Raw genomic sequence first — 230,686 nt, 5'->3', positions numbered from 1 at the left:
CGTCTTTATCATCTCAATCGTCCTAAATCTCTTGAAGACGAAATAAAAATTCAATTGGAAGGTAATTCAACATCATGAGCATTCGCTACCTGCACACAATGGTTAGAGTATCAAACCTTGAGGACAGCCTTACTTTCTACTGTGATGGATTAGGGCTTAAAGAAGTAGATCGTCATGAAAGCGAACAGGGCAAATTTACTAATGTTTTCCTTGCCTCACCTGATGATATTGCTGCATGTGAAACACCACCCAAAGAAGGCCTAACAGTAGGACTACCTGTTATTGAGCTAACATATAATTGGACACCAGAAGATTATAAAGGCGGTCGCAACTTCGGTCATCTTGCATATGAGGTCGATGATATCTATGCGATGTGTGCCAAACTTGAAAAAATGGGCATAACTATAAACCGCCCGCCTCGCGATGGTCGCATGGCTTTTATGCGGTCTCCCGATCAAATATCAATTGAATTGCTACAAAAGGGTGAACCACTTCCACCGGCAGAGCCTTGGGTATCTGCACCAAATATTGGGGAATGGTAATGCTCAAACATCTCGTATTAACATCAGCGCTGTGCATCAGCCTTACAGCATGCGCGCAAGAAGCTGACAAGAAATTGGATGTGACTCCTAAACCAGAACCTACGCCTATTTCAGCGGAAATTGGTATGAAGGGTGAAGGATGGAGAAAAATATCTCCTGAAAACCTTGTGCTGATGGATACCAAATACGGACAAATCGTAATTGAACTCAATCCAGAATTTGCCCCAGGCCATGTAAAACGCTTCCAAGATATGGTCAAAGCGCGCGCCTATAACGGACAAGAGTTTTATCGTGTAATTGATGGTTTTGTTGCCCAAGGTGGCATCAACACTATTGATAAGAAATGGCCACCTATTGAGATAGAAGTTGAACAACCCTTAGGAGACGGGACCAATATTCAACTTTTGGGCAATGACGATCTATTTGCACCAGAAGTTGGTTTCCAGAATGGTTTTGCAGTTGGACTTGATCGAGAAATAGATAAAAAATGGCTTTTGCATTGTCCCGGTGCTTTAGCAATGGCACGGGATTCTGATCCCAATACTGGTGGTACTGATTTCTATATTGTTCTGGATGCTCAACGCTATCTTGATCGCAATCTAACTGTCTTTGGTCGTGTTATTTCTGGAATGCAATATGTCCAAAAGCTTCAACGTGGCGATAAAGATATTGCAAGTGGAGTTATCCAAGCGCCCCAAAAAGGCGATCAAATCATCTCCGCAAAACTTGCCTCTGAACTAGAGCCAAATGAACAACCAAATTACGAAGTTATGCACACAGATACACCCGCTTTCATGAATAAGATAAATTCAAAACGCGTTCAATCTGATCCATTCTTCTTCAACACACCTCCGCAAGTCGTCGATGTTTGCGATATGGACGTGCCTACTGAATTGGTAGATTTCTAAATTTAACGCTAGAGACCCAACACGTCGCGCATGGAGTAAAATCCTGGCGGCTGTTGGATCGCCCACTGTCCAGCACGCAACGCACCTCGTGCAAATATGTTGCGGTCTAATGCGGTGTGGCGCAGGCTGACAAGCTCATCATCAGACCCAAACATCACCTCATGGTCGCCAATAACCCCCCCTGCTCTACGCACAGAAAATCCTATCTTACCAGTTTCTCTTTCACCCGTAATTCCATCATAAGGGGGTGATTGAAGATCCTTTAGTGGCGCTTTACGACCATTTGCTGCAGCTTCACCCAGCATAAGCGCCGTGCCTGACGGAGCATCTACTTTACGGCGATGATGTGTTTCTAGGATTTCAATATCCCAGTCATCTCCAAGACGGGCTGCTGCTTGTTCCACAAGCGCTGTCACAAGATTTACGCCAAGTGAAAAGTTACCTGCCTTTACAATAGCAAAGCGCTTTGAAAATTCACGCAAGGCAGCTTCTTCAGCTTCGTTAAAGCCTGTTGTTCCGATGATAATTGCGCGTACGCCTGTTAGATCAAGCGCAGTCATCGCAGCCAAAGTAGAGGTCGGTGCAGTGAAATCAATCCAGATATCAGCTTCTTTAGCAACTTCTGCTGCTGATAATCCCGCCTTGATATTCAAAGGTTGGATGCCTGCAAGCACGCCAATATCTTTATCCAATTCACCAGACCCGGGGCGCTCCGTACCTCCAACGACCTCACAGCCATCTTCCGTTATGCAAGTGCGTACTAAGGATTGCCCCATACGACCCGCAACTCCAGCGATAGCTATTTTATGAGACATTTCAAAAGCGCCCTATATCAGTTCACGATGTTATAAAATTAATCCGCGTTCGCAGACGCATCAAAAAAGCTCTTAACGCGACTCATAAATCCCTGATGCTCTGGATTCGTCGTTTCGCTACAGCTTTCTGAAAATTCTCTCAGCAGTTCTTTTTGTTTCGATGATAAGTTTCGTGGTGTTTCAACAAACAGCTCCACATACAAATCTCCGCGTTGGCCAGAACGTAAGGATGGCATGCCCTTACCTTTCAAGCGCATACGTTTACCTGTTTGTGCACCTTCTGGAATGGTTATACGAGCACGGCTCCCACCAATTGTCGGCATTTCAATTTCACCACCCAAGGCAGCTTTGCAAAACGGAACGGGTGCGCGTGCATAAAGGTTTGGACCATCACGTTCAAATAAATCGTGCTCATCAATCGTTACAAAAATATAGAGATCGCCTTTAGGGCCGCCAAGCGTGCCTGCTTCTCCCTCACCTTGCAAACGAATGCGCTGACCATCCTCTATTCCAGCAGGAATATTGATATCTAACTTGCGCTTCGCATGAACATTCCCGCGTCCACCACAGTTTTTACATGGTGTTTTGATTATCGTTCCACGCCCCTGACATGTCGCACAAGTGCGCTCCATGGTGAAAAAACCCTGCTGTGCGCGTACGCGGCCCGCACCATGACATGTCGTACACGTTACGGGGGAAGATCCTGGAGCTGCACCAGAGCCCTCACAAGGTTCACATGTCTCTGTCGTTGGTATCTCTATATCAGCTTGCTTACCATTAAATGCTTCTTCCAGCGTAATGGTGTAATCATAACGAAGGTCTGACCCACGTGTTGCGCCACCTCGACCTCCGCCGCCGCCCTGACGACCGCCAAAGAAATCTGCGAAAATATCACTGAACACATCTTCTGGACGTTGGCCGCCAAAGCCTCCAGCGCCCCCTCCAGCAGATCCCATTCCACCCTGCTCGTATGCAGCACGACCAACACGATCATAAGCGGCGCGTTTTTGAGGGTCAGATAAACACTCATAAGCAGAAGAAACTTCTTTGAACTTTGCTTCAGCAGACGGGTCATCTGGATTACGGTCAGGGTGATACTTCATCGCCTTCTTACGAAAAGCCGATTTAAGCTCTTTCTCGTTCACGTTTCTAGAAACGCCTAGAAGTTCATAATAATCAGTATCGCTCATGCGTCGTTCTTTTCTCGTACATCAGTAAATTGCGTGTAAGCGCATCGCCAACTAAGGACATAACTTATGTTGGGTGACCAACCATTTTTGACAAGAGGCAAGCAAAAAGCATTCCTCGTATCTCTAATGCTAAATAATAAAGCAGCTTTAAACGCCATAAAGGCTGCGAGTACAATAACGCACCGCAGCCTTCACGTTCACGAAGCAAAGCTCCGCGCTATTTAAAGCCTAGCTTTTTGCGTCGCCGTCAACTTCTTCAAAGTCAGCATCAACAACATCGTCGTCATCAGAAGAAGCATCTTTCGCAGCGTCTTTTGCTGCATCAGCGTGAGCATCACTCTCTTGTGCAGCAGCGTAAATGGCTTCACCCATTTTCATTGATGCTTCTGTAAGTGCTTGCGTTTTCGCTTGAATATCAGCCGTGTCGTCTGTTTCCAACGCAGCCTTCAGAGCATCACGTGCAGCTTCAATTTCTGCTTTTACTTCAGCAGGAATTTTATCGCCGTGCTCTTCAAGTTGCTTGTCAGTTCCATCGACAAGAGACTCACCATTGTTTTTAGCTTCAACAGCTTCACGTTTGGCTTTATCTGCATCAGCATTCGCTTCAGCATCTTTCACCATGTTCTGAATCTCGTCGTCTGAAAGACCACCAGAAGCTTGGATAGTGATTTGTTGCTCTTTACCAGTTGCTTTGTCTTTCGCAGACACAGACACGATACCGTTGGCGTCGATGTCGAATGTCACTTCAATTTGTGGCATTCCGCGTGGTGCTGGTGGAATACCTTCAAGGTTGAAGTTACCAAGCACTTTGTTGTCAGCAGCCATCTCACGCTCACCTTGGAGAACGCGGATTGTCACAGCAGCCTGATTGTCTTCAGCTGTTGAGAATGTCTGAGACTTTTTCGTTGGAATTGTCGTGTTACGGTCAATAAGACGCGTGAACACGCCACCAAGTGTTTCAATACCCAATGATAGCGGTGTCACATCAAGAAGAACAACATCTTTCACGTCACCTTGAAGCACACCAGCTTGGATAGCTGCACCAATCGCCACAACTTCATCAGGGTTCACACCCTTGTGTGGGTCTTTACCGAAGAATTTTTTCACTTCTTCTTGGACTTTAGGCATACGCGTCATACCACCCACGAGAACGACATCATCGATCTCAGCAGCAGATTTACCAGCGTCAGCAAGTGCTTTCTTACATGGCTCAATAGTACGTTTCACAAGGTCAGCAACCATGCTTTCGTATTTGGCGCGTGTAAGTTTCAAATTGAGGTGCTCAGGACCAGCAGAGCTCATAGAAATAAACGGCAAGTTCACTTCGTAAGATGCAGAAGAAGAAAGCTCTTTCTTCGCTTTCTCAGCTTCTTCTTTCAAACGTTGTAGCGCTTGTTTGTCTTTCTTAAGGTCAATGCCTTTGTCTTTTTTGAACTCGTCAGCAAGGTAATCCACGATCCGAAGGTCAAAGTCTTCACCACCAAGGAATGTGTCACCATTTGTTGACAACACTTCAAACACACCATCACCAATCTCAAGGATGGACACATCGAATGTACCACCACCAAGGTCGTATACGGCGATTGTTTTACCGTCTGATTTCTCTAGACCATAAGCCAAAGCAGCAGCTGTCGGCTCGTTGATAATACGCTTCACATCAAGACCCGCAATACGGCCAGCATCTTTCGTGGCCTGACGTTGCGCATCGTTAAAGTAAGCAGGAACAGTGATAACTGCTTCAGTGACTGTCTCACCGAGGAAGTCTTCTGCTGTTTCTTTCATCTTTTGAAGAATGAAAGCTGAAATCTCTTGTGGCGCGTAATCTTTATCACGGCCTTTTACCCAAGCATCACCATTTGCACCTTTAACAATTTTAAAAGGTGACATTTCTTGGTCTTTTGCCACTGTCGGGTCAGAAAATTGACGACCGATCAGACGCTTAATCGCGTAGAATGTGTGCTCTGAATTCATTACAGCCTGACGTACAGCCGGAAGACCGATCATACGCTCGCCGTCTTCGCGAAAAGCTACAACAGATGGTGTTGTACGTGCGCCTTCAGCGTTTGCAATAACTTTTGCTTGTCCGCCATCCATGACGGCCACACAAGAGTTAGTTGTACCGAGGTCGATCCCGATAATTTTTCCCATATTGTTCTCTCTCATTCCTTAGATATTGGCGGCCGCCCTTGCCCGAAATGGGCCCTTACTTCTGCGGCGCCCGGTTCAGGCGGTCCCCTAAAAAATTAAACACAGCTTGATTTTCATAAAAAAGCCAGGCTCGTAAGCCCATATGGGGTTCAATTCTTCAGGCTCAATAGGCAAAGTCACTTTTCCGTGATGCAGATTATTAATTTGAGTTATTAGACACATGATTGACGGTCTTCAATACTTACCAAACTACCTTTCCCGTGATGCACAGGAGGAGCTAGTAGATATTGTTCGTAAACAATTGAATAATAACCCGTTTTATACTCCTAGAATGCCTAGAAGCGCACAACCTTTTTCCGTTAAAATGACCAATTTGGGTACACTTGGATGGGTTTCTGATATTTCTGGTTACCGTTATGAAAAAATACACCCAGAAACTCAAAAAACATGGCCAAGCATTCCGCGCGCCTTAATGAGCATATGGGAGGCGCTGGCGCAATACCCAAATCCACCTGAAGCCTGCTTGGTTAATTATTATGATGTAAATGCCAAAATGGGATTGCATACCGATAGTGACGAACAGGATATAAAAGCGCCTGTAATATCCATTTCTCTGGGCGACAGCGCCCGTTTTAGAATTGGTGGCCTGTCTCGCAAAGATCCTACAAAGTCTTTCAAAATAAATTCTGGCGATATCATCATTCTTGGCGGCGCTGCTCGCATGGCCTTCCACGGAATTGATCGCATATATGGCGGCAGCTCTACCCTGTTAAAAAATGGTGGGAGACTGAATTTAACGCTAAGGCGTGTGAACAAATAAAAGGTCAAACGCCGAGGAACTATCTGGTCTGCATATAAACCGATATCGCGCGCAGTAAATCCTGATTGCTACCGTTAACCCCTGTCATGGAATACGCGTAATCAGGTAATTTGGCAAAATGGTTGGCAGTTTTCCCGAGGGCAAATTTACCATTGGATAAAACATCATGCACTGGTTGATAGGGAATAAATTCTACTATTTCACCACCATTTTCTAACTTAACCAATCTGGCTATTTCCAGCGCTTCCCATGGAATGGTGGTATCATAATTTTTAATAAATAGACCCTCGGGTGAAACGCGCACCATAACAGGCAGAAAAATCAATCTGTATAAAGCAATAAAGAATACGATGACTGCCCCACATCCAATCAGGGCCATCCAGTATTTCAAATCAGCTGGTACATCGTGTTGATACCATAAAATAAGGCCCGCTGCGGCAAACACAACGGACCCTATTGTAATCAAAAATGAACCCAACCGACTTGCTTTAAATTCAAAAACTTCGGTTGGCATCTTCTAAACCTTATAAAATATACTTCGAAAGATCAGTGTTCGCCGCGTAACCAGAAACCTTTTCACGCACATAATCAGCAGTAATTACAAAGCTTTCACCATTTCGGTCTGGAGCAGTAAAAGAGATTTCTTCAAGCAAACGCTCAAGCACAGTGTGTAAACGGCGCGCACCAATATTTTCTACCGTGTCATTCACCTGAACAGCAATTTCAGCAATGGCATCAATTGAGCTTTCATCAAACTCAATCGTCATGCCTTCCGCACCAATCAAAGCAACATATTGCTTGATTAAACTTGCTTCTGGTTCCGTAAGAATACGTTTGAAATCTTCATGCGTAAGCCCGCGCAATTCCACACGAATTGGCAAACGCCCTTGTAGCTCGGGCAAAAGATCAGATGGCTTAGAAACATGGAAAGCACCTGATGCGATAAACAAAATATAGTCTGTTTTCACAGCACCATGTTTGGTTGCAACAGTTGTACCTTCAATAAGTGGCAATAAATCGCGTTGGACACCCTCACGCGAAACACCTGCACCGCCCTGCTCTTGGCGAGCTGCCACTTTGTCGATCTCATCGAGGAATACAATTCCCTCTTCTTCAACAAGTTTTATTGCATCGCGCACCACCGCGTCCTGATCGACAAGCTTGTCGCTTTCTTCGTCAATCAATGGACGATACGCATCCTTTACCGTTGTTTTGACACTGCGTGTACGACCGCCAAAACCTTTACCCAACAAATCTCCTAAATTGAGCATTCCCATACTCGCACCAGGTTGCCCGGGAATTTCCATGGATTGCATTGGCGAGGCATTGTCGGCGATATCAATTTCAATCTCTTTGTCGTCCAGCGCACCAGAGCGTAATTTGGCTTGAAAAGAGTCGCGTGTACTTTCTTTTGCATCAGCACCAACAAGCGCATCAATAACACGTGCTTCAGCAGCGCTTTCGGCGCGCGCTTTGACATCATTGCGCTTTTCTTCTTTCACCATTGCGATCGCTGCTTCTACAAGATCACGGATGATTTGCTCAACATCACGGCCCACATAACCAACTTCAGTAAATTTGGTTGCCTCTACTTTAATAAAGGGAGCCTGTGCCAATTTCGCTAAACGGCGCGAAATCTCTGTTTTACCGACCCCTGTGGGTCCAATCATCAATATGTTCTTAGGCGTAACCTCTTCACGCAATTCATCGCTCAATTGCTTGCGGCGCCAGCGGTTGCGAAGCGCAAGTGCAACAGCGCGTTTCGCATCGGCCTGCCCTACGATAAAACGATCAAGTTCGGATACGATTTCGCGAGGAGAAAATTCAGTCATTTTAGGCCTTATTATTTATCTTTGCCGCTAAGCACATGTTCAGGGGGAAATAAGCGGCCCCATACACCGCTATCAGGAATAAACTTCAACACGCCATTGCGTGCGGTTTTCCAACCAGCACCCAATAAAACAACACTTCCCCCAACTATAACCAGTGGAAGTGCAATCATTTCTACACCCGACAGACCTGATTTCTGAACAAGCGAGAAAACGACTAATGTAAATGTGATCAATCCAGAGAATATCAAGGCGCGTCTATTAAGCGCCAATGACAATACGCCAACCCCTAGCAATCCAATCAACATCATCACCGATGAACCTTGTTCGGATAAAACGCTATCGCCCATAATCATAAACCGCATTCCCAACATGATTTGAGGTGCAGCCGCGAGATGAAGCCAAAATGCATTGTCAGATTGAATTGTGCGTCGCGCTGGATCACGTGCATCAAAAAACATCGCTACTGCCAATGTTGCCAATCCGGCAATCAACATCGCGCTGGCACTTACGCCAGTAAATCCTGCATTCTGAAATGTGAATGTATAGAATAACGCGGCACCAGACATAGCGATCAAAAACAACGCAAAGGGCAATTTAAACCGGAAATAAAAAACCAGAGCAGCAACCGCTCCTGCAAAAATCGACGAATAACTTGTTTCAAATAATTTCTTGAAAACAAGACCAGGAATATCTTCTTCTTGCGCCCCTTGCTGTGCAGCCCGAAGCAGCTCCTGACCAGCATTCTCGGAGAGCAGCTTCACTAGGATGGCACCGACCCCCAACCCCACCATCAGGGAGAAAACAGCCGCTAAGCTCATAGAGGGCAGAAGCAGACGTCTACGCTTGCAGAAATACTCCGCCATCGCCCAAGCTATGCTTGCGACGATGAGTGCGATGCTGGGTCCAATCAAGCTTTTGGGCAAAATGGGCCATGTCACCCACCCAATTAGCAAGGTTGCACCCGCCATCAAAATCATGATGCCGAACGTGAGAAAAATATCATTGAATGACGCTAAAAAGCTAAGATTTTCAGGATCTTCCGAACCATAAGGGTCTCCACCCTTGGCCAAATAACCTTGTAGTTTCTCACCCTGTTCGGGGCTTAAAACTCCATCCTTAATAGCCTTTTCAAGCGCATCCCGTTCAGACATCCAAACTCTCCACGACAAAGTTATTGTTTGTATAAACACATACCTCTGCCGCAATTTCCATAGCCTTACGTCCTAACTTCTCAGCATCTGGTTCATATTCATAAATCGCCCGCGCAGCAGACAATGCATAATTTCCACCAGACCCAATAGCGACCACATCATGCTCAGGCTCCAACACATCGCCCATACCTGTGAGAACTAAAGTTGTGTGCTTGTCTGCAACTATCAGTAATGCTTCAAGTTTTTGAAGATATTTATCTGTGCGCCAATCTTTAGCCAATTCCACTGCAGCGCGCTGTAATTGGCCAGGAAACCGTTCCAATTTCAATTCTAGGCGTTCAAATAGTGTAAAGGCATCTGCTGTTGCGCCTGCAAACCCAGCGATAATATTACCACCTTCACCAATCCGCCGAACCTTACGCGCATTGCCCTTCATGACGGTATTACCCATCGACACTTGACCATCACCGATAATCACAACCCGACCCGGCTTGCGTACAGCTAGAATTGTGGTGCTGTGCCAACTTTGTGGGGAAGAGTCCTGTGTCATGTAAATCTCCTGATTTCAAATTCTTAGCCCTATAGGTGGACTTTGAATCAGGCAGGATCAAGGATTTTTAGCTAGATTAACTGATCTAAGCCAATTTTTTCGTAAGCGTTGGCGCACGCCATTGATGCACAAAAACTTCAAACTCATGCGCAGGCAAAGGTGGAGAAAAGAAATATCCTTGGCCAATCGTACATGCCCGTCGACGCAAAAATTCATAGTGTTCTTGAGTTTCTACACCTTCAGCAACTGTCTCCTGCCCTAAAGCTTCAGCCATGGCGAGTATCATCTCTATGATAGCTGGCGCATGCGGATCAGTGCCGTGCGCACGTACGAATTGCTGATCGATTTTAAACACATCAAATGGTAAACGAGTTACCGTCGCGAAATTGGAGTGTCCCGTACCAAAATCATCAATCGCAAAACGGACTCCGCGCGCGCGCAACGGCCTCATTATCTTCGCAACACGTTCTGGATTATCAACTGCAGCTGTTTCTGTGAGCTCTAACTCAAGGCATTCGGGTGGTAATCCAGACTCTTCCAATATCGCATTTACAACATCTATAAAGTTCGGGTCTTCAAACTGTAGCGGTGACACATTCACTGCAAGTCTAGGTTTATGCCCTTTGAAATCCCATTTGGCCGCTTGAATGCAGGAATCTCGTAAAATCAATGCGCCCAATTGTGGTATAAGACCCATTTCTTCTGCTTTAGGAACAAATACACCTGGAGATACCACTGCCCCATCAGGACGCCGCCAACGTGCTAAAGCCTCCGCCCCTACAACAATTCCAGTCTCTAATTCGATTTTTGGCTGATAAACGGGGACGAACTCGTGGTTTTCAATTCCTCGACGGATATCGTCCTCAAGAGTAAGGTTTCGTTGAGCCGACTCCAGCATGGTGGAATCGTAAAACCGCAATCCTGAAAATTTGTTCTCTTTTGATGTCTTTAAGGAAAAATCTACTTGCTTCATTAATTCAATAGCATTTGTGGCATCTAGCGGCGAGGATGCAGCTGCAAACGCTGCAGTAAGCTCTACTAAGCGTCCATCAAGAGTAAAAGGTTTGTATAGTTGGAAGCGCAAAAGCTCCACCATTTTCTCTACTACCTTTTGGGAAGCATAGGGGATAACTATCGCATATGTATCAGCAGATAATCGACTGAGAATACTTGGTGATTTATTGGAAATGTCCTCACCGCGTAAAACAAAATCAGCTTCCTTTAAATAGGCTTTCAACCTTGCGCCGACCATCACCAGCAACTCATCTGCGAGTATAGGACCAAACTTATCATTTATGCGGCTAAATTTATCCAAATCTATTACAACGACAGTAACAGCCCGTTCACCAGCGGTGAGAATGTAAGTCTCTGTTTTCTTAAGAAATTGCGCCCTATTCACTAAGCCGGTCAAAGGATCAGAAATCGACATCTTATATGATTTGCGAATGACAGCATCATATCGGCTTGTCATATCTTTTACGGCACCGCCCAAATCAGGAGACAGGGCCATCGCTGATTCAGCTATATCATCACCCTGTCCCGGTCGGATGGAACGCATACCTTCTGCAAGCGCGTCAATAGGAACAAGGTAATGTCGAATTGTCCGATAAGTTAAAAGACCTAACAGCCCAGCTACCGTCAAGATCACTATCGAACACACGACTAAATTGATAATTGATGATGGAAACCCAGCAACAAATACCTCAAAAACCAGCACGCTAATTCCTGCAACTATAGATGCAAGGACGCTAACGATAGTTAATCGAAGTGACAGGTTTATGTGTTTTTGGCTATCGGAAGATTTCGCCGTCATCACTTCTCGCTTTATAAATGCTCTTAAAAGTGCTTTTTAGCCTTCTAAAAACTATGTGTGTGCACCACATATTCAGAATATTAGTCTAACTCATCTGTTAAGCTATGAATTAGGTGTAATAACTTTATTAACGATAACCGGAGTTTTAGATGTCGGATAGTCTAAGACGTGCTGAAAAATCACGCGAAACCAAAGAAACGCAAATTAGCGTCAAAGTTGATATGGATGGGACCGGAAAGTCTAAAGTCTCAACTGGGATCGGTTTTTTTGATCATATGTTAGAAAGTTTCGCGAAGCACTCTGCGATTGATCTGGATATAAAGTGTAAGGGTGATTTGCACATAGACATGCACCACACAATGGAAGATGTGGGCATTGTGCTGGGTGGCGCAATTAAAGATGCACTCACAAAAAAAACAGGTGGTTTTACGGGGATAAATCGCTTCGGACATGCCTATATTCCCATGGATGAAACACTAGCGCGTGCGAGTGTTGATCTTTGTAACAGACCTTACCTTGTCTGGCGCGTAGAATTTAACCGCGATAAAGTGGGCGATGTAGACACTGAACTTTTCAAAGAATTTTTCCACGCGTTTGCAATGAGTTGTGGGGCTTGTTTACACGTTGAATGCCTTTACGGAGTCAACACACACCATATAGCGGAGGCATGTTTTAAAAGCCTAGCGCGCGCTATGCGGATGGCAAGTGAGCATGATGATCGCCTTGCAGGTCAGGCTGCATCTACGAAAGGTAGCTTGTAGGATATAAATTCCTATTATTCTGCGTGACAGATACAATACTGTCACGCTAGAACGCGATTATGAAAACTCTAGCACTTATAGATTACGGCTCTGGCAATATTAGATCAGCATCCCGCGCTTTAGCTCAAGCAGCTAAGCTCGCTGAGATAGATTTACGCCTTCAAATCACATGTGATCCTGAAATTATTGCAAATTCTGACGCGATATTCCTTCCTGGTGTGGGTCATTTTAGTGATTGTATGAAAGAACTAAATGCCCGTGACGGTGTCGTTGAAGTATTAAGAACCAAAGTTTTGCAGGGTGATAAGCCTTTTATGGGCATTTGTGTTGGTATGCAGCTCCTTGCCAGCTTAGGCCGTGAAGATGGTCAGACCCCCGGCTTGTCCTTCCTTGCTGGGAGTGTGGACAAGCTCTGCCCTAGCGATGCTTCGCTTGCGATCCCGCACATGGGGTGGAATGAAATTCAGCACATCAATCACGCTCTTTTTCATGATCTTGGGCAACAGCCACACCTTTATTTCACGCACTCATATGCGTTCACGCCCGAGGATAAGTCCGTTATTGCAGCGACAGCAGACTATGGTGGCGCGTTCACGGCAGCAGTTGTGAAAGACAATATTTTCGGCACACAATTTCACCCTGAGAAAAGTCAAACCACAGGTCAAAAATTGCTCGCCAACTTTTTAAAATGGAAGCCTTAAACCCTATGGAGTTATTTCCAGCTATCGACCTGAAAGACGGTGCATGTGTTCGCCTTATAAAAGGTGACATGAAACAATCCACACAATTCAATGATGACCCCGCAGACCAAGCCGCAAAATTTGCAGCTATGGGATTTGGTAATTTACACGTGGTTGATCTAAACGGTGCTTTTGATGGTCGCTCAACTAATGAAGAGGCCGTAAAAGCAATTTTATCTGCAACGCAAGTACCTGTTCAATTGGGTGGCGGCATTAGAGATATTGCTGGCATAGAGCGTTGGCTAAAAGCTGGTATTTCACGTGTTATTCTGGGTACTGCTGCTGTAAGGGATCCTGAGTTTGTGAAAACTGCTGCAAAGGCCTTTCCTAACCAAGTTGCGGTCGGAATTGATGCAATCGGAGGCATGGTTGCAGTAGAAGGCTGGGCCGAAACAACAGACATGGCTGCAGTTGATTTAGCGCGAAAATTTGAAGATTCTGGAGTCTGCGCCATAATCGCAACTGATATTGGCCGCGACGGAACGAAAACAGGCGTAAATGTAGAGTTCACAGGCCAATTAGCCGATGCTGTGAATATCCCTATTATCGCTTCAGGTGGTGTCAGAGACGTAAAAGACATCACACTACTCCGTACACGGACTGGTGCTAATTCAGTATACGGAACAATACTTGGTCGCGCTTTATATGACGGTGATATTATTCCTGAAGAAGCTGTAAAGGCAGCCAAAGACTAGCTCTCATTTCTCCCTACAATTCAGCGTGTTAACTTTACAATGCAATCACTAGATGCATTGTAAACAAAACTATTGTTTAAGGGGAGCAATTCAATGTCGCATTTTCGTCGAATTTCAGGTGTTTTTTTGGCACTCATTTTGAGTACTAGCGCTAGCGCTCAGGATAAATCACCGCCGCCACCCTTGGAAACATATGGTAAGCTTCCGATCATTAGATCCATGTCCATTTCGCCTAGCGGCAACAAAGTTGGATACCTAAAAAGCCAAGACAATGAGGAAGCCTTTTTTGTACTCAACGTAAACGACCTAACTTCTACTGGAGTAAATACAACAGCAGTAAAGGCACGTGGCGTTGATTTTATAAATGATCAGTACGCTGCCCTAACCGCTTCGGAAACAACTAGACTATTTGGATTCCAAGGAAAAATAGAGTTCGGAGCTTCTTTTTCTTTCGATACTCGCAAAAATAAAGTTGTTCAGCTATTACGCCGAGATAAAACACTTTATCCTGGTCAAAGTGGGTTAGGTAGGATCGTTGGCTTCGTTCCCTCAAAAGAACGTCTTTTAATGCCAGCCTACATAGGTGACAGATATTCTGAAAGAATCCCCTACAACTTGTTGTCTGTGGACCCCAAAACCGGAAAAGCATCTAAATTTGAACGTGGAACATCCCATACGATTGATTGGTTCGTTAACGAAGAAGGGCTTATCCTCGCACGAGAAGATCTTGATGAAAAATCCAATGTTTATTCCATACATACAAAGCGAAACGGTAATTGGGAAAAAGTTTATGAAGTTGAGAACTCTCCGCTCCGTCCCTTCGCTCTTGTTGGTGTAAAGTCAGACGAATCTGCACTCTTGATTATTACAGGTGTTAAAGATGGTACAGGAGAAGCTCTTCGCGAACTTCGCTGGGATGGTAGCATTTCACCGCCAATCCTCGCGAAAGAAAATGCCGAAATAGACGGTGTTTTATCTGACTCAAACAACAAAATATTTGGAGTAAGATATTCGGGAATGCGCCCGAGTTATGCATTTTTTGATGAAACGATAAATGAGTCTGTTCAAGAGCTTTTAGGCAATTACGAAGAGTATTCTTTAAGTATCGAGTCTTGGTCAAAAGATTGGTCAAAGATCATCTTAAAAATAATGGGTGGGAAGGAAGTGGGTGACTTTTATCTGTACAATAATGCAGATAAGTCTCTTAAAAAATTAGGCAATTCTCGTATTATTCCGGCTGAATGGGTCGCTGAATCAATAACCATCGAATATCCAGCTAGAGATGGTACGAATATTCCTGCAGTGCTCACATGGCCTGCCGATCCAAATTTGAAAACAAATATTCCTACAATTATTCTACCTCATGGTGGTCCCGAATCCTACGATCAATTAAGTTTTGATTGGCTAGCTCAGTATTTTGCGAGTCGAGGATATCTGGTTTTGCAACCCAACTTTAGAGGTTCTTCTGGATTTGGGTGGAATTTTAAGAAGCAAGGCCGTGGAGAATGGGGCGGTCTCATGCAAGATGATGTGACAGATGGCTTGAAAGCTCTAATTAATTCAGGGTTCACTGATCCCGATAAAGTTTGCATTGTTGGTGCAAGTTATGGCGGTTATTCTGCTTTAGCAGGGGGTGCATTTACGTCTGAATTATATAAATGCGTTATTGCTATCGCGCCGGTATCGGATCTACCTCGCGTACTCAAGACAGAGAAGAATGAGCATTCGAGCTCAAGTTCTATAGTTGAATATTGGACCCGTGTGATTGGGGATAGAAGAATAGATAAACAGAAGCTAGAGAACGTTTCACCGGTTAATCATGCTGATAAATTCAAAGCACCTGTACTGCTTATTCATGGCAAAGACGACACCGTAGTAAATATTGATCAAAGTGTGGTTATGCAGAAAGCTTTGAAAAAGGCTGACAAAAGTGTTGAGTTGATCAAACTTAAAGGAGGCGATCACTGGCTATCAACGAATGAAACTCGGTTAGACACTTTAATTGCAATTGATAAATTCATCAAAACACATAATCCAACAGATTAGACCTATCGCTCAATAATTATGAAGAACTAGGTTGAGCAATTTTGTTTTCAGGCTTGCTCAGCACCCTTCTCCCGCGTAAACCAGCGTCCATGTTAAAAAATCGCATTATTCCTTGTCTGGACGTTAAAGATGGTCGCACTGTTAAAGGTGTGAACTTTGTTGATCTTCGCGATGCAGGTGACCCTGTCGCCCTTGCTAAAGCTTATGATGAACAAGGAGCGGATGAACTCTGTTTTTTGGATATTACAGCGACGAGCGAAGGCCGTGGCTCGATGCTTGATGTGATTGAACGTACAGCTGATCAATGCTTTATGCCCGTAACTGTGGGCGGCGGTGTACGTTCTCCTGAAGATATGGTGACCTTGCTATCTGCTGGGGCTGATAAATGCGGCATAAATTCCGCTGCAGTTGCAGACCCTGACCTTGTAAAGGCATGTTCTTTGAAAGTTGGTGCGCAAGCCGTCGTTGTGGCTATTGATGCTCGGCGAGAAGGTGATAGCTGGGGCGTGTTCACACATGGTGGCCGCAAATCATCAGGACGCGATGCCATTGAATTTGCAAAACTTGTTGAATCTAAAGGCGCTGGAGAAATCCTTCTTACATCCATGGACCGTGATGGCACTAAAAGTGGATATGATATCGAACTACTGCAACGCATTACAGATGCCGTTAAAATACCTGTCATCGCATCTGGAGGCGCAGGCCATGTTGATCATTTAGCGCCCGCTATTATCCAAGGCGGCGCAAATGCAGTGTTGGCAGCTTCTATATTTCACTTTGGAGAAGCTACGATAGCTGATGCGCGACGCGCCCTAAACGCTGCGGGAGCTTATGTGCGTCCCCTTCCCCAAAAGGCTTGAATTGGACCTTATGATGAGCAAACTTTCGCCAACAGATAATCTATTTCAAGCGCTCACATATCTAGCTGATACAATAGATGCACGTGCTGAGGGACAAACGAATGATCAACCTTCTTACACTGCTAAATTATTAGCGGCCGGCCCTAGCAAATGCGCAAAAAAGTTTGGTGAAGAGGCCGTTGAGACAGTAATTGCGCTTACGTCAGAAACAAACGCGGATGTGGCGAATGAAACCGCCGACCTTTTATACCATTTATTTGTGGCGTTGCGTTCGCGCGGTGTAAGTCTTGAGGATGTAGGACATGCGCTTGCAAAACGTCAGGGCATGTCTGGGATAATTGAAAAAGAAAATCGTCCAAAGGATTGATTTTACTTTTTTAGCGTTGCTGACCAAATTTTCTCAAAAAGACATAATATGCCCCTGCTCCACCATGTTTTTGATGGGCTAAAGCATAAGAAGATACGTGAGCACGGATGTCGGGTTCATCCAACCAACTCAACAACCGTCTCTTAATGACGCCTGTACCGAGTTTTCCTTTACCTGTGATGACAAGTACGCATTTTGCGCCATCATTGCGGTGGTGCATTAAAAATGCACTCAAAGCGGATCTGGCGGCTATTTGCGTGAAACCATGAAGGTCAATACTAGCATCAACTGCGGTCTGACCTCGCCTTACGCGTCTATCTTTCTCCCGGTTTAATAACGGAGTATCCGGTATAGAATCAGGTTCAGGATTTAAAATTTTTCTTTGTAAGTCCGTTACTTGAGATTGTTTTTTTGGTGAGGTGGTTTTCGCTATACCTAATCTGAAACCAGGCGCATCTAAGTGAGAATGACTGGAAAGAAGTTTTGAAAAATCTTCCACTTCCACCTTAGATTTTACAGTTGTTTTTTTATTGGGAGTGACTGTTTTTGCTACTTTTTTCCATAACCGCATTTCAGCTTCAGAGATTGGTCTCTTAGCCATTTTCGCCTACAGCTTCTAAATGTTTGGCGGTCAAATCAGCAGCGATAGCTTTAGGCAGCAACACCCACATAGCAACATCATGATTCATGCTTGCTGCGCGTCCGCCTGCTTCATCACCCCAGCCAAAGAAGAGATCCCCCCTCAAGATGCCTTTGATTGCGCCACCTGTGTCCTGCGCGATCACTATGTTCTGGAAGGGTGCGCCTTTCCAGTCCCCTGCGTGCTGGGGAATAGTAGTGTCTAAGAATATGGGTGTGCCATAGGGATGATATCGAGGATCTACTGCCATGGATGCCATTGGTGTTAATGGTACGCCTTGAGCACCATTTGGTCCTTTTGTTGGGTCCATAATTTCCTGTGGCGTAAACCAAACATAACGCGGATTAACATTCATAGCTTGTTGAGCACGCTCTGGGCCAACACGTTCCATCCAATTGAGAATTGAATTCATGCCTGCTTGATGTTTCTCAATCTCACCCGTGTCGATAAGGTGTTGTGCTATGGATACGAAAGGCTTGTGATTGTGTGCAGCAAATGCCGCTCTTAAAACCCGTCCATCTGGAAATTTCAAGCGACCAGATCCTTGGATCTGAAGATAGAAAACTTTGCCGGCTGGCGCATAGGCAATAGCTTTTTCTGGTGGGTCAATAATGTCAGCGCGGTCTGGATAAAGCTCTAATTCCTCACCAACGACCCTGCCCCAGATTTTCCCCTTGGTATATTTAGCTTCAAACTTTGTGGGTTCAGCCAGAACCAAATCATCAGGGATACCCGGTACTGATTTAGTGAAACCCGGTTCAGGCACATATTTTACATCAATCTCAGGTTCGAAATACCCTGTTAGGCGTGATGAATTTACGTCGGGTACAATCGATAAGGGTGTAAATAAGGTTTCAAATAGTGGTTGAAGGTTTTCAGGAACGGTTTCATTGCCAATTGCTTCGCAAACTGGCATCCAATCACCTACAGCGCCGCCATAGGGTGCGCGGCTGGAGATGAGCGTATCATCGCTTTTATTTGCCCAACGACCACATGATTCCAGAAGAGCTGAGCGAGCGGATATAAAATCAGTATCGCTCCAGCCCTTCATCTCCGCAAAAGAGGCTGGAACCATTGTAAATCCAGCATCAACCGGCACTTCTACCGGTTGGGCAGGACCTGTAATAACTGTTGTTGCAACAGGTGTTTGAGGGCCAGTAGGCATAGTCGATGTGGAACTACACCCATAGGCAGTAACGGCAAAAACTGAAAGAAAGCCCCCTAAGAGGCTTCTGAAACGCCCGCGAGAAGCCAAGCCGGATTCGATTCTTTGAGAGCGCGTTCGAAGGTCCATATTTCTTTCGCCGTTCTAAGGTTTTCACCGTCACTTAACTGAGCTTCAAAAGATACAGATACTTGACCGATTGAGCCATCAATAATTTCAGCATCTGCTATCTCAGCAGATTTTAGGCGCATTAAGCGAAGCGGTTCTGCACCACTTTCTTCACGTGCATCAATTGCGGAAACATAAGCTTCATAAACATCATCGACCAACAAGTTGGACAATGTTTTTTTGTCACCTTCAGCAAACGCTTCAACAATCATTTCATATGCTTTTTTTGATTTGCGCACGAAATCTGTCGGCGTGAATAAACGGTCCATGCGAGAAATTTCTTCCATCGCAGCAGCACCTGGACCGGTAAAAGCCGGACGGATGCTAGACACATCTGCATTGTCTTCACCAGAGACACGATTCTTCGCGGCTTCACGGATGACGGAGGGAGGCGGTTCAGCACCTGTTTTCTTTCCCAGTACAATGTACAAACGGGACAACACAAAAACAGCAACTGCAGCAAATATTATTAATTCTATATCTATCATGACGCTTCTTATAATATATCAGGCTTCTTCCTGCCATTATATAGTGCGACATGGAAGCCCTTAAAACCTATTCTAACAACCCTTATGCTTGTTTGAACAGTAAGGTCATGTTAGGCGGCACACAGTTCCCCGTATCAAACGGATGTATAGATATGAATGACACGCCCACACCAGAAGGCCAACCTGTAAAAGATCCAGCACAGACAAGTGTTGAATCAGGACCATCAATTAGCGTTCTTGCGCAATATATTAAGGACTTATCCTTTGAAAACCCAAACCCGCTAAGTGCGGGTGCTGGTCAAAATGCACCAGCCATAGAGCTTGGCATTGATGTCAAAGCTGACCCTCAGCCACAACAGCCAGGTGTTTTTGAAGTAAACCTACGTTTATCAGCGCAAGCCAAGCGTGAAGATAAAGTCGTATTCATTGCTGAACTTGTTTATGCAGGTCTCTTTGAACTTAAAAATGCTCAACAAAATGATGTCGAGCCTTTATTGCTTATCGAATGCCCGCGCCTTCTTTTCCCATTTGCACGCCGCGTTATGGCAGAAGTCACACGCGAAGGTGGATATCCACCATTGCTAATAGATCCTATTGATTTCATAGGTTTATACCGTGCTCAACGCCAACAAGCTGCTGCTGCAGCGGCTGGACAGAACGCAGGTGAGACACCTCCTTCAGAGCAAGCTTAGCTTGTAAGTTTTGAAGATAAAAAAGGGGCGAGAGTTATGAAACTCTCGCCCCTTTTTTGCATGAGGTAATAAATAAAACTCAAGAAAAATATTGCTTCCATTTAGGTGCATCACCCAATGTATCTACAAACTTCAAATGCGCCTCGTTTTCCTCTGCTGTTATAAGCGACGGGAGTTTATTTGGACGCTGAGGAAGCGGAATTCTTTTCACTTGTTTTTTTGTTTCTTCATCTACTTCATCTTCAAAAACAAAGGAGTGTTCGCGTCCACCCTGCAATTCCAAATAAACCGCCGCCAGCAATTGGGAGTCGACAACCGCCGTGTGAACGTCACGACTTGCTAGTGAAATATCAAACCGCTTACACAGCGCATCCAGAGTTGCTGAAGCACCTGGATATTTATTTTTGGCGATGGCGAGCGTATCGACAAATCTATCTTTTGATAATTCGGGTAGGCCTATACGCCGGAATTCTTCATTGATAAATCCACGGTCAAATTCTGCATTGTGAGCGACTAAAGGCGCATCGCCAATGAAATCTAAAAATTCTTGATGCACTGAAGGGTCACTAAATACAGGCTTACCAGCCAACATTTTATCGGTAATACCAGTAATACGTACGGTATCGGCACTAACCGCACGTTCAGGATATATAAGGCGGTGAAATTCTCGGCCGGTGGGCAAAAGATTTACGATTTCCACGGCACCGAGTTCGATAATTCGATCGCCCTCTTTTGCGTTTAGTCCTGTCGTTTCAGTATCAAAGCAAATCTCACGCATATCAATTCACCACGTTCTTGGTGTTTAGGTCTGTCAGCTTTTTAATAATAAGATTGACCTCTTTCTGGGCCGCCTCAATACCTAAACTTGTATCAATAATAAAATCAGCTCGTGAACGCTTTTCAGTATCTGGCATTTGTTTCTTCAAGATCGACTTAAATTTTTCTTCAGTCATACCTTTGCGTTCTAACACGCGTTTCAGCTGCACCTCCTGAGGCGCAGTGACAACTAGAACTTTATCAACAAAAGTCTCTGACCCAGTTTCAAACAAGAGTGGGACATCAAATACGATTAATGGCGATTTTGCTGATTTATGTTTACTTACAAACGCCTGACGCGTCTTAAACACTAAAGGATGGACAATTGCTTCTAGTCGTTTCATTGCAGCATCGTCTTTTAAGACAATAAGGCCAAGTTTTGTACGATCAATACCACCCGCTTCATTGGTTACATTGGGAAAATCAGCCGAGATTAATTTGGTAGCCTCGCCCTCTGGTCCATATAAAGCATGCACACTTGCATCAGAATCATACACTGGAATACCTGCATCTTTAAACATGTTAGCCGTTGTCGACTTACCCATGCCAATAGAGCCAGTAAGACCAAGAATAATCATCTAATTCACTTTCTGAAGGCACATGCGAAATGCTGAATTCACGTCCGGCATGTCACCATGCCACATTTGATAAGCCAATGCGGCTTGCTCGACTAACATGCGTAAACCATCTTGAGTCTTCCAGCCATTGAAACTGGCTTTAGCCAAAACAGGTTTTGGCGCTTGGCCGTACGATAAATCATAAAACAGACGATTTTGTCCTTGAGGAAATTCCAAATTCGTCGCGATGCCAGCTTTCAAGCTTGTCGCATTGATGACGATTTCTGACGTTTTCATCTTCTCCGCCAAAAGAGACAATCCACACGCATTAGCTTGAGGGGCGAGTTCTGAAATAAGAGATTGCGCTTTTTCAACCGTACGATTTGCAATCGTAAGATCTGCTCCTTGTTTATTCAGAATATATGCGACAGCGCGGGCTGCACCACCGGCACCAATTAGCAAAATTCTTTTGTCTTTTAGGTTCGTTTCTTCAAGGCATTCAAGCAGTGCATTTAGAAAGCCAACGGCATCCGTGTTTTCTGCTTGCCATCCCTCAGGTGTCGCTTTCAATGTATTTGCGACACCAATTATTTTAGCCGTTTCACTTACCGAATAGGCTGCCTGAATAGCCGATTCTTTATAGGGCATTGTTATATTCAGTCCCTTCACACCAAAACGGTATAGGGTTTGAATATCTGTTTTGGCGCTATTCGTCTGTAAATGAAACTTATTATAGTACGCGTCAATCTCAGCTGATTTTATCCACCTATTATGGATATCAGGAGAAAGGGACTGAGCGATCGGGTCTCCTATTACGCCATAGACTTGCGTGTTAGATATAGCGTTCACTGTGTTAGGTCTCCGCGAGATTGGAGCCAATTTAGCAATTGGATGAGGGGTAAACCTAAAACGGAGAAATAGTCACCCTCTATTTTAGAAAACAATTGAGCACCATGAGATTCAAGACGGTATGCTCCAACGGTTGTGAGAGCTAACTCCCCTTCAGTTTGGAGATACTGATCGAGAAAACCTTCCGAAAAATCACGCATAGTAAGTTTAGGGCGCGTAGCTGCTCTCCAAATTGGTTGTCCATTTTCGCATGCAACCAAAGCAGTTTCTAGCGTGTGGGTTTTACCGCGCATCTTTAGTAGGTTTTCACGCGCTTCTTCCATGGTTTTAGGTTTATCAAATTGCACACCTTCTAAATCAAGCATTTGATCTGCGCCCAAAACAATACCTGGATGTTTCATAGATATTTTAATTGCTTTCATTTCAGCAAGTGCTTCTGCTTGACGTTTGGTTGTTTCACCATCCGCACGCATAGCTGCTTTAATAGCGTCTTCATCCACGAGAGAGGAAACTTGATCAAATTCTAAACCCGCTCCTCGCATAAGATCACCACGCGATTTACTCTGAGATGCCAAGATAAGAGCAGATTTCGTCACGTATATAGCCTTTTTAATCTAACTTATTGATTTAGTCGCATTTTTTAATGTTTTGGAACTAATTACGACGACTTTCTGAAATAGTGTTTAAAATCGCTGCGGCAGTTTCTTCAACAGACCGACGAGAAACATCTATTGTTTTCCACTTCATCCTCGCGAATAATCTATTCGCCCAAGTCAGTTCTTCCCGAACAGATTCTTCGGATGCATAGGCAGTATTTGGATCTTCTTTGATAGAAATTAAACGTTGTCTGCGAATTTCAACCAAACGCTTTGGCGAAATTTTGAGTGCAATGACTAATGGTGCATCAGGCCCGAGCAAAATTTCAGGCGGATCTACACCGGGTACTAACGGCACATTTGCTGCTTTTATACCTCTATTTCCTAAATACACGCATGTAGGCGTTTTAGATGTTCTGCTCACGCCAACCAACGCAACGTCTGCGTCACCTAAATCATCTACGCCCTGCCCATCATCGTGCGCTAGCGTATAATTTAAAGCTTCAATTCGTGCAAAATAGCCAGAATCGAGCATATATTGGCCAGCAACAGATCTATTTGATCTTAAACCAAGATAACGACTAAGCACATCCACCGCTGGATCTATAACCGGCAACACTGGCGTATGTGTTTGTGCACACCAATCTTCGAGAGTTTTCCGCAAGCCCTCATCTGAAATCGTGTACAATACTACACCTGGCGCACCTTCAATTTCACGTAAAGCACGATCAAGCTGACGCTGTGATCTCACAAGGTAATAATTATGTTCCAGCGGAGAAACATCTTCAAACTGTGCACAAGCTGCGCGCATCACTGCATTCAGAGTTTCACCTGTCGAATCTGATAACAGGTGGACGTTGAAATATATGTCCATTAAGTTTCGGCTAGGCCGTCCTCTACTGGTTTTACCCCATTTAAATCAGGGTATTACTGGGTCATACCCAGTTTTCCCCAGTGATCTGTGGAAAAACTGTTAGGTTTAGAATTTGGTTAACTTTACTAACCTTTATCCACAATTCTATCTACAAGTACAAAAATGGGTGAAAATTTTTAGATTCTTTTCACCGGAATCCTTAAATTTGGACTCGACTCTAAATTAACCCTTATTAACGAAGGCGTTAACATGGATGATTCGTAATTAAGATTAACACAGTGATTGTGAATTAATGCCGCGTTGCGTGTTGATAACATGTGAATAAAAATCAACTCAATAACTTGTCCCCGTTACCAAGTGTCTTATTACCATATAAGAATCTAAACTTAATAAAAGAATTTAAAGGAAAGAGTTTACGTGTCCCAGTCTGAAAAGAAACTGCTAGAGACTCTCAAGGGGAGAATATACGAACATCCTCCAGTATGGATGATGCGACAGGCAGGGCGCCACTTACCCGAATATCTTGAATTGAGGTCTCGTGCCAAAGACTTTCTGGATTTTTGTTATTCCCCTTCTCTCGCTACAGAAGCAACCCTTCAACCGATAAGACGCTATGGTATGGATGGCGCCATATTGTTTGCAGACATACTATTGATACTTGATGCGATGGGACGAAATGTTCGTTTTGTAGCTGGGGAAGGTCCGAAAGTAGATCCGGCTGAGCGTGCGTCAGACCTAGATAAATTTCCTATAGAGACATTATTGGATCGTATGTCTCCTGTTTATGAAACAGTCTCGCGGGTTAAAACTCAGCTTCCTAGTGAAACAACCCTTATTGGGTTTGCAGGAGCTCCTTGGACAGTTGCGGTTTACGCTATTGAAGGAAAAGGGGGGACAGATAAATCCAAAGCGAGATTAAAAGCGTATCAAGAACCGGATGATCTTGATGCTATGTTGGATATTCTCGTGGAAACAACTGCTCATTACTTAAAGGCGCAAGCTGATGCTGGAGCAGATGCTTTGATGGTTTTTGATAGCTGGGCTGAAGGTTTATCAGAAAATTCGATGGAAAGGCTCGTTGTAAAACCGACAGAGAAGCTCATAGAGCGTGTTCGAGAACTAGGTGTTACTCAGCCTATAATTGGTTTTCCGCGTGGATCAGGTGCCATGTTAGGACGTTATGCTGAGCAAACTGGTGTGACGGGAGTAGGACTTGATACAGCGCTACCCGTTAATTACGCGAATGAAGTTGTACCAAAAGGAATGCCTGTACAGGGAAATTTAGATCCATTGCTTTTAATTGCAGGCGGGAATGAAATGGATTCTCGTATTCGACAAATTAAAGCAGCATTTAAAAATCGCCCTCACATATTCAATCTTGGCCACGGGGTTACTCCGCAAACCCCTATTGCAAACGTCGAAAGAGCAGTTCGAGTTATTAGAGGCGATTAGGATATTTTATGCGTGTTGCAATTGTATTATTCAACTTAGGCGGCCCGGATAAGGCTGAATCTGTTGAACCGTTTTTGTTCAATCTATTCAAAGATAAGGCTATTATTACATTGCCAAACCCTTTGAGATGGTTGGTCGCTAAATTAATCTCGTCGCGACGTGCTGAAGAGGCTAAAGTTAATTATGCAAAAATGGGAGGAGGCTCCCCTCTCCTACCTGAAACGCAAAAGCAAGCGGATGTATTAGAACAGTCGTTGAGAGAAACGGGATTGGATGCGCGATGCTTTTTGGCTATGCGTTATTGGCACCCTTTTACAGAGGATGCAGTAAAGAAAGTTGCTGATTTTGCGCCAGATAAAGTTATACTCCTACCGCTTTATCCTCAATATTCCACAATAACGACGGCGTCTTCGGTAACTGAATGGAAAAAAGTCGGTGGCGGAGATGCAACAACTATTTGCTGCTATCCTACTGAAGAAGGATTAATCTCGGCACATGTGGACAAGTTAGTTTCCACTTGGAAAGAAAATGGAGCTCCTGATAATTTAAGAGTTTTATTGTCAGCTCACGGTCTTCCCAAAAAGGTGGTCGATGCGGGAGATCCTTATCAATGGCAGGTAGAACAAACCTGCGCTGCAGTTAAAGAAAAACTTCCAAGCGATTGGGATGTTGAAATATGTTATCAATCTAAAGTCGGCCCACTCGAATGGATTGGTCCATCAACAGATGATTGTGTGAAAAAAGCTGGTAAGGACAATAAAAATGTTTTGGTTAGCCCTATAGCTTTTGTCTCTGAACACATTGAGACCTTGGTCGAGTTAGATGATGAGTATGCTGAGTTAGCTATTGAAAATGGGGTTAAATCTTATCTTAGAGCCCCAGCGCTAGGAATTTCATCCGAATTTATTGGTGGGTTAACGAAACTCGTACGCAAAGCAATTTTAGAGAAATCAGATATATTATCTTCAAGCGAAGGTCGGTTATGTCCTCATAATTGGTCTAAATGTCCACATACAAACTTTAAATCCTAAGCGGAGTTCAACTCGATATGTATTATGAATGGTTTCGCGCGGGTCACATTATTTGCGTTATCGCCTGGATGGCTGGAATGCTAATGCTTCCACGTTTGCTTGTGTATCGTATTGAAGGCCGTCAAAATCCGGAATTAGTAATGATGATGGATTCGGCTATAACTCGTCTACGCAAAATAATTCTCACACCAATGATGATTTTAACTTGGATTTTTGGGTTCACTATGGCCCATTTTCAGTGGCAGTCTTTTCAACACCAACCATGGTTTTGGATAAAACTTCTGTGTGTTGTGCTAATTTCAGCTGCACATGGGTATTTTATAGGGCTTCACAAAAAAGAGATTTCAGACGGAATAAACATGTCATCAAAAACGCTGAGATTTTTGAATGAAATTCCATTTTTACTGGCAATAGTCGCGGTCATTATGGTCGTTGTAGAACCATTTTCACGTTAAGTAGATCCAGTTTTTTAGTAGGTTAAATATCAAAATCTGAGAAATGTTGACTTTTTCTTACCTTTATGTAGAAGAGATTTAAGCGGCTATTCTGACCGTTACGAAATATACGTGGGCGTTAGCCCAGTTTATCCATCACATTCGTTATTCGTTACTCATAGAAAAAGAAATATTGGTTCATGTCAGAGACAGAAACCCCTGAGCGCATGACGCTTGCGGAGCTCAAGCTCAAATCTCCTACAGATTTACTTGCTTTTGCAGAAAACTTAGAAGTTGAAAATGCTTCTTCTTTACGTACACAAGAACTGCTTTTTGCTATCTTGAAAGAACTATCCGAACGCGATGTTGAGATCGTTGGTGGCGGTGTAGTTGAAGTTTTATCAGATGGATTTGGTTTTCTGAGATCTCCACAATCTAACTATCTTCCAGGTCCAGACGATATTTATGTAAGCCCTCAGCAAATCCGACGTATGGGATTGCGTACCGGTGATACAGTTGAAGGCGAAATTCGTGGTCCAAGAAATGATGAACGTTATTTTGCCCTCGTAAAAGTTGAAACCATAAACTTTGAGGCTCCAGACCAAGTTAAGCATAAAGTCCATTTTGATAACTTAACACCACTTTATCCGAATGAACGGTTCAACATTGAAACTGGTGATCCAACTCGCAAAGACCGCTCAGGTCGGGTGATAGATATTGTTGCACCTATTGGTAAAGGACAACGTGCTCTAATCGTTGCTCCTCCACGTACTGGTAAGACAGTTCTTCTTCAGAATATTGCTCAGTCAATCGCTGAAAACCACCCTGAATGTTATCTTCTCGTTCTGCTTATAGATGAGCGTCCAGAAGAGGTTACGGATATGCAGCGCTCTGTTCGTGGAGAGGTTATTTCCTCTACATTTGATGAGCCTGCAACACGTCACGTTCAAGTGGCTGAAATGGTAATTGAGAAAGCAAAACGGTTGGCTGAGCATGGCCGCGATGTTGTGATCTTGTTGGACTCCATTACACGCCTTGGCCGTGCTTATAACACTGTTGTGCCTTCATCTGGTAAAGTGCTTACTGGTGGTGTGGACGCGAATGCGCTTCAGCGTCCTAAACGTTTCTTTGGTGCTGCACGTAACATTGAAGAAGGTGGATCACTTACAATTATTGCTACGGCTCTGATTGATACAGGTTCACGCATGGATGAAGTTATCTTTGAAGAGTTTAAAGGAACGGGTAACTCTGAGATCGTTCTAGAACGTAAGATTGCTGATAAGCGGGTCTTCCCTGCTATTGATATTCTTAAGTCTGGAACGCGTAAAGAAGAGCTTCTTATGAATCCTAAAGACCTACAGAAGGTCTATATTTTGCGCCGTATTCTCAACCCTATGGGTGCACAAGATGCAATTGAATTCCTCTTGGATAAATTGAAGCAAACTAAGAATAACGACGAGTTCTTTGATTCAATGAAGAACTAATCTTATTGCTTAAATTGATAAGTTAGATGGGATGATGCAAAGATGTGTCATCCCATTTTTGTATAAAACAGAGAAGAATTGGAATAATCAATGTTGAAGATGACTGGCCTCAAAGCATGCGACACCTGCCGTAAAGCTCAAAAGTGGCTACAGGAAAACAACATTGATTTTGAATATAGAGACGTAAAAAAAGATGGTGTTCCGGAGGATGATTTAAAACGTTATGTTGATTCTCTTGGTTGGGAAAAAGTGATCAACAAATCGAGTACCACTTGGCGCGGGTTGGATGTTTCTAAAAAAGAAAATCTTGATCCATCTAGTGCAGTAAAACTATTGATGGAAAACCCTAGCCTGATGAAACGTCCTTTGTTCGAGTTTGAAAACCAGTTTTTGTTGGGTTTCAAGGAAGAGCAAATGAAGGTGCTACAAACTTTAGCTTAGACTTTTCATTATCCCTACTAATGTTAGTTTCACGTGAAACACTCAATTTCAGATAAAATCAATTATGGCTATAAATACTATTTGCGCTCTCGCAAGTGCGTCCGGTAAAGCGGGAGTTTCCGTTGTAAGGATATCTGGTCCCGAGGCTATGGTTATACTGGAACAACTTACTCATAAGCGTCTTCCAAAAAGTCACCGTTTCTCATTAAGAACGCTCTTTCATCCAAAAGATAAAGAGTATTTAGATCCTTTGGATGAAGCTCTTATTGTTCTTATGTCTGGACCTAATAGTTTTACCGGCGAGGATGTTGTAGAGCTACATTTACATGGTGGGATAGCAATCGTTGAAGCTGTTTTGGAAGCTTGTTTCGCTACAAAGTTATGCCGAATGGCTGAACCTGGGGAATTTACGCGTAGAGCCTTTGAAAATGGTCGAATGGATCTAACCAAAGCAGAGGCTATTGGAGACCTTATAGATGCGGAAACACAGGCTCAAAGACGTCAAGCTATTCAACAGTATGACGGTGCTTTTTATAGTAAGTGTCTAAAATGGCGAACAGATTTAATTAATGCAATGGCGTCTCTTGACGCTGCAATAGATTTTCCAGACGAAGAAGATGTTCCAGCAGGAATAGATAGTCGCGCTTTTCCAATAGTCCAAGGATTACTATCAAGTATTACATCAGCTTTGAAAAACGCGAATGCTGGCTTAGCCGTTAGAGATGGATTTAAAATCTCGATTATCGGTCCCCCGAATGCAGGGAAATCTACGTTGATGAATGCTTTAGCAGGACGGGAAGCAGCAATTGTATCAAGCATTCCTGGAACTACGCGAGATATAGTTGAGGTTCGATTGGAGTTGGGCGGATATATTGTTTGGTTGTCTGATACAGCGGGTCTTCGTGATACCAACGATGAGATTGAAGCTGAAGGCGTTAAAAGAGCTTTGGTACGCGCAGCAGAAAGCGATCTGCGGATTTATCTGCACGGTATAGACCAGCCTGCACCAGATTTAACTTTCGCTAAAGAATGCGATTTCCTACTGATGAATAAGGTAGATTTACCTGAGTCTCAAAGAGTTGAAAATGTGACGAACGCTAAGGTTTTCAAAAATAGGGAATTGATCGAGAGACGGGTTTCTTTGAAATCTTCTGAAGACATCAAAGAAATTAAAAGTCTACTTGAGAAGGTAGTTGTTGATCGAATGTCTACAGGATCAGCAGCTCCATTAATTTCGCGGCAGCGTCATAAACAGCTATTAATGTCAGCACAAGAAAATCTGGAACACGCTATAATGGCGATGGAGAACAATTTCCCCGCTGACCTTATCGCAGAAGATATTCGATTGGCTGCGCGCGACATTGGTAAAATTACAGGCGAAATAGACTCAGAGGATGTTCTGGATCGTATATTCGGAGAATTTTGTATTGGGAAATGATGTTCCACGTGAAACATGTTCTGCATTTATCATTATGAAGTCTCGACGAAATTCAATATAATCATTACATGCATAGGCTTGATATTGGATGGTCAGCATGAATTTTGAATTTGACGTAATTGTCGTGGGTGGTGGACACGCCGGTGTAGAGGCTGCAGCAGCTGCTGCTAGACTAGGATCTCGAACGGCACTTATCACACACAAAGCAGCGACGATCGGTGAGATGTCTTGTAATCCTGCGATCGGTGGTTTGGGTAAAGGCCACCTTGTACGCGAGATAGATGCTCTTGACGGTATTATGGGGCGCGCGGCTGACCTTGGTGGCATTCAATTTAGGTTGTTAAACCGCTCCAAAGGACCGGCTGTTCAAGGACCCAGAACCCAAGCTGACAGGAAACTGTATAGACTAGCCGTTCAAAAAGCTGTGAAAGAGCAATCCAATTTAGAAGTCATCGAAGACGGGATAGACGATCTTATATTATTGGATGGAAAAATCGGCGGTGTAGTAGGCGAAACTGGGATAAGATATTCGAGCAATGCGGTTGTGCTGACGACTGGCACATTTTTAGATGGTGTGATCCATCGTGGCGACGAGCGCATTCCTGCTGGGCGTGTGGGTGATCAACCAGCCAAAGAATTGTCAAAACGTCTTTATGGGCTAGAGCTTAATATGGGGCGGTTGAAAACTGGAACGCCAGCGCGTTTAGATAAAAATTCAATTGATTGGTCCAAATTGGAAATGCAGCCTGCCGATGATGTGCCGGTTCCATTTTCATTTCTAACCAAAAAAATCGAGACGCAGCAAATCTCTTGCGGCATGACCTATACAAACAAAGACACACATAAGGTCATTCAAGATAATATTTCGCAATCAGCAGTCTACTCCGGTGCTATATCTGGCAAAGGCCCACGATATTGTCCGTCCATCGAAGATAAAGTAACGCGCTTTGCTGATAAGTCTCAGCACCAAATTTTTCTGGAACCAGAAGGATTAGATGATGATACTGTGTATCCAAACGGAATATCGACATCTCTACCCGCGGAAGTACAAGATAAATTCCTGCGCACAATGGTTGGTCTAGAGAATGTGAAAGTTCTTCAATACGGTTACGCTATTGAATATGATTATGTAGATCCAAGAGAACTTACGGCCGATCTACAAGTTAAAAAACTTCCTGGATTATATTTGGCAGGCCAAATTAACGGCACGACCGGATATGAAGAAGCTGGTGCTCAAGGGCTTATAGCGGGTTTAAACGCAACAAGATCTTCTCGGGGGCTAGACCCTGTGCTGCTTGACAGATCTCAGGCCTATATAGGTGTAATGATCGACGATCTTGTTACACGAGGCGTATCTGAACCATATCGCATGTTTACTTCACGCGCCGAATATAGGTTATCTCTGCGTGCTGACAATGCGGATCAACGATTAACTGGTTTGGCTATAGATCTCGGATTAACGAGCAAGGAACGCAAGCAAGCATTTGAAGCAAAAATGCAGTCTTTAAATGAAGGGCGTGAGCTTCTGAATAAGTTGAATATGACGCCCAATGATGCCGAAGCTATCGGCATTAAAATCACTCAAGATGGAAGGCGCAGAACAGCATTTGATATGCTTTCTTTTCCTAATGTTAAACTAGATACCCTTTCCGCTATGTGGCCGGAAATAATGGACATACCAGAACGTGTGAGGGAACAGTTGGAGATTGAAGCAATCTACGCTGGGTATCTTATAAGGCAACAAACCGATATAGAGTCTTTTCAAAAGGACGAAAAGCTGAGGCTACCCCAAGAGCTAGATTACTCAAACGTGGGCGGGTTGTCCAACGAAGCGCGTTCAAAATTAGAGGCTATACGGCCTCTTACCTTGGGCCAAGCTAGCAGGATTGAAGGCGTGACCCCTGGTGCAATTACGGCACTACTAGCCTATGTAAAGCGGTCGCAGAGAGCAGCTAGCTGATGATTGATAGTTATACTGATGAAGATGGTTTCAGATCAAAAGATTTGTCAGATTATTTAAATGTTTCACATGAAACATTTGAACGCATTAATATAGTTGTAGCTGTTTTAGATAAATGGCGTAGAACTCACAATCTTATTGGTCCCTTGGAACGGGCTCGCCTTTGGCGTCGCCATATCTTAGATTCGTTACAGGTCTATCAGTACAAAGATGAGTTAGCTTCTAAATGGATTGATTTTGGGTCGGGTGCGGGTTTTCCCGCTTTGATAATGGCTTGTGCTGCAGCTGATTCGTCTGAGCATTTTACATTGGTTGAGTCCAATGGAAAAAAATGTGCATTTCTACGAGCAGCAGCTCGAGACGCTAATTTAAATATTTCTGTTGAGAATGCACGTATTGAGGCTGTTTCACGTGAAACTTACGATCATGTTACATCAAGAGCGCTTGCATCCTTGCCCCAACTCTACGAGTATAGTGAACGATTTCTCGCTAAAAAAGCGAGTTGTGTTTTCCTTAAAGGAAAAGAAGTGATGCAAGAGATCGAAGATGCCCAGGCAGACTGGGCATTCGATTACGAGCTTCATGAGAGTTTCAGTCATACCCAAGGTCGTATTCTGATTGTCAAAGGACTTACTCGGCTAAACCAATGAGCACACGGATAATCGCAGTCGCGAACCAAAAAGGAGGCGTTGGTAAAACAACGACTTCAATTAATCTCGGAACAGCACTCGCAGCGGCGGGGCGTAAAGTTCTTATCATCGATTTTGATCCGCAAGGAAATGCGTCTACAGGACTGGGCATTCCACCGTCAGAACGTGAATTGACGAGTTATGATGTCGTTATTGACGGCGCTGAAATAAAAGCTGCTTGCAAAGAGACCATTATTCCGCGTTTGCACATTGTGCCGGGCGATGAAAACCTTTCTGGTGTTGAAACAAAACTGTCAGATGATCCGCGTCGGTCGTATCGGTTTAAAGATGCTATGGATGCCTATCGTGAATCCGCAGCAAATGATGAATGCGTAGAATATGATTTTGTGCTTATCGATTGCCCACCCTCGCTGAGCTCATTGACTATAAATGCCATGACTGGGTGTGATGCTGTATTGGTGCCGCTCCAGTGCGAATTTTTTGCGATGGAGGGACTTAGCCAGCTATTGAGAACAATTGAAGTTGTGAGAGGCGCACTGAACTCTGAATTAGAAATTCAGGGAATTGTGCTCACCATGTATGATAAGCGTCAGGCACAGTCTGCGCAGGTTGAAGCAGATGTACGCTCATTCTTCGGGTCGAAAGTTTATGAAACAGTGATCCCACGGAATGTCCGACTCTCAGAAGCCCCAGGTTTTGGGAAACCAGCTTTGTTATATGACCACAAGTGTTCGGGTAGTGAAGCTTATATAAAATTAGCGAGTGAAGTTATTCAAAGAGAACGGGAGCGTGCATAAAGGTGAGTAACGACGATAAAACGACCTCCGCTAGCTCTAAAGCAAAACCTTCACGATTAGGCCGTGGCCTTATGGATCTGATTGGTGAACAAGCTTTTCAACCGGAATCCAGTAGCTCGAAGCCCGCTGCTGGTGCAGGACATAATTCTGGCATGCAGAAACTGAATGCTTCAGAAATACCCATCAAGTCTATTCTGGCAAACCCAAACCAACCGCGTCAAACCTTTAAGGAAGAAGATTTGGCTGAGTTGGAAGCATCAATACGTACCAAAGGTGTGTTGCAGGCGATCCTTGTACGCCCTGACCCAAAAGTCGAGGGTAAGTATCAGATTGTTGCAGGTGAGCGTCGGTGGCGAGCAGCTACGCGTGCAGGTTTGCGGACCGTACCCGCAGTCATCCGTGAATTGGACGAACTTGAAGTTCTCGAAATCGGTGTTATCGAGAACGTGCAGCGTGCGGATTTGAATCCTTTGGAAGAAGCAGAAGCGTATCAATCGCTGATCAAACGCTTTGGCCGTACTCAAGATATGCTGGCTGAGCATGTGGGTAAAAGTCGTCCCCACATTGCCAACACGCTACGCTTATTAAACCTACCAGATGAAGCTCGCGATCTTATCCGTGAGGGTCGACTAACGGCTGGACATGCTCGTGCGGCTTTAGGGGCACCAGATCCTATGCTGGTTGTTGAGCGGGTCGTAAAAAATGGAATGTCGGTTAGAGACGCTGAGAAGCTTGCTCATAAGTTTCGCGTTGCTGCTGATGGCGACGGTAAGGAAAAAGTTGCTAAGGTCTCCACAGCACATAAAGACGTGGATACTGAGGCTTTAGAATCCGACTTGGCTCATGCTCTAGGCTTGAATGTTGAAATCAAGCATAAAGGTAGCAAAGGTGGTGAAATTAAAATCCAGTACAAGCAATTGGAACAATTGGATGATGTGTGTCGGCGTTTGACGTCAGCACGAAACGCACGATAAAAATATGATTGGCGATTGAATTGCTCAGTCGCCAATTTTATACTTGGCGCCTGCTTATGCGATCTATGACTATTTTTAAGATAGCTTCTGTGGATACCCCTGATTGCTTGCATGATTTTTCAGCAGCATAAAGTATTGCTAAAGCACGGTTTACGCGCGACGCGTTCCAGTCTTGAAGCATCTTGTTAAAAGCTGGTTTTTCTTTGTCAAACACCGGAGGCCTAAGATAACGGGCTCCTAATTTTGCATCAAGAATACGTATCAGTCTAAAGTGTAATGTTCTTAAAGCTGAAATAGCTGATCCACCAGCGTCTAAGAAACGATCGAGTGATGTATTGGCTCGTTTCACATCGCCAGCTAAGGCTGCGTCAGCGGCGTCGTCAGCTCCTCGAGGTTGTTCACTAGCGCAGACATCACGGATGTCATCAGCAGTAATCTTACGCCCGATTTCATAAGCATAAAGGCTTAATTTCTCAATTTCGGAATTTGCTAATCGCCGGTCGCCGGGTAGTTCCGCTGCGAACTTTTCTAGGGCATCCTCTTCAAGTTGAATATTGAGGTCACTCAGGCGCGATCGAATATAATCTGTTATTTGTTCTTGAGTTTCTGCGAAAAAGTGAAGCGCAATAGCATCTGGAGAGGACGAAAATCCTGTCAGGATTTTTGAGGTTTTCTTCAATTCTGGCGCTTCTATGCATAGGTAGTTTTCCGGATAAACTCGCCCAGCTCCAATATCTGTCAACAAAGATGTAATATTTTTTGCAGCACTTTCATTTGAAATTCTTAATCTGAAGAGTTGCTTAGTTCCCAGGAGTGAAACCGCAGACAGATGATCTGCAAGTAGAGCTGCATCTTTTTTAACGTCTTCCTCTTGAAGGCGAACGACCTCCAACTCATTGTTTTCAGCTTTTCTTAGTTTAGTAGTTAAAACGCCTATAGCGTCAGATACTAATCCTAAGTCTTCTCCATAAGCGAGGATTAGATTAATGCCAGCCTTGGGACGTTGACAGAAAGCATGTGCTTTTTCACCGATAGCATTCAAGGGATGCGGTCCAGTTTGTCTTGGTTTTCAGACTCTTCTTGTTGTTTTGCCTCTTCCAGCTCACGTTCCAGAGCTTCAGCCATTTGAGCATCTTGACGAGATGATGATGCATCAAGTGTGAGTTGTTCATGGAGGCGTCTAGCTAAAAGAAAAGCAACACGTTCTCTAGCATCATTCTGTAGAGCAATATCACCATAATCAGAGTCGGCTACATCATAGTCTGTTTGAGCTGTTACTGACCCATTAAGAAGGTTGTCACCATTGACGCCTCTAAGCGTATAATCAGCAACATATATAATTGTAGTACGAGACACTCCAACATTTGCCTTAAGATTTAAACGTTGGAGATTCTCTTCAATGTTCACGTTGAGGAAGGCACCAGATTCAATTCCAGGCAAACCGGTTCTGAGTGTCCGGCTTAGTTCCTGGCGCAAACGGTGGCCGGTACGACCTTCTATTTCAAGTACTTGAATGGGAGCATTCATTGCATCGATTGACCCGTAAACGGGTTGAAAACCGCAACTAGCGAGGTTTAATGAAGTCAGTCCTACAAGGATGGATGATGCAATGAAATGTCTTTTGGTCATGGAGCAACTATATTTACAATTCTACCTGGTACAACAATAGTTTTCTTTACGTCTTTGCCATTTAAAAAGGCGATTATTTTTTCGTCAGCCAGCGCCAACTTTTCGACATCTTCTTTGCTTGCGGACTTGTCAACTTCGATCTCACTACGTTTTTTGCCGTTTACTTGAATTGGCATTGTCACAGTGTTTGTCGTCATAAGCGCTTCATCAGCTTGTGGCCAAGTTGCGGTTGTTACAAGACCTTCACCACCAATGTGGGCCCAAATTTCTTCACTGACGTGAGGTGCGAATGGGGAAACCAATTGCGCAAGAGTTTTGATTGCAAACCGTCTTGCAGTTGCAATGCCCGTTCCTGATGCGTTTTCAGCTTTTTTAATCGCATTCGAAAATTCATGTATTTGGGCGACTGAAGTATTAAAGCGGAACTCCGTAATACCGCGCGAAACACCATCAATGGTTTTATGCGTTATACGTAGCAGGTCCATAGCAGGACCATCAGTTATATCTCCATCATCTTTGTCTGGAGCAGCTTCAGCTAACGTCCACAGCTTCTGGATGAATCGCCAAGCACCCTCAGCCCCAGATTGAGTCCATTCTACATCACGTTCTGGTGGTGAATCCGACAGTACAAACCAACGTGCGACATCGGCACCGTAATCTGAAATAATGATAGATGGATCTACAACGTTTTTCTTGGACTTCGACATTTTAGTGATTTCGCCGACTTTAACAGGCAAGCCAGTAGAAATTTCAAAAACGCCACCGTCTTTCTCGTCTATTTCCTCGGGAGAAAGCCATTTTCCAGATGCTGATTTGTAAGTTTCGTGAGTCACCATACCTTGCGTGAATAGTCCTGCAAATGGTTCGCCGGCTGGTAGGTCTATCAGGTCACAATCGTGCAGGGCACGTGTAAAGAAACGTGAATACAACAAGTGTAGAATAGCATGTTCCACGCCACCAATGTATTGGTCGACCGGAAGCCAATATTTTACAGCCTCCTTATCTAACGGATCTACAGCATGTGGATTACAGAATCGTGCAAAATACCAAGATGAGTCCATAAAGGTATCTAGTGTGTCGGTTTCACGGACAGCAGCTTTCGAGCAGTTTGGACAGTTTGTGTGTTTCCAGGTTGGATGACGATCAAGTGGGTTTCCAGGCTGGGAGAAGTCAGGATCATCAGGTAGTGTAATAGGTAATTGGTCTTCAGGTACAGGAACGACACCGCAATCTTCACAACGAACTGCCGGAATAGGACAACCCCAATAGCGTTGTCTGGAAATCCCCCAATCACGAAGGCGATAAGTTGTAGATGCCGTACCAAGATTTAATTCTTCTAATTTTTTGATAGCTGCTTTAATCGCCTCTTGTGTGCTGAGGCCATTTAAAAATTCAGAATTAAATAGGGTACCGGAGCCAGTATAAGCTTCATTTTCAATTGTGTAAGTATCTGGGTCAGTGTCAGGTGGTAGTACTACCGGAACGACTGGTAAATTATACTTACGAGCGAAATCCAAATCTCGTTGATCTCCTGCTGGAGAACCAAACACAGCACCGGAACCATATGTGGACAACACAAAGTTTGCAGACCAAACAGGAATTTCCCAATCTGGCTTGAACGGATGTTTCACCTTAAGTCCAAGATCAATCCCAAGCTTCGGTGCTTTCTCTATTGCTTCTTCAGTCGTCCCGCCTTTTGCTGCTTCTTTTATAAACTCAGCAATTGCTGGATTTGTTTCGGCAAGCTTTTTTGTAATTGGGTGATCAGGTGCAATTGCGACAAAACTAGCGCCAAAAAGTGTATCTGGACGGGTAGTGAATACTTCTATTCCGTCTTCATATCCCGCTGGAGCATCACTTGAAAATGGCCAAGTGAACGTGGCACCTAAGCTTTTACCAATCCAATTGGCTTGCATGGAGCGAACTTTTTCTGGCCAGCGATCCAAGGTGTTTAGACCATTGAGAAGATCATCAGCGTATTTAGTGATCCTCATTGTCCATTGTTCAAGTTCACGCTGTTCAACAACGGCACCTGAACGCCAACCCTTGCCATCAATAACTTGTTCATTAGCAAGGACGGTGTTGTCTACAGGGTCCCAATTCACTTTAGACTTTTTGCGGAAAACAAGGTCATTCTCCCAAAATTTTAGAAATATCTTTTGTTGTTGGCCGTAATACTCTGCATCACAAGTAGCAAACTCACGTTTCCAATCCAAAGAAAGACCTAATGGCGCAAATTGCGCTTTCATCGCGTCAATGTTTTCGTGCGTCCATACTCCTGGTTGAGCGCCTTTTTCCATTGCTGCATTTTCCGCAGGCATTCCGAAAGCGTCCCAACCCATCGGGTGAAGGACATTGTACCCTTTGGATAGATGGTAACGCGCAACCACATCGCCCATCGCATAGTTTCGTACGTGGCCCATGTGCAGTCTGCCGGAAGGGTATGGGAACATCTCTAGCACATAAGCTTTTGGCATATCGCCAGCCTCAGCTGGTGACTTAGCCTCAAAAACTGCGGCTTCCGCCCACGCTTTTTGCCATTTGGGTTCTACTTCGCGTGCATTATATCGCGAGACCATATTCGCCTTCCATCCACCGATAAAGAACGGTGCTTCTATTTTGTAGCTTTATAACATTTAACGCCGACATCAGAGTGATCCCGGCGCTTAAGTTTTAATCTTAAACCTTGTTTGTTATAAACATGTCTAAGATTATTCAACGGTTCTAGATAGCTTTTACGCCATTTACTCGACGATAGAAGACAATCTCAATTCACGTGCACGACTAAGGATCGCATTCTCCAATGCGATAGATGTTCCTTCATCGACTTTTGCTGTTTGCCAATTACCGTCAACTAGGATTTCTTTTTGCACTGACACGGTTACGCCATCTGCGCGCAGACGCGTATCAAGGATATAGACAGTTGTTTTAAAACGCTCGTCTGGCAATTCAGGATTTGCGTACCAGTCGGAGTTGATGACACCGCCATACGGGTCTGCTGATTTTAGCGGCATGAAACTAATAGTATCCAGCGATGCACGCCAAAGGTAAGCGTTTACGCCAATACCGGCTTGCTGTTTATCATTCACGCTGACTTTTCTGACAGCTGCCTGATCAGAACTTCCAGATGAGGAACAGCCAGTTGCGGCAAGTGTTGCTGCTAAAATTGCTAAGCCAGTGATCTTTCCAGAGGCCATACGCCATTACTCCATGTCAGAGACGCACATGCTGCGCCATTGCTTAGTTCTTCAATAGCTGTCTCTTGTAGTGTGTTGCAAGTGTTGAGATGGCTGGTCAATGCGATAAAGTCGGGGCATGTAGTGAAATAATGTTTCAAAACGTGTTTATCATACCGCCGGATAAGGGATGCTTGGCATATGACTTTTAGAAAGTGGTTGTCTGGTTTTACAGCTGGATTTGTGAGCTTGAGTGGTCTCGGTTCAAATGCTTTAGCAGAAGATAATCCCTTTGTTTTCAGCGTTGAAGCTGTTTTTTCCGGAGCGATTGTAAATGCTGAAAACCCCTCTTATACACAACCCTTCACTGGTGAAATTGGACTAAAATTAGAAAAAGAACACTATTTCGACAATGGTGTATCGGTTGGATTCGCCTCTGAAATTCGCGCGCAAGGCGATAATTCAAAACGCCAAACTTTTGCGGGAGAATTGCAGTTTAATGCTCTAAATTCTACAATAAATGATAATTCTGCTAGTCTGCTACCCTTACGCAGGTCGCCAGCTACAGGTCTGGTTGCTGCGATGGGGGAGACTGATGACGGCCCGTATGCCACCTTTGAGCAAGGTTTTGCCTATGTGAAGGCAGGCTGGGGAGAATTGAGTGTTGGTAGAGATATTGGAGCTGCAACGCGACTTGATGCGCGCGCGCCTAGAGTGTTGAAATACTCTAGTCCTAATAGTTCACGCTTAAACCCAATCGCATTTTCAAGTGTACGTGCGCGCAATGATGTGACAGGGCCAAGTGCGAAACTAACTTATATGTCGCCGCGCTTAATTGGTTTTCGTGCAGGTGCATCTTTTACTCCAGAGGCGAATGCTCGCGGGATTGATTTTGATGCAAGTCGGGACGTGCTTGGCATTGCCAATGCGAATTTAAAAAATGTCGTGGAGGCTGGTTTATCTTTCACACATTTATTTAGAGAGAATGATTTACGTGTTCGGATTGGCGTGACGGGAATTCACGCTGAGACTGATTCAATAATGAATGGTTTTTCAAACTATGAATCTCTTGGTTTGGGTCTTGAAGTGGAAAAGGGATTTTGGCGTTTGGGCACCCAATATCTAGATTCGAATAATGCGATAGATTCTGGATTGGGGGACTATACCGCCTGGGAAACAGGCATAAGTAGAGAATTTTCTGATTGGACTGTTACCGCTGAATACGGTCATGCAATAGATGAGTTGCAGGCCGTGAAGGGTGAAAATTGGGGCGTGGGTGTATCTAAGCCATTGAATAATAATGTTAATGTTGGGGTTGGGTATATTTCGACGAAGTCCAAGCATTTTGGGACGGAAATTGAAGGGTCCGGCGCCATTATCGAACTTATTGTGCGTTATGAGTAACACTTATTAGAAAATTAAGTCTTTTTTCTTAAATTTAATACTAAGACGCTTTTCGTTGGACACCTAAGGTAGTAGGCAAAGAGCTGGAACAAATTGGGTATTAATGTGCTGAGATGAAATTTTTCGCTGGTCTTTTGATAACTGCTGCATTGTGTGCTGCACCTGCTTGGGCTGAAGAGCCGAGTGTTGCTGACGCGCCTGCGGTTGCATCTGAGACAAGTGTAGCGCCAATTAAGTGGTACGAAAATTTCGTTTATAAAGCTGATGAAGATGCTGAGAAAAAGGCATTTTTGGTTGCGCCTACAACTCAAACTGATGAATTTGGTTTAATATGGTCTGGTAAGGGCCGTTGGGGACTGACTTTGGACATGACACGTCGCTATGGTGACGATGTACGCGTTCTACCTGAGCAAGAATTTTCTGCTGGTGCATATTACCAATTCTCTCCACGCTTCCGTATTGGTGGTGGTGTGAGCATTGGTGGAGAGAAGCTTTCTACTGATGCATCTCGTTGGGTTGATGAAGAGAATGAAACAGGCGTTCGTATTGAGTCTGCTTTCTCGTTTTAAACACAGCCCGTCCACAAATTTCTAAAAATTAAACCTGTCGTCACGTCATTTAAAATCTTGATTGTGAAATCCTGTGACACCTGAAATGCCGGCAAAGGTTGAAATCTGTGCTGCGTTTTCATTGGTAACTCCCCCCAGAGCATATAGTGGAATGTGTGACTGTCTCGCTATTTGGCGAAACCGATGAACACCCATTGCTTTTGGTGCGGTTGGGGATTTGCTTGGAAACACGGATGACACAAAACAGGCATTTAATTTAAGTTTCTCGGCCTTAGTAATTTGTCTGAATGTGTGTGCAGAAGATGTATGAACTCGGTTTGATCTTGCACTAAGCTTAAGAAAGCTCAACTTTGATTTTGGCCAATGGATACCATGTGGCTGGATGAGCTTTTCTAAATGCGCGTCTTCTGAAATTGAGAGAAATAAGCGTTTGGCGGTTGCTATACGCTTGAGTTCATTTCCGATGTAAAACCTGTCTTCTCTGCCAAAATGTCGGTAAAGGATCCCAAAACCTGTTGGCAAGTTTTGGGCGGTCTCAAGGATGTCAGATGATCGAACAGGATCAGTTACGAAAAAAGCAGCGGGTAATAATGGTGAATTATTGAAATTTGTGAGAATAGACGATGAAAAATGAAGACGCATGGCCTGCAAAAGCTTGCGGCGTGCGATGGTTTGCGGTTCAACAAAAGACATGATGCAAACACCAGAACTTTCTATTCGTGAGCGCCGTGCGCAGATAATTTCTCGTATTGAAACAGCTGCTGATTCAAAAGGCTTAAACCCATCTGATATCACTTTAACCGCTGTATCCAAGGTTCAACCCGACGATAGGGTTGATGCAATGTTGGAAGCTGGTCAACGTGTTTTTGGAGAAAATCGCGTTCAAGAAGCAAAAGCGCGTTGGAAAGAACGAAAAGCTGAATATCCTGAGATAAAGTTACGTCTCATCGGCCCTTTGCAAACGAATAAAGCAGAGGAAGCGGTTGCGCTCTTTGATGTCATTGAAACAATAGATCGCATGAAATTAGCTGCTTTCGTTGCAAAAGCTATGAAAGCTCAAGATCGTGATATTGAGCTATTTGTTCAAATAAACACTGGTGAAGAAGAACAAAAAGCAGGTGTCTTGCCTCAAGACGCTGATCTTTTCCTTAAGGAAGTCAAAGATAATTTGGGCCTAAAGATTTCGGGTCTGATGTGTATTCCGCCTGTAGGGGAACCTGCTGGCCCTCACTTCGCGTTGCTTAGAAAAATCGCCCTGCGCAATGGAATAGCCAACCTCTCGATGGGGATGAGTGAAGACTTTGAAATTGCAATAGGTTTTGGATCAACGCACGTGCGCGTTGGTTCAGCTTTGTTTGGTGAACGGGTGACTACTTAGCGACTTATATTGACGACATCGCCTGGTTTGGCTTCTTCTAAAAGTGAGAGAAGGTGTTCTTTTGCTAAGGCAACGCATCCTTCAGTGCCTTCATATTCATTGCGTTTTAAGTGCATGAAGATGGCGCTGCCTTTGCCAATTATAGGAGGACTGTCATTATAACCTAGCTCTATTATGATGTCGTATACTCCATCTTCACGCCATAATTTTTCATGTCGGTGAGGAGAGGGTAAAGGGATGAGTGTGTTATAAAATTCCGGTGATTTTATATCATCACACCAACCCATTTCAGGGGTAAGTGCACAGGTGGCCAATTGAGTTTTAGGTCGAGCAACGCGATCTGGCCTGTAAAATACGCGTCTCATCGGCCATTCCCCTAGAGGGCTTTTATTGTCACCTTCTTGCTTATCTTCCGCTGGTATAACGCCCATCTTTCCAAGAGCGCAGCGATAGGAATGGGTCTGCCAAGTGATCACGCCGATATCGCGCGCGTTGAATTTCGTGTGATTAGGACTGTTCAACTCTTCCACCCAAGCAATTACGCGCCTACATTGTACATAATGTTCATAGTTTCTGGTTTTAATCATGTAATCAAAAACTAGTTTACGCAATCTGAGGAGAACCACGTGTCGCAATTAAAGACCATTCTTATCGTTGATGATGATAATGACCTGCGCGAAGCGTTGGCTGAACAGTTTGAACGCCATGAAGGCTTTGCGATACTTCAAGCTCCCAATGCTACTGAGGGCATGAATATAGCTGAAGCTGAAAAGCCTGACCTTGTTATATTAGATGTTGAAATGCCTGATATGGATGGCCGGGATGCATGTAAACTGATGCGCAAACACGGTTTGCGTGTGCCAGTGATTATGCTGACCGGACAAGATTCCGACGCGGATATGGTGTTGGGTTTAGATTCTGGTGCAAATGACTATGTTGCAAAGCCATTCAAGTTTACGGTGTTATTGGCTCGGGTGAGGGCGCATTTACGTACTTTTGAACAAAGCGAAGATGCAACCTTTAAAATTGGGCCATACGAGTTTCGTCCTTCTACAAAGTCTCTCATAGACGAAGCTGGCAAGAAGATTCGATTGACTGAAAAAGAAACGAACATTTTAAAATATCTCTATCGCGCAGAAGGCAAAGCTGTCGCGCGGGATGAGTTATTATCTGAAGTGTGGGGATATAATGCCAATGTGACGACCCATACATTGGAAACGCATATCTATCGTTTGCGCCAGAAAATAGAGCCAGATCCAGCGCATGCACATCTGCTTATCACCGAAACTGGCGGCTATCGGATTCAGTTGTAATTTTATGTAGTTCTTTTGTTTTCAGGCCGCTCTTTTAAAGGGCGGCCTTTAAATTGACTGTCACTGGTGCATGATCAGATGGCTTTTCACCGCCGCGATCCGATTGATGGATTTCATATGAAGATGCATCGGTGAGGGGAGTTGCGGCTTGGTTGGCCCAAATGTGATCTAGGCGCCGCCCACGATTGGATTTTTCCCAATCACGTGCGCGATAGCTCCACCATGAATACAGCTTTTCTGTTGCATCATGTTTTAAGCGGCCGATATCTGAAAACCCACCTAATTTCAAAATTTTGTCGAGTGCGTCTGTTTCAACGGGTGTATGGCTGACCACTTTGAGAAGTTGTTTGTGTGACCAGACATCATGCTCGCCCGGGGCGACATTGATATCTCCCACGACGATGAGGGGTTGGCTATCAGCACAGCGGGCAGCGTAGATTTTTTCCATACGCGCGAGAAATTCTAGTTTGTGAGCAAATTTTTCGTTGATTACTGGATCAGGCTCGTCACCGCCAGCTGGAACGTAGAGATTATGGATTTCGATGCCAGCTATTTTGACGGAGAGGGCGCGAGCTTCACCGCGCATACAAAAGTCAGGTGTGTCTAAGCGCTCGATTGGATATTTTGATCCGATCGCAACACCGTGCATACCCTTTTGCCCCGCAATTTCTACATAGGGCATTCCAGCTTCTTCAAAGGCTTTTAGCGGGTATTCAGCTTCTCGGCATTTGATTTCTTGGAGACATAAAATGTCTGGTTTTTCACGTGCAATAAAATCAGCAACACGAGGCATACGTAAACGGACGGAATTTATATTCCATGAGGTGAGGCGCAGATCTGTCATAAAATTAGGAGTAGGGAGCGTTGCGGATATTTGCAAGCTGAAATGTATAGGGGTGAGGGAACGGTAAAATAAAACGCGCCCAACTGCGGGGAACAGTCAGGCGCGAAAAAAGTTGGGATTAGGGAGGGGATAGCTCCAACATCCACGTGACAGTTTAAAATTGCTTGCGGGGGGAAATCAAGCGATCCTGACTAAACTGACGTGATAAAATTGACACATAAAAATTGAAAACACAATAGCAATTGTTATTAATTCGGGGTGTGGCATAAAAGCACTCGATCACAAAGCTGTGATACGACCCAAAACAGAAATTTGCTTAGCGTCGGTCACGATTGTCTTCATCTTCTAAGACGAAGAGACGTGGTGATATTTTAACGTTCAACTCCATATCAATAAGATCAACTCGCGTTTCATTTCCAAGCCCATCAATCGTTACCCAACCGATAAGGTCGAAGTTTTCTTTATTGAACTTCAAAAATACCAGACCATCCAATGCTTCCTCACCATCCTTGGGGTTATCTTCAAGGACAACGAGGTGTGAATCAGGCAGAGTCCGGATATCTAAAACACTTGTATCTGTTGAAAAATCCAGGTTCGTTTTAAGGAAATGCTTTAATGGCGTCGCCGAAAGCGGAGCACGGTCAATCGTGTCCAACTCTTTATCTTCTATAGCAACCGTTGTTCCATCAGAAACAATTAAATACGGCGTAGGGGAGGTATATTCAAAGCGTACACGGCCAGGACGACGTAAATAGAAATTTCCCGTCGTGACTTCGCCGAGCGCATCGGTTTGGACAAATCCACCGCGAGCAGACGTCGTTTCACTCATGCGTGAATTGATTTTTTTGAGGATATCGTCTCCGCTTAGCTCTGTGCTAGCAGCGTCCTTGAGTTGCTCAGGGGACAATTCGCTCTGTTCATTTTGAACGTGTTGCGTTGGGTTTGCGACCGCCTCTTGAGCTGGGCCTGCCAAAGCAAGCGCATCAAATGAGATAAAGATCGGTATCAGGTAGGATGCTATTATCATGGTATCAGGATTAAACCTTGGATCGGCGAAAACAAGACATCCCTAAGGTATTTTCGCTGATTTTGCCATGATTAGATGAATGGCAGTTCAGAAGACGTTATTTTTCTGAACTGCCTTAAGTGAATTTAAGCTGCGTAGTCTTCAGGCATGAGTATTTCACGTTTACCCGCATGGTTTGCGGCGCTGACTAATCCTTCACTTTCCATGCGCTCAATGAGGGAAGCAGCACGGTTGTATCCAATTTTCAGGCGGCGTTGGATATAGGATGTCGATGCACGTTTATCACGGCGAACGATCTGAATAGCTTCACGATATAGATCTTCTTCAACATCACCAGAAGAGGTGCCCATTGCAGCATCAGCTACAGAAACATCTTCTTCAGGTTCATCTGTGATGCCTTCTATGTAGCTAGGCTCTCCAGTTTCTTTGAGGAATGAAACAACGTGTTCAACTTCTTCATCCGATACGAAAGGACCGTGGACACGGTTTAGCTTACCGCCTGATGCTTGGTACAGAAGGTCACCCATCCCAAGGAGTTGCTCAGCACCTTGTTCACCAAGGATTGTACGAGAGTCGATTTTCGTCGTCACCATGTATGAAATACGGGTCGGGAAGTTCGCTTTAATTGTACCGGTAATCACGTCCACTGAAGGGCGTTGTGTAGCTGTAATGAGGTGAATACCAGCTGCACGAGCCATTTGGGCAAGACGTTGGACAAGGGCTTCAATCTCTTTACCTGCTACGATCATCAAATCAGCCATCTCATCAATGACGACAACAATATGCGGCATTGGGCTCATATCAATGATTTCGTTTTCGTAAATCGGCTCACCTGTATCGCTGTTATATCCAGTTTGGATCGGGCGCGTGAAGACTTCACCAGTTTCGCGAGCATCTTTAGCCTTTTTATTGAAACCTGTGATGTTTCTCACACCCATTTTGGACATGACTTCATAACGGCTCTCCATTTCGCGTACTGTCCATTTTAGGGCGGCAACGGCTTTGTGTGGATCAATCACAACTGGAGAGAGGAGGTGAGGAATGCCTTCATAGATCGACAATTCGAGCATTTTCGGGTCGATCATAATGAAACGACATTCTTCTGGTGTCAGTTTGTAAAGCAATGAAAGGATCATTGCGTTGATCCCCACAGACTTACCAGAACCTGTTGTACCAGCGATCAAGAGGTGAGGCATTTTCGCGAGGTCGGCGATTGTTGGTTCACCACCAATATTCTCACCTAAAGCGAGAGGGAGGGCAGCGCGTGTGCGAGAGAATGCCTTAGCAGCCAACAGGTCACGAAGATAAACTGTTTCACGATTATCATTTGGCAGTTCGATACCGATTGCATTTCGGCCCGGAACAACAGCAACACGGGCTGCAGTTGCACTCATTGAACGTGCAATATCTTCAGCAAGAGAGATTACGCGGGAAGATTTTGTTCCCGGTGCTGGCTCTAATTCAAACAAGGTAACAACAGGACCTGGGCGCACTTCTGCGATACGTCCTTTAACACCGAAATCACCCAATACGACTTGAAGGCGTTCGGCCATTTCTAGAAGGTGGGCTTCGTCAAATTCTGTACGACGTTCTGGCGGTAATTGAAGCAGATCTAATGAAGGAAGACGTGCATTTTCTTCGTCTCCATCCATGTATGATGTACCGTTGGCAGATTGAACAGGGGCAGGCTTAGGTGGCGCAACCGGACGAACTGATACCGGAGCAGGTGTAGGAGCTGGAGCCGCTTGTGACTGTGTAGGGGCAGGCGTTGGAGTAACTGCCCGATTGCCGAACAAAGAAGACTTCGCAGCTGGTTCCTCAGCTGATGGAGCATAAACTGGGGTTTCAACCACTTTTTCAGCAAGTCGCTGTCGAACAGGGATGGATGGGCGTTCAGCGTGTCTAACGCTCTTAAAGAAGCCATCTTCTGGCTCCTCTAGGTGAGGGGCCATTGATTGTGGGTCAGGCAAGGCAGCTTGTTGTGGATTGCGGCTGCGCATATTTTCAAAGAATGAGTTCGCACGATCACGTAGCCCTGCCACATCACGCACTTCTTCTTCAGTTTCTTCGACGACTTCCATAGGAATGGCTTTGCCGCGTCTAAAGGATATCCATAGCTGCTCAATCGTGCGGAAGAGGGCTATTCCATCGTCTGCACCCAGACCCATAGCAATCGCTGCAAACAATACCCCTGATATACCAGCACCGACAGACGCTAGAAAAACTGGATTTGGTGCGCCAAATGCAGCAAAAGGGACAGATGCCAATGCATTGAGGCGTTCACCAACCATGCCGCCCAGACCCGATGCGAGAGGCCAGTTGCTTGGTATTGGCCAACCTGCAAGACACACACAAGACATGGCGATTGCGAGCGAACCCCAAAACCAACGTGAAGGTCGACGAGGTCCGATAGCGAATGTGCGATATACGCCGCCAATCATTAAACCAAATCCAGCTAACCACGCTGTCCATCCAAAGGACTGCATTAGCAAATCTGCCGCAACCGCCCCCGTTGAACTGAATAGATTTGTAGCGCTGGTGTCAGAAGCTACGTTCAGACTTGGGTCTGTGGGAGAATAGGACCCACACGCACCACAAATGAACACACCAAGAGAGAAGGCTATTATGCCAGTCAAAAGCCGACCAAACCCGCTCGGCTTGCGGCCGGGGATTTGATATTCAGCATCGATATGCTGCACGCGGTTTGAAACTTGCGTAGAAGGCATTGTCGGCGTCCTTGAACAAAGGTGGTTAACTCTATTTTCTCCACCATGACGCGGGCCTCTTAACGAGCTGCAAACGCAATGTGATTTCTTTGTGATTTTTAATGTAAATCACTGGTTTTTTCTATTTTGCGGGAAAAATGCCATAGAAAAACCCCCGATACCAAGGGCATCAGGGGTTTCTGCTTCTTAAAATAAAGCCAAAGAGGCGTTTGAGTTTATTTTGTGAAGTCTGGGTAAGCAGCCAAACCACATTCAGAGATGTCTAGGCCTTCTAGTTCTTCTTCTTCACTTACGCGGATACCGACAGTGAATTTCAAGATTAACCACATGATTGCAGATGTGATGGCAACAAACACACCGACAGATACAACACCCAAGGCTTGAATTGCGAAGCTTGTGCCTTCTGTAGACAATGGAACGATCATTGTTCCCCAGATACCACAAACCAAGTGAACTGGGATCGCACCAACAACATCATCAATTTTAAATTTATCTAGAACAGGAACTGTTAGAACAACAAGCACACCACCGACAGCACCAATGAAGATTGCAACAGGGAAGCTCGGGTCAAGTGGACCGGCTGTGATAGATACTAGACCAGCAAGCGCACCGTTGAATGCCATTGTTGAGTCTGTTTTCTTATATAGAACAGTTGTTAGACCCATTGCTGCGATAGTACCGGCTGCAGCTGCAAGGTTTGTGTTCAAGAAAATTGTAGATACAGCATTGATGTCGTCGAATGTACCAGCGGCCAATTGTGATCCACCATTAAATCCAAACCAACCAAACCATAGGATAAATGTACCTAGAGCAGCCAATGGAATGTTTGAACCAGGCATAGGAACTGATTTACCATCAACGAAACGACCAAGGCGTGGCCCAAGAATGATAGCACCTGTTAGAGCGGCCCATCCACCTGTTGAGTGTACGAGAGTTGAACCAGCGAAGTCAGAGAAGCCAGCTTCAGACAAGAAACCGCCACCCCACTGCCATGAACACTGAATTGGGTAAATGATACCTGTCAAAACTGCTGTGAAAGCAAGGAAAGGCCAAAGTTTGATACGTTCAGCAACTGTACCAGATACGATAGAAGCTGTTGCAGCCACGAAAACCATTTGGAAGAAGTGGTCTGAACCGGATGAGTAGCCTGTAGCTAGATCATCTGCAGTTTCCCACATTTTAAATTCACCAAGGTAACCAGCAATCATCCAATCACCAGGGTAGAGAAGGTGATATCCAACAAGCCAGAACATTAGACCAGCAATTGAATAGAGTGCGACGTTCTTTGTGACCTGAGTTGCAGCGTTTTTAGACCGCACAAGACCAGCTTCCAGCATACAGAAACCTGCAGCCATAAGCATGACAACAAGTCCACCTACGAGGAATAGAAATGTGTTGTCGACATAAGCAGATACATCAGAAGCTGAAGGAATTTCAGCGACTTCAACATCTTGCGCGAAAGCTGCCACACCGCATGTTATGGCAGCATATGTGGCTATCCCCGCCAGCTTTCCAGTAATTCCGGATCTCATGGATATGAACCCCTCTTTATAAGATACGTTGCACCCCTTGGTTTGGGGCCTTCACGGATCAAGAGATTGTGAGGAGACAGATCAGACAAGTTTTGCAGGGTGCGTTAATATTTTTCGATGCACAATTGAGCAAGCTACGAGCAGACTTTTGGCATATCGCACAATTCCTGTGCGAGTCTGGACGCCATTTAATGTGAAGGCTACAGTAAATTTATGAGAGATAACCCACATATATTTAATGGTCATGAGATCATAATTTCTGGTGCTGGTCCTGTTGGACTTAGCTTAGCAATCGCACTTTGTGCCCACGGTTTTGAATGTTTAGTCGTAAGCAAAGAAAGTGTTTTTGATCAAAAACAGGGTGATTTTGACGGACGAGCCTACACAATTGCAGCAGGTTGTTGGGCTATGTGGGACACTTTTGGTATTTGTGAGAAAATCCAGCCATTTGCCCAACCGATACAAAAAGTGGAAGCGGAGGCCGCATCATTCGCACCTTTGAGCTTCGGGTTTGATGATGGACAAAGTGAGGATCGTCCTCTCGGTTATCTGATTGAAGCGCATTCTATTTTGTCTGCTTTGTGGGAAAAAGCACAAAATACGAAAGGGCTGAGTCTCGTAACGAACAGCCAGTTAAGTGGCATAAAGACGCATGCTGACCGTGTGGATGTAAGCTGGAATGGATCTGAGGGGGGGGCATCTGCCCGTCTGCTTGTTGGCTGTGATGGGCGTGAGTCCTATGTGCGTAAAGCTGCAGGCATCACCTTTCCAGGTCATGATTACAAAGCAAAAGGTCTAGTCGCGACGGTAAGTTTAAAGCAACCTCATAATGGTGTCGCGCGTCAGATATTTCTCAAAAATGGACCTTTTGCTGTTTTGCCATTGCCCAACAATAAGGCCAGTTTAGTCTGGACTGAGCGAGAGGTTGTTGCTGAAGCTTTGACGGACTTAAGTGATAGAGATTTCGAGCTTGAGTTGAAAGAAAAAATTGGCGACTTTCTAGGCGAGTTTTCATTGCTAGGCGGTCGGTTTGCCTACCCACTCAAAATGAGGGTGGCAGATAGTTTTGTATCAGACCGTATCGCTTTGGCGGGAGACGCAGCTCATGCCATTCACCCATTAGCAGGTCAGGGATTAAACCTTGGTTTGAAGGATGTTGCATCTCTTGCTGAAACAATCGCAAAAGCTGCTCATGTTGGACTGGATATAGGGTCACCACTAGCACTTGAACCTTATGAAGAGTGGCGGCGCACTGAAACTATCAATATGGCTACAAGCATGGACTTACTTGAGCGTATGTTCAAAGCGCCACCTATTTTTCGAGGTTTCGCCGGATTGGGTATGTCGCTTGTTGGCAAGAGTGAAACCGCACGATCTGCATTAATCAAACAGGCGAGTGGCTGCGATGGTGAAAATACACCGCAATTATTTCAAGGTCGTTTGATGCAATTTTCCTAAGTGCATTCTATGTGCGGCTTAATCCAGCCTCTTTCATGCGTTTTTCATAAGCCTTCATGCGGTTTTTCTGGTCTGCAGCGAGTTCACGCAAATATGGCCAGCTATACAATCCCGTATTGTGACCATCAGAAAAATTGATCCTCAACGCATAACGACCAACCGGATCAGCGCTTATGACGCTCACATTTTTTTTGCCAACGGGTGGAAGAGGTGTTTCACCACCATGCCCGCGTGTCTCTGCGCTCGGTGATTCAATACGTAACAGCTCATAGGGTATCTCACCTTTAAAGCCATCATCAAAAACGAGCTTCAATAAAGCTTTTTCTTTGTTGAATCTAATCTCAACAGGCCAACTTCCGTCATCTTTGGGGCGTTTGCGTAGCATGATTAGTCTTCGTCGATCTGGCGGGCTTCATCTACCAACATAATTGGAACACCATCACGAATTGGGAAGGCTAGATTTGCTTTTTTTGAAATCAATTCATTTGTGTCTTTGTTAAAGACAAGTGGACCTCGGGAGGCTGGACAAATGAGCACTTCCAGCAATCGCGGATCGATACCGCTTTCAGGCGTTGTTTTAGCATCTGTTGAAGTCATTGTATTAAGCCACTTCCGCCATTCGCATCCATTTGAAGCAGTGAGATTAAAGCATCACCGCGTTGTTGTAAGGTTGGAAACTCTAGTAACATTTGCTTTTCCATGGTTGAAAAAGGGCAGCCCGATGCCAGAGCATTTATAAGTGTTTCCATAGGAGCATCGGCAACAGCATCCCAATCTGTTTGGATTGCGTTGGTTGATAGGTAAGTTTTAAGAGCTTTGGTGAGCTTTTCTCGTTCTATATCGGGCTCTTTTGAACTTACAGGCTTCATGTCATCTGCAAAGTTCTCGTAAGACACTTTTGCTGTTCGATAAGGGCGGCTACTCGCTTCCTCTTCAATTAGCGTAAAGCGGCATAACCCTCTCAGGTTCAACAGGTATCGCCCATCATCGGTTTCAGAATAGCTATTTATACGACCTAAGCACCCTGTCTGCAAAAGCGGTGGATTTACAGATTGTCCGTCTGCATCTGATGTATCTGAAGGCACAGGCTGAATCATCGCAATAACCCGATGTGAGTACATCGCATCGTCTACCATGTTCAAATAGCGTGGCTCAAAAACATTCAAAGGCAAATTTCCGCGTGGGAAAACAATTGCCCCATCTAATGGAAATATAGGGACAATTGAAGGAAGGTCTTCGGCAATTCTGAAAATCGGAGGAGACAAGCGGCGTCTTTCTTTTAAGGGTCTGATATTTTAGCTAAAGAGTAGGGATGATAAGCGTCGACGGCCTTTTTGAGATACTTCCGCAGTTGGACCTGCTGCTTCAAATATTTTCAAAAGTTGCTCTTTTGCTGCGCCTTCATTCCATGTGAGGTCTTTTTCTAAAATTGCTAATAATTGTTCAGCAGCTTCTTCATGTTTGTCGGCAGCTGACAAAGATTTAGCGTATTCAAACCTTGCGTCAAAATCGTCTGGGTTTTCAGCGATTTTAGCACTCAAATCTGAAGTAGGAGCTGAAGAGGATGAGCCGTCATCGGCCAATTCAATCGCTGTTAGAACAGATTTGACCTGCGGTGATTTTTGAGATTCTTCAGGGACTAATGCTAAGACTTCTTTGGCGCGCTCATAATCCTTTTTCGCTACCATGCAGCGTGCAAGTCCAACTAAAGCATCTAGATTGTCAGGAACAGCTTGGATGATTTGCGCATAAATTGCAGCAGATTCATCAAGTTCGCCATTTTGAAATGCTTCACGCGCAGCATTGAGCGCATTCTCAATTTGTTCAAGTGCGCCGCCGGCACCTGCTTTTTTAATAAATTCAATAATCTGAGTTTCTGGTATAGCACCCTGAAAGCCATCAACAGGTTGACCATCTTTAAAGGCAAAGACAGTTGGAACAGAGCGCACTCCAAGCTGGCCTGCCACGCCTTGGTTTTCGTCAATGTTGATTTTAACCATGCGCACAGCCCCATTGGCTTGGTTCACAACTTTTTCTAATGTTGGGATAAGCGTTTTACATGGGCCACACCAAGGTGCCCAAAAATCAACAAGAACGACTGCATGTTTGGACGCTTCAACAACATCTTGCATGAATGTTTGGTCGGATCCGTCTATGATCCATTGGGCATTGTCGCCGTCTGCGGGAAATGATCCTGAAGAAATATCCATAGAAGTACGTCCTAACGATTCTAAGTGTGCTTATATTATACTACATGGTCGTCTATATACTAAGGTGCAAGCTTATACACTGTGTAAGCAGATAGAATATTCCTTATAATTCATCAAAATCTATACATTCCAACCTGCGCCCTGTCGAATTTAAGAAGCGTGCGAAATCAGGTTGGGATATGGATGTTGTCATATCGTTTCGCAAAGGGTGGAAGTTAAGGGTTTCATATCCCAATAGTTTTTCATCAAGAAAAAAGCGTACGCTTTTGTTTTGATCGTGCATCAACCCGAAGGCTGAGACGGACCCGGGGGTGACCTTCAAGGTTTCCCAAAGTAGTTGAGGCTTGGCGAATGAAAGGCGTTGAGTGTCTATTTGTTTATGTAATTGGTTGAGTTGTAGTTGTGAATGTGCCCATGCGCTTATCAGAACAGTTTGGCCTTTTTTATCCTTCAAAAACAGGTTTTTCGTGTGTCCACCAGCTATTGATGATTTGAGCTCTGAAGACTCGTTTACTGTGTGTGTAGGTGCGTGAGAGACTGTCGTGTGGCGTATATTGTGGCGATCAAGCCAAGCAAATACTTCTAATTCTGGGGCGCGGGTAAAATCATCTACCGCGGGAAGGGAGGATGTATTTTGGTCATTCATGAATAGGGCTCGAATATTCAATGCATATCTCCATCTTCCGGATTAAAAGGGGAGGTGCATTAACCATAATCTGTTGGTCTGGGCAATTGAAGAGTATAGGTATTGTTCAATATGGTTTGGGGATAAAGTCCTCTACCTTCATTAATCTGCGTAAAATCCATAATTCACTCTTAGAAGGCATACATGAAGCTCGATTGTTATAAACTACATGAGTATGTGCCGGATCTTATTCCAGCACGTCCACGGCGCGATTGGATGGATCAGTTTACTGACCGTCACCCTTATAGATGTCTTCCTCTTACGATGGCGAATTCAACAGGGTGGGAAATCGTATGTCAGACGGGGTTAACTATTGAATGGGATGGGGGACCAAGGGCTGAGAATATTAAAATTACAGCAGATGAAGACTGGCCACCAGTTGAAAATGTCGCTGATAGCCATTTTAGAGAAGGCGTTTTGACATTCCATACAGGCTACTTATTCAGAACTCCGCCGGGCTGGGGTGTATGGGTGCAGGGGCCACCGAATGCACCCAAGGATGGAATATACCCTTTGTCCGGTCTGGTGGAGACGGATTGGCTGCCTTTCCCGTTCACAATGAATTGGCGCTTTACGCGACCATGCAAAGTAAGATTTGAGAAACGCGAAGCTTTTGCTTTTCTAAATTTGATCGAGCACAATCGTATGGAAGAAGTGCAGCCAATGCTTCATATGTTGGATGAACATGCTGACTTAAAAGCGGAATATGAGGAATGGGCAAAGTCTCGAGGTAATTTCATTCAGCGTTTGGGCGCTGGCGATGAAGGCGCTTTAAGAGAAAAGTGGCAACGCCATTACATGCGCGGGCAGAAAACGTCTGGAGAGGCAGTAAATACCCATGTCACAAAACGAAAAATGAAAGTGCCTAAGCCTGCTACAAAGTGAATTTTGGCTAGAGTTGAAAAATTATTGGAGTTAGCGTAATTTTTCTCTTGCAAGAAAAGCGGCAATGCTGTTTAACAGCGCCTCAGACAGATTTATGTCTGACTTTTATATCGGATGCGGGTGTAGCTCAGGGGTAGAGCGCAACCTTGCCAAGGTTGAAGTCGAGAGTTCGAATCTCTTCACCCGCTCCAGATATTTTTCTTGAAAATCAATTTTTATAAATCTCACTGTTGAGGCGATGTGCTTAGTGTTTTTTCAGTAGCAATCCGAAAATAAGAGTTCGTTAGGTTTATATATCTCTTGCATCTTTCGATATGGAAAACACTATAATATCGCGGGCGACAGCTATAATTCAATCACGCTGATTGGCATTGATGCGGACACGATTGATGCAGGTGATTTCTACTTCGGGTAAGTCGATTTTAAGATAAAAAACAACAGCGCGGTCAGAGATATCTGGCCGCGTTTTTTCTGTGAAGGTTTTAGTAAAACAGGGGGGTGGCGCTTGTTGTGTGAGATGGTTAATGTCAATAATGAACCAAGTGTGTTTTTCAATTAAAGGTTGGGGCCAAATGCGCAGTACTCAAGGAATATACGATACCGAAGACTTTAGTGTTGTAGATGGATATTATTTTGTCGATCAAGACGATGGCGCGGGCATTGGCGATTTCAACGGAGATGGATTTGCAGACTTTATTGTTGGTCCATATGTCGCTCCTATTAACTCCGCTCTCTATGAAAGACAGCAGGTAGAAACTGATATAATTGCGCATATTGTTTTTGGTGCAAATAATATCGCAACCGGCGTAAATGGTGTTCGTGACGGTACAGCAGTTGGAATTATTGGTGCTGCTGAAGATGCACCGGGCGGCAGTCTTACGCTTCGCATTGATAGTGCTGCGATACGCGCTGATTGGGTCAAGGTAGAAGCGCTTAGTGATGTTAATGGTGATAATTTAGATGATTTTTATATCCAATACGATGGTGGACATGCAATTGTCTATGGTCAGACGGGTGATGCAAATATTAATCTCGATCAGTTAGAAGCCAATCAAGGTTTTCAGTTTGAAGCTACGGATACGAATTTTTCGCTTGAAGTTTTCGGAGATGTTGATGGCGATGGTCTAAACGAATTTCTCGTTAAAGAGACGACACGTGTAGATAATGAGTACTCAACAGACTCATACCTCCTATATGGCCATAGTTTAGATTTGACGCTCGCATTTGATCCTGAGAGTCTCCCAGATACGGCCTACACCCAATTTGAGAAAACACGCCAAGACGCCATTGGTGATATCAATGGCGATGGGTTTGATGATATTGCTCTTACTTTTGAAGATGAAACGAGTGATGCCGCCATCATCTTTGGAAATGAAGATGGTTTTTCCAACAAGTTTAATTTGGCTGATATTACCTTAGATGGAAGCCAAGGTTTTGAACTTAATAATGTTCCTTTCTCCATCTCCTACTCTGACAGAGACAACAGAATTATCACCACTGATAATGTTGATGCTGATGGGAATAAATACATTTTTACAGCAAGCGTCATAAGCTCTGTGGGTGATCTGAATGGTGATGGGATAGACGATCTACTAATCAGTGACCCAGGTGGTGGAAGAATTGGTTCATCTTATTATGGTGATGACGAAAATGGCGCTGAAGGGCTCGTATATGTGCTCTTTGGAAGCAGTGATTTTGCCTCTGAGATAGAATTGAATACATCCTATTTTGATGGTGAAACAGGTTTTGCTGTTCGTGGTAGTTTTCCCCTTTATATGTCTGATTCTAGAGGGAGTTCTCCAAGTAATTTTGGGAGTGTTTCCGTAGGCGGAATGGATGTGAATGGAGATGGAATAGATGACCTTCTCCTTGGTGATAACTCTGCTCGAGGCAATAATTCTGTTCTCATTTTAGGCCGAGATGATGAGAGCTTCGATGCTTTTTATGAGTTTGATGAAATATCAGAAGGCTTGGGGCTCGTTTTTGAGGGGAAGGGGTCAATTATTGAAGAGCAAACAGGCGCATTGCTTGGGGCTAGTGTTGATTTTCTAGGCGATGTGAATGGCGATGGATATGGAGACTTTCTTTTTTCCGCGGACGGCGGAAGGGAAGATTGGGGCCCCACATACTATGGTCAAGAGTTTGCTAGCGGTGGTAGTTATATCTTCTTTGGCCGAGAAAACATTCAATCTCTAACACCCACACTTATTTACTACCTGACTTCGTCTGCCGAAGCTTTTGAGGTTCAACCTGATGAGTTCACCACTGTCTATGGCCTGGCGGGAGATGACCGTATTTATGGCCTTGAAAGTGATGACACTTTATTTGGCGGCGTTGGAGATGATTATCTCGTCGGTAGAGGCGGAGACGATATCCTAATTGGGGGAGACGGCGATGATGTTCTTCATGGGCGCGATGGGGATGATGTTTTCTATGGTGGTGCGGGAAATGATCATTTTTCAGGTGGAGATGGCGAAGACAATCTGATTTTTGAAAATGGTGAATGGACAGGCATTGAAGGTGCTGAATTTACATTCACTCAGGCCATCCAAGTGTCATTAACCGATAAAACGGTCACAACGGAAGCCGGCATTTCGACCTATTCGGGTATCGAAAAAATTTCCGGTACAGAGTTCGATGATGTATTTTATGGTAGCTCCGATAATACAGAGATGAAGGTGTATGGAAGAGCAGGGAATGACACTTTAAAAGGAGCAGAAGGTCATAACATTCTCTATGGCGATGAGGGGAATGACGCTGTCTCTGGTGGACAAGGTAATGATTTCCTATTTGGTGGTGAAGGTGACGACCGTTTGTTTGGCGAGGATGGAGCCGACCGTTTATTTGGTGATGAGGGGGACGACTATATTGTTGGAAATGCCGGAGATGACTGGCTTTACGGCGGTCTGGGCCAAGATATTTTAAGTGGTCGTGAAGGTGACGATGCATTATATGGAGAAGATGGCGCAGACCTTCTTCAGGGCGGAGACGGTGGGGATCTTCTTTCAGGAGGATCCGGTAATGACGAGCTGCATGGTGGCGAAGGAGAAGACAGCCTTTATGGAGGAAATGGTCATGATACGCTCCATGGTGATGAAGGCGATGATTATCTCTTTGGGCAGGGTGGCCATGACATATTGTATGGCGGTGGCGGCGATGATGTCTTGTCAGGTGGCTACGATTTCATAGAATTGTCTTCTTCTTCTAAATACGAAGATATCCTAACGGGGGGAGCTGGAAATGATGTTTTTGAGTTTCAAACTGATTGGGGACAAGACATCATTACAGACTTTGAACTTGGTGATAAAATTGATCTATCTCGACGTATTGCGGTGGGTGAAGAAGAATCAATTAGTGATGCTTTTGAAAAACTAACGATTACTGCAGAAGGTGACGATGTCCGTATCCGTATTCCGGGAGATGAATTTAACTCTATCCTTTTAAGGAATGTTTCTACATCTGAAATTACAGAAGACAGCTTCATTTTTTATATTCCAGAAGAGTCACACCAAACATGGCAACTCCGCCTCTATATTGATCACGATCTTTCATCTTCTTCTCAAAGCTTTGTTATTCAAGGCAGTGTTGTAGATGATTATCTCTCAGTTAATTTATCTGGTGATGATGTTCTATTTGGAAATGCTGGCAACGACTTTCTGTCGGGTGGATTCAATAATGATGAGCTGCATGGCGGCGAGGGCAATGATACGCTCTATGGAGAAGAAGGTGATGATACGCTCTATGGTGGCGTAGGCGATGATACGCTCAACGGAGATGAGGGCGAAGATACGCTCTACGGTGGTGAGGGTAATGACACGCTCTATGGTGATGCTCCTCACGATTTGTCAGGTAGAAGCAATGACATAATTTATGGCGGTGCAGGCGAAGACACGCTTTGGGGGCGTGCAGGAAATGATATACTGCATGGAAATGAGGGCGACGACACCTTGGCGGGTGGACACGACAATGATGAGCTGAATGGTGGCGAGGGCAATGATCGTCTCTTTGGAGAAGGAGGTGATGATACGCTCTATGGTGGCGCAGGCGATGATTACCTTGTTGGTAATGACGGAAATGACCTCCTTATAGGTGGCGACGGCAATGATAATTTGCAGGGCCGAGAAGGTGATGACCGTGTATTCGGTGAAGCTGGTAATGACGAACTTCGCGGCTTTGAGGGGAATGATTATCTTGTCGGTAATGAGGGCGATGACCTTATCGCGGGTTATTCTGGCAACGATAATTTGCAGGGCCGTGAAGGCAATGATCGCATTTTCGGTGGTCTAGGTGATGATTACATGAAGGGCGGAACAGGCGATGATTATCTCGTCGGTGAGGCCGGCAATGATGCACTCTATGGCGAGGATGGCAATGACTCCATGCATGGCCGCGATGGCGATGACCGCTTAAATGGCGGTGGCGGTAATGACTATATGAAGGGCGGCGACGGAAACGACATCTTAGATGGCGGTGATAAATTTGACTCTCTGTATGGTGAAGCCGGCGTCGATACCTTCGTATTCGCAGGCAATTGGCGTCACGATAAAGTGCAAGATTGGGAAGAGGGTGAAACCCTTGATATGTCCAGTCAGGGCATAGACTTTTCTAACCTCACAGTCGCGCAATCTGGCGATGATACTGTGATCAACATCACAGGCGACAGCTATAATTCAATCACGCTGATCGGCATTGATGCAGACACCATTGATGCAGGCGATTTCTACTTCGGGTAAGTCGATTTTAAGATAATAAAACAACAGCGCGGTCAGAGATATCTGGCCGCGTTTTTATTTTATTGGGTGGTAAGGGTAGAATTAGGTATAGGGCAGATTCGGCTGTGGTGCGGGGCTGATGGCTTTCTGCGTATAAGGAGGTATGCCGGTGTGTCGTGTTTGATCACACTCTGACTGGCAGGTGCTAAGAATGTGCTGGGGACCAGGTTTCTAAAAAAGCTTTTATCAAACGTTTTTGGGGGCTGGGCCTGTCGATTCACGCACGATCAATTCATATGGAAGAAATTGGCGAGGATTAACATCTTGGCCGTTTTGCGCATTCGCGATGAGCATTTTTGTCGCGACGCTGCCAAGCTCTAAAAGTGGTTGGCGAATAGTGGTAAGCGCTGGCCACATTTTTTCAGCGAGCTCAGAGTCATCAAAACCAACAACAGATAATTGGTCTGGGACAGAGATACGTAATCTATGTGCCGCGCTTAAAACACCTGCCGCCATATCATCATTGGATGCAAATATTGCAGTTGGAGGGTCTGGGCGTTTTAGAAGATTGTCACCGGCCTTTAAGCCGCTTTCAAATTCAAAATTACCTGTCTGGATAAGAGAGTCATCTACATTTAGCCCTGCTGAGTTTAGGGCATCTTGATAACCTTGAAAGCGTTCGACAGTGGCTTTTTGGTTTTCTTTACCTCGCACAAAGCCGATACGTTTGTGTCCTAAATCTAGGAGAAACTTTGTAATATCTTTTGCTGCTTCGCGGTCATTGATTTTGACTTCAAGCTCATCATCGTCAAAATCGTGAGATCCAATACGCGCAATTGCGATACCCATGGATTTAAGCGCTTTGACGATACGTTTGTTGTTTGTGAGGGGAGATACGAGGATAGCACCTACTGGTGTGCCCAATATTGGTAATCTATTCATCTGCTCAGTAATCTGGTCATCAGATAAATTTTCGCTATCGTCTATCATCGAAACAACAAGCTGATATCCCTGATCCTGACAGGCTTGGATAGTTCCGGCTTGAATCGCATTGACGTAATTGCTTCGGTTATTGTGGATTATATAATGGATAGTGTAACCGCGATGACTGCGTAATCCGCGCGCATTCGGGCTGGGAACGAACCCCAATTCATCAACGGCTGCTTTTACTTTTTCTCGTAATCCCTCAGTGACATGTGGTTCATTGTTGACGACACGGGAAACTGTTTTAATTGAAACGCCAGCTAATTTTGCGACGTCTTTCATTTTTGGAACAGATTTGTGCATTTTGAGGGCCTATAATTAAAGCTCAGTCTTCCGTCGATTCAGTTTCTGACAAAGCATTGATGATTGCAGCGTGTCTCGTTCGGTTTAGCGGCAATATATAGATAACGATTGCTGAAAAAAACAATAATACACCTGGAGACAGTGAAATGAAAAAGCGAATCCCTTCTATAACCGATTGAGACTGAATATTTAAACCGGCCTCATATCCTAGTTTATCTAGCGTGACACCAACCATCAAACCCGTTAAGCCGCCCGATATTTTTTGGACAAGGGTGACGGAACCAAAAACAGCTGCTTCGTTTCTTACACCTGTTTGCCATTGGCCATATTCAACTGTGTCAGGAATGAAGGACCACACGAGCACTCCAAAAGCACTTGCACCAAAACCTAGCCCTATGATTTCTGGCGGAACGCCGTAGATAAGGGGCATTTGAATAAAAGCTAAGGACAAGCCAAAAACAGACACAACTATACAAGCAGAAATCCATGCTGCTTTCTTAGTGAAAGTTGAAATAATGAACGTCCATATTGGCACGCCACATAATGTAGCAAGCGCTGAGACCGTTAATATGGTTTCTTTAGACGCAAAGTTTGCTTGATTGATTTCTATGAAAAACGCCAATGGAATGACATAGCTGGCGCAACCAGCAGCTTGAAAGAAAATTGCAAGAAGTACGAGCATTAATGCTTTGTTTGAAAAAGCATTTTTAAAGAAGTCACTTAGATTATTTGTCGGGATTTGCTTGCGGCCCGGAGGGATTCTTTCTTTGGTGTTGAAAAAACATGTCATGAGGGCAATGGTCGCGACAAACCCACCGAGCATCGCTGTGATTAGAAATCCATAGGGTCCAATTTCCTCTCCGCCATTAAAGTAGCGCACGGACGGGAACCACAATAATGATACTGTAAGCATTCCACCAAAGGCAAAGAACATTCGAACACCAGATATGACGGTGCGGTCAGAACTGTTGAAAGATAATCTTGAGGAGAGGGCCGAATAAGGAACTGCCACGAAAGTGTAGCAAGTTCTAAAGACCATGTGATTTAAGAGCAGAACGCCAATGAGTAGATTGCCTTCAAAAGGCGGAATCCAAAATAATAGCGTGAAAACAATCGCTAAAACGAAACTACCAAAGAAAATGAATGGTCTATAAGTGCCAAATCTAGTCCGCGTTCGTTCAGCGAAATAAGCAACAACAGGATCTGATATAGCATCCCATAGTAAACCAACAAAATATATGGCTCCCGCTATCGTAGGCGGGAGACCTAGTATTTTAGCGTACCAAAAAACTAAGATCAAAGATAAGCTATTCCAGTATATATTTATACCAAAATCACCGATTCCGTATCCCACCATGGTTTTCCAAGCAATGGCATCAGGTCTACGGGTCATTTTATGGAACTTACCTTATATTTCTTCATTTATCACGCGCGTATTCACGCTAAATGCCTTTCTTCATAAGGACAAGGCGCAAATGTTATATCTAACTGTGAGTAAGCGTGGGTAATTTTAGCAAGGTGTCACCTGCTGTAATGAAGAGTGTTGATCCAGTTTCTCCAAAGGTACAGTTTGCCGTTGCTTTTCCTGTATTGATGCGACCTAAAACTTCACCATCTGGTGAGAGAACGAAAACGCCACCCGGACCTGTTGTAAATAGTGCGCCATCATGAGCGACAACCATACCATCAGGTAGCCCCGGTGAATTATCAGACTGATAGGAACTGGCATCAAACCAAACTTCGTCACCCACGACTTGGTTTTGGTGATTTAACTTCACACGGCGTATAATGGGCTTATTTGGGTCAGATTGACTGACGAAAACGAAAGTTTCATCCGGTGAGAGGACTATTCCATTTGGAAATGTCATATCGCTTAGTAAACGACGTATGGTGCCATTTTTGGATCTGAGATAGACGCCATTGAACTTCATTTCTTTCAATGGCGAGTCATTGATACCGGTTAAGCCATAGGGCGGATCAGTAAAAAACATATCGCCTGAAGATGCATAGATAACGTCATTCGGGCTGTTGAATTTTTTGCCCTCATACTGGCTGGCCAAAATTGAACGTTTGCCGGTGGATAAGTCCATCCGTTCGAGGGCTCTTTTTCCATGATTACAGATTAGAAGCGTGTCATCATCCAGATACAACAACCCATTGGCACCTGGTTCACGGAACCCGTCATCAGCTGTAAGGTCCGCGCCTGATGGTTTCAAAAACACCTTGACCCCATCTAAGCTATTCCAAGCGTAAGCCGTATTTTGAGGAACGTCCGTAAAATACAGCGTGTTGCGTTTTTTATCCCATGTCGGGCCTTCAATCCATTGATGACCTTCGGATAAAATTTCTGCTGTCGCAGACGGGGAGATATAATCAGCAAAGCGCGGGTCGTAGATGTCAAAGCTAACAGGGTTTGTTTTTGTTGGTTTTGTTGAGTGCTGGCACGCCGCAAGTGCGAGGCATGCCGTGCTGGATAATATATATGCGCGACGATTTATCATTGAGTCACCGATACTTTTGTTTCTAACGCTGCCGCTGGGGCCTTAGAATCAGCATTGTTCAAAATGTTTATGATTTGGCTAGACTTGAGATCAGCAGATGATCCGCCAATGAAAAACTCCAAGTCTCCGCTTTCAACTTTCCAATCGTTGCGGCCCTTATATATGGCGGCTTGTTGAGGGGAGAGTTCAAACGTGACTGTTGCGCTTTGATCTGGCTCCAAAGTTACACGTTTAAAGCCGCGAAGCTGTATTTGTGGCCGAGCGACGAATGCAACGGGGTCTCGCATATATAATTGGACGACTTCATCGGCTGTGATGTCACCTGTATTTGTAACGGTGACGGATAGTGATATTACTCCGTCTGCTGAAATTTCTGTTTGGGCAGCACTTAAGTTTGAATATTCAAAAGTTGAATAGCTTAAACCATGTCCAAATGGATAGAGCGGGGTAATAGGTAAATCTATGAATCTATTGGAGTCATTCGATAGATCCGGGTCGGCTGGACGTCCGCTTGGATATTCAGAGTAAGTAAGGGGGGCTTGGCCTGTTTTGCGTGGGAATGATATGGGGAGACGTCCTGCTGGTGCGGATGTCCCATATACAAGGTTAGCCACGGCGTTACCTGCTTCAACGCCGCCCATCCAAATATTCAAGATGGCATCAGCGTCCTGATCTATTTCTGGAATTGCTAGAGCGCGACCTGTAACAAGGATAACGCTGACTGGCTTTCCTGTTTCGATTGCAGCTTTGAACAGGGCTGTTTGGTCGGCCGGAAGCTCTATATCAGAACGACTTCTTGCTTCACCGGATAAGTCGTAATCTTCCCCGATCACGAGCAAAATACGGTCAGCATTTTCTGTGAAATCTGAAATGTTTTCAGCGGTTTCAGAATAGGAGATGTCTATACCTTCAGGTGCGTGTGTTTTAAGGCCATCGAGGATAGAGACGACATCATTGGCGTCTCCACGTCCGCGCCATGAGCCCAATTGGGTGAGTGAATCTGTTGCCAGCGCGCCCAAAACTGCGATTTTTTGAGGACCAGAGGCGATGGGAAATGCGTTGTTGTCGTTTTTGAGGAGTACCGCTGATTTTTCTGCAGCGATACGGGCAGCTTCTCGCGAGGCAGGCGTTAGCATTTGTGCCTTTTCGCGTGCTTCATCGTGATATTTAGCGGCATTATCAAACAGGCCTAGCTGTTCTTTAACGGTGATGACTCGGCCAGCTGCAAGGTCTAAGTCCATCATGAGGGATGGATCATTTTCAATAGCTTTTACAAGGTCTTCTTTATACACAGCGCTTGTCATATCCATGTCGACACCTGCCTTTAGTGCAAGGGCTGCGGCGGCGGGGCGGTCTTTAGCAACGCCATGGTTTATAAGTTCGTGAATGGCGTTCCAATCACTGACGACAAGGCCACAAAAGCCCCAATCTTCACGTAATATCCCATCTACTATTTCTTCATTTGCAGTGGAGGGAATGCCGCCAATATCATTGAAAGCGGTCATGTAGGAGCCACTACCAGATACATTTGCGGCGTAGAAGGGAGGAAGGTAGACCTCGTTGAGAGTGCGCTCTGAAACGTCGCTGCTCCCATAGTCACGACCACCGGTTGGTGCGCCATAAACGCCTAAGTGTTTTGTGGTGGCGAGGAGAGTATCAGACGCCGATAAGTCATTGTTTTGAAAACCTTCTACTTGTGCAGCGGCCATACGAGATCCAAGGTATGGATCTGCACCTGCACCCTCGACAATGCGACCCCAGCGAGGGTCACGGGCAATGTCTACCATTGGGGCAAATGTCCAGTGTAGACCTGCGGCTGTGGCTTCTTGGGCTGCAATACGGGAAGCGGTGTGCCATTGCTCTGTGTCCCACGTGCTGGCCATAGCGATCGGGACAGGAAAAATAGTGCGGTATCCGTGGACAACATCCATTGCGAACAACAATGGAATGCCGTGTTTGCTTTCCTCAGTTGCGACTTTTTGTAATTCTCCCAAAGCTTTAGCGCCTGCTACGTGGAGATAGGAACCTACTTCGCCGCGACGGACTTTATCCAATTCTTCCGGCGTAAGTTTTGAGTTGAGGTTTTTACTGCGCCCACCTGCTGCTTGGTGCAATTGGCCTATTTTTTCTTCGATAGTCATGACTTTAAGCAGGTTTTGAGCGCGTTCTGATAGGCATGAAGTCGCTGCCAGTTTAGCGTCTGCAAGGGAGGTGTCTGCTGCTTGGTTAGCGAGTGCTGCGGGTGTGGTGGGTGCCTGAGTGGTCAGTGAGGTACACGCGGTTAGCGCGACAAGACAAATTGTGGACTGGATAGCGTTTTTCCAAAGCATTTTCATGAATTTCTAGTCGCACTGGCCTCTGCTATTTTTACAAAGTAAATCGAGACGCTGTGCAATCCTCCCTCATAGTGTTGTCAATTAAGTTGGAGATATGTATCCACTGTCATGCGTATTTGTCAACGTTGTCACAATTTGGTATTGTAAGTTTGTGTGGCAAATAAAATTAGAGGTGGGAAATGGTAGAGTTTACGCGATATATAATTATGGGCGTGTCTGGCTGTGGAAAATCTACAATTGGAAAAGTTTTGGCGTCTAAGTTGGATATTCCTTTCTTAGAAGGGGATGCCTTTCACCCCGTCGAAAATGTCGAGAAAATGCGAGCAGGAACACCCCTTACAAATTCTGACCGCGAAGCATGGATACGAGACCTTTCTCAAGCGGCGAATGACATACATGGTGCTTGCGTTATATCCTGCTCAGCTCTCAATCAGACTGTTCGTAATTGGATTGAGACACAGATGTCGGGCGTGTGTCAGTTTGTTTTGCTGGAAGGCAAACGTGATGTGTTATTGAGCCGCCTGAATAATCGAGAGGATCACTTCTTTAACCCAGATTTATTGGACTCTCAGTTGGAAGCGCTAGAGGTGCCAGCCAATGCATTGCGATTTAACATTGGCCTGACACCGGATGAGATTTCCAAACAGATAATCTATAAAATTCCCATGAAGCGAGGTTAGACGATTATCCACAGTAGGCTGACAACGATAAAGGAAACGACTCCTATTAAGGTTGTTGAGACTGTCCAGCTTTTCAGGGTTTGAGCTTCATCTAATCCAAGATAGCGACTGACCAACCAGAACCCTGAATCATTGACATGGGAGAGGATGGTTGCCCCTGACGCAATGGCGATAACGAGGAGGGCAAGGTGTGGTCCTTGTATGCCGAGTGTTTCTGCAACAGGCGCAGTCAGCCCTGCGGCGGTTATCATTGCAACTGTGGCGGAGCCTTGTGCAACGCGCACGATACCAGCCACTACAAATGCAAAAGCCACGAGTGGGAGTGCATTCGCTTGTAATAATGCCGCTAAATCAGCTCCTGCACCGGACGTTATTAATATCTGCTTGAATACACCGCCTGCACCCGTGACAAGAACGACGATTCCGGCTGGCTCCATCGCTTTGACCATAGCATCGCGCAAAGTTGATGTTTCAACGCCGCGACGCACACCAATAAAATACCATGATAAAAGACATCCAATAAGCAGCGCTATAAAAGGATGTCCGATAAACAGTATGATTTGTTCGGTTATAGAGGGGGAGACACCTTCTGTCAGGTTCATTTTAGTGAGTGTGCTGGCGAGAATGAAAACAAGCGGAAGAAGGATAGCGGCCATTGCCGGAATAAATCCGATAGGATTCTTAACATCATCTACGCTTATTACATCGCTATAAAGCATGTTGGTTTGTTCGGGCTGAAAGGTATGCAGAGACGCCAATTTTTTCGCCAATATGGGGCCGCCTACCAATGTGGCAGGCAAACCAGCAATAGCGCCGAATGCGATCACCCAACCAAGGTCAGCATTTAGAATATCAGCGACTGCAATTGGGCCAGGTGTTGGCGGGATAAAAGCATGCGTTGCAGCTAAACCTGCTAATAGGGGGATAGCAAAAAATACCAGTGGTTTTTTGGTCTTTTGCTGTAAGCCCAACAAAACGGGCATGAGAATAATAAAGGCGATATCGAAGAAGACCGGAATGGCGATGAGAAAACCAATTAAGCCAAGCGCGTATTGAGATTTATCGGCTCCAAATCGTTTTAAAAGTGTGGATGAGATTGCCTGAACACCGCCTGAGTGTTCCAATAGCGCTCCCATCATGGCACCCAAGCCAACAACGACAGCGACAAAACCTAGCGTGCCACCCATGCCGTCCTTAATAGCATCAATGACAATATCGGGTGCCATGCCGACACTTAACCCAAAGCCAATACTGACGATTAATAGCGCCATGAATGCGGGCAATTTTATCTTGAGAACAAGAAATAATAGCACTGCTATTGAGAGCAGTGTGAGCAATATTGGTGTAGACAGCATAGTTCTCCCCTAATTTTTTGTCCTAATGAGGCAGTTTTTGTCAACGTTGTCAAATAATGATTGGTGTATTCATTAAAATTGAGAAGGCAGGAAGCAAATTTTCATGCGGATAAAACAAAGCCACCTATTGAGATCAGCAATAGGTGGCAAGGATATTCTAATTTGTAATTGCTTAGTCTGCGTTGTAACTTTCGCGATCTTGCAATTGGTTTATTTCAAGAAAATATCCATCTCTATCAAACATGTAGCAAGTGTGCACTACGATAGGAGGACCGCCATTACGTGATGGATAGCGCGATTCTGACTTTGGAGTTGTGATCGTGATTTCTGGAAGCTTCGCAGCCGCATCACATTGTTTATCAACTTCGGTAGTATTGAAGACCATAACCATATCTCCAATTCCCATTTTCCCTGTCTTTGGTTTGCGGGGAAGGGCGTTTGGTTCCAACCATTGCAACATGCCGATCCAGCCAACCCAGCTATCATTGGAATTCATCAGAACGAGGCGCGCTTCTGAACCTGGATTTCCTGCGGGGAGGGCGACACCGCTCATGGTGACGACAGTGTCGTAGTTTACTTCAAACCCAAGGACATCACGGTAGAGTTTCAGAGACTCATCAATGTCATCAACGATTAAAGTTGTGCGACGTAAATCCGTTGGAAATTCTTGTGAGGCTTCGCTTGGTGCTTCGACATTTGCCGTTTTCGTTGTTTGTGTGGTTTGTGTCGTGGCACAATTTGCAAGCAAGCCAAGTGAGGCGAGTGCCAATATGATTTTCTTCATGTTTATTCCTCGGTGGTATTTTCGACTGGTATATTGAAACGGCTAACGCTCTCCATCATGGCTTTCATTGCTTGACCTGTTTGAGGAAGTTCCTCTGCCGGCATATCCATGTGGTTTAGCGGGAATTCTTGCTGGTATTGATTGAATACGGGTTGAACCATTTCCAAAGCATAGTTTGGAATTTTGCGATTTTTTCTAAACTCGGCAATTGGAATGACAGCTTCAATAATGCCGTCTTGGTCTTTGGTAGGTTCTTTGGCGAGAATATTCCCGTGTGGGTCGACGATAATGGATTCACCTGCATCATATTTTGGATTGTTGGGATCAGCAGGGAAGGCGATGTTTGACATTGCTGAATAAAAATCATTGATGCGTGCCATTGCTAGCACATCATCTTCAGCAAATAATGTAGCTGTCCGCATCATGATTTCTGTGCCGCGCATTGCGAAGGCTGCGAAGATGAATGGGTCCATCTGCACTGTACTGACCGCAATGTTCCCATATTCAGTTTGGAGCACTGGGAATTCTTCTTCAATGCCATACATGGCGCGGTATTTGTCGCGAACAGATTCTATCGTAGTGGTCGTTATTTCGCGATCTGGGTAGATGCGTTTGATATTCCGCGACTTCCAGAAAATTTTGGCAATCTCGCCCTGACGATCAATAACGACATTGAGGCTTAGAATGTGGTTTGGCCAATCCTTGTCTGTGGCGTAGCTACCAAAGATGAGATAGGTGTCGCAAGCTTTTGCTATTTGGCCAAGGCGGTCAGTTTCGGGGCCTGGAAATTGTACTGTATATTTTAGCTTTTCATCACGTCCACCTGATGAATATCCGGTGAGGGGGAATTCGTGATAGAGAAGAAAGTCTGGCTTTTTACCTGTTGTGCAAGCCTGATCTGCCATTTTTTCCATATGCGCGAGGTTGTGGTCTAACCCTTCTTGGACGCTTGGAAAATCAGACAGGGAATTTACTTTTGTCTGAATGACTTTGACGACGACATTGTCCTTCTCCAACGGCTTAACGGGATAAGATCCGTTTGATTGCACCAATAGAGGGGCTTTAACTGGCGGCGGTATTTGCGCGTCAGTGTGTGCAATCTCTTGTGTTTGAGTTGTTTTTGTCGATGTGGATTGGCCAAGCCAGAAAGTGCCGCCAGCTAGCGCGAGTGCCATCACTACATATAATGGTTTCACGGTTTTTCCTCCCAGAAATCAGGCTATTGGTATGAAGCCTGAAGGGAGTATGAGAGAAAAAAACGTGAAAAGATATACCTTTGTTAAAGAACGAAAATCTAAGCCGATTTACGCATATTTCCCAAAAATAATTCGATACATTCGCGTATTGCATGGGATTGCTCTGTCATAATTTTCGACGAGGATTCAACTTTTTGAGCAATCGCACCAGTTTCGTGAGCAGCATCATTGACGCTACTGATATTTCCATCCACCTCACGGACACCTGAAGAGGCGTGTTGTACAGAGGATGAGATTTCACTTGTGGCTGTGGCTTGTTGAGAAATGGAATCTGCTATTTCAGCAGATGATGATTCCAGTTCACGAATAACATCCATAATCTCACGAATGCCGCTTACGGTTTCACCCGTAACGGATTGGATGTCATCAACTTGCTTTTGGATATCTTCAGTCGCCTTTGCAGTCTGGCCCGCGAGGCTTTTGACTTCTGAAGCAACAACGGCAAATCCTTTACCTGCTTCACCTGCGCGTGCTGCCTCAATGGTTGCGTTTAGAGCAAGAAGGTTGGTTTGTGAGGCGATGTTGGTGATAAGTTCAACCACTTCACCAATAGAGCTGGTCGCGAGCTCAAGTTTAGAAACGTGTGATTGCATTGTAGTGGCACGTTCAGCTGCTTGAGATGTGGCTTTATCGGAATGAGATATTCTCTGACCAATTTCATGTATAGACGCTGATAATTCTTCAGCGGCTGCGGCTACATTTTCGACACTTGCAGACGCTGATTGTGAGGCGCGGGTCACATGAGAAAGCCTCTCTTGTGTGTTGGCCGATACATCGGACATGGAAACAGAGCTTTGATCTAGATTATCCGTAGCGATAGACATTGTATTGAGGGCAGATTGCACCTCTGCTTCGAATGCTTTTGTAATTCCATCCAGATATGTAATTTGAGCAGCAGCAGCTTGCTCGCGACTTAAAACAGCGCGTTGCTCTGCGGCGGCGCGCTCCTCATTGACAATCATTTCTTTGCGGAAAAACTCAACGGCTTGAGCAAGTCCACCTAGCTCGTCTTTTCGACTTAATCCGGGTACTTCTAAGCTGTTTTTGCCCGATGCGATCTCGTTTGTAGCACGGGTTAGCCTTTTCATAGGTGTGGAAATGCGGCGGGAAAGCAAAAACCCGATTAGACTTGTCAATGCAATCATCATTGACGTGATCAGCAACATACGGTTTCGCAATTCAATCGTATGCTGCATGATTTCATCGGTATGTTGTTCTGCAACTATATCCCATTTTACACCGTGATAATTTAATGGTGCGATACCCGCAAAAACACTATCACCCTTGTAATTTTTCGTATGCAGAGTTTGAGATTGTTCAACTAAAAAGCTAGGATCAACAGTCTGTTTGAGCAATGTGCTTTCACTTGATCTTGGCGCGTCTGTTCGCATGATTGCATCTTGACCAATCACATAAGCTTGTCCGGTTTCACCAAGGCCGCTAAGCGAATTTACAGAATTATTTATGCGATCAATTGGCATTTGAAACACAAGAACACCTGCAACACCGCCATTACCATCAGGTATTGCGGAGGATATGAAACTGGCAGGGGCATCCTGACTTGGCGCGTAAGCGGAGAAATCGAAGAAAGAAATCTCGCCCGGTTTTTTATTTTTTGCAGATGTAAACGCTTTTGCGAGGTCAGTATTTTTATACTGACCAGAAATCATGCTTGTCGCGTAATCGTTTTCTTTGAAGACCGAATAAACAATGTCTCCGGAATTTGAGACTAGAAAGATATCGTAATATCCACGGTCTTTGAGAAATTCGCGGAACCAATTGTGGTATTCACCATGGACTTGAGAGTATAGCGAACCGTCTTTACCTGCATCCAGCTTTTCTTTTTCGCCAATGGGAAATGGGTTTTGGCGAATGTAGATATCTTGCAGCGTTTTTTGAGGTGTTGCGCCTAAACTTTCCCACGCGTTTTGAAAATCTTGAATAGCGTTTCGTGTATAAGGATTGCTGGATACTATCCGAAGGTCTTGTTCAATTGAGCCTAGATATTGTTTTAGCGAATCTCGACGATCTATAGCTATTTCCGAGAGGTTTTTATCCATATCTTCAATTAGGGATTTTTTAGAGCTGTTGTAATTGGTCGTCCCCAGAGTTCCACCGACCAACAATCCCGTCCCAACGACAAGAGTGGTCAATTTTTGGGACATAGAGAGGTGGTCGAAAAGTCTAAGCATGTGGGGCCCCCGCCATAAAATGAGCAATTATATATTTTACGATATGATAAATATAAACAATTACAATTATCTAGGTAATCTCATGTGATGGTTAACAATGGGTAGGCGGCGCGCTAATTTTTTAAATTTGGTGAGATTTGTTTTCCGTTACGCAGACTTAGGTGAATTTCAAACCTTGTGAGTTGGCGCTGGTTATGGTTGACGTATTGTAACGAATTATTACTTAGTTAATTCAACAGATTTTAATTGGACGGAGATCCCCACATGGCGGACTGGAACTTCCCGAAGGGCGATTTGATGGCTGGCAAGCGTGGCTTGGTCATGGGTGTCGCAAACCAAAACTCTATCGCGTGGGGTATTGCACAGCAATTAGCCGCTCAGGGTGCGGAAATGGCTTTTACCTATCAAGGTGAAGCATTGGAACGCCGTGTACGTCCGCTTATTGAGTCCATCGGCATGGACACGATGATTTCTGCTGACGTAACCAATGATGATGAGATGGACGCAGCTTTTGCGACACTCAAAGAAAAATATGGCAAGTTGGACTTTGTTGTTCATGCGATCGCTTATGCAGGCAAAGATGAGCTGAAAGGTTCTATGGTTCACAACACAACGCGTGAAGGTTTTGCACGTGCGATGGATATTTCTGTTTTCTCATTCATTGATGTATGTCGCCGTGCTTCTGAAATGATGGAAGAGGGTGGGTCTATCATCAACTTAACTTATCTTGGTTCTGAGCGTGTTATTCCATCTTACAATGTGATGGGTGTGGCGAAGGCTGGTCTTGAAGCGGCGACACGCTATGCAGCCCGCGATATGGGTAAACAGGGCGTGCGTGTAAATGCGATTTCTGCGGGCCCAATGCGGACTTTGGCGCTGATGGGCATTAAAGGGTCAAAGACACTAATGTCTGCTGGACGTGATATGTCTCTTCTTGGGGAAGACACTAAAATGGAAGGTGTAGCGGGTGCTGCGCTTTATCTCTTGTCTCCAATTGGTGCGTCTATCACGGGTGAGGTTCTTCACGTTGATGCTGGTTTCCACGTTGTGGGTGTGCCTGAGCCATCTGAGGAATAGAAAAATTGCGTCCCACCCTGATCGGAATATTCTTGTTTTCAAGTTTAGTGTTCCTTTCAGGGTGCACGCATAATGCTCCTGTTTTTTCTCAACAGTCTGAGCAAACGACACAAACTGATGGTGTTGAAGAAAAACCCGTAGAGTTTGTAAAACTGGCGACGGGTGTGTGGTTGCATACCGGATATAAGGTTGTGCCACCTTGGGGAAATATTCGCACAAACGGGCTGATCATTGAACGCAACGATTATAGCGTGCTTATTGATACAGCTTGGAATGATGCACAAACCGCTGAAATTGTTTCATGGGCCAAAGATACCCTTAAAAAGCCAGTTCGCGCTTCAATTCATACGCATGCACATAGTGATAAAATGGGTGGTATGGATGCTTTGCATGCGCAGGGGGTTGAAACTTATGCGAGTGCTTTAACGAATAGACTTGCGATTGAGCGCGGTTTGCTACCTGCTAAAAATGTGTTGGAACTTGCAGATATTGGAAGTCAGGTTGAATGGGAAGGGCTGACAGTGCTCTACCCTGGTGGCGGGCATTCAGAGGACAATATCGTGGTCAATGAGGGCGAGAATAACATATTGTTTGGAGGATGTATGATCCGTCCAGGTATGACGACCTCCTTGGGTAACACTGGCGATGCAAATCTTGGATATTGGTCTAGAGCTGTTGAAAACGCTACAAATGCTTTCCCCGACAGTCAGATTGTTATTCCAAGCCATGGAAAGCCAGCAGGACGTGAAATTTTGAAAAACACAGCTTATATTGCGCGGCCAAAAGTTGATTAGTTCAGTTCTTAATCTAAACGCGTAACACTATTTACTGAGCGGTTTTGCTATGGCCTCTTCACGATCTAAAAACAACGAATTGGGGCCGGATCCGCTAAACCCTCGCCCTATTTGGGATACAGCTTTTTTAAAAGCGGTTGTGACGTCCCCCAATATAGAAGTGGGCGAATATAGTTACTATAATGACCCTAAGGGGCCAGAACACTTTCAAACACATTGCGTGAAATACCATTTTGATTTCATTGGTGATAAACTTATTATCGGGAAGTTTTGTGCTTTCGCGACAGACATTCAGTTCATCATGAATGGCGCAAATCACGCGATGACAGGGTTTTCGACTTTTCCCTTTCATATTTTTGCAAATGGTTGGAAAAATGGTTTTGACATGGACAGTATCACAAGCGGGCTACGCGGGGATACAATTGTTGGCCATGATGTTTGGATTGGCCGTGGCGCAACTATTATGCCCGGAGTTGATATAGGCCATGGCGCAATTATTGGTGCTCATGCGGTTGTGACCAAGAATGTTCCCGCTTATTCCGTTGTGGTTGGAAATCCAGCGAAGATTGTGCGTCAACGATTTGATGACACGACTATTGAAACGCTTCTGGATTTAGCGTGGTGGGACTGGCCAATCGAAACAATTTCAAAAGCGCTAAATGCTATTCGCGGCAATGATTTGGATGCACTCAAACAGATGCGCCCAACTGCTTAAAAGCCTAGCCCGCAATCACGCCTTCATCGACTAGAAAGCTCCATAGTGGTGCAAGAAGGCGTGCTTCGGCGCGCGCATTGGGTGTGCCTACTTTTGCGGCGAGTGGGCCTTCATCTTTGATGATGAGATCGCAGAGATATTTTGCAGGCTCAGTAAATTGAGCGTGAGCAGGGCGCACGAAATTAAGATACTGGGCTAATACGCGGTCCAAATCACGGTTACGCTCGTTCACATCGCGCTCAATACGGCGGGCGAGGCGCAAATCTGCGGGTGTATCTACGAAAATTGTAAGGTCAAATAAATTGAAATAGGCTCTGTCAGAGAGCGTGTGTACACCTTCGCAGACGATGATGGGGCGTGGCGATAAGATTTTTTCAGCACCATCAACGCGATCATGCATGGTGAAGTCATAGACGGGTTGTGAGATTGTGCTGCCACGGCGAAGCGCTACAAGATGGGCTTCATACATGTCCATGTTTTTAGATGCTGGATCATCAAAATCCACGCGTTCTTCCATTTCCTTCATCGACCATAAGGGCGCGTCTGGATGTTGGTGCTCGCGCGGTTTGTAATAATTATCTTCCCCCATAAGCAGGACTTTGTCCTCGCCTAATTTATCCAACAAGGCTTGCGCAAGTGTGGATTTTCCAGAGCCAGATCCGCCAGTAATTGCGATCATATAAGGTTTGGACATTGTTCAGGCTTTCTGGAGCGTTTTAATGGGAGGTGATTGTTTATGTCAGAAAATTTGTTGCGAAAATAGCGCCGCACGAAATTTCAAGCGACGTTACTGATGTTTCTTTTAAATAAGGGGCACGAGGCACGCTTATTCTTGGCAAGTGATAGCTGGTCCCGATCCAAACACGGGATGCCAGCGGTAAAGTGGCCGCAAACAAGCGCGCCTCGTATGATGGTTTTGGCCTTTTGCATAGCCGCGAAGGGAGGATGGGCAATGCCCCCAATACTCCGCATCAGAAAACAACGTGATCAGAAAACAACGTGTTTTCCAACTGGTATCTCCCCAGCCCCACCACCTTGATCGCACCCCGATAGCGCGATCTGGTTTGATGAGCCCATCATTCCAACCCCAGCACGTTCGGTCGCGAGCCGCTCCTGTAGATTGGATGATGTGAGTATGGGAGGGATTTGCGGCGAGGGGGATAAGTTTTGAGTTATCCCACGTTTAAACCTCAAAGGGTGTGGTGCATTCGTGCCTTAATGCACCCTACATTGTTCTAATTGCTGGGAAAGAGAAGATGTTTTGGAAAGCTTTTTTCAGTCGACAAGTTTAAGCTCTGGATGAATGTATATCAACTGGGGGCAAGAGAGGTTTGAATGTAATGGGAATCATGCATATATAAAGTTGTATTGCTATGTCTGAAAAAGGTAGAAATATTGATCATCGACGATATAGACTTTGCTGATCTGCCAGTTGGAAAAGAAGAAGCGTTCGTTGAGTATGTGCGGCGTCTTAAAAAACAATTAGGTCCCTTAGATCGTCAAGATCTAGAAATAAATTGGGATCAACAGCATGATTGCTACTCAGGTGAATATGAGCCTAGAAGATTATATGTTTCATCTATCCTAGCTTTTCTTGATGAGTATGATTTGGATGGAGGTGAAATTAAAGATATTTCAGGCCTTCCAAAAGTTGATTTTGGGGTTGAGTATTCAGCTTTTTCTAATTCAGTAAATTATATTGTTACTCGGTACAAACTTCGTAGCAGCAGATATTGCAATGGTTCTGCTGGTACTCCAATTTTGATTGAGGGTTCATATAAAGATGAAATTGGAAAACATCTCGATCAGATCAGAAAGATAATTAATCAAGAAATATCAGATGAGAATAAAAAAGATATCCTTTTTAAGAAGATCGCCTCATTACAGCTAGAGGTAGATAAATCTAGAACCACAATAGATGCTGTATTTTCACGCATATATGAAATTTCTCAAGGTGTTAATGAGTATGCTCGAGATTGCGAACCTCTAATCAAAAAAATTTCCCAACTTGGAGATATTTTTATCAAAGGCTCCAAACGGGACGATAAACTACTAGAGACTAAAAGGAAAAAAGCTTTACCGAAGCCTGATGATAAATCACCAGACGTAAATGAAGAAATTCCTTTTTAGTTTCCCCCCAAAAAAACGGCCGTATCATTTCTGATACGGCCGTTCTTAATATTCAAATTAGAAAGAAGGCTTAGCCTTCGTCGCTTTCGGCAACGATTTCTTTTCCTGTTTCTTGGTCAACCACTTTCATGGAAAGACGCACTTTACCGCGGTCGTCAAAGCCAAGAAGTTTAACCCAAACAGTTTGGCCTTCTTTAACAACATCAGAAGTCTGTTTCACGCGCTCTTCAGCAAGCTGAGAGATGTGAACCAAGCCATCTTTTGCGCCGAAGAAGTTTACGAAAGCACCAAAGTCCATGACTTTAACAACTTTACCTTCGTAGATTTCGCCAACTTCAGGCTCAGCAGTTAGGCCGTGAATCCATTTATAGGCAGCGTCGATTGACTCTTTGTCTACAGCAGAGATTTTCACAGTACCATCGTCTTCCACGGACACTTTCGCGCCTGTTTCTTCAACGATCTGACGGATAACTTTACCACCTGTTCCGATAACATCACGGATTTTGTCAGTTGGAATTTGCATAGTCACGATGCGCGGTGCGTTACCAGATACATCATCACGTGATCCATCAAGGGCTTTGTTCATCTCAGCAAGAATGTGAGCGCGTCCGCCTTTAGCCTGCTCAAGAGCAGTTTTCATGATGTCTTTTGTGATACCAGCGATTTTGATGTCCATCTGTAGAGATGTCAGACCTTCAGTTGTACCAGCAACTTTAAAGTCCATGTCACCAAGGTGGTCTTCATCACCAAGGATATCAGAAAGAACAGCAACGCCGTCTTCATCCTTGATAAGACCCATTGCGATACCAGACACTGGACGCGCAAGCGGCACACCAGCATCCATCATAGCCAATGAACAACCACAAACAGTCGCCATTGAAGATGAACCGTTTGATTCAGTGATTTCCGATACCAAACGCAATGTGTATGGGAAGTCTTCTTTTGTTGGAAGAACAGCCTTCAATGCACGCCATGCGAGTTTACCGTGACCGATTTCACGACGACCAGCGCCGCCCATACGGCCAACTTCACCCACAGAGTATGGAGGGAAGTTATAGTGTAGCATGAAGTTTTCTTTTGATGTGCCTTCTAGACCATCAATGAATTGCTCGTCTTCACCTGTACCAAGTGTTGCCACACAGATTGCTTGTGTTTCACCACGTGTGAAGAGGGCAGAACCGTGTGTACGCGGAAGGATAGACACTTCACCAATGATCGGGCGAACCTGATCCAAAGCACGACCATCAATACGAACACCTGTTTTGATGATGTCGCCACGAACAACTTTAGCTTCAAGAGATTTGAAAATACCTTTGAAGAAAGCTTCGCTCCAGCCTTCTGGATTTTCATCAGAAACAACCAATTGTGCAGCAGCTTTATCGCGTGCTTCACCTACAGCAGCATAACGCTCTGCTTTTTCCTTGATTTTGTACGCCGCTGAAATGTCAGCGCCGACAAGTGCTTCAAGTTTAGCAAGTTCAGCTGATTTGTCTTCTGGTTGGAAGTCCCAAGGCTCTTTAGCTGCACGCTCTGCAAGATCAATGATTGCAGAAATAACAGGTTGGAAGCTCTCGTGACCGGCCATTACAGCGCCAAGCATAACTTCTTCAGAAAGCTCTTTAGCTTCTGATTCAACCATCATCACCGCATCTTGCGTACCAGCAACAACGAGGTCTAGTGCTGTATCAGGCATTTGGTCGAGTGTTGGGTTGATGATGTATTCACCATCTTTGTAACCAACACGCGCAGCACCGATTGGGCCCATGAAAGGTACACCAGATACTGTCAACGCAGCAGACGCTGCAACCATAGCAACAACATCTGGGTCGTTTTCCATGTCATATGACAATACAGTCAAAACAACTTGTGTTTCGTTTTTGAAACCCGGTACGAAAAGCGGGCGAATTGGACGGTCGATCAAGCGTGATGTCAGCGTCTCTTTTTCAGTCGGGCGAGCTTCACGTTTGAAAAAGCCACCTGGAATACGTCCAGCAGCGTAGTATTTTTCTTGGTAATTCACAGTCAGCGGGAAGAAATCCAAGTCTGGATTTGCTTTCTTAGCCGCAACCACTGTTGCGAGCACTGACGTCTCACCGTAAGTGGCGAGAACAGCACCATCGGCTTGGCGCGCAATGCGACCTGTTTCCAGTGTCAGCGGGCGTCCTGCCCAGTCGATAGTAACTTTTTGAATGTCAAACATATATATTTTTCTTTCCTACATACGAAAACCGCCGGTCCCGTGGACCGGCGGGTGAATAGATCTTGGCCTAGCGGCGTAGACCCAATTCTTCAATAAGAACCTTGTAGCGGTTCTCGTCTTTAGACTTTACATAGTCTAGCAACTTACGACGCTGGGACACCATTTTCAGGAGGCCGCGACGTGAGTGGTTGTCTTTTTTGTGAGTTTTAAAGTGCTCAGTCAAAGTTGTGATGCGGTCTGTAAGGATCGCAACTTGTACTTCTGGTGAACCTGTGTCGCCTTCTTTAGTGGCGAATTTTTTGATTAGCTCAGCTTTACGCTCAACAGTAATCGACATCGTGTTACTCCGTATTAAAGTTAAATACACGAACCGGCACAAACCGACCCGCACGAACTTCGCCAAGAGCGACTGCTTTTTCACCTTCTTTTGCGAAAGCTATTCGAGAGGCGTCTTCCCCGTTTACAATACGAGGGCGGCGCTTTTCTTTGAAAGCTTCAACCAAGTGTGGCAAAAGAACGATTTCGCGGCCTTGCCTAAGTTTTGAAGCGTCTTCCCCATTGATGGCCAGCGCCGGGATGTCGTCCAGCGCGGTCTCAATCGGGACTAATTGAGCCTCAAGTGCATCTCTATCGCCGATTTCGACGAACTTTTCTAGTCCTATAGATGATTCTTCGGAAAAACTTCCAACTCGCGTGCGCCTAAGGGCTGCAACATGCCCCTCAACACCGAGTTTTTCGCATATATCACGAGCCAGAGCACGAATGTAAAAGCCTTTTCCACTCGTTACGGAAATGACCGCTAGATCAGCAGATGGACAGTTTTCAAGCTTGGCTGCAAGAAGGTGAACTTTTCGAGGCTGTAGCTCCACTTGTTCGCCATCTCTCGCTAAATCATACGCACGCTCACCATTGACTTTTATTGCTGAGAACTGGGGAGGAATTTGTTCTATCTCTCCCACAAAGCTTGCTAGCGCTATTTCAATTTGCTCAGGCGTTGGGCGAAGGTCAGAGGTCGCAATGACATCACCCTCTCTGTCTTGCGTCGTTGTTGAACTTCCAAACCGAATAGTGAAGCGATAGTCTTTATCTGCATCCATTACATAAGGAACAGTTTTTGTCGCTTCGCCAAACGCGATGGGCAAAATGCCAGAGGCGAGGGGATCTAGTGTGCCGCCATGCCCAGCTTTTTGAGCATTGAGCTGCCATCGTGTTTTACCGACAGCTTGGGTGGAGGTGATATTTTCAGGTTTATCAAGAACCAGCCAGCCATGGACTGGTTGTCCCTTTTTTCTTTTGCGTCCCATAGGGAAGTCTCCAATGCCAGACTGACGGCTTGGACGCCAGAGTGGGGGATTTAAGTGGGGTAGAGTTAGGTTTTGAGAGTCCACAAAACGCCTGCCTTAGCGGGCCGGGTGGAACTTTCTAATCTTCTAATGAAGGTTTTTACTTATTTTGCCCATAGCTAAGTAAAATACTTTGTTCTATCGGGGCTGTGGCACAAGCTGTAAGTGTTGCAAGCAAGATCACGAATAAGGCACTACATATTGTTTTCTGTTTCATCATCGTCTTTTCTAACGAGGTCACGCGCGACCTCAGGTGACGCCAATAGCTCTCCGATTCTGCCGGCTTCCTCATAGGATTCATCAGGCAAAAAGCGTAATTGCGGCGTAAATTTCATTTCGATCTCTTTTCCAAGATGACCTCTAAGAAAACTACTAGCACGATTTAATCCGTAGACGACCTTTTCTTGTGTAATTTTATCGCCGCCTAGAGGCGCAACAAAACAAGAAGCGTGTTTAAGGTCAGGCGATACACGTATCTCGGAGACGGTCACGGACACACCGGACAAGTCAGGATCTGCAAACTCTTCACGTGCGAGAATGTCTACCAGTGCGTGACGAATGAGCTCTCCAGCGCGTAATTGGCGTTGAGAGGGTCCTTTAGAGGCATTGAATTTACGTTTAGACATTTAAGGACCTTTCCTACAAACGTGTGTGTTCTTTATCTGACTTTGAGAGGGGGCGGTCTCAAGGCGGCCACTTTACGGGCCGCTTCCATCATCTGCTTTTGGTTATCAAACCAATCAACAGGTATGAAAAAGTCGTTTGCGCCTTCTACTATAAAGGCGATGTAGTGCTTTGTTGTCCGAATGTCCACTATCGCGGCCCAATCTAACTGCGTCGTGATGTGTTTTCGTTTTATGAGGATGCGTTTTCTATCGATATTGAAATCAAATGATTGGGTCGTTTCATCATCACGTCCATCTTTTTGGCGCTCTGCTAACCGTGTGAAAATAAGAAACCATGACAAACCAGCACTCGCTGCGAATATCATTGATAACAGATCGGCCCAAAGAGGAGAGATGTTATATTCGGAAAAGAAGGTTTCAAATAATTGCAGGGTTGCTGCTGAGATAACGGGAGCAACAACGCCGGCATAATATAATGTCGTTGGGCCAAAACCACCATTACGGCGTGCTTTGATAAATCTTTTCAATTGCCGCGGCGTTATGTGCCCAGCCTTCGTGACACTGTCACGGTAGGAAAGTTCATCGCCTGTAGCTTCTTCAGGGCGGTAGGGCGTCTCGATCATGTGAAGCTCGCTTTTAGTATTAGGAGCACTATAGCTAATGCCATCCCCTGAATATTTCGTTGTTGTTTTTCAGAATATGGTGAACTGCTTTGATGATATGCAAAAAAGGCCGATACTCGTGGAGAATATCGGCCTTTAAAAATTTAATCAGTGCATTCCAGATTATGCGAGTGAGCGTTCGATAAGCTCAACTTTGAAACATTCAATCTGGTCATCTTTCTTGATGTCCTGATATCCGATGAAGCCCATACCACATTCCATACCGGACTTAACTTCTGGAACTTCGTCCTTAAAGCGTTTCAATGTGGATAGTTCACCTTCGTGGATTACGATGTTATCGCGTAGCAAACGCACACCACACCCACGTTTAACAATACCTTCTGTGATAAGACACCCAGCCACTTTTCCAAGTTTGGAAATGTCGAAGACTTGAAGCACTTTAGCGTATCCAAGGAATGTCTCACGACGTTCAGGTGCCAACATGCCAGAAAGCGTTGCTTTTACATCATCGATCAATTGATAGATCACTGAGTAATAGCGAATTTCCACGCCTTCTTTTTCTGCCAATGCAAGTGCTTGTTTATTCGCACGTACGTTAAAGGCAATGATTGGCGCTTCTGAAGCTTTAGCAAGAAGAATGTCACTTTCAGAAATTCCACCCACAGCACCATAAATGACACGTGCGCGAACTTCTTCGGTTGAAAGCGTTTCAAGTGAGTGCGTAATCGCCTCGATTGAACCTTGAACATCACCCTTCACAACCAATTGAGCTTCTTTTGCTTGTTCAGTGACAACACCATCTTTTAGGCGTGCCAACATGTGCTCAAGAGATGCACGTGCGCTTGGTGCCGATGCAGCTTTGTTCTTAATCATACGCTGACGGTATGCTGTGATTTCTCTCGCGCGAGCTTCGTTTTCAACAACGACAAACTGGTCACCAGGTGATGGCGGGCCATCAAGTCCAAGGATTTCGGCTGGACGTGTAGGGCCTGCTTTATCCATTTGTTGATTGCGTTCGTTTACGAGAGCACGGACTTTACCCCACTGACCACCGGCAACAACAATGTCACCGCGTTTTAGGGTTCCGCGTTGAACAAGAACAGTGGCAACTGGACCACGGCCTTTGTCCAATTTAGATTCGATGACTGTACCATCAGCTTCGCGATCAGGATTGGCTTTCAACTCAAGGATCTCAGCAAGCATGGAAATAGCTTCGGTGAGTTCTGTGAGACCTGTTTTTTTCAATGCTGATACGTGGATAGCCTGAACGTCACCACCCATTGATTCAACTTGAACATCATATTGAAGAAGTTCAGTTAGAACCTTTGTTGGGTCAGCGTCTGGTTTATCCATTTTGTTGACAGCGATAATAATTGGAACATCAGCAGCTTTTGCGTGCTTAATCGCTTCAATTGTTTGTGGCATCACACCATCATCAACAGCAACAACAACAATCACGATATCAGTGATGTTTGCACCACGTGCACGCATAGCAGAGAATGCCGCGTGACCAGGTGTATCAAGGAAAGTAATCTTTTCGCCTGATTTCACTTTTACCTGATAAGCACCAATGTGCTGTGTAATTCCACCAGCTTCGCCACCGACAACGTCTGTTTGACGTAGAGCATCGAGTAGTGATGTTTTACCATGGTCAACGTGACCCATAATCGTCACGACAGGTGGACGTTCTTTCATGTCTTCATCAGCATCAGCTGGGCCTTCAAGACCTAGCTCAACGTCTGATTCAGATACACGTTTAATTGTGTGACCAAACTCTTCCACAATCAATTCTGCTGTATCGACGTCTAAAGTATCAATACCGCGGATCATTTCACCTTGCTGCATCATGAATTTCACAACGTCTGCGACGCGTTCTTTCATACGATTTGCAAGTTCTTGAACTGTAATTGTTTCAGGCACAGTCACTTCGCGAGACTGTTTTTCAGTCTCTTGCTTGCCCATTTTCATGCGGCGTTCGCGTTCTTTTTGCTTCGCACGGTTGTATGAAGCAAGTGAACGTTGACGATCTTCATCTGCTCCAAGAGCAGTTGTGATTGTCAATTTACCTTGACGGCGTTTAGGTTGACTGCGGCGTGACGGTGCAGGTTTGTTGCGATCATCACCTTGTTCTTCACCAGCTGGACGCGCCTTTTTAATGCGCCCACCCAATTCTGACAGAGTATCTGGGTCAGGCGGGGGGCCTTCTCCTTTGATTTCTGCTGGTTTAGAGCTTGGCTTGTCTGGTTTAGTGATGCGTTTTTCGCGTTTTTGCTGAGGTGTCTCAGCTTTCGCGCTGTCATTACCACCAGATTTTTTACGTTCAGCTGCTTCAAGCGCTGCTTTTTCAGCAGCTTCACGTGCATCAATCTCAGCTTGTTTACGCGCAGCTTCTTCAGCTCTGCGGCGTTCATCAGCTTCTTCACGCTCTTTAGCTTCAGCATCGAGAGATTTGGCTTTTTCGTTACGCAGTTTTTGCGCAGCTTCCATCGTCTCGCGTTCGGCTTTGCGCTTTTCTTCATCAGCTTTACGCTTTGAAAGAGCGGCTTGACGCGCTCTTAGCTCTTCTTCTGATAATCCAAGCTTACGGGCTGCAGCAGCTGCTGCAGACATTGGTTTTCCGCCTTTAGAAGGTGCGCCACCCGGACGGGAATTATTATTGGGTACAACTACACGCTTTTTCTTCTTGGTTTCGACCACAACTTGTTTGGATCGTCCGTGAGAAAAGCTCTGCTTTACCGTGCCACCAGTCGCACCACCAGACACAGTCAGGGGTTTGCGACCGGTCGGAGTGCCGTTAGCATTGGAGTTGTTATTGTTCTGCGCGTCTTTAGTGTCGCTCATGCAAGTTCTTCATGTTGTGGCCGACTCGACAATTCGCTACGACCTTAAATTCAATTAAACCGCCAAAGACATCCAGTCTGACGGGCGCAACGGGCGGAAACCACCCAGTCGCTCTACTTCAATGATCCAATTACGGGCGGATCGACCCTCTTTAACGATAGCGTGTATCACACGCTCCCGCCCTAAGGCCATGCCCAATTCCTCAGAAGTGAAGCATCCAACAATAATCGGTTGCTCCTCAACGTCGTCATCGCCAAAAACAGCTTTAGCAAGAGAAAGTACTTTCTTCCGGCCATCGCTAGCGCCATCTAGGGCTTCAATCAAGCAAGAAGGCTCAGAAAGTCGTATTTCTTCTCTAACTTGTTCAAACCCTAAGATAAGGTCTCCAGCACGTTTTGCGAACCCCAAAATATCAAGACAACGACGAAACAGCAATTGGTGTGTCTGTTCGGTCAATGCAATATCGGCCTTGACGGATTGTTTAAACGCGCGTGAAAAAACTTTTTTTGATATCGCCAAATCAATGGCTTCCGCTGATGCCGTTACCCAAGCGCCGCGCCCTGGAAGGCAGTTTGCGACGTCAGGTGTTACGACATTATCGGGAGACACCACAAATCTGACCATAGCAGATTGTGGTAGACTTGTCCCCGTTGAAATACAACGGCGCACAGGATCACTCTTCCCACCGATTTTCTTTTTCGGTGGGCCGTTATCTGTGTCGAAGTCGATGTCATCGCCAGACGTTAAGTCTGGTTTGCTATCATTCGTCTGTGTCGGGGGCAGGTTCTGAGTCATCAGATGTGCCCTCCGAGCTTAAGAAAGCTGCTTCAGCAGCTTCAAGATTACCTAATTCGCCTTCAAATGCTGCTTCAGCAGCTTCTAACTCAGCGGCACGTTTTGCGAGCTCAGCTTCAAGCACTTCTGCTTCAACCCAGCCTGCTGCTACACGGGCACGTAGGATGAATAGCTCTGCTGCATCGCGCGTCATTTCACCTTTCACCAATAAACCCGGTTGCCAACGTTGCTTGCCGCGAGAATCTGGCTCTTTCCAACCGATGAGATCATCTGGAACAAGTCCAGCAAGATCATCAATTGTTTTGATACCTTCATCACCAAAGCGGACAGCCATCACAGGTGTTACACCATCCATGAAGGCTACTTCATCGGTCACACCAAGGTCTTTACGCTTCTTGTCCATAGCGGCAGCAAGCAGCTCTAAATATTCCAGAGCACGCGTTTGAAGTTCTTGTGCAACGGCTTCATCAAAACCATCAACACTCGCAAAGTCATCAATGTCAACATAAGCGATTTCTTCAATTGTTTCAAAGCCTTCTGACGCAAGCAATTGTGCAAGCATTTCATCGGCATCAAGTGCACGCATGAAGAGTGCAGTACGTTCTTGGAATTCTTTTTGGCGACGCTCAGAGTCTTGGGCCTCAGTTGTGAGGTCGATTTGCCAACCGGTAAGTTGAGACGCCAAACGAACGTTTTGACCACGACGACCGATTGCAAGTGGGAATTGGCTTTCCTCAACAACAACCTCAACGCGGCCTTCATCTTCATCGACAACAACTTTAGAAACTTCTGCTGGTTGAAGAGCGTTTACGATAAATGTCGCTTCATCATCAGACCAAGGGATAATGTCGATTTTTTCGCCTTGAAGCTCGGATACAACCGCTTGAACACGTGCACCGCGCATACCCACACACGCACCGACAGGATCAACAGATGCATCATGTGACAAAACACCGATTTTAGCGCGTGAACCTGGATCACGAGAACAGGCTTTGATCTCGATAACGCCTTCATAAACTTCCGGTACTTCTTGTGAAAAGAGGGCAACCATGAAGCTAGGGTGTGCACGAGAAAGGAAAAGTTGAGGACCTTTAGGTTCGCGAGATACCTTGTAAAGGATAGCGCGAACGCGATCACCTGGGTTTAGATTCTCACGAGGCAAGCCATCATTACGGCGAATAATTCCTTCACCGCGACCAAGGTCAACGATAATGTTGCCGTGTTCGACGCGCTTAACCAGACCATTGATGATTTGGCCTTCTTTATCTTTAAATTCATCATATTGGCGTTCGCGTTCTGCTTCGCGCACTTTACCAGTGATGACTTGTTTTGCTGTTTGTGCCGCTACACGCCCAAACTCAAAAGGAGGAAGAATTTCAGTAAATTCTGTTCCTATTTCTGCGTTGGGGTCCATTTCACGACCTTCCTCTAAAGAGAGGTGGTGTGCTGGGTCTTCTACTTCCTCAACAACAGTTTGAACACGTGTAATAGTCGTCTCACCTGATTTAGGGTCGATTGTTACACGGATGTCGTGTTCCTGACCATAACGTGAGCGAGCTGCTTTTTGAATAGCTTCTGCCATTGCATCAAGAACAATCGTTTTATCGATTTGCTTCTCAGCTGCCAGAACGTTCGCAATTGCTAGGATTTCCAGCTTGTTCGCTGAAACGCCGATGGTGCTCATCAGTCATCCTTTCTTTGTGCTGGGTCGTCTACTTGGTTGACGTCCGCATTGTTGTTTTCAGAAAAGTCGTCGTTGTCTTCAATGTCGTCTGATTCAGTATCTTCAAATTCGTCGAATTGATCTTCATCTAGTTCAGGTGCTTGCCCGCGAGATTGTGCATCTTCAATGAGGCGATCATTCATGACCAAAGAAGCTTTGACCATGTCGGCGATAGCAATATCGGCTTGTGATCCATCTTTCAGATCAAGAGACACAATACCGTCAGTTTGGCCTGTTATAAAGCCGTGAAACCGTTTGCGTCCATTGATAGGCATACCAACTTCAATACGCGCTTCATGCGTAAGCCAATTGGAAAAATCTTTGGCGCGTGTCAAAGGGCGGTCAATTCCAGGAGAAGAGACTTCTAAATTGTATTCCGAGTGGATTGGATCTTCCACGTCTAATATTGGACCAATCGCGCGAGACAATTTAGCACAGTCTTCTACATCCATCGTGCCGTCTGGCTTTTCAGCCATTATCTGGAGTATGGGCGTGTTTGCACCCATCATACGAATACGCACAATCTCCAGCCCGATGCTCGTAGCCTCAGGTTCTATAATATCAAGAATACGTTTTTCTATTTCAGATAGGGCGCGCAAATCAGGTCCGTTATTTTATTGTCGTCTATTCACTAGGGTATCATAAAAAATGATACTTTGAGAGGTCTTGGAACGAAAAGCGGCGGCCTAGTTGCCCGGGCCGCCGCTGTTCAATTTCAGCTTTAGATATCTCATACGCTAGCTTCACGGATTTGTCGAGGGCTTGATACGATGAAGTTGGGAGCGGTAATTCTTGTAAGTATATTTTGAAAGACATCCGTATTTTATTGGCTGTTATCTAAATATGCATATCAGTGGAAATGGTAAATAAAAGGATACGTTATGTTAACCCTGTCCATGCATTCTTTATATCCTGAAAAAGTATATCAACTATAATGTGTTGAATGTTGAAGGGGTTTTTATGATTGAGAAGTTTGAAGCGCCTAAACGTGACCCCATAAATCAGCAAATTCTGATTTATAGTGAAAATATCGAAATTATCCGCATGCAACGCGACATGCTAAAATCATTTGGGGTTCGCAATATCATTGCTGCAAATAATCCTGATGAGTTGATGGAGTTTGCGTCCGTAAGAAGTTTGGGGACCATTCTCGTTAATGGGAATAGCCGTGTAGACCCTCGCAAAATTATCGGTGCTCTTCGTAACCAAGACAAAGTGCAAGACCCTTATTCTCAAGTGTTTTTTGTAACTGGTAGTAGTTCAGCCCAACTGGTCAAACTGATCATTATGGCGGGATATGATGGTATATTATGTCTTCCGTTTTCGCGGGCGCGCCTTTGGAAAACGATTGAGCGTATGAGTATTACACAAAGAACTTTTGTGCGTGTGGGAGAGTATTTTGGTCCTGATAGACGCCAAGGTATTCTACCTTCTCAGCCCAAAACAGAAGAGCGCCGTAAAGAAGAATTGCTCAAAAAGGTGAGTGTAGAGCCAAAGCGCGTAAGCTAGGTCCGCTTGAAATCAAGCCAGACAGGGGCGCAATCACCGAGTCCTTTTGTTTGATAGCGTGTGGTAACATGGTCTGCTGGAGGCGTGCGCCAATCATCGGCTTTTTCAGCTAACCAGCTGAAAGAAGGTGAGTTTTCAAATCTCTCCAACGTCCAGTCAGCATAATTTGCCCAATCTGTAGCAAACCGAACATGGCCGCCAGGTTTTAGGATGCGCGCGAGTGTGTCTATGAATTCAGGTTGGATAAGGCGGCGTTTGTGATGACGTGTTTTGTGCCACGGGTCTGGAAACATAATAAAAATGCGATCCAGCGATGCATCTGCGAGCTTATCTAAGACCAATCTTGCATCATCAGGGTGTATGCGTACGTTCTGCATACCGTCTGCATCTATCAAGGTAAGTGCCTTGGCGACGCCTTCTTGGAAGGGTTCTGCCCCAATGATACCGACCTGCGGGTTGCGTGCTGCTTGTCCGATTAAATGTTCGGCCCCGCCAAATCCAATTTCAAACCAGACTTCCTTACAGGATGCATCGAATAGATTTTTCGGGTCGAAATTGTCGTGAAGTGCGTCCATGTCAACAACGATTTTGGGAAGGAGTTCTTCCATTAATCGTTGTTGACGAGGAGATAAAGGGCGACCACCAGTTCGACCGAATGTACGCAAGGGGCCAAATTTTGAACCCTTGCTGCTTGTGTCGTCTTTCGGTGTCGCCATTGTGTGTCTAACCCTTGTGTTCCAAACCTTGAGCCAATGAATTGGCTATGAAGTAGGGAGGGGTTCTAGGCTAGACTTTTAAGCTTGTCGACTAGGTCTGTTTTTTCCCATGAGAAACCGCCATCAGCATCAGGTTCGCGACCAAAGTGGCCATAAGCTGCTGTGCGCGCATAAATTGGTTTGTTGAGACCGAGGTGCGTACGGATACCACGTGGTGATAAATCCATTAGGTCTGGGATAGCTGCCTCAATAACAGCTTCATCAATTTTAGATGTCCCATCTGTGTTGATGAAGATAGAGAGTGGTTTTGCAACACCAATTGCGTAGGAAAGTTGAATTGTACAACGGTCAGCTAGACCTGCTGCCACAATGTTTTTGGCCAAATAGCGGCTTGCATAAGCAGCAGAGCGGTCAACTTTAGTTGGGTCTTTACCGGAGAATGCACCACCACCGTGAGGCGCGGCACCACCATATGTGTCCACAATGATTTTACGGCCAGTTAGACCTGCATCACCGTCTGGTCCACCAATAACGAAGTTACCAGTTGGGTTTACATAGAATTCTTCTTCAGGTGGGAACCAACCTTCAGGAAGAACTTGTTTTACAACAGGGCGAACCATTTCGCGAATATCAGCTGGTGTGAAGCCATATTTGTGCTGTGTAGATACAACAACAGATGACACACCTACAGGGCGACCATTTTCATATTTTAGGGTCACTTGTGATTTTGCGTCAGGCTCAAACTCAGGTTGTTTGCCGGACTTACGAAGTTCGGCCATTTGCTTTAGAATTTGGTGAGAATAAATGATTGGAGCAGGCATTAATTCTGGTGTTTCGTTTGTCGCGAAACCAAACATGATACCTTGGTCCCCAGCACCTTCTTCTTTGAAGTCGCCAGTTCCTTCATCAACACCCATCGCAATATCAGTCGATTGACCGTGAAGGCGGTTGATGAGTTCAGCTGTTTTCCAGTGGAAGCCTTTCTGGTGGTATCCGATATCACGAACAGCTTCACGCGCTGTTTCTTCGATTTCTTCCATAGAAGGCATCAAATCATCAGCTATGCGCATTTCACCAGCAAGAACAATCAGGTTTGTCGTTGTAAGGGTTTCACATGCCACGCGCGCTTCAGGGTCGCGTGCTAGAAAAAGGTCGACTATAGAGTCTGAAACACGGTCGGAAACTTTGTCAGGGTGTCCTTCGGAGACACTCTCACTCGTAAAGTAATAATTAGATTTCACGTTGGCACCCTAATATTGAATTGCACATATAAGGATATCTTTATATGCGAAAAGGAGGGGTTTGGGAAGTCTTGAATGAAAAATAGCAAATGGAAGTATTCCAAGCATAAAAAAGGCTCCCCAGAATGGAGAGCCTTTAAGAGTAGGTATTAAGCGATTAAACGATTTAGATTTTAGAGAAAATCACTGAGCCATTTGTGCCGCCAAACCCAAATGAGTTGGACATAACCATTTTCAGCGCAGCATCACGTGCCTCTCTAATAATGTTCATTCCAGCCGCAGCAGGGTCTAAATTCTCAATATTGATAGATGGCGCAATGAAGCTTTCCTTCATCATCAAGAGAGAATAAATTGCTTCTTGTACGCCAGCAGCCCCCATTGCGTGACCCGTCATGGATTTCGTACCAGAAATCATTGGTTGGTCTTTTGCGTCGTTTCCAAATAATTTGCGTACGCTTTCTAACTCGACCATATCGCCAACCGGTGTCGCAGTGGCGTGTGGATTTAGATAATCAGGTTTTCCTTTTACAGTGGAAAGTGCCTGTTGCATTGCGCGATATCCACCTTCACCAGACGGGGCGACCATGTCATGGCCATCTGATGTTGCGCCATATCCAGTGACTTCGCCATAAATAGTTGCACCGCGTTTTTTGGCGTGCTCGTATTCTTCAAGAACTAAAATTCCAGCACCACCAGAGATAACGAAACCATCACGGCTTTCATCGAATGCGCGTGAAGCTGTTGTAGGTGTGTCATTATATTTAGATGACATTGCGCCCATAGCATCAAAAAGAGCGGAGAAGCTCCATTCAACTTCATCACCACCGCCGGCAAACATAATATCTTGCTTGCCCCATTGGATTTGTTCAGCAGCAGCGCCGATACAGTGAAGGGATGTCGTACATGCAGACGATATTGAGTAATTCACACCCAATATTTTAAACATGGTTGAAAGTGCGGCAGACGCAGTCGAACACATAGCTTTAGGTACTGCGAAAGGACCAATGCGCTTAATGCCTTTTTCGCGTCCGATATCGGCAGCTTCAACAATCGCGCGTGTGGAGGGACCACCTGTTCCAACAATTAGACCAGTGCGCGGATTTGAGACTTTTTCTGCGGGAAGGCCGCTATCAGCCAGTGCTTGTTCCATTGCCATATAACAATAGCCCGCTCCATCGCCCATGAAACGCATCGCGCGTTTTTCAATATGGTCTTTAGGAACGGCTTTAGGCTTACCAACGACTTGGCAGCGGAATCCGCGGTCAGCGTATTCCTGAGAAAATGTAATGCCTGATCGTCCGTTTTTCAGGCTGTCAGTAACTTCTTTTATGTTGTCCCCAATTGAAGAGACGATGCCCATTCCTGTGACAACAACGCGACGAAGACCAGATGCACTCATGTGTGCTTACCCTTTTTTGTTGGGCGCGCCGCAGGTGGAGGAGGGCGCCGCCTCAATGAATATAAGAACTTACGCTTCAGGTTTAAATAACCCAACTTTAAGGTCTTTCGCTTGATAGATTTTCTGATCGTCAGCGAAAACCATACCGTCAGCTATTCCCATAACCAAACGTCCGCGAATTGCGCGTTTGATATTGATTTCATAGCGTACTTTTTTGATGTCATTTGTCACCTGACCAGTGAATTTTACTTCACCAACACCCAAGGCGCGGCCACGACCAGGTGAACCTGACCAACCAAGCCAGAAGCCAACCAATTGCCACATGGCATCAAGGCCAAGACAACCGGGCATAACTGGATCGCCTGGGAAGTGACATTGGAAAAACCAAAGATCAGGATTTACGTCTAGTTCTGCAATAAGTTGGCCTTTGCCATTTTCGCCGCCATCTGAATTGATTTTCAAGATGCGGTCGAGCATGAGCATTGGAGGTGCAGGAAGCTGGGCATTTCCCGGTCCAAACAATTTACCTTCACTAGATGTGATAAGGTCTTCATATGAATACGAACTTTGAGGTTCGTGGAAATCAGCAGGGCTAGACATTCTGGTCTTCTCCAATACACGGTAGCGCGTGATATTGATTCAATTCATCACATTGCGCAACATTTGAAGACAGGGGTTAGCACGGTGTTTACGAAGGGCAAACCCTTTGTTCGGTCCCTCTTGCGTGGGAATAGGTTGTATTTAACCTAAATCGTCTACACCCCAAATTGAATTTCGTGTTGCCCAGCCACGTTTACCATCAATATCAATGCGACACCAATCACCTTCACATTCGGCAATATCTGCGACTACGCCCATTGACACTTCGGCGATCGGCCGCGTTTCTTGGTCTGGTTTTTGGAACATAACCAACATTTCGGAGGTGATGCCTGTGCGGCGTGCGCCGAGCATGCGTTCATGAACCCATACTTCATCCCCTTGGGGATCGCGTATTTTACGCCAATCACCAGATTCACGAATGACGAGCACTGGCAAGCCGCTGCGTTGGTATTGCCATTTGATAGGATAATCTATGCTCGGACCTAAGCGACCATTGACCTCGCCATATTTAAGGCTTGCATAACGGGGTACGGGCATACTGGAAAATTTTGAAATACGCCTATTTTGTTCCTGATGAATATATGGCGTAAGGCTTGCAGATTCTATTTGGAATTCATCTTCATCATGCGCTTGCGCATAGGCTTTGGTGGTCAATCCGTGAGAGAATTGACAGGTAAGCAATAATAAAGTGACGGTGATAAAACACCGGAAGTGAGCATTTTGACTCGAGAACATAAACATGACCATCATTTAATGATGAGTTAGAATGTCCTTCCATGGTGAATGGCTTGTTAACCTGATTTTTCAAATTTGCCGCACCCATGAATTTAGTTGAAAATTTGGAAATTTATTGCTGATTTGCTATGTGCTCAGTATAAAAAATATAAAGTACGGAGACGTTGAATGCCACGGGACAAGGTAAAGGTCGTCATATCGCGCAAATTGCCAAAACCAATTGAGCAACGCATGGTGGAGCTCTTTGATGCTGAGCTAAATGCGACAGATGAAGCGTTTACAGAGAACCGCATTGCGGATGCTTTGGAGCGCGCAGATGTTTTTGTCTCGACGGTGACGGATAAAATTCACGCCGGATTAATCGCGAAAGCAGGCAAGCAGTTAAAGATGATCGCCCAATTTGGTGCTGGCGTTGATAATATTGACGTTAAAGCGGCGGCAGAACGCGGTATTGTCGTCACCAATACGCCTGGCGTTCTAACGGAAGATACTGCCGATATGACGATGGCGCTTATTTTGGCGCTGCCAAGACGCATGGTGCAGGGAGTGGAGGCGCTGCGGCGCGGTGAGTTCGAAGGATGGTCTCCAACGTGGATGCTGGGCCACCGTATCTTCGGAAAACGCATCGGTATTATTGGTATGGGCCGGATAGGGCAGGCGGTTGCGCGTCGTGCGCGCGCATTTGGTCTGGAAGTGCACTATCATAACCGTAACCGTGTTTCACCGGCCATTGAGGCACAGTTTGCGACGACCTACTGGGAAAGTTTAGATCAGATGATATCGCGAATGGATATTATCTCGATAAACTGCCCAGCGACACCGGCAACTTACCACCTTATGCATGAGCGTCGCTTAAGGCTGCTAAAACCGCACGCCTATATCATTAACACCTCTCGCGGTGAGGTGATTGACGAAGAGGCACTCATTAGTGCGCTTGAGGCTGGGCAAATTGCTGGGGCAGGTCTGGATGTTTTTGAGAATGAGCCAGAGATAAATCCAAGGCTTTTGGCACTTAAGAATGTTATTCTCATACCGCATATGGGATCTGCCACGATCGAAGCGCGTACTGAGATGGGCGAAAAGGTGATCATTAATATTAAGAATTTCCTTGATGGTCACATGGTTCCTGATCGTGTCATTCCCGACCTAATCTAGTTTTGTGCGTACATTTAAAATGTGCTCACACATCCCCTGTGATGGGGGATGTGGCAGATAGCGGCTGACTTTTTTAAAAATTAGGCTTTCGCGAGAAAAAATATAAATTTTCTGTAATTTATTTTGACAGATTAACTTATTTTAAGGACAATCCTAACATATATGTAATCTAAGCTTGTAGCGTTCTGTACTGGGGAGTTTTTGTTATGAAACTCAAAATTCTAAGTCTTATGGTTGTCGCAGTATGCGCATTAGGTGCGTGTGAGACGGCAGAAGGTTACAGAAAGCAGCTCACGCAATACCAAGGACAAACGACCCAGCAACTACTTGCTGAATGGGGCAAACCCACGCTCGTGAACCGTCTAGAAGATGGTCGTGAGATATGGGTATATAAAGAGTCTAAAGACTTGCCGCGTGGTGGATATTTTGATCACCGTTATTACCGTACATCAGCAAAATTTGATACTGAAGCAGGTGATGCGCAAACACGTCGCTATATTGAAGCGCGCAAAGTGTGGGTGCCGCGTTACATATTAAAATCTGTGTGCAGCACACAATTCATTGTTGAACACCATAATGTTGTCGAGGAATTTTCATTCCGCGGGAATGGGTGTTTAGCGAATGAATGGGGCATTTAATTTGCCGCTTCTGAACCCGTTTCAGAATTTTCATTTGAATTCAAAATAGCCCGAGGCGGAGAGCTTTCAAGGACTTGTGTTTTTGAGTTCGTGTGAGTCTTTCTGACGCTTTCCAAAAACGATAAGACATCATCAAGCGAGCGACGGGGGGTCTCGATGACTAAACAATGCCCCGACATTTCATAAGTTATCAGTGTAGAATTTGGAATTGCACTATTAAATTCGTGTGCAAACCTAACGGGAATAATCTTATCTTTCTCGCCATGTAAAATAAGCGTGGGGTGCTTTAGGTCTTTAAATTGGGTTGGCAAAGAAATAGATGTTTTTCTAAGCGCCAATTTGACCAAGCCCTTGCGATGCGCAGGTCCACGCGCGAGATCAGATAAGCGTTTTACCATCGCTTGTTCAGTAATGCTTGGATCAGAAAAGCACTTATCCAAGCGCGCTTGGATGTGCGTTTGCATGTCAAAATGTTTTAAGACAGGGGCTAACCACGGATTTAGCTGAATGTCTTTTACAATGGGGTCAAAGGCCACATCATTTTCTGTTAAAGGCCAACCATCTGCACCAATTAGAATAAGCGCATTTACGCGATCTGGGTTGGTTAAGGCGTATTCCCAACTTATCTGTCCGCCAAGTGATGTGCCGCCAATTGAGAAGTGATCTAAATTAATTGCGGTGGTAAAATCTTGGATGAAGTTCACCATGCCATTTGATGTTTCAACATATGACATATCGGATTCAGTCAATCCATGCATCGGCAGATCAACGGCGATTATACGATATCGACCACGCAGTTCTTTAAGCCACTCATTCCACTCGGAGGAGTTGCTGGTATATCCATGAAGCAATAGCAGCGTGTCTTTGTTTGGGTCGTATTGGCCGATGGTCGGTCCTGAATCTAGATAGTGGACGCGCGCACCGCTCTCTAAGGTCACAAAATGAGAAGCGCTCAGACTGTAGCGCTGCTCAAGGCTGGAGAAGGGGATATCTGACCGTTTTAATGTAAACCAAGCAGCTATTATCACGATGAGAGTGAAACAAAACGCGCCGATTATAAAACGTACCATACAGATGATTTCCAAACTAAAACTTGGCGGTGATTTGATGTTTGCTTATCAAGCAATATTAATTCACGAACCTCATTAATGCCCTAAATTAGTTTGCCCTTGCAAGCTAGAATTATTGGGCTGCTTATTTCGACAGCAGATATCTTCTTCTAGCAGAAAAACATTATGTATATGATTTTAAATAGGTGATTGAACCAATATCACATGTTTGGGCGTGCCCGAGTGGTCTTGCCTTACACTGCATCTCTCAAATATATTTAGATACTCACCATTGCTGTTGCGAATACGTAGAGTGTGCTCCAACGTTTTCGTTTTTCCATCCAACATGTTTTGATAAGCATTTCTGGCGCTTTCAATATCGTCTGGATGAATGCGATCTATATGATCGTAAATCTCATTTTTTCTAAGATTTTTGGCGTATTCATAGAGATTATGCCAACCTTGAGAATAAATGACCGAGGCGTCTTTCACATTCCAATCAATGATGCCTGCTTGCAGCATGTCACTGGCGATTTCAGCGCGTGCGAGTGCATCAGCTGAGTTATTTCGCCGCCGGTCGCTTTTATGCCATTCGTTCTGAATGAGCGATATTGTAAGCAATAGGCCCAGTATTCCAGGACCGATAAAGGTTAGAACCTCCAAGCCGGCTTTTCGTAACACATAGACAGAACTAATGGGGCTGCTGGTGTAGATCACCCTTACATCATAGGCGGAAAGGCCAGACTCGACAGTCAAAAACGGGATGTTTTTGGGAGATGTTAGCGTTTTGACTTGTGTCTCTTCCAAAGGTGAAATTGGTGTGTTCAGCCCATCAAACTCCAGACGGTTTCCTAGAACTCCGAAATAATTTTCTGATCCGTATTTGGAGAGGATATTATTGTCTTTATCTATCAGATAGCCATTATCAATATCCTTTGCCATCGTGCTCTGTGGAATGAGCAGATTGGCCAGTGTTTTGTCATCGAGTACGAATATAAGTGTTTTCCGGCTTAGAAATGATGGACGTTGAAAGATGAGGACATCATCATTTTCTGTTCTCACAATATCTAGTCTTTGCTCCAATAAATTAGCTGATTTTTGAAGTGGAGATGGAGTCTGCGTATACTTCTCTGAGGAAGTGTCGCTGGTTGTCTCGCTTATTTGGAGGAGAATATTTCCGTCTTCATCTTTCAGCATTACCGCCTTTATGGGCGTGTTTTTGAGCATTTGGAAAATGGCACGACGCGCGTCTCTTTGCGATGTTGAAGAAGTTGGGATCGTATCAAATTCGCGAATAAGAGGTGCTAATTCAAGCGTATTTTTTTCTAGATTGGATAGCAAATTTTCTATTTTGAGCGAGCCAATTTGGGCAGAGGCACGAAGCTCATGAGAATATTCTTTGGCGATCTTCTGTCCGGTCAAATAGACAAAAAGTGCAAGCCCCATAAAGCACGTGACAAAGGCCATTGCGTATAAAGCAATAACGAGCGCAGGAGAAGATAAGTCTCTGTTACGACTAGACTTAAATATCTCGGAAGTGGTGGTATTTGTCATCTTATGATTACCAAATATCTCTGTTTAAAGGATCGAACTTAAAGTCTCTGCTTGTCATTGAGGCGCGGCCCTTGGGTGTGAAACGCAAAGTGATGCCTGCGCGCACATCTTGAAAAGCATTCGATGAAATGACGCTCGCTGCGGCACCAATGGACCATTTATCATTTAGACGATGCATGGCTATGACGTCTGCTGACACAGCAAACCCTGTATTTGAAGAACCTGAAAACTCATCTCCATCTGGTCCATTTAATGGTAGCACCAAAGACGGGTCAGTTTTCACAGACTCATATGCTGTAGACGCATTTACACGTACAATTGTTTGGCGTGCTTCTCGCGTTTGGGCATGTAGACTTATGCCGGCGCGATGATGCTGTTGAGGACTAAAATAGCCGCCATGTCCAATTGTGTGGTGGTTGGAATTTTTTTCATATGTATCAAAACCATAAAATGGACCAGCCGCGATATAATCAAATGATTGGTGCTGGATAGACGTCGTAGCAGCGAGGGATGCGCCTAAGTGCGTGTTATCAATTGTGTTTTGTCCACTTAGCTCGCTTATATTTGCTGCTGTCGTCACAGTGAATTGTTCTTTGAAGGTTTTTGCGATTTGTCCCTTTAGGCCGCTCTCAACGATACGCCCATAAGCAATGGTAGAAGCAGGGTCTTTGCGACCCAATAGGGACGTAAGACTATCATCGCGGGGAATGGAAAACAGGCTGGCTTTGATTCGGAAGTCTTCACGTGCTTTGCGGCGGTGTAAGCTTAATTCACCGACCAGACGTGTGGATGTGTTTTCGTTGATAGGTGTGGTTGTGATCAAAGCAGCGAATTGGGTTTCGCCCTCACGTTGCCATGATAGGAATGGTGATACGCCTAGTTCTTTTCCTGAATCATTGGCGAAATTAGGCGTGCCAACATTTGCCGTCAATTTAGCGCGTCCAGCATCGGTTGAAATAGTCGCTATGCCAGCCTCTAAGATGTTGGTATTAAATGTATTTCCTATAGATGTACGGGTGTGTGTGGCGCTTAGTCGATTGGCTCCCTCAACGCCGTTTGTGCGACGCATGGATATAGCTTGAGCGATCCATAAATTATCAATACCCGCGAGATCTTTTTCGAATTTATCGTTTAACTTTAGAGCTGTAGAGAAATCATTGCGAGCAAAAGCACTTTCAGCTTTTGATGCTTTGACTTTTTCAGCAAGAGGGCCACCGACAAGGCTAGAAAGTGTTTCTAGATTATCTAGATGTTGATTTGCGCTTGCGGCAAAATACAACCCTTGACTGGATTCTTCATCCTGTTGATCAAGATAAAGTGCTGCGAAATTGGCTTCTGCCAAATCTAGTTTTTTGAGGTGATACTGGGACCATGCCTCACGCATTTTAGCGTCACGAAGTGGGGCACCGTTCTGTGCGGCTTGAAAGGCTAAAGTTTCAGCTTGTGCGTAGTCTTTGTTTTCATAAGCTTTTTGTGCCATTCCCAACCAAGCTGATCCAATAATGGCTTGTGCATCTGGTGTGCTTTTCTCGGAAATGTCTATCGCTGCATTTGCGTAATCTATGGCAGTTTGCCAGTTTTCTTCTGATAGTGAGGTTTGTGAAAGCTTTAATTGGGCGTTGGCGCGTAGCGCGGACCATTTTTCAGATTGGATAATATCTGGAGTGGGATTTATGTTTAGGGCATAAGAAATATCGCCCATGTTAAAGGCGCTAAGTGCTTGTGCATAAAGAATATTTATGTCTTTTTCTATAGATAGAGAAGCGGTAAAAGCCTTGTGTGCGAGCACGGGATTTTCAGCCAACACAGCCCAGCCAATTTGATTATACATGCTGGCGTTATGAGTTTCATCAGCAAGACTTAAAGCATTTTGCCATTTTTGATCTGTGAAAAATGCATCAAACTGTTTGTTTTTTATCGTTTTTTCAAGGTTTACCCACGCATTCACGCTATCGGGTGTAAGCGCTTTGCCTTTAAAACGGGAGCGGATAGCCATCAAGTCCGCAAGATCTAGAAATTGGGTGGCGCTTTCGAGGATTTTAATCTGACGAGATGGAGTATTACAGTGATCGAGTGCTGAAATTTGATATTCAGCTAACTTGTTGCTGCTCTGGTGGCTTGCTAGTGCAAGCGTGCGCGCCCAGTGGTCCCCTTCAGATAAGCAGTGCTTAGTATCTGCTGTAGCAGAGAGTATGCCTTGCCAGTCTTGTGCTCTGACCATGCTCTTAATCTGGTGATCGTGTTGTCCAGATCGCAAGGTTAAAGTCAAATTTTTGGAAGGGGTCCAATTTGGAAAATTGGTTTGTGTCTGGGATAGAAGGTTTGCAGCCAATTGCCATTGGCCATTTTCTATAGCTGCCCAAATAGGCTGATCATTCACTTCCACAAGGGGCTTGTTTTGAAGCTGGGTGGGGTTTGACTCCTCGGCAAGATCGACTTTCGATACAGGTATCCCCAGACGCGTCACACTGATAGCGTTTGATGTATCTGCATGCGATGAGGCTGCGCTGCTCAAACTCAATGAGACAGCTAGCCCGATCAGCAAATGTTTAGGGATATTTTTGATAAAGGGAGCCATTTAAGGTTGGTTCCGTTTTCTCATATAGCGAGCGACAAATGCTAGAATTGAGGCAACACCAAATAAAAGCCCACCCATGATTAAAAGCCATTTCAGAGGTGTTTTCGCATTGTGAAACGCAATACGTTCAGCGGCTTCTAAGTTGCCGACAAAATAAGTATCTTGTGCAGATTGAGTCGCAAAAGTAGATGGCTTTTCACGCCATACGGCGGCACCGCCATCCAACTGACTCCAATGACTCGGTTCAACGAGGTTTTTGACTGCATTTTCCAATGTCGAAGCGTTTTGTCCCATTACCACGGTTAGCAAGGTTTCATTTGCCGATGGGTTCTCTCCTGATATGACCGCACCATTGCGTCCAAGGTTGGCGAGTTCATAGAGGCTTTTGTGTCGTCCATTGTTGGACGGCGTTAGGATGAATGGGCTTTTTAAAATTGGATCTAGTGTTGATTTAGCTCCAACTAACAGGGTGTTGTTGGCAGGTGGGACTAAACCAAAATCCATATCGACATTGCTAAACCATGCCTTGTGAATTTGCCCAAGCTTTGCTGTTAGTGTCCAGACTGCTGCAAGGTTGGGGCTTGTTGCATCTGCGGCGAGAATAGAGAATTTCTCTGTCTCCACACCCGAGTAGGGGTAGCCTGTGTTCTTCATTAGGCCCAGATTGGGTAATTCAACATAGGTTTGCGCATCGGGCAGGCGGATAAGTGAACTACCTTCCAAAATGAAAGCTAGGTTTCTTAGATTGCGCGGCGCACATTTGCCTATTTGCGATTTATTTAGCTCAGCCTTGAAACTTACTTTATTGGGGCCCGGTTGGAGGACACGGGAAGGCAGTAAGATTTTATATCCTGCAGTCGCTTCTCCATCTGGATTAGATAAGGTGATGGCTTTACGGAAAACATCATTTACGAAGATATTTAATACAGAATCAGGATCTTGCGCAGCTCCATAAGCATAGTCTAATTCTAACTCAACGATGTCTTGTTCGGTGGCAAAATAGTTGGCTGGCATTTCAAAATTCAAAGCAGCCTGAGCGTATTGCGATCCGGTTATAGATGTTGTGTTCAGCCCTAAATCTTTGAATGTGTATGATTTACCACTTTGCAACGGAGCACTTGCTGCAAAATTGACATTGGAAACAGCATCTTCTTCGAGGATACGCGCTTCATTTGTATCTGCGAATGGAAAAGAACTTAAGCCCAGTGCATCAATGGCAAGGCCAACGCTCTTTGCGTTGTGACCACTGGCAATTATAACAAAGCGAGACGGGTCCGCTGGAGAGGGGCCTATGGCTAAATAGCCTTCTTCTTGAGAGACGCTTGCAGGATCTATAGATAGATATTGTCCGATTTCTTCAAATGTGCCGACAAGAATGAGATCACTATCTTGAGTATTTGTGGATAGGTAAGGCGCGGGTCCAATCGCGGTTTCGGACTCAATGCGTGTGGCGGTTGAGTGTGAAATATCTGGAATTTTATAGTCGAGACGGTTTGCAATGGCCTGACTAATCAATGCACCCCATTTTAGGTGGCTTTTGTTGATGTTCTCAGCTGTCACAATGCTGATTTTTTCAATTCCTGCGAGGCCAGGCGAAATCGCTGCATCAAGGTCTGCAAGTGTGCCGGCAAATGGGCGGCGTGTGTATGTAAATTCTATCGTTGAGCGTAGGGTATCAATATCAGTCCAAAGTTCGGGTGAGGTCGGGTCCTGACATTCGATAGTATGACGCTGAATCGCATTCAATTCGATGGCATTGAAACCTGAAGACAGCGCTTGTTTGTCCAATACAATTTCATCCAAAACGGATGTTTGACTTGTAGATGCTTTCACTTGCGCGATGAATTGCTGATTGATCGACACTCGCAAATGCGGAGACATCCCGTCCATGGCGCTGGATGATGCGTGGCGCAGGAGTAAACGTGCATCATCAATGCGCGCTTGTGGCGCAATATTGACATAGAGCGTTTCTCTTGCGTTTGCGCCGCTTAAATGAATGCTGCCTTGCGCTGACCTAAGGAGAGATAGGGGTGCACGTACTTTATAGCGTCCATCGGCAAGTTTTTCAGTTTGAATTTGCGCGGGTGCTTCATATCGCGCGTACACATCTGCAAAAGGCGCTGATGTGCTTGCCTCAGGTGCAATTTGAGCGGTGGCTGGAATACTGATTAGACTGGCCGCACAAAGGGCGCTTAGTGATATCTTTTTCATATTTTTACCGTTCTCAGAATTTCGGTGAAGTGTTCAAAAGCGCGCACAACGCTTGTACGGATCAGGAAGTAAATGCTTCCAAACATGTTGTTGGAAGTGGAGCGAACTTCTTGAAATTGACTCCAGTTTTTGCTGTTGGAATACACTAGCGAAACGATCGCTTTCCATTGCGCAGCGGTTTCTAACTTGAAGCTAAGTCCAACGAGGATTTTGTTATTCTTTTCAAAGACAGATCGCACAACAAGGTCGAGCATATGGCTGTCGGGACTATCTAAGTCTTTGGCGTTGATCTGGACGCTGTCGCCAACTTCTAAAATGTCTCTAAATTCTGTTGTAAATTCGATCCCCATACCGTGAACGGATAGGTCTGTTGTCACAGTTCTGAAGGATTCCCCTTCAATAAGAATTGCGATTTCAGAATTTCGCTCAATACGGGGGAAGGCGCGGCGTTGGGAGCGTTCAAAGAGAACACCAAGTGCGCCAAGCAATAGAATGAGATGAAAGGTGTTCCACATTAAACCAGCAGCCATAAAGCCTGCATCTTGAGGGTTTAACACCATGCGGAGTATGCCCGCTACTTCGCCAAAGAGCACAAGACTGATGAGCCAATAAAAGGGCAGAGCGAGTGGCGAAATAAAGTTTGTGTCGAGGTCTTCACCCTTGGGCGTTACCGCAAATGTTGGCGCGCGTGGGTTTCTGAAGACTTCCAAAATAGCGCCAGCGCAATGCACGGACTGTATAATTTCATATAATTCGGATGCAAAAACCCAGCGGCTTTTTCCATATAATGCGGAAGAAAGTAAAATAGCGCCGACAATGTGAGGGCCGCCATACGCGAAAAAGTCGGTGATGGATGCGTCATACACCTGAATACCAAATATCAGATATAATAGGGGCGCAAATACAAACGCCATGCGGGCAAGAGGGAAAAACCAGAAGAAACAGGAATTTAGATACCCTAGACGTTGAGATAGGGAGAGACCTTTTTTAAGCAAAGGGTTTTTTAGAATGAAAATCTGAGCCATGCCCTGCGCCCAGCGCATACGCTGAACAATGAAGCCAGAAAATGTTTCAGGCGAAAGACCTGCCACCATGGGTTGGGCGACATAAGCGCTACGATATCCACGAGAGTGTAATTCAAGAGCTGTTTCTGCATCTTCGGTGATTGTGTCACCTTGAATGCCGCCAATTTCCATAATGTATTTCCGGCGCAATAGCGCGGCAGATCCACAGAAGAAAGACGCGTTATATCCATCCAACCCTTTTTGGATGATGTTATAAAACATCTCGTTTTCACTTGGCATATCATTGAATGTACCAAGGTTTCTTTCCAATGGATCAGGGTTGAGGAAGAAATGCGGCGTTTGAACGAGGAAGAGTTTATCATCCTTCGTGAAATGACCGACAGTGCGTGTGAGAATATCTTTGGTGGGAACGTGATCCGCATCAAGGATCAAGATAAGTTCACCATTAGTATGCTTTAGGGCGGAATTGATGTTACCCGCTTTTGCGTGTTCGTTCTTCTCGCGCGTAAGATAGGTTGCACCTGTGCGCTCGCAAAGTTTTTGAAGGTCGATACGTCGTTGTTTAGCAGCTTGGGCTTTTTCTGGATCTGATTGTCCGCATTTTTGGTCTGTTCCGCCATCATCCAACACATAGATGTTTAGTTTTTCAGCAGGGTAATTGATTGCAGTAGCGGCGCGAACAGTGACCTCCAGCAGCATCTCATCCTCATTATAGGTTGGAATGAGTACATCTACACTTGGGCTTTTATCTATGGAGACAGGCGCGGGTTGAGGTGAGCGCTCAAATACATCCACAGACAAAAAAGTTGAAAGCAGCAGAATGACGAAGCCGTAAATTTCGGCTCCAAAAAGGGCTAACCCAAAAACAAAGGGTAGAAATTCGTCTGTCGGAAGCGTTTCAGCTGCTCGCCAGAGAATATAGCGTGTGGATGTGAAGACAGTCAGTAGAAACAGGAAGACGCGCAGAGGACCAGAAGGAGGCTTTATCCAGTTTACAGTAAAAAAGATGATGACTGTAAAGCTCGCAAGGAGCACTTGCGTATCAAGTTCAAGCGGCGTTGCTGATAAAATGGACACAAACAATAGGGCAAGAACGGCAGAAACCGTCTTGAGTGGGGCATGCTTATTGCCTGTATATTGATGTGTGTGCATCGGAATTTGCAATCTGTTTGGAATTATTTGTCCAACATTCTTTGCAAATTATATTGAATATTTAGGCCAAGACGTGCGGCTAAATTCAACGAAGTGTGTTTACGAATGCATCTATACAACCGTAAATTTTGTGATCTTGTTGGTTAACCCTTAGTAGGCAATCCCTAGGATTACGCTAGAAATATCGCGAAATGACGCCATTGAAATACTTAACAGCATAATCATCCCACAAATTTTTGTTAGGTTAATCAGGTCATCTTTTGAGTTTTTAATTCTAGTGGTCATGGTTTTATCAATCTTTGGTTAGTTCTCTCTTTTTAGCATGGGAGCGTAAATAAAAGTGCCGCTTCTCTTCATGATTTTGTTCAAAATTTTCGAAGAGCTTTTGAACACTAATTAAGCATAGTGCTGAGTCTATTATCGCGATGTGGCGAGTGTCAGTGCGGAGCGGATGCTATTGGATTTGGTGTCGTATTATGGAGATAGGTCTTCTTAGACGAGGCGCTGTGTCCCAATTGCTGTATGGAGATCGCATGACAGAGCTTTTCGAAAAATCACACCAAATAATTTTTTTTACGAGATGAATTTAACCATTTAGACAGGTTAAGTCCTAAACATATCTACGTTGCTGCCCCTTTTTTTGTCCCGAATTAACTTTGAAAGATGAATGGGCGGAGATTTTGTGGCTTTGGAGCAACAAAAATTCAAGCCGCGGCTTTTGTAAGTAGGCGTTTTATAAACCAATAATTCACCTAACTCATTGTTATTTATTGTTATTATTGGTTTTTGGTTGCCTATTTCCTGAACCCAAAAACAGTATTTGCCATTTGGATAAAAGGATATATCATTTGTCCATAATTACAAAATGGGAGAGGTAAATGTCCATTAACGGGAGAGGTTATATGACTTTTAAAAATATTTTGACGGCGTCTGTGGCGCTGACAGGTTTATGTGCAACTGGCTTCGCGCCACAAGCGTTTGCACAAGAGCAAGAAGTCGCTAGCGAGCAACCAGCAGAGGCTAAAAAAACACTAAGTGTCGTAACTGTTACAGCACAACGTCGTGAAGAGAACCTACAAGAAGTTCCAGTGGCGGTGACTGCTCTTTCAGCCGAGCAATTAGCAGATCGTCAAATTGGCGATGTAAATGACATTGCTTCACAAATACCAAGCGCAGTGATCGTAACAGGTGGTGGTACTTCTAGTTCAGCACGTGTTTATTTCCGTGGTATCGGGGAAGATGAATCACGTGGTGCTGTTGACCCAGCTGTTGGGATTTATCTGGATGGTATTTTCCTAGGGCGCTCTATCGGATCACTTCTTGACCTTGTTGATACACAACGTGTTGAGGTACTTCGTGGACCACAAGGTACTCTATATGGCCGTAACACAAACGGTGGTGCAATTAAACTTGTGAGTGTGGAGCCACAAGATGAGAATGCTGGTGACCTATCTGCCGGTATTGGTAATTACGGTTCGTTCAACTTCAAAGGCATGGGAAATCTAGCACTTGGCGATAACACTGCGGTACGTGTATCGGGTGTATATAAAGAGCGTGATGGTTTGTTTGAGTTAAACCCAAATGGTGCATCTGCTGGTTTGGCACGTGACAATTTGGGCAAAGAAGAAGTTGCAGCGGCACGTATTTCTGTGAAGCACCACTTCAATGACGATTGGTCACTATTATTTGCTGCTGATCACACGCAAGACAATTCAGACCCATCACCAAGTACAATTTTGACTTCAAGTAATGACCCATCAGTCGTTACAGATGTAGACAATGATCTTTTCACTATCGAGCCTGTACCGGGCGCAGTTTGTTCCCCAGCACCTCAAATTTTCCAACAAGTTGGGTGTTTTGCGAACTTTAGTAGTGAAGTAGAAATTTCCGGTGCGTCATTGAAAATTGATGGTGCAATTGGTGATTATGATTTCGCGTCGTTGACGGGTTATCGCCAAATGAAAGATGACTTGTCATCTCACATTGGTTTCCCTTTCTCACAACAAACTGATCAATCCCAGTTGAGCCAAGAGTTTACACTATCTTCTGCGTTTGATGGTCCGTTCAACTATATGGTTGGTGCTTTCTTCTATAATGAAGAAGTTCAGCTAGACTCTGTGTTCTTCTTCCCGTTTAGCGTGGGAATTGATACCAATTCTGCTGCAGCTTTCTCGCAAGTAAACTTTGAAGCTACAGACAAAATTACCCTAACAGGTGGATTGCGTTACACCACAGAAACACGTGATGTTGTTGGGTCTTCTGGAGCGCCAGGTGCGGCTTCAGTAGCGTTCCCTCTTGAGCGTAACCTAGACGAAGACAATCTGACATATTCTGTGAAAGCAAGCTATCAAGCTACAGACAGCATCATGGTATATGGTTCTGTATCAAACGGCTTTAAAAGTGCCGGTGTGTCTCCTGACTGTTTTGCTGCAGCATCTTGTTTCCTTCCTGTAACTCAAGAAGATCTTGTGTCTTGGGAAACAGGTATTCGTAGTGATTTGTTTGACAACGCAGTGCGTTTCAACCTGACTTATTTCAACAACTCGTATGAAGATTTGCAAATTTCCGCGACGGTTCCGGGTGTAGGTTTCACGCGTTCCAATGTGGGTGAAGCTGCAATTCAAGGTATTGAGTTGGAGACATCATGGTTTGCAACGGACAATCTTGAATTCTACATGAATGGTAGCTGGTTGGATGCTGAGTATCAAAACCTAACTGCCGCTGATGCGGGTATTATTAAGCAAATTGATCCAGCTGTGGCTGGACCAGCAGATGCTGCATGTCCTGGGCTATCATCGACGCCGGGTGCAATGCGTGACTCACAACTTATCGCTTGTGGTGAAGCATCTCAGCTTAAAAATGCGCCAGAAACAAAAGCATCACTCGGTTTCCAATATTCAATTCCAGCATTTGATGGATATGTGAAATTTGGTGGTGACCTTGCGTATGAAGCAGATTCATATGCATTGGTTGCAAACAACCCAGGCTCTCTCATATCACCGGGAACACGTGTGAATGCACGTGTGGGATATGCTCCTGAGGACAAAGGATGGCGTGTATCTTTGTGGGGTAAAAACCTTACAGATAAAGAATACTACCGCAATACAACAAGTACGAACCACGTATATGCGGAGCTTCCTCTGACTTGGGGTGTTGATTTCGGCGTAAGCTTCTAAATCAAGTTTTTTTCTTCCTTTACCCGTCTGGCGTCGTGTTGCGTCAGGCGGGTTTTTTTTACTTTGAAGGAGTGTCGAGATGGCGCGTATTGAACCTTTGACTGTGGATCAATTGTCCGAACAGGCAAGAAAAGATTTAGAGTATTCAGAAAAACTAATGGGCTTTATTCCCAATGACGTGTTGACGATGGCGCGTTGGCCAGCATTTCTAAGCGCAACAAAGCATCTTGTAGATGTTGTATATGCGCCTGGTGAACTGGACTCTGGATTAAAGCGCATGATTGCTACAGTCGTTAGCAGTGCTGCGGGATGTGTTTATTGCCAAGCGCATACATCTCATGGGGCTGTGAAGATGGCCGGCGCAGATGCGGAGAAAGTGGCGCATGTTTGGGAATTTGAGACAAGTCCTTTGTTCTCAGATGGTGAACGTGCAGCTTTGAGTTTGGCAATGGCCGCTGGTAGTCAGCCAAATGGTGCGACTGACGCGCATTTTGTCGAGTTGAAAAAACACTTTTCACAAACCCAAATCATGGAAATCATGGGCATGATTGCGCTATTTGGTTTGTTGAACAGATGGAATGATACTTTGCAGACAGAGTTAGAGCCTGTGCCTCTTAGTTTTGTAAAAGAAAATGACGCCAAAAACGTATAAATCTGTGCGACTCTTCAAAAGACAATAAGGGCGAGTGCATTTTAAAGTTGTACTTTTGGGTGCGGGAGCAGCTGAAATCTGACGCATTTTAACGGCCAAAATGAGTTAGAGGTATGTTTAAACGATATCTGCTCTTTGAGATTGTTTTGAAAATCCTCCTCAATAGCGTGCCGACGGCTCAATACCCAAGTTTGCCTCTATAAATGTGTTTTTTGAGGTGACAGCTTTATCGAAAAGCTAAAAGCATGCATTAACTTGCGTAGATTGCTTGAATTTTTTATTCAAACAGATGGTGCTATTGAATTTTTTTAGCACAATGCTGTGAATTGCGTGACAAATCGTGGTATTGCGTGCTTTTGCAATCACATATTCACGAATTTTGTTCTGATATCTTGATTTTTAGGTCAATGACTGGGATTAATTAATTTCGCATTTTGATAAAGTGAAGAAAGAAAAGTCTATATTTTACACAATGTGCGGTAAATAATTACAAAAATAGTCGGTACTGGGGAGTAAAACGCTATGAATAAAGCAATATTGAAGCTGACAAGTTCGGCGCTCATTTTGAGCTCTCTTCTTGGGGCAAATGCATATGCTCAAGATGTAGAGAAAGAGACAGCTTTAGAGCAAGATGTCATAATTGTTACCGCCACTAAGAGGGCCTCCACAATTCAAGAGGTTCCATTTTCTATTAATGCGCAGACTTCTGATGCAATGGAAAAGTCAGGTGCGACTAACCTAGAAGATGTAGCGCGCAGCGTTGCCGGTCTGACAATCCAAAACCTTGGACCAGGGCAAAGTCAGGTTGCGATCCGTGGTGTTTCCGCCGGTCAAATCGTTCGTGACCAGCCAGGTGTAAAAGAGCAAGTGGGTGTGTATTTGGATGAGTCAGTGATTTCACTATCTCTCTTCACGCCTGACTTAGACCTGTTTGACTTAAACCGAATTGAAACATTGCGTGGACCGCAGGGCACATTGTTTGGTTCTGGTTCAATGGGTGGAACGATCCGTTACATTACTGAGCAACCAAATACTGATGGTGTGTCGGGTAAAGTTGAAGCTAATGTCAACACAGTCACAGATGGGAATGAGGGCGGACACCTAAAGGGTGCGATCAACATTCCAATGGGTGACAAAGCAGCACTCCGCGCTGTTGGATACACAACGCAATATGCTGGTTATATTGATGCACTTACACCCACAGGCAAAAAAGAAGATGTAAACACGGGTACACGTAATGGTGGACGTATTGCTCTATTGCTTGAGCCATCTGACAACATCAAAATAACACCGCGTGTTATCTATCAGGAAATTCAAGCTGACGGGTTTAACCGCGAAGAGGCTTATAACTGGCTTTCTGCGGGTCAGCAGCTTGATGCACGTGAACAATTTTTGCTAACGGATGAAGAGTTCAAAGACGAAACGTTGTTGGCAGATATCACAGCGTCTATTGATCTTGGTTCAGTAGAGCTAACATCTGTGACCTCATATATCGACAGATCTATTCTTGTAAGCCGTGATGCCAGTGCGCTTACACACAGTGTGTCAGCAGACCTTGGATTTGACACTGCAGCGTTTGAGATTCCATCTAACCTACGCGATTCCACTGCATATGAATCTTGGACGCAAGAATTGCGTTTAAGCTCCGACTATGAAGGTCCAATTCAGTGGGTCGGGGGAATATTCTATTCTACTAATGATCGCTCCTACGAGCAGCTTCTTCCAACACCAGGATATGGCGCATTTACTGATGATGCTTTAGGTGCAGGCACGGCTGCTGCAGTATCAAATGGGTATTCAGAAGATTCGCCCTATAACTCAGAGCTTGATTACACATTAGACCAATACGCTATATTTGGTGAAGTAAACTGGGAAGCAACAGACCGTCTAACATTGACGGCTGGTGGTCGCTATTATGACTTTGAAGAAGAGCGGACAATTTCTCAAGGCGGTCTATTTGGTAATGTGATTAGCAACCAAGCTGATACAACATCATCTCAAGGCTTTAACCCAAGATTTTTGCTTGCTTATGAAGTCAATGACGTTGTGACATTGAATGCGCAGGCTGCTCAGGGCTTCCGTCTAGGTGGTGTGAATGATCCACTGAACGAAACGCTTTGTCAGGGATCTGACATTGATACATTCGGCGGATACCAATCATTTGAAGATGAAACGCTTTGGAACTATGAAGCAGGCTTAAAAGCACAAAAAGGTAGTTTCTCTTTCAATGGTGCTGTTTTCTATAGTGATATTAAAGACCTTCAAGTCACGTTAGATGCAGGTACATGTTCTTCACGTGTCGTGTTTAACGTTCCTGAAGCGCACTCTGCGGGTATCGAGGCTGAAGTTGGATATAGTCCAATTGAGGGCTTGAACCTGAACATGGCGCTCAGCTTGTTGGAAAGCCAATTTGACTCAACAGTTGAAAGCGGCGGCGCAGTGCTTGGCGGCATTAGAGACGGCAACCGTCTTCCATCTGTTCCAGAGTATCAATTCTCTTTCTCTGGATCATACTATTGGGATGCTGGCTTTGCAGGTGCTGATGCCTTTATCGCTGGTTCATTGCAATTGATCGGCGATCGCTACACGCAACCTACAGACCAAGAGCCGGGCCAAGGTCTACCAATAGCCACAGGGCTTGCTTATGGCACGTTCACTGGCAATGAAGACCCAAGTCGTCTTGTCGATCTTGATCTAGACTCATATCAGACACTTAATTTGAGCGCTGGTCTTGAGTTTGAAACATGGAAATTGACTGGGTACATCACTAACGCGTTGGATGAAGATGCAGATCTTTCCTTTGACCGTGAGCGTGGTGGACGGGCGCGTCTTGGCTTCCGTACCAACAGCCCACGTACAATTGGGATGACAATCCGCAAGGATTTCTAAATCTCACATTATAAGTGAATGAATTTGACCCCGTAGGCTATTGCTTGCGGGGTCTTTTTTTTGATTTGGAATAAGCCTCATATGCAAATCAATATTGCGAAGTATGGTTGTTTTTTGGATTGTTTTTGTGGTAAATATAAAAAAATCGAATAATTGAAGCGCTAATATTCAAAGGGGTTTATAATGTCCAACGCGTTGATTTCTAATCTATCCCTACTGCCGCCAGATGCTCTTTTAGGATTGATGGCTGCTTATAAGGAAGATCCACGCGATACCAAAGTGGACCTTGGTGTTGGCATTTATAAAGATGATGCTGGTCAAACACCGGTGTTAAAAGCGGTGAAAGCTGCTGAAGAAATGTTGCTAACAACAGAAACCTCAAAAGCTTATGAGGGGCCGCGTGGCAACCAATTGTTTGATAATGCGGTTGAACGACAAATTTTTGGAGATAATTCGGAAGCTAGAGCGCAAGGTCGCGTTGTTTCATTGGCGTCTCCGGGGGGGTGTGGTGCGTTAAGTGTCGCTGTGGGCTTTGTGAAGCGCCTCAGCCAGCAGGGTGTTGTATGGGTGAGTAGCCCGTCATGGCCTAACCATGCGCATGTGGTGCGTGCGATGGGGATGGCAACTGATAGTTATGCTTATGATGAGGTTTCTTCTGGGCCTCATGCGGGTAAGGTTGATTTTGAGGGGATAAAAACAACGCTTGCCAAAGCAAAGGCGGGCGATGGCATTATTATTCAAGGGCCATGTCATAATCCAACAGGTATCGATTTGGACAATGCGCAATGGGAAGCAATCGCTCATCTATGTGTTGAAAAATCATTATTTCCTATAGTCGATGTTGCCTATCATGGATTTGGAAATTCACTTGATGAGGATATGCTTGGCGTTCGTCGTTTTTTAAGTATCGTTCCTGAGGCTCTGGTATCTTATTCCTGCTCAAAGAATTTTGGTTTATACCGCGAACGGACAGGGTGTTTGGTCGCGCAAACGCAGTCGACAGAGCATACCAAGGTAACGCTTTCTCATCTGGCAGATATTGCGCGTGCCAGTTATTCCATGCCTCCGTCTCATGGGGCAGCGATTGTCGCGACTATTCTTGATACACCTGCGCTTTACGCGATGTGGGTTGAAGAACTCGATCTAATGCGTGGAAGAATTACTTCTTTGCGTGAGGCAATGGCACTTGCTTTGCGCAAGCACGGAAAAGATGTGGCGGCTGATCGTATTGTGCGCCAAAAGGGAATGTTCTCTTTGATGCAATTTGAAGAGGGGGCTGCGCAGAAATTAGTTGCTGAGCACGCTATTTATCTTCCAAATTCTGGTCGTATCAATGTGGCAGGTTTGAAACTGGATACAATAGAATATGTTGCTAAATGTATGGCCCCGTATTTGAAATAAAGTTTTAGCGGCGCTCGCCATATTACCCAAATAGGGGGAAGCGCCGCTAACCTTTGCAAAAGATTAGTTTGGGTCTTTGGGAATAGAACAAAGACCAGCTTTTACCATTTGTGACCATGCTTCTTCAGGGGTGTCGGCATAGCTAAATAGTTTCACATCTTCTGGATTGATGGTGCCAACTTCAATCAATTTGTCGAAATTGAATGTAGAAGTCCAAAACTCTTTATCAAAGAGTATAATGGGTAGCTCGTTTGGAATTTTCATTGTTTGGCGCAAGCACAAAACTTCGAATAATTCATCCATTGTTCCAAAACCACCAGGAAATACCACAAGCGCATTGGCACGCATTGCTAGGTGCATTTTGCGCATTGCAAAATAGTGAAATTGGAAGGTGAGCTCCGGCGTCGAATAATGGTTTGGTTCTTGTTCGTGCGGCAGCGTAATATTGAAACCAATATTGGGTGCGCCAACATCTTGAGCGCCGCGATTTGCAGCTTCCATGATGCCTGGGCCGCCACCAGTGGCGATCACGTTATGGCGTGGATGATCCTTCGTTTTCAAAGCGCCACCACGTTTTGAAACAATGCGTCCTAATTCTCTAGCAGCGTTGTACCAGCGGGCATGGTTTTCGGGACCATCGTCCTTAAAGCGAGCTGAACCAAATATCACCACGGTAGATGCAACGCCCCATGCGCGCAGTTCTTCTTCCGCTTTGGCATACTCAAGCATGAAGCGTACACCGCGCATGCTGTCACCTAGCAGGAAGTCTTCATCTAGGGCAGCAAGGCGGTAGGAGGGCGAGTCCATGCTGGCAGGACGCGAGGAGGAAACCTCATCTTCAATGGAGGTCAATGTTTTGGCGGGCGGGGTGTTTTTATCTGTTTTACTCATGTATCCAATATAAGTCTAAAATTAAAAAATAACAGATAGATACTTGTTATTGTGATATTTTATGTCACCTCTTTCAATCTCATAAGGTGGAATTACGCTGTGTAATACGGCTTCCATTCTTTGATTTCTCAATGATGAAGCCATTGGGAATGGCGCGTTTCACATCTTCGACATGTGAAATAATGCCGACAAGCCGGTTATTGCTAGCAAGCTCTTGGAGCGTATCTAGAGCTAAGTCCAGTGTTTCTGAGCCAAGTGTTCCAAAGCCTTCATCTATGAAAAGAGATTCCAATCTAACACCGCCAGCTTGCGCTTGAACGACGTCAGATAACCCTAAGGCGAGTGCCAGGGATGCCAGGAAACCTTCACCACCCGATAGCGAAGAAGATCGGCGGTGCGTATCGGTGTGGGCATCATATACAAGTGTATCAAGGCCTTGAGACCCTTTACCGCTCGCGGCGCTTGTGTCGCGTCTAAGTTCAAATCGGCCGCTTGTCATAGGGGTTAGCCGGATATTGGCGGCATCTAAAACGTCGTCATACATGGCGGCGATTGCAAAATCAGCCAGTTTGAGTCTGTAGGCGTTTTTTCCGTCCATCAGATCGGCTAGCCCACCAAGAGGTCCAAATTTTTCATTGAGACGATCAACTTCTTTAGAGGCTTGGTCAATCGCATCGCGTGTATTGCGCAAATGGGCCAAATTATGTTGTGCGGTACTAAGAGCTTCTGTTTTTGTTTCTAGGTCTTTACTCGCGGCATTCAGGTTAGACTGGAGCGTTTCAATATCTTGTAATTTATGATTTTTTGTAAATTCTTCAGCTTGTTTAATTTGCGCTTTTACGGCGATGAGCGCTGTCTTATAGGCGTCAATTTGTTGAAGAAGCGTATCTGACCTTTGTAAGATTGATTTGGCATTGAGGAAGGTGTCTGCGGTAAATTTTGCGTCTCGCAATGCCGTTTCAAAATTCGTTTTATCGCCGTTTAGACGTTTCAAGGCACGTTCTAAACTCTCATTTTTTTCCAGAGTTGATGCTTTGCAACCCTCATAGTGAGTTAAACTAGAGCGTTCATTTTTTTGAGCTTTTTCTAGTTGTTCCGCGTGTCCTTTGAGTTGTTTGTCTAAGTCCACAATCTCACGGGAAAGCAGTGATGTGTCACGGTATTCAGGCGGTAAATTGGTAAGAGTATCTTCATACCGGCTCTTTGCAATCTCATAAGCTGACAGCGCAGATTGGAGTGTCTGTTGGCCGGTTTGCAATGTCGTGTTTTGGTCAGTGAGCGCGGTTTCCAAGGCGAGGATAAGTTTGGAAATATCCTCGTGGGATGGTGCTGCTTTTAAAGCACTGAGAGTTTTAGTGCATTGATTTTTTTCGTTTTCAAGATCAACTTTATTCTTGGATGAGGGCGTTAATCCGTCTAACAGTTTTTGCGCAGCGTATGTTTTTTCTCTCAGTGAAATGAGGCGATTATTGGCTTCGCGTTCGTCTGCATTTGCTATTTCGAGCGTTTTCTTTGCTTTTTCAAATGCTTCATTGAGGCCCTTAGAGCTGCGGTCGCCGCTTGCAAGGTTGGGATGCTCTAAGCTTCCACAAACGGGACAATTTTCTCCATTTTTCAAATTGGCAGCAAGATGTAAGGCTTGGATGTGGGAGAGGTCTGCTTGGGCTTTGTCAAAATGGGTTTGAGCGTTGGTTTGCGCTGAGGTTGCGGCTTTGTGGTGATCCGAAGTTGATGTAAGTTGTTGATTAAGTTTATCAAATTCTAATTTTTGAGTGGCATATATCTGAAGCGCGGCAAGATCTGCTTTAATGGAATCAAGCTGTTTTTCTAATTTGGCAATATCCCTTTCACGCTGTAAGGCGAGACCTGCTTCTTTCTTTTGTTCCTCCAGCTTGAGCTTTGTTTCATCTATGTTTTTTTGAAGCGCGTCTTGTTTTAATTGTGCGCTATTGAGCACTTTGTAGCAGGTTTCAACATTTGCTTTTAACGAGAGAGTTGAAGCAGCTATATCTTGCAAGGATTTGAGATATTGAAGGCGTGTTTCGAGAGCCTTCATGCTGGCTTGCTGGTCTTGGAGTGTTTCTAATATGCTTAGTGCCTGCTGGTGGCCTTGTTTAGCGTTGCTTTCGGTGTGTGTGGCTTCTGCGTGCCGCGTGATTGCTTGCTGATGATCGAGCTTGGATTGGCTAAGTGCCGTTTCCAATCCTAACAGTGTTTTGGCACGGTTTGCGCTGTCGAGTTGGAGCTGTAGATCGTCTATTTCCGGTTGGCGTGCGTGTAGGTGGGCGAGTTCGGTTTGTGCTTTTGTTAGTTCGTCAAAACGCCCATTTATCATTTTGGCATGCTCACATTTTTCGCGCGCTTTTGAGTGAGCAATTTTAGATTTCTCGACAGCCATTTTGGCTTGGTCGAGCATTATGTTGCCGGCATTAATTGCGCCAGCGAGTTCTTCTATACTGGCATATCCGCTCTGGGAAAGGCGGTCGTCTCGGCGTGTGGTTGCTTCCTTGATTTGAGCAGATGAATCTTTGGCTTTCTCTTTGAGATTTTCTTGAAACCGCTTGAAGTGAGAGACATCAAATAATTGTTCCAAAATAGCGGCGCGGTCTTTGGTGTTTGCGTCGAGTATTTGTCGGAATTGGCCCTGAGGAAGTAAAATTATCTGACGAAACTGGCTGGCCGAATATCCCAAAATTTCCGGCACAAGTTTATCCACTTGTGAGGTTTTTTTCTCAGCGAGTACTTTTCCTTGCGTATTGTCATTTATCTGGGAGACATCCATTCCAGTCGCATCAAAGAAATAGGCTTCGTGCGATTGCTGCGTTGTTCTTCCGCCTCTTTTTGCGGCGCGTTCCTGAGCGGGAATACGCTTGATAACATAGCGTTTAGGGCCAAGATCAAAGACGAGCTCAACTTGGGTGAGTGTATCTAAATCTGCATGATCAGAGCGAAAGTCTTTTCCATCTCGAGAAGCACCAGATGATTGGCCAAAAAGCGCAAAGCATAGGCCATCGAAAATAGATGTTTTACCTGCACCTGTGGGGCCGTAAATTCCAAATAATCCTGAATGTGACGCTTGGTCAAAATAGATTGTTTCAGTGCCGGCAAATGGACCAAAAGCTTGGAGTGTCAAACGTATAGGTCGCATGGTTTATGCCTTCTCGTTTGAAATGTCTTTGAATGCCGTATCCAAAATGGCTTGTTCGTTGTCGCTTATAGCATCGTCGCGGACATAAGTGAGGAATTCACGGATTACGGCTTGAGGATCATTAAGCTTGGCTGTGGCGCGACCTTTTCCATCTGACTGAGTGGTCTGCCTCGCTTCGCGTTCAAGCGTAATAGCATTGGGAAATGTTTTGCGTAAGCGGGCCATAGGGTCAACAAGCGCGCCGGTGTCCGTCAATACGGCGTGAACCAGATCACTGCGATTTGGATCATTGGTCATGTTTTCCAGATCTCTGAGATTGCCTTTCAATATGCGTACCTGACGCAAGGCTTTGAGAGGAAGAAGTTCAATATTGCTGACGCCGTCCCTGCCCAGTGTGATCATTGTAACTGATTTCTCACTCCCTGCTTCGTCAAATGCGAAGGCGAGGGGAGAACCGGAATATCTAATATGGTCACTTCCTACTTTTTGCGCACGGTGCAAATGCCCAAGGGCGACATAATGTGCGCCTTCAAAAACACTCGCTGAGACAGTCTCAATGCCTCCAACACTTAAGCTACGTTCAGATTCCGTTGTGGATGCACCTGTTACAAATGCATGGGCTGATATTATCCAGCGGGCATTAGTGGGTATGTGTTTTCGGGCGCATTCAACTTGGGCTGCAATGACATCTGCGGGAGAGGAAATGCGGGTATTATCAAATGTTTCCCGCGCTGCATAAATTTCACCAAATGGAAGCGCGCTAAAGGCAATTGGCCCATATTCATCATTTAGAATAAGGGGCGTATCATCTTTTTCCAGTCGGCCGCGTATCAGAACACGGTTTCTATCAGCAAAGGGGCCATTGATACCGATACGTTCGCCTGAATCATGGTTTCCAGCTAATATTACGAGTGCTGTCGCAGTATTGTGATATACTTGTCGTTGAAATTCATCGAACTGACTGATAGCACTTGCGGGCGGGGAGGCACGATCAAAAATGTCGCCCGCAATGATGAGTACGTCTGGTTCTTGAGTGAGAATAATATCCATTAATTGTGAAAGAAAATAGGCATGGTCTTCTATAAGGGACTCCCCTTTGAAGGTGCGGCCTAAATGCCAATCAGATGTATGCAATATTTTCATGTGCAAGGCCTAGGTGAAATGGGACGCACTGTAAACAAACCGTGTTCGTATGCAATTAAAGCTTGGTGATTCGGATTTGATAGCTAAAATAGACTATAGAATTGACACACATGCTTGAAGTTGAATTTCGCGTAAAGGTATAGATTCATGCGCCTAAAAGTTTCAGCTCTGTTGTGTGTTTTCAGTCTGCTAGCGAGTTGTGGCGGCGGAGGAGGAAGTGCGCCAACACCTGCTCCGACGACAGACCCTGTGCAGCCAACTGACCCTACACCGCCTGTCACGCAAACTGCATCTTTGACGAGTGTCGTGGAAACGAATTTACCCATAGTCGCTGATGCTGATAATAATGATGAAGGCTCTCCCCAGACAAATAATAATACAGCGGCAAGTGCACAATCAATTAATAATGGGTCCTTGGTTTTAGGGTATGTTACAAAAACCATACCGCAGGATGGTGCGGACCTGTTTGGATATCTAGGCAATAATGGGCAGACGGATGAGGTCGATTATTTTCGTGTGAACCTATTAGGCGGGGAGACGATTCAGCTTGAAATTGCATTAGAAGAATCGGACAATCCTTCCAATGATACAATTGATCCTGCGTCTGGAATTGACCTTGATCTGGAACTTCTTGATGTGAATGACAACTCAATTGTTGTATCTGATAGTACAACGAGTGCATTAGAAGAAATCATTGTTCCTGAAGATGGAGAATACCTTATCAAGGTCGTGGCTGCGAGTGGGTCGTCCATGTATGGCTTGGCAGTCGGCGGAAAGGAATTGTCTAGTGCGTCTGTCACGCAGATTACCACACGCCATATAGCACCCGGTATAGCGGTGGTGACGGAACAAGAGCGTGTAGGAAAATCGTCGTTACGTTCTACATCGCGAGAAGGGACATATAAGTCTTTGGCATTTGGAAGCCGAACTCACTTAGATTTAGAGCCATATTTTGCTTCAACGATTTCAACACAAGGCGCATCAAGGCAATCAGCAAAATCTCTTACCCGCCTTGATCGCCAGCGCGCGACATTGGCGGCAATCAAAGCGATTAATATGGAAGCTGGACGTACAGTCCTTGAACCATATGTGTTTCCGCGAAAAGTGCAGCTTGCATCACCCTCACTGTATGACCCGGTCCCGTCGGAAAATACGCAATGGAATTTGAGCGATATTGAGTGGCAATCTGCGCGTACAACGCTTGAAGGCCTGACAATCACGCATACGCCGGTAATCGCAGTAATTGATTCAGGGTTTTTAACCTCGCACCCTGATTTAGCTGATCGTATAGTCGATCAACGTGATTTTGTGGCAGAGGAATATGATGGTGACGGATTTGATGCAGAAGCAGAAGAGATTGTCGATGTAAATGATGAATACCCTGATGCTTGCCACGAGTTTCATGGCACGCATGTCGCATCTATCGCATTGGGAGAGGTAAACGACATCGGAATGATGGGCGTGTATCCAGAAGCTAAACTTATGGCGCTTAAGGTGGGGTATAGTAAAAGCATTGGTCCGGATGGTACTGATTCAGAAGGTGAGAATTGTGAAATTCTTCCGGGAGATATAGCGAACGCGATACGGTATGCGGCGCAATTACCATTAGTGGGCATTTCTGGTGTGCCTACGGCTTCGGTTAAAGCAGATGTTATTAATCTGTCTTTAGGGACGAATTCTCCGAACTCTAATATACGGGCTGCAATTAATGAAGCGACGGCAGCAGGTGTCATCGTCGTTGCTGCTGCGGGGAATGAAGGGGGCACAGCCCTTGGCAAGTCTAGGTTTTACCCTGCTGCATATGACAATACAATTTCAGTTGCATCCTCAAATCTGGCTGGTGGGCAATCCTTCTACAGTTCTGAATATGCTGAGGTGGATATAACGGCACCAGGTGGTGATATTCGCGCTGATGTGAATAGAGACGGAATTGCGGATGGTATAATTGGCGCTAGCGCGAGTCTGGAAGATGGTAATTTTGAAACGTCAGTAAAAATTATTCAAGGAACATCTATGGCAGCGCCGCATGTGGCGGGTGCTGTCGCTATGATGAGAGCTATTGATCCCACACTTACCACAGCTGAATTTGAAGAAATGTTGCGGTCTGGTGTCCTGACAACTGAAGCAGAAGATGCTGGCTTTGACTTTCAAACTGGATATGGGTCCATGTCTCTACCGCGTATGATAAATGCGGCGCAGGGGAATGGTTCGCTTAATCCAGTAACAACGCTAATATCGGCAAACCCCAAAGACATCACAATTGATTTTTCAAGTCGCACGGCAAAACTTGATATTCGAAAAATCGGTAATGATGCTTTGGCTGTTTCTACAGTAACTCCAAACTCTAACCCCGAATGGTTGTCAGTATCACCGAGTTCGGATGTGGATGCGGATAAAGTTGGAATTTATAATTTAAATGCTGACACAACTGGATTGACTGGCAATTACTACACAGGATCTGTGCAAATTTCTTTGTCCGATGCTCAAAACCTAAATGTATCCGTTGCGCTATTGAGAGACCCAACACTTCCAGCGTCTCCAGCTGCGATATTTCCTACTCTATACGGGGTATTGCAGCAAAAAAATGAGACGACAGATAGATTTGAACAGGTCGGGGATACGTTACGTGATTTAGGAGGGAATTCTGCTTCTTTCACCTTTGAAGATGTGCCGCATGGAGAAGAATATCGTATCTTGATATCGACTGATCTTGATGGGGATAGCTTTATCTGTTCGAACGGCGAAATGTGCGGGGTATTTCCAGACTTCGATCGCCCAAATGTGACTTTTGAAGTCGATGGAAATACGACACAAAACATCGAAATTAGCTATATGGGGCGAGGTGGCCCAATTGGAAGTTCTACGGCTATAGCCGCAGCCATGCTAAGCGATGTTTCTAAAGAGGACCTTGAAATCAAAAAGAATTAATTGATTTTAAGGTCGATTAGATAATGGTGCGTCTAGTCTCTCTGTGGGGGATAAGCGCGCCATTTTCCGTCTTGACCACGAAGCTCTAATTTTTCATCTGCAAAGCGTGCATCAGACGGCGTTACGATGGCTTTGGACACGCCGCCTGGTATGTCGACGACATAAGTGGGCGTGCAAAGGCCAGATAATGTATTACGAAGGCCATCCATCAGTTTTTGACCTTGCTGAACGCTCACGCGGAAATGCGATGTACCGGGCGCAAAATCTGGGTGGTGTAGATAATAGGGGCGGATACGGTTTTCTACAAAAGTACGCATAAGGGCTGATAATGCTTCAAGATTATCATTTATGCCTTTTAGTAAAACTGTCTGTGAAATCATAGGGATACCAGCATTTACAAGGCGCGCACATGCTGATTTTGCGGCGGGTGTAAATTCATTGGCATGGTTGGAATGTAAGGCTACATATACTGATTTTGTGTGGCTAGTGATTGCAGACACATATTCATCTGTCACTTTTTCAGGTTGAGCGACGGGAATGCGGGTATGCCAACGGATAACTTTGACGTGGGAAATGCTCTCTAGGCGCTTTGTGAGGTCTTTTGCACGTTTTGGAGACAGCATCATAGGGTCTCCGCCAGTGAGGATAACTTCCCAAATTTCAGGGTGAGAGGCGATGTAATCCAACGCGGCGTCTACTTCTTCGGGACGTAGCATATTGTCTTTGTCGGGGCCTATCATTTCACGTCTAAAACAAAAGCGACAATAGACAGGACAGACAGATACAATTTTTAAAAGGACGCGGTCTTTGTGACGGTGGACTATGCCTTTGACGGGTGTATTAGGGTGGTCGCCAATGGGGTCGTCTAATTCTTCGGGTGTGGTTTGTAACTCTTCAATAGATGGTAAAAATTGACGTAAAACCGGATCATCTGGGTGAGTATCGGCGATAGCATCTACAAAATTAGATGTCATCGCGATTGCGTATTTTTCACCTACTGCTTTGATATTTTTTGTGTTTTCTGTAGATGTGAGTCCGCGTGCAACAAAGTCTTCTGCAGTACGTAGCGTTGGGTATTTGGCTTTGGTTGCAGTTTTATTCATGGCTGACTTATCGCTGGGAATGGTGTCCATAATACATCTTCTATTCTACGCGCACCCGAACATAGCATAACGAGGCGATCAAACCCTAAAGCGACACCCGATGCATCTGGCATATGAGGCAGGGCTGCTAGGAAATCTTCATCTAGTGGGTAGTTTTCATTATAAATTTTCGACTTTAAGCGCATATCTTCGCTAAAACGGGCGCGCTGCTCAATTGGGTCAGTGAGTTCACCAAACCCGTTCGCGAGTTCAACGCCGCAGGCGTACATTTCAAACCGTTCGGCAAAGCGTGGATCATGTGGGCATGGCCGCGCGAGGGCAGCTTCACATAGTGGATAATTATATAGGAAGGTAAGGCGACCCATACCTAAATTGTGCTCAATACGTGCCACCAGTACGGCGGAAAAGATATCGCTCCAACTTGCGGATTGATGCACATTTATCCCTTGAGCGGCGGCGGCGGCATGGAAAGCATCGCGATCGTTTAAAACGGCTTCAAGGTCTATGCATGCATAGCGTGCGAAAGCGTCTGTGAGGGTCAAATATTCAGGTGTGAGGTGTGGCTGGCATGTCTCTGCTTGCCAGCTGAGGCTGGTCTGCCCTGTGGCTGCTAGGGCGGTGCGGGTCAGTTGCGCACAATCTTCCATAACGCTGGTCAGTGTATGGTGGGCGCGATACCATTCGATCATAGTAAATTCGGGAGAGTGCAAGATTCCACTTTCCCGATTTCGATAGACGCGCGCAAAATCTACGATTTGGGTTTCACCCGCTGCGAGCAATTTCTTACACGAAAATTCCGGTGAAGTGTGCAAATATAGTGATGCGTTTGGAGTGCCATCTTCATTTAAAAAATGGGATGAGAACGCATGAAGGTGGGTTTCATTCCCAGGAGAAATTTGCAGGGCACCACATTCCACTTCCATGAAGTTTTCATCTTCAAACCAACGCCGCAGGGCAGAGCGCACTTTATTACGCGCAAGTAAAAATGGGCGACGGTCGGCGTGTCTTTGTGCATCCCACCAAGGCGCATCACTCATAATCTGTGTCCTGAACTGTTTGATATTCTCGTCTGAAAGCCCGTTAGCACTTGGCGAAACACTTATTGCCAGCTATGGGAGGGGTCAATCTCGTAAATTTGTGCGTGGGTTTTGGCAAAGCTTTAGGCCATCTCCAGCACTCAGGCAATAAAGGTAGGTAATCGTGGCCGTAGAAACAGCAGCCAATATCCGTAAAGGTAACGTCATTGAGCACACTGACGGTCAGCTATATGTCGTTCTAAAAGCGGAGTCTTTCCGTCCGGGTAAGGGGACTCCAACAACGACGATTGATATGCGCCGTATTTCTGACGGTATTAAAGTGTCCAATACATATAAAACACAAGAGAAACTTGAACGCGCATTTGTGGAAGAGGTGGACTATACTTACCTTTATGCAGACGGTGAGAACTTTGTTTTCATGCACCCAGAAACTTTTGAACAATTGATGGTGCCGGCCGCAATGGTTGGTGATTCTGCACCTTTGCTTCAAGAGAATATGACGGTCGTACTTCAGATGTTTAATGAAGTTGCTGTGTCGATCTCATTCCCAGCGCGTATGACTTTTGAAATCACAGAAACTGAGCCAGTTGTAAAAGGCCAAACAGCGTCTTCTTCCTACAAGCCAGCTATTTTGGAAAATGGATTGCGCATCATGGTGCCGCCGCACATTGGTGTAGGCACGCGTATCATCATCAACACTGAAGAAATGACATACGAAACACGCGCAAAAGACTAATTCACGCGCTTCGTATTTAAACACGCTAAAAGGCCCTTACTTGGAAAAGTGAGGGCTTTTTTATTGCTAGGTGTGAAGCGTATTCGTCTCAACGTATTTCCGCGATAGTTCAACCAGATATTTAGATGCAGAGGATATATTACTGCCAATGTGTCTGGGAGGGCGTCATGTATTGGATAAGACAGATTTCATTTCTCATCGGTTTGGGCGCGATTGTCTTTGCTGGATTTAGCTTTATGCAGGCCCAAAAAAGAGAAAAAGAAGCCTATCAGACGATTCAAAGCATGATTGATCTGGATGCGCCAATCAATATTCCGCGCACGGATAAAATGGCATTGCAAAAGCGCGTATTCAACGTTTCCAATACCCAAAAGAAAAGCGGTGCACAGGTGAATCGCCATGATGCAAGCTTTGGGAATTGGGCGACGCGTTGTTCTTTTACGCGGTCGCAATCGGATAATTTTGGGGAATGTATTGTTGTGCCTTACAACGGGAATACGACTGAAATGTCGATGATGAATTTGTCCTACAATACATTGGCGCGTATCTCATATCGCGGCCGTAGAGAGGGCCGAATTGATCTTGTGACACCTTTGCGGGAGAAAGATTCTGACATTGCATATAAATGCAGTGATGTTGTGTCTAAGGGGCCAGAGAATAAAAGCGAGAACCGCATTTTCATCAAAACCGAGGCGGAGCGTTTTATTAACCGAATGGGCCGAAGTGATTGCACCATTGAGTTTACGCGTCGAGGCGAAGAGGAGGCCACAATATATCGCTTTCTTTCGCATGGGTTTTCCCAAGCCAATATGTACGCAAAGCAATATGCTCTAAACCCCAAACTGGTCCAGTAAGCTACGCTTATATTAGAAAGCTATTGAGTGAGGCTGCGCAGTAAACCCTTACTCGCCACTTCTACCAGATCAATCGTCTGATCGAAGTCGCGGGTATAATAGGGATCAGGAACGTCTGTCAGGGAGGTTTTGTCTGCATAATCCAGAAATAGCTTTACGGGCGTGTCGCTATTGTCAGGGCGCAAAGCTTCAATGTCATCAAAATTAGATTGGTCCATCGCGAGGATGAGATCGAAATCATAAAAGTCATTTGCGGTGAATTGGCGTGCGCGAAGTGTTGAGAGGTCGTATCCGCGACTAAGGCAAGCGTCCTGCATGGCATCATAGGGTGGTTTACCGCTATGCCAGCTGGCAGTGCCCGCGCTGTCTATTGTCAGGTGTGATAGACCCGCTTCCTTTGCATGCTGTGTAAAAATACCTTCTGCTGTCGGTGAACGGCAAATATTTCCAAGGCACACAAAGAGAATACGGGTCATATCAAAAATTTACGCGTCAGTTGTTTCGGGTGATGGTGTTTTAGGAACAACCATTAGCTCTTCTTCTAAGTGAAGAGGAGGACGTGTGGCCCAATCAGCGATTGCGTTTAGATCATAGTCTCGACAAGCTTCCATGAGCATGCGCGTTTCTGTCCACATATCGCCATCTACGATTGGCATGAACAAGTCTGCGATATTGTCGATACCTAGATACACACGCACACCGGCTTCTTTCATTTTTACATAAGGGCCGATGGAGTTGTGCAATGGACCTTGCATGGGCAATTGCTTCATGGAGAGTGCGGCTGATGGACAAATTACAATCCCAACATCTGCTTCTTTAACAAGCTTGATGATGCGGTCCTGTTCTGAATTATCCTTACAAGATACGGAGATTGAGTGAATACCGTAAACGCGGCCTTGCATTCCGTGCTCGATTGTTTTGAGCGCGAGGAGTTCGGTCTCTGTTTGGTATGGATTGTTTTCTTGGTCCACGTGAACTTCGACCATTTTGCCAAGTTGTTTGGCTGTTTTCATGATAAAGTCGAGGTGTTCGCTTTCGCGGGGGCGGTCACGAGAAGGTAGGCCGCCGCAGAAGTCTGCCATTTTACAAGCTTCAACATATTGCGCTTGCGTTTTATCATCCAGCACGCCTTCAAGTGGCTGAATACCAATTTCAAATTTTATTTGGTCTTTGTAACGCTCTTTAACTTCAACCGCCGCTTTGATGCCTTTCAGCCCGATAATGCTGTCAGCATCAATCATTGTGCGGCAATATTTAGAGCCTTGAGCAATCACTGTTTCAAGTGCACGTGAGATACGTTCGACAAGGTCTTCGTGCGTGTAGTTTTCTTTTAGGTGGCGGTAAAGTTCCCATTTTTTCTCCATGTCGGCATAACCCAATGCCAAATTTTCTGGAGAGATAAGATAGGCTTTGTCGAAATGGCCGTGATGGTTTGCCCATCCGCCGCGTGCCTCTACAAGTTCACGAAACTTAGCTTCAAGATCCCAAGGACGTTCTGCAGAGCGTTTGGTCCAGTCATAAGTGCCCTCTTTCAGGTCGCTAATAACGGTTGCAATGGTCTCTTTAGCAACTTCGCGGTCAGTGATGAGGGGAATGCCGTGTTTGATGGCGAGGGAGCGGATTTGTTTTGCGTCTGAGTTTTCATCATAGTCCTGCTCACCGGTCAGGATGTTGATGACAAAATCAATTTGACCACTTTGGATCAGGTCTTTGATATTGGGTTGTGTTCCAGAAGATATTTTGTGAGCTGGTGATGATTTGATGTTTTGAGCTTCAAAAAGGCGCTGCGTTCCTGGAGTTGCAAAAAGGTTCACGCCGATGTTTGCCATGTCTCGGCAAGATTCGAGGAGGAATTGCTTGTCATCAGGACTACCTGCACTAATCAAAAGAGCGCGTTCACGGCCCTTTGATAGCATTTTTAGATTGAAGCCGATAAGGTCGATATTGGTATAGCGTTCGCCGTTAGCCATTTTTCTTCTCCTCAAAGACGCGTTCAATAGACAAATTGTCCGTCAGTCACACTTTTCGGGAATTTATGTCAAGGCAAATGAGGTTAGAGGGTGAAATGTTTTGTGATCGAGATAAGTCCAAATCAAATTTGCACACGTATAAATCATGTAAATATTGCATAATTTGAGGAGATGATGTGTGAATTTGTGCTGGTTTCGTCAGGATTTGCGACTTTCTGATAACCCTGCATTGCGAACTGCGATGCGTGAAAATTCTGCAGTTGCAGTTTTTATTTTGGAAGAGACTGAAAATCAGCGCCAGATGGGAAGTGCTTGCAAAGCTTGGCTGCATAAATCCCTATCGAATTTGAAACGTGACCTTGAGGCATTAAATATTCCGCTCATTTTGAAGAGAGGTGATGCAAGAGAGGTTTTGCCTCAACTCGCTAAAGATCTCAAAGTGGAAAATATCTATTGGAACAGACGCTATGATCCAAAAGATGTTGAGGTGGATCGCTGGATTATGGAGCGTTTGAATAAAGACGCGAAGATTGCAGATAGCCTGAAAGCTAATTTATTATTTGAACCATGGGAAATAAAAAGCGCAGGGGCGGGTACACCCTACAAAGTCTTTTCTCCGTTTTGGAAAGCCGCGCTAAAGGAAAATGGCCCTGCACAAAGCCTTCCTGCGCCCACCAAAGCGCAAACCATGCCTGACCTCGGCGGTGTTCAATCAGATCAATTGAGTGATTGGCAATTGATGCCGCAATCGCCTGACTGGTCCGTAAGTTTTTGGAAGGATTGGGAACCGGGTGAAGCTGGGGTAAGAAAGCGATTGGATACATTTTTAGAAATGAATCTTCAGGGATATGGCGCGCAAAGGGATGTGCCTTCCAAAAGTCACACTTCGCTTTTGTCACCGCATTTGAGATTTGGAGAAATTTCGCCACGGCAAGTTTGGCATGGTGTGCATGCGTATGCGGGAGGAGAACTTACCAAGGATGCACATAAGTTTTTAGCAGAATTAGGGTGGCGCGAATTTTCGCATTCTATTTTGTTTTATGCAGATGATTTGGCCCAGAAAAATTGGAAACCAAATTTTGATGCTTTTGCATGGCAAAGCGATAGTCATGCGTTCAAGGCGTGGACGAAAGGTCAGACTGGATATCCGCTTGTTGATGCCGGTATGCGGGAATTATGGCAGACCGGATGTATGCATAACCGTGTTCGGATGGTGGCGGCGTCTTTTCTTATCAAGCATTTGAGAATTGACTGGCGAGACGGGGAAAAATGGTTTTGGGATACATTGGTAGATGCCTGCCCAGCGAATAATCCTGCAAGCTGGCAGTGGGTGGCGGGGTCTGGGGCTGATGCCTCGCCGTTTTTTAGGATTTTCAATCCGATTATGCAGTCCCAGAAATTTGACGCTGGCGGAGATTACATTCGCAAATGGGTGCCGGAAATTTCAAAGCTAGATGATAAGTCCATTCACACACCTTGGGATGCGCCTGAATTGGTTTTGAAAGCAGCAGATGTGCGTTTAGGGACAACTTATCCAAAGCCTATTGTAGACCATAAGGCAGCGCGTGAAAAAGCACTTGCTGCCTACAAAGATTTGCCAAACTAGACGCCGAGTTGGGACCAATCATCATTGCCTCGGCCAAGGCGGCCCTTGGCGGTTCGTTTTTTGCCTTTGGCAATGACTTTCGTACCGACTTTACCCAAGCCATGGTCTGGCATGTTCACATATAGGCACTCATAATCGGTTTTTTTGACCATGTAAGTTTCGTGCCATGTACCAACGTCGCCGTTTGTACCTACAGCTTTATTCATAGAGCGCCATGCGGGTACATGTGCGCATCCCTTGTGAGAGGCGTAAGCGTGGAGATGTTCAAATGACTTCCAGTATTGAACGACCATCATGCTGCCAAAACCGGGGTGATAACGATAATGGATCATCCCAAGCTCTGGTCGACGGGCAAGTTCGCGACACATGCGTGGCATAGCAATAAAGACAGGAAGCCATTTCCAGACTTTCCACCATTTATTGATACGCATACCTGTCAGGAAGACGACGAAATCGTCTTCCATTTCAACGGTAATATAGTCGTTATTTGTCGCAGTCATTACCCCACACTCACTGCTGGTATACTAAGCTAGATTAGCTCATAAGTTTTTCCATAAGATCATCTGAGATGTCATAGTTGGAATAAACTGTTTGTACATCATCTAGATCTTCAAGAACTTCAATGAGTTTGAGGACCTTAGCTGCTGCGTCTTCATCTTCTACAGGGACAAGATTTTGAGGACGCCAAACGAGAGTGGTTGAAGAAGCTTCAATTTCTTCTCCAAACTTGCCTTCAAGTGCGGAAGCCACATCCATTAGATCTTCACGTGTCGTGTAGATTATGTGGGATTCTTCATCGGATTCAACATCGTCGGCACCAGCTTCAATTGCAGCTTCCATAACAGTGTCTTCATCGCCAGCTGCAGCTGGAAAAATGATCTGACCAACTTGATCAAAACCAAAAGACACCGCACCTGTTTCACCAAGATTTCCGCCATTTTTAGTGAAGGATGCGCGTACATCACCACCTGAGCGGTTTTTGTTGTCAGTGGAGACTTCAACAATTAAACCAACGCCACCAGGCGCAAAACCTTCGTAACGAATTTCTTCATATGTTTCCATATCGCCGCCAACGGCCTTATCAATGGCGCGTGTGATGTTATCTTTAGGCATGGAAACACCTTTAGCGTTGGCGATAGCCAAGCGAAGGCGCGGGTTCATGTCGGGTTCGCCACCCCCCATTTTTGCGGCGATTGTGATCTCTTTAGAAAGCTTTGCGAAGACTTTCGCTTTTTTTCTGTCCTGAGCACCTTTGCGGTGCTGGATGTTCGCCCATTTGGAGTGGCCGGCCATTGATGCCTCTTTGTGTCTGGTAATTCATAGATTGGGCGTGTGTACCCCAATCCTTATAGAAGCTGCAAGGTATAGCCGAGTGATCAGGTATTGGTGAAGGGCTTAAACTTCAACTAAAGCTATCATAAAGGAAGTTATCTATCCAAAACGGTACAATATCGACCAGATTTCCATAACGTGTATCGTCAAAACTGACGGCATTCTTTGATGGTGTGGAGTTTAATTCAACTAAATGAGCACCTGCCTTGGTGGCTGTTTTTATAAATTCAATTGTTGGGTATTCGTCGCCAACTGTACCGACACTGAGGAATAGATCACATTCAGACAAGGCAGATTGGATTTTATCTATGTGGTAGGGTTTTTCACCTTTCCATATGATGTCTGGACGGAGAGAGCCTATAGTGAGGCATTTACCACAGGCCGTTTCGATTGTGATATCGCTGCTGCAATCTGAGCGATATTGGCATTTTATACAAAGAGATTTGTTCAATTCTCCATTGATATGAAGCACACCAGAAGTATTGGCTTTTTCATGAAGGTCATCTTCATTTAAAGTGGCGATTGTGAGTTTTGTCGGTGAACCACACAACTCTCTTTGCATATGCTGAATATGTGCGTGTGCTTGATTAAACTGCACTTGTTTCAGATCTAAACGGCGTTGATTATAATATGTATGTGTTTTTTCTGGAGTACGTACAAAGCATGTTGGATCTGTAAGGTCTTCTACCTCACTTTTATTCCACATTTTGTGAGAGTCTTTTAAATTGGACGCATAAAATTCTGCGGAGATACCCGTGCCCGTGAGGACAACAATGTGTTTGAAGTCAGGATAATACATAGAAAATTCAAATAATAATTACGACATAAGGTATCGTCGTTCAGGAAATACGTTGAATCGTATCTTGTGACTGGTTACGGAGCAATATTCTTTAAGTTGTATGCGCACTCGATTGGTGTGGTGTCGGGAGATAAATATAGCGGCAAGAAATAAGTCGATTTGTGTCCAAGACATATTCAAACCGTGCGTAAAATCTCTGAATAAATCTGTCATTCTGCTGAAACGGACATTATGTAGTCGCAAATTCCGTGCACTAAGGTTAACATAGGATTAAGCTTCAGCGTTGGCGTTTTAGACTGCCGTGGCGTTGTTTCGGGATTGTCGTGAGATTCAAACGGGCTGTGAGAACTGATATGAGCAAATTGAAAAGACTGAATATCATTGCGGGAAGCTGTGCTTTGTTAGCGGTCAGTATGCTATCAGGGTGTGATCAGGTTGAACAAAAACAAGAAAATTTCAAAAAGTTGACAAACAGGGTAGAAGCCCAACTGTCTCGCGACGTTTTAGGTGAACCCACGACAATAGATTATCTTGAGCAGGCATCTGTTGAAGCTCGCGCTATGGCAGGCGTAATAATAGGCGGGCAGGTGATACCAGACCGCACACTTGAAGAAGCACTCAAGACTGAGAGCTATTTTGTTGTCGGATCTGTTATTGCTAAGCCCAAAATAGAGATGACATCTGTTGTTGAAGAAGAAATGCCTGAAAGCGCGGCCCTTCCTGATCCTGTATCGGCTGATGAATCTGTTGCGGCGCGTTCGATGGCACCTCCTCCGCCTGCTGCGATGATGAAGGCACCAGAGCCTGTGATATCTGCATTGGAATTTGAAGCGATTGAGGAAGCTGTGCCTGATGTTGTAAAATCTCTTAATTCGAAGGATTTACGCAAAACGAGTGAAGGCATCCAACTTTCACCTGAAGCGCGCCAAAAAATGAAACGCGCCATGAGATCAGGTGAGAAGATTCAACGATCTGAAATGCGTGAGACAGTGATGCAAAAGCTGGAAGAGCCGGAAATGCTCCCTGTACCTGTGCGTCAAATACAAGTTCAGAAAAAAGAGATGCGCGTGCGTCGGGAACTTAATCAAGCTGCCGCGCATGATGCACGTACGAGAGCAATGAAGCGTTTGGAGAAAATGGGATTATCAGGTGCTGCATATGCTCGTGATGGCGGCAATATGGTCATAAATATTGGTGTGGACCCTACCCATTTTGACGAAGCGATGAAGGCGAAATTGAATTCACAATATAAGCGGTTTGCACCGATGAAGGTGGCGTCTCCCGTCCAAATGGATGATTGCTCTAGCCCTTTAGTTCGGAATGCGATGAAAACGGACGCTGAGTTGGCCACGCGATGTGTTGTAGAGGATTTGCGCGCGTCGGGTGATTATGAATATGTCGAACCAGATTATATTTTCACAAACCAGTTTGAAATTCGTCCAAAGGATTTGCCTGTGCGTCCTATTGCGACCTCTACAAAACTGACCCCGAATGACCCGTTGTGGGGATTTCAGTGGCATTTTAAAAATCAGGGCGAGGGCGCAAATCAATCTTTAGGCGGAGCTGGGTTTGAAGATTTCTGGTCACGTGCCAGCCAAACTGGGTCTGCTGGAGTGACTGTGGCCATTGTGGATACGGGGTTGCAAATGTCTCATCCTGATATCCAAGCGTCTCGCAATCTAGCCCCCGGTTTTGACATGGTATCAGACCCGTTCATGGGTAATGATGGAGATGGACGGGACTCAAATCCTAACGATCCCGGTGATGCATGTGATCCCAATGATCCGTTATCTCAAGATACCTTCCATGGAACACATGTGGCGGGAACAGTGGGTGTTGCAGGAACCAATAATGCCTCTGGAGTAGCCGGTGGCGCTTGGAATGTGACGATTGTTCCTGTGCGTGCGTTAGGCCGGTGTGGTGGGCAATTATCTGATATCAATGATGCTATTCGTTGGGCTGCGGGTGTTGTGCCAGCGCGTGATGATTTAGGGGATGAGATTTGGAATGCAAATCCTGCCGATATTATCAATTTGTCTATTGGTTTGTTTGAGCGCTGTCCGGCGTCAATGCAAGAAGCAATCAATGATGCGACTGAGGCGGGAGCCGTTGTTGTTGCGGCAGCAGGGAATGCACGTATTGATACCAAATACTATGCGCCTGGTGGGTGTCAGAACGTCGTGTCAGTCGCCGCCTCTGATGCGCGTGGGCAGTTGACGCCATATTCAAATTATGGAGCAGCTGTTGATATTCTAGCACCTGGCGGTGATTTGACTCGCGATGATGATGGAGATGGGCGTCCAGATGGCGTGCTCTCAACAAAATACGCGAAAAATTGTTATGATCCAGTCACGAATGAGCCGGTTGAATCTTGCTATTACGCATATGAGAGTGGCACCTCGATGGCTGCACCACACGTGTCTGCGGCTCTGGCTTTGCTGAAATCACAATATCCTTTGGCGACTGGTGATGAACTTACGTCCCGTTTAAAGGCTGCGACGAATAGCAGAACTCAATTGCAGTGTTCAGGTAAGTGTACGCACTACCCCGGCTCAGAGCCTATTCCTGGATCAGAGGGAATGTGTTTTAGACCTTGTGGAGGCGCTATGCTGAATTTGCAGAATGCGCAATTGGATTAGAATAAAGGTCTATTTGGGTGGGAACAATAACGTTCGGGTCTTGTTCAGTATACATGCAGTAGTGTCTGTGAAGCAATAAGACTTAGGGCGAAGAAAACGGGGCTTGAACAATGGATAGTGAGAGTAAAAGTAAGACGGTAATGGCTGCACCACTTGCGATGTTTTGTGGGCTTTTTACAGCTTTTGGATGCGGGTTAGTTTTGTCTGCTCCGAATAATGCCTATGAAGCAAAGCAAAATGGGGCGCAGATCGCGCATGGTCCAGTTGAAATAGTGCCTACTTCCTATCAAGACGTACGAGAAGGCAATGCACAACCCGAGCAGATGGCTCAAATAGGAATGGCGCAGGGGCGTTTGGGGCCGCCACCAGAAATCGTTGTAAAGTTGAAAGATGCCCAAGAGGCTGACCGCATTTGCGATATCTTCTGGAAGGATAAAAATGCTGGTCGTGCAGCGTTCAAGTCAATGTTTGCGGATAAGCCAGATTTGGCAAAAGTGCAGTTGAAACGCGTCACATACTCCAATGAGTTTGTACTCGACCTTTATTCTGATGATGAAAAAACATCTACAGATATGGGTTCAGAGTATTCAAAGGTTATAAAAAGCCTTAAAGCTCTACCAAGTATTGCCTATGCCGAGCCAAACGCGACGGCGCAACCGGGAAAAAACGGATGAAGATGACCAATTTGTATCGCTTAGGAGCTTTAGCACTGGCTGTGGCGATGATGAGTGCATGTGAAGAACCTAAATTGCGTGCGCCTGAAGCAGTGGCTCCATCAGCAACACCTACGGAAGCCCCAATAATTGATCTTTCCGGTGCAGAAATGCCATCGCAACGTACACGACAGATTGATTGGACAGCTGCGCGCCAAGCTCGCATTCAAGCGATTGAAGCTGGGCATACGGCTGATACTGTCTTGGCGCAGGCATCTGGAAATGCAAGCATCAGTCCTGTGCCTGTCATGCTGCCATCGGGAATCGTGATGCCTGCAAACGCCAAGCAAACGGTCGCGTTCACGCCAGACGGCTATTTTGCGAGTTATCCAGGCGCGAAATACGATATCATCGTGAATGGAACAAATGAAGTATTTGATACATCGGCGATGGATGCAGATGAAATAGAACGTTCTGAAATGAAGTTTGATGTAATGGAGGCAGGCGCGCAAGTGGCGTTCTCGCGTTTTGGAGCTGATTACTTAGTTGAGTTTGAGTGCAATATTCTGGACGGGGATACAGGCTGTATCACTGAAGAAGAGGCAATCGCGGTGGTGAATGGATTATTTGTTGCTGTTGCTGAATAGCTTGCCGTCTTAATCTTAGAAAGCAGGTATTGATATCTTGATTATTGCGCTCTGACAGTGTTGTGTCTGGGCGAAATAGTCAGATGGGCAGAAAGCCCACCCTTGTATGCACATAGCGTAAAGGGAAGGTAGGAGTAGTGGTATGGCGCGATTGAACACTGGGCAATTGAGCATAGAAACGCGTCGGGTTTCGCGTAGACCTTTGAGCCATGCAGCGCTTCTTTTTCTCGCAAGTGCGTCTATGGCATTTGTATCTGGGTGTGATTTGCTATTGGAACCTGAAAATGTTCCAGCCTCGCCAAGACCTACGCCAAGTTCAACACCGACACAGACGCCAGAACCTATTGAGACTACGACGCCTACACCAGATGTAGATGAAGACGTTGAGCCTGATGTAGATGTGGAACAGCCTGTTCCTACTGACGAAACCATTCCTAAAGTGCCGGATGATGAGCCAGCAACGCCTCCTACGGAGGAGCCGACGCCAGAGCCTACACCTGAACCTACCCAAACACCAACGCCAACACCCACAAGTCCCGAGCCTGAACCAACTGAAACACCTTCACCAGAACCTAGTGAGACGCCTACGCCGGCTCCGATACCAACCAATAATGTATCACCTGCGTTTTCGTATCATCCACCAGGGGATTTAGAACCAAATAGCGGTTTGGGTGCTAAAGATCCTACTATTTATGTGCCTGATATGCTGTTTCCCATTAAGCAGGCGCGTGCATACCCTCAATCTCAAGTCTATCGCTATGGCGGCGGAATTGGTGGAGGGGACCAGTGTGATCCACGCAATTTTACGGCATCGTGGAGAGATAATTTCTGTGAGAATAGGTCAAGTCGGACCACATCTCCCTATTGCCCGTCAGCGGGTGTGCATGTCGGGCAAGACATTCGTGTGGGAACACCTGAAGGATGTCGTGCAGAGCGTTCCTTATTACCCTCTGAGCGGAAACGGTATGTCGTGGTTGCGGCAGAGGACGGATATATTTCGAACATTGGTAGCTATACTGTAAATGTTCGGGCGGGTGGTCGCATATATCGCTATATGCACATGAATATGAAAGCGCTTGAAGTCAGTCTTGGACAGCAAGTTAAAGCGGGTGATCCGCTTGGGTATGTGTCGAATGATTTTGGTGGCACGCCTACAACCTTACATCTTCACTTTGAAATAAAACACAATACGTCTGAATATGGATGGACGTGGGCTCCGCCATATACCTCTCTTGTCAAAGCATATGAGCGGCGTGAGCAAGCACCGGGTGAGATGGTGGTTGAGGAATAAGCTTTATGAAACTTGAGCTTACAGACGATAGAAAGCGTAAATTGCAAGACAAACTAGCTGTCATGTTTAGAGATGAGTTTGATGAAAACCTATCTGATTTTCGTGCAAGTCAAATGTTGGAGCTAGTTTTGGAAGCCGTGGGTCCAAGTGTTTATAACCAAGCTGTTCAGGATGTTCGGGGATATTTACAAACGCGTGTAGATGATCTTGAAGGCGAGATATATTGGGACGAAAAGACTTAGATACCAATTGTTTTGCTTGAATATGCGTTGATAGGACAAACTTAGCTTGCAGCTTACGTGGGGGCTGTTAAACCCATTGCAAAATAGAATAAGAATACGCTTAGGCAATTTTAGGACATAGAAGGGGTATCAAATGGCCAAACTGGTATTGATCCGTCACGGACAAAGCGAATGGAATCTTCAAAACCGTTTCACTGGTTGGTGGGATGTTGATTTGACGGAAAAGGGTGTAGCAGAAGCCAAGAAATCAGGCCAAATGCTTGCTTCTTCAGGTGTTTCTTTCAGTGAAGCTTTCGTGTCTGTTCAAAAACGTGCCATTCGTACTTTGTGGATTGCACTTGAAGAGATGGGACGCACATGGCTTCCGGTCACGAAAGATTGGCGTTTGAACGAGCGTCACTATGGTGGGCTTACAGGTTTGAATAAAGCTGAAACCGCTGAAAAGCACGGTGATGAGCAAGTGAAAATTTGGCGTCGTTCTTACGATGTACCACCGCCGCCGATGGAAAAAGGTGCTGAGTTTGATCCTGCAAATGACGTACGTTATGCGGGACTTGATGTACCAATGACGGAAAGCTTGAAGCTGACTCTTGAGCGTGTAATGCCTTATTTTAATTCAGAAATTGCACCAAAATTGAAAGCTGGCGAAAATATTCTTGTGGCAGCTCACGGTAACTCATTGCGTGCAATTGTGAAAGATTTGTTCAGTGTGGCGGATGATGTGATTACAGGTGTGGAAATTCCAACTGGTAATCCGCTTCTGATCGAACTTGATGACAATTTGAAAGTTGTATCGGCAAAATATCTTGATGCTGATCGTGCGACTGAGCTTCCTAAGTTCTAATTGATTTCATTGAAAAAATATAAAAAAGCGGAGCATCAAAAGGTGTTCCGCTTTTTTGTTATTGGGCTATCGTATGATTTGATTTTGCGAAGGTGAGGCCAGATATGTCGAGCATTGAAACAGAGCTAAGCGATTTAGCCTTTATGCAGCGCGCCATAAAAATTGCGCGTACCAACCTAGGAAAAACAGCGCCGAATCCGTCTGTGGGATGTGTCATCATGCGGGGTGGTGATGTGCTGGCAGAGGCCTGCACAGGTGCTGGTGGGCGCCCGCATGCTGAGCAGTTAGCGCTTGCTTCCCTTGAGGGGCAGGACTTGTCCGAGGCTGTTGCCTATGTGACGCTTGAGCCATGTCATTCACGCTCAAATGGAGAGGCGGGATGCTCGGATCGCTTGCTTCACTCGGGCATAAAGCGCGTAGTTGTTGCTGAACTTGATCCACACCCAACTGCAAATGGCGGCGTCAATAAATTACGCGATGCTGGCATTCAGGTGGATGTTGGGATTGGTGCGCAGGACGCTAAAATTTTAACGGCTGGTTTTTTCAAACGCATGCTCACTGGATGGCCGTTAGTGTCTGAAACGGATAACCGAGAAAGTTATGATGGGCAGTTTCTCGTAGAAAAGGATGAAAGCTTACATCAAGCTTTGATGCGCTTTGGTGACGCTGGGCATAATCGCTTATGGGTATCAAAGCACAGCGAAATTGCGCAGGCGTTGAAGGCGGCAAATTTGCTCGATGAAATCCAAGAATGATTAAAGTGACTTAGTGAGGAAATTGCCGTGCTGAATACGGCTCCATTGTAGGTCGGGTCTGTGTTGTTGGAGGAATGCTGTAAATTCATCCGCAAGCCTTGTGACGTCCTGTTTAAGCTTACCGCGGTAACGACTTCCAAAAGAGTGAAGGCTGTTGATGGTTTTGCGTGGCAATTCGCTATTCATTGATACGCGCGCACCAATGGGTGACGAGAAAGTACGGTTTGGCCAATCGAGCTTTAGCCCTTCAAAAGCTGTTTGGTGGCTTCTTGATGTTGGGATGAAGCGAGTACACACAACAAATTGACGTTCATCGAAAGAGGCACCGCAGGATTTAGCCAGCCAAGGTGTTTGGTCTGTGTGTGTCATCCATGTAGAGAATTGCCGAAGTCCCCAAATAGATAGCGTTTCTGCGAGCGTGGGAGTGACGTAAAAATCGGCCATTTTCAACGCTGCACGACACAGGGTGGAAACGTGCGGCGGGCAATCTATTATAATGATATCAGCTTGATTGCGTTCAAACTTGGTTGCTTGCTCTAGGCGGTTAATAAGTTCATCACCTATATCAAACCAGTCTTTGCCCGGGCTACGTTCGAGAAAGGGTTCAAGAAACCGCATGGACGGATCTGCGGCGAGAAGTGAAACCCAGCCCTGTTCTTTGTTGCGGTTTTTCTTACGTACCAAATCATCAATAACTGTAGCATTCCATTGTTCTACAACGATGCGTAAATCTTCAATCGTTTTATCTGAATCGGGTACAAATGTATCAAGGATAGCAGCGACACCGCGATCTTGATTGCGTTCGCGTTGAACGCCTTGGCTGGTTAAAAGAAGTTCTGACAGATTTGCCTGTGCATCAAAATCATAGACGAGGACATTCAAGCCGTATTGGTAGGCCAAGCCTTCAGCAAGCATGAGCGTGGTTGTTGATTTTCCGACGCCGCCTTTAAGGTTTGTCACTGCAATAACAGGAGCTCTGGAAGTCATAATTTCCCCAAAAGCCTATCTCTGGCTTTTTTCTAAATCTACGCGCTTCCCAACCCCAATGACACGATAATCAGAGAGAGGCCCGAAATGCAAATTTTTGTGCGCACTTTTCTCGCAAAAGCTGTAAGTGATCGAATGAATGATACAGCTTACAGCTTCGCAAAAATTGGTGACGCATTTATGAGGAAAACATTAGAAATTTAGCTTCTTAATTCAGCTTTTGTCCCTTTTGCCACGGCGGCAACAATTGTCTTAGAAACACTTTCGATATCAGCGTCTTTTAATTGAGTATCTCTTGGCTGCAAGGTGACTTCGATTGCAACCGATTTTTTACCTTCGGGCATGCCTGTGCCTTCATAAACATCAAACACGCGGCATGCTGTGATGAGTTTTTTATCGGCTGCACCGGCGATACGAGCGATATCACCTGCTGGCGTGTCCACATCCGCAAGGAATGCAAAATCACGCCGGATAGGGGTGAAGTCTGCTTTTTCAAGACGTTGTTTGGTTTTCCCACCTTTAGACTTTACCAAAGGTAATGCTTCAAGATAAATTTCAAAGCCGATCATGGGGCCATCGACATCTAGTTTCTTAAGAACAGCAGGGTGAAGCTGACCAAAGGTTCCGATGACATTTTTAGGACCAAGGCGAAGGCTGGCTGATCTACCTGGGTGCCAGTGGTCGCCTACTGGTGCACCGATTTGGAAACGCTCACCTGGTTGATCAAGCGATGTCAGAACAGCGAATAAATCTGCTTTTGCCGCAAATACATCATAAGGCTCGTTTGCACCTGACCAATGACGGGCAGGGCGAGGTTTTACAAGTGCTGTTACAGCGGTACGTTGGTCTTTGGGGCCATCACCAAGATAAACGGGTCCAACTTCAAACAGTCGAACTTCCTCGGCACCATGATCGACATTGCGCTGAATTGCTTGGGCAAGATTAGCCAACGCGGACGGGCGCATATAGTTTAAATCATTGGCAATTGGGTTATCGACAACGAGTGCATCATTATCGCCGCCGCCAAAAGATTTAGCGACTTCACGGTCCATGAATGACCAGCTCACGCCCTCAAGGAAACCACGTGCAGCAAGCACGCGACGCGATGAACGCACACGGTTTTGTAGCGGTGTGACCACTTGTTTAGCGGCACCAGCTTCACGTGGCAGGCTGTCAGTTGGAAGGGCATCGAAGCCTTCAATGCGAATAAGTTCTTCGACAATGTCGGCAGATTGGAAAACGTCTCTACGGAAACCTGGAACTGTAATTTTCCAGACGGCATCATCGAGTTTTGCTTTAGCATCGACACCAAAACCAAGCGTTGCGAGAATATCTTTCATACGCTGCGCGCTCATATCTACACCTGTTAGGCGTTTCATATCGCGTGGTTTGAAGTCGACGGGGGCTTGTGCAGCAGGCTCTTCGCCGCCAATGGCAATGTCGGATGCTTCCCCGCCACAAGCTTCAAGGATGAGTTGTGTGGCAAGGTCGAGACCCTCACGGCATGAGTTTGGATCAATCCCGCGTTCATTGCGATAGCGCGCATCTGACACAATGCCGGTTGTGCGGCCAGTACGCGCTGTACGAAGAGGATCGAATATCGCAGCTTCAAGGAAAATATTGACTGTATCAGGAGAAGACGCCGTGCCTGCGCCGCCCATTACACCACCAATACCAACAGGGCCATTATCATCTGCAATGACGCACATGTCTGAGGTTAGCTCATAGGTGTTTTCATCTAATGCTTCGAGTTTTTCACCAGATTTAGCAAGGCGTGCTACGATGTTTCCAGAGAGTTTGTCAGCATCATAGGCATGGAGCGGACGGCAACGGTCAAATGAGACATAGTTGGTGACGTCTACCAGCATGTTTTTAGGGTTGATACCAATAGCTTTAAGGCGCGCTTGCATCCAATCTGGCGATGGACCGTTTTTTACACCTTTGATTAAGCGACCCATGAAGACAGGACATGCTTGAGTATCTTCTGAGGTAACTTTAATCGGACACGGGAAGCTGCCTTTAACTTCTGGCACTTCTGGAATTTTCACCTTGCCTAGACCTGCGGCTGCAAGGTCACGTGCGATGCCTGTGACGCCAAGCCAGTCTGGGCGATTGGGGGTTACTTCAAAATCGATGACAGCATCGTTTAATCCAAGTACTTCTGCGATAGGTGTACCGACTGGGAAATCGCCTTCGATTTCCATGATGCCATCACTCTCCGTACCGATTTCAAGCTCTGTGGCGGAACACATCATGCCGGAACTTTCAACACCGCGAAGTTTACGGGGCTTTTTATCCAAAGCAAAATCAAGTCCGGGAATGTAAGCGCCTAAAGGGGCGTAAACTGCTGTTATGCCTGTGCGCGCATTGGGAGCCCCGCATACGATTTGCTTGGTGCCGTCTTTTGTTTCAACGGTACACACACGTAATTTATCAGCGTCTGGGTGTTGCTCGGCTTTGCTTACTTTCGCAGTTGTGAAAGCGGCAAGCTTTTCGGCAGGGTTTTCAACTTCTTCAACTTCCAGACCCGCGAGGATCATGGCTTCGACAATGCCATTTAGATCGGCGTCTGTGTCGAGATAATCTTTAAGCCAAGATACTGAAAATTTCATCGGTTTCGTCTTTTCTAGGTAGAGGAGTCTTTAAATTGTTGCGAATGGAAGCTTTAGAACAATCCATCTTTATACTGAGGGCATTCATTGATCGGCTGAGGATGTGTGCGTTGTCCTGAGCGCGATGTCCAGCATCGATCGAGTGTGGAGCAATAACAAACTTCCATCGCCCAATCACCCGTGCTGGCATAGGCGCGATCAATCGTTTCACGTGGCAATACAAGCGAGCGCCATGAGAGGGTGAGGGCATCTTTGCCTACGCCCGGGGCGAGCACGCGGCCTGTTAGTTGTTTGAACTGTATGTCCACACCACTTGGTAGGAGCGCGTTTAGCTCTTCATACCCAGTTAGAGCGGTATCACCTTGATAGAGGCGCGCTGAGTGGATGAAGGCAGGGCCGACACCCGCGTTTTCAACGGTCCAGCCAAGTTGTAGTCCATGCCCGTTTTCGTGTGTGTTCACCGGATCAATCTGAATTGCAGGGAACACAGAGGCATGTTGCTCTATGTGCATGGTCTTGGCTTGGTCCCAAGCAATGTAGACAGCCGCAGCAGACGTTACCAACGCACCCACGGCGATGACAACTTCCATAGCTGAGAATGATTCTTTACTCATTTTTCCGGCTCGATTTCTGCTCGCTTGGTTTGGTTTTTTAGAATGTATCCGATTGCAATTAATGCTACGGCTAAACCAAAATCGTTCAACGTGAATACAATGAAACGGACATTTCCTGCTTCATCAATTTGGAAAAAACTAAATGGAAGCAAGACAAAGCCAAGAGCGAAGAAAATGCAGCTGATTGTTTTAGCCATTCCAATTCTCCAAGCTTAGCTCAAGCCACCCGTTAGCGTTGGCAACAACCAAGGCTTGAAGCCATAGTTTGAAATCCAGTCTGCATCTGCTTCAAAATAAGGACGTAGGTCTGGCATACCGTATTTAAGCATGGCCAAACGGTCGATACCCATACCAAAAGCAAAGCCCTGATATTCGTCTGGGTCGAGGCCGCAATTGCGCAATACATTCGGGTGCACCATGCCAGAGCCAAGAATTTCCAGCCAGCTATCACCTTGTCCGACTTTGATACTGTCGCCAGAACGATCACAGCGCACATCCATTTCAGCCGATGGTTCGGTGAATGGGAAAAAATGTGGGCGGAAACGCGTTTCGGCATTGTCCACTTCAAAGAATGCTTCAAGGAAATCAGTCAGACATTGTTTGAGGTGACCCATGTTTGTGGTCTTGTCGATAACAAGACCTTCCACTTGGTGGAACATTGGTGTGTGTGTTGCATCCCAGTCTTTGCGGTATACGCGGCCCGGAATAATCACGCGGATAGGTGGCTTTTGGCTCATCATTGTCCGGATTTGTACGGGTGATGTGTGTGTACGAAGGACTTTGCGATTGCCATCGCTATCTGGTGCCATGAAGAATGTATCATGATCTTCGCGGGCCGGATGACCTTCAGGGAAGTTTAGCGCTGTGAAATTGTGGAAGTCATCCTCAATGTCTGGCCCTTCAGCGACAGCAAAACCCATATCGCCAAAAATCGCAGCAACTTCTTCAAATACCTGCATGACAGGGTGAAGTGCGCCAACGGGTTCAGGACGAGGCGGTAGGGACATATCTAGCGTTTCAGCGGCGAGTTGCGCATTTAGCGCTTCTGTTTCCAGAATCTCTTTGCGAGACGTGATGAGATCACCCAGACGCGTTTTTAAACCATTTAACTTCGGGCCAGCGACTTGGCGCTCTTCAGGGCTCATCTTTCCAAGCTCGCGCATCAATAAGGATACACGGCCTTTCTTGCCAAGTTCTGCAACGCGCAATTCTTCAAGTGCAGCTTCGTTGGCAGTCGCGTTGATTGCGGCTGAGATTTCAGTTTCAAGAGCGTCGAGATTGTCGAGCGTGGCCGTCATCGGGCAGGCACCTCATAGTCGGATTAAAGATAGAGCAAATAGCTCTAAGAACATGTTGGCTTGTGGATTAGCGGATTATTTGTTGGGCGTGAAGCTTATGCTTAAAGAAATTCCTGATAACTGAGAAACATACTCGTTTTAAACATGTGGGAGAATGAGATTTAATGCCGCAAAAGCCCAAAGAAACTGACCTTTATCTGCCGATCAAATCTTTTCTTGAAGGGCAAGGATATGAGGTGAAAGCCGAGATTGGCGCGGTGGATGTTGTGGCAATTCGCGGGGAAGAGCCGCCTGTTTTGGTAGAGTTGAAACTAAACTTTAATCTCGCACTCTTGCATCAAGGCGTGGCGCGACAAGCAATAAGCGATGATGTGTATTTGGTGATACCGCGCGGGAGCGGCAAAGCATTTCAAACAGCGATGAAGGGGCATTTGTCATTATGTCGGCGTTTGGGACTCGGGTTGGTGACGGTGCGTCTAAAAGATGAACTCGTTGAAGTGCATTGTGATCCTGCGCCCTATCAACCACGAAAATCCAAAGTGAGGCAGGGGCGATTACTTAAAGAATTCGCGCGGCGTGTGGGTGATCCCAATCAAGGCGGGCAGACGCGGGTAGGGCTGATCACAGCCTATCGCCAAGATGCAATCTTGTGCGCAAAATTTTTACAAGCCGAAGGCCCAAGCAAAGGCGCAGTCGTCGCCAAAGCCACAGGCGTTGAGCGCGCAACGCGCTTAATGGCGGATGACCATTATGGCTGGTTTGAGCGCGTAGAGAAGGGGATATATGGCCTTACACTTAATGGTGTTGAGGGGGTGAAGGGGGGGTAGAAAATGAACTTAAGCATCCATCTTGGTTGCAATCCACGCGGGTTGTTTTAAAGAAACTTGTACGAACTTATTGGTATGTTTGTTGTTTTTTATGGCAATCAGGAATGCTGCGAAGCGATGATTTCCGTCTAACAAACTGTAGCCGTCGGTTATTTTCTCAAGAATGATTGGTTTGGGAAAAATTGGTTTTGTTTCAAAATATTGAAGGACTGAATCGATCCTGTGTTTGGAGCCATAACCGTTCCCCAACACTAACTGTATGGTTTCGACGTCCTCTTGCATTATGTTAATGTCGAGTAGCTCTATTTCTTGAAGGTTCCATCTCAAATTTTGTAGGTACTGAATGCTTTTGATTTTTTTTTGAAGATATTTCCAGTCATTCAGAGGAGATGGAGGCCACCCTTTTTTCTCAATCTCAGAACGTAACCAAATATCCATTACGTCTGCGGGGAAATTTGGAAGGTCAAGACACGCTTGTGTGTAGTTGTTAGTCAATTCAAAATAATCCACATGAGAGCTGTAAAGTTATCAGTATATGGATTCTCTAAAACGGAAAACGCGCCAATCAAAAGACTAGCGCGTTCTTTGAATTCTTCAATGTGTCGCTAATTAAGCGATAGCTGCCATTGCTTTGTCGAAGACTGCTTTGAATGCTGCAGGCTCTTTGATTGCAAGGTCAGAAAGAACTTTACGGTCAATCTGGATACCAGCTTTTGTGATACCGTTGATGAAAGTTGAGTAGTTTGTGTTCGGGTCGATTTCACGAACAGCAGCGTTGATACGCTGGATCCAAAGCGAACGGAAAGCACGCTTTTTAACTTTACGGCCAACATAAGCGTATTGGCCTGCCTTCATTACGGCAGATTGAGCTGTACGGAAGGTGGATTTACGGCGACCGTAATAACCTTTTGCAGCTTTAAGTACTTTTTTGTGGCGAGCATGTGCTGGGACTTTACCGCGTGCGCGTGCCATGGGCTTCTCCTAAAAATTCGGTGTAATTATAATTGATGCAAAAGGCTTAGAGGCCGTATGGAAGGAATGCCTTCACTTTACGTGCTTCGTTTGACGCCATGACAGTTGTTCCGCGAAGTTGACGGATTTGCTTAGGTGTACGCTTGATCATGCCGTGACGCTTACCAGCTTGGCCTGATTTTACTTTACCTGTTGCAGTCAATTTAAAGCGCTTTTTTACACCGCTTTTAGTTTTCAACTTTGGCATTTTCATCTCCTAATAGGTCTGCGTGAAATTTACATCTCACATGGACTTGAGTTCTGACTAACAAGGCATGCCTATTGGCCCAGCTAGTACGCGAAGGCGGACTTATACGCAGACGGAGGAAATAATCAAGCGAAAAGAATCACATCCGCGTAATATTTAGCTGTTTAGGCGACGTGATTTAAGAGTGCTCTACGCATAAAAAAGGCGACTGAATAATCAATCGCCTTAGGTCGTATATTTATCGTCTTCTTAGTTTAAATTGTTGGGCAAGCTGAGTTGATTGCTGAACGTAGGAAGAAACCAAATTTCCAAAGGTTTTCCATGTCAGACAAACGCTGCCAATCTGCATTTTCTGAAGGCTTGATCCAAACGTCTACAGGAGTAGGCACTTTGGTCTTTGCACAAACACTGGCTTGTTTTTCACCATCAATTTTGAAGCTAGCGCCCAATTGCATGTTAATATCCAATTGGTCTGCGCCGTCCATTTGGGACAGGTTCACAAAGTCAGAGCGAGTCTGAGCGGCTTCAGAACTCAGGGCTGGTTGTACAGCGAGCATGAATGCGTTTTCTTGTGAAACGCTTACTGGTAGTGCCTGTGACGCGGCGTTCGCTGAGGCATAATCAATCATAATAGGTGATGAGTTTGCTTTGCGAGTTCCAAAGTCGGCGCTGAAGCGGATAGACCAATCAGAAGATGGACGAACACCTTCGGGTGCCACGATTAATACGCGACCTGTTTCAAAATCAAATCCTGATAAAAAGTCCTGCACATCGTTTGCTTGGGCTGTTTGGTTGGACATGCCTAAAGTAGCAAATCCAGCAGCAAGCATTGATACGGCGACAGTTTTAAGGTTCTTCAGCATAGTGGACGTTTCCTGGGTCTTTATTCTCTATTCATTCTGACTAATGCATTTTTGAGTAGCTAGGTCTGAAAAAATGAGGGGTTCATATTTGCATAACAGCGTTGCAAGAACTGATCCAGCTTTAAATTATTTTTTTTCAGAAAAAATTAATCTCTTGTTAACCAATGTCTTAATTTGGCACAAATTGACCTAAAAATGAGGGAATACGGACGTTTTTCGTCACTTTAGTGATGCAAACTTGGTTCGTTCGATAGATTTTATCGACTGAAATAAATGCAATTTTTGTGTTTGGGCGGTCAAAAAACCACGCAAAACAGTGATGAGCGGCGTTTGAGTGTCATGTAGAGACAGGTTTTCGCGTCAGATTAAAACGCTGGTTCAGCCACAATAGACTTTTGTGATAATCGCTGTTTCATCAATTTCGATATTGATGCGGTCAGGACGAAAATCACGTGTAACGGGGGTGTTCACTCCAATCACACGTACATTCTGGCTTGCTGGCATTGTGACGGCAGCGATACTTTTGCCGATAAGCATTTTTAGTGGGTCAGCGCCACATGTATCTTTTTGTGTGCCATTTACGGTGTTCTGCTCTGTGCCTGCTTCGGGAGAGGTCGCAGACTGCTGCCCTTCTGAGCTGTGTGTGGTGGCATCCTGCGTTGAGTGCGCTTCATGCGAGCTTGATGGTTGCTGTGTTGCACATGCGCCAAGCATCGCAACACTTACCAAAACAGTGCCTATTCCGAAGATAAAGCGGCCACCGCTCAATCGTTTCAAATTATGTCGCATCTAACTTAACCCCGTTTGAGTGAAATGCTTGATTTTCTGAACATGCGCGATGGCTGATCTTTATGTTGCGAATTAACGCGGTGAAAGCACCATAGTCATTTGGCGGCCTTCAAGCTTTGGTTCTGCTTCAACTTTAGATTCTTCAGCGAAGTCATCTTTTACACGTTGAAGGAGTTCCATACCTAATTGTTGGTGCGCCATCTCACGACCACGGAAGCGCAAAGTCACTTTGACTTTATCTCCGTCTTCAAAGAAGCGTGTCATTGCGCGCTTTTTGACTTCGTAATCGTGGGTATCAATGTTTGGACGCATCTTGATTTCTTTAAGATCCGCAGCCTTCTGCTTTTTCTTTGCAGCGGCGCGTTTCTTTTGTTCTTCGAAGCGGACTTTTCCGTAATCAAGGATCTTCACCACTGTCGGCTGTGATCCACCTGATACTTCAACGAGGTCCAAGCCAGCTTCCCGGGCCGCATCAAGCGCAGAACTAAGAGGCATCTCACCTTGCTTTTCACCGTTTTCATCAATGAGTAGAACGCGGGGGGCAGTGATGTCTTGGTTGACGTTTGGGCCGGTTTTCTTTGCAGGCGCTGCTGCTTGTGGACGACGTGCTATGGCTATTCTCCTGTAGTTGCCAATCTTTAACAAATATCCATTGGCCTATTCTTGGTTATCTTTCAAGATAGGAAAATGAATATCCAAGCCGATCATAGCACATTCAGCGCTAAAATGGAGCGCCATATGTCATCTGGGCTTAAAAAGTCTACAACTGCTGCATTATTGACAATAATATTGCCACCGCGAGGCGCATATTGACTTAACCGAGTTTCATTATCCCAGACGCTCGTAAATGGGTCGGTTTGCACCTCTGAACCTGCTTGACGAAAAATAGCAACACCAGCCAAACCAACGCTAGCGGTGAGGTAGGTTGGTCCTGTGTCGCCGCCGACGAAAAATTCGGCGTGTTGTGCCAAGGCGACCATTTGGAAAAAATCTGCGCGTGAAATGAGGTTTTTAGCTTCCTCACATTCATTGACAATCTTTTGGGCTGTCTGGCCTTGCGTGGGGTTACCAATGATGACGGGAATGAGATCCGCTTCGTGAATTTTGCGACAGAGTGCTCCAAATTTCTTTGGAGACCAACCATCTTCTGAGCCGTCAATCGGACCGCCGGGTATGACTAAGGCGAAACGCCCATATAAATTAAAGAAAGCGGGATCCAATCGCGGAGAGTTTCTAAAAGCGGCGCGTATCCAACTATAGTCTAATTCGGGGCGTTCGTTTTCATCCCACCGTTTTAAAGCCCCACCATCAATGGCAGTTATGCCGGCGCAAAACAATTGATCGGCCATTCGGCGTGTATAATGTTCGTTTGGTGAAAAACTTTGATAGGGGTGGGACGCACCTTTTTGACTGCTTGAATTGAGCTTGATGTTCAATGATTTTGCAATCGCATGACTATTGGCGTCATTTTGAAAATCATAGACCATTTCATATTTGGCGGCTTTGAGTTTCTTTAAAGCAAAATCGCGCGTGCGCTCCTCAGGTGCTTCAACATCATTGAAATAGGGGCATGCTTTTCCAAATTCGAGGAAGCGCGCTTCGGTTAGTAAAGTGATATGTGCCGAGCGGTGGGTGCGCCGCACATAGGCGCTGGCCGCCATGCCTTCCAAGAAAGTGCGCATGGGGCCGAACTGAATGACGAGAACACGACGCAGCTTATCCCCCGGATTTTCGGGAGGCATAAAGTCTACATTTGTATCTTGCATCATTTTATCTGCCCCACCAGATCGTCGTTTTTATTGCGCTCCAAGACATCAACATAAACACCTAAAGTAGCGTTTTGAAGATTATGTTTTGAATAGTTGGCTCGAATATGGGCACCAGCGCAATGCCCCATAGCATCGCGATCTGTTTTCGACATGTAAAGTAGTGTTCTTAAGGCAGATGCAAATTCACCCACATCATGTGGTTTTATACGTAGCCCTGTCTTACCCTGAATGACAGTTTCACGTTGTCCGCCAAGGTCTGATACAATTGTCGGTTTTTCTAATGCGCCGGCTTCGGCGGCAACACGACCAAAGGCTTCAGGTTCTTGAGACGGAGCCAGTACAATATCTGAAACGCTAAAAGCAGCCGCCATATCAGAGCAATGACCGACGAGTTTAATTTGGTTTTGTAGGCTGGCTTCATTTATGAGGGTGTGAAGACTTTGAGTGTAATCACTTCTGCCCTGATCATCCCCTGCAAGGATGAGAGTCCAGTCTTTTTCGTCGTTTTTTGCCAGTTGAATTAGCGCTTCAATGGCCTGCCTTTGGCCTTTCCATGCAGTTAGTCGCCCGGGAAGAAGCAGGATTGGTTTTTTAGGTGTCTTACCATCAAACCATGCTTTCAAGATCGCGTCTTTACGGTCTTGGCTTATCATTGAGGGTTGGAACGCTTCTAAATCAACACCGCGCGGAATGGTGATAATTTTATTGGCCGCGTCCGGATAGGTTAAGGCGACGTGCTCTGCGATATAAGATGAGTTTGCAATTACGCAGTCTCCGCGTGCCATGACAGAGTTATACCAATGCTTTGCAGCTGATTTGGCATTGTAGGCACCGTGATATGTGGTCACGAAGGGCGTGTGTGTTTGTCCACATGCCCAATATGCGCTCCAAGCGGGGGCGCGTGAACGGGCGTGGACAAGATCAATTTTCTCACTTTTGATGAGGCTTTTTAGCCAGAACATATTTTGAATAAGTTTGACTGGGTTTTTGGACGGTAATGAGGCGCGGGAAAAGAGTTCGCCGCCAACATCCCGCAATTCGTCTTCAAGTCGTCCGCCAGAACTGGCAACAAGCGCACGCGCCCCCGCCTTCACCAAAGCTTCTGCAACTTCGATTGTGGTGCGTTCGGCTCCTCCGGCAGCAAGATCGGGTATGACTTGCAAAATAGTTTTTCCTGCAAGGTCGACATTCGCTGTTTTAGGGATTGTCGACGCACCATTATTGTGTAGATCGGTATTCATAAAGGTGCTCTCATTCGTGAACGCATGTTTTGATAAGTATGCAAATCGCTTGGACAATTTTTGTATATAAACTAGATCAGACCGAACACCTATATAGGATACAAATCGCGGAGTACCCAATGTCTTTTGCTTCAACTGAATTTATTGAATCTCCTGCGGGCAAGATCGCTTATCGGCGTACACTTGGAAATGCCGATAAAGTGGGGTTGGTTTGGTGTGGTGGTTTGCGCTCTGATATGATGGGCGGCAAAGCGACGGAATTACATCAAGCCGCGATTGAAGCTGATCACTCCTTTTTGCGATTTGACTATACGGGGCATGGTGAAAGCGATGTTCCATTTGCGCAAACAACGATTGCGGATTGGAAACGAGATGCCATTTTTGCAATAGATGAACTTACAAATGGTCCTCTTATTTTGGTTGGTTCCTCTATGGGCGGGTGGACGTCTTTATTGTCAGCAATGGCGCGTCCCGACCGAATTAAGGGAATGGTATTGATTGCGCCAGCACCAGATTTTACCGAAAAATTGATGTGGAAAGAGTTCACGTCTGAGCAGCGTCGCCAAGTAGAAGAAGAAGGTTTTTGGATGCGTCCATCTCCCTATGAAGGGGATTATCCGATTACGAAGGATCTTCTTGATGCAGGGCGCGCATTGCAGATTATGGATGCACCGATTGATTTAGGTGAAATTCCGGTACGTATTATTCAGGGGATGCGCGATGATGCTGTACCTTGGACGCATGCCCAAGAGCTTATGAATGTGATTACTTCAGAAGATGTGCATTTCCACATGGTGAAGGATGGAGACCACCGCATGTCTCGGCCTCAAGATATAGCACTTATTAAAGAGACTGTTTTTGACATAGCGAGAAAGCTTGGAGGCTAAACGCGGTTTTCTGATTGCTCTGCTTCCAAAATTGCGGGGAGACCTTGTTTATAGCTGGGGTATTTGGGAAGCCAACCGAGCTCTGATTTAATGCGGGCATTGGAAATGCGTTTGCATTCTGTATAGAAGCGCTGCGCCTTTTGGGGCAGATTTGCATCTTCAATCAAAACTTTGGGCGGCGGTTCTATGCCTAGCAAATGGGCACCATAGGTAATGATGTCCTGTGGTGGTGAGGGCAAATCGTCTGCAACATTATAGATGCGTCCGCGATTTGGCTTGGCGATTGAGCGAGCTAAAATATCAGCTATATCTTCCACATGTGCGCGGGAAAATATCTGACCTTCACGGATGATGCGACGTGATTTGCCCGTTCTTAGGCGATCAAAAGTGGAGCGGCCCGGCCCATATATGCCCGGAAGTCGAAATATGTGTGCGCCTAAATCTTGCCATTGTGTTTCAGCAATAGCGCGCTTTTTTGCTTCTTCGCTTAACGGATTGATGGGGGTTTCCTCAAAAGCCCAACCACCGCCCAAATCACCGTATACGCCGGTAGAAGATAGATATCCTATCCATGTTTCGGGGGCGAAATGATCTTTAAACTGGGCATAAACAGGACAGCCTGTGTCAGTTGGCGGAACCGAAATGAGTACAGCATCAGGGCGGTTTAGGGTGAAATCGGGTGCCGGCCATGGGGTGAGACGGACTGTTTTGTTTTCAGGACAAAATTTCGTTTCGGGTGTGCGATTTGTGCCAATTATTTCCCAATTCGAAATCGAAACGTTTCTTGCCAAACTTTTAGCAGTGTAGCCATATCCAAAACACATTAAGGATTTAACAGTCATGTCATTTGTACCTTTGGGATTGAGCGTTTAAAGATAGCGTAAGATCTTGCTTTAGGAGTAAGCCGCTATGATCGCTCTCGTCCAGTCTAGTCTGGTATCAGTTTTTATGATGCTAGATGCCTCCTCGCAATATGCCGCTGAAGAAGTTCAACGATTAGAGGCTTGTCTCGAAAAGTTGGAAACATCTCCCGAAGATGCCTATGAGGATGGTTTGGCGTGGATGGCCGAGACAAACCGCGCACGTGCGAGACATTGTACGGCACTTGCATTGATTGAGCTTGGAAAGATTGAAGAGGGCGCGGCGCGTCTGGAAGATCTGGCAAACGCGCCGGATGGCGGATCAATCGGAGATCGTGCTGTGTATTTGGCACAATCTGGAAATGCTTGGTTGCTTGCACATAGGTATGAAGCGGCAGAGCTGACGCTCACTAATGCAATTCGCTTATCTCCTGAAGATCATGAGCTATATAAAGACCGCGCACGTGCACGTGTGATGTTGAAAAACTGGTTTGGCGTGGATTCAGATGTAAGCGAGGCGCTGCGTTTGAAGGCGAACGATATTGAAGCGTTGAAAATACGTATTCAGGCGCGTATCGAGTTGGGTGAACTGCAATTAGCCCACCAAGACGTTCAAGTGGCGATGGCGTTAGCGCCTAAAGATATAGATGTTTTAGTGTTGAGGGGCGATGTTAGAGAGGCCCAACGCAAAGAAGCAGCGCGCAATCGCTAATAGGCTTTAAGACCCTGTAAGAATAAAAAAAACGGCGACCTGAAAAGGCCGCCGTTTTCTTTGTGTAAAGCGATGTTGCTACTTATTGGCGGTCAACACCAATGAGAGACACCTCAAACATAAGGTCAGCTTTGGCGGGTATCACGGGTGGACGACCAGCTTCGCCGTAAGCCAGATCATATGGGATATACATTAGCCAATGGTCGCCTGGTTTCATAAGTTGAAGACCTTCAACCCAACCTGGGATTAATCGACCAGCTGGAAATTGTGCTGACTCACCACGTTGGAAAGATGAGTCGAACATTTTTCCATCAACAGCTAAACGCCCTTCATAGTGCACATCAACCATGTCTTGTGGACGTGGGCTTACACCATCAGCATCTCCAGCTTCGAGTACGATGTACTCTAATCCGCTTCCTGTTTTTACAACGTCATCAGAATCTGTTGGCCATGTTGCATATTTCGCCCATGCTTCAGTATCTGACTTTGGTGTAACGAGTACATCTTGAAGAGCGAGCATAAACATAAGGTCTGCATTGGGTGGAATAGCACCGCCCGCGCCTTGCTCACCATATCCTAGCTCAGATGGGATATATAGCATCCACTCATCACCTGGACGCATAAGTTGAAGCGCTTCAACCCAACCTGGAATGAGCTGTCCAGCAGGGAAAGTCGCTGGTTCACCACGGTCGTATGAAGAGTCAAATTTCTTGCCGTTTTCAGCCAAACGTCCGTCATAATGTGCAACAACTTGGTCTGTTGGTGTCGGGTGAACACCAGATTCATCGCCAGACTTTAGAACAATATATTGCAAGCCACTGTCTGTTGTTTTGACATCGGAAGAGTCTTTTGGCCAGTTTGCGTATTTCGCCCATACAGTTTCATCAACGGCAATTGGTTTTGGACCTTCGATGACTTCTTCTAGGGATACGCGGAAAACAAGGTCAGCATTCGGCGGAATATCACCACCAGCGCCGTGTTCGCCATAGCCAAGTTCAGAAGGAATAAAGAGCATCCATTCATCACCAGCGCGCATAAGTTGAAGTGCTTCAACCCAACCCGGGATCAAGCCGCCAGCTGGGAAAGTTGCAGGTGCGCCGCGATCATATGAAGAATCAAACTTTTTACCATCTTCAGCCAAGCGCCCATCATAATGTACAACAACTTGATCTGTCGGGATCGGGTTAACACCGCCCTCATCGCCAGATTTGAGGACGATATATTGTAGTCCACTCTCTGTTTTTACGATGTCGGAACGGCTTGCATCCCATGGAAGAGTAGTTGCGAATGGATCGGTCAAAGAAATCTCCGGTGGTTTAGTGTCAGAACATGCAGCCACTAAACTTAGGGCAAACAAACTCATCAAAATATTTTTCAGCATGAACATTCTTTCCTGCTGGTTGCGGATAACAGGGGTCCTATCACTCAATTCACGAAGAAAAAAGTGTTTGATTATCCATGTTGAAGGATAGGAACCCGTCTAATTAATTATGATTGCGCGGTGGGAAGCCTGCACGTGACAGTGAATCCACGATATCCTGTGTGTGCTGTGCATCGCGGGTTTCGATGAGAATATCAAATTCAGCACCCTTTGCAGGAACATCCAGTGCAATACGGTTGTGCGCAACTTCAATAATGTTTGCGCCGCCATCTCCAATTATGCGTGATACTTCTGCCAAGAGGCCCGGATTATCTCCACCGACAATTCGAATGCTTGAAAGGCGTTTTTCACGCACAAGTGAGCGGGTTAAAACGGATGCTAGCAGACGTGTATCAATGTTCCCGCCACAGACGACTAGCCCGACGCGGCGTCCGGCGAATTTACTTGGATAGGCCAGAAGTGCGGCAAGGCCTGCTGCTCCAGCGCCTTCTGCGACTGTTTTTTCAACCGTTGTTAATAGTGTGATTGCGCGCTCAAGGTGCTCTTCTTCAACAAGCACAACTTCTTCCATTAACTCTCGACAAATATCGGCGCCCAGTTGACCAACCTTTTTTACTGCAATCCCTTCAGCAATGGTTGCGCCGCCAACTTTAGCTTCTTCGCCGCGCATTTCGGCGGTGAGGGAAGGGTACATGCTTGGCTCAACACCAACAATTTTGATGTTGGGGTTGATGTGTTTTGCCGCGACAGCCATTCCGCCGATCAAACCAGCGCCGCCTACAGGAACGATAAGGTATTCAAGGTCTGGCTGTTGTTCCAGCATCTCGATCGCGATTGTGCCTTGTCCCGCTACAACTTTGGTGTCGTCATATGGGTGGATGAAGGTTAGACCTTCTTTCTTCTCTAACTCGCGTGCATAAGCATCTGACTCTGTCAGCATGTCACCGTGAAGGATGACACGTGCACCATAGTTTCGTGTGTGCTCTACCTTCACAAAAGGAGTAGATTTCGGCATTACGATTGTTGCTGGAATGCCTAAGCGTTGGGCGTGATAAGCGACACCTTGTGCATGGTTTCCCGCTGACATTGCAACAACACCAGCTTTCTTTTCAGCGTCTGTAAGACTCTTCAATTTGTTCAGTGCGCCGCGTTCTTTAAAGGCTGCGGTGAATTGAAGGTTTTCGAATTTAATCCAAATTTCCGCGCCAGTAATAGAAGAAAGAGTACGTGACATACGCATAGGCGTATATTCCACTTCTCCCTTTAATTCCTCAGCGGCGGCAAGTATGTCAGCATACGTTATGGATTTAGGTTCGGTCACTTAAATAAGTCCTGCTATGAAAATTTTGCAGGACACTAGGCGCGCTTTTTAGAGACAGCAACATCAAGTCAGGACAGAATTGTCTGTTTTTTTAGTTCAGGGAAGAATAATCACTCATATGTGGAGCAGTAATCCCTAAAATTAGATATATCTTGCGAATATTATCGAGAATTGGACTCGCTCATACCGCGCCATATATCCATGCGACGCATTGCTTTTGCAGGCCAAGAGCGAACACATCCCAAAGGAAGACTTTCGACAATAGACCGTACTTCATATTGCAAGCTTCTTGAATATGTCGCGAGATTTGAAGAGCCTATAAAGCCGGGGCCAGCCATGCGGGTTTGTGTAGCTAGACTTTGTTTGAACTGATATTCGCCTCCGCCCAGATCTAATTGCTCATATCCGGATTCAGCCATAGCCTTTAAAGTCTCTGTAAAGAGAATGAGGCCAGGGGAGTAGGTTTCGTAATCACGAGAATAGCCGACAAACCAAGCATGTAAAATCTTGTCCAGTTTCAGTGCGTAAAGCGCTGCAACAAGCTGTCCGTCCGCTTTTAATGTAAACAGTTCGCCACCAAAACCATTGTCAGAGACATCAAATGAGTCTGATATGACCTGATTGATCCACGGCTTTGACATAATATCAATTGAACCAGTTCGTCTCCACTGGTCCCGTTTCCAATCCATCAAAGTTTTAAAATCATCTTTGTTATGCGTGAAGGCAGAAAACTCTACATTTGTACATTCGGCCTTCATTTTTTTGTATTTTTTGCGGACACGTTTTAAGACGCTAGAGCCAGCTGCGCGGCGGTTCTCGACATAGGCATCCCAGCCATTGGAGACGTCCACAACCATCCCTAAATCTTGAGTTTTTATGTGAGGTGCACAACAAGGATGTGCATCTGTCAGCCCTGTAAAATCAATACGTTTGACTTTAAGTTCGTCCAACGCGAGTCGGGCATCCAATTGTACGTCATCACGAGCAATCAAACTCTGATAGTCGCAAATTGGACCACCAAGAGGAAGGGCAGTGTGACCGGTTGAACGTTGTACGGGGAGAAAGCCAACTGGTTGATCGTCTTTACGAAAGACGACTACAGTTGAATCTGGGCGTGATCGGCCAACGAGTTTAGCCCAACCTGGTGAGAGATAGGGGCTACGAAAGGCAGGCACATCGCGTAGTATCGCATTCCAAGCACTTAGCTCGTCAACGCTCAAATCACTTGGCGATACGCAATTCACTTTCATCGCTAATGGCCCAGTTCTATACCACATGCACAAATATACTCTGTTTGCTTTGGAGATATCCCCATTCAGGAAACAGTGTACGCGAATAATGTAAGTATAGCATTTAAGAAGGTGTCGAATTTTTACCTTACAACTAACCCTTCAGTTACCCTATCTATAGGGTCGTGTTCGGCTACGAAGTGACCTTTCGTAACTTCATGTAAAAGAGGTCGATATTGATCTGGGCCGGTTTCGCTTAATCGAGATTTCATAAAGCGTAGTCCTGCTTTCGGGTCGAGCGGGGAAGGTAGATCACCCGATAACAGCACATGTTTGCGTTGTTTTTCTGACTTTGGATCAGGTTGTGGTACGGCTTCAATTAAGGCTTTAGTGTAAGGATGTTTTGCCTTGTTGAATATCCGCTCAACAGAGGCCAGCTCTACAACGCGACCAAGATATAGAACCATAACGCGATGGGAGATTTCCCTCACGACTGAGAGATCATGACTTATGAAGAGCATGGACATGCCAAATTCATTCTGCAAATCAATAAGCAAATCAATAATTTGAGATTGCACGGAAACGTCTAATGCTGAGACGGCCTCGTCACATACCAATAATTGTGGTTTGAGGATCATAGCTCGCGCTATACCCACGCGTTGGTTTTGTCCGCCTGATAATTCGTGTGGGTAACGATTGATCATATTCGCTTCGAGACCAACGCGTTCCATCATTTCGCGTGTCGCATTTTCTCGTTCTTCACCACTCATTTCAGGTCGAAAAACAGAGAAAGGTTCAGCGATAGACTGCCCTATTGTCATACGAGGGTTTAAGCTTGCGACAGGGTCTTGAAAGACTATTTGCAGATCTTTTCGATGTTCACGAAATTCACTCTGACTATCTTTAAGAATGTCTCTACCAAGAAAACTAACGCCGCCCTTATGCGGGTCAATCAATCTAAGAATTGCGCGGGACAGGGTAGATTTACCGCAGCCACTTTCTCCAACAATACCCAGTGTTTCCCCAGGTTTAAGGGAGAAGGATACTTCATCAACTGCGCGTAATTTCTGCTTTTTCTTAAACAATCCGCCTGTTCCGGCAACTGGAAAAGATACGCCAAGATTGCGAACTTGAAGGTTGGGTTTAGTGGCGTCATCTACACTGATTTTGTTGCCTCTTCCCTTGCTATCAAGCCGAGGCATGGCATCCAGTAGCATTTTTGTATATTCATGCTTGGGCGCAGAAAATATGTCATCCACTGTTGCGGTTTCAACAGCTTCACCTTTGCGCATAACCACGACATCACTACACATGCGTGCCACCACACCCATATCATGCGTGATAAGTACTAGGCCGGCGTTTGTCTCTTTTATGAGATCGTTCATAAGCTCTAGCACTTGTGCTTGCACAGTAACATCCAGAGCTGTGGTCGGTTCGTCTGCAAGTAGGAGGCTGGGTTCGCATAACATAGCCGTTGCGATCATGACCCGCTGACGCATTCCGCCAGATAATTCATGGGGGTATTGCAATAATCGACGAGATGCTTCGGGAATGCGGACCTTTTCGAGCCATTCCATACAGGCATTGTTTGCTGCTTGCCCTTTTATACCTTTATGCCGTGCGAGAACTTCCCGCATTTGCGCTCCAATGGTCATGTGAGGGGTTAGGGCGGTGAGCGGGTCTTGAAATATCATTGCGATTTTAGAACCGCGAATAGTATTTAGCTTTTTAGCAGGTAGTTCGAGTAAGTCTTTGTCTTCAAACAGTATTTTTCCAGTCACATTGGCATTTTGCGCAAGTAAACCCAATGCAGCCAAAACTGTTTGGCTTTTACCAGAACCACTTTCACCTACGAGACCTAGGCATTGGCCAGCTTGCACTTGAAAGTTAAGGTTTTTTACGGCCTCGACTTGAGCATCAGGAGTATCAAAAGTGACGTTTAAAGCTTGAACATCGAGTAGAGGGGAGGAGATATTTAGCAATCGGGAAACTCAACAAAGGACAAGTTTAGTGAAAAGAAGATTTCAATTAGTGCATTGATTTTATTTTTTAAATTTCAATACTGGGCGAGATAAAATACGGAGATTTAGTAAATCAGACTATGTTAGACAATATGAATTCTATATGAGCAGATATGCTAATCAGGACGATATGCGATATTATTTGTCAACAATACTGAAATTACAAATTTACGTACTTGGTTTATCAGGCGTGCTTGCGTCTATATTAGAGTCTTCAACCAATATTTCTGTATCTGAACTCTTTGTTTTTTCTGGTGTTTTATTTTCCTGCACGGGCGCAGGTAAAGCGATGTGCGCGATCGTTTCAAGTTCACCGCCATAGGTTTCATAGCGTGGGTGGATGAGTGTGCCGCCATCACCAAAAATATATATTAGACGCGCCCAATCATCATTGCTGTAGTTGAAAGCGCGGCCTTCTGGGTCTATGTCCGACCAGTCCGCTTCACGAGCTGAGGATGCAGCTGAGCGGGCCCATCTAGCAGCTTGATTTACATCATTTTTTGCTGCGGAAATAGCTTCCATGAGAGAACAAAGACGGGTGGTTTCGCCTTCGCGTAGGAGGTGTGAGAGTGTGTTTTCGGCTTCATCCCAATTGCTTTGCAGCATGGCAGCTTCAACTTGAAGAATTCGGCTTTCGCGGTGCGTTGGATTTATATTCGCAAGTGTTTTCAAACGTTTGGCGCGTGAAGAATTGTCTTCTCCCGTTTTAAGGTCACGCCATAAAAGTGCTAAGGCGGGGTGTGGGCGGATTCGCCATGCGCCTTCAACACTTGCTTGAGCTTTTGAAGTTTTACCTGTTGCTAGTTGTAAGCGTGCCGCGAGGTAGGCGGCTGGTGGAAAGCTGGGGGCCATGCGTGCAGCGTCTGCTGCTAGGCGTTCAGCCTTCTCGGGTGCCTCCTGCCTTATGCGTGCTGCTTGTGCGGTAAAGAGAACTGCGCGGCGACGGCGTGCGACTTCCAGATCGATGGATTTACGTTTTTCACCGATAGATAAAGTCTCACTTGCAGCTTCCCAATTGGCAGCTTTTGTTTGCAGTTCAAACAATGTGCTAAATGGCCAGCTCGCATTTGTTTTTAGATCAAGCGCTTTTCGCGTATGAGTTTCGGCTCCCCGAAGGTCACCACGTTGCACTGCGGCGGCAGTTAGCCCGCGTAAGCCCACTAGCTCAGCACCTTTTTCACGTGATAGATCACTATAGGCGTGTTCGGCCTCGTTCCAATCTCCATTAGCTTCAGCAGCGCGCGCTGCAAGCAAATATGAGAGTTTTCGGTCGCCGGCGTCTGATTGAGAAAGCTTGGTGGATTGTCGTGCTTTTTTGAGTGCGTCTTTTGAATCGCCGCCTTCTGCGGCAATCAAACCTTCTGCCAACGCATTGCGCGCTTTTCCAAAACGGACACGTTTGGCTGTCCGCGTAAGGGCGAAAGGAATGGAGAGCAGATTGATGATCAGTTTCCAGAAAGCCGCCATAACAGCACCGCCCAGAACGAGGACGATAATCGCAAATACGCGGGAAGTGTTATATTCAAAGTCACCAAACTTTAGGGACACATCTTGCGGTGCATTCAGAGCCCAGAAAGCCAACCCTATCGAGCTTACAACAAGTGCAAGAATGAAGATTATACGCATTACTCGGACGCGCCTTTCTTGTCTGTAGCACCTGCTTTTTGTTTCTGGTCAGATACTGTTGAGCTTGGCTCTTTAGGTTGAGGAGGAAGGATGACGCCAGATTTTTGCAAAATTGCCTGACGAACAGTTTCTATACCTTCATCAAATGCGAGCCGCCTTTTAGCGCCATCAAGCCAGCTTTCAATTTCTGTGGAAAGGGTGCCATCCACGGCCTCAGCGTGTTTGATCGCTTCCGCAAGATTATTGGCATCAAGCGCTTTAGAGATGTTGTGTAGTCTGCCAGCATTATCAATATTATCGCCGGACGTACGCTTTACAGTTACAACACCGCTCATTGCTTTGCGTGCCCAGTTCCAGCCATCATCTTTTTTGGGTGTTGCGGCACGCGCCATGAGGGTATCTTTGATTTGAGCAAATTCTGTTGAAATCTCTTCCAATGGAGGGGCACCACGACGTGCGATATCCATGAGACCCATGACGTTTTCGTCGGGCATAACTTTCGCAAGTTCATTCCACGCGTTTGAAAAAGGTTTTCCACGCGCTGATGCGGCTTCAACCTTGGATACGGCCAATGAAGCTTTTGCCATATCTTCTGCTAAATCAATGGAGGGTGTTTTTTGTGTATTCACATTCGCGTTTTGTCGCGTCTGAGCGGTACGCAATTGTTGGATGTCGTTCTCAATGCTTTTGACTGATTTTTGTGTCTGACTGAGACCGAGTGTGAGGTCGCGAATGGCATCTGAACGCGCTTGCATTGCTTGGGTTAGGTTAGTTTCAGCGCTTTCAACTGCTTCAATACGTTTGATGAGCTTTGAAATATCTGCTGATACTTGTTGAGTTGCGCCATCCGCTGCTGCGTCTTCACGCGTGGAGGAAGCTAGTTTTTCGGCCTCCGAATTTTCAAGTTCAGCGATCTTCGTTTCCAGTGCGTCCAACTGTGTTAAAACAGCGAGTAGACTTGAGGGGCGGGTAGAAGGCGTTGGGGTCTCTGAATCGTTATTTGTGTCTGTATCCAGATTTGATGTGGTGTCTTCTTGGGATGTTTGGTTTGTGTTTTCTGACGTTTGAATATTGGTTGAACCATCTTCGAGAATTGTTTCGAGATGAGATGTGAGCAGGTTTAATTCATCACGTATGGAGGTCTCACCCTCAAGGCGCTCATCAAGCAGCGTTCTTATTTCGGTGATGGATGTATTTTGACGTGCCTCAATGGCGGAAATAGAACCACGTACATCTTGAACGCGTTGGTTTAGATCTTTTTGAAGCTCTTCAACCGCGAAAATCTGGTTCTTAACTTCGGCTGGCGCAAATTTGGCAGTGTCCACGCCGCTGGAACCTGTTGCGACCATGGCGATTGCGGCACCAATGATAGACGAAAAAGCACCCGTTGTGAGCATTGCGCCCCAACCTGGCCCGCTCTTCTCAACTGTTGTTCTGACTTCAAAAGGTGTGGTGTCCGTTTCGGGACTGACATTTTCAAATTCAGCATCGATAGGGGTTTGATCAGATACCGTTTCGGATGATGTCTCAACACTATCCACAGGCGTTTCAGCCTTGGAGTTTGGAGTGTCTTTTTTATTTGAATCCGATGTATCGTTCATTTTGCAAAGTCTTCCTAATGTCGTCCCCTAAACCACTTTCAGTAATGCGCTAAATATGTGTTCAGTTCAAGGTGATATAAGCTGTTCTAACAGGCTATTTTCATTGGGTTTTGCAGCAAATCTCACCTGCCCATTGAAGATATCTTGAAGCGGTTTTCCCGCCTCTGGGGAAATTGCAACACATTGGGGCAAAGTCACGGTTGATAATTTATTCCAGTCTTGCAAGGCGTGGTCAATGAAAGCTGCAGCCATTGGAGAATGAACAAGTATCACGTCTAGCTTTAAGTCCATCAAAAGACGATCGCGTAATTTTTCTTCAAAGTTGATAGGCATGCTGGCCTTATAGATTGGCATAAAACGCGCTTCATATCCAAGCTCAGTAAGTGTGGCGACAATATTGCCGCGTGGGTCTGCATTTCCCATGTGCAAAAGCGGACCATCTTCTATTTTCCAATGGTCTTTGACAAATTGGATAAGGGCTTCAGCATCGCCGCGTGCGGAGAGTATGTTTTTAAAGCCAGCTTGATGCGCCGCTTGTGCTGTCGCATCTCCCACACAAAACACACTTTTTGCTTTTCTAAAGGGTGCGCGCGGTGCGAATTGAACGCCATTTTGACTGGTAAAGATAAGGGCGCCTTCAAAATTCTGTTCGCTGAAGACAACTGAAGAGGGAATGAGCTTTATAGCGGGGAGTTTTTCCGCGAGCAGGCCCATTTTAGTGAGCCGCGTCATGGTGTGCGTTGCGCCCGGCTCTGCGCGGGTTACCAAAACTGTGCGCCAAGGTGTGTCTTTGGGGGTCATTGAGAGTTACTCTTTGAAGCATCACGTGCTTGCGCGACTTTCTCTCCTAATTCATGGCCAATTCTTGTTGCATCCTCCGCGGTGGGAATTGAAGCTTGGCTATATTCTGCGAACCAGCGCTCACTGCCATCATCTTCCAACACTTCTCCAGCCATATGAATACCATTGTCCGTGAAAGAGAAATGGCCAGCGATAGGTGTACGACATGATCCATCTAGGCGTGTGAGGAAGGCGCGTTCAGCATGAGCGGCGATACGCGATTCAAGGACATCTATTTGCGCGCTCGCTTCAATGAGCCAATCGGGTGCGTCATCGCGCAAAGTCGTGCAGACAATTCCTTGTCCACATGCGGGAAGCATCTGGTCTTTGGGCATAAAACCTGCGGCTTTATCTGTCATGCCAAGGCGATTTAGACCTGCGGCGGCGAGCAGTGTAGCATCGGCATGGCCCTCGGCGAGTTTACGAAGACGGGTTTGTACATTGCCGCGAAACATGACGATTTTCAAATCAGGGCGAAGGGCGAGCGCTTGGGCGCCTCTGCGCAAACTGGCTGTGCCCAAAGTGGCACCATGAGGAAGGTCTGAAATGTTGGCGACTTTGCCAAAAAGGGCGTCTCTAGCATCCTCGCGAGGTAGGTAGCTACCCATAATTAAACCATCAGGGAGGATTGTCGGCACGTCTTTTAATGAGTGAACGGCGATATCGATGCGGCCCGTCATCTGGGCTAGGTCTAACTCGCGGGTGAAAAGGCCTTTCCCGCCAGCATCTTGGAGGCGTTTATCAAGCAATTGGTCGCCAGATGTTGTGAAGGAAAGTATTTCAATCTCAATTTTGTCGCCGAGGACATTTTTTAAGCGCGCAGCAAAATCTTCTGCTTGCTGAATGGCTAGAGGTGATCCGCGCGCTCCGATTTTGACCAATTGGGCACTGTCTTTTGCATTGTCTGGTGAGGGGGAGACCGGATTTTGAGTGCTCACGATGAGATATTCTCCAATTTTTGCAACGACTTTGTGTTGTGACGCTTGGTATTGTGCATAATGGGGAGTACAAGCGCGACGATCATGATGCAAGATACACCTAAAATACTTGATAACCCTATTATATTAGGTCTCGAATCCAGCTGCGACGAAACAGCCGCTGCTTTGGTGCGCCGTTGCGATGATGGCGGTGTTGAGGTTCTAGCAGAGCGCATAGCCAGTCAAGACGACAAGCATGCTGCTTTTGGCGGGGTTGTGCCTGAGATAGCGGCGCGGGCTCATGTCGAGCGAATGGATGGCCTGATTAAAGAAGTGATGGAAGAAGCCCGGCTTGATTGGAAAGATTTAAGCGGTGTGGCGGCGACATCTGGACCCGGATTGATTGGCGGTGTGCTTGTGGGGCTGATGACGGGGAAAGCTATTTCATTGGCGCATGATTTGCCGTTTATGGGGATAAATCACCTTGAAGGGCATGCTTTGTCACCGCGTTTGACGGGGCAAGTTGAGTTTCCTTATCTTTTGCTCTTGGTATCTGGTGGTCATTGCCAGTTTTTGATGGTGAAGGGTGTGGGGGACTATGAACGCCTTGGCTCAACTATTGATGATGCGCCGGGGGAAGCTTTTGATAAAACCGCTAAAATCATGGCGTTAGGCTTTCCTGGTGGTCCGGCTGTTGAGCGGTGGGCCAAGCAAGGAAATGCAGAAGCGATTGATTTGCCGCGTCCCTTGCTGAACCGCAAAGACACGCTGGATATGTCGTTTGCGGGCCTGAAAACAGCAGTACGGCGCGCTGTCGAATTAGAACCAGTGAATGATAAACGAAAGGCGGATATCTGTGCGAGCTTTCAGCTTGCTGTTGCTGATATTTTATCCACGCGGACACGCCAAGCTATGGATATTTTCAGAGAGCGTATAAATGCTGAACGCCCTCATTTTGTTGTGGCAGGTGGTGTTGCAGCAAACCAAACATTGCGGTTTCGATTGGAAGCGGATGCGAAAGAAGCGGGCTTTGCATTCGCCTCGCCCCCTATGAGGTGGTGTACTGATAATGCTGCGATGATCGCCTTGGCAGGACTTGAACGCTATCTGCTCGGCCAGTTCGATCCGCTTGATGTGTCTGCGCGTGCCCGCTGGCCCCTTGATGGTAAGGCTGCGGTAAATTCTCCAGCTTCTGGTAGCGGACGTAAGGGTGCTAAAGCTTAGATTTGCAAACTTAAATCTTGTATCCTGCATTGGCATGTTTAGAATCATTGAAAGATAATTGCTTGAAAAGCAAAACGAGTTGAATTGGAGCAGATGTGAGTTTTGAAACCATAGGCGTGATCGGTGCAGGCGCATGGGGAACAGCTCTAGCTATTAATGCTCAACGCGCTGGCCGGAATGTCGTGTTGTGGGCGCGTGAACAAGATGTTGTCGACGCGATCAATAATGACCAGAAAAACCCAAAATATCTTCCAGATGCAGCTGTTGAAGGTATTCGCGCAACGAGTGATATGGCTGAAATTGCAAAATGTGATGCGGTGATGGCGGTGACGCCAGCCCAATTTATGCGAGGAAGTTTAGAGCTGCTTGGTCAATCTGCACCTGAAGGCATTTCGGTGATGCTTTGTTCAAAAGGGTTTGAGGCAAGTTCGCTAAAGATGATGACGGATGTATTGAGCGAGTCTATTCCTAGCGCTGTGATTTCTGTGCTGTCTGGACCTTCATTTGCAAAAGATGTGGCGCTTGGTTTGCCAACGGCTGTTACCTTGGCAGCTTCATCCCCTGAAGAGGGCGAACGCTGGATGGATGCAATTGGGCGTCCTGAATTTAGACCTTATTTTTCGGATGATTTAATTGGTGCCGAAGCAGGTGGCGCGGTGAAGAATGTGCTGGCAATTGCGTGTGGTATTGTCGAAGGTAAAGGGCTTGGAAAGTCAGCGCATGCCGCGCTTATCTCACGTGGGTTTGCAGAATTAACGCGTCTGGGCGTGGCGTTGGGCGCAAATGCAGAAACGCTAAAAGGTTTGTGTGGTTTAGGTGATTTGGTGCTGACATGTTCTTCTACCCAATCACGCAATATGAGTTTTGGGTATGCATTGGGGCAGGGGCAGACTGTGTCGCAAATTCTTGCATCCCGCACTGCTGTGACCGAGGGCGTTGCGACTGCGCCTGCAATTGCTGCTTTAGCGAAAAAGCTTGATGTTGAAATGCCTATATGTGAGACGGTTGCTGAAATCGTTGCTGAACGTATAACGCTTTCTCAAGGTATAGAGGCGTTATTGAAGCGACCTTTTAAAGCCGAAAATTAATAGCGGAGACCCTTCAATGGCCTATTTTTCAATTTATGCGATGGATCGCCGCCCTGATGGCCCAACTATTCGCGCAGAAACACGTCCAGCTCACTTGGAGTATTTGCGCCGCTTAGGAGATCAGTTGAAGCTTGCTGGCCCTGTTATGGCGCATGATGGAGAAACAGTTGCTGGGTCACTGATTGTTGTTGAGGCAGAAAACCTGGATGCGGCCCATGAGATTGCAGCAGAAGATCCTTATGCAAAAGCAGGATTGTTTTCATCTTGCGATGTGCGTTTGTACAAGTGGGTTTTTAATCCGCCTGAATAAATTTATCGCGGGTAGATAAAGTTTGATTAGCGGCGCTTTCTTTTGAAGATTGCGCCGTTTTTTGTGGTGATTGGGGAATAAATTCAGCTGCGAGAGCAGCAAGCAATATACTCAATGCAAAACACCAAGCTCCCGGTTGGCTGGCCGCAGATGCAAGGCCGGATTTATGCGCGGCATACACGCTGACTGCCAATATCAAAACATCAAGCATGGACCATTTACCCAATCGGGCAAGCCATTTTGTGATAGGCGCAAATTGACTTTTAGGAGAGAGCACTAGAGCTGATAAGAGAGCGAGTTTTGAAATTGGAAAAATGAGCGTAAACACGACAAGAATGCTTGCCAGAAAATAGTCTTTCTCGTCTGCGAGGCCAGCAATGACGGACAAGAGAGAGGGTGTATCTGTGAAAAATTTCAGCTTTTTAAGTTCGATTAAAGGCAGCAGATAGCCCGCCGCCAAAAGCGGCCATGCGATCACAACACATATTAGAGCAATGCTACGCTTAAGGGCGATCATAATGTGCGCCCTTTCATATTAGTTTTGGCGTACAGCTCTTAATAGATCAGATTGGGCAGCATCTATAGCAGCATCTACAGCTAAATCCCATTCTTTCGCAGTTGAGGCGTTTTGTGCAGCATCAGGAAAGGTAATTGAGCGAGATGCGTTTACGAGCCCGCCTTCAAGTCCTTTTGGGCCGCTCACAAAACCTGCAACGGCTTCATTTGCACCAGCACCTTGGGCTCCATATCCAGGAACGAGGAAAGGACAAATAGGAGCTGCTTGGCGCAATTGTTTAGCTTCCTCAGGGCCTGTAGCACCCGCAACAAGCATAAGGCCAGACCATTTTGTATCTTTACCTTTAAGGCGTTCTGCGAGTGGGTTTAGAGCTTGAGCTACCCGCATAAAGAGGGGTGCGCCATCCAAGTCCTTGGCCTGAAAATCAGCAGATCCTGCATTGGATGTGCGTGCTAGGACAGCTATGCCTTTGCCCTCACGCAAAGCCACGTCCACAAAGGGTTCAAGTGTATCCAATCCCATATAGGGATTTACTGTGATGGCATCAGAGGGAGCGCAGGCATCTGCACCTAAATATGCCTCTGCATACCCGACAGCTGTTGAGCCAATATCTCCGCGTTTTGCATCCATCATGACTAGTAGGTTTGCTTTTTGAGAGGCAACACAAACGCGCTCTAAAGCGGCGACTCCTTGAGAACCCCAACGTTCAAACAGGCCAGCTTGTGGCTTGACCATGGCGACTTTGCCTTCACAACGCGCGATGATTGCTTCACCCCAATTGGCGACACCTTGAGGCGTGTTGCCGCCAAAGAGGGAAGGAATGCGACCATAGTGAGGATCAACACCAACGCACAAAGGGCCAAGATTAAGGGTAGCCTGCATAAGGCGGTCAGCAAAAGGTGTCGGTGTGCTCATAAGGGTCTCAAATTAGATATTAGCGAGTGGTGTCGGCCTGACAAATGACTTTGACGACCGAAAGCTCTCTGCGCAGACGGTCTGCTTCACGGCCATATGTGCCTGTACCCAATGAAAAATCATTACTGCCTTCATCGGCGACGGGCGTTCCACTTAGGACGCGGCCAAGCGATTCTGGAGCAGCGGTGTAAATGCGGCCTCGTCTTGGGCTTTCTGCAACTGTAACCCCGACAATATTTCCGTGATTATCAAATACTGGACCACCGCTAATGCCGGCTAGTGTGCCTTTAAGGCCGCGTGTACGTCCCATTTCCGCCCATGCTAGAACTGGTTCTTCGTTGCGATAACGGCCACGCGTAATCAGGCGAGAGCGTGAAAGCAAACGAGATGACACTTCCCCCGGTTGGCCTTGAGGGTAGCCAATGTGGAAGCCTGCTTGATTTAGGCGCAAATTTTCAGATGTGCTTATGTGTAAGCTTTTTGGGGCGCTTTGGGTTCTTAATATTGCAATGTCTGAGTCTTCTGAAGTTGTAATTTCATTGACGGGCATAACTCTGCCGCCGCCATATAGTAGGCCAACATTTTCACAACTGTCGACCACATGGCGGGCTGTCATCCAAAGCCCTTTTTGATCAATGGCAAAGGCTGTGCCCATCCCATCGGCAGCGTCACCAATTTGAACGAGGATTTCCTCATCAAAAGCTTGCGCTTGCGGGAGGAGACCGCCTGTATCGCCATACATTTCAACAGGAGGTGCTTCTGGTGCATCGGCTTTATCACGCGCGCCGGAAAATAGCGCCCATAAGACAATGCCCAATACAGCAAATAGTACGATCCAGTCAGGTATACGCATAAAATATCACTCTTAAGAGGAACAATCTGGCAGTCTATAGGCGTGCAACATTCGGGTCCCAAAGTGCGGAAGAAATGATCAGAGCGGACGCTATTTTTACGGCGATCAAAAGGATTGCAGCACCGGCTTCATCGTTCTCGATACGCTTTGGCAGGTCACGTAGGATAAGGTCAACAAAACGGAAGGCGAGTATCTGAATAAGGAGTGCAACAATACCCCATATAATCAGGTCCGCGAGCGATACAGACGATGCCAGACAGGATGCAATTGGAATGGCTAGACCAATGATGACACCGGCAAGGGCTAAACCTGCGGAGGCGTTTCCTGAACGCAGAAGGGCCATTTCTTTTTGCGGTGTTAGTAGGATGTAAAATGTACATGCGAGGAGAAGCAATCCACCAGCTGTTCCGGTATAGATTAGAAAACTTGGAAACCCTGAAACAAATGATTCAACAGCAGCTTTCATGGTTGTCCTACCCTTATTTTGCGCTTTACGCGTTGTGAGAATATCGAATGCACGCGGCCTGAGAATGAGCGCTCTTAAAATTGTTGGCCTAATGAAACGGTGCGCGAGGCATTGGTCAAGGTGTTGTTAACATTCATTGCGGCTATTTTGTTAATTTCAGAGTGTTCAAGCGCAAACTTGTGCGACAACGCGCTCATTTAAATCCCAAATGCAACGAGCGCTGCACCTAAAGCAGCGAAAGCCGTTTGAATGAGAGTAAGCGCGACAGCAACCATGCGTTTTCCTTTGCGGTTTTCTCGCATACCGGTGACACGTTTGCCCGAGCGAGGGGCGAGGGTCCACACATTAGACAGAAAACCTAGCGCGGTAATCAAACACGTGATGAAGGCAACAATTGATCCAGATAACAGGGAGAAAACAGCGGCGATCCCCAGTAAAATTGCTTGGAAATTGGATGAGACAAGTAAAGTGCGGCGAAGCATTCTGTCGGCACGGTTATAATCTAATCCATCAAAGGCGATATTGGCGAAAATGACGGCTACTGTCCAACCAGATGCAGCTGCACCGCCCGCGAATGCGGCACCAGCCCCTTGAAAGATATTTCCTAGAACGTCCATCGAAATTAAGTTTCCTGAATTGGGCGTGGTTCTATTTGTTGCAATATTAAGGGAGTAGCAGATTGCAATCCCCTTTTTATTTCTGAGATTTTATACCTAACGGCCCATTAAGGAAAAGGAAAGGTGTACAAACAGTTCGTAAAATTTCTTATCGAAGATGCGAAATGTAAATAAGATGAATGTATCAAACCAATAAGGGCTGGACGTGGGGATCTAGTCGCGCATGACGCATGGCTGCGTTAGCGGAAGATACGATAGGGATGGCTAGCTGATTCGCTTGTTGTGGTTTGTGGAAATATAGTTGTTTCAAATCGTTTCTTCCGCTGCTTGCGCGCACGTTTGAGTAGAAAATCATATTAAAAATGTACAAATGTTAATGAATAACAGGGGATTTCGCCCCTTCGTTCATGTTCTGTAAACCATTTCTCGTGTATATATGAATGCAGTAGAGTATGAGTAGATTGTGAAGCGGCGGGAGCTCCCTAAATGGAAGCATCCGCCGTTTTTGCGTTTGGGGTATCTATCCCCCGCTACCCATTTAGAAGGCGAGGGCTGATAGCACCTTCGTTAATTGCACAAGATTATTCTGCTGCGGGTGTTGTATCAGCTAAGCGCGCTTTGAGACGGTCACTTGCTTTTTCTTTCACGCTTTCTGAACGTAACTGTCCACAAGCAGCAAAGATATCGCGGCCGCGAGGTGTGCGAATTGGGGCTGATAGGCCGGCGCGATTAAGAACTTCAGCGAAAGTTTCAATCTTATCCCATTCTGAGCATTCATAAGGAGAGCCCGGCCAAGGGTTAAACGGGATCAAATTGATTTTGGCGGGTAGGCCTTTCATCAGTTTTACGAGATCTACCGCTTCCGCAAGACTATCATTCACATCTTTGAGCATAACATATTCAAATGTGACACGTTTTGAATTGCCAAGGTCTGGGTAGGCGCGGATAGCGTCAAATAGGCATTCAAGATTGTATTTTTTATTGATAGGTACAATCTCATCTCGCAGATCGTCATTTGTCGCGTGCAAGGAGATGGCAAGCATCGCATTTGTGCGGGCACCAAGTTCTGGGATTTTAGGTGCGACACCCGCTGTAGAAACCGTGATGCGGCGACGCCCTATAGAGATACCTTCACAATCGGAAATCGTATCAATGGCTTCCACCACATTATCAAGATTATAAAGTGGCTCACCCATGCCCATGAAAACGATATTTGTGAGTTTACGGTTTTCACTTGGTGTAGGCCATTCGCTCAAAGCATCACGCGCCACAAGCACTTGGGCGACGATTTCTTGCGCGGTGAGGTTGCGCACCATTTTCTGTGTACCTGTGTGGCAGAATGTACAGCTTAATGTACAGCCAACTTGCGAAGACACACATAGCGCACCAGAGCGTGCAACATCAGGAATGAAAACGCTTTCAGCTTCGATGGCAGGGCCAAAACGTGAAAGCCATTTTTGAGTGCCATCCACTGAAACTTTGTGCTCGACGATCTCAGGGCGCTCTATAACATGGTTTTGTTCTAGTTTGGCGCGCATATCTTTGGCGATATTCGTCATATCGTCAAAATTGGTAACACCAAAATTGTGCATCCAATGAGAAACTTGCTTCGCGCGCATTTTTGCTTTTTTTGCATCAATGCCAAGCGCTTCCATCTGCTCACGTATTTTTACAAGTGAGAGACCGGAAAGGTTTACGGGGCCTGTCGCAGCCGGTTTGGCTGGACGGCGAGAAAGATCAAGTTCTGTGGACATGGGCGTGCTTATAGCGTGAAAAATTCGCTGCGTCACGCTATACATGAATAGACGTGATTAGTTTGGTTGATTTGCGACAGAGGCAGCACCGTCAAAGACGCGCACTTTCGCCCAATTATCTTTGTACAGTTTTATGAATTCCATGTGGATATCACTGACTTGGTAGGCATCATGGGATTCAACGTCTTTAAAAATTACATTCAAAGCGACATCAAAATCCAAATCATTCACATCACGCTGCTTTTCTTTCACGCGAGGGCCCGCTGAGAAAAATACAATACCTTCATGAGGCGCGAGGTATTTATAGCAAGCGTCTATCAGTGCGTTTACAGACGCCTCATCCTTGTTTTTTAAATCAAAAAAAACATTGTGTGTGAGCATATTATTTGTTTGCTCACTATAGGAGGCCGTTTGTGTGGGTGATTGTGCACACGCTGCTGCAAATAGGGTAAGGGCCAAAGCAAGATATTTCATTTTCTGTATCCTAACTCGTGGAATTTTATAGAACTTGTTTGATGAAAAGCCAAACTGAAGCACTGAATGTAAGCGTTACAAGTACCATGCTTTGGGTCGTGAATAGCCAATTTGAGCGCGGATATTGAGGGGCATCTGCACTTAGTTTATCAGCTTTCGCGAGTCCCATCAGTTTTTGAACGGATTTGATGTCATTTGGCGACAATGAGTTTTCTATTGAGGTAGTCATGTCTGGTTGATGGGTCAGTGCAATGGCGAGATCTTTGTGAATGCGGTTAAGCCGAGATTTTTGCCGCAGCAAAGAATGAAAAACTATAAGTGACGCTATAACAGGGTCTATATAATCTTCGTATTTGGCGTCCAAAAATTGCAATATGGGCGCATGAATATATTCTCGCCAGTTTAAAACGACTATGTCGAGCAAAGCTGGAAGAGCCGTTGGAGATATTTGCAATGCGACAAAGCTTAAACTAGCTAGTGAAAACAAAAGCCAAGACAGTATTGTGATGAAATGAGAAATGGCCATTTTTTCACTTTAGGTATGCTTTTCGTTTATTTGCAAGCTGCTGCTGCGCGATCTATCGCAGCAGAAGAGCCGCTCAATGAAAAATGATAGGCTGTTCGAGTGTCGCGTGCAGAAACGGCTTCCACGCGTAAATTGGAACCTCGTTTCAGCGCACGCACGACGCTATTTTCATTTTTATCTTCAAGAAATGCTTCGTTTGCAGATGTGTACATGCGCCAGCGTTCCCGGCCAATAACGACTTCTGGAGGAATGTCTCCGCGTAATTCATAACCTACTTTAAGGCTGGGTTGTTCTTTGCCTGCACCAGATTTCCAATTGGCGACGTAAAAATGAACATCACCGTGTGTCACGTCTTTAGGGGCTTTATCCATCGCTTCAGTGGCCGCAAAGCAGACAAGGTCGCCATCAACTTTTTGGGTGAAGACTTGCCAGTCTTTAAAGCTGCCTATGGCTTTAACTTGCGCATTGGCGATACCGCTCATGGAGCCAGCAAGCATGCTAAGCACAAGAATACGCCGAATGAAAACGTGAGTCATGTGTATTATTCTTGGCTGAACAATTGGCTTCGGCATAAAACATTCCCCTGAGTTGGTGAGATTCTAGTATCGCAATTTTTGACGTTTAACCATGAAGGAAATGAGGCAAGAGCCTTAAATTGCAGTCATTTTAGTGATCAATTGCATTTGAGCAGCGGGTATGAAGCTTCTTCATGATAATGACTTTGGTGTTTGCCTGGCGTGGAGCTGTATAGTGCGAACCGATTTACAGTAAATTCAGGTGTTTCAAACATTGCGTGGCGTTGCAGATACCCTGCGACTAATTCTGGCGCTGATTGAGGGGGCATATGATTGAGATAGGCCAATGTAACGTGCGGAATATATGTGTGTTTATCTTTCTTAATTCCAAGCTCACGCATGGGGCGGGCGCATTTTTCCGCTAAGCGGAGCAAGGTCTCATTGTGTTTGACGCCAGCCCATAAAGTGTGAGGTTCAAATCCGCCAAATTGATCAACACCGCTTAAGCGAAGCGTGATAGGGGGGAGGTCAATTTCAGCAAGTGCTGCATCTAGGTCATGCGCAGTATTTTCTGAAACATTGCCATAAAAGCGTAAAGTGAGGTGGAGATTTTCTTTGTGCCGCCAATTAGCTCCATCAAGCCCTTTTTGCATGCCTTTGAGCATGTCGCAGATGGGCTCGGGGATGGGGAGAGCGGCAAATAGTCTGTAAGACATGGTGTTTTTCTGCTCTTGGCGCAGCTGTCAGTATTAATGGACTATAAAGAAATAACAGGTGAAAACTAAGTTTCAATCAGATTTCTGATGTATTGCGAATAAAATGACGAAGAATAGGTGTTAGATCTAGCAACTTGCCTCAATTTTTCCTATATTCATAAGCAATATATGTTTCATACGTCTTCAACTTAGACAAAAGGTGTTTAATGTCGAACTATCAATATTCTCAGGGTGCTGCTTCCCAGACAGCTGACATGTCAGTTGATGCTGGCCTGCGGGGCTTCATGCTTGGCATTTACAACAAAATGGCACTTGGTCTCGTGCTATCTGCGGTCATTGCTTATGTCGTGGGTACAGTTGATCCTGTGACTGCTTTGGTTCTAGGGACACCCCTTAGATTTGTTGTAATGTTTGGGCCTATCGCAATTTTGCTAGTCTCATCTTTTGCAATGAAGAACCCATCTCCTTTGGCATCAGGTATTATTTACTGGAGCGTTGTATCGCTTTTAGGTGCTGGTCTTGGTGCTTTGGTGCTTACATATGCGGCCATTCCAAATGGTTTCACGACTATAGGTAAGGCGTTTTTTGTAACAGCTGCTGCCTTTGGTGGTCTTAGCCTCTGGGGTTACACAACTAAGAAAGACTTATCTGGTTTTGGAACATTCCTAATCATGGGTCTGATCGGTATCATTGTGGCGTCTGTTGTGAACATGTTCATGCAGTCATCTATGATGGAATTCATCATCTCAGTCGGTGGTGTTTTGATTTTCTCCGGTTTGATCGCGTTCGATACACAGCGTTTGAAGCACACTTATTACGCGCTTGGTGGTGACACGCGTTCAATGGCGGTAGCGACAAATTATGGTGCGCTTAGCTTATATTTGAACTTCATCAACTTGTTCCAGTTCATCCTATCCTTGATGGGCCGTGACTAGATTGAATTGATATAAATCACATGAAAGCCCTACCAGCGATGGTGGGGCTTTTTTGTATCTAAAAGCGCTTCGGCTTGAGGTTGGTGGTGCTCTGCTAGATGGAAGATAGCGTTTTGGTAGTAAGGTGGTTGGCGTCTGCTTACGGGGTGGTCAGTGCGTGGTTGGGGCGTGGATTGAGGTAGGTTAGCTCTTGCCTTTTTGCGGCATGAAAAGCGAGGAGTTTGCGTAGCGTATGCCTTGCTTGAGGCGCTGGCTTTCGAGATGTGTCGAATTTTATTTAGCTTGGTGAGTTTTGAAAGTCTGTTTTGCAGCACAAGGGAATTGGGTTGGTGGCGGCGCTGGTTAACAACCATGAATTCGTTTTAATCAATAAAAGTGACATGAAGCTGCTTTTTTAGTCACTTGGCCCTTTTCAAATCATGCAATTCATCCCACATTAACCATGTCAGATAGGCTGAGAAGTAACGGCTCCGGACCCAACAGCCCCCCAGCCCCCCGTGGGCCAATTGTTCCAAGTCTGTCTGACACCAATCCTAAAATTGATATTAGAGCCGCTAGAATAAATAGCTGTAATGAAGCTGATTTTGCTGAGTTAGACGGTTGGGTGTTGTGACAGATATGTTATTTAAACATATGCCACGTCACGCCTTCTTTGCTTAATGCGCGACGCACGCTATCAAACTATATCATGACTCTTTTCAGCGATTTGATTTGAGTGAGCGAATGGATCGGAGAGTTTCTTTTGAGCCTGTTGAAGATTGATCGCCTTGTAAAAACCTATGGCAGTGGGCTGAGTATCAAACATGCTGTTCGGGGTGTTTCCTTTACCGTTGAGAAAGGGGAGGTTGTTGCCTTCTTAGGACCCAATGGGGCGGGTAAGTCGACAACTATGCGGATGATATCTGGCTTTCTTGAGCCTGATAGTGGTGATGCTTTCATTGCAGGGGCGAGTATTTGCCAGGAGCGCGAGAATGCGCAAATTGCGCTTGGCTATCTTGCTGAAGGTGCTCCGCTTTATGGCGATTTAACAGCGCGCGGCTTTTTGACTTTTCTTGCGGGAACGCATGGTCTGTCCATGTCGCAGACACGGTGGGCGCTAGATCGCGTTATTGCTGATGCGCGAATTGAGGCGGTAATTGATCGTTCAATAGATACTTTATCAAAAGGGTATAAGCGACGTGTTGGGTTGGCTGGTGCGATTATTCATGATCCGCCGGTGCTAGTGTTGGATGAACCGACAGATGGCCTCGACCCAAATCAAAAACGGGCTGTGCGAAGCTTGATCGCGCGTATGTCTAAAGACAAAGCGATTTTGATTTCAACTCACCAATTAGATGAAGTTCAGGCGATGTGCTCACGGGCATTGGTGATTGATGGCGGTAAAATTGTTGCCGATGATACGCCCGCAGGATTGGTGACCAATTTGCCTGCGAAAACGCTAGAAGATGCGTTTACATTGCTAACCCAAGAAGAAAGTATCCCACAATGAGCGATCCATCTTCTGTAAATGTAGCGGGAATTTCCCAAGAAGAACTAAAGTCGGGCGAGGATGTGCATGCGCATATGGGACGCAAAACACGCCAACGTGCGGCAATGGCCGCGGTAACATCCATATATAATCGTGAATTGCGCGCGTATTTTTTTACGCCTTTGGCGTATGTGTTTATCGCTGTTTTCCTATTGTCTTTAGGGGCATTCACATTTGAGATTGGCCGCTTTTTCGATACAAATCGCGCTGACCTCTCTCCCTTTTTCTTTTTCCATCCTTGGCTATATCTTGTTTTCTTGCCGGCGGTGACTATGCGGCTTTGGGCGGAAGAAATACGGTCTGGAACACTGGAATTATTGCTGACCTTGCCAGCACCCGTATGGGCGCTTGTTGTCGGGAAATTTCTTGCGGCATGGACGGTTGCTGGAGTGGCGCTGTTGATGACCTTCCCAATGTGGATTTCGGTCAATTACCTTGGTTCACCTGATAATACGGCGATTATGTTGGCTTATATTATGAGCTTTATGATGGCGGGCGGCTATGTTGCGCTTAGTGGTGCTTTATCTGCCTTGGCTGGTAATCAGGTGGTTGCTTTTGTGTTGGCGGTGACAATTGGTTTTGTGTTTACCGTAATGGGCTTGCCGCTTGTTGCCTCTGGGTTAGCGGGCTTTCTAGGAGCGGGCGTGGCGGAGGCGGCGCGGAGCTTCTCGTTTTTGACGCATTTTGAAGCTGCTCAACGGGGTGTGCTCGAACTGCGGGCTTTGTTGTTTTACGCGGGTTTCATTGTTCTGTGGCTGACTTTGAACACGTTATGGATTTCAAGCCGGAGGGCTGGCTAAATGAAAACCAAACACTTTACGCTGGCAATTAGCGCATTGGCCGTTTTGATTTTTGGTGGATTAAATATCACGTCACAAAATTGGCTATCGAGTGCGCGCGTCGATATGACGGAGAATAAGCTCTATACGCTATCGAGCGCTGCCAAAGGCGTTGCTGCAAATCTAGCTGAGCCAATTGAATTGCAATTTGTGTATTCAAGAAAGCTTGCAGCGGACTTTCCTGCGATCCGCACATATGGCGCGCGGGTAAGAGAATTATTATCTGAAATCGCAGCGCGCTCGGGCGGTGATGTGATTATTGTTGAGACAGATCCAGAACCTTTTTCAGACGAAGAAGAGCGTTTAATTGATGCCGGTATTCAGTCCACTCAAACTGATTCTGGTGATCCTCTTTATATGGCGATAGTGGGTCGCAATTCTGTAGACGATGAAATTGTAATTCCATATTTAGCACCAGAGCGAGAAGCCTTACTGGAATATGATTTGGTGAAGCTCATCTCACAATTGGATGATCCTTTACCTGCGCGTATTGGGGTTTTGACAAGTCTGGTTGATTTTGCCGGGTCTGGTCAGTCTCCAAAGGACTATTACTTGTTGCGAGAAATGGCACGAAGCTATGAGATTGTGCCGATAGACCCGAATTTTGTGGTGCTTCCTGAAAAATTAGATGCATTGATGATTGTGCATCCTCCTAAGCTAAGCCCTCGCCAGCAATATTTGATCGAGCAAGGCTTGCTGCGGATAGGGCGGGCAATTATAGCGCTTGATCCAACATCAAAAGCTTCCGTGGCTGCGCGTGGACGGCGTGCGCACCTTACTTCTAGTCTTGGTCCCATTGAGGCGATGTTGGGCCTGACACCTTTAACTGAGGTGGTGATAGATAAAGAAATTGGTCTTCCAGTTGAGCGCATTGAAAACGGACGACGTTTTGTAGAAGTGCAGCCTTTGTTTATCGCGCCGCCACGCGGTAATATGTCAAATGATGACCCAGTTACAGCAGACCTTGCGCGCTCGATTAATTTTGGAGCGGCGGGCGTATTGAATGTAACACCTGCACTTGGCGCTGATTTTGAACCGCTGGTATGGACAACGGCGCAAGCTATGATGATCAGCTCGCAGCGCGCAGGACGCGAGGTGACGCCACGTGAATTAATGAGCAATTATGCCGGACTGGGCGTGCAGCAAACGCTTATCGGTCGATTGACGGGGGAGCTGCAAAGCACATTTACGGATGCAATCCCGCCAATTGTTATTCCTGATGATCCAGTTTTGGCAGCTTTGGCGAAGGATTCTAATACTGAGCTACCGCATTTAGAAAAATCTGAACAAGCTGTTGATATAATACTGATTTCAGACGCTGATATGTTTGATGACACATTCTATGTCAGCCCGAATGGAGGCGCGCCAGTTGCCGATAATGCGGCCTTTGTTCTGAATGCTTTGGATAATTTATCGGGATCTGATGCTTTGGTGCATTTACGATCGCGTGCGCCATCTGCGCGGCCAATGACGCGCGTGGATGACATGCGGGCTGCTGCACGCGAGAGATTGTATGAAGAGCAGGAAATTCTACAAACACGGCTTCAACAAACAGAGGCACGCTTAGATGAATTGCGCGCTTCTGGTGCGGGAGGTGGTCTGCTGGGCAATGGCTTGGGAATGGATGCGATTGACCAAGCAGAAGCAGAAGAGCTGACGCGCTTTCGGGCTGAAGCCATTGAGATACGCCAACGCTTACGCGAAGTAGAGCGCGAGTTTCGGGCAGACATCGACAAATTATCGGGGCGTCTAGCGCTGTTTAATGTGTGGGTGCCGCCTGCATTGATTATCCTTATTGGGTTTTTCGTTGTCGGTTGGAGAAACCGTAGCAAGGGGAGGAGTCGCTAATGGCAAAGGCGAAAAAACGGTCTCGTCTGCTATGGGGATGTAGCGCATTGGCCGTGCTGTCTTTTGCGACGGCTTTTATATCCGGCATGGATAAACATACGCGTAAGCAGGCCGGCCTTGTGGGTAAGGTGGTTTTGCCCGAATTTGAAGCCGATGTAACGGCGGCAGATGATATAAGTGTGACGACGAAAGAAGGCACTTATCATTTAACACGTGATGGGCGTGATTGGTTTTTGAGTGAGCGTGGGCGATATCCGATCCAGTTGACTGCGATTGCGAATTTATCTGAAGCATTAGCTTCAATGACATTTACCCGCCAAATGACAGTCGATCCTAAGAAATTTGACCGTTTGGGGTTGGGTGACCCACTCGAGGGCGGCACTGGCGCGCTTATGCAGGTGAAGGATGCGGATGGAAATACATTGGTGAATATGGTTGTGGGTTTTAAAAACGGATCCGCCTATATTCGCAAGCCAGATGAGATGCAAACTTGGGCCGTAGATGCGAGTATTTTTCCACCATTGCAAACGCCGGCACGTTGGTTGGATTTAGATATATTGGAAATTGGCGCAGAAGATATTGCGCGTGTTCAAGTTGAGTTTAAAGACGGGCGCTCTAGCTATGGTTTGAAGGTTCGCGGGGATGCACCGGGTCAATTTGAATTGACGGAACCTTATGAGGATGCGCTTCTGATAGCGAGTTTTGCACCGAATCCTCCAGCTTTAGCCTTATCTCGATTGGTGCCGCTTGATGTTGCGCCACGTAGCGAAATTAAAGGCCGATTGCGCGCTATTCATCGTACAATCACACACCAAGGCTGGGTGATTGAGGTCGAATTAATTGAAGATAAGGGCAAATACTGGGCGGTGTTCTCGCAAGGACTTGAGGTTGAGCGAGAAGAAATAAGCGACCAGATAGATGAGCTTGAAGACAAGGTCGCTGGGTGGGCGTTTGAGATTTCAAATATGGATTTCAATATTATGACCACAGCGCTTAATGATATCGCTGTGATCAAATAATCTTAGTTGAGCGCCGTGTTTAGTGCGGGTGTTTTAGGAAATGTTATTGCTCCTAAGACAGCACCATGGTCGGGCTCCTCAAATATGATTGCGCAATGCGACGGGCAAGGCACGTGATAGGTGCCGCTTTCGCTGACTTGTCCAGCAAGCGATATTTGCTTGGCGCGGTTATGGTAGACCATAGTTTTATTCGCGTTCTGACCAGATTTTGGTGTGGCGAATGTTTCACCTGGTTCAAATTCAATCAGCCAAATATCCAAAGCGGTTGCGTTGTTTGCGATGCTAAGATCACGTCCATCATAGGCAACTGAAAGTTCAGTTTGCTTTTGAGATGTTGCCTCTAATTTACGCGACATGGTTTTATCATTGATAGCGGAACAATGCTCTTTTCCGTTAAAAATGACTTGGGGCGTGTAGGGGCCGCGACGTCCGAGGCTTGCATTCAAGACTTCCTGACGCTTTGTGAAGCCTTTTTGCGCATATGTGTCGTGCCAACCCATAAAGTCCCAATAATCAACGGGGAAGGTGATCGCGACGACATCCGTTTTGGCCGCAAAATTGGAGAAATTCTCATTTCCTTTAGGGCAGCGTGGACACGCTTGACTTGTATATAATTCCATAAAGGGAAGAAGTTTTTCGGTTTTTGGTGCAGGCGATTTAGCATTTGGCTGCGCGGAAGGAGCTTTGGCAAAGCTAGGGCTTACAAAGGCAGATACGGCTAGCGCAAATACGAGGGGGAGGAGGCGTTTAATGTTCATATCCCATTATATACAACACTGCGCGAACACATACCAATCAAGACAATGTGAGCGAGATTAAAGACAAGAGACGGACTTTATACGAAAAAGCCCCTTCCGGTAAAGAAAGGGGCTTAAAAGATGAATCATTCAGCGCGAGGCACTGAGATAGATATTAGCCATTCGCCAAGTTTCTAAGAACATAGTGTAGAATACCGTCATTACGGAAGTATTCTAGCTCGTTCTCAGTATCAATACGAACCATAGCTTGGATCGTTTTCTCTGATCCATCAGCGAACTTGATGTTCACAGCCAATGTTTGGCGCGGCTGAATGTTTGCAACGTTTTCAATTGTCACAACTTCATCACCCTTCATGCCAAGGTCTGACCAACCAGAACCAGCAGGAAGTTGAAGTGGGATAATACCCATACCAATCAAGTTGGAACGGTGAATACGCTCAAATGAGGATGCACATACCGCACGCACACCTAGTAGACGTGTACCTTTGGCAGCCCAGTCACGAGAAGATCCGTTACCGTATAAGTCACCTGCGAAGATAACCAATGGTGTCTTCTCTTCTTTATAGCGCATGGCTGCATCATAGATGTCCATTTGCTCGCCTGAAGGTTGGTGCTTCGTGACGCCGCCTTCTGTACCTGGAACCATTTGGTTTTTGATACGGATGTTGGCGAAAGTTCCGCGCATCATGACTTCGTGGTTACCACGGCGGGCACCGTAAGAGTTGAAGTCTACAACAGGCACATCTTTTTCTTTCAAGTAACGGCCAGCAGGGCTAGCTGCTTTGATGTTACCCGCAGGAGAGATGTGGTCAGTCGTGATTGAGTCACCGAATAATCCAAGGATACGTGCGTTTACAACATCACCCGGTGCTTCGGGAGTCATTGTCATGCCCTCAAAGTATGGCGGGTTTGCAACGTAAGTCGATTCTGGCCAGCCATATGTTTCGCCACCAGAGACTTGAACAGCCTGCCAGTGTGCGTCGCCTTTGAAGACATCGCCATAGCGTTCATCAAACATTTGAGATGTCACAGATGTGCGAACAAGGTCTGCCACTTCTTTTGATGTAGGCCAAACGTCTTTTAGGTATACTGGCTCGTTTTCATCATCATACCCGATTGGGTCTTTTGTGATGTCTACATTCATTGAACCTGCAAGCGCATATGCAACAACCAATGGAGGAGATGCAAGATAGTTTGCACGCACGTCTGGGTTTACGCGGCCTTCAAAGTTACGGTTACCTGAAAGAACAGATGTCGCAACAAGGTTTTCAGCGTTAATTGCGTCAGAAATTTTCTTCGGCAATGGACCAGAGTTACCAATACATGTTGTACAACCATAACCCACAAGGTTGAAGCCAAGGGCATCAAGGTCTTTTTGTAGGCCAGCTTTGATGAGGTAATCTGTTACGACCTGCGATCCAGGTGCGAGAGATGTTTTCACCCAAGGCTGAACCTTGATACCGCGCTCGATTGCTTTACGCGCGACAAGGCCCGCAGCGATAAGCACTGATGGGTTAGATGTGTTTGTACACGATGTGATCGCAGCAATGACAACATCACCGTGACCGATTGAGTACTCTTCGCCTTCAACTTTGGCACGTTTGTGTGCTTCGTTGAGTTGGTTGAATTCTTTATCCAAAGCCACAGCGAATGCATCAGCGGCATCATCAAGAACGATACGGTCTTGAGGACGTTTTGGTCCAGAGATTGACGGGCGAACTGTAGAAATGTCGAGTTCGATTGTGTCTGTGAAGACAGGCTCTTCATCTGTACGCCACATGCCTTGAGCTTTAGCGTATTCTTCTACAAGCGCAACTTGTGCATCGCCGCGGCCAGTTGTGTTTAGGTATGTGAGTGTTTCTTTATCTACTGGGAAGAAGCCACATGTTGCACCATATTCTGGAGCCATGTTTGCGATAGTTGCTTCATCTTCAAGAGATAGGTTAGCAAGTCCAGGGCCGAAGAATTCAACGAATTTACCGACAACACCTTTTTTGCGAAGCATTTCAACAACTGTAAGAACAAGGTCAGTCGCTGTTGTGCCTTCTGAAAGTTTACCAGTTAGTTTGAAACCGATAACTTCAGGAATAAGCATTGAGACAGGTTGGCCAAGCATTGCAGCCTCAGCTTCAATACCACCAACACCCCAACCGAGAACAGAAAGACCATTGACCATTGTAGTGTGAGAGTCTGTACCCACACATGTGTCAGGATAGGCAACAGTTGCGCCGTCCTCGTCTTTTGTCCAAACAGTTTTGGCGAGGTATTCAAGGTTTACTTGGTGACAGATACCTGTGCCTGGAGGAACTGCACGGAAGTTTTCAAATGCAGATTGACCCCATTTTAGGAATTCATAACGCTCTTTGTTGCGCTCATATTCGCGGGCAACGTTTTGCTCGAAAGCGTCCGGTGTACCAAAATTATCAACCATCACAGAGTGGTCGATTACAAGATCAACAGGCACTTGCGGGTTAATTGCTTTAGCATCTGCGCCAAGGTTTTTGGCTGCATCACGCATCGCCGCAAGGTCTACAACAGCAGGAACACCTGTGAAATCTTGCATAAGAACACGTGCTGGACGGTATGCGATTTCGTGTTGCGCTGAACCTTTATCGTTCAACCAAGCCGCAAAAGCTTTGATGTCTTCTGCTTTTACTGTTGTGCCATCTTCATTTCGAAGTAAGTTTTCCAAAAGCACTTTTAGAGAAACAGGGAGTTTTGATACGTCGCCGAGTCCATTTTCAGAGGCTACAGGTAAACTGTAGTAAACGTATGATTTGCCGTTTACGTTGAGTTCGCGGCGAGATTTAAAGCTGTCGAGTGACGCCATGTTTAGAAAATCCTTCCAGACAATGTGGTGAAAGGGTCGCGGGTGATTTTTAACCCCCGTCCGTATAGTGTGCGCTTCTGTTAGCCCAGCCAGCAGAATATCGCAATTCGTCAATGTGTGACTTTATAGGAATGGTCGTAAAAAAGTGGAGAACTTGCTAATCGTTCGCAATGTAGGCGCTACCAGAGGGTATCGTACTCTTTTTAAAGATATATCATTTGAGGCAAAAGCTGGTGAAATTCTAGAACTAAGGGGTGAAAATGGCTCAGGAAAGTCAACTTTGCTTCGCATTTTGGCTGGTTTGACACGTCCGGATGCTGGTTCGATTGCTTATCATGCTGATGGTAGCGGGTCACATTCTTCATCGTTTTACCCGGTACATTTTCTCGGTCATCAAGATGGAATTAAGGCCCAAGAGAGCGTTGAAGATCAGATGAAGTTTTGGGCGAGTTTCTTTGGCGAAGGAAAAGGCAAAATTCAGCCAGCATTGGAACGTGTGGGACTGTGGAAGAGGCGCGATGTGCCCGGACGCGGATTATCGGCAGGTCAAAGACGTCGTTTGTCATTAGCTAGACTGCTCATCACCTACCGACCCGTCTGGTTGCTAGATGAGCCATTTGCAGCGCTAGATACTAAGGGGCAAGAGTTGGTGAAAGAGCTGATTGCCAACCACAATGATGAGGGCGGTGTTGTTATCGCAGCAATGCATGGTGCAGCTATTCCAAATGCGCGTGCATTAGAGATTTTATCGCCACGCAAAGCAAAAAACTCAAAGCCTACAATAGAGGATATATCATCCTTAGAGATTGGATCTTCTGTATGAAAGTTTCTGAAGAGGCTATGTCTGCGCAATTATTGCCATTGCTTTGGCGTGAGCTGCGTCTGGCTTGGGGAGGAGGCGGTGGTGCGGCGCTGCCTGTCGGATTTTATGCGGGCGCTGCGACTTTGACGCCATTAGCATTGGGACCAGCTGCTGATTTACTGCGTGCAGCGGGTCCAGGTATTTTATATATATCGCTGGCTTTGGCGAGTTTATTGCCAATGGAACGCCTGTTTCAGGCAGATTTGGAAGATGGTACTTTGGATGTTGTCGCTTCATCAGGTGTGAGTATGACGGGAGTGGCTTTGACAAAAACATTGGCGCATTGGACTGCTTCGGGGCTGCCTTTGGCAATGGTGTCGCCTTTATTGTGGGTGATGTTGTTAGGGCCAGGGCACGCAGTGTTGCACGTGTTTGCGGTGTCATTGTTTGGAGGTTTGGCCTTCTTTTTTATTGGCTCAATTGGGGCTGCTCTAACAGCTGGCGTGAGACGGGGTGGATTGTTGATTGCGCTTGTGGCTTTGCCACTTTATGCCCCAGCGACAATTTTTGGCGCATCTGCATTATATGCAGTGTCTGAAGGGCGTGATTGGACAAGTGCAATGGCGCTTTGCGGTGCTTGTGCGTTGGCGGCTATCGCGCTTGGGCCGTTTGCGGCTGGGGCTGCATTAAAAACAGCTCTGGATTAGTGGGCCTGAATAGGGATAAGTGACTTTTATGATTTCGACATTTGCCAACCCGCATAAATTCATGTCTGCAACTCGACTTGCGGGGCCAATCATGCTTGCCCTTTCGGCGCTGGCATTGGCGATAGGGGCCTATGTAGGCTTGTTTATAGCGCCAGCTGATTATCGCCAAGGGGATGCTGTGCGCATTATGTTTGTGCATGTGCCGGCCGCCATGATGTGTATGGGGGCTTATACCTGTATGGCGGGGGCGAGTTTGTCCTCCCTTATATGGAAACATGCGCTTGCCGATATCGCAGGTAAATCAATTGCGCCCATTGGAGCAGTTTTTACGGCGATCTGTCTCATGACAGGGAGTTTGTGGGGGCGTCCAATTTGGAATACGTGGTGGGAATGGGATGCGCGACTAACATCTGTGCTCGTCCTATTTTTTCTATATCTGGGATATATGGCGATATGGTCAGCTTTTGAGACGCAACAAAAAGCAGGGCGAGCAGCTGCGATATTGTGTTTGGTTGGCGTTGTGAATATTCCGATCATTAAATGGTCTGTGAATTGGTGGTCTACGCTACATCAAAAAGCCTCTGTCCGATTGGCAGATGATTGGACAGAGAAATTGGGGACACCCTCAGAAATTATTCACTCTGAACTTCCTCAACCTTTTATCAGTCCATTGTTGATGGTGCTTTTGGGGTATGGACTATTATTTGGCGCATTGGTGATTATAAATATGCGTGCTGAAATATATGCGCGTCGCTCTGAAGCTCTCGTGCAGCGCCGCTACGCACAAGAGGAGGATGACTAATGGATAAGTATGCGCCTTTTGTGTGGGCTTCCTATGGGGTGGCGTTTGGGCTTTTGGCTGTGTTGACGGTGTTCATCGTTTTGCGTTTGAAACGTGCAAAAACTCGGCATGAGAAATTGGTTGCGGAAAGTTCAGAATGAAACGTGCTATCTATATTCTTCCGATCATATTGTTGATCGCGCTAGCTGCTCTATCAGTGGTGAAGCTGGGGCAGGTTGGTGGTCCTCAAGGTGATCTCTTCCAAGGCAAGGCCCGTGCGGCACCAGCGATTGAGTTGCAAACATTAGAAGGTGAGACCTACAGGCTGAGTGAGCATTTGGGCGAGCCAGTCGTTGTGAATGTGTGGGCCACATGGTGTTTGCCATGTAAATTAGAACACCCCTATTTGATGGAGATGTCGGAAGAAACGCCGATTGTTGGCGTTGCCTATAAAGATCAGCCTTCAGCGATTGTTAAAATGTTGGAAGAGGATGGCAATCCGTTTGCAGTCGTTGGGCTCGATACGGATGGGATGACAGGTTTGTCGCTAGGTGTGAATGCTGTACCTGAAACTTTCCTCATTGATGCAGACGGCATGATTGTGCGCCAGCATAGAGGGCCGCTTTCTCGGCAAGAAGCGGATGCTTTTAAGACAGAGTATGCACAATTGAAAACGGCTCAATCATCAGGCGATGAGGTCAATTAGTTTGTTAAAATGAGTTGGGAAGAACTGCGCGCGTCTGCGTGAGCAGATAAGCTATTTCTTGCTCTTCTTTTTCTTGCTGGAAGTCTTTTTTTTTGACTTCTTTTTATCGCCCTTGGATTTGTCTTTATTCTTGCCGTTAGCTTTGGGCGGCTCTACGCCTTCTGCTGCGCTGTGAAGTAGAGCTAGAGTGGCGAGAAAAGATTTTCTTTTGTTTTTTGGGAGAGCGTGAAGCAATGCTTTGTCTACCGTTTGCATCGCGGGCATGGCTTCATCAAGCGCTATACGTCCTGCATCGGTGAGAAATACAGATTTGGCACGTGCATCGGTTTCAGCGGCGCTACGCGAAACGAGGCCTTTCATCTCCATACGTGCGATCATGTCTGCTAATGTGGAGCGATCAATGCCTGTTGTATTGACGAGGTCAGACTGGCTGAGACCCTCTTTTTCTGCAACAGCAGCCAGGACAACCGATTGGCGAAGCGTGACATTATCTGCGAGGCCAAGATCAGAATAAATCTCTGTCGCAAATTGCTGAGAACGGCGCAAAAGATGCGCAGGAGACTCGCTGAGTTTAAAACTTGAAACTTCGTCAGACTTCGAATTCTCTTCAGACATCAGCCCCACCATTCCTGCAGTCAAAAGTTACGGAAACCCTTTCGTCCGTTGTCTGACTACATAGTTCGCTTTTGTCTGGCAAATGAAGGTTTCGTGTCAGTTCGCCGATTGGTGGGTATAAGCCGTATGCATTCTCTTGTTTAGAGAATACATGGGTGGTTTTGCTTAGTAGATGCGTTGATTATTTATTCTCTGCTTTAGAGCCAAAAGCATCATCATTTGAGTGTTTCATTAGATAGGGCATGTTTGCCATCATGAATAAGAATGTTGCGGGCATAACCAAGAAAATTTTGGAGTTGGCCCAAAAATCTTCTGTTTGCGTGCGCCATAAAAATTCGTTTAACGCGGCAAGTGCAATATAAAATAATCCCCACCGGATAGCGAACACTTTCCATGCATAATCTGGGAGATCAAAAGCATGCTGAAAAGCGATTTTCCAGACGTTTTTGCCAAAAGCTAGACCACCAAATATCAATCCAGCGAAGAGCAAATTGATGATGGTGGGTTTATAGTAAGCAAATTCAGGGCTTTGCAGATAAATGGTCAGCCCACCGAATACGGTAACGATGACCCCTGTAACGATAAGCATGGGGGAGATGGGTTCTTTTTTATAGACCGTCCAACCGATGACCGCAAAAATAGCTGCCATGAAGACACCTGTTCCCCAGTAAATTGCTGTTTCTTTTGCGAAAAGCCCGCCGCCTTCAGGCATGCGGCGCACAAGGTTGTAGACGACGACAAAGAGCAAAACAGGGCCAAGCTCACGCCATATCTTGCCTGCGCCTCCAGATTTGGAAGGGGCGGAATCTGCTGTTGCGTCTACTGAAGTGTCTTTTGAAATATCTGTCATATGCTTGATATGGCCTGCTTGTGGTGGGATGTCACGATTATTTACAGAAATTAGGCGGAATTGGAGCGTTTAAGGCTTTTTACAAGATCACGTGCACCGCCAGCATTTAAGCCGATAGCTAGAATTGCGTAAGCGATGCCGCCAAGTGATGCTTTCAACATCAACTCAGGGAATGCGCCTATTGCTGGAAGCAGATATACAACGCCTGCCATCCCCGCACATGCTATTGCAATAAGCGTTAGATCTTTTATCGGAATGGGGAGGGCGATGAAACGGCGTCCAACTCCCATGACGAGAAGCAAGGCAAGGGCGTAACAAAATACGGTCGCATATACAGCGCCCATCAAACCAATGCGTGGCAATAAGATTATATTGAGAATGACGTTTAAAACGGTTGGTATAATCATGAGCGAAGCGCGTAGGGCGGTTTTTTTAGAAAGCTGGAAAGCTTCTGAGAAATAATAAATGATGAACCCATTTATCAGGCCAGCCGCCGCGATCCAAGGTATTGTAAGGGCTGCTTGATCGCGTAATTCTTCGCCGATCATGAATTGAGCGAGAGGTTGAGCCACCATTGCGAGGCCTGTTGCTGCAGGCAATGCGATAAGCATCAGCAAGCGGGCCATGTTTTTTCCAGGTTCTGCAATGCCGCTCATTCCATGTTTTTCATAACTTGCCATGAGCAGAGGTGCACCCGCCATGGCTCCCCACATGCAAAGCAGACGAATAGTCTGGTCTGAGACACCATATCCGGCGGCATAGGCACCTACGGCGGCGTTATCTAGGAAATAGGCGATTAGGAAGCGGTCTCCTGCGCCAAGGGCAATTTCTAGGAGGAGGGCCAAAGCGAGAGGCATACCATAGGCAAAATAGCTTTTGGCGCGGCTCGTTTCAAAACGACCTTCTTTGGAGAGCTTCCAGAGGTATTGGCCCTGAATTGCAGCGAATAAGACGCCGCTAATGGCAAGGCCGATAAAAGGGGCAGCGGCTCCTGCTTGGGTACGCCATGCAAAGTATAATCCGCCTGCAAATCCTAACAGGATGTGGGCGATACTGATTTTCGCAAATCTGGAGACCTGCTGGCGTGCTTTATGGATTTCCAAACTCATCTGGATGACTGAAAAACAGGGCATAGATAAAGCTAGCCATATTATTGCAGCTTGCATTTTGGGATCACCGCCCACGATGAGCCACCCTATACCAACGATTAAAAGCGCGGGGATAAGTGACAGCATTGAGAGGGTGATGGATGTACGAATGTGATCATTCATGCCGCCACGTTCTTCAGCTTCTCCGGCAAATCGATACGCGGCAGCTTCGGCCCATGTTAGCGTTGTTGTGTGCGAAGCGGACATGATGGTGAGTATAAGGGCGTAGCGTCCGTAATCATCAGCACCTAGCAGGCGTGTATAGGCGTAGACCGCTCCAAAAGAGACAAGCCCTTGGATGACATTGGCGGGAAGATAGCCAAAGAGATGACGCCAGATCATGGTTTAAATTCCATCCCGCTTGATTTGAACATGCCTATTGCGGCGGACATTAATACTGTTTCTAAAACAAGTGATTAAAGCCTTGCTACATTAAAAATGGGTGTGATATTTTGCGTTATTCCCCGGTCACATCATCGCTGAGTCCGACCAATGCGTTTGCAAATGCTTGTGCTGAGAAGGGGTATAGGTCTTCCGCTTTCTCACCAATACCGACAAAGTGGATGGGTATCTCATGCTTATCTGCAATGGCGACAAGGACACCCCCTTTGGCTGTTCCGTCAAGTTTGGTCATCACCAAACCAGTCACGCCGGCAGTGTGTTTGAAGGCTTCAACTTGCGAGAGTGCATTCTGTCCAACTGTTGCATCGAGCACCAGAATTACATCATGCGGCGCGGTTGGTTCAATCTTCCGAATGGCGCGGACAACTTTTGCAAGTTCATCCATAAGCTCGGTTCGATTTTGCAGGCGGCCCGCTGTATCTATCAAAACGAGGTCGCGATTTTCACGCTTTGCCTGTTGGATAGCGTCAAATGCAAGGCCAGCGGAATCGGCTCCATCGGGGCGCGATAGGAAACCAGCATTGGCGCGGTCCGCCCAGACTTTTAATTGCTCAACAGCGGCAGCGCGGAATGTGTCTCCAGCGGCGAGTAGTATATCAGCGCCTTGGGCAGACAGTTTGCTTGCGATTTTACCAATCGTAGTTGTTTTACCGGATCCATTGACGCCGACAAATAAAACAACGCGTGGAGACGGGCCTTCCGAAAGGTCTAGTATTTCTTCACGAGGTTTTAAAACGCGTGTTATTTCAGTAGCTAAGGCTGATTTTATTTCTTCATCTGTGACTTCTTTGTCGAAACGGTCTTTGCGGATATTTTCACAAACGCGCATTGCCACACTGGCACCTAAGTCAGATGAGATAAGTAGATCTTCAAGGTCTTCTAGCGTGTCATCATCTAGTTTCTTCTTGGTGAAAACAGATGTAATGCCATCGGCAAGCTTGGATGATGAGCGTTTTAAACCTTGGCTCATACGAGAGAAGAAGCCCGGCTTCTTCGTCTCTGCTATCGGGTTGTTATCGTCCTGCTCAGTCTCTGTAGACGGCGTGGTGTCAGCCTGCTCTAAGGACGGTTCAGGTGTGTTGGCTGCTTGTTGATCAGCTGCATTTTCAGTGATGTCATAAGCAGGCGCATCTTCTTCAAATGTGTCTTCAGCAAGTGTTATTGCTGCGTCCGCTTCCGTGTCTGAGATGGCGGATACTTCAGGCTCGTTTTCCAACTCTTCGGTAGAGGTGTTAGATAAGTTTTCTTCTGTTCCATCCGCTGCGTCTTGCGTATCCGGCTTGACCTCAGCTTCCGGTGTCTTTTCCATGAATTGATTGAAGGGAGGAGGTGTTTCATCCTCTTCCTCGTCATGGGCGTCACTTGCATCGCTGTTTATGTCTTCATCAATAGCAGAGGTGTTTGAAGTATCCGGAGCAGATTCAGGAGATGCTTCCAAATCGGTTTCAGAAACTGGCTCAATCACTTCTTCGGATGCTGAAACAGGCGTGTCTTTAAGGTTGTCTGTTTCTGGTACGATCTGTTCCGTTTTGGAAGGTTCTGGAATGTTTTCGCTTTCATCCTTAACGGGAGATTGAGCATCATCACGAGTTTCAGAAAGCGGCGGTGTTTGAGGCGCAGTATCTTCGCTTGTCGGTTCGATCTGCTCTGCATTTTCAAGCGGCGACGCAGGTTCTTTTTCAATATTCGGCACAAAGCCGTCATCATCTCTGAAAGGGGCGTCAGATGTGATCGCATCCTTGTCGTAAGGGTCTTTGAAATAGTTTTCGACATCTGCCTGAATTTCAGCATCAATAGCAGCGTCTTCTTCTGATTTTTTCTTGCCGCCGAACAATCCACCAAACAGACCCTTTTTCTCTGGTGGTTTGTCTGCGTCCAGTAAAGCTTTAACAGCTTCTGGCGAATCTAAAACAGGGGTTGAATCTGTTGCAATGGGCACGCTGGTTGATGTGCTATCTTCAGAAGCAGCAGCGGGTGTTTCTGGTTCGATACCCGCCTCTTGAGGTGGATTTGGTTCAATAGGTGTCTCGCCAGATTTGTCAGCTTTTTTCTTTTTTCCAAACCACAATATCATAGCGTGCGCCCCATCAAATCTGTTCCATTGTGTGCGTAGAGTTCGAGTTTGACGATGCTGCCGGGAAGAGGTGCTTCGCCATCAATACGAATGGGTGCAAAGTCCGGCAATCTGGCGCGGCCACCCATTTCTACTAATGCATTCTGTGTTGTGCCGACATGGCGTTCTAAACGTAGTTTGAGCCTGTCTTCACCCTTTGCGCGCAACCGCGCGGCACGAGCTTTGACAATATCCCCATTGAGCTGCGGCATACGGGCAGCGGGTGTGCCTGGTCGCGCTGAATACGGGAAGACATGCAAGTAATCCAATCCGCATTCATCCACGGAGGCCAATGTGTTCTCAAACATTTCATCAGTTTCAGTTGGGAAACCTGCAATAAGGTCTGCACCAAAGGAAATATCAGGGCGAACAGCACGAAGGCGTGTGCAAAGATCAATTGCGTCTTCGCGGGAATGGCGACGTTTCATGCGTTTCAAGATCATATTGTCGCCCGCCTGAAAGGATAGGTGCAGGTGCGGAGCGATGCGCATATCATTAGCGATGAGATCAAAGAGCTGATCGTCGATTTCAATCGCATCAATAGATGATAAGCGAAGTTGTTTTAAATCCGGTGCGAGTTTGAGAATTCGTGCAACGAGGTTACCAAGATTGGGTTTGTTTGGCAGGTCAGCGCCCCATGAAGTGAGGTCTACGCCTGTTAGCACGACTTCGTAATGGCCTTTAAGGACCAATTGCTGAACTTGCCCCACGACTTCACCGGCAGGTACTGAGCGAGAATTTCCGCGACCATAGGGGATGATGCAAAACGTGCAGCGGTGATCACACCCTGTTTGTACTTGCACAAAAGCGCGCGCGCGACCTTCAAGCCCATCAACGAGGTGTCCGGCTGTTTCGGTCACAGACATAATGTCATTCACGACCGCTTTGGGAGCTGCTTGATTGAGAAGCGTGGAGGGCTTGAACGTGCCTTCCTGCATTTTCTCATTATTGCCGATAACGCGCGTAACTTCAGGCATTTTGGCAAACATATCAGGATCAATTTGCGCAGCACAACCTGTAACGATTATTGGTGTATCTGGGCGATCCTTGTGCGCACGTCGAATGGTTTGGCGCGCTTGCCTTACCGCTTCATTGGTAACGGCACATGTATTGACGATAATGGCATCCTCTAGCCCAGCGCTGGAGGCGTGATTGCGCATGACCTCGCTCTCATAAGAATTGAGGCGACATCCTAATGTAAGGATATCTAATCCAGACGCGGGTTTGCTATTGCGCTCTTCTTTTAAAGAGGCAGGCTCATTTGTAGATTGGGCGTCAATTGCAGGCGCGGAGGAGGGCGTGTTTTGTGTCATTGGCCCTTAAATGCGCGTCTATGAAAGATTTTGCAAGAGGGCTGAATTTTCGGGACACATTAGACGGCGTGATTTCCACGCTGAAGATATAGAATTGAACGCTGAACGTCTCCTATGGGAGAGGCATCGCACCTTTTTTGTTTAGTGGTTTTGCCATCTAAATAAGTGCGCCCCTGCAAGCGTAATTGCACCCAAAGTGGTCAAAAGAACTTCACTCTCATGTAGGGCGGGAATGAATGCCGCGACTATGAGAGAAAGCGTTCCCAATAATGCAAACACACCAAAAATCTTCCGAGTTTCAGCTTTATGAGTTTGAAGGAATGCAAAGAAAGCTGACGGAGCCGCAATCAGAACCAATGCTTTGTGAAGCCATTCAGTGTCTGAGAATGCGCTGAACATTGGAATTACCGATGTAAGAACCGGAAGTGCGAGACAATGAAACAGGCAAACGCTGGAGGAGGTAATGGCGACAATATCTAAACGAGTGGAGTTCACGAGCAAATTCTTTATGTGATGTTATAATATAACGTCAGATAAAGCGTCACATCCAAACTTTGTCAATGATTCTGGCGATGAAACTTATAGCTTGAATGTCAGATAGGCTTTTGAGGATAGCATTCTTATGCGCCAATCTATTAAAAATGCGGACGCTGTGAAGCATCCGCATTCTGGCGTTTTAATATGTGAGGATCTAGCGAGGAGGGCCTTTGCCGCCACCGCCTTCACCTTTGCCGCCACTGGAGCGTTGCTTGCCGCCACCTCCAGATTGGCCGCGCATGCTTGGCATTTTCACCAACAATTCTGATCGATTGAGGCTGCCGTTTTTATCTTGGTCGAGAAGATCGAAGTGACGGCGTAGGCAGGTTTCAAATTCAAGCTGAGTGATTGAACCGCTAAGGTCCGTATCAAATCCAATAAAACTGGGCATAGCTTCGGCGTGGCCTAGATAGATGGTGGCCCATGATTGATAATCAAAACTGCGCAAATGGGAGTCTTCTTCCAAGCCCATAATTGTCCAATTCGTATCAATAAATCTGTTGAGCTCATCAATAGATGTATATCCATCTTGGTCTGCATCCATGCTTGCATAGAGCAGGTTTAAGGGCGCTGCGACATAACCCATTGTTGAGAGATTGCCCTGATTGGGCGGGCCACCGCGTCCGCCTCCACGTTCTGGTGGTTTATGGGAGGCACATGATGCGGCGAATAATAGGCTTGCGGCGAGTGTTAGCTTTGCGACAGTCCCAGATTTAAAGTCGAACAATTTGAAAGTCTCTCATTTGGCAAAATTGCCCCCGATATTATCCCAAGAGATAGAACGGGAGCGCAGAGAGAATCCGTCGAAATTTTTTATTTAAATAGGGGAGCAGAGGCAGGTGATTTAATTTCGGCTTGGCGTTCAAGCTCGATGGGGCCTGTCATGATGACGTGATCATCCGACTCGCGCCAGTCAATGTGAAGGTCTCCACCATCAACAAACACTGTGCAGGACCGGTTTAAGAGATTTTTACGTACACCTGCAACGACAGCTGCACACGCGCCAGTGCCACAAGCTTTGGTGAGGCCAGCATCACGCTCCCATACACGCAAACGAATACAGTCGCGCCCTAATATTTGAGCAAAACCAACATTGACCTTCTCTGGGAAGAGCATGTGACCTTCGATAAGCGGGCCGATCGCTTTAACATCTGTGGCATCCAAATCATCAACGAAGAACACACAATGAGGATTACCCATATTCACAGCTCCAGGAAGCTGAAGATAAGGGGCGTCAATGGGGCCAATTTTGATATCTATACCGCGTGTGTCCATGCGTTCAGCAAGGGGTATTTCTTCCCATTTAAGAAGAGGTGAGCCCATATCAACTGAGATCATGGTTTCACCATTGCCATGGCGTTTGGCAATGAGGAGACCTGCCTCTGTTTCAATTTTGATTGTGTCGCGTTTGCGTTCGCGCATCATAATCCAGCCGACACAACGGGACACATTTCCACACGCACTTACTTCGCTGCCGGTATTATTCCAAATACGCATGAAAATATCACCGCGCATGGAATGCTCTAAGGAGACAACTTGATCTGCGTTGGCGGATTTTGCGATGCGACGTACAGCTTCGGGAGAAAGAGACAGTTTTTCACCGCGCCCATCAAGGATAGCAAATGCATTTCCGCAGCCATTCATTTGATAATACTTCATGGGTATTCTTCATCCGTGTAGAAAGCATGCAACATAGTTAAGATGACTGCGCGCGCTGCGTTTGTCTATTCGCCTTTAGGGTGAAAATAAGAAGTTTTTCCGGCGCGTCAAACTAAATAAGATTTAAAGCATGTAACACGTAATATTGAGGTTCTTTGAACACACCCCATCTAAACATATTCGATTGTAAATAAATGAAATGTTGCATGACGCATACTTGCATCATGAGCATGTGACGATAAGCTCGTTTTATGCGGGAAAGGTCACTTTATGAACAAGATAATTTTAAGTGCAGCTATATTGTTAGCTGGAGCATGCACGGCGCAGGACGATACATCTATAATGACGAACACGGCAGACACTCCATCAGTTTCGAGTAAAGCTGATCTGAGCTTTAGTTCAGACGCGCACCTTTTCCTTGAAGAAGTTGAAGGCGACAAAGCACTTGAATGGGTGAAGGGAGAGAATGAACGCTCCCTCGCACGTTTGAAAACTGATCCTCGATTTGCGGCGCTTGAGAAAGATGCACTCGATATTGTGAACGCTAAAGAGCGTATTCCTTACGGGTCTGTACGTGATGGGTTTGTGTATAATTTCTGGCAGGATGAAACGAATGTGCGTGGCCTTTGGCGCAAAACCACATTGGAGAGCTATAAGTCAGATACGCCTGTCTGGGAGACGGTATTAGACTTTGATGCTTTAGCAAAAGCAGAAGATAAAAACTGGGTATTTAAAGGCTCAAATTGTTTTAAACCCAAGAATGCCACGCAGTGGAAATGTATGGTTTCCCTATCTGATGGCGGTAAAGACGCTGTCATTCAGCGCGAGTTTGATCTTGCAAGCAAAACGTTTGTAGAAGGCGGCTTTGCAACGCATGAAGCCAAACAAGGTATCGCATGGGCTGGTGCTGATACCCTGCTTGTCGCGACAGATTGGGGTGATGTGGACGGTGTCGCTTCCGTTACGGAGTCCGGCTACCCATATATTCTAAAACGTTGGACGCGCGGTACGCCTCTAAATGAAGCGCAGACGATTTTGCAAAGCTCACCGACTGTTATGGGTGTGTGGCCGATGACGTTTGAGCTTGAAGATGGGCGCGTTATTCAGTCTGCAATGGAAGCTGAGTCTTTTTTCTCGTTCAATTACTGGCTATTTCCTGAAGATGGATCAGAGGCGGTCAAATGGCCAATCCCGAAAAAATCAACACCCCAAGGCGTATATGCTGGCCAATTTCTTTTGACATTGGAGGCTGATTGGGATGTTGAAGGGCAGGGTAGCTTCAAGCAAGGGGATTTAGTCGCCTTTGAAGTGAACGCCTTTCTTGAGAGCAAAACACTGCCAAGCGTTTCGCTTGTGATGCGCCCTAAAGAGCGTCAGGCTATAGGCAGCGTATCTTTATCCAAGGATGCCTTGTTGATCTCTTATAACGATAATGTCGCCGGTAAAGTGATGTCAGGTGATTTGGTTGATGGCGAATGGACGTTTTCTCCTGTTGCGCTCCCTGACAATGGAAATGCTGGAATTGCGTTCGCATCCAAAGACGAGAGCGATGTTTTCCTCAATTATGAGGGCTTTTTAAACCCAGATTCCTTATATGCATTTGATGCAAAATCAGGTGAAGTGACATTGCTAAAAAGCTTGCCACCAAAATTTGACGCAAGCCCATATGTGGTAGAGCAATTTGAATCGACATCGAAAGATGGAACAAAAGTGCCTTATTTTGTGGTACGAGCAAAAGACACCGCGATGGATGGTTCCACGCCAACCTTGCTTTATGGGTATGGTGGTTTCCAGATATCGCTAAATCCAAGCTATTCAGCATTCACTGGCAAGCTTTGGCTCGATAATGGCGGTGCCTATGTGCTTGCGAATATTCGGGGCGGCGGAGAATTTGGACCGGCATGGCACCAAGCCGGGCTGAAGCTAAAGCGTCAAGTAGTGTATGATGACTTCATTTCAGTTGCTGAAGATATTATCGGCAAGGGGCTTACATCACCAAGCAAACTAGGAATTATGGGCGGCTCCAATGGTGGTTTGCTCATGGGTGTTATGTTTACACAGCGCCCAGACTTGTTCTCGGCGGTTGTGTGTCAGGTGCCGTTATTGGATATGCTGCGTTATCACACCATGCTGGCGGGTGCGTCTTGGATGGATGAATATGGTGATCCAGATGTGCCAGAAGAGCGCGAATGGTTGGAAAAACTATCGCCCTACCACAATATTGATCCATCAATGGAGTATCCAGAAATCTTCTTCGTCACCTCCACAAAAGATGACCGCGTTCACCCAGCTCACGCACGTAAAATGGCGCATCGTTTACAGGATCTTGAAAAGCCATTCTTGTATTATGAAAACATTGATGGTGGACACTCTGCAGCGGCGAATTTGAAAGAATCTGCAAATCGCCGTGCGCTGGAAATGACCTATCTAATGCAAAAACTTATGGGGTCATCAGCTGAGTAAAATTATTGGTAAACACTAGATTGTGATTTGATTTTTCAAGATAGTCCTTTCAGGCTTGTGGGGTGTAGTTTTATTGAACCACCTGTCTGAAAGGGCGTTTTTATGAAGTCTCTATTTGTCGCAAGTGTTTTATCTTTTGCTCTAGCGCTTCCAGCATTGGCAGCTCCGCGATTGGGAGAGGAAGTTCCTGATTTTGAAGCAGTTTCCACGCATGGGGAGACTGTTAAACTAAGCGATATAGAAGGTCTCGTCGTTTTGGAGTGGACAAATGATGGCTGTCCTTTTGTACAAAAACACTATGATTCAGGAAATATGCAGGCGACTCAAAAAACGCTGACTGAGGGCGGTGCTAAGTGGATCACGATTATCTCTTCTGCTCCAGGTAAGCAGGGCTATGTGGATGCGGATGAGGCCAACTCCATAGCTTCTGATCATGGTGCGATGCCGGATTACACAATTCTTGATCCTACAGGTGAAATTGGTAAACTCTATAAGGCGCAAACAACGCCGCATATGTTTGTAATTGATGATGGTATTCTTGAATATGCTGGAGCGATTGATTCCATCCCTTCGGGAAATCCTGCAGATATAGAGCGTGCGGAGAATTATGTTTTATCTGCATTTGCGGACATATCGGCAGGCAAAGAGGTGCAGACTGCATCAAGCAAACCGTATGGCTGTAACGTCAAATATTAATTTGAAAATGTGAATATACTTCCTCTTGCGGTTTATCGTTTTTCGATATATTATGAGCGCAAGAGGAGCTATATCACATGAAAGCTGAACTTATTCGCGTGGCAAATGGTGCCATAGATATCAAGGTTGTAACGTCTAAAACCATGCATATTTTGCAATGGCGTCGACATATGTTTCGCGATGAAGTGCTCTTGGATGGCAAACGCCAACAAGTCTCACACGGCCTTTTGTGGGGGCGAGAGACCATTTATGGATTGGTGTTTGGCAGAGATGAAGATGGCCAAGGCGGCAGCAAACTAATCCTCACGATTGACTCACGTCATGATTGGAATTCGCTTGATGTGGATGAATATAACCGTCCACGTGGCGTGCGTTTGGAAGATGCAGACAGCACTTTATTGGTCTTTGGGTCGTTAGATCCCAAGGAGTTGGAGAAGCCACGAACCTTTATGGAAGCGTTGAAAAAATCATTTGGAATGCAGTGGTAAGAAAAAAGGCGCACCCAGTATAGAGTGCGCCTTTTTCTGCATAGGTTTTTAGAAGCGGATTATTCGCTTTTAGACATGATATACGCAATCACATCCTGTTGTTCTTTCTCTTTTTTTAGGCCGATAAAGACCATTTTATTACCCTTGACCGCAGCACGTGGGTTGGCAAGGTAAGCAGATAGAGATTCAGTATCCCAAGTCTTGCCGCCTTCACCTTCAGCGAGCATGGCTTTGGAGTATTTGAAACCTTCCACAGAAGCGATTTCACGACCAAGAATATTGTTTAGGTTTGGACCCACTTTATTGGCACCTACAACATTGTGACATGCAACGCATTTTTTGAAGACTTTCGCGCCAGCTTCTGCGTCGCCTTCCGCGAGGGCGCTTCCAGAAAAGCCTGCTGTCATGGCGAATGCGGTGAGGGCGAATGATGCGATTTTGAATGTTTTCATAGGGTCGGCTCCAGCTCGAATTCTTAGTTTCCGGGTTAGATATAACAATGCTGCGTGTGTATGGGTAATGAATAAAGCAGTTCTGGTCGATTCGTCGCAGATTGGACAAGGTGGGTGTAGGATAAGTTGGTATTATCAATTTGCTTCATGGCGATTTAGTGACTTCAATGTGAACGCTTTTTTACGCCGCGTTGGGGTTTCGCATTTGCGGGATTTTCGGGCCAATCATGCTTAGGGTAACGCCCCCGCATATCCTTCCGCATGTCCTGATAGCCTCCTGTCCAGAAGGCGACTATGTCTTTTGTCATTGCGATTGGGCGCTGGGCAGGTGAGAGCATTTCGAGAGTGAGGGGGACGCGTCCATTGGCGATATGAGGGTGCTGGGAGAGGCCAAAAAACTCTTGCGCTTTGACGCTAACCGTGGGGCCTTTTTCGCTATCATAGACAATGGAAACATTGCGATCTGTAGGTGTGGTCCAGTGAGATGGCGCGAGGTTTTCCATTTCAGATATGAGTTGCCAGTCGAGCAATGTTTTGATGGCGGCTATGGCTTTTGCGTCTGTTATATTTGAAAAATCTCTTGCGTTTTCAAGGAGTGGGGCCAACCAATCCTTTGCGCGTGTATGGATGGTATTTGCAAAATTTTCCGGCCAAATTGAACCAAATTGGGTGTGTAAAAAATTAATCCGTGCACTGAATGAGGCGATTGCATCATGTGCTGGGAGGAGTTTTGTCCCGTCTTTTTCAAAGGCATCCAAAAGCCCTTTTATAGCGGCCTTTCCGCTGGGTTTTGCAAGGGGTGTTTGGGAGAGTGTGATTGCCCCAATGCGTGTTACGCGCCTTGCTGTGAGGCGGTTTAATTTGGCATCGAAACTGGCAATATCTTCGGTGATCTCTGGACCAATATCGCGCGCTTCAGCTTCAGAAATTGGTGCTGCGAGGGTGATGCGCAGGGTGGCTGCTCCCCCTGTGATGTCCGCGATCGCTAGCCATGCTTCCCTTGAGAGGGGGTCTGTGGTGTCCACCTGCGCGGCGCGTCCATTGGCCATGAGGAACTCCCCCACCTTGCCTGGTCGTGCTTTGGCAATTCTGTCTGGAAAACCTTGCGCAATTGTGACGCCTGCTTCTTCTCGGTTTAAGTAGGGATTGTTTTTCAATGCGGGTTTTGCGGTTCTGGCCCATCGGTTTGCCATATCCCGCATGGCGCGTGCGCGACCTGATTTATCCACGGAAAAGCGCGCAAGACGTTCGCGGGCATCAATGCTTTTTCCGCTTAAACCTCGCTCACTTATCAAGGCGGCTATATGAGCAGCTAGAGGGATAGTCTCAATCTTATCCGCCCCCAGCACCATTGCTGCTAATCTTGGTGGCAATGGAAGATCAGATAACTTAAGGCCGAATGGGGTCGGTTGTCCTTTTTCATTGATGGCACCCAGATTTTGCAACAGCGCAAGACTGGCATTCCAAACGCCTTGGGGCGGTGCATCCAGCCAACGCATGGAGGATGGATCGTGCGTGCCCCATCGGGCGAGATCAAGCACAAGGCTCGTGAGGTCGCTATTGGTGATTTCAGGTGCTGGAAAGGCAGGTAAGCCGCGTGTTTCGGCTTCATGCCATAAGCGATAACACACGCCCGGCTCTGTACGGCCGGCGCGTCCGCGTCTTTGATCGGCGTTGGCGCGGGATGCGCGGATTGTATCTAGGCGTGAGGCATTTAAGGAGGCATCATATCGAGGCACACGGGCAAGGCCGGCATCTATGACGATGCGTACGCCTTCAATTGTGAGTGAACTCTCGGCGATATCGGTTGCCAGAACAATTTTGCGCTTCCCTGCGGGGGGAGGTGAAATTGCTGCATCTTGCTCTTGTGGTGTGAGGCCGCCAAAGAGCGGGGCAATTAGAATATTATCGCCAAGGTGGTCTAGGCGTTCGGCTGTGCGTTTAATTTCCATTGCGCCGGGAAGGAAAACGAGGAGTGAACCTGTTTCTTCTTTGAGCGCATGGTTGATAGCGGATGCAACCTCATCTTCGAGGCGGGCATTTTGATTGCGGCCTATGTAATGTGTGGTGACAGGGTGGGCGCGCCCATCAGACTGGATAAGGGGGGCATTTAAAAATGCGGGTAGACCTTGTGTGTCCAATGTGGCGGACATGGGTAGGATACGTAAATCTTCGCGCAGGGCTTCTTGCGCTTCAAGGGCAAGTGCGAGGCCAAGGTCAGCATCAAGGGAGCGTTCATGAAACTCATCGAATATAACCGCGCTAATGCCGGATAATTCGGGATCATCAAGTATCATGCGGGTAAAAATACCCTCTGTGATGACTTCAATGCGCGTGGATTTAGATGTGCGTACATCAAGGCGCGCGCGCAGGCCAATTGTATCGCCGACACGTTCACCTAAGGTTTGGGCCATACGCGTTGCAGCCGCGCGGGCAGCAATACGACGTGGTTCTAGGACGAGTATTTTCCCAGACTTTGCCCAGTCTTCATCTAGCAAAGCGAGCGGGACACGCGTTGTTTTACCTGCCCCTGGAGGAGCGGCGAGGACTAGGCGAGAATGCGTGCGTAGACTGGTTTTGATGTTATCAATAACATCATCAATAGGAAGAGAGAGGGAGCTTTGCGTCATGCCTCAGCGATACGCAGGAATGACGCTTGCTGCAAGATGGGATTATGCCACGGGAATTTGTCCAACTTCCTCACTAGGCAAATCTATATAAGATAGTGGTCCACCTTTCCCACATCCCGTATCTAGGAAGATGGCACGGCGGCCATTGTCTGCGGTGTGAATGAAAGGTTGTTCGGCTCGGATATCGTGACCCACAACGGCAGTGATGCCTTCGGGAAGGCTTTCAACCCAATCATAATGGCGCACAGGGCGACCTTCTTCATCACGATCACCGCGCACTTCACCATACAACGCCATGTTTTCAATGCGGCGACGCAGACGATTGAGGTTCATTGGCTCATCTGGTGGGGCAAAATGAAAAGGACTGACAGCACCATGCGCAAACACAAATTGGCCCATGCGTAGAATGTGAGGTGTATCCGCATATATTTTGATAAAGCGCTCTTTTAGCTCTTTCCCGTCTGGTGCATTGGCAATGCTTTTCAGGGTTTGAGATAATTCGCGATTCATGCGGATATTATTCCCTATCAGCATGCGATATAATTTATCATCATGGTTTGAGCGCACAAGATAAGCGCGGCCTGAATCGATCCAATTCAGAGCTAATCTTAAAACACCTGCACTGTCGGGGCCGCGGTCTACTAGGTCTCCCAATAATATGATGTGATCGGCACTTCCAGCGGCAGCTTCAAGACTGTCAGGGTGGCCATGCACATCACCAATGGCCCGTATATTATTCAACTTAGAAATCATATGGTTATTTTGATGCTGTAACGAGATAAATGGCAAGAGGCATAATCTACTCCTTGACCGCAATTTCTGTAGACATAGTGTCTAAACTTGATTTTTTCGAGGTGGAGATCCTTTTTAATGGGCGGCTGGTTGAAAATAACGCTGTGGAAGCGTGTTATGCTTGGGTTAGTGCTGGGCATATTATTGGGGCTGGGTCTCCATTATGGGGTAGGAGAGAAGGGCGCAGATTTTGCGACTGATTGGATTTATCCATTCGGAAAAGCCTTCATCAATTTAATTAAAATGCTGGTCGTGCCTCTCATTTTCACGACGCTTGTGTCGGGTGTCACGGCGATGGGCAATCCTGCAAAGCTGGGATCTTTGGGTGGGCGTGCGCTTGGGCTTTATATGGCGACGACTTTGTTCGCTGTAACCATTGGTTTGGCTATAGGCACGATTGTGCGTCCGGGCGCAAATTTTGATTTGGGCATGGTAAGTGAAGACGCAAAACTTGATCAGCAGAGCAAAATTGAAAGCTTGCAAGGCGCAACGAAGGGATTGGGGGATCGCTTGCTTGAGATTATTCCCACAAACCCAGCGGCAGCTTTTACGGATGGCAATACGCTGCAAATCATTTTCTTTGCAATCATATTTGGTGTGGGCTGTTTAATGGCCAAAGAAGCGGGACGTCCGATTGCGAAAGCGACGGAAAGTGCTGCTGAAGTTATGATGAAAATCACACATATTATTATGGAGTTAGCGCCATTTGGTGTGTTCGCTTTGATGACATGGGTGATGGCGAGCCAAGGCTTGCAGGTTTTAACAGTGCTCGGAAAAATGGTGTTTGCACACTATTTGGCGTGTACGCTGCACATGGTGTTTACGCATGGGGGGATTGTGAAGGGGATATTGAAACTCCCGCTTATACGCTTCTTCCGTGGGATTGTGGATGCACAAGCTGTGGCGTTTTCTACGTCATCTTCAAGTGCGACTTTGCCCGTGACGATTACATGTGTGGAAAAAAATCTGGGTGTGTCTAAGCCCATTGCGTCATCTGTTTTGCCCTTGGGTGCAACAATCAACATGGATGGAACAGCGCTATATCAAGGCTTGATCGCTTTGTTTGCTGCGCAAGCTTTTGGCATTCAGCTTGATCTTGTCGATTACGCTATGGTGGCGATGACGGCGACGCTTGTATCTGTGGGAACGGCGGGTATTCCGTCTGTAAGCCTCTTCCTCGCGACGACCACATTAGCTGTGATTGGGTGTACGCCTGAGCAGATAGTGATTGTGTTGGCAGTGTTATTCCCGTTTGACCGTTTGCTCGACATGATGCGTACCGTGACTAATATTACGGGTGATGCGGCTGTGGCGACTGTGGTTGCTAAATGGGAAGGCGAATTGGATGAAGAGGTGTTTAAGCGCGTTTCTTCCGTTTAAGCATCTAAATACGCACTTTTTATCCCTTTGATTAAAGACAGCCAGCACGATGTGTTGGCTGTTTTGGGATGAAATAATGAATAGATTTCATCGGCAAATTAAGGATGGAAATATATTAGATTCACCATGTTGTGAATTGTCACATGATCTCCTTATATTACCTGCATAAAGTTTCATATCTTGGGGTTGATTTTAATTAGATCAATTCTAAATAAGAGAGATGAGTTTAGAAAATGCTGCGTTGACGGGGCGATTTCCTAGGGGATCGAAACGGGGGCGCGGCCATGCAGCATGGAGATTTGCACATGATTGGACGTCAGGTTCCTAAGGTTACTTTCCACACACGCGTTCGTGACGAAAGCATTGGTGGCGACAACCCATTCCGTTGGGAAGACAAGACAAGCGACGATTTCTTCAAAGGTAAGAAAGTTGTACTTTTCTCTTTGCCGGGTGCGTTTACGCCAACATGTTCAACATACCAATTGCCAGACTTTGAAAAACTCTTCCCAGAGTTTCAAGCTAAAGGCGTTGATGCAATTTACTGTATGTCTGTGAACGACACATTCGTAATGAATGCATGGGCTAAAGGCCAAAACCTTAAAAACGTATCAGTGATCCCTGATGGTTCAGGTGAGTTCACACGTAAAATGGGTATGTTGGTCAACAAAGACAATATCGGTTTTGGTGCACGTTCATGGCGCTACGCAGCTGTCGTAAACGATGGTAAAATCGAGAAATGGTTTGAAGAGCCAGGCTTTGAAGACAATTGCGGCGATGACCCATATGGCGAATCTTCACCGCAGAACGTTTTGAAAAATCTCTAAGTTTTTCTAAAATGAACTAAAAAAGAAGGCGACGGATATAGCATCCGTCGCCTTTTTAGTGTGGGTTCTGTCTCGTGGGTGATGAATATTACGAGGAACCCTGATGGAACTGGTGTGCGCCTAAGCTGCTTTTTGTAAGTCTTGAGCTTGGCTTGAGGCAACGCTTGATGGGCGAGTTGCAATTCTTGACCGTGTCGCGCGTGCTGGCATTGGTTTCTTCTCGATCTCTGCTTTTACGCCATTGACGATAAAAGGTGTGAGAAGGGATTTTAGCCGGCTTGCATCTTCAACGTAGAATAAATCCATTGAGAAACGCAGCTCAGTATCACGTAGTTTAAGGGTCGATGTGTTCTTGTGTTTTTGGATACGAACAGAATCGATAATGGGTGAATACCAGCTCGCCATTTCATTGTTTGTGCCGTTAACACTGATTAAGCGCTTATTGGTGAGCGCGTAAGCCATGTTGACGCGTTTCTTGCGGTTTGACCAAGCAGAGATAGCACCAATAGCGCGCATGAGTGCAGTTGCGCCAAGCGCAATGAAGATTGCATTCTTTTGGGCGGGGGCGAAAAACCAACTTGTCGCCGCAGCAGCACCCAATGTCAGAAAGAATGCGACATTCTTCCAGTAGAAGGTTTTGATTTTATTGCAAATAATCTGTCTATCAGGGAAGCCTGACCAAATGATTCTCTCATCACTTGCAAGGTCGGATTCAATTTTCCCGATCGCGGCATACATTGCCTTCTTACACATTCACTCTACTCACTCTACAAAAGTCTCAACAATTAACCATGTATTAATGTAGAAAACGCGCAAATTCAGCCTTCGTCAAGGGTGTTCTCAAGTCAATTGTGGAGAAGATTGAATATTGTGAAGATAGTTAACATCATTAACGCCCAGTAGCGGGTGTGTTTACCTTTTGTTAAGACTTTAAAGCCTGTTGAGCGCTTGAACTATACTTAAAAGCGGGCCGGTGATGGTGTTGTGTTGACGATGAAGCGGGATAGGTGACGTGATCCAAAGCGGGGTAACCAGATAATGGATTTTGTCAGGTTTGATGCATGCTGAAGTTCTGGGCGGTGGGTAAATAGGCGCTGAAGCGCAATCTCCGCAATGAGGTGGGCTAGTTGAGCGCCGCCGCAAAAGTGCGCGCCTGCTCCAAATGAGATATGACGTATGGGGCTGCGGGAGATATCAAAAATATCTGGATTTGGCGTAGAGCTGGAATCCATATTAGTGGCCGCTAGAAAGCCAAACACGATATCACCGCGTTTAAAGGTGTGATCGTAGAAGGTGAATGTCTCTTTTGCATAGCGTGGGGCCGTCATCTGGGTCGGCGCTGCGTAACGCAAAATTTCTTCAACAGCGTTTGGGGCTTTGGTCCAATCTTGTGTCAGTGTTTTGAGCTGCGTGGGATGGTCAAGCAAACTCATACATCCCAAAGCGATAAGGTTAGATGTGGTCGAATGACCTGCTTGCAACAGAAAATAGGCTAGATGGGCAAGTTCATCTGGATTGATCTCTGCTGTGGTGTCGGGCTGTTGTTTAAGTTGGAAGCAAAGGCTGTCTTGCGGCAACTCATCGGAGGCAAGGAGGTCTTTAAGATAGGCAAAGAGTTTCTTGCCCGCTGATTGCTGGTTTATGCCGCCCAATGGCCCTTCTGGATAGGATATTTGGGTGGTGAGTTTAAGGATATCTGGCGCATCAGTTTTAGGGATGCCCATAAGTTCCATCATGACGAGTGCGGGAAGGGGACGACTGAACTGGGACACCAGATCTATATGCCCCGTTGGAAAACCTTTTGCGGGTATAGCATTGGAGATGAGCGTGTCTGCTAGAGCAGCGATATTGGGGCGAAGTGTTTTAATGCCCGATTTGCGCAATGCCATATCCAGTTGATGCCGGATTGTGCGGTGCTGATTGCCTTCTGCAAGAAAGAGGCTTCCATTGGATGGCTTCCAATCCGGCATGCCGCCCGCTTTGGCGCATATGGGGCTTTTACCAACTTGCGTCGCGTCGGTTGTGAAGCGGTGCGGGCTCTTGAGGAGGTCGATGATAGCTTCATTCGAGGTGGCGAGAAGGGCTTTTCCGATTTTTGGAATTTTGACCGATACCAATGGGCCATTTTTTAAAAGAGAACTGAGCGTTTTGTGAGGTGAGCGAAGATACTGGCTGTCCGTAAAATCAATCTCAGACACTTTTGGTATACCCCTAACAAATCAGATTCTATTGTTCTTCTAACCTAAATTGAATCACTATGAAATAGTAGGAATATCAAGAAGATTAACTATCTTATTCTTTAATTATTCAGTGTTTTGCTGGTGAAATATCCTGTAGAAACCTTGATAGAGCAAGTTGTGTGCAGCACGAATGAGTAGGGTAGGAAAATGAATTTTGTTCAACGACTTAAAAGCGATGTCACCTATGTGCGCGGTTTGTTGAGAATTTTAAATTCTACATCGGATATTACGCCAGACTCCTCAAATTTATTGCCCGATGATTGGGAACGCCTTGCTGATACATATAGCGAGAATGTAGCTATTATTTTTGAAGGCCAATCCCTAACCTATAGGGACGTGGAATTGCGTGCGAATGTGTTTGCCAATTGGGCAAAATCGCAAGGTATTCAAAAGGGCGATTGTGTTGCGCTTCTTATGGGTAACCGGCCCGATTTTATCGCGATCTGGCTGGGCATTGTTAAATTGGGAGCACGCTGCGCGCTTATCAATAACCAGTTGGCTGCAACGCCATTGGCGCATTGTTTGAATATTGTGGATGCTAAATTATTGATCATGGGCGATGCACGTTGGGATCAATATGTATCTGCCAAACCGCATATGAATGAAGATACGCCAGCTTGGGTTTTGGGTAAGGGGGCTCCAGAGGGACGCAATCTGGAAGATGCCTTGGTGCAGGTTTCAAATGCGCGCCCTGATAAAACGCCGCGCTCTGAATTAGTTGCTAAAGATGTTGCGCTTTATATTTTTACGTCCGGCACAACGGGATTGCCTAAAGCGGCGCGTATGACGCATGCGCGATGTCAGACCATGATGCGGTCGATTATGCCTGCGTGTAAGTCTGTGCCAGAAGATAGAGTGATGGTGTCTTTGCCATTATACCACGCCACAGGTGGCTTGGTTGCCGTTGGATGTGCATTTATGGCGGGCGCTGCTGTTGTGATTGAACGCAAGTTTTCTCCAAGTACATTTTGGGAAACAGCGATAGAAACCGGCGCGACGAATTTTGTTTATATTGGAGAAATGGGGCGTTTTTTGATGAATTGCGCACCCAAGCCTCAAGAGCGTCAACATAAGATCACGCGGTGCTTTGGGAATGGTTTGCGGGCAGATGTGTGGAGAGAGCTTGTTGCGCGTACAGGTATTTCACGCATTTATGAGTTTTACGGCGCAACAGAGGGCAATGTAAATCTGCTGAATTTGGACGGAAAAGTTGGGGCGATTGGGCGTATTCCTGCTCTGGTACGGCATAGATTGCCTACTCGCCTCATTCGGGTTGATAGCCAAAGCGGGGATGTTTTGCGGGATGAGGATGGCTTTTGTATCGAAACTAAACCCGAAGAAGTGGGGGAGGCGATTGGGAAGATCAATCCGAATGACAACCGGGGGAGGTTTGAAGGGTATCGCGATAAGTCGAAGAATAAAAACAAGATTTTGACGAATGTGTTTGAAAAAGGTGATGCCTATTTCAGAACAGGCGATCTAATGCGTCGTGATAAGGATCAATATTTCTTTTTCGTTGACCGTCTTGGGGACACGTATCGTTGGAAAGCTGAAAATGTGTCTACCAATGAAGTTAGCGAAGTGTTGTCTGCCTTTGACGGGGTGAAGCTTGCAAATGTGTATGGCGTTGAGGTTCAAGGCCATGAAGGGCGGGCTGGGATGGCGGCGATACAAATTGAAGAAGGTTTGGATTTTGCGGCACTTTGGGCGCATGTGAAGACGCAATTGCCTGAATTTGCGAGACCTGTCTTTTTACGTTTATTGGATTCGGGACGCACGACGGAATCGTTTAAATTTAAAAAAGTTGAGCTTGTCGAAGAAGGGTTTAACCCTGAGAAGGTCGATACCGAACTATATATTTCCTCCAAAGAGTTGGAGACTTTCGAAGTTTTGACGCCGCAGATTTATGCCGATGTGTTGAGTGGGAAACGTCGCGTATAGTCTTTTCGTACGTCCCATAAAAAACGCGCCGCTTTTGAGTAAGGGGCGCGTGTAAGTGGGGAGTTTTTTTCTGTAAATTATTGTAGATACAGGTGACTAGCTTGCCATGGCTGCATCAATTTCATCTTGGTAATCACCCATTAGGCGGTGTAGCAAAAATTTGTATGTCATCATTTGTTTGCGGACAAAAGCGCGTTCATCGAGGGACATTTGTGCGCCAGTATCGGCTGGTGTGAGCTTTGACCAAACAACATCTGCGATGCTGGCAAGAGGCGCTAAATCTGTCCATGCAGCATGTGCATGTATCATTGTAAATTGATCACTTGCTTGAGCATAGCAAAGCGGTGTTTTGCTATGGAGTAAGCGCATAAACCCTACAATCTCACCTTCCACTTCAAGCAGTGAAGAAATTTCTTCTTCGCGAATACTTGCTTCTGTCTGCATAAGGAGCATCCCCAGTTGTTCTACAGCCCTCAAATTCGTCTATGTGGGGAATATAGGGATATAAAGTTAAAAAAAAGGTTCTTTTAATTTGTATTTTGGGGATATTGATCAAAACGTACAAGATGGAATTCACCAAGGAATGTATTTGAAATCTGTATTCAAGGATGTTTTCCTAAGTATTTGAAGTAATAATTTGCCGATTAATTGGCTGCGACATTTTGGTCTTGAGTGTAAATCCCACGAGCTTTCTTGCAAGCGTGTATGAGGGGGGGAGGTTGGTTATCTTGAGTTTGGTAACTATTTCGCAATTTGCGTAAGTTAACTATCCCCTTACGTACACATGTGAATTTCTCGGGATGTAGAAGATGGGTTTTGATGCAACGGGCGGAAAGCCATATAAAGGCGGGCAGGATAGTCCTATCTGGTATGCCGTTATCGGTGTGGTGGTTGTGTTATGCTTTGGGCTTGTTTGGTTGGGCCCCAAAATATTTGGCAGCAAGCAGCCGAGTGTAAATCTGACAATCTCCGAATTAGTAGAAGGGCGCTCTATTCCTGAAGCTGCCGGCCTTTTGAATGAATATGGCTTTCAAGATGAACTGACGAAATCTGTATTGGTGAAAATGCGCCATGTAGATGAAATTGGACATGCAAAGCTTTTGACGAAAATGGCTGAAAACGCACAAGCAGGCGTGAGTAAGACCGAATTGTCGATGATGATTTTGGATTGGAGTAAACGCTTTGCCCACCAGCAAGCGGAAACCATATATAAGGCTGATATCTCCTATTTCGATCAGTTCTTACTCTTGCTTTCTGAGGTGTCTTTGGGATTGCAGGCGCAAGGTGAAACCGCGTGTGAATTGGGCGGGCTATATCGGATTTCGCAAAACCCGGACCTGTCCTCAAAATACATGTATTATGATAGTCCCTATTATCAATTCTCTATGCGCGCGACACTGCTTATGCTTGGCGCTGTCGAGGGTGGTTTGGTAGCCCCTCAGTCATATGGTGAACTGACTGACGATGACCGTGCTCAATTATCTGAGCTGGTGATGATGCTTGCGGCTAATCCTGAAGGATTGAAGTTCCTAGATATTTTGCTAACGCCGCCTGCGAAAAAGAAAAAGATTGAACCCGCTCCAGATGATGCGGCTGTCGTAAACTTGCAGCAGCCCGATGTTATGATTATCGAAGACGAACACAATTTTGATGGTGTGAATGTGTGTGAACAAGCAGATAGTCTAATTGCTGGATTTCAAGCATTGCCGGTTGAAACTCGTGCGCGCTATTGGGCGGCAGGGTTTAAAGAATAACCTATTTGTCGAACCTTATAATTTAAGTCATCCTCGCGTCTCATTTCTGTCGATGTTTGAGCGTAGAGAGTTGGTGTAATGACACATGCCCATTTTAGACCGAAGAGATTGCACCATGAGTGATAAGAAAAGTGAAACTGGCCTTGGTGCGTTTCAAAAGGCGTGGGAGGCGTTTGCAGAAAAGACATCTCCGGTCACATTAGATTGGTCGCGACAGTTCACAAAACTTCGTGGGCAATTTGTGCAAATTTCGCAGAATATAGAACGCGACTTACCGCAGATGCAGGCCACTGAAGATATTGAAATAGACGGCGGTGAGATTGATGGAGAGGTGGGGCGTATTGGTGCGCGGATTTATACGCCTCATTCTGCCAGACACCCAGTTGGACCAAGCCTTGTTTTCTTTCATGGCGGCGGCTTTGTGTTGGGTGATTTGGGAACAGCAGATTCAACATGTCGGCGGCTAGCGGATTTATCGGGCTGTCGGATATTGTCGGTCGATTATCGCCTCGCGCCAGAATTTAAGTTTCCATCTCAGATTAATGATGCTGTGGCAGCGTATAATTGGGCGGTATCGCATGCGGCTGAATGGGGCGCGGACCCAGATCTAATAGCTGTTGGCGGCGATAGTGCGGGTGGTAACCTCGCAATCAATGTTACACGGGCTGCTCAGGAGGGGTTATGCCCTATGCCTGTGTATCAATTATTGATTTATCCGCTAACACAATTTGTGGACTTAAAAACAAAAGGTGTGAAATTCCAAGAAGGAAGCTTTTTCTCTCCGGCAGTTTTTGACTTTTGCAAAACGGCCTATCTTGATGAGGGGCAGGATGTGATGGATCTGCGCGTGTCGCCGCTATTTCATTCTGATTTTCGCGGATTACCACCTGCGCATGTTATTACGGCTGGCTGGGACCCTCTGCATGATGAGGGACAAGTCTACGCTGAAAAATTGCGTGCGGCTGGCGTGCGGACAACAATGGAAAATTTTGCTGATTTACCGCATGGTTTCTTCAATTTTACGCCCGTGTCTAAACCTGCGCGCGATGCAGTTGAAGCGACAGGACATATTCTCGCTGAAGCGCTAGGGCGTTTATAGGCGGTCTTTAACTGTGTGATGCAGGGATTGCGTATACGGTAGAATATACGAAAAGAGCGAGCTGATATCAGCTCGCTCTTTTGTTTTGAAGCTATTGGAAAAGACTATCCTTTAATGGAGAGCTCTAGACCAACTAGACGTCCTTTGTTGAGGGGTGAGAACGTGCCAAATGGTGTTTGTGTATCACCACCTGCTTGGGCCTCATCCAACAAGTTTTTACCGTAAAGTGACAAGGAAATACCATCAGCTGGTGTGTTCCAAGTAATGTCTGCATTGACCATATCAACAGCATTGAAGAATCCAATATTGTTGTCAGTGTATGCAGAGCGGTCACGGTGTTGGTAGTTTGCAGTTGTAACCAAAGACCCAGCATTGCCGAGTGTTTGATCCCATACAAAACCAAATCCGTATGTCATTTCAGGTGTACGTGGCAATTCTAGATCATAATCTGATGGTTGAACCACACCGCCAATAATATCTGCTGTTGTCGCAGCTGAAATCGGGAATTTGATGTCTGTATATTCCGCATCAATATAACCAACATTGGCAGAAATTAGGAATGAATCTGAGATTGCGAAGCGACCTTCAAGCTCTACACCCTTCATCTCAGCATCTGCGGTGTTGTAGATGAGCTGAGATACACCCGCTGTTGGGCTTACAACGTTGATCTCACGCTGAAGATCTGTCGCTTTGTTGAAGAATACAGCTGAGTTTAAAAGGAAACGGCTGTCAGGTGTTTCGTATTTGTAACCAACCTCAAATGCATCAATGGTTTCTTCGTCGAAATAGGCATTTCCGTTATTGATAGTTGCATTCAACGTTAGGAATGCAGTTGGGTCAGTGATACGGAAGTTGTAACCACCCGAACGGAAACCACGATTATAAGACGCATAGAGAAGCGATGTGTCTGTCGTTGCATACTCTAGGGCAACTTTAGGCGTTACGCTGCTCCAGTCATTCTTATCTGCTGTTTCCACCGCACATGTTCCGTCGACGACAGAACAAGGAACGCCGCCACGCTGGGCTGTAATGATTGGAAGAACCCAAGAAATTTCAGCGTCTTTTTCTTCATATGAATAACGTAAACCCACTTGCGCGCTTAGGCGATCAGTGAAGTCATAGTCAGCTTGTGCATACACACCGAATGAAGAGTGATCCTGCGCACCACCACCTGTGAATGGCATGCTGCCTGGTGGAAGAAGCGGGCTGACGAGAGGCGCAAAAATATTACGGCGTTCGTCTGACTCAATCGTTTGATCAAGATAGAACACACCTGTTGTAAGGGTGAGGTCTCCAAAAGAACCATTGTAGCGCAATTCATTAGAAAGTTGCTCGTGAACAGTGTCAGACAGAGCGTCAAATAAGAAGCGCGTTGTTGAATCTAGGTCAGTGCTCGTTTTGTTGCGATAGTCGCGATATCCAGTGATGTTTGTAATTGTACCATCACCAAAAGGGACGTCCCAATCCAAACGCAATGAACCAAAAGTGGTCTGCATGTCATAGAAGCCACGATTGTCGATGGCGAAGTCGAAGCTGTCGCGGTCGAAAATTGCACGGTTTTGAGATGCAGGGCCGTCACCGCTAAATTCACCATATTCGACTTTGGCGAGGGCAGTAAAATATGTCGTAGGCATAAATTCTAATGCACCACGAATTATTTTTGCGTCGCCTTCACCGTGGTTTTCATTGTTTGCGAGGTTTTTGAAATACCCCTCATCATAGTTGTAATAGGCAGCAATTTTACCGTTCAATTTGCCTTCGATAAGTGGGCCAGAAACCATGCCTTGAACGTATGAATTTGGACCGCCGCGACCTTCATCAATCGGCGCTTCTGTTGCGACCTTAAAGTCATACTTAAGAGTGTCAGTCGGGTTTCCTGTATTGATGGCGACAACACCACCTACAGTATTTCTACCTTGAAGGATTCCTTGCGGTCCACGTAGGATTTCAATGCTATCAAGGTCGAACATGTCCATGACCACACCTGTGGCTGAACCGAGTGCAACACCATCAACGACAACACCTATGGTTGGGTCGATGGATACGATAGAAGAGTTCACTCCAAGGCCGCGCATAGAGAAGTTTGCAGAGCCTTTGGTTGTGCCTAAATCAGTAAGTGTGACGTTGGGTGCGGAGAAGGATACATCCTCCAGGTCTCTTACTTTAAGCGTGTCTAAAGAGTCTGCATTGAATGCTGTGACCGACGTGGCAATATCTTGCACGTTTTCAGGGTCTTTTTGCTTGGTTGCAGACACAGTAATGGTCTGCATCATACGCTGAACAGCGGTTTGACGACCATTGTCTTCATCTGTGGTTTGTTCTTGCGCGATAGCCAATTGAGACCCAAGGGTTACGATTGAGGCTAGGCAGGTTGCGCCACGTAGGACGGCTTTAACTTTAGTCATGTTTTTTCCTCCCAATGGGTGCACGTTTATGGTTCGTGCTATATATTTTGTTTATCACACCAGAAAACAAGCAGTTTACAAATTTTGTGAGTCTATGCGGGCTTAAGTTGTAAAATTCGCATCTACTTCATCGTCTCCAATAGCGGATATAAAAAATGTCACATAAGTCTCATAAAGACACAAGGTACAGGGCTGCTCAAAGAATCAATGAAGTCAAAGAGTTGATTTCTATTGCAACCACATGTGCTGATTTTCCGACCGCGACGTTACGTCACTTCAACGATAAATTGTTAAAAAAGATTGGATTTTTTGAATTTTCTTCAAAAGAGTTGCAAAAATATTTCTGTTTTTTTGCCCCATTACCCGAGAATCTGCCCGAACCACTTGCTCTTGCATATCATGGTCATCAGTTTGGTGTTTATAATCCCGACATCGGAGACGGACGCGGCTTTTTGTACGCACAATTTTTAGATGAGGAAGATCGTTTACTTGATCTTGGTACTAAAGGTTCAGGGCAAACACCATTTTCTAGAAGTGGTGATGGGCGGTTAACATTGAAGGGTGGCGTAAGGGAAGTTTTAGCCACTGAAATGCTTGAATCACACGGCGTGAATACATCTAAAAGCCTTACACTTTTTGAGACTGGCGAACAGTTACATCGTGGAGATGAGCCTAGTCCTGCGCGCTCGGCTGTGCTGGTGCGATTATCTCATAGTCATATCCGTTTTGGGAGCTTTCAGCGCCTTGCATATATGGAAAATCATGATGGTATAGCTGAGCTCGTCAACTACTGCGTGCGGCATTATCATCAACAAGCACAGCGCGAAATCTTTGCGAATACTGTTGTTGAGTTTTTTCGCGCAGTAGTGGTGGCGACTGCGGATATGATTGCAAGCTGGATGGCTGCTGGCTTTGTGCATGGTGTGATGAATACAGATAATATGGTCATCACAGGTGAGAGTTTTGACTATGGTCCCTATCGTTTTTTACCTCACTCCGACCCCAATTTTGTGGCGGCATATTTCGATCAGGGAGGGCGCTACAGGTTTGGGCGTCAACCGGATGTAGGATTGTGGAATCTGACCCAATTGGCAGGGTGTTTGTTAAGTCATTCCACGGTGCCAGAGCTTGAAGCGGTATTGGAAGAGTATTCGCATGAGTATAGGGCCGCCTTTAGAAAGCATATCTTCCGAAGATTGGGTATTCTTCCTGTTTCAGAAGAGAAAGATGGGCAATTACTACAAGAATTGTTGACGTGGTTGACGCAAACTGGGGCGGGTTTCGAGCAAACCTTTTTTGATTGGCAAGGCGGCCCCGCGAGTGAAGCGCGTGCTAAGAATAGCCCTCAATCTAACTTTTATTCTAAGTCAGACTTTTCTCCTCTACGCGCTTTGTTAATGGCGCAGACCCCTATTGATGAGGGACGTCTGGAACATGCTTATTATCAAGCAGACACACCTGTAACGCTTTTAATAGATGATATTGAAAGACTATGGGAACACATTGATAAGGAAGACGATTGGGCTCCTCTTAACCGACATATTGAATGGATCCGGCAGTATCGAGACGCTAATTCTTGAGCTGTAAATTATGCATCCAAAGTTGCATGAACAAGATAGGTAAGTTTATTAACCGTTATTTGTTACTAGAAATAGATATATGAGAGTATTCCTATAAGGATGCCTAGTTTCTGGTGATGAGTAATGGACAGCGGACCTGAGTTTAAGGCCGATTTAGATATAGAGGCTCTGGAGTTTTTCTTTAACTCCGTTGATGAGCATTTTGCTATACTAAATGCCGATGGATCTGTACGGCGTGCGAATGGCGCGTTCCGTAGATTTGTCGCGCCTGCTGCTGGGGCTGACAACGTTTTATTGACTGCCTATTTGGCAGAAGAGTGCCGCGAGAAATTCAACGCTCAATTAGCCAATCTTAAACCGATGGAAACGGTTAAAGAGCTGCGTTTGACGATGCGTATTGGATGGGATGTGAGGCTGGTCCAAGCATCTATAAGTAAGTCATCATCTAATCTTATTTACTTTAGCGCTGTTGATATCACGCATGAAGTTAGACTTGAGCAAAGACGTAAAGAAACAGATTCCGCTTTAGAGCAGTTGGAATTACTTGTTGGTATTGGTCGATGGACTATTTCAAAAACAAAACCAACTTTCTGGTCTCCTGGCATGTTCCGTATGTTGGGAATGGATGAAAATTCAAAACCGCTTTCTTACTCTGAATATGCTGAAATGGTGTCGAAAGAAGATTTAGCAAAGCTATCTGAAGCATTTGTTGGGTCTCAAGTGAATGCCAGTTCGCAAACTGTTACATGTACAATAAATTGCCCTGATGGTCAGGCGCGTGTTCTAGAGCTGGCAGGTTCACCAAATTATGCAGATGATGGGTCTGTTGATGGTGTAAGTGGTGTTGCGCTAAACAAAACAAATAATATCAATGCTTTAAAATCTGCGATGCGGACGGATACATCTGCCCAGACACTTTTAGAGCTGGCCCCGATGGGGATTGCTATTGTTGACTTGGCGGGAAAGATTTCACTCGTGAACCCAGCGCTTGCAAAGCAATTGGGGAAATCAGAAACATATGTATTGGGCTCTAAAATTGCCCAATTGTGGGATCAAACACCGGAACGTTTGCATGAGAGCGTATCTTCGGCCTTATCAGGACAGCTAATTGAGTTGAAGCGCGTACAATTAGTCAATGAAGGCCAAGTTCACTGGGTTGATTGGACATGTGCGCCTTGGAAAACCCTTGAAGGTGAAATCTGTGGTGCAATTTGCATCATTAAAGATGTAACCAAGGAAGTAGAGAGAGTTCGGCGAACAGAAGCTTCGCATAAACGAATGGAATACGGTCTGTCTCTTTCTTCTATGATGGTTTGGGAAATTGACCTTGTAAACAAAACGCTGGAAATTGAGGGTGACTGGAAGCCGTTTTTTAAAACGAAACCCAATCTGAGCGAGCTGTCCAATAGTTTATTTAAGTCCGCTCATGAAGATGACAAAACGCGTGTATCTAAGCTGTGGAAGCAGCATTTATGCACGGGGTCTCCAATTCAGATGTCCTACAGGAAGGACAACGCAGTTGGTCGCGAAATTTGGGTGTCAGTTGCATCTCGGCAAGAGTTGAATGACAGCGGACGTGCCATTCGCATGATTGGTTCTATGCGTGATATTACGGTATCTCAAAAAGCTGATTTTTTAAGTGCGCAAGTTGAAGAGAAAATCCAAATGAAGCATGGCGCTAAAGCAGCGCTTGTGCGGAAGGTTGGAGTTGGTGTAATTAAACAGGCCGAAAGCATGATGGAATTGTCCACTATGCTGCAACGTACTGGTGTGAATGAAGAACAAGCGAGTATGCTACGTTTGTTAAAAACGTCAGCTAGCGCTGTTGCTGAGGCTATGCAAGGGGTTGAGCGCTTTGCAGCATTGCATGCATTCCCCTTCAAGGCGGAAACATCTGAATTTATCCCAAATAAACTCGTGGCAGCTTGTGTTGAGAAAGCCAAGGAGAGCGCTGAATTAAAAGGGGTTGCGTTGGAGAGTGTTAATCTCTCTGGGATGGAGGATACTTATAAAGGAATCCCCGCTGCAATCTCTGAAACTTTGGACCTGATACTACACGAAATTATCAAATCCGCACCTTCTCAAACTCGTGTAATCGTGGAAGCGGATATTGATAATTCGGGGGAAGGGCTCTGCATATTCTCTCTGGGTGTGAAGATTGATGGGTCTGAAAAATTGGTCTCCATGGATGATCTGGTTGAACTCACCAATGATCACTATGAAAACCTGATGCTTGCGACAATTAATGACTATGTTGAGAAGCTGAAAGGCGATGTGTTTTTGCAAGTGGATGGTGAAAATACGTTGCAAATTCTCACGGAAATTCCAATTACGCAGGAATTTGAACGCACATCCAGCATTTCTAAAAATACACGCGTGAATAACCAAAAAGGTCTTTCAGTTCTTGTTGCTGAAGATAATCCGCTCAATCGTCGAGTGCTTGAGTTGTTGGCGATTCAGCTTGAGTTGGATGTGAGTTTTGTTGAAAACGGTGAAGAGGCGCTCGAAGCGATAAAAGCGAAAGCTTTCGATGCGATTATCATGGACACGCAAATGCCGATCATGAGTGGCATTGCTGCAATTCGTGCGATCCGCAATTGGGAAAATTCCAATTCACTCGAACATGTTCCGATAATCGCAGCTATACCGCATATGAGTTTTGCCAAAGTCAGAGAAGCGATGACAGCTGGTGCAGATGATTGTATCGCCAAGCCAATATCGCAGGAAGATCTATTATCGCATTTGAGCGATCTGACTGGAAAAGGTTGGGAATTGCCAGCATCTAAACTTGTGGCGAATGGATGAATTGAGAAAGAAAAAAGGGATTGAAAAGTATCAATCCCTTTGATCACAAGTTTTATATCCTAGAGATATTTATCCAGCGAATGCTTTTTCAATAACAAATTGAGCTGGCGTTGCGTTTGAGCCTTCAACCAAACCAGCATCCAAGCAAAGTTGCTTAGTATCTGCTAGCATTTCCATCGAGCCACAGATCATAACGCGGTCTGTCTCAGGGTTTAAGGCTGGCACGCCTAGATCTGTATACAGTTTGCCCGATGTCATTAGGTCGGTTATGCGTCCTTTGGTGGGGTAGTCTTCGCGAGTGACAGAGCCATAGTGAACAAGTTTTCCTTGCGCTAATTCACCAAGGAATTCATGGTTAAGTACTTCTTCTACAAGGTCTTTTCCATATTGAAGTTCTGCAACTTCACGACATGTATGGGTAACGATGACTTGATCGAATTTCTCATACGTTTCAGGGTCACGGATAACGCTGGCAAATGGCGCAAATCCGGTACCTGTTGAGAGGCAGTAAAGACGTTTACCTGGAACAAGCGCATCATGCACGAGTGTACCTGTCGGTTTGCGGCCAAGTAACACCTTATCGCCAGGTTGAATTTTCTGTAGGCGGGATGTCAACGGTCCATCTGGCACCTTGATGGAATAAAACTCCAACTCTTCATCCCAACTGGGAGAGGCGATAGAGTAAGCACGTAGGAGAGGCTTTCCATTATCCTTGTACAGGCCAATCATTACAAATTCACCGGACCGGAAGCGGAAGCTGTCGGGGCGCGTCAAGCGAAATGAAAACAAGCGGTCTGTATAATGCTTGACCGAAAGAACGGTTTCTTCTGTGGGGCCGTTCGCTGATTTCGCGGGTTTAGCTGTTGTCGCTGCGTCCATTACAATTCGTCCTTAAGCCTGTTCTCGTCGCGCCTAAAATTCACCAACATTGTGTTGAAGAGATCGCTATATAATAGGGGAGCTAAGTCTTCTTGAGTGAAGTTGCAACTAAACTGACCCTTTAGTGTTTGCATAAGTTGCAAAAAGAGTGGGTTTCGTCATGCAAAATATAACAAAAACTTTTTTACAGTGTGTAAATTTGAGAGGTGGGTGCATGTGTTGCGAAAGATTATTGCGTTATAAATAGCGACACAATGGCCGTTAACTATAAGGTTTGCGTGCCAAAACGGATATTTTTCTATATTAGGCTTCGTCAAAAGCCTGCCAATGCTGGTAGATAAGAGTGAAAGGAGGCCGTGAATGTCGCGGTCCATGAAAATTGCCGCAGGAATACTTGCGGTCTTTGTTCTTTATTTTGCCGGAAGTGCATTGTTTCGTTCGGGCGATGATACACGTGGGCATATCCCTGAGGGAACGGCCAATGCTGTGCCGACACTAGAGAAGCCTGTTCCAGGTAAGCGCAATGGCAAAGAAGTTGTGCGTGTATTGGTGCGCAATTCTAAAGCCGAATCCCATCCGATATTTCTAAGTTTGAAAGGGCGTTCTGAGCCAGCTCGCTCTGTCTTAGTACGTTCTGAGACAACTGGAGTTGTATCTCGAGCTAACGCAAAAGAAGGCAGTCTCGTAAAACTAAATGCGGTGTTATGTGGATTGGATGTAGATGCGCGCCAAGCGAAGTTGGACGAAGCTAAAGCTAAATTAGCATCCGCCAAATTCGATTACGAAGCGACAAAAGATCTTGTGGCGAAAGGCTGGAAACCTCCAAACCAAGAAGCAGCAGCAAAAGCCAGTTTGGATGCTGCCGCCGCTGCTTTAGAGGGGGCGCAAGTTGAACTCTCAAAGACCGACATACGTGCGCCTTTTGCAGGTGTTTTTGAAAAGCGCGAAGCCGAGATAGGGGATTTCCTATCGCCGGGCGGAGTATGTGGCTTATTATTGGATTTAGACCCCCTAATTGTTGCAGCAGATGTATCTGAAAAATACGCAGGTATATTGAAAGCAGGTTCAACGGCGACTGCGAGTTTAGGGCAGCGTTCTGACGCTATAGTGCAGGGAGTGGTTCGTTATATTGCTTCGAGTGCAAATCCTGCGACGGGTACATATCGAGTTGAGATCGCCTTAGAGAATCCAGACATGAGTATTCCTGCGGGCCAATCTTCTGATATTAGAATCCAGATTGGTGAAGGTATGGCGCACCATATCTCGCCTGCGTTAATTGTGTATTCAGATGATGGCGCACCCGGCGTGCGGTATGTTGGGCCTAGTTCGATTGTGAATCTATCCCCTGTTGAGATCGTTGATAGCGACCAGTCTGGTGTGTGGGTTGTGGGCTTGCCGCAAGAAGCCAATATTATCGTTCAAGGGCAAGACTATGTGCAGCAAGGTCTGCGCGTTGAATCCTTCTTTGAAGGAGAGAAGAGCTAATGAACGCTCTTATCGATGGTGCTGTATCGCGCGCGCGCATGGTGTTGTCGATATTGGTCTGCGCTTTAATAGCAGGTATGATTGTATATAATAATCTGCCCAAAGAAGCAGCCCCTGAAATTCAAGTTCCATTTGTGTTGGTGACTATCCCATTGGAAGGCATTTCACCTGAAGATGCAGAACGCCTATTGGTTCGACCAACAGAGGCTGAAGTACGTTCAATTGAGGGTATCAAAGAAATAAACTCAGCTGCATTGGAGGGAGCTGGTCAGCTTGCGATTGAGTTTGAGATAGACGCCGATATCGATCAGGCGTTGGTTGATGTTCGTGAAAAAGTTGACATGGCGAAACGTGAATTTCCTGTTGAAACACGCGAGCCAGTGATTTCTGAAATCAATACCGCGCGTTTTCCAGTCGTTGTTGTCAATATGTATGGTGAGATACCAGAGCGCGGCTTGTATGCAATTGCGCGGGACTTGCAGGAAAATCTTGAAGCCATTCCCGGTGTATTGGAAGCAAATATCGAAGGAGAACGTGAAGAGGTTCTCGAGATACAAGTCGATCCCATCAAATTAGAGACCTATAATCTTTCTGCTGCTTCTATTTTTGGTACGATACAAGCCAATAATAATCTTATTCCGGCAGGGAATATAGATATGGGTGAAGGGCGCTATTCCATTAAGGTGCCTGGCCTGATCGAAACGCCAGAAGATGCGTTTAATATTGCGATAAAGCGTGATGGCGACCGTGTCGTCACAATTAAAGATGTCGCAGAAGTACGCCGCACCTTTAAAGACCGAGAAGAATATGCGCGTTTTAACGGTCAGAGAGCTGTATCTGTGCAGGTTGTTAAGCGTTCCGGGGCCAACATCCTCGAAACGGTTGCGAATGTACGCGAGACCATCGAGAGGCTTGAGAAGACTTGGCCTGATACTCTGAATGTTGAACTGACCGCAGATGAATCTGCGGAAATTGGGGACCAGATCTCAACGCTTCAATCATCGATTATGACAGCTGTGATTCTGGTTATGGTTATTGTGGTTGGCGCATTGGGGCTACGATCTGCAATACTTGTTGGTATCTCAATTCCAGCAAGTTTCCTTATGGGGTTCTTGTTTCTGGGATGGGCAGGATACACCGTGAATATGATGGTGTTATTTGCTCTTGTCATAGCGGTTGGAATCTTGGTCGATGGGGCAATTGTTGTCGTTGAATATGCCGACCGGAAGATGGCTGAAGGTTTGGATAAAGTTGAGGCGTTCGCCACGGCTGGAAAGCGTATGTTCTGGCCAATTGTCGCTTCAAACGCCACCACATTGGCTGCGTTTCTCCCATTCCTATTCTGGAATTCAATGCCAGGTAAGTTCATGTCTTATCTGCCGATTACCTTGATATTTGTGCTTACATCTTCCTTGTTTATGGCGCTCATATTCCTGCCAGTATTGGGGGGCGTAGTTGGGGGACGCAATAAGGATCAGGAATCGGCTCTGAATGATTTATCGGGTGAAAGTGGAGACCCAGAAAAAGCATCGGGATTTTTCGGCTTTTACGCACGCATGATTTCTCGGTTATGTCGGCGTCCGCTCGCGGTTACTGGCGGATTATTTGTGATATGTGCAGCGATTATAGTGTGGTTTGGGTCAACTCAACACAATGTGTTTTTCTTCTTAAATGCCGAACCTGAAAAGCTCTACATTTATGTAGGGGCTCAAGGGAATTTATCGGGCGAAGAAGAGTTTGAAATTACCAAACGCGCTGAAAGTGTCGTATTGCCGATTGAAGGTATATTATCGGTGACTACTGTGACGGGACCTGCAGCCTCTCAGGGCGGGTTTGGAAGCGGAGCAGGTGCGATTCCCGTCGATACAGTGGGGCGGATGCTTGTCGATTTAAATTCGAGCGCCCCTGGCATTGATGGGCGTAAGGTTGAAGCTGATATACGCGAAGCATTCAAAAGTTTTGCGGGTGCGCACATTGAAATATCCCCGTTTGAGGAAGGTCCACCAGTTGGAAAAGATGTTCAAATTTCAGTGTTCTCGTCTGATCATGATGCCTTGCTTGAAACGGCCACGCTTATAAGAGAAAAGTTAGATGAAACAGAAGGTTTGATAGATCTTGAGGACACACGTCCCTTACCGGGTACAGAGTGGCGATTGGATATCGATAGAGAACGCGCTGCCAAATTTGGCGTGGATATCAATCAAGTGGGCGGTGTGGTCCAGCTCGTGACAAATGGAGCGCTTGCGGGACGGTTTAGACCCGATGATGCTGTGGATGAAGTGGATATTCGCGTCCGTTTCCCAGAAGAATACCGATCTGTAGAGGCATTAGATGATCTAACTGTGTCTACACCGGATGGGCCGACGCCGATATCTACTTTTGTAGATCGGGTTGCGGCACCTCAACTTTCTAGGATTGATAGACGAGACGGATTGAGAGTTTTCACGCTGCGGGCAAATGTGGAAGCTGCAGGGCAAGGGGCGCATATGAACGCACAACTAAAAAAATGGGTTGAAAATCAAGAGTTTGATCCGCAGGTTATGGTGAAATTTGAAGGCGCTGATGAAGATTCCGCAGAGGCTGCTGCATTTTTTGAGGCGGCCGCTTTTGGAGCGCTTTTCTTGATGGGGGTGATATTGTTATGGGAATTCAATAACTTCTATCACGTGTTGTTGACCCTATCGGCGGTAATCCTATCGACAATCGGTGTTTTGATAGGCTTGCAGTTGGCGACTAGCTATATTTCCATGATTATGACTGGAACCGGTGTAGTGGCATTGGCGGGTATTGTTGTGAATAATAATATCGTTTTAATTGATACTTTTCAGCGACTTATAAGTGATGGTCGTAGCGCGCATGAGGCGGCGGTAATGACCGCTTCGCAACGGATGCGTCCTATTTTGCTAACAACTGGAACAACTATATGTGGATTGCTGCCAATGGTTGTTCAGATGAACATTAATTTTGCTGAAGGCTCGATTACACGCGGTGGCCCAGCATCAGAATGGTGGGTTCCGCTTTCGACTGCTGTGGTATTTGGACTTGGATTTTCAACCTTTATTACATTGATCGTGACGCCGGTTTGGTTGGCTGCACCTGAAAAGATGGGGCGCTGGAGAGACCGTATGTGGGATCGTGTAAAGCGGTTCTTCTATGCTAGATTCGGGGATAAGCGGCTGTTGGGAAATACAGCCCCTGAAAGCATTGAGGATGAAAAACGGCCTTTACTGCCGTCAGGTGGAAGTGTTCATGCGGCGGAGTAGGCGACGCTCACTGGTTTTCAAATCCTTGTGATAGACGCACTTTTCGATTGTTGGAATGCGATTTTAGCGCATACTAACACCATGATACATTTCAAACCTCTCTCCATTATCGCTTCCCTTACTTTGCTTGCAAGCTGCTCACAGTCAGCTGTGGAAACACATATAGCGGAAGAAAAAGCTAAACAAATCAGCGCAGTTGAAACGAAAACCGTTGTCTTTGCAGGCGGCTGTTTCTGGTGTGTCGAATCTGATTTTGACAAAGTTGAAGGCGTGGTTGCTACGCTGTCAGGATATTCAGGCGGACATACTGAAAGCCCCACCTATAAAGAAGTTTCATATGAAGACACTGGCCATTATGAAGTGGTGCAGGTGGAGTATGATCCGGGCAAGGTAAGCTTTGAAGTGCTGTTGGATTACTATTGGCACCACGTTGATCCAACTGATGCAGGCGGGCAATTTTGTGATCGCGGGGATAGCTATAGAACTGCTGTATTTGTAAATGATGCTGAACAGCGTGAAATCGCCGAAAAATCAAAGGCTGACTTGGACGCTGCCGGCATTCTGCCAAGCGAGATTGTAACGCCTATTTTGGATGCTGGCCCGTTTTGGAAAGCGGAAGAATATCATCAAGATTACTATGTAAAAAACCCGTTGCGCTACAAATACTATAGATCTAGCTGTGGGCGTGATGCACGTGTGCAAGAGGTCTGGTCAGGCGCTGATAGCCATTAGGTTAGGGTGAGGTAGCGAGCTGAAATATATCTGCTTAGCAAGAGGTAAAGCGACGCTCACTTACAGCTATAAGTGAGCGTTTTTTTGCCCGATGCGCTATATTTCTATTCGCTAGATTCTGGCAGTTGGCTTTTAAAAGGACATTTTTCCTGAGCATCTCTAAATCGCGCTTCATATTCTTTTGTACGAGCGAGCGGATGAAATCCGCTAGCTTCATATAAACAAAAAGTACGTGTGCGATTTCCGCCAAGTGGAATATCAATGCGGCCAATTGCGTTAAAGTCGGTGAAGTCGGCGCGCATACGCGCTCTGAAATTATCACGCAAGGATGCAATCAGCATCGTGTCAGTTGAACCTTCTGGAACAGGCGCAAAGGATTCGGCAAAAGCATGCGCTTCATCATGTCTTTTCCATAGGTAGTGAGATGGCGGATTGTTGAGTGCCTCACCATAATAATCCATGCCATGCCAGTTTTCGCGTTCATCAAAGACGATGCCTTGGGCATTGATTGATTTTGCAGCGGCATCGAGTTGAGCCACAGAGTCTTGCCAGCCGCGAACACGTTTAATGGAGTTTGATCCACCAATCGCGTCAGCAATAGTAGGCTGAATAGCAATCGCTAACATTAGCGCGCCAATGGCAGCATTAAATCCCAATCCCCATTTGAGGAAAGTTGTCCAATTGGACCGCAAAACCCACGCCGCGACGAGAATGGAGGCGGCAGGATAAGCGCTTGCCGCCCAATTTGCATGAGCACGAGACACAAACGCCTGCACCGCAATAACGATGAGTGGAGGGAGGATGAAACACAGAAACCATCTGTCTTTTCGTGCGCTATCTTTGTCTGTTTTAGGGAGAATGAATGCGAACCCTGACAATAAGATCAAGAATGATATGGGGCCGAAAACACCTAATTGGTCTTTGAAAAATTTGATAAGATTGCCGAGATTGAATGTTGAGTTTTCCCAATTGGCATTGTCAGCCGTATGGCCGAGCGTGGCAAAATTATGCGATGCATTCCAAATGATATTTGGAGAAATAACTGCCAGAAATGAAACCAGCGCAACTAAGCCTTTGAGGGAAAATAAAGCACGACGGGTTTTGGCGTCCATTAACGCAGCGAGAGCGAAACCAACCAATATATAAATGGCGGCGTATTTGGCGAGGAAAGCTAAACCAATCGCAACACCCATCCCAACAGATTTAAGCCATGTTGTGTCATCGCGTTGATACCAAAGCAGCGTTATGGCGGCGGTCCAGCAAGGCAGGAGCAATCCGTCTGTAGAGATGACACCGGAAGATAATGATACGCCAGGCATGAGCAAATAAATGGCACTAGCCCATGCGCCAGTGCGAATATCAAACGCTTTCTTACCCAGTAAAAAGATGAAGAAGGCTGCAAATCCATGACCGATAGGGGCATACAATCTGATAGCCCATTCACCATGCCCGAATATCGACGTTGTAAGAGATATCATCCACGCAATGAGGGGAGGTTTGGAATAATACCCCCAATCTAAATGCGTCGACCATCGCCAATATTGGGCTTCATCTGGCCCGAGGTTTAGCGGGCTTAGCAAGACACTGATCAATCGTACACAAACAAGAGCTGCAATTATGCAAGCGGTGGTACGAATAGGGGAGCGACGCACGAAGTCAGGCAGAATGGTCATGTGATGAGTGGGTCTCTTATTTGCTGCGTGTAACAAACTTGTATGCGCGATAAGCGGTTTTTGGCAAACAGATAAAGAAGAAGAATTTTAATCGGCGTACAATTTAAGAGCTTTGTAAATCGCAAAATATGATCTTTCTACGGAAGATTTTTTGCGTAGCGTTATGATTCGTGTACTGACTAAAAACGAGCTGGATGATGCTTGTTTTATTTGCGGTATGTGCGAAGAAAACGTGCAACATATAGGGTGACGTAGGGTCATTTGTTGCAAAAATGCTTCATTGCGTGTTGAAAAACACATCCCAAACAATCTGTAACACAATTGTCTTTGAACTGTCACATGAGCACTGTATCGCACCCTTATTCTTTCGCGATGCTTGCCCCTCCCAATTTTGCAGGCGTCACACTCAGTGGTCTTACGGGGATATTTTATCGATGACCAATTGGAAACAACTCGCCGGCGGCGTGGCAATGGCCGCCATTTCAACTTGTATCGTTCAGCAAGCTGAAGCTCAGGTTACATCTTCTGCTCTACGTGGTCAGGTCACGTCACCAGAAGGCCAAGCAGTATCAGGTGCTAAAGTTGTCGTAACAGACACACGTACAGGTTCTGCAACAAGCTTAACTGCAAACTCACAGGGTTCATTCTCTGCGCGTGGTTTGAACGTTGGTGGTCCATACACAATCACTGCAGAAGCAGATGGTTTCCAATCCCTACAATTGAACGATGTTTTCATCGCGCTTGGTGAAACAGCGAATTTGAACCTTCAGTTCACATCTGCTGACGAAGAGCGCATGATGGACACAATGGTTATCACAGCTTCTGCTGCAAGCGTGATCCAAACTGCAATCGGTCCTAACTCAACTTTCGACCTTTCAACATTGCAAAACTCACCAGCTGTAAACCGTGACCTTCGTGACATCATTCGCCAAGACCCACGTGTATACATTGATGAGAGCTTTGGTGATGGCGTTCAGTGTGCGGGTGCAAACCCACGCTTTAACTCACTTACTGTTGATGGTGTGAGCTTGAACGATGGTTTCGGTTTGAATGCAAACGGATACCCTGGTCAGCAAATGCCATTCCCGTTTGATGCTATTTCAAACGTGTCTGTTGAGCTTGCACCATTTGATGTGCAGTACAACGGTTTCACAGCTTGTAACATCAACGCTGTAACAAAATCAGGTACGAACGAGTTCCACGGTTCTGCATTCTTCGACTATGCTGATGACAGCTTGGTGGGTGACAAAACTGAAGGTGACTCCATCACAACAACACCATTTGAAACAAAACGTCACGGTTTCACAATTGGTGGTCCAATCCTTAAAGACCGTTTGTTCTTCTTTGGTGCTTACGAAAAGTTTGAAGGCCCAGGTGCAACTATCGACCGTGGTGTTGAAGGTTCTGGTGCTGGTTCAGAAGTTATCGGCTTCTCTCAAGCAGACTTCGACCGTATCCGCGATGCTGCAATCAACATCTATGATTACGATCCAGGTGGGGTTCCAGCAACTGAAGCGACATTCAACGAAAAATACTTGATGCGCGTTGACGCGAACATCACTGACAACCACCGTGCATCATTCACATACAACTATGATGAAGGTTTGAGCCTATCTGAATCAGATGGTGATGATGACGAGTTTGAATACTCAAAGCACCTTTACCAACGTGGTGCTGAGACAAAAACTTACTCAGGTCAGTTGTTCTCTAACTGGACTGATAACTTCTCAACAGAGTTCCGCGTTTCTAAAAACGAAGTTGACTTCACACAAGCTTCAATTGATGGCGCTGTGTTTGGTGAAGTTCAAATCAGCCACAACGGTAACACAATTTACCTAGGTTCTGATGACTCTCGTCACGCAAATGACCTGAACTATGACACATGGACATTTAAAGGTCTTGCGAACTACCAATTGAACAACCACTCAATCACTTTGGGTGCTGAGCGCGTTGAAACAAACGTATTCAACTTGTTCGTTCAGGAAGCTGAAGGTGAGTATCGCTTTAGCTCAATCGATGACTTTATCGCTGGTACACCTAGCCGCATCACATACGAAAACGCTGCTGGTACAAACAATGCCAACGATGGTGGTGCTGAATTTGGTTATGCCGTGAACACTTTGTACCTACAAGATGAGTGGGAAATCAAAGCTGGCATGAACATTACTGCTGGTCTTCGTTATGACTATTACCAAAGTGATGATGAGCCGAGAAGAAACCAAAACTTCTTCGACACATACGGTTTCGACAACACATCTAACCTAGATGGCAAAGACCTTCTTATGCCACGCCTAGGCTTTAGCTATGATGCTGGTGACATTCAGCTTCGTGCAGGTGCTGGTCTTTATTCTGGTGGTAACCCAAATGTTTGGCTTTCAAACAACTACTCCAACAATGGTGTGGCTTTGTTTGAAGCACAAGACCGTTCAGGTGCACCGCTTTCAAGCTTGACTTTCGTAAACGATGAAGACGGTCTTGGTCGTCCATTCTACGGTATCCCAGAAGGTCTATTCAACCAAGTTGCTGCAGCATCTTCAAACGGTCCTGTGAACGCGCTTGATCCAAACTTTGAAATTCCTTCAGAGTGGAAGATTGCTGCTGGTTTCACATACAATTTCGACCTTCCAGGTTTCTGGGGTGAAGACTACACATTGATGGCTGACTGGTTGCTTTCTGCTTCTAAAGATGCAGCTACTGTTCAAGCGATTTCTCTTGAAAAAGAAGGAAACGCTCCAGACGGTCGCCCTGTATATGGCGGATCTGCTGGTTTCGGTGGTGACTATCTATTGACGAATGACGATGGCGGAAAATCAAACGTACTTTCCGGTGCATTGTCTAAATCATACGATGATGTTGGTGTGAAATGGACATTGGGCTATGCCTACATGGACGCTGAAGATTCAAACCCAATGACATCTTCTGTTGCTAACTCTAACTTCTTCAACGTTGCGCGTACTGATGCCAACAGCTTGGGAGTTGCAACATCTAACTACGAAATTCCACACCGCTTTACGCTAAACGTTTCTTGGGAAAAAGCGTTCTTCGGTGAATATTTCACACGTGCAAACTTGTTTGGAGCTGCTTACCAAGCACGTCCTTACTCTTTCACATTCAACAGATCATCAGACGACATGTTCGGTGATGACTCAGTTGCAAACCACTTGCTTTATGTTCCAACAGGTCCAGATGACCAATTGGTACAATTTGCAGATGGCTTCGACCAAGCAGCATTCTTCGCATATGTTGATGGTGCTGGACTTGAGCGCGGCGGAATCGCTGGACGTAACGCACAAGATGGTCAGTGGGTAAACAAGTTTGACCTTCGCATTGAGCAGGAATTCCCTGGTGCATTGCAAGGCCACAAATCAAAAGCTTACTTCACTATCGAAAACATCGGTAACTTGCTGAATGATGAGTGGGGTGCAGTATACCAAGCTGGCTTCCCGCAAACAGTTGGTATTGTTGATGCTTCTTTGGATGAAACAACTAACCAATACGTCTACAACGAGTTCTTTGCAGCAGATGCGGAGCGTCGTCAGACTTCAATTTCTCTTTGGGAAATGCGCGTTGGTGTGAAGTATGAATTCTAAGCTTGCTTAGATTTTGACAGACTAAAGAAGAGGGCGGCATCTAAGGGTGCCGCCCTTTTTCTATGTAAGGTCTTCTCTTTTGGGACGCATTGACCCATATGTGAAACAGGATTGATTTATCGCGTTTTTCTATTGCGCTTAGTTGAAAGATTTCTCGTAAATGACGACTGCAAATAACAAAAACCTTGTGCCGCCCGCTGAATGGGAACCACATGCGGCAGTGTGGACTGCATGGCCTACAGGCGATGATTTATGGGCACCAGAAGCTAAATTTGCACGTCTCGAAGTGGAGGGTTTAATCCGTAGCTTGAGCGAAGATTGCAATGATCGCAAAGGCGACAAGGTCAAATTGCTCGTAAAAAATGAAGAGGCGAGAGACAATGCTTATGCGGCGCTTGGTGATCTGGCTGAAATCATTTTGCAGCCCTATGGGGATATTTGGTTGCGCGATATCGGCCCTATTTTCTTATCAAATGAATTGGCTGCGTCTTTCCGAGTGAATGGCTGGGGTGGCAAATATATTTACGAGCATGACGATAAAGTATCCCGTGCGGTGGCATGGCTGGCGGATGCGCGCAGTGAGCAGCACGAATTTATCCTAGAAGGCGGCGCTATTGATGGCGATGGAAATGGCACATTTCTAACGACGCGGGAATGTCTTCTAAATCCGAATAGAAATCCTGATTGG

The 230,686-nt window shown here is 45.9% G+C and carries 202 protein-coding genes and 1 tRNA gene (2 of these 203 running past the window's edge); 83 read left to right on the top strand and 120 right to left on the bottom strand.

Annotated features, from left to right (window positions below; translation table 11 throughout):
* The 3 genes in view from ACFQS8_RS12135 to ACFQS8_RS12125 are tightly spaced (at most 2 nt apart) and all read left to right on the top strand, a layout consistent with a single transcriptional unit that may run on beyond the window.
* Window positions 1–78 carry the end of a hypothetical protein gene (locus tag ACFQS8_RS12135; protein WP_382167746.1) on the top strand. It extends 387 nt beyond the left edge of the window, so 78 of the gene's 465 nt are visible here — the last part of the coding sequence; its start codon lies off the left edge, out of view; the stop codon is at window positions 76–78.
* Between the two features lie 2 nt (window positions 79–80).
* Complete coding sequence (locus ACFQS8_RS12130) at window positions 81–542, top strand: VOC family protein (protein WP_382168617.1); 462 nt, start codon at window positions 81–83, stop codon at window positions 540–542.
* Window positions 542–1,450, top strand: coding sequence for a peptidylprolyl isomerase (locus ACFQS8_RS12125; protein WP_382167744.1), 909 nt, complete (start codon window positions 542–544; stop codon window positions 1,448–1,450). The genes ACFQS8_RS12130 and ACFQS8_RS12125 overlap by 1 nt, the downstream gene beginning before the upstream one ends.
* Before the next feature lie 8 nt (window positions 1,451–1,458).
* On the opposite strand, the gene dapB is transcribed toward ACFQS8_RS12125, so the two are convergent.
* From dapB to dnaK, 3 genes are all read right to left on the bottom strand, one after another.
* Complete coding sequence (gene dapB, locus ACFQS8_RS12120) at window positions 1,459–2,265, bottom strand: 4-hydroxy-tetrahydrodipicolinate reductase (RefSeq protein ID WP_382167742.1); 807 nt, start codon at window positions 2,263–2,265, stop codon at window positions 1,459–1,461.
* Window positions 2,266–2,303: 38 nt separating this feature from the next.
* Window positions 2,304–3,455: a molecular chaperone DnaJ gene (dnaJ, locus tag ACFQS8_RS12115; RefSeq protein ID WP_382167740.1), complete on the bottom strand. Its 1,152-nt coding sequence runs from the start codon at window positions 3,453–3,455 to the stop codon at window positions 2,304–2,306.
* A gap of 228 nt (window positions 3,456–3,683) precedes the next feature.
* Window positions 3,684–5,603, bottom strand: coding sequence for a molecular chaperone DnaK (gene dnaK, locus ACFQS8_RS12110; protein WP_382167739.1), 1,920 nt, complete (start codon window positions 5,601–5,603; stop codon window positions 3,684–3,686).
* A gap of 220 nt (window positions 5,604–5,823) precedes the next feature.
* On the opposite strand from dnaK, the gene ACFQS8_RS12105 reads away from it, so the two are divergent.
* Entirely contained in the window at window positions 5,824–6,423 is a 600-nt protein-coding gene (locus ACFQS8_RS12105) for an alpha-ketoglutarate-dependent dioxygenase AlkB (RefSeq protein ID WP_382167737.1), read from the top strand.
* A gap of 19 nt (window positions 6,424–6,442) precedes the next feature.
* On the opposite strand, the gene ACFQS8_RS12100 is transcribed toward ACFQS8_RS12105, so the two are convergent.
* The 5 genes from ACFQS8_RS12100 to ACFQS8_RS12080 form a co-directional block, all read right to left on the bottom strand.
* Entirely contained in the window at window positions 6,443–6,937 is a 495-nt protein-coding gene (locus ACFQS8_RS12100; RefSeq protein ID WP_382167736.1) for a hypothetical protein, read from the bottom strand.
* Window positions 6,938–6,947: 10 nt separating this feature from the next.
* The gene (hslU, locus tag ACFQS8_RS12095; protein ID WP_382167734.1) at window positions 6,948–8,255 is read right to left on the bottom strand and encodes an ATP-dependent protease ATPase subunit HslU; all 1,308 of its coding nucleotides are present in this window, start codon (window positions 8,253–8,255) and stop codon (window positions 6,948–6,950) included.
* 11 nt (window positions 8,256–8,266) lie between these two features.
* Complete coding sequence (locus ACFQS8_RS12090) at window positions 8,267–9,406, bottom strand: hypothetical protein (RefSeq protein ID WP_382167732.1); 1,140 nt, start codon at window positions 9,404–9,406, stop codon at window positions 8,267–8,269.
* Window positions 9,399–9,956, bottom strand: coding sequence for an ATP-dependent protease subunit HslV (gene hslV / locus ACFQS8_RS12085; protein WP_382167730.1), 558 nt, complete (start codon window positions 9,954–9,956; stop codon window positions 9,399–9,401). Before hslV ends, ACFQS8_RS12090 begins: the two co-directional genes overlap by 8 nt.
* 85 nt (window positions 9,957–10,041) lie before the next feature.
* A complete protein-coding gene (locus tag ACFQS8_RS12080) occupies window positions 10,042–11,769 on the bottom strand; it encodes a putative bifunctional diguanylate cyclase/phosphodiesterase (protein WP_382167729.1) in 1,728 nt (575 codons plus the stop codon).
* A 149-nt stretch (window positions 11,770–11,918) separates the two neighbouring features.
* Between ACFQS8_RS12080 and hisB the strand changes: the two genes are divergently transcribed.
* The 6 genes from hisB (at window position 11,919) to hisE (ending at window position 17,238) form a co-directional block, all read left to right on the top strand.
* On the top strand, window positions 11,919–12,530 hold the full coding sequence (gene hisB, locus ACFQS8_RS12075; RefSeq protein ID WP_382167727.1) for an imidazoleglycerol-phosphate dehydratase HisB: 612 nt from the start codon (window positions 11,919–11,921) through the stop codon (window positions 12,528–12,530).
* A 59-nt stretch (window positions 12,531–12,589) separates the two neighbouring features.
* Complete coding sequence (gene hisH / locus ACFQS8_RS12070) at window positions 12,590–13,231, top strand: imidazole glycerol phosphate synthase subunit HisH (RefSeq protein WP_382167725.1); 642 nt, start codon at window positions 12,590–12,592, stop codon at window positions 13,229–13,231.
* Between the two features lie 5 nt (window positions 13,232–13,236).
* Window positions 13,237–13,965, top strand: coding sequence for a 1-(5-phosphoribosyl)-5-[(5-phosphoribosylamino)methylideneamino]imidazole-4-carboxamide isomerase (gene hisA / locus ACFQS8_RS12065; protein WP_382167724.1), 729 nt, complete (start codon window positions 13,237–13,239; stop codon window positions 13,963–13,965).
* A gap of 93 nt (window positions 13,966–14,058) precedes the next feature.
* Window positions 14,059–16,011 carry an alpha/beta hydrolase family protein gene (locus ACFQS8_RS12060; RefSeq protein ID WP_382167722.1) on the top strand — a complete coding sequence of 651 codons (1,953 nt, stop codon included), beginning with the start codon at window positions 14,059–14,061 and terminating at the stop codon, window positions 16,009–16,011.
* Between the two features lie 89 nt (window positions 16,012–16,100).
* On the top strand, window positions 16,101–16,871 hold the full coding sequence (hisF, locus tag ACFQS8_RS12055; RefSeq protein ID WP_382167720.1) for an imidazole glycerol phosphate synthase subunit HisF: 771 nt from the start codon (window positions 16,101–16,103) through the stop codon (window positions 16,869–16,871).
* Between the two features lie 13 nt (window positions 16,872–16,884).
* Window positions 16,885–17,238: a phosphoribosyl-ATP diphosphatase gene (gene hisE, locus ACFQS8_RS12050; protein WP_382167718.1), complete on the top strand. Its 354-nt coding sequence runs from the start codon at window positions 16,885–16,887 to the stop codon at window positions 17,236–17,238.
* A gap of 10 nt (window positions 17,239–17,248) precedes the next feature.
* Here the strand turns inward: hisE and ACFQS8_RS12045 are convergent, their stop codons facing one another.
* Genes ACFQS8_RS12045 through ACFQS8_RS12035 form a run of 3 tightly spaced genes read right to left on the bottom strand, consistent with a single transcriptional unit; the run spans window position 17,249 to window position 19,699 of the window.
* Window positions 17,249–17,839 carry a Smr/MutS family protein gene (locus ACFQS8_RS12045; RefSeq protein ID WP_382167716.1) on the bottom strand — a complete coding sequence of 197 codons (591 nt, stop codon included), beginning with the start codon at window positions 17,837–17,839 and terminating at the stop codon, window positions 17,249–17,251.
* Window positions 17,832–19,172 (bottom strand): murein transglycosylase A, encoded by a 1,341-nt coding sequence (mltA, locus tag ACFQS8_RS12040; protein ID WP_382167715.1) that lies wholly within the window; start codon window positions 19,170–19,172, stop codon window positions 17,832–17,834. The genes ACFQS8_RS12045 and mltA overlap by 8 nt, the downstream gene beginning before the upstream one ends.
* Window positions 19,100–19,699, bottom strand: coding sequence for a Tim44/TimA family putative adaptor protein (locus tag ACFQS8_RS12035; RefSeq protein WP_382167713.1), 600 nt, complete (start codon window positions 19,697–19,699; stop codon window positions 19,100–19,102). Before ACFQS8_RS12035 ends, mltA begins: the two co-directional genes overlap by 73 nt.
* A gap of 152 nt (window positions 19,700–19,851) precedes the next feature.
* On the opposite strand from ACFQS8_RS12035, the gene secB reads away from it, so the two are divergent.
* Window positions 19,852–20,391, top strand: a complete 540-nt coding sequence (gene secB / locus ACFQS8_RS12030; protein ID WP_382167711.1) for a protein-export chaperone SecB — start codon at window positions 19,852–19,854, stop codon at window positions 20,389–20,391.
* A 79-nt stretch (window positions 20,392–20,470) separates the two neighbouring features.
* Here secB and dnaQ read toward each other — a convergent pair whose 3' ends face one another.
* From dnaQ to ACFQS8_RS12005, 5 genes are read right to left on the bottom strand one after another with little or no spacing between them, the layout of a single operon-like run.
* On the bottom strand, window positions 20,471–21,169 hold the full coding sequence (dnaQ, locus tag ACFQS8_RS12025; RefSeq protein WP_382167710.1) for a DNA polymerase III subunit epsilon: 699 nt from the start codon (window positions 21,167–21,169) through the stop codon (window positions 20,471–20,473).
* 1 nt (window position 21,170) lies between these two features.
* On the bottom strand, window positions 21,171–21,785 hold the full coding sequence (coaE, locus tag ACFQS8_RS12020; RefSeq protein ID WP_382167708.1) for a dephospho-CoA kinase: 615 nt from the start codon (window positions 21,783–21,785) through the stop codon (window positions 21,171–21,173).
* Window positions 21,786–22,613: a shikimate dehydrogenase gene (aroE, locus tag ACFQS8_RS12015; RefSeq protein WP_382167706.1), complete on the bottom strand. Its 828-nt coding sequence runs from the start codon at window positions 22,611–22,613 to the stop codon at window positions 21,786–21,788.
* Window positions 22,610–23,209: a Maf family protein gene (locus ACFQS8_RS12010; protein WP_382167704.1), complete on the bottom strand. Its 600-nt coding sequence runs from the start codon at window positions 23,207–23,209 to the stop codon at window positions 22,610–22,612. Before ACFQS8_RS12010 ends, aroE begins: the two co-directional genes overlap by 4 nt.
* 58 nt (window positions 23,210–23,267) lie before the next feature.
* Complete coding sequence (locus ACFQS8_RS12005) at window positions 23,268–24,083, bottom strand: pyruvate, water dikinase regulatory protein (RefSeq protein WP_382167702.1); 816 nt, start codon at window positions 24,081–24,083, stop codon at window positions 23,268–23,270.
* A gap of 417 nt (window positions 24,084–24,500) precedes the next feature.
* Here ACFQS8_RS12005 and hemE point away from each other — a divergent pair, with 417 nt between their 5' ends.
* The 10 genes from hemE (at window position 24,501) to ACFQS8_RS11955 (ending at window position 34,744) form a co-directional block, all read left to right on the top strand.
* On the top strand, window positions 24,501–25,535 hold the full coding sequence (hemE, locus tag ACFQS8_RS12000; RefSeq protein ID WP_382167701.1) for a uroporphyrinogen decarboxylase: 1,035 nt from the start codon (window positions 24,501–24,503) through the stop codon (window positions 25,533–25,535).
* Between the two features lie 8 nt (window positions 25,536–25,543).
* Entirely contained in the window at window positions 25,544–26,566 is a 1,023-nt protein-coding gene (gene hemH, locus ACFQS8_RS11995; RefSeq protein ID WP_382167699.1) for a ferrochelatase, read from the top strand.
* Window positions 26,567–26,583: 17 nt separating this feature from the next.
* Window positions 26,584–27,021 (top strand): CopD family protein, encoded by a 438-nt coding sequence (locus tag ACFQS8_RS11990; protein ID WP_382167697.1) that lies wholly within the window; start codon window positions 26,584–26,586, stop codon window positions 27,019–27,021.
* Window positions 27,022–27,227: 206 nt separating this feature from the next.
* On the top strand, window positions 27,228–28,484 hold the full coding sequence (rho, locus tag ACFQS8_RS11985) for a transcription termination factor Rho (protein WP_382168615.1): 1,257 nt from the start codon (window positions 27,228–27,230) through the stop codon (window positions 28,482–28,484).
* A gap of 90 nt (window positions 28,485–28,574) precedes the next feature.
* Window positions 28,575–28,925, top strand: coding sequence for a Spx/MgsR family RNA polymerase-binding regulatory protein (locus tag ACFQS8_RS11980; RefSeq protein ID WP_382167695.1), 351 nt, complete (start codon window positions 28,575–28,577; stop codon window positions 28,923–28,925).
* 64 nt (window positions 28,926–28,989) lie between these two features.
* Complete coding sequence (gene mnmE / locus ACFQS8_RS11975) at window positions 28,990–30,363, top strand: tRNA uridine-5-carboxymethylaminomethyl(34) synthesis GTPase MnmE (RefSeq protein ID WP_382167693.1); 1,374 nt, start codon at window positions 28,990–28,992, stop codon at window positions 30,361–30,363.
* A gap of 97 nt (window positions 30,364–30,460) precedes the next feature.
* A complete protein-coding gene (gene mnmG / locus ACFQS8_RS11970) occupies window positions 30,461–32,323 on the top strand; it encodes a tRNA uridine-5-carboxymethylaminomethyl(34) synthesis enzyme MnmG (RefSeq protein WP_382167691.1) in 1,863 nt (620 codons plus the stop codon).
* The gene (rsmG, locus tag ACFQS8_RS11965; RefSeq protein WP_382167689.1) at window positions 32,323–32,973 is read left to right on the top strand and encodes a 16S rRNA (guanine(527)-N(7))-methyltransferase RsmG; all 651 of its coding nucleotides are present in this window, start codon (window positions 32,323–32,325) and stop codon (window positions 32,971–32,973) included. Before mnmG ends, rsmG begins: the two co-directional genes overlap by 1 nt.
* Entirely contained in the window at window positions 32,970–33,770 is an 801-nt protein-coding gene (locus tag ACFQS8_RS11960) for a ParA family protein (protein ID WP_382167687.1), read from the top strand. The genes rsmG and ACFQS8_RS11960 overlap by 4 nt, the downstream gene beginning before the upstream one ends.
* A gap of 71 nt (window positions 33,771–33,841) precedes the next feature.
* Window positions 33,842–34,744 carry a ParB/RepB/Spo0J family partition protein gene (locus tag ACFQS8_RS11955; protein ID WP_382168613.1) on the top strand — a complete coding sequence of 301 codons (903 nt, stop codon included), beginning with the start codon at window positions 33,842–33,844 and terminating at the stop codon, window positions 34,742–34,744.
* A 37-nt stretch (window positions 34,745–34,781) separates the two neighbouring features.
* Here ACFQS8_RS11955 and holA read toward each other — a convergent pair whose 3' ends face one another.
* From holA to ACFQS8_RS11935, 4 genes are all read right to left on the bottom strand, one after another.
* On the bottom strand, window positions 34,782–35,786 hold the full coding sequence (holA, locus tag ACFQS8_RS11950; protein ID WP_382167685.1) for a DNA polymerase III subunit delta: 1,005 nt from the start codon (window positions 35,784–35,786) through the stop codon (window positions 34,782–34,784).
* A complete protein-coding gene (locus ACFQS8_RS11945) occupies window positions 35,783–36,373 on the bottom strand; it encodes an LPS assembly lipoprotein LptE (RefSeq protein WP_382167683.1) in 591 nt (196 codons plus the stop codon). Before ACFQS8_RS11945 ends, holA begins: the two co-directional genes overlap by 4 nt.
* A complete protein-coding gene (gene leuS, locus ACFQS8_RS11940) occupies window positions 36,370–38,952 on the bottom strand; it encodes a leucine--tRNA ligase (protein WP_382167681.1) in 2,583 nt (860 codons plus the stop codon). The genes ACFQS8_RS11945 and leuS overlap by 4 nt, the downstream gene beginning before the upstream one ends.
* A 165-nt stretch (window positions 38,953–39,117) precedes the next feature.
* Window positions 39,118–39,570 (bottom strand): DUF3576 domain-containing protein, encoded by a 453-nt coding sequence (locus tag ACFQS8_RS11935; protein ID WP_382167679.1) that lies wholly within the window; start codon window positions 39,568–39,570, stop codon window positions 39,118–39,120.
* A 180-nt stretch (window positions 39,571–39,750) separates the two neighbouring features.
* On the opposite strand from ACFQS8_RS11935, the gene ACFQS8_RS11930 reads away from it, so the two are divergent.
* Window positions 39,751–40,953 carry a porin gene (locus tag ACFQS8_RS11930; RefSeq protein WP_382167677.1) on the top strand — a complete coding sequence of 401 codons (1,203 nt, stop codon included), beginning with the start codon at window positions 39,751–39,753 and terminating at the stop codon, window positions 40,951–40,953.
* Between the two features lie 113 nt (window positions 40,954–41,066).
* Window positions 41,067–41,522, top strand: coding sequence for an NtrZ family periplasmic regulatory protein (locus ACFQS8_RS11925; protein WP_382167675.1), 456 nt, complete (start codon window positions 41,067–41,069; stop codon window positions 41,520–41,522).
* A gap of 45 nt (window positions 41,523–41,567) precedes the next feature.
* Here the strand turns inward: ACFQS8_RS11925 and ACFQS8_RS11920 are convergent, their stop codons facing one another.
* On the bottom strand, window positions 41,568–42,215 hold the full coding sequence (locus ACFQS8_RS11920) for a thiamine phosphate synthase (protein ID WP_382167673.1): 648 nt from the start codon (window positions 42,213–42,215) through the stop codon (window positions 41,568–41,570).
* Here ACFQS8_RS11920 and ACFQS8_RS11915 point away from each other — a divergent pair.
* Window positions 42,214–42,900, top strand: a complete 687-nt coding sequence (locus ACFQS8_RS11915; protein ID WP_382167671.1) for a YggS family pyridoxal phosphate-dependent enzyme — start codon at window positions 42,214–42,216, stop codon at window positions 42,898–42,900. The genes ACFQS8_RS11920 and ACFQS8_RS11915 overlap by 2 nt on opposite strands.
* On the opposite strand, the gene ACFQS8_RS11910 is transcribed toward ACFQS8_RS11915, so the two are convergent.
* Complete coding sequence (locus tag ACFQS8_RS11910) at window positions 42,897–43,421, bottom strand: L,D-transpeptidase family protein (RefSeq protein WP_382167669.1); 525 nt, start codon at window positions 43,419–43,421, stop codon at window positions 42,897–42,899. The two genes, ACFQS8_RS11915 and ACFQS8_RS11910, sit on opposite strands and share 4 nt — an antisense overlap.
* 105 nt (window positions 43,422–43,526) lie before the next feature.
* On the opposite strand from ACFQS8_RS11910, the gene ACFQS8_RS11905 reads away from it, so the two are divergent.
* On the top strand, window positions 43,527–44,213 hold the full coding sequence (locus ACFQS8_RS11905; RefSeq protein ID WP_382167667.1) for a response regulator transcription factor: 687 nt from the start codon (window positions 43,527–43,529) through the stop codon (window positions 44,211–44,213).
* 34 nt (window positions 44,214–44,247) lie between these two features.
* On the opposite strand, the gene ACFQS8_RS11900 is transcribed toward ACFQS8_RS11905, so the two are convergent.
* The 4 genes from ACFQS8_RS11900 to ACFQS8_RS11885 form a co-directional block, all read right to left on the bottom strand.
* The gene (locus ACFQS8_RS11900; RefSeq protein ID WP_382167665.1) at window positions 44,248–45,057 is read right to left on the bottom strand and encodes an exodeoxyribonuclease III; all 810 of its coding nucleotides are present in this window, start codon (window positions 45,055–45,057) and stop codon (window positions 44,248–44,250) included.
* Between the two features lie 316 nt (window positions 45,058–45,373).
* On the bottom strand, window positions 45,374–46,084 hold the full coding sequence (locus ACFQS8_RS11895) for a LolA family protein (protein WP_382167663.1): 711 nt from the start codon (window positions 46,082–46,084) through the stop codon (window positions 45,374–45,376).
* A gap of 125 nt (window positions 46,085–46,209) precedes the next feature.
* Window positions 46,210–48,810, bottom strand: coding sequence for a DNA translocase FtsK (locus ACFQS8_RS11890; RefSeq protein WP_382167661.1), 2,601 nt, complete (start codon window positions 48,808–48,810; stop codon window positions 46,210–46,212).
* Window positions 48,811–49,025: 215 nt separating this feature from the next.
* Window positions 49,026–50,342 (bottom strand): ammonium transporter family protein, encoded by a 1,317-nt coding sequence (locus tag ACFQS8_RS11885; protein WP_382167659.1) that lies wholly within the window; start codon window positions 50,340–50,342, stop codon window positions 49,026–49,028.
* 213 nt (window positions 50,343–50,555) lie between these two features.
* Between ACFQS8_RS11885 and ACFQS8_RS11880 the strand changes: the two genes are divergently transcribed.
* Window positions 50,556–51,800, top strand: a complete 1,245-nt coding sequence (locus tag ACFQS8_RS11880; protein WP_382167657.1) for an FAD-dependent monooxygenase — start codon at window positions 50,556–50,558, stop codon at window positions 51,798–51,800.
* Window positions 51,801–51,807: 7 nt separating this feature from the next.
* Here ACFQS8_RS11880 and ACFQS8_RS11875 read toward each other — a convergent pair whose 3' ends face one another.
* The 5 genes from ACFQS8_RS11875 to ACFQS8_RS11855 all read right to left on the bottom strand — a co-directional run bounded on the left by ACFQS8_RS11875 (window position 51,808) and on the right by ACFQS8_RS11855 (window position 54,656).
* Window positions 51,808–52,185 carry a gamma-butyrobetaine hydroxylase family protein gene (locus ACFQS8_RS11875; RefSeq protein WP_382167655.1) on the bottom strand — a complete coding sequence of 126 codons (378 nt, stop codon included), beginning with the start codon at window positions 52,183–52,185 and terminating at the stop codon, window positions 51,808–51,810.
* A gap of 2 nt (window positions 52,186–52,187) precedes the next feature.
* Window positions 52,188–52,397: a Trm112 family protein gene (locus ACFQS8_RS11870; RefSeq protein WP_382167653.1), complete on the bottom strand. Its 210-nt coding sequence runs from the start codon at window positions 52,395–52,397 to the stop codon at window positions 52,188–52,190.
* Window positions 52,394–53,065, bottom strand: coding sequence for an LON peptidase substrate-binding domain-containing protein (locus ACFQS8_RS11865; protein ID WP_382167651.1), 672 nt, complete (start codon window positions 53,063–53,065; stop codon window positions 52,394–52,396). Before ACFQS8_RS11865 ends, ACFQS8_RS11870 begins: the two co-directional genes overlap by 4 nt.
* Before the next feature lie 30 nt (window positions 53,066–53,095).
* On the bottom strand, window positions 53,096–54,010 hold the full coding sequence (gene trxA, locus ACFQS8_RS11860) for a thioredoxin (protein WP_382167649.1): 915 nt from the start codon (window positions 54,008–54,010) through the stop codon (window positions 53,096–53,098).
* Window positions 54,011–54,113: 103 nt separating this feature from the next.
* Window positions 54,114–54,656, bottom strand: a complete 543-nt coding sequence (locus ACFQS8_RS11855; protein WP_382167647.1) for a prolyl-tRNA synthetase associated domain-containing protein — start codon at window positions 54,654–54,656, stop codon at window positions 54,114–54,116.
* A gap of 183 nt (window positions 54,657–54,839) precedes the next feature.
* Here ACFQS8_RS11855 and ACFQS8_RS11850 point away from each other — a divergent pair, with 183 nt between their 5' ends.
* From ACFQS8_RS11850 to ACFQS8_RS11840, 3 genes are all read left to right on the top strand, one after another.
* The gene (locus tag ACFQS8_RS11850) at window positions 54,840–55,580 is read left to right on the top strand and encodes a DUF6065 family protein (protein WP_382167645.1); all 741 of its coding nucleotides are present in this window, start codon (window positions 54,840–54,842) and stop codon (window positions 55,578–55,580) included.
* Between the two features lie 116 nt (window positions 55,581–55,696).
* Window positions 55,697–55,771: transfer RNA gene (locus ACFQS8_RS11845), tRNA-Gly, on the top strand.
* Between the two features lie 381 nt (window positions 55,772–56,152).
* Complete coding sequence (locus ACFQS8_RS11840) at window positions 56,153–60,313, top strand: calcium-binding protein (protein WP_382167643.1); 4,161 nt, start codon at window positions 56,153–56,155, stop codon at window positions 60,311–60,313.
* Window positions 60,314–60,538: 225 nt separating this feature from the next.
* On the opposite strand, the gene ACFQS8_RS11835 is transcribed toward ACFQS8_RS11840, so the two are convergent.
* From ACFQS8_RS11835 to ACFQS8_RS11820, 4 genes are all read right to left on the bottom strand, one after another.
* The gene (locus ACFQS8_RS11835) at window positions 60,539–61,579 is read right to left on the bottom strand and encodes a LacI family DNA-binding transcriptional regulator (protein ID WP_382167641.1); all 1,041 of its coding nucleotides are present in this window, start codon (window positions 61,577–61,579) and stop codon (window positions 60,539–60,541) included.
* A gap of 22 nt (window positions 61,580–61,601) precedes the next feature.
* Entirely contained in the window at window positions 61,602–62,972 is a 1,371-nt protein-coding gene (locus ACFQS8_RS11830; RefSeq protein ID WP_382167639.1) for an MFS transporter, read from the bottom strand.
* 91 nt (window positions 62,973–63,063) lie between these two features.
* Window positions 63,064–64,080 carry an SMP-30/gluconolactonase/LRE family protein gene (locus ACFQS8_RS11825; RefSeq protein ID WP_382167637.1) on the bottom strand — a complete coding sequence of 339 codons (1,017 nt, stop codon included), beginning with the start codon at window positions 64,078–64,080 and terminating at the stop codon, window positions 63,064–63,066.
* Window positions 64,077–66,410, bottom strand: a complete 2,334-nt coding sequence (locus ACFQS8_RS11820) for a glycoside hydrolase family 3 N-terminal domain-containing protein (RefSeq protein ID WP_382167635.1) — start codon at window positions 66,408–66,410, stop codon at window positions 64,077–64,079. Before ACFQS8_RS11820 ends, ACFQS8_RS11825 begins: the two co-directional genes overlap by 4 nt.
* A gap of 185 nt (window positions 66,411–66,595) precedes the next feature.
* Between ACFQS8_RS11820 and ACFQS8_RS11815 the strand changes: the two genes are divergently transcribed.
* On the top strand, window positions 66,596–67,096 hold the full coding sequence (locus ACFQS8_RS11815) for a gluconokinase (RefSeq protein ID WP_382167634.1): 501 nt from the start codon (window positions 66,596–66,598) through the stop codon (window positions 67,094–67,096).
* On the opposite strand, the gene ACFQS8_RS11810 is transcribed toward ACFQS8_RS11815, so the two are convergent.
* From ACFQS8_RS11810 to ACFQS8_RS11795, 4 genes are all read right to left on the bottom strand, one after another.
* Window positions 67,093–68,451, bottom strand: a complete 1,359-nt coding sequence (locus tag ACFQS8_RS11810) for a GntP family permease (protein WP_382167632.1) — start codon at window positions 68,449–68,451, stop codon at window positions 67,093–67,095. The genes ACFQS8_RS11815 and ACFQS8_RS11810 overlap by 4 nt on opposite strands.
* 172 nt (window positions 68,452–68,623) lie before the next feature.
* Window positions 68,624–69,235, bottom strand: a complete 612-nt coding sequence (locus tag ACFQS8_RS11805; RefSeq protein ID WP_382167630.1) for a VOC family protein — start codon at window positions 69,233–69,235, stop codon at window positions 68,624–68,626.
* Window positions 69,236–69,237: 2 nt separating this feature from the next.
* Window positions 69,238–70,431, bottom strand: a complete 1,194-nt coding sequence (locus tag ACFQS8_RS11800) for a nitrilase-related carbon-nitrogen hydrolase (RefSeq protein ID WP_382167628.1) — start codon at window positions 70,429–70,431, stop codon at window positions 69,238–69,240.
* Window positions 70,432–70,529: 98 nt separating this feature from the next.
* On the bottom strand, window positions 70,530–72,683 hold the full coding sequence (locus ACFQS8_RS11795) for a methyl-accepting chemotaxis protein (protein WP_382167626.1): 2,154 nt from the start codon (window positions 72,681–72,683) through the stop codon (window positions 70,530–70,532).
* A 264-nt stretch (window positions 72,684–72,947) separates the two neighbouring features.
* Between ACFQS8_RS11795 and ACFQS8_RS11790 the strand changes: the two genes are divergently transcribed.
* From ACFQS8_RS11790 to ACFQS8_RS11780, 3 genes are read left to right on the top strand one after another with little or no spacing between them, the layout of a single operon-like run.
* Complete coding sequence (locus ACFQS8_RS11790) at window positions 72,948–73,760, top strand: enoyl-ACP reductase FabI (RefSeq protein ID WP_382167624.1); 813 nt, start codon at window positions 72,948–72,950, stop codon at window positions 73,758–73,760.
* A 5-nt stretch (window positions 73,761–73,765) separates the two neighbouring features.
* Entirely contained in the window at window positions 73,766–74,554 is a 789-nt protein-coding gene (gene bla, locus ACFQS8_RS11785) for a subclass B1 metallo-beta-lactamase (RefSeq protein ID WP_382167622.1), read from the top strand.
* Window positions 74,555–74,603: 49 nt separating this feature from the next.
* Entirely contained in the window at window positions 74,604–75,269 is a 666-nt protein-coding gene (locus tag ACFQS8_RS11780; protein WP_382167620.1) for a CatB-related O-acetyltransferase, read from the top strand.
* Between the two features lie 4 nt (window positions 75,270–75,273).
* On the opposite strand, the gene udk is transcribed toward ACFQS8_RS11780, so the two are convergent.
* Entirely contained in the window at window positions 75,274–75,963 is a 690-nt protein-coding gene (gene udk / locus ACFQS8_RS11775) for a uridine kinase (protein WP_382167619.1), read from the bottom strand.
* Between the two features lie 701 nt (window positions 75,964–76,664).
* Here udk and ACFQS8_RS11770 point away from each other — a divergent pair.
* A complete protein-coding gene (locus tag ACFQS8_RS11770) occupies window positions 76,665–77,399 on the top strand; it encodes a hypothetical protein (RefSeq protein WP_382167618.1) in 735 nt (244 codons plus the stop codon).
* A gap of 70 nt (window positions 77,400–77,469) precedes the next feature.
* Here the strand turns inward: ACFQS8_RS11770 and pnp are convergent, their stop codons facing one another.
* The 9 genes from pnp to rimP form a co-directional block, all read right to left on the bottom strand.
* Window positions 77,470–79,599: a polyribonucleotide nucleotidyltransferase gene (gene pnp, locus ACFQS8_RS11765; RefSeq protein WP_382167616.1), complete on the bottom strand. Its 2,130-nt coding sequence runs from the start codon at window positions 79,597–79,599 to the stop codon at window positions 77,470–77,472.
* 67 nt (window positions 79,600–79,666) lie between these two features.
* A complete protein-coding gene (rpsO, locus tag ACFQS8_RS11760) occupies window positions 79,667–79,936 on the bottom strand; it encodes a 30S ribosomal protein S15 (protein ID WP_382167614.1) in 270 nt (89 codons plus the stop codon).
* A 4-nt stretch (window positions 79,937–79,940) separates the two neighbouring features.
* Window positions 79,941–80,903 carry a tRNA pseudouridine(55) synthase TruB gene (truB, locus tag ACFQS8_RS11755; protein WP_382167612.1) on the bottom strand — a complete coding sequence of 321 codons (963 nt, stop codon included), beginning with the start codon at window positions 80,901–80,903 and terminating at the stop codon, window positions 79,941–79,943.
* A 233-nt stretch (window positions 80,904–81,136) separates the two neighbouring features.
* The gene (gene rbfA / locus ACFQS8_RS11750; protein ID WP_382167610.1) at window positions 81,137–81,568 is read right to left on the bottom strand and encodes a 30S ribosome-binding factor RbfA; all 432 of its coding nucleotides are present in this window, start codon (window positions 81,566–81,568) and stop codon (window positions 81,137–81,139) included.
* 32 nt (window positions 81,569–81,600) lie between these two features.
* Entirely contained in the window at window positions 81,601–82,191 is a 591-nt protein-coding gene (locus tag ACFQS8_RS11745) for a YcxB family protein (protein WP_382167608.1), read from the bottom strand.
* Between the two features lie 162 nt (window positions 82,192–82,353).
* On the bottom strand, window positions 82,354–85,032 hold the full coding sequence (infB, locus tag ACFQS8_RS11740; protein ID WP_382167606.1) for a translation initiation factor IF-2: 2,679 nt from the start codon (window positions 85,030–85,032) through the stop codon (window positions 82,354–82,356).
* Window positions 85,033–85,086: 54 nt separating this feature from the next.
* Window positions 85,087–85,827: an RNA-binding protein gene (locus ACFQS8_RS11735; RefSeq protein WP_382167604.1), complete on the bottom strand. Its 741-nt coding sequence runs from the start codon at window positions 85,825–85,827 to the stop codon at window positions 85,087–85,089.
* The gene (gene nusA / locus ACFQS8_RS11730) at window positions 85,793–87,511 is read right to left on the bottom strand and encodes a transcription termination factor NusA (protein ID WP_382167602.1); all 1,719 of its coding nucleotides are present in this window, start codon (window positions 87,509–87,511) and stop codon (window positions 85,793–85,795) included. The genes ACFQS8_RS11735 and nusA overlap by 35 nt, the downstream gene beginning before the upstream one ends.
* Window positions 87,511–88,149 (bottom strand): ribosome maturation factor RimP, encoded by a 639-nt coding sequence (rimP, locus tag ACFQS8_RS11725; RefSeq protein ID WP_382167600.1) that lies wholly within the window; start codon window positions 88,147–88,149, stop codon window positions 87,511–87,513. Before rimP ends, nusA begins: the two co-directional genes overlap by 1 nt.
* A 361-nt stretch (window positions 88,150–88,510) precedes the next feature.
* Here rimP and ACFQS8_RS11720 point away from each other — a divergent pair, with 361 nt between their 5' ends.
* The gene (locus ACFQS8_RS11720) at window positions 88,511–89,059 is read left to right on the top strand and encodes a response regulator (RefSeq protein WP_382167598.1); all 549 of its coding nucleotides are present in this window, start codon (window positions 88,511–88,513) and stop codon (window positions 89,057–89,059) included.
* Here the strand turns inward: ACFQS8_RS11720 and trmB are convergent.
* The 5 genes from trmB to ACFQS8_RS11695 form a co-directional block, all read right to left on the bottom strand.
* The gene (gene trmB, locus ACFQS8_RS11715) at window positions 89,056–89,775 is read right to left on the bottom strand and encodes a tRNA (guanosine(46)-N7)-methyltransferase TrmB (protein WP_382167596.1); all 720 of its coding nucleotides are present in this window, start codon (window positions 89,773–89,775) and stop codon (window positions 89,056–89,058) included. The genes ACFQS8_RS11720 and trmB overlap by 4 nt on opposite strands.
* Window positions 89,776–89,840: 65 nt before the next feature.
* The gene (metK, locus tag ACFQS8_RS11710; RefSeq protein ID WP_382167595.1) at window positions 89,841–91,016 is read right to left on the bottom strand and encodes a methionine adenosyltransferase; all 1,176 of its coding nucleotides are present in this window, start codon (window positions 91,014–91,016) and stop codon (window positions 89,841–89,843) included.
* Window positions 91,017–91,182: 166 nt separating this feature from the next.
* A complete protein-coding gene (gene fabB, locus ACFQS8_RS11705) occupies window positions 91,183–92,415 on the bottom strand; it encodes a beta-ketoacyl-ACP synthase I (RefSeq protein WP_382167593.1) in 1,233 nt (410 codons plus the stop codon).
* A gap of 69 nt (window positions 92,416–92,484) precedes the next feature.
* Complete coding sequence (gene fabA, locus ACFQS8_RS11700; protein WP_382167591.1) at window positions 92,485–93,015, bottom strand: bifunctional 3-hydroxydecanoyl-ACP dehydratase/trans-2-decenoyl-ACP isomerase; 531 nt, start codon at window positions 93,013–93,015, stop codon at window positions 92,485–92,487.
* 141 nt (window positions 93,016–93,156) lie between these two features.
* Window positions 93,157–93,750, bottom strand: coding sequence for an SH3 domain-containing protein (locus tag ACFQS8_RS11695; RefSeq protein ID WP_382167589.1), 594 nt, complete (start codon window positions 93,748–93,750; stop codon window positions 93,157–93,159).
* Between the two features lie 168 nt (window positions 93,751–93,918).
* Between ACFQS8_RS11695 and ACFQS8_RS11690 the strand changes: the two genes are divergently transcribed.
* Both ACFQS8_RS11690 and ACFQS8_RS11685 read left to right on the top strand, forming a co-directional pair.
* On the top strand, window positions 93,919–94,905 hold the full coding sequence (locus ACFQS8_RS11690) for a 2-hydroxyacid dehydrogenase (protein WP_382167587.1): 987 nt from the start codon (window positions 93,919–93,921) through the stop codon (window positions 94,903–94,905).
* Window positions 94,906–95,111: 206 nt separating this feature from the next.
* The gene (locus ACFQS8_RS11685; protein WP_382167585.1) at window positions 95,112–95,543 is read left to right on the top strand and encodes a hypothetical protein; all 432 of its coding nucleotides are present in this window, start codon (window positions 95,112–95,114) and stop codon (window positions 95,541–95,543) included.
* Here the strand turns inward: ACFQS8_RS11685 and ACFQS8_RS11680 are convergent.
* The 5 genes from ACFQS8_RS11680 to bcsA form a co-directional block, all read right to left on the bottom strand.
* Complete coding sequence (locus ACFQS8_RS11680; RefSeq protein ID WP_382167583.1) at window positions 95,540–96,613, bottom strand: alpha/beta fold hydrolase; 1,074 nt, start codon at window positions 96,611–96,613, stop codon at window positions 95,540–95,542. The genes ACFQS8_RS11685 and ACFQS8_RS11680 overlap by 4 nt on opposite strands.
* Before the next feature lie 177 nt (window positions 96,614–96,790).
* The gene (locus ACFQS8_RS11675) at window positions 96,791–98,146 is read right to left on the bottom strand and encodes a PAS domain-containing protein (protein WP_382167581.1); all 1,356 of its coding nucleotides are present in this window, start codon (window positions 98,144–98,146) and stop codon (window positions 96,791–96,793) included.
* A gap of 7 nt (window positions 98,147–98,153) precedes the next feature.
* Window positions 98,154–100,724: a cellulose synthase subunit BcsC-related outer membrane protein gene (locus ACFQS8_RS11670; RefSeq protein WP_382167579.1), complete on the bottom strand. Its 2,571-nt coding sequence runs from the start codon at window positions 100,722–100,724 to the stop codon at window positions 98,154–98,156.
* Window positions 100,725–102,935 carry a cellulose biosynthesis cyclic di-GMP-binding regulatory protein BcsB gene (locus ACFQS8_RS11665; protein ID WP_382167577.1) on the bottom strand — a complete coding sequence of 737 codons (2,211 nt, stop codon included), beginning with the start codon at window positions 102,933–102,935 and terminating at the stop codon, window positions 100,725–100,727.
* Entirely contained in the window at window positions 102,932–105,112 is a 2,181-nt protein-coding gene (gene bcsA, locus ACFQS8_RS11660; protein WP_382167576.1) for a UDP-forming cellulose synthase catalytic subunit, read from the bottom strand. Before bcsA ends, ACFQS8_RS11665 begins: the two co-directional genes overlap by 4 nt.
* 902 nt (window positions 105,113–106,014) lie before the next feature.
* Between bcsA and ACFQS8_RS11655 the strand changes: the two genes are divergently transcribed.
* From ACFQS8_RS11655 to ACFQS8_RS11640, 4 genes are all read left to right on the top strand, one after another.
* Window positions 106,015–108,288, top strand: coding sequence for a TonB-dependent receptor (locus ACFQS8_RS11655; protein WP_382167574.1), 2,274 nt, complete (start codon window positions 106,015–106,017; stop codon window positions 108,286–108,288).
* A 79-nt stretch (window positions 108,289–108,367) separates the two neighbouring features.
* Window positions 108,368–108,940: a carboxymuconolactone decarboxylase family protein gene (locus ACFQS8_RS11650; RefSeq protein ID WP_382167572.1), complete on the top strand. Its 573-nt coding sequence runs from the start codon at window positions 108,368–108,370 to the stop codon at window positions 108,938–108,940.
* 522 nt (window positions 108,941–109,462) lie between these two features.
* Window positions 109,463–111,829, top strand: coding sequence for a TonB-dependent receptor (locus tag ACFQS8_RS11645; protein ID WP_382167570.1), 2,367 nt, complete (start codon window positions 109,463–109,465; stop codon window positions 111,827–111,829).
* Window positions 111,830–112,012: 183 nt separating this feature from the next.
* Complete coding sequence (locus tag ACFQS8_RS11640) at window positions 112,013–113,230, top strand: amino acid aminotransferase (RefSeq protein WP_382167568.1); 1,218 nt, start codon at window positions 112,013–112,015, stop codon at window positions 113,228–113,230.
* A 63-nt stretch (window positions 113,231–113,293) separates the two neighbouring features.
* Here ACFQS8_RS11640 and ACFQS8_RS11635 read toward each other — a convergent pair whose 3' ends face one another.
* The 3 genes from ACFQS8_RS11635 to ACFQS8_RS11625 form a co-directional block, all read right to left on the bottom strand.
* Window positions 113,294–114,037, bottom strand: a complete 744-nt coding sequence (locus ACFQS8_RS11635; protein ID WP_382168611.1) for an LOG family protein — start codon at window positions 114,035–114,037, stop codon at window positions 113,294–113,296.
* A gap of 163 nt (window positions 114,038–114,200) precedes the next feature.
* Complete coding sequence (locus ACFQS8_RS11630) at window positions 114,201–117,269, bottom strand: AAA family ATPase (protein WP_382167566.1); 3,069 nt, start codon at window positions 117,267–117,269, stop codon at window positions 114,201–114,203.
* A 3-nt stretch (window positions 117,270–117,272) separates the two neighbouring features.
* Window positions 117,273–118,412 (bottom strand): exonuclease SbcCD subunit D, encoded by a 1,140-nt coding sequence (locus tag ACFQS8_RS11625; protein WP_382167564.1) that lies wholly within the window; start codon window positions 118,410–118,412, stop codon window positions 117,273–117,275.
* A gap of 147 nt (window positions 118,413–118,559) precedes the next feature.
* On the opposite strand from ACFQS8_RS11625, the gene ACFQS8_RS11620 reads away from it, so the two are divergent.
* Window positions 118,560–121,340: a S8 family serine peptidase gene (locus tag ACFQS8_RS11620; protein ID WP_382167563.1), complete on the top strand. Its 2,781-nt coding sequence runs from the start codon at window positions 118,560–118,562 to the stop codon at window positions 121,338–121,340.
* 32 nt (window positions 121,341–121,372) lie between these two features.
* Here ACFQS8_RS11620 and ACFQS8_RS11615 read toward each other — a convergent pair whose 3' ends face one another.
* Both ACFQS8_RS11615 and epmA read right to left on the bottom strand, forming a co-directional pair.
* Window positions 121,373–122,443 carry a lysine-2,3-aminomutase-like protein gene (locus ACFQS8_RS11615; protein ID WP_382168610.1) on the bottom strand — a complete coding sequence of 357 codons (1,071 nt, stop codon included), beginning with the start codon at window positions 122,441–122,443 and terminating at the stop codon, window positions 121,373–121,375.
* Window positions 122,440–123,480: an EF-P lysine aminoacylase EpmA gene (epmA, locus tag ACFQS8_RS11610; protein WP_382167561.1), complete on the bottom strand. Its 1,041-nt coding sequence runs from the start codon at window positions 123,478–123,480 to the stop codon at window positions 122,440–122,442. The genes ACFQS8_RS11615 and epmA overlap by 4 nt, the downstream gene beginning before the upstream one ends.
* Before the next feature lie 163 nt (window positions 123,481–123,643).
* Between epmA and efp the strand changes: the two genes are divergently transcribed.
* Both efp and ACFQS8_RS11600 read left to right on the top strand, forming a co-directional pair.
* Entirely contained in the window at window positions 123,644–124,216 is a 573-nt protein-coding gene (gene efp, locus ACFQS8_RS11605; RefSeq protein WP_382167559.1) for an elongation factor P, read from the top strand.
* A gap of 167 nt (window positions 124,217–124,383) precedes the next feature.
* Window positions 124,384–125,070, top strand: coding sequence for a hypothetical protein (locus ACFQS8_RS11600; RefSeq protein ID WP_382167557.1), 687 nt, complete (start codon window positions 124,384–124,386; stop codon window positions 125,068–125,070).
* Between the two features lie 20 nt (window positions 125,071–125,090).
* On the opposite strand, the gene ACFQS8_RS11595 is transcribed toward ACFQS8_RS11600, so the two are convergent.
* Window positions 125,091–125,546 carry a low molecular weight protein-tyrosine-phosphatase gene (locus tag ACFQS8_RS11595; RefSeq protein WP_382167555.1) on the bottom strand — a complete coding sequence of 152 codons (456 nt, stop codon included), beginning with the start codon at window positions 125,544–125,546 and terminating at the stop codon, window positions 125,091–125,093.
* 9 nt (window positions 125,547–125,555) lie between these two features.
* A complete protein-coding gene (locus ACFQS8_RS11590; RefSeq protein ID WP_382167554.1) occupies window positions 125,556–127,040 on the bottom strand; it encodes an amidohydrolase family protein in 1,485 nt (494 codons plus the stop codon).
* 178 nt (window positions 127,041–127,218) lie between these two features.
* On the opposite strand from ACFQS8_RS11590, the gene ACFQS8_RS11585 reads away from it, so the two are divergent.
* On the top strand, window positions 127,219–128,646 hold the full coding sequence (locus tag ACFQS8_RS11585) for a cryptochrome/photolyase family protein (protein ID WP_382167553.1): 1,428 nt from the start codon (window positions 127,219–127,221) through the stop codon (window positions 128,644–128,646).
* Here the strand turns inward: ACFQS8_RS11585 and ACFQS8_RS11580 are convergent.
* The 3 genes from ACFQS8_RS11580 to ACFQS8_RS11570 form a co-directional block, all read right to left on the bottom strand.
* On the bottom strand, window positions 128,643–129,146 hold the full coding sequence (locus ACFQS8_RS11580) for a DUF4188 domain-containing protein (RefSeq protein ID WP_382167551.1): 504 nt from the start codon (window positions 129,144–129,146) through the stop codon (window positions 128,643–128,645). The genes ACFQS8_RS11585 and ACFQS8_RS11580 overlap by 4 nt on opposite strands.
* A gap of 34 nt (window positions 129,147–129,180) precedes the next feature.
* Window positions 129,181–129,939, bottom strand: a complete 759-nt coding sequence (locus ACFQS8_RS11575) for a YebC/PmpR family DNA-binding transcriptional regulator (RefSeq protein WP_382167549.1) — start codon at window positions 129,937–129,939, stop codon at window positions 129,181–129,183.
* Window positions 129,940–130,048: 109 nt separating this feature from the next.
* Window positions 130,049–130,777: a Sir2 family NAD-dependent protein deacetylase gene (locus tag ACFQS8_RS11570; protein WP_382167547.1), complete on the bottom strand. Its 729-nt coding sequence runs from the start codon at window positions 130,775–130,777 to the stop codon at window positions 130,049–130,051.
* A 353-nt stretch (window positions 130,778–131,130) separates the two neighbouring features.
* On the opposite strand from ACFQS8_RS11570, the gene ACFQS8_RS11565 reads away from it, so the two are divergent.
* From ACFQS8_RS11565 to ACFQS8_RS11535, 7 genes are all read left to right on the top strand, one after another.
* On the top strand, window positions 131,131–133,416 hold the full coding sequence (locus ACFQS8_RS11565; RefSeq protein WP_382167545.1) for a S8 family serine peptidase: 2,286 nt from the start codon (window positions 131,131–131,133) through the stop codon (window positions 133,414–133,416).
* Window positions 133,417–133,526: 110 nt separating this feature from the next.
* Complete coding sequence (locus ACFQS8_RS11560; protein ID WP_382167543.1) at window positions 133,527–134,090, top strand: hypothetical protein; 564 nt, start codon at window positions 133,527–133,529, stop codon at window positions 134,088–134,090.
* The gene (locus ACFQS8_RS11555) at window positions 134,087–134,716 is read left to right on the top strand and encodes a hypothetical protein (RefSeq protein WP_382167541.1); all 630 of its coding nucleotides are present in this window, start codon (window positions 134,087–134,089) and stop codon (window positions 134,714–134,716) included. Before ACFQS8_RS11560 ends, ACFQS8_RS11555 begins: the two co-directional genes overlap by 4 nt.
* A 142-nt stretch (window positions 134,717–134,858) precedes the next feature.
* Window positions 134,859–136,007, top strand: coding sequence for a M23 family metallopeptidase (locus ACFQS8_RS11550; RefSeq protein WP_382167539.1), 1,149 nt, complete (start codon window positions 134,859–134,861; stop codon window positions 136,005–136,007).
* Window positions 136,008–136,012: 5 nt separating this feature from the next.
* Window positions 136,013–136,249 (top strand): DUF2164 domain-containing protein, encoded by a 237-nt coding sequence (locus ACFQS8_RS11545; RefSeq protein ID WP_382167537.1) that lies wholly within the window; start codon window positions 136,013–136,015, stop codon window positions 136,247–136,249.
* Between the two features lie 133 nt (window positions 136,250–136,382).
* Window positions 136,383–137,093: a 2,3-diphosphoglycerate-dependent phosphoglycerate mutase gene (gpmA, locus tag ACFQS8_RS11540; protein ID WP_382167535.1), complete on the top strand. Its 711-nt coding sequence runs from the start codon at window positions 136,383–136,385 to the stop codon at window positions 137,091–137,093.
* Between the two features lie 104 nt (window positions 137,094–137,197).
* Entirely contained in the window at window positions 137,198–137,848 is a 651-nt protein-coding gene (locus ACFQS8_RS11535; RefSeq protein ID WP_382167533.1) for a bifunctional diaminohydroxyphosphoribosylaminopyrimidine deaminase/5-amino-6-(5-phosphoribosylamino)uracil reductase RibD, read from the top strand.
* Here ACFQS8_RS11535 and ACFQS8_RS11530 read toward each other — a convergent pair whose 3' ends face one another.
* The 5 genes from ACFQS8_RS11530 to pheS form a co-directional block, all read right to left on the bottom strand.
* Window positions 137,849–138,835, bottom strand: coding sequence for a ParA family protein (locus ACFQS8_RS11530; RefSeq protein WP_382167531.1), 987 nt, complete (start codon window positions 138,833–138,835; stop codon window positions 137,849–137,851).
* A 200-nt stretch (window positions 138,836–139,035) separates the two neighbouring features.
* On the bottom strand, window positions 139,036–141,447 hold the full coding sequence (pheT, locus tag ACFQS8_RS11525; protein ID WP_382167529.1) for a phenylalanine--tRNA ligase subunit beta: 2,412 nt from the start codon (window positions 141,445–141,447) through the stop codon (window positions 139,036–139,038).
* Between the two features lie 53 nt (window positions 141,448–141,500).
* The gene (locus ACFQS8_RS11520) at window positions 141,501–142,061 is read right to left on the bottom strand and encodes a hypothetical protein (RefSeq protein WP_382167527.1); all 561 of its coding nucleotides are present in this window, start codon (window positions 142,059–142,061) and stop codon (window positions 141,501–141,503) included.
* Window positions 142,058–142,258: a hypothetical protein gene (locus ACFQS8_RS11515; protein ID WP_382167525.1), complete on the bottom strand. Its 201-nt coding sequence runs from the start codon at window positions 142,256–142,258 to the stop codon at window positions 142,058–142,060. Before ACFQS8_RS11515 ends, ACFQS8_RS11520 begins: the two co-directional genes overlap by 4 nt.
* A 15-nt stretch (window positions 142,259–142,273) precedes the next feature.
* Window positions 142,274–143,359, bottom strand: a complete 1,086-nt coding sequence (pheS, locus tag ACFQS8_RS11510; RefSeq protein ID WP_382167523.1) for a phenylalanine--tRNA ligase subunit alpha — start codon at window positions 143,357–143,359, stop codon at window positions 142,274–142,276.
* A gap of 164 nt (window positions 143,360–143,523) precedes the next feature.
* Here pheS and ACFQS8_RS11505 point away from each other — a divergent pair, with 164 nt between their 5' ends.
* Complete coding sequence (locus ACFQS8_RS11505; protein ID WP_382167521.1) at window positions 143,524–144,186, top strand: DUF2161 domain-containing phosphodiesterase; 663 nt, start codon at window positions 143,524–143,526, stop codon at window positions 144,184–144,186.
* Between the two features lie 9 nt (window positions 144,187–144,195).
* Here ACFQS8_RS11505 and ACFQS8_RS11500 read toward each other — a convergent pair whose 3' ends face one another.
* The 8 genes from ACFQS8_RS11500 to ACFQS8_RS11465 all read right to left on the bottom strand — a co-directional run bounded on the left by ACFQS8_RS11500 (window position 144,196) and on the right by ACFQS8_RS11465 (window position 150,067).
* Window positions 144,196–144,696, bottom strand: coding sequence for a hypothetical protein (locus ACFQS8_RS11500; protein WP_382167519.1), 501 nt, complete (start codon window positions 144,694–144,696; stop codon window positions 144,196–144,198).
* A 99-nt stretch (window positions 144,697–144,795) separates the two neighbouring features.
* Window positions 144,796–145,158, bottom strand: coding sequence for a 50S ribosomal protein L20 (rplT, locus tag ACFQS8_RS11495; RefSeq protein WP_382167517.1), 363 nt, complete (start codon window positions 145,156–145,158; stop codon window positions 144,796–144,798).
* A gap of 46 nt (window positions 145,159–145,204) precedes the next feature.
* Window positions 145,205–145,405: a 50S ribosomal protein L35 gene (gene rpmI, locus ACFQS8_RS11490; RefSeq protein ID WP_382167515.1), complete on the bottom strand. Its 201-nt coding sequence runs from the start codon at window positions 145,403–145,405 to the stop codon at window positions 145,205–145,207.
* A gap of 254 nt (window positions 145,406–145,659) precedes the next feature.
* Window positions 145,660–146,268 carry a hypothetical protein gene (locus ACFQS8_RS11485; protein WP_382167513.1) on the bottom strand — a complete coding sequence of 203 codons (609 nt, stop codon included), beginning with the start codon at window positions 146,266–146,268 and terminating at the stop codon, window positions 145,660–145,662.
* Window positions 146,269–146,646: 378 nt separating this feature from the next.
* On the bottom strand, window positions 146,647–147,057 hold the full coding sequence (locus tag ACFQS8_RS11480; protein WP_382167511.1) for an I78 family peptidase inhibitor: 411 nt from the start codon (window positions 147,055–147,057) through the stop codon (window positions 146,647–146,649).
* A gap of 72 nt (window positions 147,058–147,129) precedes the next feature.
* Entirely contained in the window at window positions 147,130–147,669 is a 540-nt protein-coding gene (gene infC / locus ACFQS8_RS11475) for a translation initiation factor IF-3 (RefSeq protein WP_382168608.1), read from the bottom strand.
* A 92-nt stretch (window positions 147,670–147,761) separates the two neighbouring features.
* Window positions 147,762–148,826, bottom strand: coding sequence for a glycosyltransferase family 9 protein (locus ACFQS8_RS11470; RefSeq protein ID WP_382167509.1), 1,065 nt, complete (start codon window positions 148,824–148,826; stop codon window positions 147,762–147,764).
* The gene (locus tag ACFQS8_RS11465; RefSeq protein ID WP_382167507.1) at window positions 148,823–150,067 is read right to left on the bottom strand and encodes a glycosyltransferase family 4 protein; all 1,245 of its coding nucleotides are present in this window, start codon (window positions 150,065–150,067) and stop codon (window positions 148,823–148,825) included. The genes ACFQS8_RS11470 and ACFQS8_RS11465 overlap by 4 nt, the downstream gene beginning before the upstream one ends.
* A gap of 119 nt (window positions 150,068–150,186) precedes the next feature.
* Between ACFQS8_RS11465 and ACFQS8_RS11460 the strand changes: the two genes are divergently transcribed.
* The gene (locus ACFQS8_RS11460; protein WP_382167505.1) at window positions 150,187–150,954 is read left to right on the top strand and encodes an alpha/beta hydrolase; all 768 of its coding nucleotides are present in this window, start codon (window positions 150,187–150,189) and stop codon (window positions 150,952–150,954) included.
* Here ACFQS8_RS11460 and ACFQS8_RS11455 read toward each other — a convergent pair.
* Window positions 150,951–151,796 carry an SDR family oxidoreductase gene (locus tag ACFQS8_RS11455; RefSeq protein WP_382167503.1) on the bottom strand — a complete coding sequence of 282 codons (846 nt, stop codon included), beginning with the start codon at window positions 151,794–151,796 and terminating at the stop codon, window positions 150,951–150,953. The genes ACFQS8_RS11460 and ACFQS8_RS11455 overlap by 4 nt on opposite strands.
* Before the next feature lie 67 nt (window positions 151,797–151,863).
* Between ACFQS8_RS11455 and ACFQS8_RS11450 the strand changes: the two genes are divergently transcribed.
* Window positions 151,864–152,526 (top strand): tetratricopeptide repeat protein, encoded by a 663-nt coding sequence (locus ACFQS8_RS11450; RefSeq protein WP_382167501.1) that lies wholly within the window; start codon window positions 151,864–151,866, stop codon window positions 152,524–152,526.
* A gap of 82 nt (window positions 152,527–152,608) precedes the next feature.
* Here ACFQS8_RS11450 and ACFQS8_RS11445 read toward each other — a convergent pair whose 3' ends face one another.
* From ACFQS8_RS11445 to hemC, 8 genes are all read right to left on the bottom strand, one after another.
* Window positions 152,609–153,907: an FKBP-type peptidyl-prolyl cis-trans isomerase gene (locus tag ACFQS8_RS11445; protein ID WP_382167499.1), complete on the bottom strand. Its 1,299-nt coding sequence runs from the start codon at window positions 153,905–153,907 to the stop codon at window positions 152,609–152,611.
* Window positions 153,908–154,010: 103 nt separating this feature from the next.
* Window positions 154,011–155,228, bottom strand: a complete 1,218-nt coding sequence (locus ACFQS8_RS11440; RefSeq protein WP_382167497.1) for a threonine ammonia-lyase — start codon at window positions 155,226–155,228, stop codon at window positions 154,011–154,013.
* 161 nt (window positions 155,229–155,389) lie between these two features.
* On the bottom strand, window positions 155,390–156,505 hold the full coding sequence (locus ACFQS8_RS11435; RefSeq protein WP_382167495.1) for a GNAT family N-acetyltransferase: 1,116 nt from the start codon (window positions 156,503–156,505) through the stop codon (window positions 155,390–155,392).
* A gap of 95 nt (window positions 156,506–156,600) precedes the next feature.
* Window positions 156,601–158,439: an ABC transporter ATP-binding protein gene (locus ACFQS8_RS11430; protein ID WP_382167493.1), complete on the bottom strand. Its 1,839-nt coding sequence runs from the start codon at window positions 158,437–158,439 to the stop codon at window positions 156,601–156,603.
* A gap of 207 nt (window positions 158,440–158,646) precedes the next feature.
* Window positions 158,647–160,104, bottom strand: a complete 1,458-nt coding sequence (locus ACFQS8_RS11425) for a heme biosynthesis protein HemY (RefSeq protein ID WP_382167491.1) — start codon at window positions 160,102–160,104, stop codon at window positions 158,647–158,649.
* Window positions 160,104–161,705 carry a hypothetical protein gene (locus tag ACFQS8_RS11420; RefSeq protein ID WP_382167489.1) on the bottom strand — a complete coding sequence of 534 codons (1,602 nt, stop codon included), beginning with the start codon at window positions 161,703–161,705 and terminating at the stop codon, window positions 160,104–160,106. Before ACFQS8_RS11420 ends, ACFQS8_RS11425 begins: the two co-directional genes overlap by 1 nt.
* A gap of 66 nt (window positions 161,706–161,771) precedes the next feature.
* The gene (locus ACFQS8_RS11415) at window positions 161,772–162,506 is read right to left on the bottom strand and encodes a uroporphyrinogen-III synthase (protein WP_382167487.1); all 735 of its coding nucleotides are present in this window, start codon (window positions 162,504–162,506) and stop codon (window positions 161,772–161,774) included.
* On the bottom strand, window positions 162,503–163,483 hold the full coding sequence (gene hemC / locus ACFQS8_RS11410) for a hydroxymethylbilane synthase (protein ID WP_382167485.1): 981 nt from the start codon (window positions 163,481–163,483) through the stop codon (window positions 162,503–162,505). The genes ACFQS8_RS11415 and hemC overlap by 4 nt, the downstream gene beginning before the upstream one ends.
* Before the next feature lie 84 nt (window positions 163,484–163,567).
* Here hemC and tsaD point away from each other — a divergent pair, with 84 nt between their 5' ends.
* The 3 genes from tsaD (at window position 163,568) to ACFQS8_RS11395 (ending at window position 166,084) form a co-directional block, all read left to right on the top strand.
* Entirely contained in the window at window positions 163,568–164,686 is a 1,119-nt protein-coding gene (gene tsaD / locus ACFQS8_RS11405; RefSeq protein WP_382167483.1) for a tRNA (adenosine(37)-N6)-threonylcarbamoyltransferase complex transferase subunit TsaD, read from the top strand.
* A gap of 95 nt (window positions 164,687–164,781) precedes the next feature.
* Entirely contained in the window at window positions 164,782–165,774 is a 993-nt protein-coding gene (locus ACFQS8_RS11400; protein WP_382167481.1) for an NAD(P)H-dependent glycerol-3-phosphate dehydrogenase, read from the top strand.
* Window positions 165,775–165,790: 16 nt separating this feature from the next.
* On the top strand, window positions 165,791–166,084 hold the full coding sequence (locus ACFQS8_RS11395; protein WP_382167479.1) for a YciI family protein: 294 nt from the start codon (window positions 165,791–165,793) through the stop codon (window positions 166,082–166,084).
* On the opposite strand, the gene ACFQS8_RS11390 is transcribed toward ACFQS8_RS11395, so the two are convergent.
* The 10 genes from ACFQS8_RS11390 to thpR all read right to left on the bottom strand — a co-directional run bounded on the left by ACFQS8_RS11390 (window position 166,068) and on the right by thpR (window position 173,437).
* A complete protein-coding gene (locus ACFQS8_RS11390) occupies window positions 166,068–166,601 on the bottom strand; it encodes a paraquat-inducible protein A (RefSeq protein ID WP_382167477.1) in 534 nt (177 codons plus the stop codon). The genes ACFQS8_RS11395 and ACFQS8_RS11390 overlap by 17 nt on opposite strands.
* Window positions 166,602–166,619: 18 nt before the next feature.
* Window positions 166,620–167,516 carry an orotidine-5'-phosphate decarboxylase gene (gene pyrF / locus ACFQS8_RS11385; RefSeq protein WP_382167475.1) on the bottom strand — a complete coding sequence of 299 codons (897 nt, stop codon included), beginning with the start codon at window positions 167,514–167,516 and terminating at the stop codon, window positions 166,620–166,622.
* Window positions 167,517–167,535: 19 nt separating this feature from the next.
* On the bottom strand, window positions 167,536–168,369 hold the full coding sequence (locus ACFQS8_RS11380) for a S1 family peptidase (RefSeq protein ID WP_382167473.1): 834 nt from the start codon (window positions 168,367–168,369) through the stop codon (window positions 167,536–167,538).
* A gap of 34 nt (window positions 168,370–168,403) precedes the next feature.
* Window positions 168,404–168,835 carry a DUF350 domain-containing protein gene (locus ACFQS8_RS11375; RefSeq protein WP_382167471.1) on the bottom strand — a complete coding sequence of 144 codons (432 nt, stop codon included), beginning with the start codon at window positions 168,833–168,835 and terminating at the stop codon, window positions 168,404–168,406.
* A gap of 197 nt (window positions 168,836–169,032) precedes the next feature.
* A complete protein-coding gene (locus ACFQS8_RS11370; RefSeq protein ID WP_382167469.1) occupies window positions 169,033–169,452 on the bottom strand; it encodes a hypothetical protein in 420 nt (139 codons plus the stop codon).
* Between the two features lie 581 nt (window positions 169,453–170,033).
* Window positions 170,034–171,206, bottom strand: coding sequence for a dual-specificity RNA methyltransferase RlmN (gene rlmN / locus ACFQS8_RS11365; protein ID WP_382167467.1), 1,173 nt, complete (start codon window positions 171,204–171,206; stop codon window positions 170,034–170,036).
* 57 nt (window positions 171,207–171,263) lie between these two features.
* Window positions 171,264–171,680, bottom strand: a complete 417-nt coding sequence (locus tag ACFQS8_RS11360) for a Dabb family protein (RefSeq protein WP_382167465.1) — start codon at window positions 171,678–171,680, stop codon at window positions 171,264–171,266.
* Between the two features lie 25 nt (window positions 171,681–171,705).
* Complete coding sequence (locus ACFQS8_RS11355) at window positions 171,706–172,206, bottom strand: hypothetical protein (RefSeq protein WP_382167463.1); 501 nt, start codon at window positions 172,204–172,206, stop codon at window positions 171,706–171,708.
* 26 nt (window positions 172,207–172,232) lie between these two features.
* Window positions 172,233–172,778 (bottom strand): invasion associated locus B family protein, encoded by a 546-nt coding sequence (locus ACFQS8_RS11350; protein ID WP_382167461.1) that lies wholly within the window; start codon window positions 172,776–172,778, stop codon window positions 172,233–172,235.
* Between the two features lie 101 nt (window positions 172,779–172,879).
* Entirely contained in the window at window positions 172,880–173,437 is a 558-nt protein-coding gene (gene thpR, locus ACFQS8_RS11345) for an RNA 2',3'-cyclic phosphodiesterase (RefSeq protein WP_382167459.1), read from the bottom strand.
* A 206-nt stretch (window positions 173,438–173,643) separates the two neighbouring features.
* On the opposite strand from thpR, the gene ACFQS8_RS11340 reads away from it, so the two are divergent.
* The 5 genes from ACFQS8_RS11340 to ACFQS8_RS11320 all read left to right on the top strand — a co-directional run bounded on the left by ACFQS8_RS11340 (window position 173,644) and on the right by ACFQS8_RS11320 (window position 179,606).
* Window positions 173,644–174,372, top strand: a complete 729-nt coding sequence (locus ACFQS8_RS11340) for a Bax inhibitor-1/YccA family protein (protein WP_382167457.1) — start codon at window positions 173,644–173,646, stop codon at window positions 174,370–174,372.
* Window positions 174,373–175,114: 742 nt separating this feature from the next.
* The gene (locus ACFQS8_RS11335) at window positions 175,115–175,861 is read left to right on the top strand and encodes an ABC transporter ATP-binding protein (RefSeq protein ID WP_382167455.1); all 747 of its coding nucleotides are present in this window, start codon (window positions 175,115–175,117) and stop codon (window positions 175,859–175,861) included.
* A 104-nt stretch (window positions 175,862–175,965) separates the two neighbouring features.
* On the top strand, window positions 175,966–176,700 hold the full coding sequence (locus tag ACFQS8_RS11330; RefSeq protein ID WP_382168606.1) for an ABC transporter permease subunit: 735 nt from the start codon (window positions 175,966–175,968) through the stop codon (window positions 176,698–176,700).
* Entirely contained in the window at window positions 176,701–178,587 is a 1,887-nt protein-coding gene (locus ACFQS8_RS11325; protein ID WP_382167453.1) for a Gldg family protein, read from the top strand.
* Complete coding sequence (locus ACFQS8_RS11320; protein WP_382167451.1) at window positions 178,587–179,606, top strand: DUF4340 domain-containing protein; 1,020 nt, start codon at window positions 178,587–178,589, stop codon at window positions 179,604–179,606. The genes ACFQS8_RS11325 and ACFQS8_RS11320 overlap by 1 nt, the downstream gene beginning before the upstream one ends.
* Before the next feature lie 2 nt (window positions 179,607–179,608).
* On the opposite strand, the gene ACFQS8_RS11315 is transcribed toward ACFQS8_RS11320, so the two are convergent.
* The gene (locus tag ACFQS8_RS11315) at window positions 179,609–180,364 is read right to left on the bottom strand and encodes a DUF1223 domain-containing protein (RefSeq protein WP_382167449.1); all 756 of its coding nucleotides are present in this window, start codon (window positions 180,362–180,364) and stop codon (window positions 179,609–179,611) included.
* Window positions 180,365–180,518: 154 nt separating this feature from the next.
* Entirely contained in the window at window positions 180,519–183,194 is a 2,676-nt protein-coding gene (gene acnA / locus ACFQS8_RS11310; protein ID WP_382167447.1) for an aconitate hydratase AcnA, read from the bottom strand.
* 145 nt (window positions 183,195–183,339) lie between these two features.
* On the opposite strand from acnA, the gene ccmA reads away from it, so the two are divergent.
* Genes ccmA through ACFQS8_RS11285 form a run of 5 tightly spaced genes read left to right on the top strand, consistent with a single transcriptional unit; the run spans window position 183,340 to window position 186,190 of the window.
* Window positions 183,340–184,017 carry a heme ABC exporter ATP-binding protein CcmA gene (ccmA, locus tag ACFQS8_RS11305; RefSeq protein ID WP_382167445.1) on the top strand — a complete coding sequence of 226 codons (678 nt, stop codon included), beginning with the start codon at window positions 183,340–183,342 and terminating at the stop codon, window positions 184,015–184,017.
* Entirely contained in the window at window positions 184,014–184,703 is a 690-nt protein-coding gene (ccmB, locus tag ACFQS8_RS11300; RefSeq protein WP_382167443.1) for a heme exporter protein CcmB, read from the top strand. The genes ccmA and ccmB overlap by 4 nt, the downstream gene beginning before the upstream one ends.
* Before the next feature lie 28 nt (window positions 184,704–184,731).
* Window positions 184,732–185,505, top strand: a complete 774-nt coding sequence (locus tag ACFQS8_RS11295) for a heme ABC transporter permease (protein WP_382167441.1) — start codon at window positions 184,732–184,734, stop codon at window positions 185,503–185,505.
* Complete coding sequence (ccmD, locus tag ACFQS8_RS11290) at window positions 185,505–185,645, top strand: heme exporter protein CcmD (protein ID WP_382167439.1); 141 nt, start codon at window positions 185,505–185,507, stop codon at window positions 185,643–185,645. Before ACFQS8_RS11295 ends, ccmD begins: the two co-directional genes overlap by 1 nt.
* Window positions 185,642–186,190, top strand: coding sequence for a DsbE family thiol:disulfide interchange protein (locus tag ACFQS8_RS11285; RefSeq protein WP_382167438.1), 549 nt, complete (start codon window positions 185,642–185,644; stop codon window positions 186,188–186,190). The genes ccmD and ACFQS8_RS11285 overlap by 4 nt, the downstream gene beginning before the upstream one ends.
* A gap of 51 nt (window positions 186,191–186,241) precedes the next feature.
* Here ACFQS8_RS11285 and ACFQS8_RS11280 read toward each other — a convergent pair whose 3' ends face one another.
* The 8 genes from ACFQS8_RS11280 to dapF form a co-directional block, all read right to left on the bottom strand.
* A complete protein-coding gene (locus ACFQS8_RS11280; RefSeq protein ID WP_382167437.1) occupies window positions 186,242–186,805 on the bottom strand; it encodes a MarR family winged helix-turn-helix transcriptional regulator in 564 nt (187 codons plus the stop codon).
* A 181-nt stretch (window positions 186,806–186,986) separates the two neighbouring features.
* Entirely contained in the window at window positions 186,987–187,655 is a 669-nt protein-coding gene (locus tag ACFQS8_RS11275) for an inner membrane-spanning protein YciB (protein ID WP_382167436.1), read from the bottom strand.
* Window positions 187,656–187,705: 50 nt separating this feature from the next.
* Window positions 187,706–189,145, bottom strand: a complete 1,440-nt coding sequence (locus ACFQS8_RS11270; RefSeq protein WP_382167435.1) for a lipopolysaccharide biosynthesis protein — start codon at window positions 189,143–189,145, stop codon at window positions 187,706–187,708.
* Between the two features lie 115 nt (window positions 189,146–189,260).
* Complete coding sequence (ftsY, locus tag ACFQS8_RS11265) at window positions 189,261–191,279, bottom strand: signal recognition particle-docking protein FtsY (RefSeq protein WP_382167434.1); 2,019 nt, start codon at window positions 191,277–191,279, stop codon at window positions 189,261–189,263.
* A complete protein-coding gene (gene mtaB, locus ACFQS8_RS11260) occupies window positions 191,276–192,631 on the bottom strand; it encodes a tRNA (N(6)-L-threonylcarbamoyladenosine(37)-C(2))-methylthiotransferase MtaB (protein ID WP_382167433.1) in 1,356 nt (451 codons plus the stop codon). Before mtaB ends, ftsY begins: the two co-directional genes overlap by 4 nt.
* Before the next feature lie 141 nt (window positions 192,632–192,772).
* The gene (locus ACFQS8_RS11255) at window positions 192,773–193,126 is read right to left on the bottom strand and encodes a MerC domain-containing protein (RefSeq protein WP_382167432.1); all 354 of its coding nucleotides are present in this window, start codon (window positions 193,124–193,126) and stop codon (window positions 192,773–192,775) included.
* 196 nt (window positions 193,127–193,322) lie between these two features.
* Window positions 193,323–193,895, bottom strand: a complete 573-nt coding sequence (locus ACFQS8_RS11250; RefSeq protein ID WP_382167431.1) for an EF-hand domain-containing protein — start codon at window positions 193,893–193,895, stop codon at window positions 193,323–193,325.
* A gap of 86 nt (window positions 193,896–193,981) precedes the next feature.
* Entirely contained in the window at window positions 193,982–194,827 is an 846-nt protein-coding gene (dapF, locus tag ACFQS8_RS11245; RefSeq protein ID WP_382167430.1) for a diaminopimelate epimerase, read from the bottom strand.
* Between the two features lie 270 nt (window positions 194,828–195,097).
* On the opposite strand from dapF, the gene ACFQS8_RS11240 reads away from it, so the two are divergent.
* From ACFQS8_RS11240 to ACFQS8_RS11230, 3 genes are all read left to right on the top strand, one after another.
* Window positions 195,098–197,290, top strand: a complete 2,193-nt coding sequence (locus ACFQS8_RS11240; RefSeq protein ID WP_382167429.1) for a prolyl oligopeptidase family serine peptidase — start codon at window positions 195,098–195,100, stop codon at window positions 197,288–197,290.
* A 102-nt stretch (window positions 197,291–197,392) separates the two neighbouring features.
* On the top strand, window positions 197,393–197,986 hold the full coding sequence (locus ACFQS8_RS11235) for a redoxin domain-containing protein (protein ID WP_382167428.1): 594 nt from the start codon (window positions 197,393–197,395) through the stop codon (window positions 197,984–197,986).
* Between the two features lie 77 nt (window positions 197,987–198,063).
* Window positions 198,064–198,474 carry a hypothetical protein gene (locus ACFQS8_RS11230; RefSeq protein ID WP_382167427.1) on the top strand — a complete coding sequence of 137 codons (411 nt, stop codon included), beginning with the start codon at window positions 198,064–198,066 and terminating at the stop codon, window positions 198,472–198,474.
* Between the two features lie 59 nt (window positions 198,475–198,533).
* On the opposite strand, the gene ACFQS8_RS11225 is transcribed toward ACFQS8_RS11230, so the two are convergent.
* From ACFQS8_RS11225 to ACFQS8_RS11215, 3 genes are all read right to left on the bottom strand, one after another.
* Window positions 198,534–198,926 (bottom strand): c-type cytochrome, encoded by a 393-nt coding sequence (locus tag ACFQS8_RS11225; RefSeq protein WP_382167426.1) that lies wholly within the window; start codon window positions 198,924–198,926, stop codon window positions 198,534–198,536.
* A 164-nt stretch (window positions 198,927–199,090) separates the two neighbouring features.
* Window positions 199,091–201,556: an ATP-dependent helicase HrpB gene (gene hrpB, locus ACFQS8_RS11220; RefSeq protein ID WP_382167425.1), complete on the bottom strand. Its 2,466-nt coding sequence runs from the start codon at window positions 201,554–201,556 to the stop codon at window positions 199,091–199,093.
* Between the two features lie 42 nt (window positions 201,557–201,598).
* Window positions 201,599–202,309 carry a metallophosphoesterase gene (locus ACFQS8_RS11215; RefSeq protein ID WP_382167424.1) on the bottom strand — a complete coding sequence of 237 codons (711 nt, stop codon included), beginning with the start codon at window positions 202,307–202,309 and terminating at the stop codon, window positions 201,599–201,601.
* Between the two features lie 117 nt (window positions 202,310–202,426).
* On the opposite strand from ACFQS8_RS11215, the gene ACFQS8_RS11210 reads away from it, so the two are divergent.
* Window positions 202,427–203,728: a dicarboxylate/amino acid:cation symporter gene (locus ACFQS8_RS11210; RefSeq protein ID WP_382167423.1), complete on the top strand. Its 1,302-nt coding sequence runs from the start codon at window positions 202,427–202,429 to the stop codon at window positions 203,726–203,728.
* A 305-nt stretch (window positions 203,729–204,033) separates the two neighbouring features.
* Window positions 204,034–204,552 carry a peroxiredoxin gene (locus ACFQS8_RS11205; protein ID WP_382168604.1) on the top strand — a complete coding sequence of 173 codons (519 nt, stop codon included), beginning with the start codon at window positions 204,034–204,036 and terminating at the stop codon, window positions 204,550–204,552.
* A 120-nt stretch (window positions 204,553–204,672) separates the two neighbouring features.
* On the opposite strand, the gene ACFQS8_RS11200 is transcribed toward ACFQS8_RS11205, so the two are convergent.
* A complete protein-coding gene (locus tag ACFQS8_RS11200; protein ID WP_382167422.1) occupies window positions 204,673–205,305 on the bottom strand; it encodes a hypothetical protein in 633 nt (210 codons plus the stop codon).
* Between the two features lie 206 nt (window positions 205,306–205,511).
* Complete coding sequence (locus ACFQS8_RS11195; protein WP_382167421.1) at window positions 205,512–206,750, bottom strand: cytochrome P450; 1,239 nt, start codon at window positions 206,748–206,750, stop codon at window positions 205,512–205,514.
* A gap of 189 nt (window positions 206,751–206,939) precedes the next feature.
* On the opposite strand from ACFQS8_RS11195, the gene ACFQS8_RS11190 reads away from it, so the two are divergent.
* On the top strand, window positions 206,940–208,733 hold the full coding sequence (locus tag ACFQS8_RS11190) for a long-chain-acyl-CoA synthetase (RefSeq protein WP_382167420.1): 1,794 nt from the start codon (window positions 206,940–206,942) through the stop codon (window positions 208,731–208,733).
* 96 nt (window positions 208,734–208,829) lie between these two features.
* Here the strand turns inward: ACFQS8_RS11190 and ACFQS8_RS11185 are convergent, their stop codons facing one another.
* Window positions 208,830–209,177 carry a hypothetical protein gene (locus ACFQS8_RS11185; RefSeq protein ID WP_382167419.1) on the bottom strand — a complete coding sequence of 116 codons (348 nt, stop codon included), beginning with the start codon at window positions 209,175–209,177 and terminating at the stop codon, window positions 208,830–208,832.
* Window positions 209,178–209,542: 365 nt separating this feature from the next.
* Between ACFQS8_RS11185 and ACFQS8_RS11180 the strand changes: the two genes are divergently transcribed.
* Window positions 209,543–210,487: a hypothetical protein gene (locus tag ACFQS8_RS11180; protein ID WP_382167418.1), complete on the top strand. Its 945-nt coding sequence runs from the start codon at window positions 209,543–209,545 to the stop codon at window positions 210,485–210,487.
* 115 nt (window positions 210,488–210,602) lie between these two features.
* Window positions 210,603–211,586: an alpha/beta hydrolase gene (locus ACFQS8_RS11175; RefSeq protein ID WP_382167417.1), complete on the top strand. Its 984-nt coding sequence runs from the start codon at window positions 210,603–210,605 to the stop codon at window positions 211,584–211,586.
* A 104-nt stretch (window positions 211,587–211,690) separates the two neighbouring features.
* On the opposite strand, the gene ACFQS8_RS11170 is transcribed toward ACFQS8_RS11175, so the two are convergent.
* The gene (locus ACFQS8_RS11170) at window positions 211,691–213,991 is read right to left on the bottom strand and encodes a TonB-dependent receptor (RefSeq protein WP_382167416.1); all 2,301 of its coding nucleotides are present in this window, start codon (window positions 213,989–213,991) and stop codon (window positions 211,691–211,693) included.
* 155 nt (window positions 213,992–214,146) lie between these two features.
* Here ACFQS8_RS11170 and ACFQS8_RS11165 point away from each other — a divergent pair, with 155 nt between their 5' ends.
* Together ACFQS8_RS11165 and ACFQS8_RS11160 are read left to right on the top strand one after the other, a co-directional pair.
* Window positions 214,147–215,571: a protein adenylyltransferase SelO gene (locus ACFQS8_RS11165; protein WP_382167415.1), complete on the top strand. Its 1,425-nt coding sequence runs from the start codon at window positions 214,147–214,149 to the stop codon at window positions 215,569–215,571.
* A 123-nt stretch (window positions 215,572–215,694) separates the two neighbouring features.
* Entirely contained in the window at window positions 215,695–218,376 is a 2,682-nt protein-coding gene (locus tag ACFQS8_RS11160) for a PAS domain-containing protein (RefSeq protein ID WP_382167414.1), read from the top strand.
* 69 nt (window positions 218,377–218,445) lie between these two features.
* Here ACFQS8_RS11160 and ACFQS8_RS11155 read toward each other — a convergent pair whose 3' ends face one another.
* On the bottom strand, window positions 218,446–219,255 hold the full coding sequence (locus ACFQS8_RS11155) for a ferredoxin--NADP reductase (protein ID WP_382167413.1): 810 nt from the start codon (window positions 219,253–219,255) through the stop codon (window positions 218,446–218,448).
* A 360-nt stretch (window positions 219,256–219,615) separates the two neighbouring features.
* Between ACFQS8_RS11155 and ACFQS8_RS11150 the strand changes: the two genes are divergently transcribed.
* The 3 genes from ACFQS8_RS11150 to msrA all read left to right on the top strand — a co-directional run bounded on the left by ACFQS8_RS11150 (window position 219,616) and on the right by msrA (window position 224,735).
* The gene (locus tag ACFQS8_RS11150) at window positions 219,616–220,740 is read left to right on the top strand and encodes an efflux RND transporter periplasmic adaptor subunit (RefSeq protein WP_382167412.1); all 1,125 of its coding nucleotides are present in this window, start codon (window positions 219,616–219,618) and stop codon (window positions 220,738–220,740) included.
* Window positions 220,740–224,003 carry an efflux RND transporter permease subunit gene (locus ACFQS8_RS11145; RefSeq protein WP_382167411.1) on the top strand — a complete coding sequence of 1,088 codons (3,264 nt, stop codon included), beginning with the start codon at window positions 220,740–220,742 and terminating at the stop codon, window positions 224,001–224,003. Before ACFQS8_RS11150 ends, ACFQS8_RS11145 begins: the two co-directional genes overlap by 1 nt.
* Before the next feature lie 81 nt (window positions 224,004–224,084).
* Window positions 224,085–224,735 (top strand): peptide-methionine (S)-S-oxide reductase MsrA, encoded by a 651-nt coding sequence (gene msrA, locus ACFQS8_RS11140; RefSeq protein ID WP_382167410.1) that lies wholly within the window; start codon window positions 224,085–224,087, stop codon window positions 224,733–224,735.
* A 104-nt stretch (window positions 224,736–224,839) separates the two neighbouring features.
* On the opposite strand, the gene ACFQS8_RS11135 is transcribed toward msrA, so the two are convergent.
* Entirely contained in the window at window positions 224,840–226,408 is a 1,569-nt protein-coding gene (locus ACFQS8_RS11135; RefSeq protein ID WP_382167409.1) for an ArnT family glycosyltransferase, read from the bottom strand.
* Between the two features lie 434 nt (window positions 226,409–226,842).
* Between ACFQS8_RS11135 and ACFQS8_RS11130 the strand changes: the two genes are divergently transcribed.
* Together ACFQS8_RS11130 and ACFQS8_RS11125 are read left to right on the top strand one after the other, a co-directional pair.
* On the top strand, window positions 226,843–229,998 hold the full coding sequence (locus tag ACFQS8_RS11130) for a TonB-dependent receptor (RefSeq protein WP_382167408.1): 3,156 nt from the start codon (window positions 226,843–226,845) through the stop codon (window positions 229,996–229,998).
* Window positions 229,999–230,158: 160 nt separating this feature from the next.
* On the top strand, window positions 230,159–230,686 hold the 5' portion of the coding sequence (locus ACFQS8_RS11125; protein WP_382167407.1) for an agmatine deiminase family protein. Its footprint extends 507 nt past the window's final position; only the first 528 of its 1,035 coding nucleotides appear in the window; its start codon is at window positions 230,159–230,161; its stop codon lies beyond the right edge, outside the window.

The organism is Hirschia litorea (assembly GCF_042665075.1).
Classification (GTDB): domain Bacteria; phylum Pseudomonadota; class Alphaproteobacteria; order Caulobacterales; family Hyphomonadaceae; genus Hirschia; species Hirschia litorea.
The sequence above is the reverse complement of the archived record's forward strand: the minus strand, read 5'-3'. Positions and strand labels throughout refer to the sequence as shown.

Bases quoted from the DNA above. Each gene is read 5' to 3' on its own strand.
- ACFQS8_RS12125 (WP_382167744.1), top strand. From the start codon at position 542: ATGCTCAAACATCTCGTATTAACATCAGCGCTGTGCATCAGCCTTACA.
- dapB (WP_382167742.1), bottom strand. From the start codon at position 2,265: ATGTCTCATAAAATAGCTATCGCTGGAGTTGCGGGTCGTATGGGGCAA.
- dnaJ (WP_382167740.1), bottom strand. From the start codon at position 3,455: ATGAGCGATACTGATTATTATGAACTTCTAGGCGTTTCTAGAAACGTG.
- dnaK (WP_382167739.1), bottom strand. From the start codon at position 5,603: ATGGGAAAAATTATCGGGATCGACCTCGGTACAACTAACTCTTGTGTG.
- ACFQS8_RS12105 (WP_382167737.1), top strand. From the start codon at position 5,824: ATGATTGACGGTCTTCAATACTTACCAAACTACCTTTCCCGTGATGCA.
- ACFQS8_RS12100 (WP_382167736.1), bottom strand. From the start codon at position 6,937: ATGCCAACCGAAGTTTTTGAATTTAAAGCAAGTCGGTTGGGTTCATTT.
- hslU (WP_382167734.1), bottom strand. From the start codon at position 8,255: ATGACTGAATTTTCTCCTCGCGAAATCGTATCCGAACTTGATCGTTTT.
- ACFQS8_RS12090 (WP_382167732.1), bottom strand. From the start codon at position 9,406: ATGTCTGAACGGGATGCGCTTGAAAAGGCTATTAAGGATGGAGTTTTA.
- hslV (WP_382167730.1), bottom strand. From the start codon at position 9,956: ATGACACAGGACTCTTCCCCACAAAGTTGGCACAGCACCACAATTCTA.
- ACFQS8_RS12080 (WP_382167729.1), bottom strand. From the start codon at position 11,769: ATGACGGCGAAATCTTCCGATAGCCAAAAACACATAAACCTGTCACTT.
- hisB (WP_382167727.1), top strand. From the start codon at position 11,919: ATGTCGGATAGTCTAAGACGTGCTGAAAAATCACGCGAAACCAAAGAA.
- hisH (WP_382167725.1), top strand. From the start codon at position 12,590: ATGAAAACTCTAGCACTTATAGATTACGGCTCTGGCAATATTAGATCA.
- hisA (WP_382167724.1), top strand. From the start codon at position 13,237: ATGGAGTTATTTCCAGCTATCGACCTGAAAGACGGTGCATGTGTTCGC.
- ACFQS8_RS12060 (WP_382167722.1), top strand. From the start codon at position 14,059: ATGTCGCATTTTCGTCGAATTTCAGGTGTTTTTTTGGCACTCATTTTG.
- hisF (WP_382167720.1), top strand. From the start codon at position 16,101: ATGTTAAAAAATCGCATTATTCCTTGTCTGGACGTTAAAGATGGTCGC.
- hisE (WP_382167718.1), top strand. From the start codon at position 16,885: ATGAGCAAACTTTCGCCAACAGATAATCTATTTCAAGCGCTCACATAT.
- ACFQS8_RS12045 (WP_382167716.1), bottom strand. From the start codon at position 17,839: ATGGCTAAGAGACCAATCTCTGAAGCTGAAATGCGGTTATGGAAAAAA.
- mltA (WP_382167715.1), bottom strand. From the start codon at position 19,172: ATGGACCTTCGAACGCGCTCTCAAAGAATCGAATCCGGCTTGGCTTCT.
- ACFQS8_RS12035 (WP_382167713.1), bottom strand. From the start codon at position 19,699: ATGATAGATATAGAATTAATAATATTTGCTGCAGTTGCTGTTTTTGTG.
- secB (WP_382167711.1), top strand. From the start codon at position 19,852: ATGAATGACACGCCCACACCAGAAGGCCAACCTGTAAAAGATCCAGCA.
- dnaQ (WP_382167710.1), bottom strand. From the start codon at position 21,169: ATGCGTGAGATTTGCTTTGATACTGAAACGACAGGACTAAACGCAAAA.
- coaE (WP_382167708.1), bottom strand. From the start codon at position 21,785: ATGATTATTCTTGGTCTTACTGGCTCTATTGGCATGGGTAAGTCGACA.
- ACFQS8_RS12005 (WP_382167702.1), bottom strand. From the start codon at position 24,083: ATGGACATATATTTCAACGTCCACCTGTTATCAGATTCGACAGGTGAA.
- hemH (WP_382167699.1), top strand. From the start codon at position 25,544: ATGCGTGTTGCAATTGTATTATTCAACTTAGGCGGCCCGGATAAGGCT.
- ACFQS8_RS11990 (WP_382167697.1), top strand. From the start codon at position 26,584: ATGTATTATGAATGGTTTCGCGCGGGTCACATTATTTGCGTTATCGCC.
- rho (WP_382168615.1), top strand. From the start codon at position 27,228: ATGACGCTTGCGGAGCTCAAGCTCAAATCTCCTACAGATTTACTTGCT.
- ACFQS8_RS11980 (WP_382167695.1), top strand. From the start codon at position 28,575: ATGTTGAAGATGACTGGCCTCAAAGCATGCGACACCTGCCGTAAAGCT.
- mnmE (WP_382167693.1), top strand. From the start codon at position 28,990: ATGGCTATAAATACTATTTGCGCTCTCGCAAGTGCGTCCGGTAAAGCG.
- mnmG (WP_382167691.1), top strand. From the start codon at position 30,461: ATGAATTTTGAATTTGACGTAATTGTCGTGGGTGGTGGACACGCCGGT.
- rsmG (WP_382167689.1), top strand. From the start codon at position 32,323: ATGATTGATAGTTATACTGATGAAGATGGTTTCAGATCAAAAGATTTG.
- ACFQS8_RS11960 (WP_382167687.1), top strand. From the start codon at position 32,970: ATGAGCACACGGATAATCGCAGTCGCGAACCAAAAAGGAGGCGTTGGT.
- ACFQS8_RS11955 (WP_382168613.1), top strand. From the start codon at position 33,842: ATGGATCTGATTGGTGAACAAGCTTTTCAACCGGAATCCAGTAGCTCG.
- ACFQS8_RS11945 (WP_382167683.1), bottom strand. From the start codon at position 36,373: ATGACCAAAAGACATTTCATTGCATCATCCATCCTTGTAGGACTGACT.
- leuS (WP_382167681.1), bottom strand. From the start codon at position 38,952: ATGGTCTCGCGATATAATGCACGCGAAGTAGAACCCAAATGGCAAAAA.
- ACFQS8_RS11935 (WP_382167679.1), bottom strand. From the start codon at position 39,570: ATGGCCTCTGGAAAGATCACTGGCTTAGCAATTTTAGCAGCAACACTT.
- ACFQS8_RS11930 (WP_382167677.1), top strand. From the start codon at position 39,751: ATGACTTTTAGAAAGTGGTTGTCTGGTTTTACAGCTGGATTTGTGAGC.
- ACFQS8_RS11925 (WP_382167675.1), top strand. From the start codon at position 41,067: ATGAAATTTTTCGCTGGTCTTTTGATAACTGCTGCATTGTGTGCTGCA.
- ACFQS8_RS11915 (WP_382167671.1), top strand. From the start codon at position 42,214: ATGATGCAAACACCAGAACTTTCTATTCGTGAGCGCCGTGCGCAGATA.
- ACFQS8_RS11920 (WP_382167673.1), bottom strand. From the start codon at position 42,215: ATGTCTTTTGTTGAACCGCAAACCATCGCACGCCGCAAGCTTTTGCAG.
- ACFQS8_RS11900 (WP_382167665.1), bottom strand. From the start codon at position 45,057: ATGACAGATCTGCGCCTCACCTCATGGAATATAAATTCCGTCCGTTTA.
- ACFQS8_RS11895 (WP_382167663.1), bottom strand. From the start codon at position 46,084: ATGATAATAGCATCCTACCTGATACCGATCTTTATCTCATTTGATGCG.
- ACFQS8_RS11890 (WP_382167661.1), bottom strand. From the start codon at position 48,810: ATGCCTTCTACGCAAGTTTCAAACCGCGTGCAGCATATCGATGCTGAA.
- ACFQS8_RS11885 (WP_382167659.1), bottom strand. From the start codon at position 50,342: ATGAGATCCGGAATTACTGGAAAGCTGGCGGGGATAGCCACATATGCT.
- ACFQS8_RS11880 (WP_382167657.1), top strand. From the start codon at position 50,556: ATGAGAGATAACCCACATATATTTAATGGTCATGAGATCATAATTTCT.
- ACFQS8_RS11875 (WP_382167655.1), bottom strand. From the start codon at position 52,185: ATGCTACGCAAACGCCCCAAAGATGACGGAAGTTGGCCTGTTGAGATT.
- ACFQS8_RS11870 (WP_382167653.1), bottom strand. From the start codon at position 52,397: ATGACTTCAACAGATGCTAAAACAACGCCTGAAAGCGGTATCGATCCG.
- trxA (WP_382167649.1), bottom strand. From the start codon at position 54,010: ATGGATATTTCTTCAGGATCATTTCCCGCAGACGGCGACAATGCCCAA.
- ACFQS8_RS11855 (WP_382167647.1), bottom strand. From the start codon at position 54,656: ATGAATGACCAAAATACATCCTCCCTTCCCGCGGTAGATGATTTTACC.
- ACFQS8_RS11850 (WP_382167645.1), top strand. From the start codon at position 54,840: ATGAAGCTCGATTGTTATAAACTACATGAGTATGTGCCGGATCTTATT.
- ACFQS8_RS11840 (WP_382167643.1), top strand. From the start codon at position 56,153: ATGCGCAGTACTCAAGGAATATACGATACCGAAGACTTTAGTGTTGTA.
- ACFQS8_RS11835 (WP_382167641.1), bottom strand. From the start codon at position 61,579: ATGCACAAATCTGTTCCAAAAATGAAAGACGTCGCAAAATTAGCTGGC.
- ACFQS8_RS11830 (WP_382167639.1), bottom strand. From the start codon at position 62,972: ATGACCCGTAGACCTGATGCCATTGCTTGGAAAACCATGGTGGGATAC.
- ACFQS8_RS11825 (WP_382167637.1), bottom strand. From the start codon at position 64,080: ATGATAAATCGTCGCGCATATATATTATCCAGCACGGCATGCCTCGCA.
- ACFQS8_RS11820 (WP_382167635.1), bottom strand. From the start codon at position 66,410: ATGCTTTGGAAAAACGCTATCCAGTCCACAATTTGTCTTGTCGCGCTA.
- ACFQS8_RS11815 (WP_382167634.1), top strand. From the start codon at position 66,596: ATGGTAGAGTTTACGCGATATATAATTATGGGCGTGTCTGGCTGTGGA.
- ACFQS8_RS11810 (WP_382167632.1), bottom strand. From the start codon at position 68,451: ATGCTGTCTACACCAATATTGCTCACACTGCTCTCAATAGCAGTGCTA.
- ACFQS8_RS11805 (WP_382167630.1), bottom strand. From the start codon at position 69,235: ATGAAGAAAATCATATTGGCACTCGCCTCACTTGGCTTGCTTGCAAAT.
- ACFQS8_RS11795 (WP_382167626.1), bottom strand. From the start codon at position 72,683: ATGCTTAGACTTTTCGACCACCTCTCTATGTCCCAAAAATTGACCACT.
- ACFQS8_RS11790 (WP_382167624.1), top strand. From the start codon at position 72,948: ATGGCGGACTGGAACTTCCCGAAGGGCGATTTGATGGCTGGCAAGCGT.
- ACFQS8_RS11780 (WP_382167620.1), top strand. From the start codon at position 74,604: ATGGCCTCTTCACGATCTAAAAACAACGAATTGGGGCCGGATCCGCTA.
- udk (WP_382167619.1), bottom strand. From the start codon at position 75,963: ATGTCCAAACCTTATATGATCGCAATTACTGGCGGATCTGGCTCTGGA.
- pnp (WP_382167616.1), bottom strand. From the start codon at position 79,599: ATGTTTGACATTCAAAAAGTTACTATCGACTGGGCAGGACGCCCGCTG.
- rpsO (WP_382167614.1), bottom strand. From the start codon at position 79,936: ATGTCGATTACTGTTGAGCGTAAAGCTGAGCTAATCAAAAAATTCGCC.
- truB (WP_382167612.1), bottom strand. From the start codon at position 80,903: ATGGGACGCAAAAGAAAAAAGGGACAACCAGTCCATGGCTGGCTGGTT.
- rbfA (WP_382167610.1), bottom strand. From the start codon at position 81,568: ATGTCTAAACGTAAATTCAATGCCTCTAAAGGACCCTCTCAACGCCAA.
- ACFQS8_RS11745 (WP_382167608.1), bottom strand. From the start codon at position 82,191: ATGATCGAGACGCCCTACCGCCCTGAAGAAGCTACAGGCGATGAACTT.
- infB (WP_382167606.1), bottom strand. From the start codon at position 85,032: ATGAGCGACACTAAAGACGCGCAGAACAATAACAACTCCAATGCTAAC.
- ACFQS8_RS11735 (WP_382167604.1), bottom strand. From the start codon at position 85,827: ATGACTCAGAACCTGCCCCCGACACAGACGAATGATAGCAAACCAGAC.
- nusA (WP_382167602.1), bottom strand. From the start codon at position 87,511: ATGAGCACCATCGGCGTTTCAGCGAACAAGCTGGAAATCCTAGCAATT.
- ACFQS8_RS11720 (WP_382167598.1), top strand. From the start codon at position 88,511: ATGATTGAGAAGTTTGAAGCGCCTAAACGTGACCCCATAAATCAGCAA.
- trmB (WP_382167596.1), bottom strand. From the start codon at position 89,775: ATGGCGACACCGAAAGACGACACAAGCAGCAAGGGTTCAAAATTTGGC.
- fabB (WP_382167593.1), bottom strand. From the start codon at position 92,415: ATGAGTGCATCTGGTCTTCGTCGCGTTGTTGTCACAGGAATGGGCATC.
- fabA (WP_382167591.1), bottom strand. From the start codon at position 93,015: ATGTCTAGCCCTGCTGATTTCCACGAACCTCAAAGTTCGTATTCATAT.
- ACFQS8_RS11695 (WP_382167589.1), bottom strand. From the start codon at position 93,750: ATGTTCTCGAGTCAAAATGCTCACTTCCGGTGTTTTATCACCGTCACT.
- ACFQS8_RS11690 (WP_382167587.1), top strand. From the start codon at position 93,919: ATGCCACGGGACAAGGTAAAGGTCGTCATATCGCGCAAATTGCCAAAA.
- ACFQS8_RS11685 (WP_382167585.1), top strand. From the start codon at position 95,112: ATGAAACTCAAAATTCTAAGTCTTATGGTTGTCGCAGTATGCGCATTA.
- ACFQS8_RS11680 (WP_382167583.1), bottom strand. From the start codon at position 96,613: ATGGTACGTTTTATAATCGGCGCGTTTTGTTTCACTCTCATCGTGATA.
- ACFQS8_RS11675 (WP_382167581.1), bottom strand. From the start codon at position 98,146: ATGACAAATACCACCACTTCCGAGATATTTAAGTCTAGTCGTAACAGA.
- ACFQS8_RS11670 (WP_382167579.1), bottom strand. From the start codon at position 100,724: ATGGCTCCCTTTATCAAAAATATCCCTAAACATTTGCTGATCGGGCTA.
- ACFQS8_RS11665 (WP_382167577.1), bottom strand. From the start codon at position 102,935: ATGAAAAAGATATCACTAAGCGCCCTTTGTGCGGCCAGTCTAATCAGT.
- bcsA (WP_382167576.1), bottom strand. From the start codon at position 105,112: ATGCACACACATCAATATACAGGCAATAAGCATGCCCCACTCAAGACG.
- ACFQS8_RS11655 (WP_382167574.1), top strand. From the start codon at position 106,015: ATGACTTTTAAAAATATTTTGACGGCGTCTGTGGCGCTGACAGGTTTA.
- ACFQS8_RS11650 (WP_382167572.1), top strand. From the start codon at position 108,368: ATGGCGCGTATTGAACCTTTGACTGTGGATCAATTGTCCGAACAGGCA.
- ACFQS8_RS11645 (WP_382167570.1), top strand. From the start codon at position 109,463: ATGAATAAAGCAATATTGAAGCTGACAAGTTCGGCGCTCATTTTGAGC.
- ACFQS8_RS11640 (WP_382167568.1), top strand. From the start codon at position 112,013: ATGTCCAACGCGTTGATTTCTAATCTATCCCTACTGCCGCCAGATGCT.
- ACFQS8_RS11635 (WP_382168611.1), bottom strand. From the start codon at position 114,037: ATGGACTCGCCCTCCTACCGCCTTGCTGCCCTAGATGAAGACTTCCTG.
- ACFQS8_RS11630 (WP_382167566.1), bottom strand. From the start codon at position 117,269: ATGCGACCTATACGTTTGACACTCCAAGCTTTTGGTCCATTTGCCGGC.
- ACFQS8_RS11625 (WP_382167564.1), bottom strand. From the start codon at position 118,412: ATGAAAATATTGCATACATCTGATTGGCATTTAGGCCGCACCTTCAAA.
- ACFQS8_RS11620 (WP_382167563.1), top strand. From the start codon at position 118,560: ATGCGCCTAAAAGTTTCAGCTCTGTTGTGTGTTTTCAGTCTGCTAGCG.
- ACFQS8_RS11615 (WP_382168610.1), bottom strand. From the start codon at position 122,443: ATGAATAAAACTGCAACCAAAGCCAAATACCCAACGCTACGTACTGCA.
- epmA (WP_382167561.1), bottom strand. From the start codon at position 123,480: ATGAGTGATGCGCCTTGGTGGGATGCACAAAGACACGCCGACCGTCGC.
- ACFQS8_RS11600 (WP_382167557.1), top strand. From the start codon at position 124,384: ATGTATTGGATAAGACAGATTTCATTTCTCATCGGTTTGGGCGCGATT.
- ACFQS8_RS11595 (WP_382167555.1), bottom strand. From the start codon at position 125,546: ATGACCCGTATTCTCTTTGTGTGCCTTGGAAATATTTGCCGTTCACCG.
- ACFQS8_RS11590 (WP_382167554.1), bottom strand. From the start codon at position 127,040: ATGGCTAACGGCGAACGCTATACCAATATCGACCTTATCGGCTTCAAT.
- ACFQS8_RS11580 (WP_382167551.1), bottom strand. From the start codon at position 129,146: ATGACTGCGACAAATAACGACTATATTACCGTTGAAATGGAAGACGAT.
- ACFQS8_RS11575 (WP_382167549.1), bottom strand. From the start codon at position 129,939: ATGGCCGGCCACTCCAAATGGGCGAACATCCAGCACCGCAAAGGTGCT.
- ACFQS8_RS11570 (WP_382167547.1), bottom strand. From the start codon at position 130,777: ATGTATTATCCTGACTTCAAACACATTGTTGTCCTCACGGGCACGGGT.
- ACFQS8_RS11565 (WP_382167545.1), top strand. From the start codon at position 131,131: ATGAGCAAATTGAAAAGACTGAATATCATTGCGGGAAGCTGTGCTTTG.
- ACFQS8_RS11560 (WP_382167543.1), top strand. From the start codon at position 133,527: ATGGATAGTGAGAGTAAAAGTAAGACGGTAATGGCTGCACCACTTGCG.
- ACFQS8_RS11555 (WP_382167541.1), top strand. From the start codon at position 134,087: ATGAAGATGACCAATTTGTATCGCTTAGGAGCTTTAGCACTGGCTGTG.
- ACFQS8_RS11550 (WP_382167539.1), top strand. From the start codon at position 134,859: ATGGCGCGATTGAACACTGGGCAATTGAGCATAGAAACGCGTCGGGTT.
- ACFQS8_RS11545 (WP_382167537.1), top strand. From the start codon at position 136,013: ATGAAACTTGAGCTTACAGACGATAGAAAGCGTAAATTGCAAGACAAA.
- gpmA (WP_382167535.1), top strand. From the start codon at position 136,383: ATGGCCAAACTGGTATTGATCCGTCACGGACAAAGCGAATGGAATCTT.
- ACFQS8_RS11535 (WP_382167533.1), top strand. From the start codon at position 137,198: ATGTCGAGCATTGAAACAGAGCTAAGCGATTTAGCCTTTATGCAGCGC.
- ACFQS8_RS11530 (WP_382167531.1), bottom strand. From the start codon at position 138,835: ATGACTTCCAGAGCTCCTGTTATTGCAGTGACAAACCTTAAAGGCGGC.
- pheT (WP_382167529.1), bottom strand. From the start codon at position 141,447: ATGAAATTTTCAGTATCTTGGCTTAAAGATTATCTCGACACAGACGCC.
- ACFQS8_RS11520 (WP_382167527.1), bottom strand. From the start codon at position 142,061: ATGAGTAAAGAATCATTCTCAGCTATGGAAGTTGTCATCGCCGTGGGT.
- ACFQS8_RS11515 (WP_382167525.1), bottom strand. From the start codon at position 142,258: ATGGCTAAAACAATCAGCTGCATTTTCTTCGCTCTTGGCTTTGTCTTG.
- pheS (WP_382167523.1), bottom strand. From the start codon at position 143,359: ATGACGGCCACGCTCGACAATCTCGACGCTCTTGAAACTGAAATCTCA.
- ACFQS8_RS11505 (WP_382167521.1), top strand. From the start codon at position 143,524: ATGCCGCAAAAGCCCAAAGAAACTGACCTTTATCTGCCGATCAAATCT.
- rplT (WP_382167517.1), bottom strand. From the start codon at position 145,158: ATGGCACGCGCACGCGGTAAAGTCCCAGCACATGCTCGCCACAAAAAA.
- rpmI (WP_382167515.1), bottom strand. From the start codon at position 145,405: ATGCCAAAGTTGAAAACTAAAAGCGGTGTAAAAAAGCGCTTTAAATTG.
- ACFQS8_RS11485 (WP_382167513.1), bottom strand. From the start codon at position 146,268: ATGCTGAAGAACCTTAAAACTGTCGCCGTATCAATGCTTGCTGCTGGA.
- ACFQS8_RS11480 (WP_382167511.1), bottom strand. From the start codon at position 147,057: ATGCGACATAATTTGAAACGATTGAGCGGTGGCCGCTTTATCTTCGGA.
- ACFQS8_RS11470 (WP_382167509.1), bottom strand. From the start codon at position 148,826: ATGATGCAAGATACAAATGTAGACTTTATGCCTCCCGAAAATCCGGGG.
- ACFQS8_RS11465 (WP_382167507.1), bottom strand. From the start codon at position 150,067: ATGAATACCGATCTACACAATAATGGTGCGTCGACAATCCCTAAAACA.
- ACFQS8_RS11460 (WP_382167505.1), top strand. From the start codon at position 150,187: ATGTCTTTTGCTTCAACTGAATTTATTGAATCTCCTGCGGGCAAGATC.
- ACFQS8_RS11455 (WP_382167503.1), bottom strand. From the start codon at position 151,796: ATGACTGTTAAATCCTTAATGTGTTTTGGATATGGCTACACTGCTAAA.
- ACFQS8_RS11450 (WP_382167501.1), top strand. From the start codon at position 151,864: ATGATCGCTCTCGTCCAGTCTAGTCTGGTATCAGTTTTTATGATGCTA.
- ACFQS8_RS11445 (WP_382167499.1), bottom strand. From the start codon at position 153,907: ATGCTGAAAAATATTTTGATGAGTTTGTTTGCCCTAAGTTTAGTGGCT.
- ACFQS8_RS11435 (WP_382167495.1), bottom strand. From the start codon at position 156,505: ATGTGGTATAGAACTGGGCCATTAGCGATGAAAGTGAATTGCGTATCG.
- ACFQS8_RS11425 (WP_382167491.1), bottom strand. From the start codon at position 160,104: ATGCGTATAATCTTCATTCTTGCACTTGTTGTAAGCTCGATAGGGTTG.
- ACFQS8_RS11420 (WP_382167489.1), bottom strand. From the start codon at position 161,705: ATGAACGATACATCGGATTCAAATAAAAAAGACACTCCAAACTCCAAG.
- ACFQS8_RS11415 (WP_382167487.1), bottom strand. From the start codon at position 162,506: ATGACCCCCAAAGACACACCTTGGCGCACAGTTTTGGTAACCCGCGCA.
- tsaD (WP_382167483.1), top strand. From the start codon at position 163,568: ATGATGCAAGATACACCTAAAATACTTGATAACCCTATTATATTAGGT.
- ACFQS8_RS11395 (WP_382167479.1), top strand. From the start codon at position 165,791: ATGGCCTATTTTTCAATTTATGCGATGGATCGCCGCCCTGATGGCCCA.
- ACFQS8_RS11390 (WP_382167477.1), bottom strand. From the start codon at position 166,601: ATGATCGCCCTTAAGCGTAGCATTGCTCTAATATGTGTTGTGATCGCA.
- pyrF (WP_382167475.1), bottom strand. From the start codon at position 167,516: ATGAGCACACCGACACCTTTTGCTGACCGCCTTATGCAGGCTACCCTT.
- ACFQS8_RS11380 (WP_382167473.1), bottom strand. From the start codon at position 168,369: ATGCGTATACCTGACTGGATCGTACTATTTGCTGTATTGGGCATTGTC.
- ACFQS8_RS11375 (WP_382167471.1), bottom strand. From the start codon at position 168,835: ATGAAAGCTGCTGTTGAATCATTTGTTTCAGGGTTTCCAAGTTTTCTA.
- ACFQS8_RS11370 (WP_382167469.1), bottom strand. From the start codon at position 169,452: ATGGACGTTCTAGGAAATATCTTTCAAGGGGCTGGTGCCGCATTCGCG.
- rlmN (WP_382167467.1), bottom strand. From the start codon at position 171,206: ATGTCCACAGAACTTGATCTTTCTCGCCGTCCAGCCAAACCGGCTGCG.
- ACFQS8_RS11360 (WP_382167465.1), bottom strand. From the start codon at position 171,680: ATGAAATATCTTGCTTTGGCCCTTACCCTATTTGCAGCAGCGTGTGCA.
- ACFQS8_RS11355 (WP_382167463.1), bottom strand. From the start codon at position 172,206: ATGGCCATTTCTCATTTCATCACAATACTGTCTTGGCTTTTGTTTTCA.
- ACFQS8_RS11350 (WP_382167461.1), bottom strand. From the start codon at position 172,778: ATGCCGAAGCCAATTGTTCAGCCAAGAATAATACACATGACTCACGTT.
- thpR (WP_382167459.1), bottom strand. From the start codon at position 173,437: ATGTCTTACAGACTATTTGCCGCTCTCCCCATCCCCGAGCCCATCTGC.
- ACFQS8_RS11340 (WP_382167457.1), top strand. From the start codon at position 173,644: ATGTCGAACTATCAATATTCTCAGGGTGCTGCTTCCCAGACAGCTGAC.
- ACFQS8_RS11330 (WP_382168606.1), top strand. From the start codon at position 175,966: ATGGCCGCGGTAACATCCATATATAATCGTGAATTGCGCGCGTATTTT.
- ACFQS8_RS11325 (WP_382167453.1), top strand. From the start codon at position 176,701: ATGAAAACCAAACACTTTACGCTGGCAATTAGCGCATTGGCCGTTTTG.
- ACFQS8_RS11320 (WP_382167451.1), top strand. From the start codon at position 178,587: ATGGCAAAGGCGAAAAAACGGTCTCGTCTGCTATGGGGATGTAGCGCA.
- ACFQS8_RS11315 (WP_382167449.1), bottom strand. From the start codon at position 180,364: ATGAACATTAAACGCCTCCTCCCCCTCGTATTTGCGCTAGCCGTATCT.
- acnA (WP_382167447.1), bottom strand. From the start codon at position 183,194: ATGGCGTCACTCGACAGCTTTAAATCTCGCCGCGAACTCAACGTAAAC.
- ccmB (WP_382167443.1), top strand. From the start codon at position 184,014: ATGAAAGTTTCTGAAGAGGCTATGTCTGCGCAATTATTGCCATTGCTT.
- ACFQS8_RS11295 (WP_382167441.1), top strand. From the start codon at position 184,732: ATGATTTCGACATTTGCCAACCCGCATAAATTCATGTCTGCAACTCGA.
- ccmD (WP_382167439.1), top strand. From the start codon at position 185,505: ATGGATAAGTATGCGCCTTTTGTGTGGGCTTCCTATGGGGTGGCGTTT.
- ACFQS8_RS11285 (WP_382167438.1), top strand. From the start codon at position 185,642: ATGAAACGTGCTATCTATATTCTTCCGATCATATTGTTGATCGCGCTA.
- ACFQS8_RS11280 (WP_382167437.1), bottom strand. From the start codon at position 186,805: ATGTCTGAAGAGAATTCGAAGTCTGACGAAGTTTCAAGTTTTAAACTC.
- ACFQS8_RS11275 (WP_382167436.1), bottom strand. From the start codon at position 187,655: ATGACAGATATTTCAAAAGACACTTCAGTAGACGCAACAGCAGATTCC.
- ACFQS8_RS11270 (WP_382167435.1), bottom strand. From the start codon at position 189,145: ATGATCTGGCGTCATCTCTTTGGCTATCTTCCCGCCAATGTCATCCAA.
- ftsY (WP_382167434.1), bottom strand. From the start codon at position 191,279: ATGATATTGTGGTTTGGAAAAAAGAAAAAAGCTGACAAATCTGGCGAG.
- mtaB (WP_382167433.1), bottom strand. From the start codon at position 192,631: ATGACACAAAACACGCCCTCCTCCGCGCCTGCAATTGACGCCCAATCT.
- dapF (WP_382167430.1), bottom strand. From the start codon at position 194,827: ATGAAGTATTATCAAATGAATGGCTGCGGAAATGCATTTGCTATCCTT.
- ACFQS8_RS11240 (WP_382167429.1), top strand. From the start codon at position 195,098: ATGAACAAGATAATTTTAAGTGCAGCTATATTGTTAGCTGGAGCATGC.
- ACFQS8_RS11235 (WP_382167428.1), top strand. From the start codon at position 197,393: ATGAAGTCTCTATTTGTCGCAAGTGTTTTATCTTTTGCTCTAGCGCTT.
- ACFQS8_RS11230 (WP_382167427.1), top strand. From the start codon at position 198,064: ATGAAAGCTGAACTTATTCGCGTGGCAAATGGTGCCATAGATATCAAG.
- ACFQS8_RS11225 (WP_382167426.1), bottom strand. From the start codon at position 198,926: ATGAAAACATTCAAAATCGCATCATTCGCCCTCACCGCATTCGCCATG.
- hrpB (WP_382167425.1), bottom strand. From the start codon at position 201,556: ATGACGCAAAGCTCCCTCTCTCTTCCTATTGATGATGTTATTGATAAC.
- ACFQS8_RS11215 (WP_382167424.1), bottom strand. From the start codon at position 202,309: ATGATTTCTAAGTTGAATAATATACGGGCCATTGGTGATGTGCATGGC.
- ACFQS8_RS11210 (WP_382167423.1), top strand. From the start codon at position 202,427: ATGGGCGGCTGGTTGAAAATAACGCTGTGGAAGCGTGTTATGCTTGGG.
- ACFQS8_RS11205 (WP_382168604.1), top strand. From the start codon at position 204,034: ATGATTGGACGTCAGGTTCCTAAGGTTACTTTCCACACACGCGTTCGT.
- ACFQS8_RS11200 (WP_382167422.1), bottom strand. From the start codon at position 205,305: ATGTGTAAGAAGGCAATGTATGCCGCGATCGGGAAAATTGAATCCGAC.
- ACFQS8_RS11190 (WP_382167420.1), top strand. From the start codon at position 206,940: ATGAATTTTGTTCAACGACTTAAAAGCGATGTCACCTATGTGCGCGGT.
- ACFQS8_RS11185 (WP_382167419.1), bottom strand. From the start codon at position 209,177: ATGCAGACAGAAGCAAGTATTCGCGAAGAAGAAATTTCTTCACTGCTT.
- ACFQS8_RS11180 (WP_382167418.1), top strand. From the start codon at position 209,543: ATGGGTTTTGATGCAACGGGCGGAAAGCCATATAAAGGCGGGCAGGAT.
- ACFQS8_RS11175 (WP_382167417.1), top strand. From the start codon at position 210,603: ATGAGTGATAAGAAAAGTGAAACTGGCCTTGGTGCGTTTCAAAAGGCG.
- ACFQS8_RS11170 (WP_382167416.1), bottom strand. From the start codon at position 213,991: ATGACTAAAGTTAAAGCCGTCCTACGTGGCGCAACCTGCCTAGCCTCA.
- ACFQS8_RS11165 (WP_382167415.1), top strand. From the start codon at position 214,147: ATGTCACATAAGTCTCATAAAGACACAAGGTACAGGGCTGCTCAAAGA.
- ACFQS8_RS11160 (WP_382167414.1), top strand. From the start codon at position 215,695: ATGGACAGCGGACCTGAGTTTAAGGCCGATTTAGATATAGAGGCTCTG.
- ACFQS8_RS11155 (WP_382167413.1), bottom strand. From the start codon at position 219,255: ATGGACGCAGCGACAACAGCTAAACCCGCGAAATCAGCGAACGGCCCC.
- ACFQS8_RS11150 (WP_382167412.1), top strand. From the start codon at position 219,616: ATGTCGCGGTCCATGAAAATTGCCGCAGGAATACTTGCGGTCTTTGTT.
- ACFQS8_RS11145 (WP_382167411.1), top strand. From the start codon at position 220,740: ATGAACGCTCTTATCGATGGTGCTGTATCGCGCGCGCGCATGGTGTTG.
- msrA (WP_382167410.1), top strand. From the start codon at position 224,085: ATGATACATTTCAAACCTCTCTCCATTATCGCTTCCCTTACTTTGCTT.
- ACFQS8_RS11135 (WP_382167409.1), bottom strand. From the start codon at position 226,408: ATGACCATTCTGCCTGACTTCGTGCGTCGCTCCCCTATTCGTACCACC.
- ACFQS8_RS11130 (WP_382167408.1), top strand. From the start codon at position 226,843: ATGACCAATTGGAAACAACTCGCCGGCGGCGTGGCAATGGCCGCCATT.